The organism is Pedobacter punctiformis (genome assembly GCF_027213715.1).
Classification (GTDB): Bacteria; Bacteroidota; Bacteroidia; order Sphingobacteriales; family Sphingobacteriaceae; genus Pedobacter; species Pedobacter punctiformis.
In genome coordinates, this window is sequence record NZ_JAPWGM010000001.1 from 115,344 (window position 1) to 346,029 (window position 230,686).

A 230,686-nucleotide genomic window follows, 5' to 3' on the forward strand; every position below is an offset into this window, starting at 1 on the left:
ATCTTAAGGAAATTGCCAAGCAAATGGATTATGTTGGTGTGGGCTCCTTAGGGCTTATTGCTATTATATCAACCTTTATTGGTGCGGTAATGACTTTGCAAATCGCTTTCCAGCTGGTGAGTGATTTTATTCCTAAAACCATTATCGGTTCTGTTAACCGGGATTCAAGTATACTGGAACTTAGTCCAACCATTAGCGCAATTGTGCTTGCCGGAAAAATCGGATCAGCCATTTCATCAGAAATTGGGTCTATGCGGGTAACCGAACAAATTGATGCCCTTGAAATTATGGGTATTAATGCACCGGGTTATTTAATTTTACCTAAAATCATCTCAGGTATTACAATGGTACCCATGCTGGTTATCATTTCTATGTTTTTAAGTATTACAGGTGGTTATATCGGTGGTTCAGTTTCCGGTGCCGTTACTCCTAATGAGTATTTACAAGGTATTACAACTGATTTTAACCCTTACACCATAGTTGTAGCGCTGGTTAAAGCTTTTGTATTTGGTTTTATTATTACCTCGGTACCTGCATACGAAGGTTTTTATGTTAAAGGTGGTGCCCTGGAAGTTTCGCAGGCCAGTACAAGAGCGGTTGTAATTAGCTGTATTTCTATTTTAGCTTGCGATTATATCGTAACCCAATTGTTATTGTAATGATAGAGATTAAAGATATTTATAAATCATTTTCCGGTAATGATGTATTAAAAGGCATTTCCGGTAAGTTTGAAGAAGGGGTTACCAATTTAATTATCGGTGGTTCGGGCTCAGGAAAAACAACCTTACTTAAATGTATGGTTGGTTTGCACCAGCCTGATTCGGGCTCTGTATTATATGATGGCCGTGATTTTACGCCAATGACTTATGAAGAACGTATCGAAGTTCGTAAGGAAATCGGCATGCTTTTTCAGGGATCGGCTTTATTTGACAGTATGACGGTCGAAGAAAACATTATGTTTCCTTTAAATATGTTTACCGATCAATCGAGAAAAGAAAAATTGGAAAGGGTAAATTTTTGTCTGGAAAGGGTAAACCTGGAAGGCAAGAATAAATTGTTTCCTGCAGAATTATCCGGAGGGATGAAAAAGCGTGTGGGTATTGCCCGTGCAATTGCCATGAATCCAAAATATTTGTTTTGTGATGAACCAAACTCCGGATTAGATCCAAAAACATCAATTGTAATTGATGAGTTGATTAAAGAAATTACCGAAGAATATAAAACAACAACCATTGTTGTAACCCATGATATGAACTCTGTTATGGGTATTGGTGATTATATTTTATTTTTGCATGAAGGAAAAAAATTCTGGGAAGGAAGCAATAAAGAAATTGCCCATACCGATATTCAGGAACTAAATGACTTTGTATTTGCCAGTCGTTTTATGAAGGCTGCAAAAGATAAGTTTTAGATAAATAATCGCTTTTTATAAATGATACAATTACTTGCCCCCACCCACTGGAAAGACTACGAACTGATTGATTGCGGGGATTTTGAAAAATTAGAACGTTTTGGAAACGTTATTTTAATCAGACCAGAGCCTCAGGCAGTCTGGAAAAAAACGTTATCAGAACAGGAATGGAAAAAAACTGCTAACATTACTTTTAGAGGCCGCTCTGCTACATCAGGTGAGTGGGTAAAGAAAAATCAGTCTATCCCAGACCGTTGGCATGTTGAATATAAAAACAACGAAGTTGCCATTAAACTTCGTCTGGGTTTAACTTCCTTTAAACATGTTGGCGTTTTTCCCGAGCAAGCAGTTAACTGGGATTTCATTTCCTCATCTATTAAAAAATTTAAAACACCACAACCAAAAGTATTAAACCTTTTCGCCTACACGGGTGCGGCGTCATTAATTGCTAATGCTGCCGGTGCAGAAACCACTCACGTTGATTCAATTAAACAGGTTGTAACCTGGGCCAATGAAAATCAGGAGCTTTCGGGATTGAAAAATACCCGCTGGATGGTTGAAGATGCCTTGAAGTTTGTTAAAAAGGAGCTTAAAAGAGGTAAAAAATACAACGGCATTATTTTAGATCCACCTGCTTACGGACATGGTCCGAATGGCGAGAAGTGGAAACTGGAAGATCATATTCAGGAAATGATGCAGGATGTGGTTCAGCTTCTGGATGAAAAAGAGCACTTTTTAATCCTGAACACCTATTCATTGGGATTTTCTTCTGTTATTGTAGAAAATCTGATCCGGACATCCTTCCCTCAGGTAAAAAATCTTGAAACCGGAGAATTGTACTTACAGGCAACCGCAGGCATAAAACTTCCTTTGGGCGTTTTCGGCAAATTCTGTAATGTGTAAATGTTAATTACTTTATTTTGAATTATCAGTTATCCCATCTACTTTCATCAATTGGGAAAACCATCTTAACGCTTAAAAAAACTATTATTAAATTTATGAAATTTCCACAATTAGCGGGCACACTAATACTTGGGTTTGCCGCCATCAGCTTATTCGCCAACTGTAATTCGGACGGAAAAAGCAGCGTCGGTAAAATATTTTCTTCTGATACGACTAAAAAGAAAACAGATTCAGCAGCTGTTGTAATGAAACCCGTTGATCCAAAACTTTATGATTCATTAAACCGTAAACTGGCAAATGGCGATACGACTGGAAAATGGCCGGTAAAAAAGCAACCTATTCCATTGGCGGGTGCAATTTTACCGTTTAAACGTATTGTTGTGTATTATGGCAATTTACATTCAAAAAAAATGGGTGCACTTGGAGAATATGCGCCAAAAGAAATGTGGCAGCGTTTAAATGCCGAAGTAAAACACTGGGAAAAAGCAGATCCTTCCACTCCGGTACAACCAGGCTTACATTATATTGCAGCAGTTGCAAGCGGTACGCCGGGTAAAGATGGTAAATACATCAACCGAATGGGTAATAAACAAATTGATTCTGTTTTATCTATCGCAAAAATGCAGCCTGGAACCATCGTATTTTTAGACTTGCAGGTTGCTTTGAGTAACATAAAAGCAGAATTGCCTCATATTGAAAAATACCTGCAATTGCCTTATGTACATTTAGGTATTGACCCTGAATTTTCTATGAAAGATGGAACTTTACCGGGTAAAAAAATCGGAACGTATGATGCAGCAGATATCAATTATGTATCTGGTTATTTAGCAGATATGGTAAAAAAATACAACCTGCCTCCAAAGGTTTTCACCGTACACCGCTTTACTAAAAAAATGGTTACCAATTATCAGAACATAAAATTAAGACCTGAAGTTCAAATTGTAATGCACATGGATGGATGGGGTGAGCCTGAATTGAAAAAAGGAACGTATCGTCACTTCATCTATTCTGAACCCGTACAATTCACAGGATTCAAGTTGTTTTATAAAAATGACTTGAAGAAAGAGCCAAAACGTTTATTAACGCCTGAAGAGTTATTAAAACTTACACCAAAACCGATATACATTCAATATCAATAAAGGCAGTCTTTTTTAGGAGCTTATAAAGCTTTTAGGAAAAAACACACATTAATTATCACGACCTCGTAAATATTATTTTTACGAGGTTTTTTTATATACGTTTGAAAAACATTATACCTTAATTTTATGTTAAATTAGACTATGCAAACAGCAACATTTGGTGGAGGATGCTTTTGGTGCACCGAAGCCGTATTTCAAACCTTAAATGGTGTAAATCAAGTAACATCAGGTTATATGGGAGGTGAGTTAAAGCACCCTACCTATATGGAAATTTGTAATGGCGATACCGGTCATGCGGAAGTTATTCAAATTCAATTTGATGAAACAATCATTAGCTTCCAGGAGCTTTTACTTATTTTTTTTAAAACCCATAATCCAACAACGTTAAACAAACAGGGCAATGATATCGGCACACAATATCGTTCGGTAATTTTCTACGATAATCCCGAGCAAAAAAAACAGGCAGAGGAAATGATTGACGAGCTTACCAGGCAGTTAGTTTTTGATCAGCCGATTATAACTGAAATTACACCGGTTTCTGAGTTTTACGAAGCTGAAGATTACCACCAAAACTACTTTAGCGAAAATCAAAGTAAGCCTTATTGCGCTTTTGTTATTCAACCGAAGTTAAACAAGTTTACTGCTGATTTTAAAGAAAAAATAAAGCCTGAATTTTTAGAATAATCATTACTCAAAAGTGAGTAATGCATGCTGGCTTGCGGTATGCAAATCCCTCCAAACCCGGTTAATTTCCGTTTCCTTTCTAGCCGCCTCCAATCCACAATAAATAAACAAAGTATCAGCAACTCTTCTGCCTGTATGTGCTAATTTCCGGCTTAAAGTGCTCACTTCATCCAGTTTATTAACATCAATTTTCCTGCTACGGATTAACTGAGACCACGATTCATCAAAAACGGAGTAAAATTCTTTTCTAACGGAAAGCAGCTCGGTTTTACAACGATTTAATTCTGATTTGAAATAGGTAATTTGTTTTTCATTATATCTTTTTAATCCAGACCTGGAATAAAAAGAATTTTCAACCAGGCTGATGAAATGCTTTGCCATACCCAGACTGTTTACAGCAAGTGTGGTTTCTGCAAGCTGCAAAAAAGGGTAATCAAAACCCTCATCAGCCACACTGATGTGTTCATTAATTTTAAAAGTACGGTTTTCAGGTACATTTAAATTCTGCACTTCAAAAGCATGACTTCCGGTTGCAATTAAACCGAAATAAGACCAACCGGGTAATATATTTACTTCTTCTTTTTTTAAAATGAAAGATTTTATTTCCGGCTCCCCATTTTCATCTAAAATATCTTCATCCTTTTCGTTTTTCAAAGCACAATTAGCCGTAAATATTGTAGCATGAAGTGCGCCACTTGCATATTTCCAATGGCCATTTACCAGATAACCCTGTGCTGTTTTAATTGCAGTACCACCAACAGCTCCGCTACCTGCAAAACAAACTTTCCGATCTGCAAAAACCTCTTTAGCCAAATCAGGATCAAGAAAACCTGCAAACCAGCCTGCTCCGCTGCAAAGTGTAATGGTCCAGCCCAAACTTCCATCAGCTTCAGCCAGAGATTCTTCCAACCTTAAAATTTCGGGTAATTTTTTTCCGGGCCCACCATACACTTCCGGAACAAACAACTTAAACCAATCTTCCTGATAAGCCAGTTCTAAAATTTCCGGATGTAATGCACCCATTTCTTCCGAATCAGCTGCATATTCCATTATCTTTTCCTGCCAGTTTGTGGTTAATATTTGTTCCATTATAATGCAGGGTCTAATTTTTTCTTGTTGTAAATCCTTTTCCAATCGATAAAACCAAAAATGGCTACAATAAACAGTATAGTTGTTAATACAGCAAACATGGCCAGTTTTTTATGGATAAATAATGGAATGGCTACAATATTTGAGATGTTAAGGAATATCCAATTCTCTATCTTTCGTTTAGCCAGCAACCACATTCCGGCCCAGGCTGTAGAAGAAACGAATGCATCCCAGATGGGTACGTCAGAATTTGTGAACCGTTTTAATACAACATAAAGAAATCCGAAGCCAGCAAAAGAAATCAGCAATGCGATGGTTATTTCTGCTGTAGATGACCACGAAACCTGCACGCCATTATCTTCTTTTCGCTTTTTCCATATGATCCATCCATAAACGCTCATTACCAGATAATAAATGTTAAGCAAAGTTTCGGCATAAAGGTTTACCTTAAATAATAGAAACATGGACAGGCAAATGGAAATTATACCTGTTGGATATAACCAGATGTTGTTGCGCTTTGCCAGTAACACCTCTGAAATCCCAAAACCCACTGCAAGCCATTCGATTATAGAGGTTTGCACAATTTGATTCAGAAACAGGTTGCCCCATTCTTGGAAATTTATCATTTACCGTTTGATTTGCTTTTACAGCTTATAAAAATTAGTAAAAACTGTTACAGGGGCGAACAGCATTGTAATTAACCTCTTCCCTACGCCGGCATTATCCGAATCAGGTGCATTTAAGGTTTAAGATAAAAGTTTGTGAATTACACATCCTTTTGCCTTTCTACTTAAAATGGGTATAATCTCAGCCAATGTGAGCAACAGAAATTGCGTCAGCATCAGCACCCCTATGAGCAGGACAAATATAATTTTTAAATTGAAGAATTAAGATTTAAAGAATAACAATATGTTTACTCTTAAAAACAAATGGTCCGTGAACACGAACCATTTGATAGATTTATGCTGTAAAAAGCAGATTAAAATAACCCCAGCTGCCCCTTATCATCAATTTCAATATCATTTGGATTGGTGATCTCGAAATCAATTTTCTTAATCGGTTTTTCTTCAACTTTAGGTGCTTCCTTTTTAACAGGTTCCGGTTTTGTTACTGGCGGTTCTGCTACAGGTTTTTCTGCTTCTTTTTTAACTGGTTCATCAATTTGAACAGCTGGCTCAGCAGGTCTTTCTATCACTGGCTCAGGTTGATTAACAACAGGTTTCTCAACTTCTTTTTTAGCTGGTTCATCAATTTTATCAACCCGATCAGTAGTTTTTTCTATCACTGGCTTAGGTTGTTTAGCAGCAGGCTTTTCTACTTCTTGTTCTGGTGTTTCTGCCCGAACCTCATCAATAATTTCCTCTTCGGCAGTTTCCGGCCCTTCATTATTTTCACTTTCATCCTCATCAGGTCCTTCAACTTCGGGTATTTCAGCGATTTCCTCTTCAGGTTCTTCTAAAACCACTTTTTGAACGTCGTGTGGAGATAAACGATTGCCATTTGCCTTTAGTCCTTTTACATCAATTAATTCAGCTAAAACCAAATCTAATGTTTCAGGAATTTGGGTTTTACCTTTTAATATATCAACGATGATTTTTGCTGTAGGGTTAGCGGTTAAAAATAACAGCCTTGATTTTGGCTCTTCACTAATAAAATATATCTTTTTACCAACAGATTGGGATTCGAAAGTAAAGCGTTTAACAAAATAATTTTGAGCTTTTCCATCGTAATGTACCGCAGCAAAAACCTTTTCAGGATCAAATTTTTGAATTAAAATCAGGCCGTCGTCAAAGTGATTACTTAGCTCAAAAGAACTTAGCTCATAATAACCGTCCTTATTAATCTGCAGTATTTTATCATCACCATCAAACTCGCCCAAATACTTACCGCGTCCATCCACATTTAAACGCTTTAATAAATCATCATACCAGATTTTTAATCCTGATAAGGTTGAAACACCTTTGCTCTTTAAAATGATTTTTTTAACCGGATATTTAGAAATAATATTGCCCTGCGAACCACGGCCTTTTATAGCCACTTCGGCAAAATCCTGGTCAAACTGCAACTTACGCAGTTTAGAATGTGGTTTTAAAGCGATATTGACAACTTCAGCCTCTCCGTTTGGATTGGCTGTAAAATATAAAACCTTTGAGCCTTTAGAACCTTTGGTTAAATCGTATTCTTTATCGCGGGTAACTCCAACAACAGCAAAACGTTTAATGTAAGCTGTACCGCTTGCACCATCTTTATAAATCATGTTGTAAATGGTACGCTCATCATTTTTCTTAAATACCTGTGCATGAATAATTCCTTTACCTACAAAGGTTTTATCTGCCACTTTGGTGATGATGCACTTACCATCTTCGCGGAACACGATAATTTCATCGATATCTGAACAATCTGCAACAAATTCGTCTTTACGTAAACCAGAACCAATAAAACCATCCTCCCGGTTCATGTATAACTTAATGTTGGCTAAAGCTACTTTTGCAGCTTCCACACGATCAAAAAGACGAATTTCGGTTTTACGTTCCCTTCCCTTGCCATATTTATCTTTCAGTTTCTGAAACCAGGCAATGGCATAATCGGTGAGATGTTTTAAATGATTTTTAACCACCTTAATTTCATCTTCCAGGTTTTTCATTTGCTCATCGGCCTTTTTCACATCAAAACGTGTGATGCTACTCATTGGCTTATCGATTAACTTTTTGAAATCTTCCGGTAAAATTTCACGGTAAAGTGAAGGCTTAAACGGATCAAATAAAATGTGTAAAACTTCAACTACTTTGTCAAAATCAGTTGAATTTTCATATTCAGGATTTTTATACATCCCCTCCTGAATAAATATTTTTAATAAAGAACTGAAGAAAATCTTTTCCTGCAACTCGTGCAGACGAATTTCCAATTCTTTTTTCAATAAGTTTTTAGTGTGTTTTGTATTTTCAATTAAGATATCGTTTACACTTAAAAAGTGTGGCTTATCTCCCTGAATAATACAGGTATTTGGCGAAATAGAAACCTCGCAGGCGGTAAAAGCATATAAAGCGTCAATCGTAACATCAGGCGAAATTCCTGGCGCCAGGTGCACTACAATTTCTACATTTGCGGCGGTATTATCTTCAATCTTCTTGATCTTGATTTTACCTTTATCATTGGCAGATAAAATACTATCAATTACAGAGCCTGTTGTGGTACTAAACGGAACTTCAGAAATCACTAAAGTCTTTTTATCTTTTTCGGTAATTTTTGCCCTGACCCGAATTTTGCCTCCACGTTGTCCTTCATTATAATTTGAAAAGTCGGCCATTCCGCCCGTAAAGAAATCAGGCAATATATCCGGACGCACGCCTTTTAAAGCTTCTATCGATGCATCGAGCAATTCGATAAAATTATGCGGCATCACCTTCGTCGCCAAACCTACAGCAATACCTTCGGCACCCTGCGCTAATAATAACGGGAATTTAACCGGTAGTGTAACCGGTTCATTGTTACGTCCATCATAACTTAACTGCCAAACGGTGGTATCTGCATTAAATACAACATCATTGGCAAATTTTGATAAACGGGCCTCAATGTAACGTGGAGCAGCAGCACTATCGCCAGTAACCGGATCGCCCCAGTTACCCTGACAATCGATTAGTAAATCTTTTTGTCCAATCTGCACCATCGCATCGCCAATAGATGCATCACCATGCGGGTGGTATTTCATGGTGTTGCCAATAACGTTGGCCGCCTTATTAAAACGTCCATCGTCCATTTCCTTAAGCGAGTGCATAATGCGCCGCTGAACAGGCTTTAATCCATCATGAATATGCGGTACAGCCCGATCAAGAATTACATAAGAAGCATAATCGAGGAACCAGTTTTCATATAAACCGTTAATTGGTGTTATGGTATGTTTATGATCCTGTCCATCCGGCAGGTTGGTGTCGTTTACGTTTTGGTCTAATTCTTCACTCATCTATTTACAAAAATTGGCAGCTGTAAATATAATAAAAATGATTGCACAGCGTGAATACAGATTATTCACATTGTGCCATAAATCCACAGTTTCAGCAGCTTTTAAAACATATTATTTACCGAATTTTGTAAAACCGTTTAAAATTACAGTCTTGGCATCACCAATCTGTCTTCAACAAAAACAAAAGGCAATAGGCTTTTTACACCATTAACTTTTAAAACTTCGCCATTAAGACAATAAAACAGCACTTGAATAGGTTTATTTTGCTTTTTCTCAAATTCGGACATAACCTGTAAACATGCTCCGCAAGAAGTTATGGGTTTTGTAATTTCGAAAGAATCTGTTTGTGCAGTAATGGCCATACTTTCTACCACAGCATCAGGGTGTGTAACGCCAATGGTAAAAAGGGCTACCCTTTCGGCACATAAGCCGGATGGATAGGCCACATTTTCCTGGTTACTGCCCAAAACAATTTCTCCGGATGCCAGCTTAATGGCTGTACCCACTCTAAATTTTGAATAAGGCGAATAGGAGCTGCTTAATGCCTGTTCTGACATTTCGCACAATGCTTTATCTTCTTCATTTAACTCCTCAATACCGGTATAATGCTCGTATGATATATTTAGATCTACTAATTTCATAATTAATAATTTTTCAACCCGCTCTGTTAAATTTTATAGCGGGCGAACAATTTAGGTTATTTTTTGTATTATTAAAACAAAACGTGCCATTTATTAATTTACATGGCATACTTTTAGCTTTTAGTAAAACCAAACACAATTAGTTTTGAATAAATACATACGTAAAAGTTTAAAAATTTTACTTTGGACAGTTGCAAGCATTATTATATTAGTGGTTGCCCTTGCATTATCATTAAATATCCCCGCGGTACAAAATTTTGTAAAGGGAAAAGCCATTAACTATTTAAAAGGCAAAACAAAAACTGAAGTGAGTTTGGAGAGCATAAAAATTGCTTTACCTAAAGATGTTGTACTGAATAAATTTTATATCGAAGACAGAAAAGGCGACACTTTGCTCTTTGCGGAAAAGCTAGCGGTTGACATTAGTTTATTTAAGCTTTTAAAAAACACCGTTGAGGTTAATAACATTGAGTTAAAAAACATACGTGCTAACGTAAGAAGAATTAAACCGGATACTACATTTAACTTTTCTTTTCTAGTTGACGCTTTTATGAGCGAACAAAAAAAACCTGAAGAAAAAGTAGATAAAGACACTACTTCTACCCTCAAATTTTCTATTGATAAAGTTTCGTTTGAAGATATTGGTATTACTTATCATGATGATGTTGCCGGAAATGATGTGAAATTACATTTAGGCGAATTTAAAACCCAAATTAAAAATTTTGATCTTGCTAACCAGCATTACATAATTAAACAGCTGAGTTTAAAAAATACAAGTCTTAATTACCTGCAACAAAAACCATTAACACAGTTGGTACAACACATTACCAACAGTGTGGATAGCAGCCAAAAAGAACAGGGCAAATTACCTTTAATAGAAATTCAGGATTTTGCTTTTAGCAATGTTAAGGTTAGTTACGACGATCAACTTTCTACTACTAAGGCCGTAGCTGATGTTAACGAACTTGGGCTGGTTAACTTAAAAGTAGATTTAACCAATAGCAAATATGAGGTTGATGATGCAAAACTAAACAAATCCAATATTCTTTTTGCCTTTAAACCTGCACCAAGTAATGATCTTAAAAAAGTTAAAGACACGGTTGTTGTAGAAAAATCGCCATTGGCATTGTTAATTAAAAACATTAGCCTGGCCGATAATAATATCCAGTATGATAACCTGGCGGCGAAACCAACCAAAGGCATGGATTTTAATCATTTAAAAATTAATGCTTTAAATTTAGGTGCAAGCGATATTAGTTACAGTGCCGCCGGAATTAAAGCCAATGTAAAAAGTGGTGCATTAAAAGAAAAGAGTGGTTTTGTTTTAAATGATTTAAAAGGACTTGCGGTTTATAACGACAAACAAATTAAACTGAGCAATTTTGTTTTAAAAACACCAAATACCACCATTGAGAACGCTACAGAACTTAATTTTACTTCAATGGATGATTTAACGAAACATCCTGAAAAAGTAAAACTGAGTCTGAATTTTAAAAACACAACCATTGGCTTAAAAGATGCAAGTTTCTTTAGTGATGCCATCCCGGCCAGTTATCGCAATGAAAAAATTAAGTTAAACGCTGATGTTTATGGTTATTTAAACAACCTGAACATTCCTAAATTACAAGTTACCGGCTTAAAAAACACTCAGATTGACATTAGTGGGAAAGCCAAAGGTTTGCCTGATATTAAAAAAACCTTTCTGGATTTAAACATTAAAAAACTTTACTTAACCAAGAGTGATATTTTAGTGGCAGTACCCAAAAAATCGCTACCCGCCAATTTAGATTTACCTAACGTAATTAATGCGAGGGGTAATTTTAAAGGTTCGATGACAGATTTCAATACCAATCTGAATATTCAGACTGATATGGGTAATGCAGTATTAGTAGCGGCAATGAACGGGCCCAAAGGTCAGGAAAAATATAAAGCCAATGTTGACCTGAACAATTTTAATGTCGGCAGGCTTTTAAAAATGCAGCCCAAACTGGGTAAAATTACAGTAAAAGCTGATGTTGTTGGAAGAGGTATTGACCCTAAAAAGATTGATGCTAAATTTAACGCAAAGGTTTTAAGTGCCTATTACAATAAATACACCTATCGTAATTTAAGCCTTGCCGGCGATTACCGCAACCAACAGGTTAACATTAAGAGTAACATGCCAGATAGCAATGCAAACTTTAATTTAGATGCAAAAGTTAATCTGGTGGGTAAATATCCTGCTGTTAAAGCCAACTTAAATTTAAAAGAGGTTAACCTTAAAGAATTAAATTTTACACCAGGCGTTTTAAGTGCCGCCGGCCTTGTTAAAGTTGATTTAAGTACAGCCGATGCAGATTACTTAAATGGAACAGTAGATATTACGGGTTTACAGATTGTTAAAGATCAGCAAAGGTTTAATGTAGATACCATTCTGGTTAAAGCCAAAACAACAGATACAGAAAGTCAGTTAAGCCTTAAATCTGAAATACTATCTGCTAGAGTGGATGGCAAATATCAGCTTACCAAGCTCGGCAGTGCTGTAATAAACCAAATTAATAAGTATTATACTTTTGGAGAAGTGACTAAAATCCCTGATCAGCGTTTTCGTTTTTTTGTACGCGTATATGATTCAAAACTGTTAAAAAGTTTTGTGCCTGAGCTTACCGTATTTAAACCTGCCCAGTTTTATGGTTTAATTGATACACAAAAAGATAGTTTACTGGTTCGCGGAAATTTCCCGGGGGTAGTTTACGGCGATTTTAAAGTTGACAGCACACGGCTAAACATCAATAACAACAATAATAAAATTGATTACGCTTTAACGGTTAAAAGCTTTCAAAGCCCTTCTATTCAATTGTACAATACGGAGATAAGCGGCGATGCGGCCAACAACAACCTGGGTGTAAACGTATTTCTTCGCGATAGCAAACTAAAAAACAAATATACCATTGGCGGTAATTTTCAATCCATTAACAAGGATTTTCGTTTTAGTTTAGATCCCCAAAAACTTTTGCTGGATTATCAGAAATGGGTGGTAGCGCCTGAAAATTATATTCAGTTCGGGCAATCGGGTATTTTGGTTAATCAATTCGAAATCAGTAATAGCGGGCAATCATTATCTGTTAACAGCAACCCTGTCCAAGCCAATGCGCCATTAAATGTTACGTATAAAGATTTCCAGCTGGAAACCTTAACTAAATTTGCCGAAACAGATACTACACTGGTTGGTGGCCGTTTAAATGGAACTGCAAATGTTAAAGATTTGGCGGGTACCCCAAAATTTGAGGCCAATTTAACAGTAGATCAGCTTCGTTATCAAAAAGATCAACTGGGTACTTTAAGAGTTGCAGTAAACAACAACACGGCAAATGCCTTTGAAGTTAATGTAGCTTTAAGCGGAGTGCACGAGTTAAGGGCCAATGGCTTTTATTACACGGCACCTGAGGGCACTTTAGATTTAACGGTTAATATTGATAAAGTTGAACTGAAAAATATTGAAAGTTTATCACAGGGGCAATTAAAAAATGGAACAGGAACAATTACTGGCCAGCTTGCTGTAAAAGGTACTTTAGCGGCGCCAAAAGTTTTAGGCGATTTAACTTTTAACAATGCCGGGGTAAACATCGCTTATGTTAATTCTTATTTCCGCATGCCAAATGAAAAGGTTTCTTTTACCAAGGAAGGAATCAGTTTTAATAATTTTACCCTGATCGATTCTTTAAATCAAAAGGCAACGGTTAATGGTAAGGTTTATACATCAGACTTCAGAAATTATCGTTTTGGTTTAGACATTAGAACCAACAATTTCAGGGCATTAAATTCAACATCGGCGGATAATGAAATGATTTACGGAACGGTTTACCTGACCAGTAACATTAAGATTCGTGGAGATTTAAATCAACCAAGTGTAAACATGAACATTAAGGTAGAAAAAGGAACTAAATTTTTCTTTGCCATGCCTGCCGATGATCCTGCAATTATAGATCAGGAAGGTATTGTTCAGTTTATTGATGCCGATGCTCCACCATTTAACGGACAAAAAGCATTAAAAGTTGACAGCATCAGCAAGTCGCCAATTAAAGGTTTAAACCTTGTTGCAGCCATTACCATTGATCCTGAAGCAGAGTTAAATGTGGTGGTTGACCCAACAAATGGCGATGCACTTAAAGTTAGAGGTGATGCCAATTTAAATGCGACCATGGATCCAAGTGGCAAAATTAGCATGACGGGGCGTTATGAAATTGTTGATGGTTCTTATAATTTGACGGTAGCAGTAGTAAAGAAAGAATTTAAGCTGGTTAAAGGCAGTACCATCATCTGGACCGGCGAACCTACCGCAGCTAATGTTAATTTAACGGCACTGTATGAAGTTAATGCTGCACCAATCGATTTGTTAAATGATCCGGCCAATGTGCAGGCCAAAACCAAACTTCCATTTCAGGTTTATTTAATGATGAAGGGTGAGTTATTAAAACCGATCATCTCATTTAAATTAGATTTACCTGAAAATGAAAGAGGTGCATTGGGTGGCGATGTTTATACCAAACTTTTGAATGTAAACCGGGATGAAAGCGAATTAAACAAACAGGTTTTTGCCCTGCTGGCCTTAAACAGATTTATCGCCAGTAACCCTTTCCAAAGTTTAGCCGGTGGCGGTAGTGTATCATCAATGGCCCGGTCAAGTGTAAGTAAGCTGCTTACCGAACAATTGAATAACCTGGCTTCTGATTTAATTCAGGGAGTGGATATCAATTTTGGAGTAAACTCTTCTGAAGATTATTCTACAGGTTCTATGCAGCAAAAAACTGATCTTGAGGTTGGTTTATCTAAAAAACTGCTGAATGATCGCCTGACGGTAACCGTAGGTAGTTCATTTGGTTTAGAAGGGCCACAGGCACCGGGGCAAAACGCAACCAACATTGCGGGTAACGTTAATGTAGAATATGCGCTTTCTGCTGATGGAAGATATCGTTTAAGGGCATACAGACGCAATCAAAACGAAGGAATTATAGAAGGCCAGATTATAGAAACTGGGTTGGGCTTTACTTTGGTTGTGGACTATAATAAATTCAGAGAAATTTTTCAAAAAAAGAGAGTAAGAAGAAACCGAAACATTGAACAGAAATCGCAAAATGAAAAAACTAACTAGACCTTCCCTTTTTATACTGGCCTGCTTAGTTTGGGCTGGCTGTAGTACAACAAAATCTTTAAAACCGGGGCAGTTTTTATATACAGGTGCAGAAATCAATATTAATCCTGATTCCTCAGCTAAAATTGACAATCAGAAACAAGTAAAAGAAGACCTGGAAAGTAAAACCAGACCTCGTCCTAATAAGTCATTTCTGGGAATTAAATATAAACTGGCCATTTACAATCTGGCAGGCGAACCCACAAAACCAAAAGGATTTAAAAACTGGTTAAGAAGAAAGGGCGAGCCACCCGTTTTAATGAGTGATGTTAAGTTAAAGTACAACAATGATGTTTTAAAAAGTTATTTAATTAGCGAAGGTTACTTGCAATCTGTTGTAACAGGTGATACCGTGATCAAAGGGAAGAAAGGTAAAGCCATTTACACTGCAAATACCGGGGCCCGCTATAAGATCAATAAAATTACTTTTCCGAAAGACACCGGAAACATGACGAGAATTATCAATGCCAACAAGGGGAAAACCTTATTGAAGGTTGGAGATTATTACGACCTGGATACCTATAAAAATGAACGCATTCGGATTGATAACGATTTAAAGGAAAACGGCTATTTCTATTTCAGCCCTGATTATTTAATTATGCAGGTAGATAGCACCATTGGCAAAGAGTTGGTTAATGTTACCGTTAAAGTTAAAGATATTGCTCCTGATGCAGGTTTAAAACCATATTCGATTAAGGAAATTAATATTTTTCCAAATTATTCGTTAAGAAGAGACAGTACATTGCGAAGAATGAAACCTTTGGAATATAACGATTTTAACATTTACGATGATAAAAAAACCTTTAAGCCCCGCTTATTTGATCGATTGGTTTTTTTCCAAAAAGGCGAATTATACAATAGGAAAGATCATAACCAATCGTTAAACCGAATGGTCAATATTGGTGCTTTTCAAGATGTTAGAGCAGAATTTTTACCATTGGATAGCTTTAAAAACAACGAACTGAATCTGAATATTTACTTAACCCCTTTAAAGAAAAATTCATTAACATTTTCGGTAACCGGAACCAGTAAATCAAATAATTTTGTAGGGTCGGAAGTTAAAATAACACAAACCACCAGAAACCTTTTCAGGGGTGCGGAGCAATTGGATGTAAGTTTAAGCGGGGGTTTTGAGAGTCAGATTAAAGGAACTTCACAGGGGAAAAACTCGTATTCTTTTACCGCCGAAGGAAAATTAACTTTCCCAAGATTTATTGTTCCCTTTTACAAACCGAACAGCACCAATGCCTTTATTCCTAAAACCATTGCCTCTCTTTCTTATCAGTTGTTAAGTCGTGGTTCGGAGTATAATTTAAGCGCCTTTAAAGCAGAATTTGGATACAACTTTAAGGAGAACCTGCACAAAGAGCATACTTTTAACCCAATTTCCATAAATTTTGTAAAACCTGGTTTTCCAAATGATTCTACGGAAAAAAGTCTTTATGCGGCCAACCCTCTTTTACGTACCACCCTTGAAAGACAGTTTATTATTGGTAGTAATTACAATTTCACTTATACCAACCAAATGGAAGACAATCGCCGCAACAATAGTTACTTTAATGGAAGCATTGAAACCGGCGGCAATGTTTGGGGTTTATTTGTACCAAAAGATGAGAAAGGCCAACGATCTATTTTTAATGTTCCATTAACTCAATTTGTAAGAGTAGAAGCCGATTTAAGAGACTATTATAAAATTACAAAGAACTTAATTTGGGCAAACCGTTTAAATCTGGGTTATGGTTACGGCTATGGGAATAGTTCTTCACTACCATTTGTCAGACAGTTTTTTGCCGGGGGAAGTAACGACATCAGAGCTTTTCCAGCCAGAACACTAGGCCCCGGAACGTATAAAGTTCCAACTACGGCAACTTTCGCAGATCAGGGAGGTGATATTAAAATGATGCTGAATACGGAGTTGAGGTTTAAACTGGTGAGTATATTATATGGTGCTTTATTTGCCGATGCAGGAAATATCTGGTTAAGAAAAGAGGATAAAGGCGACCCGGCAACGGGTAACCTTGGAAGACCTGGTTCGGGCTTTAAATTTAAAAATGCTTTAAATGAAATGGCGGTTGGTACAGGTGCAGGTCTTCGGGTTGATGCAACCATTTTTGTTATCCGTCTGGACGTGGCTTTCCCAATTAGAAAACCCTATTTACCTGAAGGACAGCGCTGGGTAATTGATCAGGTTTCTTTTGGAGATAAAGGATGGCGTAAAGACAATTTAATTTATAATATTGGGATTGGATACCCTTTTTAAAATATAGAATGAGATTAATACATAAGATAAAACATTTTTTTATAGCGCTCTATCATTTATTTGTTGCTGCGGGAAAGGGTTTTATAGAAGATCGTGTAACCAAACTAAGTGCAGCTTTGGCTTATTACACCATATTTTCGCTTACGCCTTTAATTATTATTGTACTATCTGCTGCAACCTTATTTTTTGGTGATAAGATGAAAACCAAAGACAGGTTTTTTGTTGAAGTGACAGAGATGGTTGGAAAAGATGCTGCTGCTCAAATACAGGGTTTTGTAGAACACGCCAATAAAACTGGTCAATCAACCGTTGGTTTAATTATTGGTATTGTAACCCTGGTAATTGGTGCTACGGCTATTTTTATTGAAATTCAGGATAGTATTAATCTAATTTGGAAAGTAAAAGCCGTTCCTAAAAAAGGTTGGCTAAAAATGCTTTCCAATAGGCTTTTATCGTTTTCACTTGTCGTATCCATGGGTTTCCTGCTTCTGGTATCCCTTGTGGTTAATAGTGTGGTTGTGGGTCTGGGGTCAAAACTGGCCTCATTACTTTCGGAAAGTAAAATAGATGACGTGATACCGGTGGCAAACGATACCATGGCCTTGCTTATTTATATTTTAAACAATGTAATTACCATTGCAGCCGTTACCGCTGTATTCGCCATTATTTTCAAGGTATTACCTGATGTAAACATTAAATGGAAATCGGCAATTATAGGCGCTTTATTTACGGCCCTGCTGTTTAGTTTGGGTAAATATGGCATAGGTATATACATTGAAAAAGGCAATCCAGGTTCTGCATTTGGGGCGGCAAGTTCTATTATTGTAATCCTGCTGTGGATTTACTACACTTCAATTATTTTGTACTTTGGGGCCGAGTTTACTCAAGCCTATGCAGAAAAGTATGATGGCGGGATTAGTCCAAGCAAATATGCGGTACATACGCAAATTACAATTATTGAGAAAAAAGTTGATGTTCTTCCTCCTCAACATCCGGAGGATACAAAAATAGATTAACCTGTTAATCGCAGCACAATAACAAAGGCCTGAGTGATCTCAGGCCTTTCTTTTTTGCTTATTTTAAAAACTGAATCATCTTGGCCAGCAGTTCCTGTTCTAAAAATGGTTTTAATACAAGATCATTCATTCCTGAAGCAATATATTTTTTACGGTCCTCCTGCATTACGTTAGCTGTAACCCCCAATATCGGGATGACTTCTTTAGCAGGGTCCCCGCAACTCCTTATTTTATTGGTGAGCTCAATACCACCCATTTCAGGCATCTGAATATCGGTTAAAATAATATCATAAATGTTTTCATTAAAGAGTTCCAACGCTTCTTTTCCATTATAAGCCGCATCAAAAACTACATGATACTTTTTAAGAATCGTACTGGCTAATAAAATATTCAACATGTTATCATCTGCCAGTAACACTCTTTTACCCGCTAAAAGCTCCACTTCCAAGCCCGTTTGAGTATCTGTAAGTTCCGGTTTTTCCGGTTTTTCAGTAATCTGGTAAGGCAGTTCAAAAGAAAATGTAGAACCTTTGCCCTCTTCACTGTTAACCTCAATGCTTCCACCTTGTAATTCTATTATCTTTTTACAAATGGCAAGCCCCAACCCTGTTCCCTGCTGTTTCTCTTTTGTTGAAGAATAATAAACCTGTGCAAATTCATCAAAAATAATCCGCTGATCCACAGGGTTTATACCCAAACCAGTATCCTCAATACTCACTTTTAATAAGGCAGAGTGATCACTATTTTTAATCAGGCTTGATGTTAATGTAACGCTTCCTTCGTTTGTAAATTTAATTCCATTACTTAAAAGGTTCATTACAACCTGCTTTAAGCGAAGTGGGTCACCTAATATGTATACATTTTCTTCAACAGGCATATTCATAACGAAACCTATCTTTTTCTTCGTTGCCTGAATCTTCATACTGTCAAAAACGTCCTGAATGGCAATTTTTGGAGAAAAAGGAACATTTTCTAAAGTCACTTTACCCGTTTCATATTTAGAAAAGTCCAAAATATCATTAACCACATCCAAAAGCATTACAGATGAGTTTCTAATCGCCCCAACCTGTTCTTTCTGTTGTGGTTCTAAGTTTACCTGACTAAGTTGCTCAGAAAAACCAACAATAGAGTTTAAAGGCGTTCGGATTTCATGGCTCATATTAGCCAGAAACCTGCTTTTAGATAAAGCATAAAGCGAAGCTTTGTTACTGTAATCGATCAGCGCTTTCTCGTTTCTGTAGAAATTGTAAATCATATAGAAAACAAACAGCAGTAAACCTATAGCAAAAGCCAATAAAATTGTGGTAAAATTATCCAGGTTTTCTACGGTATCAAATGCCGACGTATTGATAATTTGCTGTACAGAAGAATAATAATTTCTCTCCTTCAGTTTATATCTTTTAAGCCCGTCTACAATATTTGTAATCAATAAATGGTTCAGGTCTAAAAGGTCTCTTTCTTTATCCTTAAGTTTTTTATTGGTGCTGTAAAGTCGTAAATAATAGTCATTAATGGCTTTAAGCTGAAGATTATTATAAGCTACACTCACAGAAGAGGTATCATCTGACACAACCGTTTTAACAATAGTAGATTTACTACTATCGGTACCATTTGTTCCCTTATCGAAAATTGCAGCTTTAAGCCTGCCAAAAAACTTTTTCTTTGGCTTAGCAACCGTGCCAGGCTTAATGGTATCAATTTTAATAATGCTTTTAAACTGTCTGGCCGTAAAAAGTTTATTATTATTTGGTTTTAATTCATTTACCTGCTTTTCGGCACCTGCAGAGAAATTAATTAAACTATCAGATAGCCTTTTTAAATTGATAAACTGAGTAGTTCGTTCCCGTTTCTGCTTAATCAGGCTATCAAAAGATTCAGAAGACAATAAGCCTTCATTTTGATTGTCTTTTTCAATGGTATCCATCAAAGAAGAAACTTCTTTAATTTCACTGGTAAATAAATCATAATAGATTTTTTCACCATTAACCACATACATTCTAAAGCTATTTTCGGCGTTATAAAGCTTAAAAATACAGCTGTCCAGTTTTGTAAAATCCTTTTGAACCTGTACAATTTTATTAACAGACCGCAATAGCGGGATTTTAGAAAAATTTACAAAAAGCCCTATCGTAATTCCGAAAATTGCAAGGATCAGAACGACAAGTATCAGGTATTTTGCAGTAGAGCTTCTTCTGGGTTTCAATGCGTCAATTTTAAGAGTTAAACTATTTGGCGTAGTTAAGCTACATCCTCAATTATTTTAGGTTCTTCAGCAACTTCATCTTTTTCTATACGTAAGTTTCTAATAATGTGCTGCTGCCTGTCGGGCGTGTTTTTACCCATATAATATTCCAAAAGACTTTTAATTGTCTGATCTTTTAATATAACCGGGTCAAGTCTGATGTCTTTACCAATAAAGAGGCCAAACTCATCCGGAGAAATTTCTCCAAGTCCTTTAAATCTGGTGATTTCCGGTTTATTTCCCAATTTCTCAATAGCATTCTTTTTTTCTTCATCGCTGTAGCAATAGATGGTTTCTTTCTTATTGCGAACACGGAATAATGGGGTTTGTAAAATGTAAACATGCCCGGCTTTAACCAGGTCAGGGAAAAACTGAAGAAAGAATGTCATCATTAACAACCTAATGTGCATGCCATCCACATCAGCATCTGTTGCAATTACAATATTGTTATAATGTAACCCATCTAAACCATCTTCAATATTTAAAGCATGCTGAAGCAGGTTAAATTCTTCGTTTTCATAAACCACCTTTTTAGTCAGTTCATAACAGTTTAAAGGCTTACCCTTCAAACTAAATACCGCCTGGCAATCTACGTCACGGGATTTGGTTATCGATCCTGAAGCAGAATCACCCTCGGTAATAAACAAAGTCGTTTCGTATCTTTTTTCGTGTGTGCTGTTAAAGTGTACCTTACAATCACGCAGTTTTTTATTGTGTAAAGACGCCTTCTTCGCCCTGTCGTTGGCCAGTTTTTTAATGCCGGCAATGTCTTTTCTTTCTCTTTCTGACTGAATAATCCTTTTCAACAATGCATCGGCAACATCAGTATGTTTATGCAGGTAATCATCCAGTTCCTTTTTAACGAAATCGTTTATAAAAGTTGCAACCGACGGACCTTCGGGGCCCATATTTTGAGAACCCAATTTTGTTTTTGTTTGCGATTCGAATACAGGCTCCTGCACACGTACAGAAATGGCCGCAATAATTGAAGAGCGTACATCTGCCGCATCAAATTCCTTCTTAAAAAATTCGCGAACCGTTTTAACCACCGCAGCCCTGAAAGCAGCCTGGTGTGTTCCACCCTGGGTAGTATGTTGTCCGTTTACAAAAGAATGGTAATCTTCGCCGTATTGCTGACCATGTGTCATTGCAATTTCAATGTCGTTTCCAATCATGTGAATAATTGGGTAACGGATTTCTTCAGGCTTGTTAAACTTAGAAAGCAAATCGTAAAGACCTCTTTCTGAAAAATATTTTTGATTATTAAAATTTACGGTCAGTCCGGTATTTAAAAAAACATAGTTCCAAACCATGCTTTCCACAAAATCAGGAATATAATGGTAGTTTCTGAAAATACTTTCATCAGGATAAAAAGTAATAGCGGTACCATTACGCTGGGTTGTATCAATAACCGGTTGCTCACTCACTATCTCTCCTTTGGAAAACTCTACTTTTTTGGTTTTTCCATCGCGGTAAGACTGAACAACAAAGTTTGTTGAAAGTGCATTTACTGCTTTGGTACCTACCCCATTTAAACCTACAGATTTCTGAAAGGCATTACTGTCGTACTTACCACCAGTATTGATTTTACTTACACAATCAATCACTTTACCCAAAGGAATGCCCCGTCCGTAATCACGAATGTTTACTTTTTGTTCAGAAACGGTAATTTCAATGGTCTTACCCGTTCCCATTACAAACTCATCGATAGAGTTATCTACAATTTCTTTTAATAAAACATAAATACCGTCATCCTGCGCTGAACCATCACCAAGCTTACCAATATACATACCTGGTCTAAGTCTGATGTGTTCTTTCCAGTCCAGAGATCGGATACTGTCGTCATTATATATTACTTCTGCCATAAATATTTTTATTTACCGTCATATTAAACAAACTCGCACATTTATACAAAACATCAATCCCGGGGGACGCCGGATCGGATTGAACTTTAACATGACATGATTTAGGGATAATTTTCATTTCAGACTTGTAAGATTATGCTTCATTACATTTCCAATCAGCAAAAATTATTATACAAATTTAACTTAATCTGTGATGGTATCAACTATAAAATTTCAACAAATACACATTTAACGATATCCTGAGAAAATCAAGGCTTATTCTACCTAAATGTTACAAAAAATAACTTTAATTATTTAATATTTATGTTGTGCAAAAAACGGTATATCTTGATAAAAAAATAATCAATACCGGTTCATTATCCCTTATATTGCCTGTAATTTATTGGGTATACACATGTCGCTAATTGGGGTCTATTTTGCAACCCAATTGTTTAACAAAAAATTAAGGTAAATAATGGGCAAAACGCTCTCTATTAAACAAGAAATTGCTTACGCTGCCGGAATGATGGGCTGGAGCATCATGACGAACATTATTATCGTTATGCTACCCTATTTCTATCTGCCACCAAGCAATGCCGGATTGTCTCCACTGGTACCGCAGCTTGTTTTATTGGGGGCCTTTAATATCCTCTCTATCATTGCTGCTTCGGGAAGATTGGTTGATGCAATTTTTGATCCTTTTATTGCATCAAAGAGTGACGCAAGCACCAATAAAAAGGGCCGCAGAATGCCTTTTATGAAATGGGCGATTTTACCGGCCATGCTCTTTTGCAGTCTGGTTTTTTATCCGTTGCAAAAAACGGAGAGTTTACAAAATGCATGGTGGCTTACGTTTATGCTTTGTTTCTTTTTTATTTCAGTAACTACCTATATTATTCCTTACAATGCACTTTTAGCAGAGGTTACACATACGCCGCAACAAAAAGTGAAGCTATCCAGTTATCAGCAAATTGGTTTTGTTTTGGGTATTATTTTATCTGCCTGCACCAATAATTTTGCAGATTTAGTACAACAGCATTTCGATGTTGTAAACCGAAGCGAGGCCGTACAATTTGCCATCTGGGGTTTATGCATCTTTTCGGGAATGGTTATGATGATTCCGGTTATATTTATTAATGAAAAAGATTTTTCAACAGCAAAACCCACACATGTTCCGCTTTGGCCGGCCATCAAAAACACTTTTAGAAACAGCAATTTCAAGTACTATTTAATTTCTGATTTTGCTTTTTATATTGCGTTAAGTATTATTTCGAGTGGGTTATTATTTTTCAGCACGGTTTTATTGGATTTACCTGAATCGGACGGCGGAAAATTTATGGCTGCAATGGTGATAACTTCCCTGCTTTTTTATCCATTGGTTAATTTCGGATCGGCAAAAATTGGAAAAAAACCATTTGTATTGATTGCTTTCGGCGTACTCTGCCTGATTTTTGTAACCATATTTTTCCTGGGCAAATTACCTTTCGGTCCTTATACTCAAATTTATATCCTGGTTATTTCGGCCTCTTTCCCACTGGCAGCTTTAGGAATTTTACCCAATGCAATTCTGGCCGACATTGCTCAAAAGGATACGATAGAAAGTGGTGAAAATCATGAAGGGATGTTTTTTGCGGTAAAATATCTGTTTGTAAAGCTGGGGCAAACACTTGGGATTGCAGTTTTTGCTATGCTTACTATTTATGGAAAAGATCCCGGACATGATTTTGGTTTAAGGCTAAATGGAATCGTTGGCTTCGCACTTTGTTTAGTCGCCTTGCTATTTTTCAGTAGGTTTAAAGAAGAGAAATAATAAATTTAATGGCATAAAAAAACGCATGGACAGATAATACCTGTTCCATGCGCTTTTATTTTAAATCCGGATTAATATCCCGGACTCTGTTTTAAAGAACCTTTGCTTCTGTCAATCTGATCCTGAGGTAAAGGAAAATGATCATCCCTGGTTTCGATAGTGATGCCTTTTAAGTAGTCAAAATATCCGCCTTCAAAAGAGAAGTAACTTTCAAGGGTTTGTTTAACTATACCCCAACGCACCAAATCAAAGAAACGGTGTCCCTCCAGGGCCAATTCCAGCCTGCGTTCAAAACGCACCGCATTTCTGGCGTAGGTATCATTTGGAAACGCCAGGTAAGGACTAACTTTATATGCCGCAGCTGGTGTTCCGTTTATCGTTTGAGGTGTTATTTTGGCTGCACGTACCCTTACGGCATTCACCAATGCTAAAGCCCTTCCTAAATCTCCTTTTTCTACTGCACATTCAGCCGCCATCAGGTAAACATCACCTAAACGGATCAGGTTTACATTTAATCCGCTTACATTGGTTGTACCCGGGGCTGTTCCACTGGAAATCTGAGCAACATCAATGGTATTTTTAACGGCAATAAAAGGACCGCCATTACTAGAATCGCGAATCCAGGTATCACCGGCCATTAAACCCCAGTCGCGATATGGAACACCACGTCTTCCAATGGTTGATTCAATTCTTGGATCTAAAGGCAAAGTTTTATCCACCACATAATTATCTTTAGCCGTGCCGGTTAATCCAAGATCAGATTTATATGGGTTATTGCGATAACTTCCATCCAGTAAGGGTAAGCCTGCGGCATCTACCTTAAAGGAATTAGCCAAATCAATAGAAGGCTGAAAGAAACCGCAGCAGTTAATCGGCGCATTGCCATACGGAAAGTTAAGCATATCGCCTACATTCCCATTATCTCCACCAGTACCATCGGTTCCAACAGAGTGCTGTACGGCCATAATGGTTTCCGGCCCGTCTTCTTTGGTAATGTCAAAGTTATCCGAATAAGGCATTGTAGTCAGGTCTGGCTTTGCCAGGATTACCGCATTCAGCAAATCGTAAGCTTCAGTATATTTCTTTTGATACAACAATACTTTTCCAAGATAAGCTTGCGCAGCATATTTATCTACACGCCCTTTTTGATTTTTTGGTTTTGTAGTACTCAGGTTTGCCACCGCGAATTGAAGATCATCTACAATGTTTGGATAAATGTCCTTATCATTTGGAACAAATGTACCGCTGTTGGCTTCAGTTACATAAGGAACCGATTTAAATACACGAACCAAAAAGAAATAATAATGTCCACGCAACAACCTGGCTTCGCCCTGAATTTCCTTGGCACGGGCATCACTAAATTTAACAGCTCCTTTTCCGGCCTGAAGATCTGCCAAAACTCTCAGTGTACTGTTACAACGCTGAATTCCTTCAAAACATCTATCCCAAATATTGGATAAATTATCGTTTGTACTGGTTGGCGAATGTTGCTCAATGGCATTCATAGGCGGTTGATCTCCTGTGCTACTGCCTTTGTGGGCATTATCAGAAGCCACCTCACCAAATAACCACTGACTTGGTGCCGCTCCATAATTACCCCAGGTTCCATCTACATTACCGTTAAGTAAACCATAGGCACCTATTAAAAGTCCTTCAACCCCATCCTGGGTCATTAACTGCCCTTCAGTGAGTTCGCCTTGCGGCTGAAGGGTCAAAAAGTCCTTCTTGCATGAAAACGTAATGCAAATTAATAAGGAAAGAAGAATATATTTTATATGTTTCATCTTGATATCTTTTAATTAAAATCCAACATTAATACCGATTAAAAATTGACGGGGAGAAGGGTAAACACCCTGATCTACTCCCGGAGCCGAAAAAGTATCGACTACCTGACTTATCTCCGGATCCAAACCAGTGTATTTAGTGATGGTAAAGAGATTGGTTGCACTAACATATACCCTTAATTTACTGATGCCAGAATTTGGACCAAAAGCTTTAGCCGTTGGAATTGAGTAACCGATTTGTACATTTTTTAACCTTAAAAAACTTCCGTTTTGGATGTAATAACTCGAAGAAGCAAATTCCAGATCCGAGGCTCCGGCATAAGAAGAAGGAATCAAACTTGATGGATTGGCCGGACTCCAGGCATCAAGCAATCTAATGCTTTTTGCTCCGTCAAATGAAGGGAAATCCGTAAAGTAACGCGTCGCTTCAAAAATATCATTTCCCTGTACACCGTATAAGAAAGCTGAAATATCAAAATTTTTGTAAGAGGCATTTAAGTTTATACCATAGGTAAAATCAGGACTTGGGTTTCCAATAATGGTCCGGTCTTTCGGATCAATAATTCCGTCACCATTAATATCCTGGTAGCGCAATCCACCAACCCTTGCACCCGAATAAGAAGGATTATTTTGAATATCAGCAGTGCTTTGATAAATTCCTGCTGTTTTATACCCATAAAATGATCCAAGAGGCGATCCTTCCTGCAGCACACTGGTTTGTAAACTTCTGTAATTACCATAAATCTGGTTAAAAATATCAGGTGCTAACTTTACAATTTTATTGTTGTTTTTTGAAAAATTCAGGCCAACATCAAATTTAAAAGGGCTGTCTGCATTTCTTCCATAATGATAAGCAACATTAAATTCAATCCCTTTATTGCTCATATCGCCAATATTTACATAAGGCGAACTTCCCAACCCAACTATACTTGATGGTAAAGGCAGCGGATAAAGCATATCAGTTGTTTTTTTATTGTACCAATCAACTGATCCATCAACAGCTCCACTCAATAGGGTAAAATCAAGACCAATATTCAGGGAGCTTAACGATTCCCATTTGATGTCCGGGTTTTGATAAGCATTTTGTCGTACGCCGGTAGTAAGGCCATTTCCACCACCAACCGCGTAGGCAGAGTTAATAATAGAGCTTTGGTATCTGTTGAGATACTGGTAGCCCGGTATGCGCTGATTTCCGGTTTGCCCGTATCCTGCACGAAGTTTTAAGTCGCTTATCCATTTAACACTCTTCATAAACTCCTCTTCAGATAACCTCCATGCAGCACTAACTGCCGGGAAATTACCGTATTTATTGGCCGGGCCAAAGTTGGAAGAACCATCCCTGCGGATTGTAAAACTGGCCAGGTAGCGATCATTAAACGAGTAATCGAGCTTGGCAAACAGCGAGAATAACGATCCTATTCCTCCGGTACTGGAATTGCTGATATTTGAAGAACCTGTGGTTAAATAATAATAATCCGGATTACCTAAAAGGAAGAAATCATTCCGTCCTGCATTTAGTTGCCTGGATCTTGATCTGATCGCCTCTGTACCGATTAATGCATTTACCCGGTGTTTTTCATTAAATACTTTACTGTAGTTTAAGGTATTAGTCCAGGTCCATTCTGTATTATATCCCTGGTATTCACTTAAATTATTTGAGTTATTACCTTCGGAGAATTCAAGGTTTGGATAACGCATCGATAAACCATTAAAATTTTCGTAACGGATACCAAAATTAGTCTTCAATACTAAGCCCGGAATGATATCACCCTCGCCAAAAATATTACCAAAAAAGAAATTGCTTTTGTTAACATTATCTTTTGCCCTAAAAAGAAAGGCAAGTGGATTTTCTGCATTCCCCAACTGGCTACCACGACTGCCGGCAAAATTTCCGGCAATATCGTAAACCGGAATAATGGTTGGAATACGGTATGCCCAACCTAAGGCACTTCCCTGATCCTGATATCCACCCGGAGCATTCGGGTTCACACCAAATCCGTAACCTTCGGAGTAGCTATATTGTGCATTTTCTCCAAAACGTACCCGCTTGTTAAAAGCCGATACGCCCGTATTAGATCTAAAGCTATACCGCTTAAAACCAGTGTATTGTATCGTTCCTTTCTGATTCAAATATCCGGCAGTGATGGAATAAGTTGCATTTTCGCCACCGCCTGCAGCACTGATCTGATAATTTTGAACAGGTGCAGACTCCGTAATTTCATCAAACCAGTTGGTGCCTTCTTTATTGGCTTTTGTAATTTGATAAAACAGATTTGGATCACGGCTGTAATTATATTTGGCCGGGTCTGCATCTGCTGCGGTAACATCCTGACCAAGTTTTAAGCCAGCAACTAAATATTCTGGTAATACTGGCGTTGGACCAGATCCATAGTTTTTACCGGCAGCAATGGCTTTCCCCGCGTTGGTATACCCATCAAACACATACTGTGCATATTGCTGAGGGTTCATCATTTTCGGAAAACTACTTTTTCTTGGCGCCTGTGTGCCGTAATAAGAATCGAGTGTAATTTTTGGTGCGCCAGCTATGCCTTTTTTAGTGGTGATAATGACCACACCGTTATTTGCCCTCGATCCATAAATTGATGCTGATGAAGCATCCTTTAAAACCTGCAGACTTTCAATGTCATTTTGGTTTAGCCAGGATAATTTCCCTTCAAAAGGTACTCCATCAATAACATAAAGCGGGTCGTTATTATTAATGGTACTATATCCACGGATTCTGATTTGTGGGGTTGAGCCCGGAGCACCGTCATTTACAATCTGCACCCCCGTAGCTTTACCCTGTAACGCTTCTACAGCACTAGCTGCAGGCTGGGCTTTTAGCAGCTCCATATTAACAACAGCAACGGCGCCGGTTAAATCTTTTTTCCTTTGGGCAGAATAACCGGTTACCACAACTTCGGTTAAGTTGTTATTTTCTGTCTGCAAAATAACCGAAATGTTAGTTTGGGTGCCTACCGTTATTTCTTTACTCCCATATCCGATAAAGGAGATCACCAATACATCCGTGGGTTTTGCATTTAAAGAAAACAGACCATTGGCATCTGTAACAGCACCGCCAGTGCCATTTTTGATTTTGATTGTAGCACCAATTACAGGTAATTTGTCATCACTGGCAATGACTTTTCCCGTAATTTTTGACTGGGCCATTGTTTCAAGGACAAATAACATCCCCAAACACAAGAGAAGAAAACTCCTCCTGATACAAGATAGATTTTGTTTCATAGGTTTATAAATGGTTAGGTGAAAAATGCGTACTTAAATAGCTGATGTGCTTAAGTTGATAAATTTAATCGCATCAGTTTATCGCTGTCGTCAGTGTTGACGACACATTCAAATGGTTTTATTGACGAAATTGCACTTAAGAAAATAGAAAAGCCGAAGCATAAGAGAATGGGATTTCTCTTAATTAGGAGTAGATTTTTTTTCATAGGTTGAGATGAGTAGGTGGTTTGGTTAGATGTTTTTTGTAGTATTTATTACATAATAATATTTTAAAATTGAAATCAGTATAAGTGTATAATGTACACTTTAGTTAAAATAAATATACAGATAAAATATTTCCTTTGGCAGATCTTAGGTATCAATTCTGTTATACAATGATTACATTTCATAAATAACAGGTAAAACATAGCTCAGAACACATGTTTATCAACTTTGCTCTTTCCTCATACATTTTTTGTATCTTTGCAGCGAAGCAGGAATAAGGGCTTTGTTATGCTGAACGCAGTAAAGAATCTATATCAAATGAGATGCTTTAAGATTCAGCAAGACAATATTCTCTCCGCAAGTTAGTCCTTCAACAAATGATTGTTCTAGCTTCTTCGATAAATATTACACAGAAAAATACATGTTATTCAAAGAATTAAACCTCATTGAGCCAATTTTAAAGGCCCTTGAGTCCGAAGGTTATACACAACCTACACCTATACAGGAGCAATCCATCCCAACCATATTAAAAGGAAAAGATTTATTAGGCTGCGCACAAACCGGAACCGGAAAAACTGCTGCGTTTGCGATTCCTATGTTGCAGTTATTGCACGAAAAACACATCAATACCAAGGCATCAAAAAATATAAAGGCTTTGGTTTTAACCCCAACGCGTGAACTTGCTATTCAAATTGAAGAAAGTTTTAAAGCTTACGGCCGTCATTTAAATTTACGTCATCTGGTTATTTTTGGTGGTGTAAATCAGCATTCGCAGGTAGAAGCCTTAAGAAAAGGTGTTGATATTTTAGTTGCTACACCGGGCCGTTTATTAGATTTAATGAACCAGGGGTTTATCAGCTTAAGTACCATCGAACTTTTTGTTTTAGATGAGGCTGACAGAATGCTGGATATGGGCTTTATCCACGATGTAAAAAAAGTAGTAGCTAAACTTCCGGCAAAACGCCAAACCTTGTTCTTCTCGGCTACCATGCCTGATGAAATTCAAAAGTTAGCTAACACTATTTTATCAAGCCCAACAAAAGTTGAGGTTACTCCGGTATCATCAACTGCAGAAACCATTAACCAGTCGATCTATTTTGTAGATAAGCCCGATAAAAAGAAATTGCTGATCCACTTACTGGAAGATAAAACTATTGAAACAGCTTTGGTTTTTACCCGTACCAAACATGGGGCAGATCGAATTGCCAAAGATTTAGGTTTTGCAGGCATTAAAGCTGCAGCCATTCACGGCAATAAATCTCAAAATGCCAGACAACGGGCTTTAACTGAATTTAAAGAAAAGAAAATTCGTGTTTTAGTGGCTACAGATATTGCAGCCCGTGGTATTGATATCGATCAGTTGTCTCACGTTTTTAATTATGAATTGCCAAACATCCCTGAATCTTATGTACACAGAATTGGCCGTACCGGCCGTGCTGGTGCAAACGGAATTGCCATTTCATTTTGTGATGCGGAAGAAAACGAATATTTAATTGATATTCAGAAGCTGATTAAAATAACCTTACCGATTGTCGACGATCATCCTTATCCATTAAGCTGGCAAAGTATGATGGCAAAAAATCAGGTTAAACGCAAACCTCAAGCCCAATCTAAAGGTGGCGGTGGTGCTAAAAAAGGCGATGGCAATATGAGTGGTAAACCACGTAATGCCAGCAACAACAGAAGATTTGGTGGCAACAGAAGAAAAAGAGATTAAACTTTATTCGTTATTCTGAACTTGTTTCAGAATCTGAAAGCAGCCATAAAATAAAACCCCGGATTACATGGTAACCCGGGGTTTCTTTATAACAGAGCAATTACTCTCCGCTTTAACCTTTAAGCTCTATTTTTTACTTTCGGCTTAAACGACTACATTAATAATCTTTCCTTTAACAAAAATGATTTTCTTAGGCGATTTCCCGTCTAAAAACTTCTGGAATTGTTCATTTGCTAATAAAATGGCTTCAACTTCCGGCTGATCTAGGGTTAAACTCAGGTTGAGGTTCATTTTCATTTTACCATTAACGGATACCGGATAAGCAAACTCATCTTCAACCAGATATTCAGGGTTAAAGGTTGGAAATTTAGTATAAGATAAAGTTCCAGCTTCATTGCCTAGTAAAACCCAAAGTTCTTCGCAGATGTGTGGCGCATAAGGCGATAAAATAATTACCATATCTTCCAGAATCTGTCTGTTTTTGCATTTTAAATCGGTCAGTTCATTTACAGCAATCATAAAACTCGAAACTGAAGTATTGAAAGAGAAACGTTCAATATCATCCTGTACTTTTTTAATGATTTTATGCAATGATTTTAATTCTGCCTTTGTAGGAACTGAATCGTTTACATGGAAATGCCATTCTTCATTGTGGAATAAACGCCAGAATTTACGCAAAAATTTAAACACACCTTCAATGCCGTTGGTATTCCATGGTTTACTTTGCTCCAATGGGCCTAAAAACATTTCGTACATGCGCAGGGTATCGGCTCCATAACGTTCAATCAAATCATCGGGATTAACCACATTGAATTTTGATTTCGACATTTTTTCTACTTCAACACCGCAAATGTATTTTCCACCTTCAAGGATAAATTCTGCATTTGCATACTCCTCTCTCCAGTTCTTAAATTTGTTTAAATCTAAGGTATCATTCTCTACTATATTTACATCCACATGCAATGCCGATGTTTTATATTCTTTTCTTAAACCTGCAGAAACGTAAGTATTGGTTGGTTTTCCGTCTGCATCATTAATTCTGTAAACAAAATTACTTCTGCCTTGAATCATCCCCTGGTTAATCAGTTTTTTGAAAGGCTCTTCTTCTTTGGTATAACCTAAATCTTTTAAAAATTTATTCCAGAAACGGCTGTACAATAAGTGGCCTGTTGCATGTTCAGAACCACCGATATATAAATCTACCGCTTTCCAATATTCAATGGCTTCTTTTGATGCAAAATCACCATTGTTATTGGCATCCATATAACGATACCAATACCAGCTGCTTCCTGCCCAGCCCGGCATGGTACTTAACTCGTAAGTTCCGCCTGCTGCCGGAATCCAGTCTTCGGCCCTTGCTAAAGGCGGTTCTCCGGTTTCAGTTGGTAAATATTTATCAATTTCAGGCAATAGCAATGGCAATTCTTCCTCATTTAATAAATAAGGTAAATTGTTTTTAAAATAAACAGGAATCGGTTCGCCCCAGTATCTCTGGCGACCAAAAATCGCATCACGCTGGCGGAAATTAACCTTTGCTTTACCAACTTTTTGTTCTTCCAGCCAGTTATTTAAAAATGGAATTGCTTCTTTATAAGTCATTCCATTAATAAAACCAGAGTTAATGTATTTTCCTTCTTTGGTTGCATCTGCTTGCTGATCGATGTCTTTTTGTGCATCCAGTATTTGGATAATCGGCAAGTTAAAATGAGTTGCGAATAACCAGTCACGCTGATCACCACTCGGAACGCCCATTACTGCACCGGTTCCATAACCCGCTAAAACATAATCCGCAATCCACAGTTGTACACGCTCCCCACTTACCGGATTAACAACATAGGTTCCGGTAAAAGCACCAGAAACCGTTTTGGTATCCGCCATGCGGTCCAGTTCAGATTTCTTTTTTGTTTGAGCAATATAATTTTCAACAGCCTGTTTTTGTCCCGGCGTTGTTAATTCAGCAACCCATTCGTGTTCAGGCGCTAAAACCAGGTAAGAAACACCAAAAATGGTGTCAACACGGGTCGTAAAAACTTCAATTTGTTTATCATTTCCTTCAACCTGGAATTTTACCGATGCCCCAACACTTTTACCAATCCAGTTGCGCTGCATTTCTTTAATTGGTTCAGGCCAGTCGATGGTATCCAAACCCTGCAAAAGACGATCCGCATAAGCAGTAATTCTCATGCTCCACTGCATCATTTTCTTTTGCTCTACCGGATAACCGCCACGCTCAGAGAAACCATCTTTCACCTCGTCGTTTGCTAAAACAGTTCCCAAAGCCGGGCACCAGTTTACTGTACTTTCTCTAAGATAAGTTAAACGATATTTTAAAAGTTCTTCTTGTTTTTGTTCTTCCGTAAAGGTTGCCCAATCGCTGGGTAAAAATGATTTGGTATCCTCATCACAAACGGCTTTTACATCTGCAGAACCTGATGAGTTAAATTTTTCGATTAAGGTTGAAATGTCTTCCGCTTTATCATTTTCCAGATTATACCATGAATTAAACAGTTGCATAAAAATCCATTGTGTCCATTTATAATAAGATGGCTCACTAGTGCGAACTTCCCTGCTCCAGTCAAAAGAAAATCCAATCTGATCCAATTGGCGGCGATAAGTTGCAATGTTTGCTTCAGTTGTAATTGCCGGATGTTGTCCGGTTTGTATTGCATATTGCTCTGCAGGCAAGCCAAAAGAGTCGTATCCCATTGGATGCAAAACATTGAAACCTTTTAAGCGTTTGTATCTCGAAAAAATATCTGATGCAATGTAACCAAGCGGGTGACCAACGTGTAAACCTGCTCCTGATGGATAAGGGAACATATCCAATACATAATATTTTGGTTTGGTCGAATTGGTTTCTGCCTTAAACGTTTGTTTATCGGCCCAAAACTTTTGCCACTTTTGTTCTATTTCTTTGAATTGATAATCCATTGCAAATTTTTGATTTTAAAGTGGCGAAATTACACAAATTAAGGGGTTTTAGAAAACAGATTAATTTATAATTTTCAGGGCATGATGTACAGATTTACATAGCATTATGAACAAAAAAATGCGCCATTGATTTAAAACCAATGGCGCAAACAAATAATCGGGGATTAAGATCTTTTATCTTGTTAAATAGTATACTTTAACAACATTTGTTTTATCAAGTTTAGCCGTAAACTGGAGTTCCTTGTCCTTTAAAACATTTATGGTACAATAAGAAATACCTTCTTCAGGAAGATAAATATTAAAAGCATCCATTGTACCTGTGTAATCTCCAATAGTTTTAGTGCCTTTTAAGCTTAACTCCAGCACATCATCATTATTGGATTTAAAATCCATATAATCAGTTGATGCTCCGTAAGTAAAAGTTCCGTTTTTTATTATTGACTCTCCGGTGTAGCCAGATACTACAATTTTATTCACAGTCCATTTTCCCATAATCCGGGCTTTTACAGACTCAGTGTCCTTTTTACAAGAAAAAATAGTTGCCGTGACCAATAATAATAGCGTTACAATTGTAATTTGTCTTTTCATTTTGGATGTTTTTTAGTTTTAGGATGCATTAATAACGCCCTTTCACCAAATTTCGTACCGATTAATAAAAAATATATGATTTTTACCAAATTTTATTCTAAAACTAAATCTTAAATAGATTCGTTATTGTCATTTAACAACGCATTAAATTGGTGTTATAAGGTATAATTTATATTTTCGCAGAAACAAAATTTAAATACATGGAAGAATTTGAAGTAAGTGACGCATCTAAGAAAACCAAAACGGTATATATTTCTACTATTTTCAGTATTGCATTGGTTTTATTAATGTTGGGGTTGCTTGGCTTAGTACTTGTTCATGCCAAAAACTTATCTAACTATGTTAAAGAAAACATTGTTTTAAACATTATTGTAGATGAAGGTGCTAAAGAAGCTGATGTTTTAACCTTCCAAAAAGAATTAAATGCCAACCCTGCTGTAAAACAAACACAGTACGTAAACAAAGAGCTGGCAGCAAGAAATTTAACCCAGGATTTGGGCGAAGATTTTGTTAACTTTTTAGGATACAACCCTTTAACTTCTACTTTTGATGTGTATTTAAAGGCAGAATATGCAAATAATAAAAGTATAGATGCTTTAAAAGCAAGTATTTCTAAAAATCCGGTCGTTAAAGAAGTGGTTTACCAAAGTTCTTTAATTGATATGGTTAATAAAAATATTAACACTATCGGATTAATAATTTTGGCCTTTGCTGCTGTTCTTCTAGTAATTGCCATCGCCCTGATTAACAACACCATACGCTTAGCCATTTATTCTCAGCGCTTTTTAATTAAAAGTATGCAGTTGGTTGGTGCAACGAAAAATTTTATCAGACGTCCTTTCTTATTATACGCAGCATTACATGGATTAATTGCAGCTTTTATTGCAATCATTATTTTGCTGGGCACATTAATTTATGCTAGAAAAGAAGTTCCTGAAATTATAATTTTAAATAATTACAAAGAATTTGGAGTTGTATTTATTGGCTTATTGATTATAGGTATATTTATAACAGGCATTAGTACCTGGTTTGCGGTAAGCAGATATTTACGTTTAAAATCTTATCATTTATATAGATAATGGCAGAAAAAAAAACAAACCCTGTAAGCCAGGGTGTTAAAGACGAATTGGTTTTCGGTAAAAAGAATTATCAGTTATTATTAATCAGTATAGCGATTGTTGCTGTTGGTTTCATTTTAATGATGGGCACTACAGACATTTACGATATTAGAAAAACCTTAATTGCACCATTAGTGGTGGTATTTGGTTTCGCCTTTTGCATTTACGCTATACTTAAAAAATAATTTAACTATATCTTTTAAAAGTAAAACGCTTAACCATCCAGCGTTCTCTTTTTGCTACATTATTTATTCGCTATGAATTATTTCGAAGCTGTTATCCTTGCTATAATTGAAGGGTTAACAGAGTTTTTACCCGTATCAAGTACAGGGCATATGATTATTGCATCTTCATTTATGGGGATTGCAACAGAACCTTTTGTAAAGTTGTTTACCATTGCCATACAGCTTGGTGCCATCCTTTCGGTATTGGTGTTATATTTCAAACGCTTTTTTAAGTCTGTTAATTTTTATTTAAAACTTATCGTTGCTTTTATACCGGCGGCAGTTTTTGGTCTTTTATTAAGTAAAAAGATCGATGAACTTTTGGAAAGTCCGTTAGCCGTAGGAATTTCTCTTTTTGTTGGCGGTATAATTTTATTATTTGTTGATAAATGGTTTAACAAGCCAACCATTCACGAAGAAGAAAACGTAAGTTACTTAACCGCTTTAAAAATTGGTTTCTTTCAATGTATTGCCATGATTCCGGGTGTTTCCCGCTCCGGAGCTACAATTGTTGGCGGAATGAGTCAAAAATTAAGCAGAAAAGTGGCTGCAGAGTTCTCCTTTTTTCTTGCAGTACCTACTATGTTTGCAGCAACTGCAAAAAAATTATACGATTTTTATAAAGAAGGCCATACCATTACCTCCGAACAAACAAATTTATTGATTATTGGTAATGTAGTTGCTTTTATAGTGGCTTTGCTGGCTATAAAAAGCTTTATTGGTTATTTAAATAAAAATGGTTTCAGAATTTTCGGCTGGTATAGAATTATTGTTGGGTTAGCCATTATCATTCTGTTATTAACCGGACATAAATTGCAAATTATATAATCTGTATCTTTGCAGAAAAAAGATTTTGAGTACAGAAAATCCAAAGTTTAAAGATTTCGATTTTGCCGGGGGCGAACTTATATTAATCAACAAGCCTTACAAGTGGACCTCATTTGATGTGGTTGGCAAAATCCGTAATTCTTTAAAACCACAAAAACTTAAAGTTGGTCATGCGGGCACGTTAGATCCGCTTGCCACAGGTTTACTCATCATTTGCACCGGCAAACTGACCAAGCAAATTGATACTTTCCAGGCCGAAGAAAAGGAATATACCGGAACGATGATTTTGGGTGCTACTACCCCATCATTTGATATGGAAACTGAAGTAGATTCAACTTTCGACATTAGCCACATTACCGAAGAGCAAGTTTATGCAGCTACAGCACCTTTTATTGGTGATATAGAGCAATACCCACCAGCCCACTCTGCAGTGAAAATTAATGGTGAACGGTTATATGTTAAAGCCAGATTAGGTGAAGAAGTAGAACTCAGGAAGCGTTTTGTTAATGTGCCTGAATTTGAAATTACCAGAATTGAGTTACCTGAAATTGACTTCAGAATTGTCTGCAGCAAAGGCACGTACATCCGTTCGCTAATTTCTGACTTTGGAAAACAACTCAATAACGGCGCTTATTTATCAAAACTTACACGTACCCGCAGCGGAAACTTTTTGCTCTCTAATGCATTTGAGGTTTTAGAACTCGTTGATTATATTCGCAGTAAGAAAGAAGAAGCAAAAGCAGCAACGCAGGTATGAACCACGTTAAAAACAGAAACACCCGTTATATAAAAGATTTTTTTCTGATTACTGCCGGCATTACTTCTGCCTGTTTTGGTTTGAAAAGTTTTTTAATGCCCAATCATTTTATTGATGGCGGGGTTACCGGTATTTCTCTTTTAATCAGTACGTTAACAAAATTTGAGCTTTCTTACTTAATTATCATTATCAATGTTCCATTCGTAATTTTAGGCTATAAACAAATTGGTAAAGGTTTTGCCATTAAAACTGCTGTAGCAATAGTGGCCCTTTCCATCGCCCTCTTTACATTACCTTTTCAGCCCATTACGCATGATAAATTGTTAATCGCTTTTTTCGGTGGTTTCTTTTTAGGTGGTGGCATTGGCTTAGCCATGCGTGGTGGCTGTGTAATTGATGGTACCGAGGTTTTGGCGCTTTACATCAGCAGAAACAGCCCACTCACGGTTGGAAACATTATCCTGATTTTAAACATTATTATTTTTGGCTTTGCAGCCATCTTTTTAAACATTGAAACGGCCCTTTATGCAATTTTAACTTATTTATCGGCCTCTAATACCATCGATTTTATTGTAAACGGTTTAGAACAATATACTGGCGTGACTATTATTTCTGAAAAGAAAGATGAAATCCGTGAATTTATCATCCATGAAATGAGACGTGGTGTGACCATTTATAAAGGCGAAGGCGGTTACGGCGAAAAGAAAGATATAGACATTCTTTACACTGTTGTAACCAAACTGGAAATGAGCAAATTGCAAAGCATGATCAGGCAAATTGACAGCGATGCATTTGTAATTCAGCAGCAAATAGCAGATTTAAAGGGCGGCGTTGTAAAAAGACAAAGTACCCTGCATTAACTGCAACATGAACACAATAAAAATTTAACATTATTCCCTTGAAAATATATAATCATTTATCAGATTTCTCTAAGCTAAATAATGCTGTAGTGACCATTGGAACTTTTGATGGCGTGCATTACGGACATCAGAAAATTATAAGAAAACTGGTAGAAAAGGCTAAAAATAGCCATGGAGAAAGCGTAATTTTGACTTTTTTCCCTCATCCAAGAATGATTATTGATCCTGAAAATCAGGATTTAAAAATGATCAATACCATAAATGAAAAAGCAAAGATTTTAGAGGGCCTGGGCGTAGATCATTTAATTATTACTCCTTTTACAAGAGATTTCTCAAACCTGTCTCCGCAAGATTATATCAAAAACATTCTTGTGGACACTATTGGTACGAAACACATTATTATTGGTTATGATCATCGTTTTGGAAAAGACAGGTCTGGTAACCTCACGGACTTAAAAAGTGCCGGCCAGCATTACGGTTTTGATGTGGAAGAAATTGCTGAACAAGACATTCATGATGTTGCCGTAAGTTCTACCAAAATCCGTCATTCACTTTTAGAGGGCAATGTAAGTTTGGCAGCAGATTACCTTGGTTATGCTTTTTCAATATTTGGCCGGGTAATTAAAGGCGATAAAATCGGAAGAACAATTGGTTTTCCAACCGCTAATATTTTCGTGGAAGAAACTTACAAACTTATTCCTGGAGATGGTATTTATGCCGTAACCGTAGAAATGAGTCAGCTTGAAGATAAAGATAGTCTTCCGGAGTATAAAACGTACAAAGGCATGGCTTACATTGGTCAGCGTCCAACTATAAACGGTATGACCAGAAATATTGAAGTCAACATTTTTGATTTTAATCAGGAAATTTATGGGCAGGATATTAAGATGAATTTCTTAAAGTTCTTACGCCATGATGTAAAATTTACGGGCTTAGAGGCTTTGAAAATTCAATTGCAACAGGATAAAGAAGATACTTTAACTTATTTTAAATCATTGTCATAAAATAGACTTAATCCATTTTCCACTTCCAAAAAAGCCTTATTTTCGTTATATTTACGGCAATGAGGCTTTTTTACATTACACTTCTTTTTTTATTTTCAGTTACTTTTGCAAGCACCGCATCGCAGAAAATAGAAGTTAATACTCCAAATAAAAGCTTTAGGTCAAGCATTGTTTCTAATCATTTTCAGGTAAAATTTAAGACTAATATTTGGCAGGAGAACGAAACACTGCAAAAAGATTTCATTTCAAATAATACCTTAAAAACATTAAGCAGCTCTTTTGTTCTGCTGCTTTTCTTTTTTTTTATTTTATCAAGGAATGCCCGCTCCCATACTAAAACGATAATCAAAAGATTAAAATATAAGTATTGGTGTGTATTTAAAATGCTGTATCCGAAACATTTTTTCTGGTAAGTTGTAGATTGATTTAAAATTTCGTTTTGCTGATTTCAGCATTTTTTAAGTTCTGAATAAGCTTCGGAACAGTGTAAGCGACTCCTGATTATTTACTTTACCTTTTTATTTTTCATAAATGCATTTACCACCTTTAATTTCCGATTTAGGTTTAATTCTTGCCTCTGCCGGAATAACCACTCTTATATTTAAAAAAATTAAACAGCCACTGGTACTGGGTTACATCATTGCCGGTTTGTTAGTTGGCCCCTATTTAGATTTTTTACCAACCGTTACAGATAGAAAAAGTATTGATATATGGGGCGAAATTGGTGTAATCTTTCTTCTTTTTAGCTTAGGTCTTGAATTTAGTTTTAAAAAATTAGTCAAGGTTGGAGGTGCCGCTTCCATAACCGCCATTGTAAAAGTGCTTTTTGTTTTAGGAACAGGTTACCTGGTAGGAAAACTGATGGACTGGTCTGATATGAACAGTTTATTTCTGGGCGGTATATTATCCATTTCCTCTACAATGATTACCATTAAAGCATTTGAAGAACTTGGTATAAAGCATAAGAAATTTGCAGGTTTAGTTTTCGGGGTGCTTATTGTAGAAGATTTAGTAGCCATTTTACTACTCGTTTTGTTCTCTACAGTTGCCGTAAGCCAGCAATCAGCAGGCCCGGAGATGCTTCAATCCATTTTAAAATTAGGTTTTTTCTTAATTTTATGGTTTTTAGGTGGTATATTTTTAATCCCGTCGTTTCTTAAAGCCACAAAAAAACTGATGAATGATGAAACCATGCTCGTGGTATCATTAGCACTTTGTCTTATCATGGTAATCCTAGCCGATAAAGTCGGTTTTTCTGCTGCATTGGGTGCATTTATTATGGGTTCAATTTTAGCCGAAACTACCCAGGCGGAAAGAATTGAGCATTTAACAAAATCGGTAAAAGATTTATTCTCTGCTATTTTCTTTGTTTCGGTAGGTATGCTGATCGATCCATCCATGCTGGTTAAATATGCCGGTCCAATTATTATCGTTACACTGGTTATTATTGTAGGTAAAATACTCAGTACCATATTAGGTGCATTACTTTCAGGGCAGCCTTTAAAAACCTCCGTGCAGGCCGGTATGAGTTTGGCTCAGATTGGGGAGTTCTCTTTTATCATCGCTTCTTTAGGTTTATCTTTAAAAGTTACAAGCGATTTTTTATACCCTATTGCGGTGGCCGCAGCTGCAATTACGACTTTTACCACCCCCTACCTGATCAAACTTTCGGAACCGTTTTATAATCTTCTGATTAAAATTTTACCAAAAAAATGGCAGGATGGAATCGACAGGTACAGTTCAAGTACAGAAGGCATTACCAAACTAAGCGACTGGCGGATTTTACTAAAATCTTATGCATTTAATACCATCATCCACTCAGTAATTATCATTGCAGTTATCTTTTTAGCTTATCGCTTTATTCAGCCCTTTATGGCTAAACATGTCTCAAGCGAATTAAGCTCTACCCTTATAAGTGTCATTATCTCCTTCATTTTAATGGCGCCATTTTTATGGGCATTATCCATCAGAAGAATTCAAAAAACTGCGTATTCGCATCTTTGGCTTAATAAAAAATATACCCGTGGCCCTTTAATTGCCATTGAATTTTTCAGAATTGCACTAGGAGTATTTTTTGTAGGTTTTTTAATGTACAAGTTTTTTGACACCTGGATTGCAGCAGGAATTGCACTTGTTTTAATTGTGCTGGTGATGATTGTATTTTCCAGAAAACTTCAATCTTTTTATAATAAATTGGAAAAACGTTTCATTTTGAACTTAAATGCACGTGAAAACCAGAAACCTGATATTTTACCCTGGGATACCCACTTAACAGAAATAATGGTTTCGCCTGAATCTGAGGTTGTAGGCAAAACACTTTCAGAACTTATGATCAGGGAAAAGTTTGGGGTTAATATTGCCATGATAGAAAGGGGTAAAATAACGATCCCAACGCCCGGACGTGAAGAAAGATTGTATCCAAATGATAAATTATTATTAATTGGGGCAGATGATCAGCTTGCTGGGGTTAAAAACCTGCTGGAAGTAGACTTACCAGAGATTGAAGCTGAAAGCAATTTCCCGGATAAGGAAATGACCTTACAAAAAGTTGTAATCAATACCGAATCTCCTGTATATGGCTTAAGCATCAGAAATGCCGGAATCAGAGAGAAAGCACAAGCATTAGTTGTGGGTATTGAAAGAGGGACTGACCGCATCTTAAATCCTTCATCAGACTTTATTTTTGATAATGGCGATGTAATCTGGATTGTAGGAAACAGTAAAAAAATTAAAGAGGTTATTTAATTACCATCTGGCTACAATAAACCCGTCAAAATATACTGACCATCATTTCCGGTTTTATTTTTTCCTGAAAATTTATAGCTAAATTATAACACGTCAACTATTAACACATAAATAGTTGGCGTTTCTATGTCAGATCATTGATACTTTTGACTAAGAACTAAAAATCATATATTCGTATTCAACGCAAATAATGAAAGTAGACAGAGACAAAAGTGAATTTTTAGATGATGTTATTAATCAATGGCAACAGGAGGGCTTAATTAACGCAGAAACGGGTTCTAAGCTTAGAAAAAGTTATGAAGCTAAAAACTTCGATTGGTTAAGACTTGCTCAATATGCATTTTGGGTTGCTTTAGCCTGTGGTTTTATCGCTTTGGGCTCTTTATTGATTGATAATTCGATCCTTAATTATTTAAAAAGGGTTTATAATACGCCAAATATTGTAATTGCCATTGTATCTGCTGGCTTAGCGGCCTGGCTTTACATTTTAGGTTTCAGACGAAAGAAAAAACTGGCACATTTGAAATTCAGTAATGAGGCTATTGTTTTTTCTGCTATTTTACTAACGGCCAATGCCATTGCTTATTTTGGTAAAGCTGTTGATAACGGATCTGGCAATTTTTCTATCCTTATCCTGATTTCTGTTTTTATTTATGGGGCTTTGGGCTATATTTTCAATTCCAGACTGATTTGGATTTTCGCATTAATTTCTTTAGGTGCCTGGTTCGGTACAGAAACAGGTTATTTAAGCCGTTGGAATTATTATTTCCTCGGCATGAACTATCCTTTAAGGTTTGTCGTTTTTGGGGCGGTATTAACAGCTGCATCCTTTATTATGAAAGGTTTTACTAAAACACAGCATTTTTTCCAGGTTACTTATATAGCCGGGATGGTTTACCTGTTTGTTTCATTGTGGGCTCTTTCTGTATTTGGAAATTTTGCCAGCCTCGAGGAATGGTATGCGGTAAGGCAGTTGAGCTTATTTTACTGGGCTCTAATTTCTGCAACAGTTTGCGTAGCAAGTACTTTATTCGGGCTTAAATACCATGATGATATTGCCCGTGAGTTTGGCATTACTTTCCTGTTTATAAATCTGTATACCCGGTATTTCGAATATTTTTGGGATAGTTGGCATAAGGCTCTTTTCTTTGCCGTATTGGCTGCATCATTTTGGTTAATTGGTAGAAAGGCAGAAAAGATTTGGAATGTGGAATTTCTGAAATAAAGAAATCAGCCGGGATATTTTAGAAGAATTAAAAATACGGCTGAATAAATGCCAGCCGTATTGACAATTGAAACCTCTCCCACCACTACCAGATGTGCTCCTTATACACAACCCGCTATTCAGAATCTCCTCATGATATTGTAATCATTGATCAGATCATAAATGCATGACAATAAATCACAATATAGAGATAAAAAAATAAGTCTGAAAATATTTAATTACTTTCCATAAAAAAGTCCGGACTGTTTAAAACCGGACCTTTTATTTATGTTATTAATTGAGCTTTTCCGCCAGCATTTTCATTTCAATGTGAGGTGACCGGTTGTTGTATAAAACGTTATACACTGCTGTGCAAATCGGCATGTTTACCTCAAATATTTCATTTTTGATATGCATACACTTAGCCGCATAATAACCTTCTGCAATCATATTCATTTCCAGTTGTGCAGATTTTACGGTATAGCCCTTACCAACCATGTTTCCAAAGGTTCTGTTACGGCTAAATTGTGAGTAGGCTGTAACCAAAAGATCACCCAGATAAGCAGATTCTTTTATATCACGGTTAATGGGATGCACAGCATCAACAAAACGTTTAATTTCTCTGATGGCGTTACTAATCAGCACTGCCTGGAAATTATCTCCATAACCGATACCATGACAGATACCGCTCGCAACAGCATAAATATTCTTTAAAACCGCTGCATACTCTGTTCCAAAAATGTCGTCAGATACATTTGTTTTAATATAGCGGGTATTTAAAAAAGAGGCAAAAACACCTGCCTTTTCAACATCAGTACAGGCGATAGTTAAATAAGAAAGCTTTTCAAGCGCAACCTCTTCTGCATGGCAGGGCCCGCTCACTACCAAAATATCGTCATAAGGAATTGCATATTTTTCGTGCAAAAATTCACCCACAATCAGGTTATCTTCAGGTACAATTCCTTTAATGGCAGATATAATTTTCTTTCCTTTTAAATCGTCAGGACTAATACCCTCCAGGCTTGATTTTAAAAATGCAGCAGGAACGTTTAAAATAATATATTCAGCAGCTTTTATGATGCAGTTAATATCTGACGAAATATTTTCTCCGGCTAATTTAAGTTCCACCGAACTGATGTAATGTGGATTATGCTTAAATTTTTTAATGTGTTCTATGGCTTCAGCATTTCGCATCCACCAGTAAATTTCTTTTTCAGATAAATTATCTGATAACATTTTTACAATGGCAGTCGCCCAGCTTCCGCCCCCTATCATCGCTATTTTAGGTACCATGTTTATAAAATAAAAATCCCGGCTTAAAGTTTTAAACCGGGACAATTTAATTATTAAATATCGTTATCTGACCTTACTTTTTAGCGTCTTTGCTAAATAATTGGTCTTTAGAGGTTTTCTCTACAATCATTCCGTCTTTCAATTTATTTTGAATGGCCGAATATGGCCCGGTTACAATTTCCTGACCTGCTTTAATTCCTGATTTCACAATAATGAACTGATCATTCTGGATGCCGGTTGTAACTTCAACCTTTTTAACCTTTTTATCTGTATTGTAAACGTAAACGTATTGTTTAACTTTTTTATCAGTTAATTTAGATTTTTGTTTATCGCTATTTTCCTGATTGCCTTCGCCACCGCTGCTTGCGGCAGCTTTATTCTCAGTAAATACGGCCTGAATCGGAACGGCCAAACCGTTTAATGATTCACTTTCAATATCTACTGTTGCTGACATTCCGGGACGGAAGATGGATTGTTGTTTACCAGCTAGTTCTTCTGTGATTCTAATTTTTACAGAGAAGTTAGTTACCTGATCTACCGATGTAGAAGTTGTAGTACCAACAGCTGTTGATGAACTGGCAATTTCAGTAACTACACCTCTAAATTTACGGTCAGAAAACGCATCTACTTCTATATTCGATTTATCTCCAACTTTTACGCGGGTAATGTCATTTTCGTTTACATCAACATTAACTTCCATCGATGAAAGGTTTGAAATACGCATAATCTCTGTACCTGCCATTTGCGAAGTACCTAAAATACGATCGCCTAATTCGATAGATAATTTTGAAACCACCCCATCAACCGGAGCATAAATAGTTGTTTTAGCTAAGTTTGCACCTGCTTCTTTAACATTTGCACCCGTTTGTTCTAATGTAAACTTTGCACCGGTTACCCCTTCTTTAGCACTTGCTAAATTGGCTTTAGCGGTTAAGTATGTTGCTTTAGCTGCATCAAACTCAGAGGCAGATATTACTTTCTTACTAAACAATTCTACATTACGTTTATAAGTAGCTTCGGCATTTACAAAGTTGGCCTGGTTTTGTATTAATTGTTGTTGAGCTGAAGCAACACTTGCTTTTTGAGCATTATAGGTTGCAACAGTTCTTTCGTAACCTGATTGCAACACATCTGGTCTAACTTTACAAAGTAATTGTCCGGCTTTAACAACATCGCCTTCTTTCACTTTTAATTCAACCACCTCACCAGACACCTCGGAACTTAATTTCACTTCGGTTTCTGGTTGTATCTTACCACTTGCTGTTACCGTTTCTACAACAGTTTTATCAGATGCTTTTTCTGTTGTTACTTTCTCGGTTTTATCTCCGCCAATAACGCCAGCCATTCTTAATCCAACCAGAATAAGCAGAATAACAACTATGGTAATAATAATGTGCTTCAGTTTCATAATTTATTGTATTGTTTTTGATTTATTAAAATGTAATTGGCTTACCCAGGTAATAGTCAATTACTTTAGCCCTGAATAAAAGATCATATTTGGCCTGGATAAAATCTATTTCAGCCTTATTTCTATTGGTTTGTGATGTTGTATAATCCAATGAGTTTACTAAACCCACATTATATCTTTGTTCTACAACATAAAAAGCATCTTTTTGTGCATTAAAAGCATTTTGTGTTGAACTATATCTGCTTTGCGCAGCTTTTAAATCCGTTGTAGCCTGAAAGATAACTTTGTTCAAGTTGTTTTTTGCAAGCTGCTCTTGTGTTAAGGTATTTTGGTAAGTTATTTTTGCTCTGCGAACGTTTGAACGGGCAGTAAACCCATTAAAAATAGGAATTTGCAAACTCATACCAATACTTTGACCCAAACGCTGATTTATCTGATCTGCAAAAGAAGACTGAGGCGTTTGCCCATTATAATTAAACTGATAAGAGTAAGAGGTATTTATACCCGCACCTAAACTTAATGAAGGAGAATAACCACCTTTAGCTACCGCAATAGCTTGTTTAGCAGCCAGCGATCTTAAGCTTGCCAGTTTAACATCTGGAAAAATATTTAATGCACTGTTATAAATTTCTTCAGCGCTTGCAGTTGCCGGAACGGCTTTAACATTATCAATTAATGGTGCCTGAACAACAAATTTTTGATTGGGTTGCATTTCCATTAACTGCCCAAGGGTTAAATACGAAATAGAAAGTGCATTTTGAGCATTCGTTAAATTTAACTCTGCTGTTGCAACCTGCGATTTTGCCTGAGAAACATCTGCCAGTGTTTTGTTACCTGCATCAAGCAAAGCATTTTCTCTGGTTAAGGTTTTATTGGCAATATCCAATTGTTCTTTAGACGCTCTTTCCAAATCAGTGTTATACAATACCTGAAGATAAGCGGTAACCACATTTAAAATCAAATCGTTTTTTATCTTTTCTACATTACTTTTTTCGGCTTCCAGAAGGGTTTTGTTCTGTCTGATTTGATTAATTTTTGAAAAGCCCTGAAATAAATCCACATTAGTACTTAAATTACCACTGGTGTACAATGAGGTTTGATTGGTAACCTGGAAAGTAGTTTGATCCAAACCACGACCGAAAGTTAGATTTGGATTTATACTCGCATTTAAATTTGGATATAATGCAAATTTAGATTGGGTTAAGTTTTCTTCGCTTAATGCAGCACTAAATTGTGCCTGTTTAATTTGCAGGTTATTTTTCAGCGTATTATCTACAGCCTGCTGCAAACTTATAACTTCCTGGGCACTAACGCTCTGAGCAAAGCATAAGGCCGCCAATAATGCAGATCCGGTTAAAAATTTATTTTTGGTAAACATTTTCATAATTTGTTTCAAATCTATATAAACAACTTTAATAATTTCAATCTGTACAGGCAATTACTAACTTTGAGGTTAAAATGTACCTGATCAAATCACCGCTTCTGCTTAAATGGTATTATCCATCGTTAATATGGAATAAGTCCCGCTCTGAAAAAGTTATTTATTTAACCTTTGACGATGGACCTATACCCAATGTTACAGATTTTGTTTTAAAAACTTTAAAAGCTTTTAACGCAAAAGCAACTTTTTTTTGCATTGGCGATAATATTGTAAAACACCCTGAAGTTTTTGAACGTGTAAAAAACGACGGGCATGTTATCGGAAATCATACCTTTAACCACCTTAAAGGCTGGAAAACCGATGATGACACTTATATTAAGAATGCAATCCAGTGTCAGGAAATTACACAAACTCATTTATTCCGCCCACCTTATGGCAGAATTAAAAAAAGTCAGATCAAAAGTCTTCAATCCTTAGTTTTTAGTCTAAAGTCTGATTCCAAACTCAAGACTCAGGATTCAAGACTCAACATCGTTATGTGGGACGTTTTGAGTGGCGATTTCGATATCAATCTTGCGCCAGAAAAATGCTATCAAAACGTAATTAAAAATGTCAGGAATGGATCAATCATTGTTTTTCACGACAGTTTAAAGGCTTTTGACAGGCTGGAATATGCCTTACCAAAGGTGCTTGAATATTTTTCGGAAAAAGGTTTTCAGTTTTCATCACTGTAATTCAGCCATCGTTATGCCAAAAAACAAGTGTTGCTTTAATGATTTAAGCAACAAGCTTTTTATAAAAACTAAGGCCTGCTAACTGTTCAAAAATGAACACAGTTGTTCGTTACCGCACATTATCCTTGCTTTTGCCGGATGCATTTGGAATTGCAGTTTATTTAGAATTCTTCCAAATAATACAATGATGTAAGTATGACGGCTATAGGGATATTTTTTTTGTAAATTCGCAGCTAATAGAATAGAAGTATTACCTTTTAACCAATAAAATCGATGGCTTTTGATATAGACATGATTAAAAAGGTTTATGCAAACTTCGGCAGCCGCGTTGATGCAGCTCGTAAAGTAGTTGGCAGACCTTTAACACTATCTGAAAAAATATTATACGCACACCTTTGGGATGGCGATCCAAAAACAGCATTTACCCGTGGAACGGATTATGTAGATTTTGCTCCGGATCGTGTAGCTATGCAGGATGCTACGGCTCAAATGGCTCTTTTGCAATTTATGCAGGCTGGCCGCCCACAAGTTGCAGTTCCTTCAACAGTACACTGCGATCACTTAATTACAGCTAAAGAAGGTGCTGCGATAGATCTTCCTCATGCAAAAACAGAAAGTAAAGAAGTTTTTGATTTCTTATCATCTGTATCAAATAAATATGGTATTGGTTTCTGGAAACCAGGAGCAGGTATTATTCACCAGGTTGTTTTAGAAAATTATGCTTTCCCGGGTGGAATGATGATCGGTACCGACTCTCACACGGTAAACGCAGGTGGTTTGGGTATGGTTGCCATTGGTGTTGGGGGTGCTGATGCCTGTGATGTAATGGCCGGATTGCCATGGGAACTAAAATTCCCTAAATTAATCGGTGTTAAATTAACCGGTAAATTAAATGGCTGGACTGCTGCTAAAGATGTTATTCTTAAAGTTGCGGGTATTTTAACTGTAAAAGGTGGTACTGGTGCAATTGTAGAATATTTTGGTGATGGCGCTACTTCTATGAGCTGTACGGGTAAAGGCACCATTTGTAATATGGGTGCTGAAATTGGTGCAACAACATCTACATTTGGTTACGATGAAAGCATGGAGCGTTATTTACGCGCTACAGGCAGAAACGAAGTGGCTGATGAAGCAAACAAAATAAAAGAACATTTAACTGGCGATGACGCCGTTTATGCCGATCCTGAAAGTTACTTCGATCAGGTTATAGAAATTAATCTTGATGAATTAGAACCTTATTTAAACGGCCCTTTTACACCAGATTTGGCAACTCCTGTTTCTCAAATGAAAGTTGAAGCTGAGAAAAACGGGTGGCCTTTAAAAGTAGAATGGGGATTAATTGGTTCTTGTACCAACTCTTCTTATGAAGATTTATCAAGAGCAGCATCAATTGCTAACCAGGCCATTGCAAAAGGTTTGGTAACCAAAGCGGATTTTGGTATTAACCCAGGTTCTGAGCAAGTTCGTTATACAGCAAACCGTGATGGTTTCTTAAAAACTTTCGAAGATTTAAATGCAACCATCTTCACTAATGCCTGCGGACCATGTATTGGTATGTGGGATCGCGTTGGTGCAGAGAAAGCAGAAAAAAATACAATTGTACACTCGTTTAACAGAAACTTTGCTAAACGTGCCGATGGTAACCCGAATACTTTTGCTTTTGTAGCTTCGCCAGAAATGGTTGCTGCAATTGCTATTTCAGGTAACCTTGCTTTTAACCCTTTAACAGATACTTTAACAAATGATAAAGGTGAGCAGGTTAAATTAGATCCACCAACAGGCGATGAATTACCTACAAAAGGTTTCGCAGTTGAGGATGCTGGTTTCCAGGCGCCAGCCGCTGATGGTTCATCGGTTGAAGTTCTGGTATCTCCAACTTCGCACCGTTTACAATTATTAGATCCTTTTAAACCTTGGGAAGGTACTGACCTTAAAGACTTAAAACTATTAATTAAAGCTAAAGGTAAGTGTACAACAGATCACATCTCTATGGCCGGTCCATGGTTAAAATTCCGTGGTCACTTAGATAACATTTCCAATAACATGCTTATTGGTGCCGTTAACTACTTTAACGATAAAACAGATAACGTTAAAAATGAATTAACAGGCGAATATGGTCCTGTTCCGGCTACTCAGCGTGATTACAAAGCTGCAGGTATCGGTTCAATTGTAGTTGGAGATGAAAACTATGGTGAAGGTTCATCACGTGAGCATGCAGCAATGGAGCCCCGTCACTTAGGCGTTCGTGCGGTATTGGTAAAATCTTTTGCCCGTATTCACGAAACCAACCTTAAAAAGCAAGGTATGCTGGGCTTAACATTTGCGGATAAAGACGATTACGATAAAATCCTTGAGGATGATACAATCGATATTTTAGGCTTAACAACGTTTGCACCAGATAAACCATTAACGTTAGTATTACACCATGCTGATGGTACTCAGGAACAATTTAATGTAAACCACAGTTACAATGCTCAACAAATTGAGTGGTTTGTAGCAGGTGGCGCATTAAACATTATCAGAAGAGATGCTGCAGCTAAAGCAGCTCAGGCATAAATTCTGAAAATCAAAAGCCAAAGAAAATCCCGTTTTGAGTAAAATCAGAACGGGATTTTTTTATGCGGACAGGGGTAAAAAATATTAGTAAATTAATTTTGGTTTGCCATCAATACATTCAACACCTTTTGGCGGAAGAATTATCGCACAGGTTGAAACTACTTTATATTTTGCAATAAAAGCTTTTTGTTTATTGGTGTAAACTTCTACTTTTTGTAAAAATTGATCAGTATTTATTTTTACTGAATAAGGAATAAATCCTATAGTTCCACCACATGCCTGACTTCCAATTGGTACAAATTTCCATTCTGAAGAATTTGTACAAGTTTCTGCAGCAGACATTTTCTGAATTTCATCTAATAAGGTTTTTAATTCTTTTTCATCCGCATCCCTAGTGGAAGGAAGAAAGTTATTGTCTTTACAACCGGAAAAGGTAAACAAAGTAATTACGAATAAAATAAGTGCACTGCTTTTAATTGAATTTGTTTTCATTGGTTAGTCTTTAATTTAAACGTAAAACGAAACACAGCAGTAAAACGCTACAAATTACGGTTTCAAAAACTTTTGCCACCAATATCCAGAATCCTTTATCGTTCTGTGCTGGGTTTTAAAATCATTATAAATCAGCCCGAAACGTGCATTAAAACCCTCAGCCCATTCAAAATTATCCATTAAAGTCCAGGCCATATAGCCGGTTATATTTAATCCTTCTTTTTTAGCTTTAAGCAAAGCTTCCAGGTAAAGTTTAAAATAGGCTATCCTTTCTTCATCCTCTACCTTTCCATTTATTAATTTATCGTGATAAGCAGCCCCATTTTCAGTAATCATAATATTTTTGACACCCGGGTAGCTGGCAAATTGCTTTACAATATTATAAAAGCTATTGGCATTAATTTCCCAGCCCATTGCGGTATGTGGTTTCTTCCGGCTTTTGGCTTTTACTTCCCAGGCCTGGATAACCGGAATAAAAGCATTGTATTTTACGGTTAGGGGGAAATAATTTTGCAGACCTATAAAATCGAAGTCAAATTTTAAGCGTTCAGTTTGTCGCCAGGTACCGTATTCAATCTGAAATTTCTCCAGCACATCCCAGTCTGCTGTCGGAAAGCCCATTCCTAAGGCTGGTTCAATAAAAAGACGGTTAATTAAACAATCAATTCGTTTTGCGGCTAAAACATCCTGTTCACTTTGTGTATTCGGAATCACTTCTGAACAGGAATAAGTGGTTCCAATATTTGCTTTACTAATTTCAGCACGTAAAATTTTACCGCCTTCGGCCTGTGCAATCGCCGTATGCAAGGCAGCAGAAAAGAAATTGCTTAATCCCGTTTTTCCAGGCGCATGAATGCCTAGCATATAACCCAGTGAGGTAAATCCAAAAGGTTCGTTCAATACAATCCAGTTTTTAACTTTATCCCCATACTCCAATGCGCAAATGCTTACAAAGCCATTAAAAGCTGCGTTAATGCTAAAACTTGTCCACCCGCCTTCATCTTCTAAAGCCTGCGGCAAATCCCAGTGGTATAAAGTAATGTAAGGCACTATTCCCTGCTTTAAACACTCATCAATTACATGGTGATAGAAACGAATGCCTTCAGGGTTTATATCTCCCCTGCCAGTGGGTAAAATTCTGGACCATGCAATTGAAAATCTAAAAACTTTGAACCCTAAAAGCTTAACCAGTGCAATATCTTCCTTGTACCGGTGGTAAAAATCACAGGCTACATCAGGCTTGTGCCCTTTTTTGATTTTCCCGCTCCTTGCAGAAAAAGTATCCCAAATAGATGCCCCTTTTCCGTAAGTATTCGCTGCACCTTCTATTTGTGTTGCCGCGGCAGCCACTCCCCATAAAAAATCAGCTCCAAAATCAATCGATTTTACCATAATAGAAATTGCCCGGCTTAAGTTGCAACTTTAATATTAACTAACCATTAACAATTTAAGCAAAATGAGGTACTCAGATTTAATGGACTAATTTAAAGTTAGTCCTATTTCTTTTAACAGTATGGCTGCATTGAAAGTTTTACAAGGCCCTTGTTTCAGTTTATAATCAAATTTCATTTCGCCTTCCATAATTTGAATATCGAAGTGGAAATTTCTTAGCGTGTCCGGATGAGTTTCTTTTAAGTCGGCAAGTTGTAAATCATGGGTTGCAAAAAGTGCCGGAGTTTTTTCTGCAATTAATTTTTCTACAAAAACTTTAGATCCCAGGTATTTATCGCGACTGTTGGTCCCTCTCAACATTTCATCAATTAAAACAAAGGTGGTTTTATCCCGAACAATGTTGTCCAAAATCATCTTAAGCCGGTTTAATTCAGCCTTAAATGTAGAAGTACTTTCGTTTAACGAATCTATAATCCGCATATAAGTATTAATTACAAAAACAGATAAGGTCATTTCTTTTGCGCAAACGGGGGCTCCCGCATAGGCGAGAACCATATTAATACCCAAAGTGCGTAGAAAAGTACTTTTACCAGCCATATTAGAGCCCGTTACAATATCAACGGTAGGTTGTTCTTCTAAATTAAAATCGTTCGAAACCCTTAATTTATCAGCAATTAGTGGGTGACCAATTGCTTTGCCTTCCAGTTTAAACTTTTCACTCACTACCGGAAAAACCCAGTCTGGCTGATTATAAGTAAGCGTAGCAAAAGAAATCAACTCTTCAAAATCTCCTATCCGGTTAAGTGCCGCAATTACATCATAGGATGAGTTTTGATGCCATCGGTCCAGACTAATGCAACACCTTAAATCCCACATAAAAAGTGCATTTAAAATACCTCCTACTAAAATATTAAGCCGGGCATCAAAGTTCTTAATAATAACAGAAAGGTCTTTTATTCTTTTGCTGACCTGAATTTTTGAAGTAAACAAGTTTAATATATAAGCACTTTTCCAGTTTTGGTGTTCTGTCCAGCGGATTGCCGAAGCATAGTCGTTTAAAAGCGTAAATCCTCCACCAAAGCAATAAAACACTTTAGTAACCTTTGAGTTTATTAAAATGTTCCAGCCTGTATTGATGATAAAAAACGCGGTTAAAAATTTCCAGTATACATCACTTACCAATAAACCCAGCAGAATTAGCGAGATGGAAATAAAAGGAGCTAAAAGAACGTAAAACTTCAAAAATTTAGAGCGGGTAAAAAGTAATTGTTCTCCCAACTGACTTTTAAGCTGTTGTTTAATCTGCTCTATTTTTTCAATATCGTGTCCATGCAAATTGGCCCTGAATGCAAAGGTTTCCTCAATTTGCTCAACCAGTTCTTTCACGGCCTCTTGTCTTTGTGAAATAACCGCTACCGGATTAGCTGCTGCTAAATTTCGAGCCAGTAAGGCATTACCATTTTTACTATAACAACGGTTGACTTTTGCAAATAGCGATGAGCGTCCAAAAATATCGAGATCGGATGTATAAATGTGTTGCTCTGACCCGAAGTTACTTCCATGATCATAGCCATTTTCCAGACCATTCATCAGGTTACTTTCGTTTTGGTAAACCCACAAAAGCTGTTTCCGGTAATCAACCTCACGATCCAGTGCACTTTGCTTGCGCACAATAATTATAAAACCAACTACGGGTAACATTAAAGCAAAATAAATAACCGGCCGCCAAATGTCATCTGCTGAATTAAGCAGCAAAACAAAGAAAAGTATTTCTGCCAGGAACAAACCAATACGCATAAACGAAAGCTGGTCTATTCTTTTTTTAGTTTGACTGATTTGGCTGGTTAAATCATTAATTGTTTGGGTGTAACCTGATAATATTTCTTGTTGTGTTTTTAACATTATATTTGAAGTCTCAAAAACGATAAATATAGGTAAAATATTAAATGAAGATTACCCTGATTGCAATAGGTAAAACCGAAGACAAATATTTAATTGAAGGTATTGATAAATACATCAATCGGCTAAAACATTATATTAACTTTAATTTTTTGGCTATACCGGATGTAAAAAACGTTAAAAATTTATCAGAAGCTCAGCAAAAAGCTAAAGAAGCAGAGCTTTTGCACAAACAAATTAACAATGGCGATGTTGTAATTTTATTAGATGAAAAAGGCAAAAAATATACTTCTGTTGCATTTTCTGCATATTTAAATAAACAAATGGTGGGTAGTGTACAGCACCTTATATTTATCATCGGTGGCCCCTATGGTTTTGATGAAAGTATTTACAAAAGGGCCAATGGCTTAATTTCGCTTTCGGATATGACCTTTTCTCACCAGATGATTCGTTTATTTTTTGTAGAACAATTGTACAGAGGATTTAGTATATTGAAAGGTGAGCCCTATCACCACGCTTAGTGCAAAAGAAATGGAAATTTGCAGTTAAAAAATGTATTTGCAAATATGGAATTAACCGGATTAGATCATCATTAAAATAAAGGAAATTATGTTACTGGATAAATATAAACGGAATTATAGATTTAAAAGTAACCAACGGGGAAATGACAAATACCTTTGGATTAGCTTAATCGTATCAGCAATAATTGTGATCCTGATTTATTATTTCTCTTAATACACAGGAGTTTTCACAAAAAATTGACCATAAAAAAACACCGTACAAAAATTGCACGGTGTTTTTTGCTTTATAAAACAAAAGCTTAAACGCCTTTTTTACTGGTCATACTTGCTTTTTTAGCAGGTGCCGAAGTTTTTGTTGTTGCTTTAGCACTAGCCGCTTTTGAACCTGTATTTTTTTGCTTTTTATCTTCGGCAGCTTTCTCTTCTGATAGTTTAATCTCAGCAGCTGTTCCCGGAGTATCAGGAGTATCTTCTTTAAATAAAGGTAAATCTTTAATTAAGCTATACCAGGTAATAATTTTTTTCATGTCTGAAGCATAAACTTTTTCTTCATCATGTCCTGGCGCTACCTCATTAAAATAAGTACGCAAAGTAGCGGTATCAGCCTTTACATCAGGTGTAGTTCCTTTTGCTGATATTTTAGTAAAAATATCCACCAGTTTAATTTCTTCATCTTCGCCATACACGGTAATATCTTCTAATGAAGCTAATTTTGTGTTGGTGATGTTGGCTACAATCTTAACTTTTTGAGCATCTAAGCTCTCCAAAATATAGCCTACTTTATTTTGTCCTACCAGTTTAAATAAACCCGGTCTGCCAGATACGGCAACAATTCCTCTTAAATTCATATATAAATTTTTAAGCGTTTAGCAATTGGTTTGAAGCAAAAAGATTGCTAGCCAAAAGCCTGACGCATTTTTTAATCTTCTAATACTTCGATTGCTAAAATCTTATCGCCCTGACGAATATCGTCAACAACATCAACATTTTCAATCACTTTACCAAAGCAGGTATGGTTACGATCTAGGTGAGCCGTATTTGTTCTGCTGTGGCAGATAAAAAACTGTGAGCCACCGGTATTACGACCTGCATGAGCCATAGATAAAACGCCACGATCGTGATATTGATTTTCGCCATCTAATTCACAATCTATTTTATAACCCGGGCCACCTGTTCCTGCAAGGTGTGCTTTAGCCGGATCTTTTGAGTTAGGGCAACCACCCTGAACCATAAAGTTAGGAATTACACGGTGGAAAGCTATTCCATCATAAAAGCCTTCTTTAGCTAATTTTTTAAAGTTTGCAACTGCTTTTGGCGCATCATTTTCGTAGAATTCTACGGTCATATCGCCTTTTTCTGTTTTTATTATAGCTTTACTCATATCAATTTTTAAATATTAATTGTTTTCATGAAAACAATTGTTTTTACACATAAAAGGCAAAAATAACAAAATTGTATAACTTATAACATCATTAAATTTTTCTAAACAGTTTAAATGCGGTATTTTAGTGTTTTAAGTGAATAAGGTTTTGAGAAAAAAATATTATATCCTGCTGGCGCTTCTCCTGTGCAGCTTTTTGGTTAAAGCTTCTTCTCTGTTAATTTATATGGATGAAGATCAGAAGAATCATCTAAAAGCCTACGGCATAGCTTACTGGACTATTAGTAAGCAGGTGGAAGTAGATTGGCTTCTAAATTATCGTGGCGGAAGTTTTTTAATCAAATACAACAAAACTGTAGAGGATGAATGCAAAATAAGAGGCGTTTCTTACGAAGTTCTGGCAGATGGAAAAGTTGTAAACTTATTAAATGAAATCAGCGATCCTTCGGTTAACATGGAAATGGTTAAACTGGAAAAAACTCCAAAAATTGCCGTTTATTCTCCAAAAAGTAAATTACCCTGGGATGATGCTGTAACACTTGTACTTACCTATGCCGAAATTCCTTATGATGTGATTTACGATGATGATATTTTACAGGATAAACTAAACAAGTATGATTGGTTACACCTTCACCATGAAGATTTCACTGGTCAATATGGACGCTTCTGGTCAACTTTCAGGTATGCAAACTGGTACCAGGAAGATGTAAAAAACCAGGAGAGTATGGCCAAAAGACTAGGTTATAAAAAAGTTTCAGAAATGAAACTCGCTGTAGCCAAACACATTAAAGAATATTGTGCCGGAGGCGGATTTTTATTTGCTATGTGCTCCGGTACAGATAGTTTTGATATTGCCCTGGCTGCAGAAGGTGTAGATATTTGCGCTGCTATGTTTGATGGGGATGCTGCAGATCCGGATGCCCAATCCAAATTGGATTATAATAAGGCATTGGCTTTTCAGAACTTTAAGCTGGATAATAACCCGATGAATTATGAATTTTCGGATATTGACGTGACTCAAAACAGGCCCCTTAATGAAAGTAACGATTACTTCACGCTCTTTGATTTCTCCGCCAAATGGGATTTAGTACCAACCATGCTTACGCAAAACCATGATAAGGTTATTAAAGGTTTTATGGGCCAAACTACTGCCTTTAGAAAGAACCTGGTTAAAACCAGTGTCACTGTTTTAGGCGAAAACAAAGGTGCAGCAGAAGTGAGATACCTGCATGGAGAAATTGGAAAAGGACAATTTACTTTTTATGGCGGTCATGATCCTGAAGATTATCAACATGCCGTTGGCGATCCACCTACAGATTTAAATTTGCATCCAAATTCTCCGGGTTATCGTTTAATATTAAATAATGTGCTGTTCCCTGCGGCAAAAAAGAAACCTCAGAAAACATAAATCTGATTTAATTCCTGTTTTATAAATAAAATTATGCTTTGTTTTAAGTTCAATACGTGGTATTATTCCTTTTATGTATACAAAACAAAACACCATATGAATTTAGCATTTCACAAACCGAACAGCCTTAATCACCACCAAGAAACCGCTGTAAAACAACCTTTTACCACCTAAAATCGTAACACAAATAATACTTTGGCACAGCTTTTGGAACTGGGGCTTGTAATTAACAACCCGGATTATAAAAAACCGGGAATTTTAAACAAGAATATTATAAAAGAAAAATATTATGAAAAAGTTACTTATTGGTGCAAGTGTGTTACTATTATCAACGGGTGCATTTGCACAAACAAAAATGACTGGCGAAACGGCTAGATTTGGATTAAAAGCAGGTGTTAACCTTTCTAGATTCCATGCAAGCGGAGACGGTGCTACTGATTACAATAACAATGTTAAAGATAATGTTGGCTTTAACATTACGGGTTATGGTGATTTTGGTGTTGGAAATAACTTCTTTATTCAACCAGGAATCTCGTTACAAAACAAAGGTGCAAAGTTTGAACAAACAACTACAGTGGGTAATTTAACCACTACAAACGCTGTTAAAACAAATTTGATGGTAATTGAAGTGCCGATTAATGCAGTTTTCCGTATCCCTACTGGTGATGCAGGAGCCGTTCAAATTAGTGCAGGTCCTTACATTGGATTCAATATTTCTGGTAAAAACAAAATTGAATCAACAACTACCGGAACCAATGCAGCGGGTAATAGTTCATCTGAAAATGATTTAAAATTTGGTAGTTCAAGTGATAAAGATGCAAGCAGTACTGAATTTGGTGCAAACTTTGGTTTAGCTTATAGATTAAATTCAGGATTTACTGTAGGTGCTAACTATGGTTTAGGGCTTTCAAACTTGATTCCTAAAGATAGCAGAGTTGATGATAACAAATTAACTAACCGTGTATTAGGTTTCTCAGTTGGTTATTCATTCTAATTGTAGCCACATAAAAAAAGTCCCGATTTGCATCGGGACTTTTTTTGTGCCTTAAATTTTTATTAATCGTAGAAGTTCCAAGTTACTCCAAATTTCAATAATGCATCTTGCATTGGGTAACGTTTAACCGTATAATATCCAGGACTAAATAAGCCCTGATTTACGTAATCATACTTAACAAACAGGTTTGCCCGTTTTAAATTTGCCTTAATGTAAACATCTACTATTGGTGTAGATTTCATAATGGTATTGTCGCGAATGTAAAATTGAGCTGTTGCCGGCGAATATGAATAATTTGCATATTCAGTATTATATCTTACATCAAAACCAATATTGGCTTTTAACACCTTAAAAAAGGTTTGATCTAAGTAAAAACTGTTGCAGGTGTAAAAATCCGGTGTTCTTAATATGTCCTGTTTATCTGTTTTCTGATAAGCGAGATAATTTTCGACAACAAATTTACCGAACCTCCATTTTTTAGAAATATCTAAGCGGATTAAACTAATATCGCCACTTTCCTGGGTGGGTACAATGGTATTATTTCCACTCACTCCAAAATATAAATAATTAGTGGTTAAGAAATACTTTGCACCGGCATCAATTCCAAGCTTATCATTAATATAATTGAAAGATAAATTAGCAACCTTAGTGTTTTCGAAGTTATTATCCCATTTATAGTGGTTTCCATTGTAATGGTTAAAAAGTTCTGATGGCGATTGGTTTTGCAGATAAGCGCCCAAAACAATGCGGCCAATAGATTTACTCAACAAAACATTACTTTTTGCTTCATAAAGAAAATCTCCTGCATTTCTGCCTTGAAAAATCTGCTGTACATCTACATTAAGGTCAATATTGCCTGTAAACCTGTAGCCTAAGGAACCTAAAACTGTAATGTTCTGAAAAGAGAAATCAAGATCTTCATATAAAGTTCTGTTGCTCCTAAAGCCCAGGGCTTGATACTGATAATATTCGTGTCTGATTCCGGCATCTATTTTTAACTCATTTTTGATAACTGATGAATTTTTCGGTCGTAAAAAGAAACTATAAATAAATTCATTTTTAATCCGGCTAACATGCGTTGAATCATTTGTATAACTTGCTGCATCAGCAAGATTAGTATCGCGAATTAAAGCGGCAGGCAAAGCAACATGATTATCAGCCTCGTTTTTACTAAAGTCATATCCATTGCTGTTATACTCAACGGTATAAGTTATTTTATTGGTTGGTAAAACCGAGTTATTGGCCGTTAAAGAAGAATCAATACGACCAACGTAGTAAGTTTGCTTTAAAAACAAAGTATTTTTACGGTACAGGTTTCTGGCTGTTGTTAAATTTACCTGTTCTGCATCACGACTGATTTTCTGGTACCTGGGCGAAAAAATAGTGTCTTGCGCCACCGAACCATTTTCATAAGCCCGCATGGTGTTATATATAGCCGACGCCCATAAATTATACCGTTTATTTGGAGATTGATACCAGGTAAATATGGCTACATTTAAATTATCACCACGCTGTCTGGAATAAAACCCACGGGAATCTCCGCGGTTAAAATTTACCCCCGCATTCCAGTTTTTCTTTAGATTTTGACTATGCGTAGCTTTAAAAAGCTGCTCTTTTTGGCCGGCACTGATAAAATACAAACTGGTATAAGGTGCTCTTGCTTGGTAGTAAATAATATCTTCAGGCGTTAAAGCATAATAATCTAAAGAATGGTATCCCTCATCAAAACCGATTCTTTTACTGGGCTCGTACAATAAAGGTCTTGCCGCCAACCCCATATTACCATTATTTATAGTTGGGTGTTTTGGCTGCAATAACGGGCTATAATTTTGGATACCTACGGTTGATGTATCCAGCGGCAACAAAATAATGCTGTCTTTTGCAAGAGATAATTTAGTAAAACGGATAAATTTAGCTGTATAAACAACACTATCTTTATTACCATCCAGTTTTTTACGGATAGAATCAGCTTCTTTATTATTACCAATATCTGTTTTTAAATCCTGCGCATAAACACTATTCAGCCCGATGCACAGCAAAACAAAAAAACAGATTTTAAACAAGTGCCCCATGTTATAACTCAGAAATTAGCTGCGTTAAAATTTTAGTCATTTTAGGTTCTGCCTTTGCTGCAGCCTCCAAAATCTCATCCAGGTTAAAAGGTTTCAATTCTTCAGGGAAACCTTCATCCGTTAACACAGAAATTGCAAAAACAGGTAAACCTGCATGGTTTGCTACAATCACTTCAGGCACAGTACTCATGCCAACAGCATCGGCACCGATTAAGCGTAAATATTTATATTCTGCCTTTGTTTCTAAATTCGGGCCGGAAACCGCTACATATACCCCTTTGTGGCATTTTACATCAACAGTTTTGGCAATTTCGATGGCCTTTGAAATGATAGAACGTTTATAAGGCTCACTCATATCCGGAAAACGTGGTCCCAATTCGCTTTCTATTAAGCCTCTTAATGGGTTATCAGGCTGCAAGTTAATATGATCTTCGATAATCATTAAGTCGCCCTTTTTAAATTCAGGATTTAAAGAACCCGCAGCATTTGAAACAATTAAACTTTCAATGCCTAAACCTTTCATTACCCTTACCGGAAAGGTAATTTGTTGCATGCTATAACCTTCGTAATAATGCAAACGGCCCTGCATAGCAATTATTTTTTTCCCGTTTAAAGTTCCAAGAATCAGTTTACCGCTATGAAATTCGAGGGTTGAAATTGGAAAATTTGGGATATTAGAATACATCAGCTGATGTTCTACTTCTATTTCTTTAACCAGGCCACCTAAACCGGTGCCTAAAATAATGCCTATTTCTGGTTTAAAATTTTCAGTTTTACGTTTTATATATTCAACGGTTTCTTCTATTGCTCTTAACATAGTTTAAAATAAGTTCATCAAAGTTAATTTTATCCTTTTCAAATAAATCAACCTCAATGGGTAAATAATATGCCGGTAAATTTACCAGTAAATCTTCAAATCCGATAGCTTTTAAACGTTGACTATCCTTTTCTGTTGTGATGATGATTTTTTCTTTTCGCTTACCGGTTTCATAATCTGTTTTCAACTTTTTTATATCGTCCAAACTAAATGCATAATGGTCTGGATAACGATGGTGATGAATTGAATCTGTATATTTTTTTAATTCTTCAATTAATGGTTCGGGGTTTGCAATTCCGGTTAAAAGATAAATATCAGCATTTTTAACCGAATCCAGATTACGTTTTTCATTCTTATACAAACCTTTTAAATCACCGTATTTTAAGTAAGAATGCAATACAGGCTGATTGTTATTTGGCTGCAATTCATTTACAGATGCCTGCTGCGCCATGTGTGATAAAGGTATGGGAGATTTCGTCACCAATAATACATCTGCTCTTTTACGCGAAGAGAAAACATCTCTTAAATTTCCGGCCGGAAGCAAAAACTGAAATTTACCCAGTTTACTAAATTCGAACAGCAAAATATTAAAACCAGCTGTCACCTTTCTATGCTGAAAAGCATCATCTAAAATAATAACATCATGATGATCCTGTAATTGATTGATTCCGGCTACCCTGTCTTCACAAACGGCAACTGTAACTTGTTTAAATTTTTTATAATACTGCAATGGCTCATCGCCTATACTTTCAGCAGTTGCGTTTTCATCAGCAAGTATAAAACCGCTAGTTTTTCTTCCGTATCCGCGACTTAAAATGGCTACTTTATAATCAGTCAGCAAACGAACAAGATATTCGGTTGCAGGCGTTTTACCGGAGCCTCCAACAGCAAGATTACCGACACAAATCACCGGCAGATTAAATTTTGTTGAAGGAATAATTTTCCAGTCGTAAAGCTTCTTTCTAAGGATGACGGCCATACCGTAGAGGATAGAAAAAGGAAAAAGGAAAAGGCGTAAATATTTAATTAGCATACGGTGTTTCAAAAATACAGATTATTTAAAAAAGAAAGGCATGCGCTATCAATACCTTATAATTGAACCTTGAAACAATTAAAATAGTTTGCTTTCTGAAAAAACACATTTAATTTATTTTTATTATTATTGCTTTGTATAAACTAACAAACTCAATGTCACCGAATAAAAGATTAAAAGTTGGCCAGGGCCAAATCAGTGGATATTTATCAATTTTTTTAGGTGTTTTGGTATTACTGAGTGTTTTCTGCTTCAGGTATCCGGAACAATTAACTACCCCCGAATTCAGAGAGGTTTACACCAAATCTATTGCAGAAGCCTTAATGATTTTTGGCGTAATTGCTTCTTTCTTTTTTGCATTATTAAGTATAATACTCAGCAAAAAAATAAAACTTGCTTTTATTGGCTCAGCTATAACAGGAACAGCCATTATATTAGGGGCTTTAACCGTAAGAGGTACTGATGTGGCAAAAAGCAGCTGGCATTTTGGGCTGGACTGGATGATATTAGACTTGCTTTTAATGGTCGCTATTTTTGTGCCTTTAGAATTATTTTTTCCGAAGAACAAATCGCAAACCAAGTTTCATGAAGAATGGAGAACCGATTTAACTTACTTTGTAATCAGCCATTTGTTTATCCAATTTTTTGGTATCGTAACTCAAAAACCTGCAATTGTATTTTTTGGCTGGATGGGTTTAGAAAAGGTACATCTTTGGGTTCAAAGTCTGCCATTTGCAGTAGCATTGTTCCTTGCTTTTTTTAGTACAGATTTATTTCAATACTGGGCACACCGCTTTTTCCATACCCGTGTAGCTTTATGGCGTTTTCATTCTATCCACCACTCTACTCAAAACATGGATTGGCTTGCAGGCAGCAGAACACACTTTATAGATATTTTCTTTACCCGGGCCATGACTTTTATTCCTTTATATATTTTAGGTTTTTCGCCTACTGTATTTAATGTTTACATCATATTTATTGCCATTCATGCGGTACTGATCCATGCAAATACCCGGATTAATTTTGGTCCGTTAAAATACATTTTTACGACACCGCAATACCATCATTGGCATCATTGCGAAGATCCTAAATATTATGGGCACAACTTTGCCTCCATATTTCCTTTTATTGATATGATATTTGGAACCTACTATTTGCCGGGCAAAACATGGCCTGCCGGAACGGGTGTACATGAGGCCGCTTATCCAAAGGGTTTTATAAAACAATCTATTTATCCGTTTACAAAAAGTCCTTTTGATACCGATTTAAATATGGAAGAACGAAGCGATCGATAACTTATCTGATTTTGCTTAATTCTCTGTCATTTCGTTCAAAACCGGCCGGTTTTATCAATTCATCAAACGTTTGTCCTGATTAAGCCTTTATTTTCTGACAGTTTTATAGAATTGGCTATGTATAAAACCATTATCTTTGCGCAAATCATAATTAAAACATCATGCTTAAAGGATTTTTTAACGTACCAACACCGGTAAACGAACCTATTTTAAACTATGCTCCGGGTAGCAAAGAACGTGCACTTTTAAAAGAAGCACTTGCTGAAGCCCGTTCTCATCAGCAGGATATCCCGATGTATATCGGTGGTAAAGCGGTGCATACTTCAAAAAAAGGTAAAGTTGTTCCTCCACACGATCACCAGCATGTTTTAGCTCAATTTAGCATTGGCGATAAAACACACATTAACCAGGCTATTGATGCGGCATTAGCGGCAAAACAAGACTGGGAAAATTTAAACTGGGAACACAGAGCGGCCATCTTTTTAAAAGCGGCTGATTTAATTGCCGGCAAATACCGTTATAAATTAAATGCGGCAACTATGCTTGGCCAAAGCAAAAATGCTTATCAGGCAGAAATTGATGCAGCTTGCGAATTAATTGATTTCTTACGTTTTAACGTAAGTTACATGTCTGATATTTACAAACAACAACCTCCGGTATCACCAAGAGGAAGCTGGAACCGTGTAGAACAACGCCCCTTAGAAGGTTTTGTATTTGCGTTAACCCCTTTCAACTTTACAGCTATTGCAGCAAATTTACCTGCTTCGGCAGCAATGATGGGTAACGTGGTGGTTTGGAAACCTGCCGACACACAAGTTTATGCAGCAAACCTGTTAATGGAAATTTTCCGCGAAGCGGGTTTACCTGATGGCGTAGTTAATTTGGTTTATGCTGACGGACCGGAAACTGGTAATGTAATTTTTAACCATGCAGATTTTGCCGGTATTCACTTTACAGGCTCTACAAAAGTATTTCAGGAAATCTGGAAAACCATTGGTACTAACATTCATAAATATAAATCATATCCTCGCATTGTAGGCGAAACTGGTGGTAAAGATTTTATCCTCGTTCATCCTTCAGCACAGGTTGATATTGCAAGTACAGCAATCGTTCGTGGTGCCTTCGAATATCAGGGACAAAAATGTTCGGCGGCAAGTCGTGTTTACATTGCAAAAAGCTTATGGCCTGCCATTAAAGAATTAATGATTCGCGATTTAGCAACCTTTAAAATGGGTGGCACTGAAGATTTCAGCAACTTTATTAATGCGGTTATTGATGAGCGTTCATTTGATAAATTAGCTAAATATATCGATCAGGCTAAAAAAGATAAAGGTGTGGAGATTATTGCCGGCGGAAATTACGATAAGAGCAAAGGTTATTTTATTGAGCCGACTGTTTTAGTGGTTGACGATCCTAAGTACGCTACGATGTGTGAAGAATTGTTTGGCCCTGTTTTAACAGTTTACGTTTATGAAGACAAAGATTTTGATCAGATTTTAGAAGTAATTGATACCACATCGCCTTATGCTTTAACCGGTGCTTTAATTGCTCAGGATCGTTATGCGATTGACAAAGCTTCTCATGCTTTACGTAATGCAGCAGGTAATTTCTACATTAACGATAAATGTACAGGAGCTGTAGTTGGTCAGCAGCCATTTGGTGGTGCCAGAGGATCGGGCACTAACGATAAAGCCGGATCGATGATTAACTTGTTACGTTGGGTTTCTCCGCGTACCATTAAAGAGGTTTTCGAATCCCCAACAGATTATCGTTACCCGTTTTTAGCAGAAGATTAATTTTTATATACACATCCCACTGAATTTATTTCAGAACGACCACTTAAAACCTCTGATTGCTCAGGGGTTTTTTCTTTTTTACAAGAATCGCTTAAGGTTAAATTAATCTTTAGACCAGCTGTTTTGTCAATTTTTATTAATTTAGGCCACATCAATACTGAAATTAAATTACGCACTCAAAACAGATCTTAAAAATGACCGCCTGTGTAAACTGCAACCAATTATTATCAGAAAATTACTGTCCAAACTGCGGATATCCGGCAAAGCTTAAAAGAATTGACGGACATTATATAAAACACGAAATTGAGCATGTGCTGCATTTCGAAAAAGGAATTTTCTACACCATAAAGGAGTTATTAGTCAGACCCGGAAACAGTGTCAAAGAATTTATATCGGAAAACAGGAACAGACTTGTAAAACCCATTATTTTCATCATTGTATCCTCTTTAGTTTACTCCGTTATAAATCACTTCTTTCACCTGGAAGATGGCTATGTTAAGTTTGATGAAGCTAAAAGGACAGCAACGAGTGCAATTTTCGAATGGATACAAAATCATTATGGTTATGCAAACATTATGATGGGAACATTTATTGCTTTATGGCTAAAATTATTTTTCAGAAAATATAATTATAATTTTTTCGAAATATTAATCCTTTTATGCTTTGTAATGGGAATGGGCATGCTGTTTTTTTCAGTTTTTGCCATTGCAGAAGGTTTAAGCAAAATTCATCTGATGCAAATTGCAGGCATAGTTGGCTTTGCATATTGCACATGGGCAATCGGACAGTTTTTTGAGAGAAAAAAGACCACAAGCTATCTGAAAGCACTTGTAGCTTACGTATTAGGATATGCTAGCTTTTATTTATTGGCAATGCTTTTGGGCTTGCTCTTCGGTTTAATATCAAAACACTAATACGCCAAATTAAATTCACAAAATATATCAATAAAATAGATTTGAAAAGCAGTTGCAGCAGGTTTCTGTCAAGTTAGCCCACAACTAAATAAAAAAAGCCCCGGCATACACCGGGACTTCAGAACTAAAAAAAATACATCAATGGGATGGCATGGGTTAACTCACCTTAAAAGCAGGTGTAACATCCTCAAGACTTGAGCTCGTTACTTTTAAATCTTTTATTAAACCTGTTTTTAAGCTGTAAACCCATGCATGTACAGATAATTCCTGTCCGCTTGCCCATGCACTTTGTACAATAGAAGTGTTCATTATATTGGCAGCACCTTCAATAGCATTCAATTCCACTAAACGATCAAATTTTTGTTCAGGATCTTTCATGGTTTCCATTTCGCGGTCGTGCATGCGGTACACATCCCTGATATTTCTCAGCCAGTTATCAATTATACCCACTTGTTTATTGCCTAAAGCAGCTTTTACACCACCACAACCATAATGACCGCAAACAATTACATGTTTTACTTTTAAAACATTAACCGAATAATCTAAAACAGATAACATGTTCATGTCGGTATGAACCACAACATTTGCAATGTTCCGGTGTACAAATATATCGCCCGGCATTGTGTTGGTAATCTGGTTTGCAGGTACGCGGCTATCCGAACAACCTATCCATAAAACCGGTGGGTTTTGTCCTGCTGATAATTTATCGAAATAGCCTGGATTGATGTCGAGCATATCTTTAACCCAATCCTTATTTCCCTGTAATAAACTATCGTATGTTATATCTTTTGTTTCTATAGTTTTTGCGCACATAATTTCTTAGTTATTAATTTCTTCTACTATCTTATTTGTTAATTTAGGAACAGTATAATGTTTTTGTATGTTCTCCAGGGTTACAATAATTCCCTTTGTATAAGCATTGTGTTTGTAATTAAAAATGGTTTCTAAAACATCCGGATCAATATATCTGGAGTTTGAACCATCTATAATCACATTGGTTTCTTTAGGTATGTTTGTTAAAACAACTTGTATTGCTGCCTTATTTAAAAATGAAACTTCTTCTGCAAGTTTAATCCTGAGGTTCTTTTTATCGCCTTCATCCTGAATTTTATAAAAGAAAGGATTACGCATATTGGTACGAAGCAGGTAAAATATAGATACAGCCATACCTATCCCCACACCAATTAATAAATCGCTTAATAGTACCGCTACAATAGTCACCACAAATGGCACAAACTGATCCCAGCCTTTGTGATACATGTGTTTAAACAAGCTGATTCTGGTTAGTTTATAACCTGTAACTAAAAGTACAGCTGCTAAACACGAAAGCGGAATCATATTGATGATTTGCGGAATAAAAAGCAATGAAAGTAATAGCCAGCCACCATGAAAAATTGCAGACATTTTGGTTCTTCCACCTGCGTTTACATTGGCCGAACTTCTAACAATAACCGATGTCATAGGTATACCGCCCAGCATACCACTGGTTATATTTCCAATACCCTGTGCAACCAACTCTCTATTAGTTGGAGAAACCCGTTTAATAGGATCTATTTTATCAACCGCTTCAATGCTTAAAAGGGTTTCTAAACTGGCTACAGCTGCAATGGTTGCAGCAACAAGGTAAACTTTTGGATTCCCCAACGCAGAAAAATCCGGCATGGTAAATAAACCCAAAAATTCTCCAAAACCATTAACCACAGGAATGCTTACAATTTGATCAGTCCTTAACTGGTATTCTGTCCCGGCGAAAATCAAACTGCCTGCAACTCCCAGTATCACAACCAATAAAGGTGCGGGCACTATGCTCAGTTTTTTAAACCTTGGCCAAAAAATTAATACCGCAATTGATAATACGCTAATGACTATTGCAGCAAGACTTACATGATTTAATGCAGAGGTAATGGCCGAAAAGGTGTTTTCATTGTCTTTTTGAAAAAAACCTTCGTCTCCGGGAAAATCTGAATCGACACCAAGTGCATGGGGTAACTGTTTTAAAATCAGTGTCAGACCAATTGCGGCAAGCATGCCCTCGATAACACTGGAAGGAAAGTAATTACCAATAGTACCGGCCTTAATTAACCCCAAAACCATTTGAAAAATACCTGCCAGTACAACTGCAAGGAGAAAAATCTGGTAACTGCCCAATTGTGCTATTGCACCTAAAACAATAACCGTTAAACCCGCAGCCGGACCACTAACACTTAACTGCGATCCACTAATAGAGGCAACTACTGTACCCCCAACAATACCGGCAATTAATCCGGCAAATAGTGGTGCACCTGAAGCGAATGCAATACCTAAACATAGCGGTAAAGCCACCAGAAAAACCACAATACTTGAAGGTAAATCTTTCTTTAAATTCTTTTTAAGAAAATATTTTTTAACATCCGAACCTGAAAAAGTCGGCTTATTCTTTTGCATAATAATATAGATTATCTAATAAATTTTAACGAACAAATCGTGGAAATCCATTAAAAATCAACAGATAATTAGGTAAGTATCCTAAAAAATTAGTCACACTATACTATTATCACTTAAAAAATAAGCTGATTTTCTTTGGATTAATCCAAAAAACAATTAGACAAAATTTGGAGGAGGGGTTGGCACAGTGGCATGATATGGATCTACATATCTTTTTGAATGCTCAAAAAAGCTGTTGTTAAGTGAAAAGTGTCCTGAAGAAAATTCGTAAGATACCAATGGGTAGTTTACTTCGATAAGTTTAAAATCGGTAAATTTTGCTGTACCCTTGGCTGCATCTTTTCCGCCATCATGCTCTAATTCAATTTGCATAATTACGGCATTCATAATTTCCTTATCAACATTTGTAAAAAATACCGGCGCACCAGATATGCCCATCTTCGCCATGAAGATGCCCATAAAGGTTGCAACAATAAGGTATTTATACTTTCTTAAAAACATTGATAAACTTGTATTTCACTCGTATGCCTGCAAAAATAACACCATAATTGGTTTTTCAATGCATAAAGCTGTAAAAAAAATGTAATATAATACATCTCATAAATTGAATATAAAGATTTAATTTCGCAGGTATGAAGAGACTACTGCTGCTAGTTGTGTTGTGCTATCCTGTTTTATTGTATGCACAAAATAACAATTCCCCATCTACTTATGATCCACACGACATTGCCATTACAGGTTATTTGCAAACACAATTTCAAAAAGCACAATCGCCAGGGATTACTTCATTTTCAGGTGGAGATTTTTCTGCCAATTCCGACAGCAGATTTATTGTAAGACGTGGGCGTTTAAAAATAGACCGTGTGGACAAATACACCAGCATTGTTTTTCAACTTGATGCAACACAAAACGGAGTACAACTAATGGATGCCTTTATTCAGCTTCGTGAACCAAAATTTAAAGAGTTTAAATTAACAGCAGGTTTATTTAACCGCCCTTTCGGCTATTCTATTGTTTATTCTTCTGGTTACAGGGATTTTCCTGAAAGGCCAAGGGTGTTTCAAACTTTAATGCCCCGTGAGCGTGATCTTGGTGCTTTAATTGGCTATCAGCCGCAAAACAAATGGAAGTTTCTAAACCTTGAGTTTGCTGTTGTAAACGGAAGTGGCTTAACGGTCCGTGATTACGACTCTAAAAAGGATTTTATCGGAAACATTGCCTTTAAATTTGACAGTTTGGCCAATAAAAAACTAAACATAGGCTTTGGCGGCTCTGCATACAGGGGTTATGTTAGAAGCAACACCAAAACATATTACAGTGCAACAAATACTGGTTATACCGGCAATACAAATGATAATATTTTAGGTTCTTACCTGAATCGTAACTACTATGGTGCAAACCTTCAAATTCAGTACGACAACAGCTTCGGGAAAACCAGTTTTAAATCTGAATATGTTGCAGGGCAACAACCGGGTGTAGCCAGTTCTGCTGATTTAAAAGGCCCCTACGCAAGTCAGAGTTTTGCCACGCAGCCGGCTACAAATTTATATGAAAGACATTTTAACGGTTATTATTTTTGGTTAACGCAGGAGCTGTGGAAAACAAAGCTTACTGCACTTTTAGCTTATGACGTTTACGATCCGAATACTAATGTTAGCGGAACTGTAATTGGTCAGCCAAATAATTTTACAACCGCCGGCGATATAAAATATGCCACATTTGGCTACGGACTTACCTATCAGTTAAATGGAAGGTTAAAATTTACACTTTATAACGAGCATGTGGAGAATGAAAAAACAATTGTTGAAGGATTTGACCGTGACCTGAGAGATGATGTATTTACGGCACGCTTGCAATACCGCTGGTAATTTTTAATTTTAAAAAATGATATCATCTAACCATGGATAAGAAAATAGCTTTACTACAAGATAAAATACAACAGGCAAATCTTGGTGGCGGACAGGCCCGGATTGACAGTCAACATAAAAAAGGAAAATTAACCGCCAGAGAACGTATTCATTTTTTAATGGATGAGGGCAGTTTTGAAGAAATTGGAATGATGGTTACCCACCGCAGTACCGATTTTGGAATGGAGCGTGAAAAATATCTTGGAGATGGTGTAATTACCGGGTATGGAACCATTAACGGTCGTTTAACTTATGTATTTTCTCAGGATTTCACAATTTTTGGCGGTTCATTATCAGAAACCCATGCCGAAAAGATTTGCAAATTAATGGAAATGGCCATGAAAAATGGAGCTCCGTTAATTGGATTAAATGATAGTGGTGGTGCCCGTATTCAGGAAGGTGTAGTTTCTTTAGGTGGTTATGCTGATATTTTTTACCGCAATGTTCAGGCTTCCGGCGTTATCCCCCAGTTATCTGCAATTATGGGGCCCTGTGCTGGCGGAGCCGTATATTCTCCGGCAATTACCGACTTTATTTTAATGGTGGAGAACACCTCATATATGTTTGTAACAGGCCCGAATGTGGTTAAAACAGTTACGCATGAGGAAGTAACCTCTGAAGAATTAGGAGGTGCAAGCACACATGCTACAAAATCGGGTGTAACGCATTTTGCCTGTGCCAATGAAATTGAAGCCATTAACCATGTTAAAAAGTTATTGAGCTACATGCCTCAAAATTGTGAGGAAATGGCAGAAATACTTCCTTACGAAGACTCCGATGAAAGCAGACTGGGACTAAACACATTTATGCCTCAAAATGCGTCGCAGCCTTATGATATTCGTGAGGTAATTTCTGCCGTAGCAGATGCGGAAAGTTTTTTAGAGGTACACAAAGATTTCGCTGAAAACATTGTAGTGGGTTTTGCCCGTCTTGCCGGAAGAAGTATTGGTATTGTGGCAAATCAACCCGCTTATCTTGCTGGCGTTTTAGATAGCAACTCTTCTACCAAAGCCGCTCGTTTTGTTCGCTTTTGCGATTGTTTTAACATTCCCCTTCTGGTTTTCGAAGATGTTCCGGGCTTTTTACCGGGTACGGATCAGGAATGGAACGGAATTATAACCAATGGTGCCAAACTTTTATACGCCTTTAGCGAAGCTACAGTACCACGCATTACCGTAATTACCCGTAAAGCTTATGGCGGTGCCTATGATGTGATGAATAGTAAACACATCGGTGCGGATATGAATTATGCATGGCCAAGTGCTGAAATTGCCGTTATGGGCGCTAAAGGTGCTGCAGAAATTATCTTTAAAAGAGAGATTACCTCGGCAGAAGATCCACAGGAAAAATGGCTTGAAAAAGAAAAGTTATATTCTGATATTTTTGCTAATCCATACCGTGCTGCAGAGCGTGGTTTTGTGGATGAAGTAATAGAACCTTCGCAAACCCGCATAAAATTAATCCGTGCCTTTAAAATGCTTGAAAACAAAGTGGTTAATAATCCACGAAAAAAACACGGCAATATACCCTTGTAATTATGAAAGACGGGTGAAATTCTGAATTGAATAATAGTAATTGTACATTTTTACATTTCATCAATTTAGTTCTGGCATCCATTTTACATATTTACATCTTATATGCTAAAGCGTACAGATATATTGTTGATGGCCTTTTGCACGGGCCTTATCGTTGCAAACATTTATTATTGCCAGCCCCTGGTTATTTTAGTGGCTAAAGATTTTAACTTAACCGAAAGTTATGCAGGCCGTATCACCTATTTAACTCAAATTGGTTATGCCCTGGGTTTGTTTCTTTTAGTACCGCTGGGTGATATGTTTGAACGCAAAAAGCAAATCCTTTTAATTACAGCCCTTGCCATTTTCGCTTTATTAATTGCAGCCGTTTCCAAAACCTTTTTATTGCTTGAAATTGCCAGTATACTTATTGGAGCATGTTCAATAGTTCCGCAACTTATTTTGCCTTTAGCTGCAAATTTAAGTACCGATGAAAACCGGGGCGCTAATATTGGCATGATTATGAGTGGCTTGCTCGTTGGTATTCTCGCCTCAAGAGCCGTTAGCGGAAGCATTGGCTTTTGGCTGGGCTGGAGAGCAGTTTATTATATGGCCGCAGCAATTTGTTTACTTCTGATTGGCTTAATGGCTAAACGTTTCCCTCAAAGCTATCCCACATTTAAGGGGAATTATAAAGAATTAATGAGTTCGATGTTTAGCTACATTAAAACTCAACCGGTTTTACGCGAAACATCCATCATCAATTTTTTAGCATTTGCTATTATTAGTGCCTTTTGGACCACCATGGTTTTATTTTTGGCCAATCCCCCATTTAACTTTCAAACCCTGGAGATTGGTTTATTTGGCATTGCAGGTGCAGCCGGAGCTTTAGCCGCACCATTGGTTGGTAAACTGAGCGATGGAGGCAATCCGCGGAAGAATTTAATGACGGGTTTTATTTTACAGATTATAAGTATTGTTTTCTTCTATTTTACCGGAAACCATTTATATCTATTCATTATCGGGATTATATTGATTGATATCGCCCAACAAGCTATCCACGTAACCAATCAAACCCGTATCTACACTTTAATTCCTGAAGCGAGAAACCGCCTCAATACAATCTTTATGTCCGTAAGTTTTATTGGGGCAAGCTGTGGTTCGGCAATGGGTTTATGGTTGTGGGATCAGGGTGGCTGGATGCTTTTCTGTTATGGCATGACCGGGATTATAATCCTCAACATGTTAATTTACCTGTTTTATGGAAAGAAAAAATTTAACCCTTCGTAAACAAGTTTAGCCTAAAATATTATATCCATCAGACAGGTATTCCGGCATTTGTTTTTATTTTAGCCGTATTACGAAAGGCAATAAGCCTAAATACAGTTAATGGTTCAAGTAGAACAAATATTTCCATCGCTCACCTGGCGCATCAGACATGAAGTGATGTATCCTGATCGTCCTTTCGATTTTGTAAAACTGAAAGAAGATTTCGAAGGCATTCATTTTGGTTTATATGCGGATCATAAACTAACCGGCGTGGTTTCTCTTTTCCAGGAAGGAACTATTTACCAGTTCAGAAAATTAGCCGTTTTAACCGCTGCACAAAAAATGGGTTACGGTGCTCAATTGCTGCAATATGTAATCGATTTTTGCAAAATTCAAAAGGCAACAAAACTATGGTGTAATGCCCGGGTAAATGCAAAAGAATTTTATGTTAAATTTGGTTTTCAGGCAACAGATCGGATCTTTTCAAAAGATGGGCTTGATTTTGTAATTATGGAGTTAGCATTAAATAAAATTGAAGAAAAATAAATAGTTTGTAACCTTGTTGCAGTATAAACCTTAATAAATTCAAAAATAAAATCGCCTGATGGTGTAATTAATAATAATATGGCAAAGAAAAAAGACGAAGAAAACAAGAAAAAACATGTTCCGGTAGTGACTAAAAAATCATTACAGTTTTTTGAAGAATACATTAATAATCCTGCTCCAACTGGTTACGAATGGGAAGGGCAAAAACTTTGGCTAAACTATTTAAAACCATATATCGACGAACATTTTATTGATAATTATGGAACTGCCGTTGGTGTAATTAATCCAAAAGCTGAATATAAAGTTGTTATTGAAGCCCATGCAGATGAAATTTCGTGGTATGTAAATTACATTACTGCTGATGGTTTAATTTATGTAATCCGCAATGGCGGTTCTGATCATCAGATTGCTCCTTCTAAACGCGTAAATATCCACACTGAAAAAGGTATGGTAAAAGCTGTTTTTGGCTGGCCGGCCATCCACACCCGTCATGGCGAAAAAGAACAGGCGCCTGAGTTGAAAAACATTTTCCTTGACTGTGGTTGTACCACTAAAGAAGAAGTAGAAAAACTAGGTGTTCATGTTGGTTGTGTAATTACGTACGAGGATGAATTTATGGTTTTAAACGATCGTTATTATGTTGGCCGTGCTTTAGATAACCGTGCAGGTGGTTTTATGATCGCTGAAGTAGCGCGTTTATTAAAAGAGAACAAAAAGAAATTGCCTTTTGCCTTATATATTGTAAACTCGGTACAGGAAGAAATTGGTTTACGGGGTGCAGAAATGATTGCCCAGCGTATAAAACCCCATGTTGCTATTGTGACGGATGTTACACATGATACGACTACGCCAATGATCAATAAAAACATTCAGGGCGACTTATCAGCAGGCAAAGGTCCGGTTGTTTCATACGCACCTGCGGTACAAACCAACCTGAACAAATTGCTTATTAAAACCGCAGAGAAAAATAATATCTCTTTCCAGCGCCAGGCTTCATCACGGTCTACAGGTACAGATACAGATGCTTTTGCTTATTCTAATGGCGGGGTTCCTTCTGCATTAATTTCTTTGCCATTGCGTTACATGCACACCACGGTAGAAATGGTGCACAAAGAAGATGTAGATAATGTAATCAGCTTAATTTACGAAAGCTTATTAAATATTAAAGCCGGACAGGATTTTAGAGAATTTAAATAGAACTTAAACATAAAGGCGGCAATAAAATACCGCCTTTTGTTTTATAAATGGCTTAATTTCGATTAAACAATTATAAATCCAATCCTGCCTGTGTTATTTAAACCCGATAGAAGCGGCATCCCCATTTTTTATTGGGATATAGCGAAAAGCGGAAACCAATTTTCCAAAGAACCACAGATATTGCTTTACTAATCCTTAAAAAATTGAATTTCGCCAGTTAACAGAGTTCCATAACATTATTTCTGATCCTTTATTTTTGGAATATCTAATTCAAAAGGGATTTCCTGGTTAAATTGTCCTTCATTCTGTTTGAATCTAATAATCACTGTAGCAGGTTTTTTTACATACTTAGCTAATATACCTTCATTCTCAGGAGAATAATCGTCTATACGAAAGGTTGCCAGCGGATGCAGTTTATTGCCTTTTTCAAAAGCATAAAACTCGACCATATTTTCCAGTAAAGGTTCACCTCTTTTAATGTTTAGCGTTACCCCATCAGCAGCCATGCTTAAACCTTTTGGCAGTTGATTAATGTTAAACTCTTTATCGTAATAATTATTTACACTTAAATTAATTTTACCAATTACTTTTGTGGCAGACTGATTTTTCATCGGAAACTTTACCGCATTTAAATTATAGTTCCTGTTTGAATAACCTACATTAAAGTAATCTCTGGCATTATCTATTTGATCAATGTCTATTGTATCTTTTTTATCTCCAACAAGCTGAATATCATCAAAATCTATATTCATATTCCCATTGTTATAACCGTGTGGAACAGATGAATATAACATGACATAATCGGCTTCATTCTGTTTAACAGGTAGCGTTACGCAGTTAATTTTTAATAATTTAGCCACGTTTTCTTTGGTTATATTTACCAGAGGAAGAAACTCATGCTGAACTTCTTGCACCTGCGCTATTGCTTGTTGTGGTATTTTATTTCCCAGATCAATGGTTTCAACATGGCCTTTATTTGACCTTAAAAAGAAATCGACCTGACCAACCTTGCCGCTGGCTTTAAGATTTAAAATATGAATAGGATGAAATTTATGAAGCGAATCCTGATCCTCTTCTTTATACCTTAACCGGAGATCATTGTAATCAGAAGCCATTTCTGTATAAGGCATATCATGGTTTCTATACCATAAATAATGTCTGAAATCGTTGATTCGTCCATCACTTACAAGCGTTTTGCCCTTTTCATCAGCTAAACTGATGTTTAAACGTCCAAAATCCAGTTCCATTAAACTATCCTTTACAGTTGTTTGACTCGAGTTAGGTGTTTCAACACTCTCGCTTATAAACAAGTAATTATCATAGCCTGGCTGTTTATACTCTTCTACCCTTTTCTTTTCACTGAAATCTTTTCTGTCAAAACTATCATAAGTATAATCATAGCTTTGCCTCCTGCCTTTATTTTCAACCATTAAGGTAACCCCATCATTTGTCATATCAAGCAGGGTAATTTCTGCACTATCTTTCAGTATCGCTTTACCAATATCGTTTTTGTTGAGCGAAAATTTATAATAAGTATCCGGTACAAAAACAGAAAGGCTTACATGTATTGATCCGTCTTTTTGAGGCGTAAATATATATCGGTGTGGGTATTGAAGATCAGCTGTTCCAAGATCAGTCTGAATCTGATTTCCATTAAGAACCAGTTTAAAACTTTTTTGTAACTCAGCCTTAAATGAAGAAATATTAAAGGCACTATCTTTGTATATCGCTGGATCGGTATTTGCATCATACAAATCCAGGTTGCGGTAAAAACCTGTTGCATGATATTTATCTTCCAGTTTTGCATAGTCAAGAAATAACTTTTGCCTTTCATTTAAACCACTTTTGCAAGCACTTAAAAAAATCATTGCAAGAAACCCTGCGGCAATAAATGTTTTGAGAACGCTCATTTTTTTCATGGAGTATTTTGTTTTAACGGTTAGAAAAGTTTAAAGTAACAGCACAAAATTACAGCCAAAATTTCAGGGCATACGAAGATAGTTTCATACAGCTTGTACAGGAATAATTAACTACCCTTTTTGGCTTAATAAAGTGATATGTAAATTATAAATTCATACAAAGTGATAACACCGGGGAAAACACGCCCCAATAAATACCATAATATGATTATAATAAACTACTCTTAGTGTAAATAAGCAGTTACCCTGCTGCATGGCAACTTAAATTTTACAATATTTGAAAACCAAACATCAAATACACGGGATATGATTAAAAAACTACACCTCTATTTTTTAATAGCTGGCTCTTGCATTGCATTAAATTCTGCTGCGCAGGATGCTGTTAGCTATCAAACACCACCAAAAGAAATTGCTGATTTATTACTTGCAAAGCCAACACCAGGTGTTAGCATTGATGGTAAAGCAGAGTGGATATTATTTAGTGAACGCAATTCTTATCCCTCAGTTGAGGAATTGGCCATGCCTGAATACCGCATTGCCGGGTTAAGACTTAATCCAAATAATTATGCGCCTAGCAGACAGACTTATATTAATAATTTTAGTCTGAAGAATATTAAAACCAATCAAACATTCCCTGTAACCGGCTTACCAACACCATTGTATGCCGGAAACATAAACTGGAATCCTTCAGAAAACAAAGTAGCTTTTACCAATACAACGCCAAAAGGAGTTGATTTATACATTATTGATTTAGCAACGAAAAAAGCAACCAAGGTTAATAAAGCCTTTTTAAATGTTGTTTTAGGCAGCGGTGTTACCTGGTTAAACGATCAAACCGTAATTTACCGTACAGCTACAAAACCGGCAAGTGCGGCACCTGCAAAACCTTTAATGCCTAAAGGACCAACCATACAACAAAACTTAGGTAAAGCAGCTCCAAGCCCTACTTACCAGGATTTAATTAAATCGCCTTATGACGAACAATTATTTGAATTTTTCGCGACTTCGCAACTGGTAAAAAATACGGCTGGAGTAGAAACACCTATTGGCAAGCCAGCCATTTACGGTTCGGTAAATTTATCGCCTGATAAAACTTATATGATGATTGAAACCATCCGTAAACCATTTTCTTATCTGGTATCGGCCGGAGGTTTTCCATCAACGGTAACCATAACGGATTTAACCGGCAAAACGGTGAAAGTACTGGCAGAACTTCCTTCATCAGAAGGTACTCCATCCGGCTACGATAATACGCAAAATATCCCCCGTAGTTTTGACTGGCGTGATGATGAACCTGCCACAGTAATTTGGGCAAAACCTTTGGATAGTGGTTTAATTAAGAAAGATGTACCTTTCCATGATGCAGTTTATTCATTAAGTGCACCTTTTACCGGGCAGGAAAAGGAATTGTTCAAAACCCAAACCCGCTATCGTGGTGTACAATGGGGTGATGCTAACTTAGCCTTAATTTCTGAAGGTTTACGCAGCAAGCAAACCAATAAAGTTAGTCGCTACAACCCTGCAACCGGAGCGGTAGAAGAATTGTACAGCCGCAATCAAACAGATGCTTATGGCAATCCGGGATCTGCTGTAACTACTAAAAATAAATATGGCCGTCAGGTTATACACACGGTAGATAACGGCACGAAGTTGTTAATGAACAACCCGGTTGGATCATCGGAAAAAGGTGATTTACCTTTCTTAGCCAAATTTGATTTATCAACAAAGAAAAATGAAATCATCTGGCGCAGTGCCGAAGGTACTTATGAATATGTAAGTGATGTAATCGATCCTGACAAACTGGTATTGCTTACCCGTAAAGAAAGTCAGAAGTTGGTACCTAACTATTATATTAAAAATTTAATTTTAAGAGTAGCTGACCGCCCGATTACCGATTTCAAAAATCCATATCCATCTTTAGAAGGCATTACCAAAGAAAAAATTTCTTATAAACGTGCCGATGGAGTTGATTTAACAGGTGATTTATATTTGCCAAAAGGATATAACAAGGATAAAGATGGCCCGCTACCAACTATAATTTGGGCTTATCCGCGTGAGTTTAACTCGGCTGCTGATGCTGCACAAATTCGTGGATCAAAAGATAAATTTACAACCATAAGCTGGGCATCACCAATATTTTGGGTAACCCGTGGTTATGCTGTACTGGATAATGCAGAAATGCCAATTGTGGCTAAAGATGGTAAAAAACCTAACGATACTTTTGTTGATCAGTTACAATTAAACGCAGAAGCCGCCATTAATAAACTGGCCGATTTAGGTGTTGGAGATAAAAAACGTATGGCCGTAGGTGGTCATAGTTACGGTGCTTTTATGACGGCTAACCTTTTAGCACATACTAACCTTTTTGCAGCAGGTATAGCCAGAAGCGGTGCTTACAACAGAACCCTGACCCCTTTCGGGTTCCAAAATGAAGAACGTACTTATTGGCAGGTTCCTCAATTGTATTACGAAATGAGTCCGTTTAGTTATGCAGATAAAATTAAAACGCCACTTCTTTTAATCCATGGCGATAGTGATGATAATCCAGGTACATTCCCAATTAACAGCGAGCGCTTGTTTAATGCAATTAAAGGTGCAGGAGGAACAACCCGTTTCGTGTTTTTACCATACGAAGCACACAGTTACCGGGGCAAAGAAAATCTTTTACATATGCTTTGGGAACAAGATCAGTGGCTTGAAAAATATGTGAAAAATAAAAAATAATACACCCTTATTGCGATTTAAAATGCCCCGATATGGGGCATTTTTCATATCTGTTAAATTAAGTTAACAGCTATTCCGGTTTCTATTTTTTCCCTACATTTAGTCCGGCAAATTGAACATAAATCCAACTTATTTGTTAAGCTGTTATGGAGTACATAGACTATTATAAAATTCTTGATATCAATAAAAATGCTTCAGCTGATGACATAAAAAAGGCATACAGAAAGCAGGCCCGAAAAAACCACCCCGATCTAAATCCGGGAAATGAAGAAGCCAATAAAAAGTTTCAGCAAATTAATGAGGCCAATGAAGTATTAAGTGATCCCGAAAAGCGCAAGAAATATGATAAGTACGGCAAGGATTGGCAACATGCTGAGCAGTTTGAGGCACAACAACAGCAACAAAGGCAATATCAATCCCAGGGCAATAGTGGCAATGGCTACAGCAGTTATTCGGGCGGATTTGGTGGCGATGATTTCTCAGATTTCTTTTCTTCTATGTTTGGTGGTGGTGGCCGGAGCAGCAGACAATCTCCTTTTAAAGGACAGGATTACAATGCAGAATTACAGTTGAATCTTTTGGACGCCTATACCACCCATAAACAAACCTTAACCGTTAATGGAAAACAGGTCAGGATTACCATTCCGGCAGGTGTAGAAAATGGACAAAAAATAAAGCTTTCAGGTTATGGTGCTGCAGGTGCAAATGGCGGTCCTCCGGGAGACTTATACCTTACCTTTAAAATAAAAGATGATGCGAGGTATAAACGTAAAGGCAATGACATTTATGTACAGGAAGATGTTAATTTATATACGGCCTTGCTTGGAGGCGAAAAAATTGTTGAAACACCAACCGGAAAGGTTAAGCTAAAAATTGCACCCGAAACTCAGCCGGATACGACATTAAGGTTAAAGGGTAAGGGTTTCCCGGTTTATAAAAAAGAAAACCAATTTGGTGATCTGTATATAAAATGGCAGGTTAAATTGCCAACAAATCTTAACGCTGAACAAAAAGAATTATTCGAAAAACTTTCTAAACTGTAGGCTATGAAAAATAATCTAATATCGATAGAAGACATTTGTGTATTTCATAAAATAGAAATTGGATTTGTTCAGTCTTTAGAAGAATATGGCCTGATCCAGACAACCATTATTAAAAAAACAGTTTTCCTTGACTATGATGAACTAACAAAGCTGGAACACTATATTCGTTTACACCGTGAACTGGAAATTAACCTGGAAGGCTTGCATGCTATTGCTCATTTATTAAACCAGGTTCAAAATATGCAACAGGAAATAACGTTCCTTAAAAATGAAATTAATTACTACAAACATTTCAACTTGCATTAGTCAATCGTTTGTTCAAATTTTTACATTAAAAGTCAAAATAAAAACACACCCTTTTTAAAATTAGTTTCTTAAATTGGGCGATCTAAAATAAAAAACATGAGCGATTTATCCTCTAAATTCATTGAAAAAATAAAATTATCCTATGCCCCTACCGGCTCTTATATATATTTAGGGGCAGGTATGCTGGATGGACAGGTATACAGCGACGCTGAAGTAAACCTGTCATTAAAAATGATGAACAGGCATGGTCTGGTTGCCGGAGCAACTGGAACAGGTAAAACGCGTACTTTGCAATTGCTTAGCGAACAGTTATCTGATGCAGGCGTACCTGTTTTTATGCTGGATGTAAAAGGAGATTTATCAGGTTTAAATCAGCCCGGTTCGGCAAATCCTAAAATAGAAGAAAGAGCACAACAACTTAATAAAACCTTCACCCCTTCAGGCTTTCCGGTAGAAGTTTATTCATTATCGGGTAAACTGGGTGCACAGATGAGGGCAACGGTTCTTGAATTTGGACCAACGCTATTATCCAAAGTTTTAGATTTGAATGATACTCAGGCAGGCGTTATGGCGGTAATATTTAAATATGCCGATGATAACAAAATGCCGGTTATCGATTTAAATGATTTAAAAAAGCTAGTTTCTTATCTTTCAGAAGGAGCTGGTGCAGCAGAAATTAAAAGTAGCTATGGAAGCATTTCTACAGCTACATCAGGCACCATGCTTAGAAAAATTGTAGCCATAGAGCAGCAGGGTTTAGGCGGTATGTTTGGCGAAAAATCTTTTGATATTGAAGATCTTTTTGAACGTGTAGACGGAAAAGGCATCATTAGCTTATTAAATATTGCCGATGTACAAAATCAACCGGTTTTATACTCTACCTTTTTATTAAGTCTTTTAGCAGAACTATTTAATACTCTGCCAGAAGTTGGTGATTTAGATCAACCTAAATTGGTTTTCTTTTTTGATGAGGCACACTTATTGTTTAAGAATTCGTCAAAAGCATTTTTAGAACAAATTGAAACGATTATCAGGTTAATCCGTTCGAAAGGTGTTGGTGTATTTTTCTGTACGCAATCGCCTACAGATGTTCCTGAAAGTGTTTTGGCACAATTGGGAAATCGGGTTCAACATGCATTAAGGGCTTTTACTCCTAATGATGTAGATGCTTTAAAGAAAACGGTTAATACTTATCCAAAATCAGAGTTTTATGAAATTGATAAAGTGTTAACCTCTTTAGGAACAGGACAGGCTTTAGTAACGGTACTGAATGAAAAAGGTATTCCTACGGAAGTTTCGGCAACAATGCTTACACCGCCCAGAGCAATAATGGGTCCTTTAACGGCCGCTGATTTTGATAAACTGATAACAGGAAGTCCGATGTATACTAAATACAAAGACACTATTGATCCTGAAAGTGCATATGAAATTTTAACCAAACGTATAAATGATCAAACTGCGGCAGCAGAACAGGAAAAACAAGAAATTGAGGCTCAAAAACAAGCCGAAGCTGAAAGCAAACCAAAACCCGGAGAAAAAAGCCTTGTAGAGCAAGTGATGGGTGCAACAATTACCCGTCAGATAGGCAAAGAAATTGTTCGTGGTATATTTGGTATGCTTACAGGTAAAAAGACCAGAACTAAAAGTGGGGGTTGGTTTGGCTTTTAAACACAATTAATTTAATACCCATAAATTACTATTTTCATAATATGAAACCTACCTTATTAATACTGGCCGCTGGTATGGCCAGCCGTTACGGAAGCATGAAACAAATTGATGGTTTCGGCCCTAATGGCGAAACAATTATTGATTATTCTATCTACGATGCAATTAAAGCCGGATTTGGAAAAGTTGTATTCATTATCAAAGAGGAGTTTGTTGACAACTTTAAAGCCATTTTTGAGCCCAAATTAAAAGGAAGAATTGAAACAGATTACGTTTTTCAAAACTTCGATTTAAAGCAATTTGGTATCGAAGAAGAGATTTACAGAGAAAAACCATGGGGTACTGCTCATGCCATATTATCAGGCAGAAATGTAATTAAAGAGCCTTTTTGTGTGATTAATGCAGATGACTTTTACGGCTATGATTCTTATAAAAAAATGGTTGATTTCTTAACGAATGAAGCAACAGACAGTAATTATTCGATTATTGGCTACGAAATTGGAAAAACATTATCTGATTTCGGTGCGGTATCCCGCGGCGTTTGTAAAGTTGATGATGCTGGTAATTTAGAAGAAATTGTAGAACGCACTAAGATTTTCCAAAAAGATGGTACTATTGTTTATGAAGAAGATGATAAGCAATATCCATTAAGCTTTGATACCCCTGTATCGATGAATTTTTGGGGTTTTACACCAGCTGTTTTCAAAATTACTGAAGATTTATTCAGAACGTTTGCAATGGCAAATAAAGATAAACCTAAAGCAGAATTCTTCATTCCTTTAATCGGCGAAAATTTGGTTAAAACCAATACTGCAACTTTTAAGGTAGTTCCTACCTCAAATCAGTGGTTTGGAGTAACCTATAAAGAAGATAAGCCTTTTGTGCAAAATAGTATTGACGAATTGGTTAAAAACGGAACCTACCCGGAAAAACTATGGAGTTAAATTTAGATTCCGAAGTTTTAAAAGCCTACGGTTATACTAAAGAAAATGTAAATATTAAACAAATAGGTTCGGGCTTAATAAACCGGACTTATTTGCTTTCTCCCACATCAGGTGAGGAAAAATATATTTTACAGAATATTAATACCGACGTTTTCAAAAACCCAAATGCCATTGCCAACAACTTGAAAGCAATAGCAGATTATCTGGCTAATCATTATCCGGATTACATTTTTATTAAACCTGTTTCCACCGTCAACGGCGAAGAAATGGCACATGTACACCATGAATACTGGCGCATGCTTCCGTTTGTGGCCGATTCAGTTTCTTTGGATGTATTAACCGAGCCAAAACAAGCTTACGAGGCCGCCAAACAATTTGGTAAACTCAGCAGACTATTAAATAATTTTGATGCCAAAACGCTTGAGCCAACCATTCCGGGTTTTCACGATTTAGGTTTGCGTTATGAACAGTTTACTTTAGCCTTAAACCAAACCAGCAAACAGCTTAAAGGACTTGCTAAAACAGAAATTGATAGTGCCCTGGATCACAAATACATTCTGGATTATTATAATTCCTATACCCATAGAAATGATTTTCCAGACAGGGTAATGCACCATGATACAAAAATCAGCAACGTTTTACTAAAAGCGAAAACCTTTGAAGGCATTTGTGTAATAGATTTAGATACCATTATGCCAGGTAAGTTTATCTCTGACCTTGGTGATATGATGCGTACTTATCTTTGTGCTTTCTCTGAAAATGAACCCGATTTAGATAAAATAAAGATTCGTTTGCCTTATTTCGAGGCCATGGTTAAAGGTTACTTATCAGAAATGAAAAGTACGCTGACGGAAACGGAAAAAGAGCTTATTTTATTTTCAGGCCGCTATATTATTTATATGCAGGCTTTACGTTTCTTAACCGACTTTTTAAACGGAAACATTTATTACCCAATAAATTATCCTGAACAAAATTTGGATCGGGCAAAAAATCAGTTTAAATTGCTGAGTGAATTATCGGTAAACGAAAAAGAATTACAGGATATCATTGAAGAAAGCTTAATTTAAAATATAATGTCAGAACATAGCGATCTAAAAAAAGAATTTCAAATCGAAAGAATGATTCTTTTTACGGATGCTGTGTTCGCTATTGCCATTACCTTATTGGTTATTGAAATTAAGGCTCCTGAAATTCATGAAAACATGACTTTGTCAGAAATGGCCAAACAATTGCTGTCGTTAATGCCAAAGTTTATTGGTTTTATAATCAGTTTCTTCGTTATTGCTATTTATTGGCGTTCACATCATCGTTTGTTTTCTTTTATAAAAGATTATGATGATAAACTCATCTGGCTGAATTTCTTTTTCCTGTTCTCTATTATTTTAATGCCTTTCAGCTCGGCCTATTATAGTGATAATACCATGTTTAGCTTACCATTTTGGTTTTATTCAGCCAATATTACATTAACAGGCTTCTTTAATTATTTAATGCTGACTTACATTATCAGGCATAAAGGAAGAATTTCTGATGGTTTTGATGATTTAAAAGCCCGTCAGCTTGCCCGCTGGAGAACACTAATTGTTCCGTCTATTTTCCTCCTTGGAATCATTATCGATGCCTGTTTGCCTTCCAGGGGTCATATGAACATGTTAAGCAGATTTACACCGATGTTAATCTGGCCTGCCATTGCTCTTTTAAATCGTTTCTTTGGTAAAGTCCATGATTTAGAATACCATGCTAAGGTTAAGGCAAGATATAGGAAATAATTTCAGGCACTCTCAAGAAATTATAAAACCTACTAATAACTTTTATTTTGAAAAATTCAGAATAAAACACCATCATTAACAGAATATGAAAAAAGTTATAATTAAGTTTTGGTTAATTAATTTTCTGATAAGCATTGCATTATTCGTTATTTATAGAATTGTAATTGCAGAAAAAAATCAGACTGATGGAAGTTTGTTTGAAAAATTAACATTCATTTTAGATATAGTATTAAACTTAGCTTTTTCATTTATATACCTCATTGCAATGGTTTTTTGTTCGTTTGCACTTTTTCTAAATCTGATAGAAAAAATTAGAACTAATTTCTACTTATCACTTTTAACATTTTTAGGAATACCGTTGTTTTGTGTTATTTTTATAATTATTAACGTATTATTAATTGATACTAATTTATACAACGAAACTGTATTGACGAATCTTGTATTTTTTTCAATCATTTATCTATTCATTACAACGATTGAATTTTTATTATTCAGAAAAAAAATCAACAAACTACAGGTTAAATAAATAAAAACCACTGCAAACACGGGTTTTGCGTCAGGCGGGCTGATTACAAACTCAACAGTAGTTTTTTAATGAAATTTAGTGCTACTATTGCTGCTCCTGTGCATCGATTTTCCACCTGAACGCAAAAGCCAAAAAACGATAATAACAAAATCCTGAACTATTCTAAGAGTACAAAAAAAGCGTCCTGATTTTTACATCAGAACGCTATTTATATTTACCCAAGGCTTTTGACTCCGGGTTTTAAGACTCCAAATTATTTTTTATCGTCTTCTTTTACTTCTTCAAAATCAACATCAGTAACGTTATCGCCACCACCCTGAGGCTGACCATCAGCTTGTGGTTGTTCAGCACCCTGAGGTTGCTCACCAGCTTTGTACATTTCTTCTGATGCCACGTTCCATGCATTTTGCAATTCAGCTTGTGCTGCATCGATATCTGCAAAGTTACGTGAAGCATGAGCTGCTTTTAATTTCTCCAAACCAGCTTCGATTGGTGCTTTTTTATCAGCAGATAATTTATCACCAAACTCTTTTAATTGTTTCTCAGTTGAGAAAATTAAAGCATCAGCACCATTAATTTTATCCGCTTCTTCTTTTGCTTTTGCATCATCTGCAGCATTAGCTTCCGCTTCTTCTTTCATTTTCTTAATCTCTGCATCAGTTAAACCTGAAGATGCTTCAATACGGATTTTTTGCTCTTTACCAGTCGCTTTATCCTTAGCGCTTACGTGTAAAATACCGTTAGCATCAATATCAAAGGCAACTTCTACCTGAGGCACACCACGAGGTGCTGGTGGAATACCATCTAAGATAAAACGGCCAATTGTACGGTTCTGAGCTGCCATTGGACGCTCACCTTGTAAAATGTGAATCTCAACAGATGGCTGGTTATCAGCAGCGGTAGAGAATGTTTCAGATTTTTTAGTTGGGATAGTTGTGTTAGACTCGATTAATTTAGTCATTACACCACCCATAGTTTCGATACCTAATGATAAAGGTGTAACGTCTAATAACAATACATCTTTTACATCACCAGTTAAAACACCACCTTGAATAGCAGCACCAATAGCTACAACTTCATCAGGGTTTACACCTTTACTTGGCTCTTTACCGAAGAAAGCTTTAACTGCTTCCTGAATTGCAGGAATACGAGTTGAACCACCTACCAAGATAATTTCGTCGATATCGCTTGTGCTTAAACCCGCATTTTTCAAAGCTGATTTACAAGGATCGATAGTACGTTTAATTAAGCTATCTGCTAATTGCTCAAATTTAGCACGGGTTAAAGTACGTACCAAGTGTTTAGGGCCACTGGCATCAGCAGTAATATATGGTAAGTTAATCTCCGTAGAAGTTGTGCTTGATAACTCAATTTTAGCTTTCTCAGCCGCTTCTTTTAAACGTTGTAACGCCATTGGATCTTTAGCTAAATCCATGTTGTTTTCAGCTTTAAATTCTGAAGTTAACCAATCGATAATGATGTGGTCAAAGTCATCACCACCTAAGTGTGTATCACCATCAGTAGATTTTACTTCGAAAACGCCATCACCCAATTCTAAAACAGAAACGTCATGAGTACCACCACCGCAGTCAAACACAACAATTTTCATGTCTTTATGTGCTTTATCCAAACCATAAGCTAAAGCAGCTGCTGTAGGCTCGTTAATGATACGTTTTACAGTTAAACCTGCAATTTCACCGGCTTCTTTAGTTGCCTGACGTTGTGCATCGTTAAAATAAGCCGGTACAGTAATAACCGCTTCAGTAACCTCAGTACCTAAAAAGTCTTCAGCTGTTTTTTTCATTTTCTGCAAAATCATTGCAGAAATTTCTTGTGGAGTGTATTTTCTATCGTCGATTTCAACACGTGGAGTATTGTTATCGCCTTTAATCACTTTATAAGGTACACGACCAGCCTCTTTAGCACTTTCGTCGTAGCTGTTACCCATAAAGCGTTTAATTGAATAAATCGTTTTTGTTGGGTTAGTTATAGCCTGACGTTTAGCCGGCTCACCAACCTTACGCTCACCGTTTTCTGCAAAAGCAACAATAGACGGTGTAGTACGTTTACCCTCACTGTTCGCAATAACTACAGGCTCATTGCCCTCCATTACTGCTACGCAAGAGTTTGTTGTTCCTAAGTCTATTCCAATAATTTTTCCCATTGTATTTTGTATTTTCTTTCTTTTTAAAGTATTATAATTCTACTCCTGTTAAACAATGCTTGTGCCAATTGGTTTTTGGCAGTTAATTAACCTAAAAGACTGATAAAATGTAAAAAAAAGACCGTCTGCCTACTGACAGTGTGACAGAAAATATACAATACAGCGTTCAACAGAGATTAAAAACTATTTATTGAAAGGGCAAATGAGGGAAAAGCCACGCTAAACCAATAAAAAAAGATATATTTAAAATAAAAACAATATGCAATTAGCTGCTCAAATTGTAATTGGCCTGGTAGCCTTTATTCACCTATATATTCTTTGGTTAGAAATGTTTGCCTGGACAACCAGAGCACCTAAAGTATTCAGAAACTTCCCTAAAGAACTTTTCCTGCCAACCAAATCGCTGGCTGCAAATCAAGGGCTTTATAATGGATTTTTAGCTGCAGGCTTAATCTGGTCTTTATTTATTTGCGATCAAATCTGGCAAAGCAATGTGGCTATTTTCTTTTTGGGCTGCGTTTTCGTTGCCGGCCTTTATGGAGCTGCAACAGCGAGTAAAAAAATTCTGTTTGTACAATCCGTTCCAGCGGCAATAGGTTTAGCTTTAATTCTTTTGCAAAAATTATAGTCCATGCAAAAACTTTTGTTGCTTTTATTTATTCTTTGCTTTTCCCGTCCTCTTTCATCAAAAATTGATGCTGTAAAAATTAACGAAGCATTGGCTTTTTGCAAAAAGAATAACTTTGATACTTCCATGTGTATTATGGTCGATATGAGTATACATTCAGGCAAAAACAGGTTATTTGTTTATGATTTTAAAAACCAGAAAATTATTACAGAAGGCATTTGCGTTCACGGAAGTGGTGGTGGAAGCACTGCAAACAAACCTGTTTTCAGCAACAAAGAAGGTAGTTATTGCACTTCTTTAGGCAAATACAAAGTGAAAGGAAGAGCATACAGTAACTGGGGCATTAATATTCATTACAAAATGTATGGTTTGGAAAAAACAAACAGTAATGCGTTTAAGCGGATTGTTGTTTTACATTCCTACACACCTGTATCTGATCGGGAAGTTTATCCACAAACGGTATTTGGGGTAAGTGCAGGTTGTCCGGTTTTATCTGATGCAACCATGCGTAAAATAGATGCCTTATTAAAAACAAAAAAGAAACCAGTACTACTTTGGATTTATGTTTAAAGAGAAAATTAATCGAAAACATATTTTTCAAAACCACCGAAAAACACTTGCTCTATCCAGTTTTTAAAGTCAGCATTATTAATAATTTTATAAGTTACGCCATTGCTAATAATTTCAACACGTTTACTTAAATCGATTTCATCTTTCAAATTCTTTAATGCATTAATACACCATTGATATGGGCTTGCAGTATCGTACCAGTTGGAATTTAAAAACGATTGCTTTAACTCCTGATTAATATAAACATTGTGTTCTATTTCCATAATGATTAGAGATTCAATAGTTTCTCCAAGTGATGATGACCAATGCCAAAGTACGCTTTGCTATCTTTAATCTTTTCTAAAACTTCCGCTTGTCTTTCACTCTCCGCTTTAGTCTTTAAACTTTCTGCTTTCTTCACACCTACCACAAGCACATTCTTTGGCGTATGCGCATCAGAAATAAATTCAAAAACTTTGGTTTTATATCCGAAATATTCAAGAATCAAAGCCCTTATCCCATCAGTTACCATTTCTGCCTGACGCTCTAAAAAGATTCCGTATTTTGTTAAGAAAGAAACATCATTTGACACCTTATTTTTCTCGATTTCTCTTCTGATTTGCTTATGGCAGCAAGGTGCAACTACAATTAACTTTGCATCAGCCTTTATGCCTTTATAAATTGCGTCATCCGTTGCTGTATCGCAGGCATGTAAAGCAATTAGTAAATCTATATTGCCGGCATCATAATCCTGAATAGTACCCTGTACAAAATCTAATTCATCAAATTTAGATTTCGCCGCAATTTGATTACAAAGATCAACCATGTCCTGGCGATACTCCACGCCCGTAATCTTAGTATTTAGGTTCAATACCTGGTGCAAATAATCGTAAAGCGCAAAAGTTAAATAGCCTTTGCCCGATCCCATATCCACAACATGTTTTATTTCGCCATCCGGTACTTCTTTAATCAGTGGGCTTAAAATCTCAATATAATGATTAATCTGTTTGTACTTATCCTGCGCATTTTTAAAAACTGCACCTGCATCATCGGTAATTTTTAAATCAACCAAATATTGCTTTTCAGTTGTGCCGATCTGTCTTTGCTTTTGTTTATCGTGCGAAACAGATGGCTTCTCCTTTGTTACCGGAGCAGTTTCTCTGATTACAATGTGATTATCCTTTTTAATCTCGAAAATAAAATCGGCTTGAGTTGTAAATAAGGTTGCTACTTTAAATCCCTTTGTAAGGTATTCGCTCAATAGGTTAAGGCCTTCCTCAATTGCGAAATTTTTAACAATATCGCGGGTTTTATAGCGAAAAGTAAAAGCCAGCTTGGCTTCTCTTTTGATTTCAACACTACGAATCAAAATCTGTTTTAAGTCTGCTTCATCTCCCTGATAATTTCCCATAGAAATTTTCACGAACTGATGATTAGACAGACTATTTGAAATTTTTGATGTAAATTGATTTATATTTTCAGCTACCGGCATAATGCAAATTAAAGTTCAAAGATAAACAACTTTATTTTTAGCCCTCCTTTAATGTAAGGAATGTAACAATTGAGCGACTTTCTGATTTAATTTTCAACGCTAAATTATAGTCAACAAGCATTTAAATTAGAATGACAAGGTTTTATAGGTAATACGATTTAGTTAATACTTAAAAGCACAATATTTAGAATTATTATTAACAATTGAAACCCTTTTAATTTACATTTTTTAAGACTAGATTAGAGCATCATTTATTTCTAACCAACATATATGAGTGAATTTCAGATAAAAAAATCGCCTACTGTTTACGATGCGATTGTTGTAGGTTCCGGTGCTGGCGGCGGTATGGCCGCTTACGTTCTAGCCAATGCAGGACAAAAAGTTTTAATGCTTGAAGCTGGTCAGTATTTCGACCCCAGATTAGATGCACATCAGTTAAAATGGCCCTGGGAATCTCCACGCCGTGGTGCAGGAACAGTCAGACCCTTTGGAGATTTCGATGCTTCTTATGGTGGCTGGGAATTAGAAGGTGAACCCTATACCACAAAGGATAAAACAGAGTTTGAGTGGTTCAGATCCAGAATGCTTGGCGGCCGAACCAACCATTGGGGCAGAATTTCGCTTAGAATGGGACCGGATGATTTTAAACCTAAAGATGGTTTAACAGATGACTGGCCAATTACCTACGCTGATGTAAAACCTTTTTACGATAAGGTGGACAGGATGATTGGAATTTATGGAACGGTAGAAGGTATAGAAAGTGAGCCGGATGGAATTTTTATGAAACCACCAAAGCCACGTTTAAATGAATTATTTATCAAAAAAGGTGCTGAAAAAGCTGGGGTAAGGGTAATTACCGGCCGTGGTGCAGTTATGACTGAATCTATAAAAGGCAATAATGACCGGGCACCTTGTTTTTATTGTGGCCAGTGCGGAAGAAGCTGTAAGGTTTATGGCGATTTTTCTGCATCATCCTGCCTGGTTATTCCTGCGGTGAAAACAGGTAATTTAACTGTAATTACAGATGCAATGGTTCGCGAAGTAATTACCGATAAAGATGGTACAGCTAAAGGTGTTTCTTATGTAAACCGAAAAGATTTACAGGAATATCAGGTTAATGGTAAACTGGTTATTTTAGGTGCCAGCGCCTGCGAATCTGCAAGGATTCTTTTAAATTCAAAGTCCAGTCATCACCCTGGTGGTTTAGCCAATAGCAGTGGCGTAGTTGGCAAATATTTACACGATTCTACAGGAGCAAGTGTTTCAGGCTTCCTGCCTCAGTTAATGGACCGGAAACGCTATAATGAAGACGGTGTGGGCAGTGTACATATTTACTCACCATGGTGGCTTGATAATAAAAAACTAAACTTCCCTAGAGGTTATCATATTGAGTATGGCGGCGGCATGGGTATGCCTTCATATGGTTTTGGTGGCGGTGTACCAACAATGAATGGTTTGGTGCCCGACAGAAATGGCAAAATGAAAGATGCCGGAGGTTACGGTGCTTCGCTTAAAGACGATTATCGCCGCTTTTATGGTACAGGCGTTGGTATGGCCGGTCGTGGTACAGCCATTGCCAGAGCAGATAATTATTGTGAAATTGATCCTGATGTAGTTGATAAATATGGGATTCCGGTTTTAAGATTTCATTACAAGTGGGCACAGGAAGAAATTAACCAGGCAAAACATATGCAGGAAACTTTCCTTTCTATTATGAAAGAAATGGGTGCCGTAGTGACTTCGAAAATACAGGGAGCAGAAACCAATTATGGACTGGAAGCACCGGGTAAAATTATACATGAAGTTGGAACCATTCGCATGGGCGATGATCCTAAAAAATCGGCATTGAATAAATATTGTCAGGCACACGACTGCAAAAACTTATTTGTGGTAGATGCAGGTCCTTTTGTGCAACAAGGGGATAAAAATGCCACCTGGACAATTTTAGCCTTATCAATGAGAACAGCTGAATACATATTAGCTGAGAAGAAAAAACAAAACATTTAAAGAATTACCTTATGAACAGACGTGATTCCATAAAAGCATTAGGCCTTACCGCATTAAGTACAACCGTATTAATTGATGCCTGTAAACAACCTGAAACCAAAACTGCAGTCGAAACTCCGGAAGAAACTGCAAAAGAGGCAGGCAGAGAAGAATGGGAAATAGACCGGGATAAAAAATTAAAAGCCGAGACATTTTTCACCAAACATGAAATGGCAACCATAACCATTTTAGCTGATATTATTATTCCAAAAGATGATATTTCGGGTAGTGCATCAGACGCTAAAGTCCCTGATTTTATTGAGTTTATTGTAAAAGATATACCGGAACATCAGGTACCCATGCGTGGTGGCTTAAAATGGCTGGATGTTTATTGCATGAACAAATTTCAAAAACCATTTATAGAAACTTCTGAAAAAGAACAGATTTCTGTTATTGATGAAATTGCTTATCCTAAAAAAGCCAGACCTGAAATGCAGGCAGGTGTTACTTTCTTTAAGCGCATGAGAAGTCTTACAGCTTCGGGCTTTTATACTTCAGAAATTGGCGTTAAAGATATTGGTTATGCAGGTAATGCGCCCAACCAATGGACCGGCGTACCGGATGATGTGTTAAAACAATATGGCATGCAGAATGTTAAGATCTAACTAAAAAACATTAGTCTATAAACAAAAGCGTTGCACCTTACGATGGCAACGCTTTTGTTTTGTCAAACGGCTATTCTACTATTAAAATCAAACCTTTACCCTTATCAACAGAAATAGATTTACCATCAGGATAGTTTCCGGCAATCTGGAATTTATCAATAGCGGGTGCTGTAATTTTCACCTGTCCGGCATTTAATCCCAATTTTGCCCAGTCGATATTCAGGTCTACTTTCACATCAGTATCTGCCCAGCTTGCAAGGGCAATCATAACTTTGCCTTGTTTCTTATAAACAGTGGCCAGTACTTTAGGGTTATCGGTTTTAACCGGACAGTCATCACTCCAATAGCCAATCAATTCTGAACCCTTGATTCCAAAATTATCCCATGCCTTCCATAAAGGTTTTGGGTCACTTTTCTCTGACCAGCCCAAACGACTTGTCATACCATAAATCATTCCTCTCCATGGGTTACCATCATCCTGAAGCATCTCGCCCATTAAACCAAAAGGAATACCGCTTACTTCCGTTAAGAAGAAATCAGGGTTATTTTTGTTGTAGTCAAAATACTCCCCAAACCACAAGCGGTTTAAATAAGGGAAATGTTCAAGGTACAGGATTGCACTGTTGTTAAAACCATCGCTTTTATTGAATTGGTTAGCCGAATGCAGGTCAATAATACCCGGGTGATTATTCGCGGTTAATACACGTTTAATACGTTTCATGGTAATTCGGTCGAAAGCTACATCATCTAAATAAACACCGTCAATCCCTACATTGTTAACCAGCCAGTTCATGCCCTCCACGTAGTAGTTATGCCAGCGGTTCATTCCGCTGTTTATAATGGCAGCATCCTTAATTTCGGGTACAAACCAAGCTGCAATGTAATTAGAGTCTAAATGCTCCTGCAACCAGCTAAATCCACCACCTTTTCCCGGAGAATAAACTTCTGTACCCAGACTACGCAAAGCAGGTAGTTCGTAAGCATGATTGGAAAGCTCCCTCACGGTATTATAAATCTTTACTTTCAATCCTTTCTGATGGGCATCGTCAATATAAGATTTCATTTTTTTCCACTCAATAAACGGATAATTAATCCATGGATTAATTGGTGTAGCATGGTGAATGTTAACTACCGTTGCTCCGGTTGCTTTGATTGAATCCAAATCACCGTATTTATGATAAAAACGGTTGTCCCACTGAAATTCTGTATTAATTAAGTGAAACGGCGTAATTAATAAATTGAAGTTGTAATAAAGTACATCTCCTTTTTTCATACTTCTGCTTCCTGTAAAATTATCAGCAAGCATTGAACTGCCTTTTACATTAATCTGGATTCCACCTTTATCTCCGTTACCCCATGATTTTGGCAATAATAAAGGCTTCTGCAGGTAAAAGTTAGTATTTAGCGGGCGAACGTAGTTTTCATCTCTCAAGTTATAGTACAAACCTGCATTTACATTTCCAACCCAAACGGCGTCCTGGTTTTTATGTGCAACATCCCACTTCCATTTTACAGTATCCGGTCTAACACCACCTTTCTCTCCTAAACCCATCAAATATTTAGTAGAACCTTTTTCAAAAGGAATGTGAAAATCAACATTGCTAAATTCTACATCTTTCAGTGCCGTAACTTTAACAACATAATGTACGTATCCATCAAATTCCAAAGCACCCCCAACATCCATTTTTAAATTATCGGATGTATTGGTAGCGGTCCATTTTACTGTTCCCGCTTCTTTACTTGTAATTTGGAGATTGCTAGCCGTCAGTTTTTCTTGTGTTTTTGGGGTATTATAAAAATGAAAATGAATTGGTTCTGCTAAAATATTATTAGGTTTTTCGTTATATCCGGTCATCTCTGAATTAAAATAAGTTTGGATTTGTTTTGGGAATCCATCGTTATTCAATTCAAATTTTCTACCCAGTAAAGAAATTACATTTCCTTCAACGGTTAAAGGAGTAAAAGGTGCAACAACTGTATTTTGCTGCGCCATGGTAGAGTTTAGCCAGGTTAAACGGGTTTGTTTATTTGGCTGACCCACACCTGCATCTGCTAAAACTTCATTACTTACAGAAAGCTTAACATCAATTACTTTTGATTTTCCATTGGCCTTAACCGTAAATTTTCCGGCATAAATGCCCGGAGATGTCGATTTCGGAACATCAACCGTAATCCACATGGGTTGAATGTTGCCATTTTTAACATTTACAACCTCTGTCAAAGGCTTATTGTCGTAGCTCGTGCCTTTGTTATTTAAGCAATTAATATATTTGGCATCAATGCTTTTGCCTGAAGTACTTTTAAGACTTCCGAAAGAAACTTCAAGATTTTGCAAATCTTTTAAAGCAAAAACACCTAACTGAAAAGCATAATTTTCGCCTTTAGCTGCAGTACCAGAAAACGAATTTGAATTTCCTTTTTGTATCCAGCGATAAGGTAAATCACTTTGCATTTTAATTGGATACATTCTATCCTCAGGAAAAATGATAAATGATTCTGTTTTAGCTTTGGCTTTAACAGCGGCGGTTTCTTTTGCGGTTGCAATTACTTCCATAGGATAAAAAGAATTGAACGAATCAATAGATTGAATTTCAGAGGCTGAAGCATTAACGACCGTATTTTTAGCTTCATTTATCCAGCTTTGACCTGCCTTATTCTCTGGTTTTAAATAAACGCCTTTAGGGTAATTATCTCGTCCTTCGTTAACGGATGGTAAATAATACGCGTAATATTTACCCTTACCGCTTTTTGCATCAAAATAAAGATCAACACTTTCACGCGTTACATGATCGGCATAAGTATTTGGAATACTTTTACCGGACGCATCCTGTATAATGATTCTTTTATTTTCAGGATGAGTATCTCTGCGGCGCCAATCTATTTTTGCATGCGCTACGCTGCCTGTACCATTATACAAAATCACAACCCGGTGATTTCCCAGAGAATCAGCATTCCACTGATTATTCCCGTTGGTATATTTTATAGTTTGTGAGTGAGCTGATAATCCGCTTAAGATGGTTACGAATGCAATAAAAAGCTTAAATTTCATGATGAATTGATTTTAGGCTAATTTATACATACTCAAGGAAATATTAGTGTGTAATGAAAAAATGAGACAAACGTTTGAGTATATGCCTTTATTAATCATTTTTAATAATTAACAATGGAAGAGCAATTTGCCCTACCTGAAAACAGCTAATTTTAATTCAAAATTCTCATAAACAAAAAAAGTCCTGCTCTTTCGAACAGGACTTTTTTAATATTATAAAGGGAATTAAATTATTCGCCTTTTGGTTCTTCAGTAGCAGGAGCTTCTTCAGCAGGAGCAACTTCTTCCGTAGTTTCAGCTTTTGCTTTAGCAGCTTTTGGAGCAGCAGCAGCTTTGCTTTTACCACGACGGGTTGTTTTCTTCTCTTCTTTAACTTCTACACCTTTACCGTAAACTTCGTTGAAATCTACCAATTCAATTAAAGCCATTTCAGCGTTATCACCTAAACGGTTGTTTAATTTAATGATACGAGTATAACCACCTGGACGGTTAGCAACTTTTTCAGCTACTTCGCGGAACAATATTGTGATCACTTCTTTATCTTGTAAATAAGAGAATACTGTACGACGTGAGTGAGTTGTATCATTTTTAGATTTAGTAATGATTGGCTCAACATACATACGTAACGATTTAGCTTTCGCTAAAGTTGTAGTAATTCTTTTGTGCTTAATTAAAGATATAGCCATGTTTGCTAACATCGCTTTTCTGTGGCTGTCGGTTCTGCCTAAGTGATTTACTTTTTTACCGTGTCTCATTGTTTTTTAATTAAGTGTATACCGTCTCTTTGCGAGGGATTTATACACTGTGAAAAATTATTTTATACTAGTTAAGTCATTAGCAAGAAGATATTAACTTCCAACTAAGGGCTTATGACTAATCTTATTCTTCGTCTAATTTAAATTTAGACAGGTTCATACCAAATGATAAACCTTTTGATTTTACAAGTTCCTGAATCTCTGTTAAAGATTTTTTACCGAAGTTTCTGAATTTTAACATATCAGCAACATCATAAGAAACTAAATCAGCTAAAGTACGGATATCAGCAGCTTTTAAGCAGTTTAATGCTCTAACTGAAAGATCCATATCTACTAATTCAGTTTTAAGGATTTTACGCATGTGTAAAATTTCCTCGTCAACCTCTTTAGTTTCTTCTTTAGCCTGAGACTCTAATACTAAGTTCTCATCAGAGAATAACATAAAGTGTTGGATAAGGATCTTAGCCGCTTCTTTTAATGCTTCTTCCGGATGAATTGAACCATCAGTAGAAATATCTAAAACCAATTTCTCGTAATCTGTTTTTTGTTCTACACGGAAGTTTTCAATCGTGTATTTAACGTTTTTCATTGGAGTATAGATCGAGTCGATCGCAATAACACCAACTACAGCGTCAGCAACTTTATTTTCTTCAGCAGGTACATAACCACGTCCTTTATTGATGGTTAATTCCACTTCTAAAGTTACCGATTTGTCCATATTGCAAATTACATGCTCAGGGTTCAAAACAGTAAAGTTATTAGAAAACTTAGTGATATCACCAGCCTGAAACTGATCCTGGCCATTAACGATAATGAAAACTTTCTCAGAATCGCCAGAATCACCAGTTTTCTTAAAACGAACTTGTTTTAAGTTTAAAATGATATCAGTTAAATCTTCTACAACACCTTTAATAGTAGAAAACTCATGCGAAACGCCTGAAAAACGAATAGTAGTAATGGCATAACCTTCTAGTGAAGACAATAAGATTCTTCTTAAGGCATTACCAATTGTTACACCGAAACCGGGCTCTAAAGGACGAAATTCAAATGTGCCATCGAAATCTGTTGATTTCTGCATGATCACTTTATCTGGTTTCTGAAATGCTAAAATTGCCATTTATATTTTTTTAAATTCGTTATTGAATATATGGTAACATAAAAAAAGTTAATTGCCCTTTTGAGGCAATTAACAAGATTATGAATTACTTCGAGTATAACTCGACGATTAAGTTTTCCTTGATGTTTTCAGGAATCTCGTCGCGTTGTGGATAAGTTAAAAACTTGCCGCTTAATTCACTTGCGTTCCAATCTAACCAGGCAAACTTATTAATCGTTCTTCCAGCTACAGAGTTTGTGATTGATTCTAAAGATTTAGATTTTTCACGAACCGCAATTACATCACCAGCTTTTAACTGATATGAAGGGATATTTACAACTTCACCATTCACTGTTACGTGTTTATGGCTAACTAACTGACGTGCACCAGAACGGGTGGTTGCAATACCTAAACGGTATACAGTGTTATCTAAACGTGCTTCTAATAATTGTAATAAATTATCACCGGTAATACCAGCACGTGAAGACGCTTTTTTAAACAAGTTACTGAACTGCTTCTCTAACACACCATAAGTGTATTTTACTTTTTGTTTCTCCATTAACTGGATCGCATACTCAGATTGTTTTCCTCTTCTTTTTGATGAGCCATGTTGCCCAGGAGGATAATTTTTTCTTTCTAACGCCTTATCAGGACCGAAAATTGGTTCTCTGAATTTACGGGCGATTTTACTTTTGGGGCCTGTATATCTTGCCATTTTTTTTCTGTTTTAAAGTATCATTCAACCTGTAGCTGAAGATTCTTAGCTTTAAAATTAATTAAACTCTTCTCTTTTTAGGAGGACGACATCCGTTGTGAGGAAGTGGAGTAATATCTTTAATAGATGTTACTTCGATACCTGCTACCTGTAAAGTTCTGATTGCAGATTCACGACCTGAACCCGGACCTTTTACAAATACTTCAACTTTACGTAAACCTAAATCAAACGCAACTTTACCGCAATCTGAAGCTGCTTGACCAGCTGCATACGGAGTGTTCTTTTTAGAACCTTTAAAGCCCATTTTACCAGCAGACGACCATGAAATGGTTTGTCCGTTGTTGTTTGTTAAGGTAACGATAATGTTGTTGAAGGTAGCATTGATATGGGCCTGTCCAACAGGCTCAATTACAACGATACGTTTTTTTGTTACTTTTTTACTCTTAGCCATGTTTATTACGTTCTACTAATTATTATTTAGTAGCTTTTTTCTTGTTAGCAACTGTTTTTCTCTTACCCTTACGTGTACGTGAGTTGTTTTTAGTACGCTGACCACGAGAAGGTAAACCTTTTCTGTGACGTAAACCACGGTAACAACCAATATCCATTAAACGTTTAATGTTTAACTGAACTTCTGAGCGTAAAGCACCTTCTACTTTAATCTCATCGTTGATCATTGTACGGATAGCTGATAATTCATCATCAGACCAGTCTTGTACTTTTTTGCTAAAATCGATACCTGCCTGCGTTAATATACGCTGAGCAGTTGTTCTGCCTATTCCGTAGATATAGGTTAAACCGATCTCTCCTCTTTTGTTTCTTGGTAAATCAATACCTGAAATCCTTGCCATATTTATTTATGTTTTTGAGTAATTCCGAACGGCGGGCCACCGTTGTACGGTACATTACAATATTTTTAATTACCCTTGACGTTGTTTGTATTTAGGATTTTTCTTGTTAATTACGTAAAGTTTTCCTTTACGGCGAATAATCTTACAATCAGCGCTACGTTTTTTAATTGATGATCTAACTTTCATTTTATTTATATCTATAAGTGATGCGTCCTTTTGTTAAATCATAAGGCGACATCTCCAATTTCACTTTGTCTCCAGGAAGAATTTTGATGTAGTGCATCCGCATCTTGCCTGAAATGTGCGCAATAATCTCATGCCCGTTCTCAAGTTCTACCCGGAACATTGCATTGGATAATGCTTCCCTTATTACTCCGTCTTGTTCAATTGAGGCTTGTTTAGCCATATTTTATTGATTGTTACTTAATTAGCTGCTTCTAAACAGGGTTGCAAAATTAAATAAAAAATTTTAATTATTTATTTTTTTTGTTGTAAAACTTCTTCTATTATAGAAAAGGTTGATAAAACGTCTGCCTGACCCTTTTTAATCGCTACTGTGTGTTCAAAATGTGCTGATGGTTTATTGTCTTTACTGGTTACTGTCCATCCGTCATTGTGGAATTTAACGCCGGCAACGCCTGCATTAATCATTGGCTCAATTGCAATAACCATTCCTTCTTCAAGTTTTGGTCCTGCACCGCGTTTTCCATAATTCGGAACTTCTGGCTTCTCATGAAGTTTTACGCCAACACCATGTCCTACAAGTTCTCTTACTACACCAAATCCGTTGGCTTCAGCATGTTGTTGTACCGCAAAACCGATATCTCCAATACGCATTCCGGCAACAGCTTTCTCAACGCCTAATTCCAGGCAACGTTTAGTAACTTCAACTAATTTTTTCTTTTCTTCACTAACCTCTCCAATGGAAAAAGTATATGCCGAATCGCCAAAATAATCGTTTTTAATTACACCGCAGTCAACCGAAATTAAATCGCCTTCCTGTATAATGTACTCGCTTGGAAAACCATGAACAACCTGCTCATTAGGCGAGATACATAAAGAGTTTGGAAAGCCGTTATAATTTAAAAATGCCGGGATTGCTCCATGATCACTTATAAACTCATAAGCTAGCTTATCCAATTGTAAAGTTGTCATGCCTGCTTTAATTACTTTAGCCACTTCGGCTAAGGTTTTAGAAACAAGCAATGAACTTTCTCTTATTAACTCGATCTCTTCAAGAGATTTGTAATAAATTTTAGACATCCTCCGGAACTACAACGCTGCATTGCTGCTGGCTGCAGGAATACCTGTTCTGCCAGTAACCCTACCCGTTTTCATTAAACCATCATAGTGACGCATTAACAGATAACTTTCAATTTGTTGTAAAGTATCTAACACTACGCCTACTAAAATCAGTAATGATGTCCCGCCAAAGAAGTGTGCAAATTCTTGTTTAATTCCAAACTTAACTGCTATCGAAGGCAGAATAGCTATGATTGCTAAAAATACTGCACCTGGAAAAGTAATTTTAGAAATTACATCATCAATAAAAGTTGATGTTGCAAATCCTGGCTTAATGCCCGGAATAAAACCACCATTTTTCTTCATATCGTCACTCATTTGAGTTGGATTAACCGTGATGGCCGTATAGAAGAAAGTAAATGCAATAATTAAAAATGCGAATGTTAAGCTATAAGCCAATGAAGTTGTATTGCTGAACTGGATTAACCATGATCCTTGCAAAGAAGGAGCAAACGACATTAAAGCGCCAGGAATAAACATTAAAGCTTGTGCAAAAATAATTGGCATAACACCTGCAGCGTTTACTTTTAATGGAATGTACTGACGTACACCACCAAACTGACGGTTACCAACAATCTTTTTCGCATATTGTACAGGCACTTTACGTACACCCTGAACAATTAAAATAGTAAACATCACTACCGCAAACAAAGCTACAATCTCTAAAACCAATGCAACCGGGCCACCACCTTCACTTGAAGATCCAACACGAGCACTAAATTCCTGACTGATAGCCAATGGTAAGCGGGCAATAATACCAACCATAATAATTAGTGAAGTACCATTACCAATACCTTTATCTGTAATTTTTTCACCTAACCACATTACGAATAAAGTACCTGCAGTTAATACAGTTACTGATAAAGCGTAAAATAAGGTAATAGATGAAATCAAAACAGCTCCGGGATGTGGATCTATGATTTGGGTTTTCACATAACCAATGGATTGAACGACAGTAATCGCTACGGTTAAATAGCGGGTAATCTGGTTCATTTTCTTTCTACCACTTTCGCCTTCTTTCTGCATCTTTTGGAATGAAGGAACAGCAATACCTAACAACTGCACCACAATAGATGCAGAAATGTAAGGCATTACGCCCAATGCCAAAATGGACACACGAGAGAAAGATCCTCCGGCAAACATATCGAGTAAGCCTAAGATACCTGACTTTTCGTTTTCGCCAAGAGCAGTTGGATCAACACCTGGTAAAACCACGTGAGATACGAAACGGTATACCAAAAGAATTAAGAGCGTAAACAATATACGCTCTTTTAATTCCTGAATTTTCCAGATATTACTTAAAGTAGTAAATAGCTTCTTCATTTAATAATTACAATTTTACAATTGAACCACCTGCTGCTTCAATAGCTTTTTGTGCGGTTGCAGAAAACGCATGTGCTGTAACTTCTAATTTTGCTTTAACTTCACCACGACCTAATACTTTTACTAAGTCATTTTTTGAAGCTAAACCGTGCTCTTGCAAAGTAGCAAAATCAATTGTTTTTAAGCTGAATTTTTCAGCTAAGTTTTGCAAAACATCTAAGTTTACACCAACATACTCTGTACGGTTAATTGGTTTAAAACCAACTTTAGGTACACGACGTTGTAAAGGCATTTGACCACCTTCAAAACCAATTTTAGTTGAGTGACCAGAACGTGAACCAGCACCTTTGTGACCACGTGTTGAAGTACCACCACGGCCTGAACCAGTACCACGGCCAATTCTTTTACTGTTTTTTGTAGAACCTTTTGCAGGTTTTAAATTACTTAAATTCATTTTTTTGAATTTGTGTTGCCCTTCGCTTTCACTAAACAGGTACAACGATTAATAATGAAAAATTTGTATCCGTACTAATAACGGATACAAACTTAAAAAAAATTATATAGCTTCTACAGCTACCAAATGGTTTACTTTTCTAACCATTCCGATAATTTGCGGAGTAGCCTCTACCTCAACACTTTGGTTCATTTTAGATAAACCCAAAGCCTGAACGGTTCTTTTTTGGCGCTCGCTTCTGTCGATAACGCTTTTTATTTGTGTTATTTTGATCTTAGCCATTATATTATCCGTTAAATACTTTGTTTAAATCTACACCACGAGTTTGAGCTACTGTATAAGCATCACGCATTTTAGTTAATGCATCAACAGTTGCTTTTACCACGTTGTGTGGGTTAGATGATCCTTTAGATTTTGCAAGTACGTTATGAATACCAGCACTCTCTAAAACAGCACGCATTGCACCACCAGCAATTACTCCGGTACCTACTGCAGCTGGTTTGATTAAAACAAAACCACCTGAGAATTTACCGATTTGCTCGTGAGGAACAGTACCGTTTAAAACCGGAACTTTTACCAAGTTCTTTTTGGCATCATCCACACCTTTTGCAATGGCTTCAGTTACCTCTTTCGCTTTACCTAAACCGTAACCTACAACACCGTTTTCATCACCTACAACAACAATTGCTGAAAAGCTGAAAGTACGGCCACCTTTAGTTACTTTGGCAACACGTTGTATACTAACCAAACGATCCTTTAATTCGATATCGGTGGTTTTTACTCTTTTTATATTGATAGTTGACATCTTACTTTTTCTTCAGATTAAAATACTAAACCAGCTTCGCGGGCACCCTCTGCCAACGATTTGATACGACCATGGTATAAGTAGCCGTTTCTATCGAAAACAACTTCTTTTACACCAGCAGCGATTGCTTTTTCGGCAACTAATTTACCTACAGCCACTGATTGTTCGCTTTTATTTCCTGTGCCAGAAAAATCTTTAGATAAAGATGATGCTGATACTATTGTTGTACCGGTTACATCGTTAATTACCTGAGCATAAATACCTTTATTGCTTCTATATACAGATAACCTTGGACGTTCCTCAGAACCAGTAAGTCTTTTTCTGATCCCTTTTTTTATACGATCTCTTCTTGATAATTTTTTACCTGCCATGATTACTATTTTTTAGATGCTGATTTACCTGCTTTTCTTCTTAACACTTCACCTACAAACTTGATACCTTTACCTTTATATGGCTCTGGTGCACGTAACGAACGGATTTTCGCTGCTACCTGACCGATCAATTGCTTGTCAATACTTTCTAAAATGATTTTAGGAGTCTGACCTTTTTCTGATGTAGTTGTTACTTTAATCTCTTCTGGTAATTGGAATACATAGTGGTGAGAATAACCTAAAACTAAATCCAGTGTATTACCCTGGTTTGTAGCACGGTAACCAACACCTACTAATTCTTGTTGTAATTTATAACCTTCTGTTACACCAACAACCATGTTGTTAAGCAATGAACGGTATAAACCATGTAATGCTTTGTGTTTCTTTTGCTCTGAAGGACGGCTTACTGTTAAAATTCCGTCTTCCTGACTTACAGTGATATCTGAATCTACTGCTTGTGTTAATTCACCTTTAGGGCCTTTTACAGTTACTACATTATCTTTTGATACGGTAATTGTAACACCTGCAGGGATTGTAATTGGGGCTTTTCCTATTCTTGACATTGTGCTGTTCTCCTAATTATTAATAAACGTGACACAATACCTCACCACCAATGTTTAATTTGGCTGCTTCTTTATCAGTCATTACACCTTTAGAAGTAGATAAGATTGCGATACCTAAACCGTTTAATACTCTTGGCATATTTTCAACGCCTGCATAGTTTCTCAAACCTGGTTTACTTACTCGCACTAATGTACGAATAGCAGGAATTTTAGTTATTGGATTGTACTTCAAAGCAATTTTGATGGTGCCTTGAGCGGTAGTATCCTCAAATTTATAATTCGCGATGTAACCTTTATCAAAAAGTACTTTAGTAATTTCCTTTTTAAGGTTTGATGCAGGAATTTCTACAACTCTGTGGTTGGCCTTAATGGCATTCCTTACTCTTGTTAAATAATCTGCTATTGGATCTGTATTCATTTTTATTGTTTTTGATAGTGGTTTCCTTCCGTTACCCAACGGTGGGACCTGCTATCGGTTAAAATTCTGTTTTAAGCTGAAAGCCAAAAGACTAAAGCCCAAAGCGAATAAACGCTTTAGACTTTAAGCTTTGAGCTTTATACTATATTACCAAGATGCTTTTTTAACACCTGGTATTTTACCGTCTAATGCCATTTGGCGGAAAGTTACCCTTGAAATACCAAAGGTACGCATATATCCACGTGGACGGCCTGTTAATTTACAACGGTTGTGTAAACGTACCGGTGAAGAGTTTTTAGGTAATTTATCTAAACCTTCAAAATCTCCTGCTGCTTTTAAAGCTGCACGTTTTTCAGCGTATCTAGCTACCAATTTTTGGCGCTTAACTTCGCGTGCTTTTACACCTTCTTTTGCCATTATTCTGCTGTTTTTTGATTTTTAAATGGTAATCCGAATTGTTTCAATAACTCTAAAGCCTCAACATCAGAATTGGCCGAAGTTACGAAAGTTATATCCATACCTAAAATTTTATTGATTTTATCGATATTAATCTCAGGGAAGATGATTTGCTCAGTAACTCCTAAAGTATAGTTACCTTTTCCATCAAAGCCTTTATCATTAATACCTTTGAAATCACGAATACGTGGCAAAGCTACAGAGATCAAACGATCTAAGAACTCATACATATTGTTGTCACGTAAAGTAACGCGTACACCAACAGGCATACCTTTACGTAATTTAAAGTTAGAGATATCTTTTTTGGATTGAGCCTGAACTGCTTGCTGACCTGTAATAGTAGTCAATTCAACAATTGTGCTATCCACAACTTTTTTATCTGTAACAGAAAAACGACCAACTCCCTGATTAATACAGATCTTTTGTAATTTAGGAACCTGCATTACAGTTTTGTACTGGAATTTTTCTTTTAGTGCATTTACAACTTCTTCTTTGTATTTGCTTTTTAATCTAGGTGTAGCCATTATTTAATCTCCTCTCCTGAAATTTTAGCAACTCTAACTAATTTACCATCAGCATTTAGTTTACGACCAACGCGGGTAGCTTTACCAGATTTTGGATCAACCAACATCAAGTTAGAAATGTGAAGAGCAGCCTCTTTTTTAATAATACCACCGTTCGGATTTGCAGCATTTGGTTTAGTATGTTTAGATACTAAGTTAATGCCTTCTACAATGGCTCTGTTTTTATCTATTTGTACTGAAAGTACTTTTCCTTGTTGACCTTTTGAATCGCCAGCAATTACTTTAACTAAATCTCCTGTGCGGATTTTTAATTTTGATGGTGTATTTACTTTGTTTCCCATTTTATAATACCTCCGGTGCTAATGATACAATTTTCATGAATTGTTTTTCACGCAACTCTCTCGCAACCGGGCCAAAGATACGTGTACCACGTGGCTCATCCTGTGCGTTTAATAATACTGCTGCATTATCATCAAAACGAATATAAGAACCATCTTTACGACGGATTTCTTTTTTAGTTCTAACAACTACTGCTTTAGAAACCGTACCTTTTTTGATATTACCTGAAGGTAATGCGCTTTTTACGGTAACAACTACTTTATCTCCAATTGAAGCATAACGTTTACCTGTACCACCTAGTACACGAATAACTAATACTTCTTTTGCGCCGCTATTATCAGCAACGTTTAATCTTGATTCCTGTTGTACCATCTTATTTAGCCCTCTCTAAAATTTGTACTAATCTCCAGTTCTTATTTTTACTCAAAGGACGAGTTTCCATAATTAATACAGTATCACCGATACCACATTCGTTTTTCTCGTCGTGAGCCATAAATTTGGTAGTTTTCTTAACGAACTTACCATAAATCGGGTGCTTTACTTTACGCTCAACGCTCACTACAACAGATTTATCCATCTTGTTGCTCACCACCAACCCGGTTCTTGTTTTTCTTAATTGTCTTTCCATTTCGACTCTCAAATTATTTAGTTTCAGTAGCTGACTCAGCGTTTTTCACCTTAGTCAGTTCAGTATTTAAACGGGCTATATCTTTCCTTACTTTTGCAATACGTGAAGGATTTTCGATAGCTGAAATAGTGTGAGCGAACTTCAATTTTGATAAGTTCTCTTTTTCTTCCGTAATCTTAGCTACTAATTCTTCTTTTGAAAGCCCTGTGATTTCTGAATTTTTCATTTTTATTTTTCTTTTACGTTTAAGTGTAGCGGTTATAAAAAACAAGTATTTACAACATTCATCTTAAATCTTTACTATGCTTCTACGTAATCTCTACGTACTACAAATTTTGTTTGGATTGGTAATTTTTGTGCGGCTAAACGTAATGCTTCTTTAGCAACTTCTAAAGGCACACCTTCAGCTTCGAAAATTACACGTCCTGGTCTTACTACTGCAACCCAGTACTCAGGAGCACCTTTACCTTTACCCATACGTACTTCAGCAGGTTTTTTAGTTACCGGTTTATCCGGGAAAATCCTGATCCATACCTGGCCTTCACGTTTCATGAAACGAGTTACGGCAATACGGGCAGCCTCTATCTGGCGACTTGTGATCCAAGTGGCTTCTAAAGATTTGATACCAAAAGATCCGAATGCTAATTCAGCTCCACGTGAAGCTAAACCTTTCATTCTGCCTTTTTGCATCTTCCTGAACTTCGTTCTTTTTGGCTGTAACATTTTATTTTGTTCTAATCGTTAAACGATGTTGTTAATAAATCAATTATTTACGAGGACCTCTGTTAGCGCCTGCGCCACCACCTCTGTTTGCACCACCCTGGCCTGGACCACGACCGCCGCCTTGGTTTCCACCACGTCTGTCGTTACCACCGCCGCCACGGTTGTCTCTTCCACCACCTCTGTTATCTCTTCCACCGAATGCTGGTTTATCTGACTGGCCTTTTGGACCGTTGTTTGCTGCACCAATGTTTGGAGACAAATCACGTTTTCCATAAACCTCACCTTTACAGATCCATACTTTAACACCGATTTTACCATAAGTGGTTAAAGCTTCAGCTAAAGCATAGTCAATATCAGCACGGAATGTATGCAAAGGCACTCTTCCTTCTTTGTACTGCTCAGTACGTGCCATCTCAGCACCACCTAAACGACCAGAAGTCATGATTTTAATACCTTCAGCACCCATACGCATGGTTGATGCGATAGAAGATTTCATTGCTCTACGGAATGAGATCCTTGCTTCTAATTGTTTTGCAACACCTTCTGCAACTAATTGTGCATCAAGCTCAGGACGTTTAATTTCAAAGATGTTAATTTGAATTTCCTTTTTAGTCAATTTCTTTAACTCTTCTTTGATTTTATCAACCTCAGCACCTGCTTTACCAATTACAATACCCGGACGAGCTGTGTGGATAGTTACCGTGATGCGTTTTAACGTACGTTCGATAACTACTTTTGAAACGCCGCCTTTTGCAATACGGGCAGAAAGGTATTTTCTTATTTTCTCATCTTCAACTAATTTATCGGAGTAGTTGTTGCCACCGAACCAGTTAGAATCCCATCCTTTGATGATACCTAACCTGTTACCTATTGGATTTGCTTTTTGTCCCATTTCCTAAAATTAGTTTTGAGTTGTTTCTGTATTTTTACTATCTACAATCAGCGTTACGTGGTTAGAACGTTTACGAATTCTATATCCACGGCCTTGAGGTGCAGGACGTAAGCGTTTAAGCTGACGGCCTCCATCAACCATAATTGTTTTCACAAATAGTTGACTTTCTTCAGGACGGGCACCTTCATTTTTAGCTTCCCAGTTTTTAATTGCAGATAATAATAATTTTTGAACTCTTATTGCTGCTTCTTTGTTGGTAAACTTTAAAATGCTTAATGCTTTTTCTACACGTTCACCTCTGATAAGATCTACAACCAAACGCATCTTACGCGGTGAGGTTGGACAATTGTTTAATTTTGCTATTGCTTCCATTGTCTAATTATTTTTTCTTTTCAGCGTGTCCTCTGAATGTTCTGGTTGGAGCAAATTCTCCCAACTTGTGACCAACCATGTTTTCTGTTACGTACACAGGGATAAATTTATTTCCGTTGTGTACTGCAAATGTATGACCTACGAAATCCGGAGAAATCATTGATCTGCGAGACCAAGTTTTGATTACAGTTTTTTTACCTGCATCATTCATAGAGTTTACTTTTTTCTCTACATTATGGTCAATATAAGGTCCTTTTTTTATCGAACGAGCCATTATTTCTTCCTTCTCTCTATGATGTAACGATTAGAATATTTCTTAAGTTCTCTGGTTTTGTAGCCTTTAGCTAAAATACCATTTCTTGAACGAGGGTGACCACCTGATGATCTACCTTCACCACCACCCATTGGGTGATCTACTGGGTTCATCGCTACCGGTCTTGTTCTCGGACGACGGCCCAACCAACGTTTACGACCAGCTTTACCTAATACTTCGTTTGCGTGATCTGAGTTAGATACCGCACCGATTGTAGCTAAACAAGTGGTTAAAATTAAACGGGTTTCGCCTGAAGGCATTTTTAAAGTAGCGTATTTACCATCGCGGGCAGCTAATTGTGCATAAGCACCTGCACTACGAGCCAATTGTGCTCCTTTTCCAGGATGGATCTCAACATTATGAATGATGGAACCTAATGGAATGTTTGATAATTTTAAAGTGTTACCTACTTCTGGAGCTGCTGTATCGCCCGAAACTAATTTCGAACCTACCTGCAATCCTTCAGGAGCAATAATGTAACGCTTCTCGCCATCTGCATAAACTAATAATGCAATGCGGGCAGTACGGTTTGGATCGTATTCAACAGTAGCTACTGTTGCAGGAATATCAAACTTATCACGTTTGAAATCAATCAAACGGTAAGATTTTTTGTGACCACCACCCATGTAGCGCATAGTCATCTTTCCTGTATTGTTACGTCCACCAGACTTTTTTGATGATACAACCAATGATTTTTCGGGCTTGGTTGCTGTAATCTCCGTAAAGCTGGCACCTACTCTAAAGCGGGTTCCCGGAGTAACTGGTTTAAATTTTCTTAAGCCCATAGTTATAATTAATAATTAAATTAAAGATTTGCGTAATAATCTATTGTTTCTCCGTCTTTCAACGTTACGATTGCTTTTTTGTATTTAGGACTACGGCCTGATACAAAACCTGCTTTAGTGTAACGAGATTTAGCTTTACCATCAACAACCATTGTGTTAACTGCAACGATAGTTACACCGTACAATTTCTCAATAGCTGCTTTAATCTGGATTTTGTTAGCCTTATGGTTAACGCTAAATGTGAAACGGTTAGATTTCTCAGTTAAAGCTGAAGCTTTTTCGGTTAATATTGGTTTTTTTAAAATTTCCATATTACTTGGCAAACGCCTCCTCCAAAGTTTTAACAGAATCAGCAGTTAACACAAGTACGCCAGCGTTTAATACATCATAAGTATTTAAATCTGCTGCAGTAATTACTTTAGTTTTCTGAACGTTTCTGCTTGATAAATAGATATTATTATTTTGTGCAGGTAAAACCAACAAAGTTTTTTCGTTACCTACGTTTAACGCAGCGATTAAATTTGTAAAGTTTTTAGTTTTAATGGTATCGAAGTTAAAATCTTCTAAAATTACCACGTTGTTATCTTTTGCTTTATAAGCTAAAGCTGATTTACGTGCTAATGATTTTAATTTCTTATTTAATTTAAAACTGTAATCACGTGGCTGAGGACCGAAAACACGACCACCACCATTGAATAATGGAGATTTAATGCTACCGGCACGGGCACCACCTGTACCTTTTTGTTTGTATAGTTTACGGGTAGAACCAGCAATCTCATTACGTTGTTTAGATTTGTGAGTACCTTGACGTTGGTTAGCCAAATACTGTTTAACATCTAAATAAATCGCGTGGTCGTTAGGCTCGATACCAAATACCGATTCAGGAAGTTGCACCTTGGCACCTGTTTCTTTACCTGAAATGTTTAATACTTTAACTTCCATCTGATTACTTATCTAAGATTACGTAAGAACCTTTAGCTCCTGGAATGGAACCACTAACTACTAATAAGTTTTGCTCAGCATAAACTTTCAAAACTTGTAAGTTTTGAACTTTTACCCTGTCTCCACCTGTTCTTCCAGCCATGCGCATTCCTTTGAATACACGTGAAGGGAATGATGATGCTCCCAATGAACCTGGGGCACGTAAACGGTTGTGCTGACCGTGAGTCTGCATACCAACACCGGCAAATCCGTGGCGTTTTACAACACCTTGAAAACCTTTACCTTTTGAGGTACCTACAACATCAACAAAATCGCCTTCTACGAATGCATCAACAGTTACTACATCACCTAAATTAAGTTCAGTTGTAAATGAGTTGAATTCTACCAGCTTGCGTTTTGGAGTTGTGTTTGCTTTCGCGAAATGGCCTTTTAACGGTTGAGTTGTGTTTTTCTCTTTTTTCTCATCATATCCTAACTGAATAGATGAATACCCGTCTTTTTCTTCGGTCTTCACTTGTGTAACTACACAAGGCCCAGCCTCGATTACAGTACATGGAATATTACGTCCGTCTGCATCGAAGATACTGGTCATTCCTACTTTTTTTCCAATAATTCCTGACATTTTATCTTTTAATTTTAACACCCATCGAAGCAGTAGGGCTTCGTTCAAGGTGGTTGTGCATCCCCCGAAAGGGACGGCAAAGATAGACAAGAATTATTAATTTTCAAATAGTTAGCCAAATATTTTTTCAAATAAATTGCTGATAGATGGGTACTTAGCTTAAATGATGGAGTTAATGTGCCAAACCACCATTTAAACTGATGGTTATGATGGCTAATATAATCAAACCAATGACTACATATAGGTAATCACGTTCAATTAAAAAGCTGAATAATGCAAAAACAATACGGGCAATCGGCGTAAAGATCAGCATCAGTACACCAAATTGTACAATTGCATCACCATGAAATGTTAAAACGCCTTTAAAAATTGAAGCAATTGAAGCAAATTTTGAAAGCTCAGGTTTAAAAACTTTATAATCGGCAATTACACCATTATTGTGTACCAAATAAATGATGCCGCCAATCAGCACAATACTCATCGAAATAATTACGCCTGCACGCAAAAGTGTACCCAGAATAAGCTGAATATCTTTATCGTTTAAGTTATCTTTATTTACTGTACCCATTACATTGCTCCGCTTAAACCTTTATAAATCATTTGAATGGCCAGAAAAACAACAACCACTGCAAATACAACTTTCAGTTTATCTGTTTTAGTTTTAATTAATATTTTCGAACCAATGGTTGCACCAGTTAAAACGCCAATACAAACCGGCATGGCAATGCCCGGATCTATCTGGCCGCGGTGTAAATAAACAATTGCACTTGCCGCGGCAGTAACCCCCATCATAAAATTACTGGTGGTGGTTGATACCTTGAAAGGCAAACGCATAATGTTATCCATTGCAATTACTTTTAATGCACCACTGCCAATACCAAGCAAACCGGAGAGTGTACCCGCAAAAAGCATCATAAAAAAACCACCCGGAACATTTTTTACAGCATATGTATGTTCTTTTCCTTTATCCGGATAAGAACCATTCAGTTTAAAAAATTTTGCCCATTTATCGGTGTTATCCTGCGTGGTATGATCTACCTTTTTCTTCAGGGTCATAATTGCAGAGAAGATTAAGATACAGCCAAAAATAACTGCTATATAATCCGGATTTAAATAAACAGCCACAATAGCGCCACAAACAGCGCCAACCGTAGTTGCAATTTCCAGAAACATGCCTATCCTGATATTGGTTATCCCCTCTTTTACATAAGCAGCTGCTGAACCGGATGAAGTTGCAATAACCGAAACAATAGACGCACCAATGGCATAATGAATATCTACACCTAAAGCCAGCGTTAATAAAGGAATAATAATTACGCCTCCGCCAAGCCCTGTTAAAGAACCTAGTAAGCCAGCTAAAAAAGCACCAATTAAAACGATAAGGGTAAACAGCAATACCGACATGGCGGCAAATATAAGTGACTTGTTTTAGGGAAACGAAAGATTAATTGAATAAAATAAAGTCTATATGATATATGGATGAAATAAGACGATCTACATAAGTTTTCTGTCAGCTACCCTTATTTTCCCAACCTTCTGATCATTTCGGCACTTAAATCTCTTCCATCATTTAAACGATTGGCAAAAAATGATTTGGCGGCTTCAAAGTGTTCTTTGTAACCTTTTAAATCTCCATAACCAATTATAGAAGCCCATTCGTGTACCGCCGTATGAAACTCTAAATCATCTCCCCGGATTGATTTATCATACAAAGCCGTTTGAATAGACTCTTCTAACATGGCCTCATTTTTAAACAGATATTCGGCAATACCTAAACGCAGCTTGAAAGGTGGTGTTTGGCAAATTAAATTATCGTAAGGATTTACACCCATTTTATACCAGGCATAAACCATACTTAATAAACTCAGGTGCGAATTTGGTTTCTGCTTATGCGAAGCATCCGAAAGGCTAAACTCTTTCATAATTTTATCATCCAGCAGTAAAAGCTGGCGACTTTCGTGAAATACAAAATCACGTGCTGCATATATTTTTTCCCTGAATTCGGTTTCATTTTCACAAATCATCAGTTTATACAATTCAGATTCGGCCTGTGCATAATATTTAACCTGCTTTTGCGCATAAGGATTCAAAATAGCCAAACCTGCATAAATGTGAGATTTATAGCTAAAAATACGCAGCGTAGTTAAAATTTTAACGTTATCAATCCCTCCTGCGTAGGCTGGATTATCCCAGGGGAAAAAACCTGCATTTTTCCAGGCAGAACCCATACTTTCGAAACCCATGTGGGTAACAGCCTGGGTATCGGCAACAATTCTATCATGTTCTTTATAATCGTCCATTTCAATAATGTTCGATTTTAAAGACTGGTATATTTTTAGGGCTTTAGCATAAACTTCGTCAGTTGCACGGTGGCGAACCACAACAAGGGTTTGCCCTTCAGGACTAAAAGCCGGGCCATGCAAAGAATGACAGGTTACAATCTGCGTATCTTCTGGTAAATATTTTTCAAAAGCTGCAATTTCCGGATGTTTAACAGAAGTTTGTCCGGCTACAATTGCACCATATTTGGTAGAGGTAGCAAAAGTGGATACCACCTCATCAATTTTTTCGGCCTCTACGCAGTAAATGATAAAATCAGATTTCCTGGCCACCTCATGCCCATCAACCAATACCTCAATTCCTTTGGGCTCCAATTCATTTTTTAAATCAGCAAAACGTAATGGCATATCTGCTCCACAAACCTGATAACCTGCCTTAACAAACGATAAAGCATACAATTTGCCCATATCGCCTAACCCAATAATTCCTATTTGCATGAAACAAATGTAATCTATCGTAAATAAATTTATAATAAAACTTAGATAAAATTGTTATTTTAAACATCAGGTAGAAAAACTTTTAATAAATCTCTCCCAAATCATTAAAAATTAAATCGGGGAAAAGTTTATAAAAATGTAGTTTTACGATTTAACATCTATATTTAAACTATGCAAAAATTTAAACACTTCCTTTATTGTTTAGTGGCATTGCTTGTATTTAACACGGCATTTGCACAAGCCCAGCAGGATACAACTAAAAATGCAGATCCATCTTTAAACGGGCAGTACCAGTTCATGTTATCTAAATCTAAAAGCCTTTACGGCGCCAGATTAATCAACCCTTCAAGGCTATCTTCTCTTTGGAAAAGCGTGAGTGATACTTTAAGAAAAGAACGCAAACAATTACAGGAAGCCAGACAGGAAATTAAAAGTCAATCGGCAACTATATCGGGCTTAAAGGGCGAAGTTTCGGGTAAAGAAAGTTCATTGGCCGGTGCAACTGCTATGGTAAATGAGATTAAATTCTTAGGAATTTCTTTCACAAAAAGTACGTACAACATTATTGTATGGTCGGTTATTGCCATTTTGGCCATTGCATTATTTGTTGTAATTGCCCGTTCTACTAAAAATATATTAGAAGCCAAACACAGAACCCAGCTTTACGAAGAAATTAATACAGAGTATCAAAATTATAAAGTTAAGGCTAACGAGAAGGAACGTAAGCTTGCACGTGAGTTGCAGGACGAACGCAATAAATGGGACGAAGCTAAAGGGAGATAAATCTATCAAGAGTTTGTTTTCTCTTTTGGAAATAAAAGGTAAAAGCTTTTCGGTTACTAAAGCCCTGCTTTGCACTGTATCCCGATTGAAAAAATCGGGGATGCTGTTTCAATCAGGTTTATAAATAAAGTAAAAACCAAAATTTATACATAGCCGGTAATTTTAATATTGCTGGCTATGTTTCTGAAGGGAAAGAAATTCCTTTAATATTCCGGTATAAATCTACCGCATACAAATCCGTCATACCCGACACAAAATCCAGTACACTTTGTGTTCTCGAATAAATATCCGTTAAATCGGTGTGGTATTGTTTTGGAATAAGTTTAACCAACTTTTTATAGTAGTGTGTATTGTTATGAATCAGCGCCGGCACAAATTCTTCAAGTAAACCCGCCATAATTTTATAACCCGCAACTTCTTTCTGAATTACAGATGAGAAATTATAAATGCGCTCTACTGAAACCTTTTCAACCGCTTTCCAGGCAGATAAATACGGTTCAGGAATTAAATCGGTCAGGCTTTGGTTTAAGTCGCCCCTCAATAAACGCTCCTGTTCTCTGTAAAAAATCCCAGCACAGGTTACGGTTAAAGTATTAATGGCTTTAGCACGAAGCAAACCTATTTTGGCATCATCATCTTCATAATCATTTTTAAGCCTGTCTTCAATGGTTTTTGAGTTGGCAAAAGGCAGCAAATAGCCCTTAACTTCTTCGTAAGAGAGGATCTTTAAACGATGTGCATCTTCTAAATCAATAATGCTGTAACAAATATCATCGGCGGCTTCAACCAAATACACCAAAGGGTGACGTTTATAAATAAGATGCTCTCCCTCCTCCTTTTCGAGTTTAAGTTCAGTAGCAATTTTTTTAAAAGTTTCTTCTTCTGACTGGAAAAAGCCATACTTTTTACGATGTAAAATTCCTTTTTGCTTACCTGCAATAGATGCACATGGGTATTTGGCAATAGAGGCCAACGTAGAGTAAGTTAAGGCGTAAGCATCGTTCCCCTTTCCTTTTAACGGATGTGTTAAAATGCGGATGGCATTGGCATTACCTTCAAAATTAATCAAATCGTGCCACTGCGCTTCAGTCATTTCTTTTTGATAAACTTTTCCATCTCCATCGGTAAAATACCTTGAAATGGCAGCCTCTCCTGAATGTCCGAAAGCCGGATTACCCAAATCGTGCGCTAATGCTGCTGCCGCAACAATATTTCCAACTTCGTTAATTAACGGCACTTCTTTAATTAATTGCGGATTTTTATCTTCTAAAGTATTTAAGAAGATGTTGGCCATGGAACGGGCTACACTGGCAACTTCTAAACTATGTGTTAAACGGTTGTGCACAAATACGCTTCCGGGCAAAGGGAAAACCTGCGTTTTATTTTGCAAACGGCGAAAAGGCGAAGAAAATATTAAACGATCATAGTCCCGCTGAAAATCAGAACGGGCTTTGTCTGTGCTGGCTCCATACTGCTCTTGCCCATACCTTTTATTTGAAAGTAAATATTTCCACTCCATGTGCTCAATTAATTTGGGGCGAAGTTAAGGATTAAGCGGCTTTAATAAAATCGATTCTTTTTTAAAAAATGGCCCTACTGTTCTTCGTAATGGTAGGTTAAACCGCCATCAACAAAATAAGTTGATCCGGTTACATACCTGGCATCATCTGACGCCAGAAAAGCAACAACGGCTGCTACATCTTCAGGAGCGCCCAACTTTTTCATTGGTATATTTTTCAGCACATTATTTAATTGTTCCTTATTATCCATCAAAGATTTATTAATCGGTGTGGCTATCGCACCCGGTGCTACATTATTAATCCGAATGTTAAATGGTGCAAGTTCTGTTGCTAAATTTCGGGTTAACATTTTAAGTCCTCCTTTACTGGCACAATAAGCGGCAAAGTGCGGAAAAATAATTTCCTCATGTACAGAACTCATATTAACCACTGTACCCGGGGTTTTATGGTCCATACAATATTTAGCAAAAGCCTGAATTCCAAAAAACAGTCCTTTTAAATTTGTATCCATAACCAAATCGTACTCTTCTTCAGTCACTTCCCAAAAATTGTGATTCTTTTCCACTCCGGCATTATTTACTAAAATATCAAGCTTTCCGTAAACCTTAACCGCATCATTTACCAGGTTAATTACATTTTGTGTCAAACTAATATCGGCCACCAAAAATGTAGCCTTCCTGCCCATTTCATTAATCTGATTAATCAGTTTTTCTCCACGTTCATCCAGCGTCCTTCCGTTTAAAATAATATCTGCACCTTCACTGGCCATCCTTAATGCGCATGCAGCGCCAATACCCTGACTGCTACCGGTAACCAAAGCAACTTTATCTTTAAATCTTTCCATGTTATTTTATTTATCTCCTGTTTACAAAAGGGCAATTAAAGCGGTCCAGCCTGTTTGGTGACTGGCTCCAAGCCCTTTACCATTATCACCATTAAAATATTCGTAGTACAAAATGTAATCTTTAAAGTGCTCGTCGTGATTTAACTTAGGATAATCACCAAATACAGCACGCTCTCCTTTCTCATTTTTTAAGAACAATTTTTTTAACCGTTTGCCGAGCAAATCTGCAATTTCGGCCAGCGAAAAATATTCATTAGATCCTGTTGGATATTCTACTCTAAAATCGGCCGTATAATACTCATGAAAATGTTTTAGCGCATCGATCAGTAAATAATTAAGTGGCATCCAAATGGGCCCACGCCAGTTGCTGTTGCCACCAAACATGCCTGTATCGCTTTCTGCCGCAATGTACTTTACAGAATAATCACTACCATTTAACCAATAATTATAGGGTTGTGTTTCATAAACTTTAGAAACGGAACGAATGCCGAAATCAGAAAGAAATTCCGTCGTATCCAGCATTCTGCGCAACAGCATTTTCATCCGGTGGCCGCGTAAAAGTGAGAACAAATGTTTATCGTTTCCGCTTTTATCTTCCCAATGGCTCACCAACTGTACTAAATCTGGCCGTTGAAGCATAAAGGCTTCTAACCGGGTTCTGAGTTTAGGCAAGTCCTTCCAATCCTGATCACTAAAAACAATTACGGCAAACATTGGAATCAGTCCAACCAGGGTACGCAAACGCAAGCGGTCCCAGTTTCCATCAGGTTTACGCAGTAAGTCATAATAAAATCCATCATGATCATCCCACAAGCCAACATGATGGTCGCCCATATTGTCTATCGATCCGGCAATAAATAAAAAGTGCTCTGCAAATTTAATCGCCATGTCTTCATACAGCGGATTATTTAAAGCCAGCTCTATACTAATTTGAAGCATATTTAAAGCATACATCGCCATCCAGCTGGTGCCATCAGCCTGCTCTAAAAAGCCACCGCCGGGTACTGGTTCACTTCTGTTAAATACTCCAATATTATCAAGACCTAAAAAACCGCCTTCGAAAATATTATTGCCTTCGCTATCCTTCTGATTTACCCACCAGGTAAAATTGAGCAATAACCGTTGAAATACTTCTTCCAAAAACTTTAAATCGCCTGTGCCTTTTGCTTTCTTATCAATCAGATAAACTTTATAAGAGGCTAGCGCATGTACAGGCGGATTTGCATCTGTGAAATCCCATTCGTAGGCAGGCAATTGCCCGTTTGGGTGAATGTAATTATTACTGAGCAACAACTTTAGTTGCTGTTTGGCAAAATCAGGATCTATGGGTGCAAGTGCCATACAATGGAAAGCAAGGTCCCAGGCGGCAAACCAGGGATACTCCCATTTATCAGGCATCAGAATAATATCACCAGCCGTAAAATGGCTCCAGTGATAGTTTCTGCCGCAAGATCTTTGATCCGCAGGTTTTGGCAAACCAGCATCGCCTTTAAGCCAAACATTTACATCGTAATTGTAATATTGTTTATTCCACAATATCCCTGCCCAGGCTTGGCGTTGCAGCATTTTCTCTTCTTCTGTACTATTCTCAGCATGTTTATCTGCATAAAATTCGTCGGCTTCCTGTTTGCGGGTTTCAAAAATCTGATCAAAATCTGCAAAAGGTGTTTTTAGCTGATCACCGGTTAACCTTAACTTTATGCTGATGTTTTGCTTTGCAGGGATAATTCTTTTATAATGAATGGCGACTTTAGTCCCTGTTTTTGCAGGATTTACAGCACCTTTCTGACCGTTAATGAGGTAGCTGTGAATGCCATCCTTCACATAATCTGATACATTGGCAGACTGATATAAACGTTCGTTATTGCTTTCGTTATCTGTAAATAAAAATTCCGGTTTTCCATCTGCATAACAATATAATTTATCCTGATTTTCTGAGTGTAAAAGCAATTTATCCTGACCAATGCTGCTAATAGCCGGTTTAACTGCTGCACCATCCCAACTCCAGTTGTTCCGGTACCAAAGCTGAGGCAAAATATGAAGTTCAGCATCTTCATTACTGCGGTTAAAAATGTTATATTCAATCAACAAGTCATCTTCACTGTTTTTGGCATAATGAATAAAAACATCAAAATATTTGTCTTCATTAAATATTCCGGTATCCATTAGTTCATACTCTGCTTCCTGTCTGGAACGTTTGGCATTTTCTTCAACTAATTTCGCATAAGGAAATGCCGCCTGTGGATATTTGTACAACATTTGCATATATGTATGCATTGGCGTATTATCCAGGTAGTAATAAAGCTCTTTTACATCTTCGCCATGATTGCCTTCGCCATTATTTAAGCCAAAAAGACGCTCTTTTAAGATAGCATCCTTTCCATTCCACAGGGCTAAACCCAGGCATAACAGTTGCTGGTCATCACTAATGGCCCCCAACCCTTCTTCACCCCACCTAAAGGCTTTACTCCTCGCGGTATCGTGCGTAGTAAACGTCCATGCATCACCTCCAGGACTATAATCTTCCCTAACCGTTCCCCATTGCCGGTCTGTAACATACGGGCCCCATTTAAGCCATTTCTTTTGGTTGTTATATTGTTGATTAATGCGGTTCTGTTCGGCTTTGCTCATATAAAAATATTTAATCATGGCATGTTGTAAAACGACTAAAGCCATAGTAATGATACATGTACAACGTTAATGCTGAGTTAAATATCAAACATTAAAATGAATAAATTCTGAATATTAAGTCAGGAAAACAATAATAAATTTCAAACCTTTTAGTTTCAGAAACGTTTTGTAAACAACAGGTTAATTTAAGCGATGAAAACGAACATATACAACAAAACAGAACATATAGAAGGTTATGCAGGCGGTAATGATAAAAACGTTGAAAAAACTGATGTTCAAAAGGCTTACGAAAAAGGTAATGACAGTAATGAAGTAACCAGTTTTGGGAAGGATACTGTTGCTGTAAAGAATTTAAAAAAAAGGGATAATAAAAACACGGCCAGAGATGGCTTTGACAATACGGGAACACAGGGTGCAGATTCTTTAAGTGATGACGCCTACAACAGTCCTGATAAACATCCTGATATTGAAAGTGCGGCTAGTCATACCGGAAGTTCATCAAAAGACTTTAAAAAGCCTGTTCGTCCGTCTCAAAGGGATGAAGATGATGTGTTAAATACTGGAATCTAAAAAAATAAAATTATGAACTTATTAAAATATGCCTTACTTGGTGCAGCTGCTGTGTATGGCTATAAATATGCCATTAAAAAGAGACCTGAAGATGGCAAATCGCTGGTTGATGACATTAAAGAAAATCTTCCTTTAATTTTCGATCAGGCAAAAGCCTATGGAGAAAAGATAAAACACGATTATCAGCAAACCACGGGAATGTATTAAATAGTTATTGTGGTTTTAAAATTTGTCTCAGAATTGACATATATCAATTCATTTATTTCAAATTAATTGTATAATTAGGTTTAGTTTTTGAAATTTACGCTGTAATTAAGATTTGCGACACTCAAGTTAAACCCAATCATTGTAACTAAAACTTATTAAGGACCTTACCCGTTTCTTAATCAACTATTATCGTTGTTAAATCTTAAAATTAATTTTTCGTCTACCGGAAAAATTCACTTCCTGATATAAAGGAATTAACACATGTTGTAATTCCTTTATATTTTTTTACTTAAAGATCCTTTCCACGCACTCCCTTTTCTTTATTTTGATTACGGTTGCTTATATCTGTATCTTTTGTTAGATTGATATTATTCAGCTGTTCATTTACATCTATATTTTCTTCAGACTCAGAGTTTTCATCCGCTTTATCTTTTCTGGAAAATATCGGATTGCTTATAATATGACCATAGGTTACTTCTCCTTTGTCATATTTTATTTTTTTCTCCTGGCTAGGTGTCGATTTCAAATCTTTTCTTTTATAATCATTTTGCTCCATATCCATAAGATTTATAAATTGGCTGTTTAGCTTATAACATCAATTCATAAAAAAGGTTTATCAATCGTTTATTTAACCCTCAATTCAGGTATAAATTGACCAGTACAGTACATTAATAACGTATTTATACTTGCATTCTACGGGGCGGTGATGAGTTTAATTTAAGCTTATTTCACCCCCTGTTGCTGTGATACACTGCCATTTGGATTATCGGTATCTTTTTTACCAGATCCATTATCCTCCCGGTGTTTTGGTGGGTGTTCCATCCTGCTCTTTTCAAGGTCTGAGAAATCGCCATCTTTTTGATTTGCAACTTCGCCATGTGAAGAAGGCTTTTTTTCCTGTTCCTCTTTTGGGTCAGCAAAATCCTGTCCCTCAATTACGTCTTCTTTGATTCCTAAATTTTGCTTTTTCATACCAATACAATCGTTTAATACTCAACAGCAAAACCAGGGTTTTGTTTAATAAAGAAAATTAAAGGCATAAAAAAAGTCCCGGTTTGCAACGGGACTTTTCAGTTTTTTTAAAATCAATTAAACTTTAATTTCAACTTCAACACCGCTAGGTAATTCAAGTTTCATTAAAGCATCAACTGTTTTAGAGTTAGAGCTATAAATATCTAATAAGCGTTTGTAAGCGCATAATTGAAATTGCTCTCTGGCTTTTTTGTTTACGTGTGGAGAACGTAAAACAGTAAAGATTTTTTTCTCTGTAGGAAGTGGAATCGGACCACTTACAACTGCACCCGTAGGTTTAACAGTTTTTACGATTTTCTCAGCAGATTTATCTACTAAGTTGTAATCGTAAGATTTTAATTTAATTCTGATTCTTTGGCTCATTTTCTATTTTAATTATGGTCTCTGTTAGAGCTATTAATAACAAAGACCGGATTTATCTTTAAAAAGGTGGAGGGAAGGAAAGGTATAAGGCTTAGGGTTTGAAACCTTTGCCTTATATCTTTTTCCTTAAACCTTAATTAGTCTTCAGATTTTACTCTTCCTTTAGATTTAGCAATTACTTCATCTTGTACGTTTTTAGGCGCAGCTTCGTAATGGTCAAATTCCATTGTAGAAGTTGCACGTCCTGAAGTGATTGTACGTAACTGAGTTACATAACCAAACATTTCAGAAAGTGGCACAGTTGCTTTAATTACTTGTGATCCAGCACGAGTGTCCATACCTAATAACTGACCACGACGACGGTTCATATCACCGATAACATCACCCATGTTTTCTTCAGGGGTTAAGATTTCGATTTTCATGATTGGCTCCATCAAAGTAGGTTTACATTTAGGTAAAGCTTCACGATAAGCCATACGAGCAGCAAGCTCGAATGATAAAGCATCTGAATCGACCGCGTGGAATGAACCATCGATCAAACGTACTTTCATATCAGGAAGTGGATAACCTGCTAATACACCGTTAGCCATTGCTGCTGCAAATCCTTTTTCTACTGAAGGGATAAACTCACGTGGAATTGAACCACCCGTAATTTCGTTTACGAATTGTAAACCACCTTTTTCGAAATCTGCATCAATTGGTGAAATAATAACCTGGATATCCGCGAATTTACCACGACCACCTGATTGTTTTTTATAAGTTTCACGGTGTTGAGTTGTACCAAAAATTGCTTCTTTGTAAGCTACTTGTGGCGCACCTTGATTAACCTCTACTTTAAATTCGCGTTTTAAACGGTCAATTAAAATATCTAAGTGAAGCTCACCCATACCAGAGATTACAGTTTGGCCAGTTTCCTGATCTGTTTGAACTCTGAATGTTGGATCTTCCTCGGCTAATTTAGCTAAGCCCATACCTAATTTATCAACGTCAGCCTGCGTTTTAGGCTCAATAGCTAAACCGATAACCGGCTCAGGGAAATTCATTGACTCAAGGATGATTGGGTTTTTCTCATCACAAAGTGTATCACCTGTTTTGATATCTTTAAATCCTACAACCGCAGCAATATCACCAGCAGCCACATTAGGCACAGGGTTTTGCTTGTTAGCGTGCATTTGGAAGATACGTGAAATACGCTCTTTACTTTCTGAACGCGTATTATAAACGTAAGAACCAGCCTCTAAGTTACCTGAATAAACACGGATAAAACATAAACGGCCTACGAATGGATCAGTTGCAATTTTAAAAGCTAATGCAGCAAATGGCTCGTTAATGCTTGGTTTTAATAAAACTTCAGCACCAGTATCCGGGTTAGTACCTGTTACACCTTCTGAATCAAGAGGTGAAGGCAATAATTCCATCACGTAATCAAGCATAGTTTGTACACCTTTGTTTTTGAAAGATGAACCACAAACCATAGGAACAATTTTAGCATCTAATACTGCTGCACGTAAAGCATCTAAAACTTCACGCTCAGTAATGGTTTCAGGCGCTTCGAAGAATTTCTCCATCAAAGTTTCATCATACTCAGCAACAGATTCTAATAATTTCTCTCTCCACTCTGCAACCTCATCTAGCATATCTTCCGGGATAGGCACTTCAGTAAAGGTCATACCTTTATCATGCTCATTCCAAACGATACCACGGTTGTTAATTAAATCAACAACACCTTTAAATTGGTCTTCAGATCCGATAGGTAATTGCAAAGGAACTGCATTACTACCTAACATATCTTTAACTTGTTTAACAACTTTTAAGAAATCTGCACCTGAACGGTCCATTTTATTAACGAAGCCAATACGGGCAACGTTATAGTTGTTTGCTAAGCGCCAGTTGGTTTCTGATTGAGGCTCAACACCATCAACTGCAGAAAACAAGAACACTAAACCATCTAATACACGTAACGAACGGTTTACCTCTACGGTAAAATCCACGTGTCCTGGTGTATCGATAATGTTCATGTGGTAAGCCTGACCTCTGTATTTCCACTCAACAGTTGTTGCAGCAGAAGTGATCGTGATACCACGCTCTTGCTCTTGTGCCATCCAGTCCATTGTTGCAGCACCTTCGTGTACTTCACCAATTTTATGACTTACACCAGCATAATAAAGAATACGCTCAGTTGTTGTAGTTTTACCCGCATCAATGTGAGCCGCGATTCCAATATTTCTTGTAAATTTTAAATCTCTTGCCATTTTATGTTTTTGATTTTCTGACTTTAAATGATTACACCGATTATGTTAAAACAAATCGGTGTAATTTATCTAATCAGTATAATCTTCTAATTAAATCTGTGTAATCTTACTAATTTGTGAATACTAGAATCTGAAGTGAGAGAACGCTTTGTTAGCCTCAGCCATTTTGTGCGTATCTTCTTTCTTCTTAACAGCAGCACCTTCACCTTTAGCAGCAGCTACGATTTCTCCAGCTAATTTCTCTTTCATGGTTTTTTCGCCACGTTTACGAGCGTATAAAATTAACCATTTCATACCTAAAGCTGTTTTACGTTCTGGTCTAACCTCAGTTGGAACCTGGAAGTTAGCACCACCAACACGACGAGATTTAACCTCTACAGCTGGCATAATGTTAGTTAAAGCACGTTTGAATATCTCTAAACCGTTTTCACCAGCTTTTTTCTCAGCGATTTCAACAGCATCATAAAAAATAGAGTAAGCGATAGATTTTTTTCCATCGTACATCATATTGTTTACAAAACGAGTTACCTGAACATCATTAAATTTTGGATCAGGAAGAATAATTCTCTTTTTTGGTTTTGACTTTCTCATTTCTTATTTCCTCCCGATTATTTCTTTTTGCCTTTAGCAGGAGCTGCAGCAGCCTGACCTGGTTTAGGACGTTTAGTACCATATTTAGAACGACGTTGGTTACGACCAGCAACGCCAGATGTATCTAACGCACCACGGATGATGTGGTAACGTACACCTGGTAAATCTTTAACACGACCACCACGGATCAATACGATTGAGTGTTCCTGTAAGTTGTGACCTTCTCCAGGAATGTATGCATTCACCTCTTTACCGTTCGTTAAACGAACACGGGCTACTTTACGCATTGCTGAGTTTGGTTTTTTAGGGGTAGTGGTGTACACACGTGTACATACACCTCTTCGCTGTGGACAGCTGTCCAACGCTGGAGACTTACTCTTGAACTCCAGTGCTACTCTACCTTTTCTAACTAATTGTTGAATGGTTGGCATTGTGCTTTTTTATGTTTTTTATTAAAAAATTTACCGCTCCCCCGGCATCCTTACAGATAGCCTATAAAACGGACTGCAAAAGTAGAACAATTCTTTTTAAAAATCAAGGGGTTAGACAAAAAAGTTTTGAGGTAATGATTTTAGATTTAGAGTTGATGATTAAGGAGTTGCAAAACCGGATTTTATCTTTTTTAGCATAAAACAGCTTTCTTAATCAAAATATTTAGATTAGATTAACCAAATATCGAAACGCTGATGGCAAAATTTCCGTTTATCTCATTAAATCGATCCCTTGTTTTGTTAAGGATATCAACAGCCTTAATTTTTATTGCACATGCAGTAGTCAGGGTATATGGTGGTACCATACAAAGGTTTGGCGATTATTTAAACAATAAAGGATTTGTATTTGGGGTACCAATGGTTTGGGGGATAACGGCTTACGAGGTTATTGGAGGTTTATTATTGGCAGCAGGATATTTTTGCAAATGGTTATCGGCAGGCTTTATTTTAATGCTTGCAATTGGTATTGCGATTATTCATGCAGAAAATGGCTGGTTTGTAGGCGAACATGGTAGCGGAGGCTCCGAGTACAGTGCCATCTTAATAATTTGTTTAATCGTTATTGCTGCAGCAGATCAAAAGAAAAAACGGCAGGAAAATTAGCGCAGAAGATGCTTTACTTAATTACAATCCTTAAAAGAATCTTGAATCACCTTTAGCTTCGCTACAACTTTCTCTAGTTCCTTGGGTGCTTTTCCGTACTCAAAAGTAATTTTATATTGCTTCCCGTCGGCACTTACCGAAACCCATTCTGCCCCACCATCTGCACAATCAGGACAACCAATTACTTCTGGTAAATCTGAGAGCTTAGTGGCATTCAATTCACTTTTAATTGCATTTATTTCTTCTTCAGAAATTGTTTTGGTGCAAGTCTTTGTATCAGACTGCTGGCTATTCTTACTTTTTGAAAATGTAATTTTTAAATCACGGATTAAAAGATTACTGTTGCAATAACCTGCACACATACCAAAAGAAGTACCATAACCGATGCTATTCAAATTCTTTATCCTATCCTTCTTACAGGCCGATAAAAGAATAAAACATAAAAAGCCAATAACCAGTACACTTTTCTTCATTTTAACAGGTATAAGTTTAATAAAGATATTAATTTATTAATAGGTACAACAACTTAATAAATACAGGGCTAAAAAATGGCCACCTGTAAAAACAGGCAGCCATTATTGCTAAAATCAAAAAAATTGAATTTTTCTTAAAGTTTCACGTAAGCCTCAAAGTTAGCCAAACAAGGGTATGCGCTACCTTCCAGCAAGGTAATTTTCACATATCTGATCGGTGCTGCCGGAGAAACTGCAAATTTCTGCTCATTAGTTGTTGTCGGATTAAAGTTCCGGTCATCACCCAACTGTGTAAAAGTAGTCCCATCAGTACTACCAGAAATAGAGAATTTAGTAAAGCCTTGTTTAGCATCGGTGTGTGCATTTAAACCAACATAGCTAAGCAAGCTTGCTTTTTTCATATCTACAATAATCCAGTGCGGATAAGGATGAAGTACATCATAATCTGCCTGCCAGAAAGATGGAACAGTTTCTGCCGTAGGACTTTTTGCCGAAATTACATCAACAACATGAGCCGCCAAATTGGTTTCTTCACCCGGAAAATTAACTTCACTGGATGCAGTTGCTGTCCAGCCTGTTTTACCTAAAGCGACATCAGTAAGTGGTTTTCTTTCCTGTAAACCGGTAACCGTAAATTCAGACAAGAAAGTAACCGTTCCGGTTTGGGTTGCAGCTTTATCTAAAGCAGTCAATCTTATATATCGTACATTTCTGGCCGGCGATAAAGTAAATGATTGTTCAGTAAAAGTAGCCGGAACAAAAGTAAACTCTCCAAAACTTGTAAAGTTAGTGCCATCGTTACTTCCTTCTAATCTAAACTTTGTAAATCCTTTAGGATCGCCTTGTTTTGTAGTTAAACCTATTTTGGTAATCACGGTTTGACTTTTCATATCAATAAGCAACCAGTGTGGAAATGTTGCGGTTGCATTTGAGCTCCAGAAAGTATTGGTATAACCATCTAAAACGGCTGCAGCCAAATTGGTGCCCTCCTGGCTTGAAGCCGTAACAGTCCATCCTTTTCTATCCAATACAGTTTCTTCTAAATTAGAAGTAAGTTCTGCACTTTTTTCCTTTTTACAGGCACTGATCGTTATGCTCGCAAAAAGCAATAACATCATATATATCTTAATATTTTTCATTGCTTAAGAACTAAGGGTTTTGAGTAAGATTTTTATTGTTATCAATCTCGTATTGAGGTACATAGAAAATTACCCTTGCATCTGTAGGCAAAATGGTTTGAGTAATGTTCGTATTTGGCGTATTGTTTAGCGCATGTGTTCCAGGATAATTTCTGGTCATTGGTCTGTTATTTCTAAACAAATCATAAGCACGCTGACCTTCGAAAGCAAATTCAAGGCGGCGTTCTTCCAGTACTACATCCAGAGCCGTTTTTCCTGCAGTTGCAATCCCTGCAACGGTTAAACTTGGAATACCAGCACGTGTACGGATTATGTTAACATCATCTAAAGCCAGTTGTGTATTACCCAATTTAGCATTTGCCTCTGCTTTGTTAAGGTACATCTCTGCTAAACGTAAATAAACAGGCGAACTTAAATTGGCAATTCCTTCCTGTAAATTGTATTTAGTTACATAATACATCGGCACATTTGGAGAGATTTTAGTGTTTACCTGCAGTACTCCATTAATTTTATAGGGTGCAATAAAGCTATGTCTCAAATCTGCAGGGTTCTTATCCAATTCTGTAATATATTGTTGCGAGGCATAAATTTCACCATAACCTGTATTTCCTTGTGCGCCTGGTGTAGATAAAGCACCAGGTGTACCGCTATAATACATAGAGCCAATTGCCCCAAAATCCTGGTCTTCCGTTTTAGTATAACGAATTGCAAATATGGTTTCCGAGTTTGCTTCTGGTGTTTTAGTAAAATAACTCGAATAATCTGCTCCCTGAAGTAGCTTGTAGCGACCAGAGTTGATTACCATATCGGCATATTTGATGGCATTAACATTATCACCCATATTCAAATAAATTCTGGATAATAAAGCATAAGCCACTTCTTTTGAAGCAAAAATATCCGACTTGGCTACAGACATTAAATCTGCTGCTTTTAATAAATCAGAAATTGCCGCATCATAAACTTCTTTAACCGTGTTTCTGGCTGGGGAAACTGGATTATCACCCTCTTTTAAAATTGGCACTCCGGGATTTGCTCCATTACCCTGCGTGTAAGGTCTTCCAAAAACACGTACAAGGTTAAACTCCATCATTCCTTTCAGAAATAAATTCTCTCCTTTTAACTGTTTTAAATCTGCAGTTGCATTATCCGGAATTGCAGCAATAATTTTATTTGCGGCTACAATTACATAATAAGCTTGTTTCCAAAAGTTAGTACCGTGTGTACCCGTAGGAATGTGCGTATAACGATAGCATCGCGATAAATCATCAGAAGATGGCTGGCCCTGAGCGATATTATCCCCCTGATATTCGGTTAAGAAATGGGCGCTTCTAACATAAGTTGCATTTCTAAGTACAGCATAGGTGCCAATAGTGGCAGTTTCAATATCGCCAGGATTTGTTAAAGCAGACTCATCATCAATTGCAGTTGATGGTTTAACTTCTTTTTTACAAGCACTTATACTACAAATCAATGCCAGTGCTATTGTATATAATTTTATTTGAATCTTTTTCATTTTTTTCCTCTCCTATAAACCAATGTTTACACCAAACAATACTTTTTTACTAAGTGGATACCTGAAACTAGACACTCCTGAGCTCAAATCTACTTCAGGGTCTATGCCCGAAAACTTAGTTCCTGTCCAAAGGTTATCTCCACTTACGAAAACTCTGGCACTGCTAATTTTAATCTTGCTCAACCAGCTATTTGGAATTTGATACCCTAAAGTGATGTTACGTAAACGAATGTAACTTCCATCTTCAAGGTATCTGGTCGATTGCTGATTAGAATCGTGATTACCGCCCAATACAGGTTTTGGATGGGTAGCTACATCCCCGATTTTCTCCCATCTGTTCCACCCTGATTTTAACACCATGGCATTGTAACTTTCATACAAACCGTCATTGTCAAAATAAGCACGGCTGTTGTTGTACACTTCGTTTCCATAAACAAAGTTGAAAAATGCACTTAAAGAAATACCTTTATAAGAAAAAGTATTCGTAAAACCACCTGTAAATTTAGGTGAAGTTGATGTACCTGTATATTGACGTGAAGCTTGAGCGTAACTATTGGTTACTGCAATATGTTGTACGCCATCTGCATCGGTAATTACTTTTTCCCAAAGCGGGTCGCCATTGTTCGGGTCTACACCTGCCCAAATTGGCATTTTCCAATCAAAAATATCGCGACCAATAGCACTTGGCTGTGATCTGGTACCATCTATAGCATCTTTACCATTTGTTAAACTTATAATGGTATTTCTATTAAAAGCCATATTTAAGTTAGTTTCCCACTTAAATTCTCCTGTAAAGTTTTTAGTAGTCAGATTAAATTCTAATCCTCTGTTTTTTAAAGACCCAACATTATCGAAATAACCTTTATAACCCTCAGTAGAAGGAAGCGGCACAAAGAATAACAAGGCATTTGAACGCTTATCATATAAATCCACACTTAAATCTATACGATTCCAAAAACCAATATCTAAACCGATATTTGCAGTTTTCTGTTTTTCCCAGGTTAAATTAGGATTCCCTCTTTGAGACGGACTTGCTCCTGGAAGACCTCCGTAGCTGGAACCCGTATCAATAGAATACAAACCTAAAGATGGATAATCACCGATTTCAGCATTACCCGTTGTACCGTAACTTGCTCTTAGCTTTAAGAAACTGATCGGCTTAACACTTTTCAAAAACTGTTCATTGCTTAAAATCCATGAGGCCCCCATTTGATAAAAATCACCTCCACTTTTATTTATACCAAAGCGTGATGAATTTTCATGTACAAAAGAGGCAACTGCAAAATATTTACCTGCATAATTATAATCTACCTGGCTTAAATATTTACTAAAGTTATATTCATTTGTTCCGCCAGATGGATTGCCAATAATATCAGTAGCTGTTGACATAACCGGGCGACCAGCAGGTAAATTTTTACCATTTAAATTGGCTTCATCATAATACGATTTTTCCGCTTCACCTACTGCTAAAACAGTGAAGTGATGTTCGCCAAAGCTATTTTCGTATTTTAATCTGTTTGAGCTTAACAACCTGTTTTTATAAGTTGTAGAATTATATAAAGCACCGTTTGTTGCACCACCTTCTTTTGTTCTTTTATCGTAGTAGTCTACAGAAAAGGTATTGTAAAAAGTTGTTCTGTTATAACTTGAAAAGGTTAAGTTTTTAACAATGTTATAATCCAGATTTACATCTGCACTTAGATTCAGGCTTCTTGCATAAGAAAGATTATATTGTGTAGAGTGAATAAAGTTTTCTACATCACGACCTAACCAGGTTGGCATAATTCGTGGATCAACTGGTGTACCATCAGCATTATATGCGGGATCGAAAGGTAAATTTAAATATCCGTCACCCAATGTATTACTGTTCGCATAGTTATCTCTGGTAAAAACGCCGTTTAACAATAAGCTTAATTTAAGTTTTTTAGTTAGCTGACTGCTTAAATTAGCACGCAGATTATAGGCATTCTTATCATTGTTAATTACTGTACCCTGCTCTCTGTAGAAATTCCCCGCTACATAATACCTGGTTTTCTCAGTACCACCAGAAGCTGAAATAGTATAGTTTTGAGTCATACCATCACGTGTAGCCAAATCCCACCAATTGGTATCATTATTTAATACCGAAGGGCTAGGATTTGAAAACGTTTTTTGATAATCATACAACTGCTGGCTGTTCATTAATTTGAATTTCCCTGTAGAAGGTGAGTTAAAACCAACTACTGAATTGAATTCGATTTTTGATTCACCAGCTTTACCTGTTTTCGTGGTTACAATAATAACCCCACTACCCGCTCGAGAACCATATAATCCGGTTGCTGCAGCATCTTTTAAAATGGTTATGGTTTCTACGTCATTTGGGCTATAAGTTGCCCCTTCACTACCGTAAGCACCAAGAATATTTCCGTCTACAACCAAAAGTGGTGCAGTACCACCGTTTATACTGCTAATACCACGGATATTGATTTTTGGTGCTGCGGTTGGATCTCCCGAACCTGATGAAACCACTACGCCTGGTGCTTTACCCTGAATCATTGAAATTACATCGTTAGAAGCAACCCCTTTTAATTTCTCAGCTGAGATGACCGAAACTGAACTCGATAATTCGCCCTGCTTTTTGGAAGAATAACCCACCACTACAACATCAGACAAGGTGTTGTTTTCTTCTTCAAGCTTAATATTTAAAGTAGTTTGATTTTGAACGGGTACTTCTATTGTTTTATAACCAATAGACTTAATGACCAAAATACCGTCAGCAGGTACCGTAATTACGAAATTACCATTACCATCCGATGAGGTACCAATGGCTGGGTTTGATTTTAAAGATATTGACGCACCCGGAAGAGGACCCGATGCATCTGTAATTTTCCCTTTAACAGTAATATCGGCAAAATGATTAGCTGATACCGTTAGTGGTTGTTTTAAAACCGCCGGATTCGCGGTTATAATTGTTTTGGATAGAACTTCAATTGCAACTGCCTGGCTTTTACTGAGCCACAACAATACAATCCCGCCTAATAATAGTAAAGATTTAATCTTCATTTTCTTGTAATTTAGTTAGTTGTTGATGTGATCTGACTTTGTTGTTTGTAAATAATTTCACTTCATTTTTTTGGTTAGCTTTGGATGATTTTTAGTGTCTACAATTTGGTTAAAACCCATAATTCAAGCCCTTATCAAATATATTATTAGTCGTCAAGGTATTGTATTGATTGCTTAATAATTAATTTAACCGGAGCGCACTAACATTAAATTGAAACCTAATTTATGTGATTGAAAACATTAAAAACTAGCAAACTCTACGCAAACGTTTGATTATTTAAGGTATTAAGCAACGATCTTAAGCGTATTTGGAGTATTTTCTTAAAAAAGATCTTATTTTTTGATGGAAAGCAGATTTAAAAAGTATTTTTAAATAGAATTATATCGCCATTCCGCAGCGCAGCTACATTTAAGCACATTATATTTAGTAGTATTAAGAATACAAACTAAAAGTGAATCAATTTTCAACAAACGTTTGCGTTAAAATTACTAAAACAGCTTAACAGGTTAATTAAATAACTGAATTATAGATAAATACAATAATATAGATTTTATTTTTTGAAAAATTAGCGTGTATAAAGCCTATATGAATTTGTGGAGTATCTGTAGATTTTATTAGTTAAAATCAATAAATAACAGAACTTTAATTGTAAAAAGAAAAACCCCGGCATTTTGCCGGGGTTTTCTAACTCTTAGCCAATGTCTGCATATCGCAAAATCAGTACGTTAGCATAATTATTAACCTACTGGATATAAATGGGTGGATACACTATTTTTCAATTCTAATGCACTGCATTGTTATTGTCGTTTACAGGGCTACAATATCAAAGGATAAATAAAATACAAAAGCCAACTCAAAATTTTGAGTTGGCTTTTGTAAGTATTAATTATGGACTAGTATCCTTTTGCAGTCTGAGCACTTTTTAAATTTATATTACGGTCTAAAGCTACCTGAGGGTAAGGCATAAATAAAAATTTTGCTTGCCATAATCTACCCTGAACCGGATTATTGGTAATATCATTTATAGGTTTCATTACATTTTGTGCAATATTCCATCTTCTAATGTCAGAAAACCTTTGTCCTTCTCCAGCTAATTCAATACGTCTTTCGTTTTGAATGAGATCTCTTAATTTAACTTTATCATTATAAATAGATGGCGAAACTGCTGGCATTCCTGATCTATCTCTAATGTCGTTTAGTGCGGCAAATATCGTAGCATCCGGACCAGATATTTCGTTCTTAGCTTCTGCATAGGCTAATAGAATTTCAGCATATCTTATTATAGGGAAATCCTGAGCACCATCCCAATCATTTTCTGTATAAGCCGGATCTATTAACTTTTTGAAGTTATAACCAGTTGCACTGTTGTTGTTACCGCCCTTACCCCAGGCAAATTTATAATTTGGACTAAATCTATTCCAGGTTACACCCGGAAATAAGATACTTGCATACAATCGTGTATCTCTATTTTTAAATTCATTTAAATAACTTGAATTTGGCACTCCATTATTATAATTAGTTGCCCTGGTAGAAGCAGATGGGGCTGTAAAAGCATTTCCATTTCTATCCCAATAAGCGTTAACCAACTCTTGTGTAGGTGTTATTGAACTCCAACCACCTAAATCACTTGGTGGAAATAACGTTCTTAAACCATTTCCATATACGTAAGAAGAATTGGTTATATTTTGAGAAACCAATATATTCTCTTTACTGGTAATTTCATTTTCGGCCCAAAACTGTTGCTCGTAACTCGCTAAACCTTTATAAAATTTATCTTTATCCGCAGCATTTGCAAAAGTTACTAATGTGCTATAATCATCAATAGTATCATCAGGTGTTAAAGTGTTAACTCTAAATAATTGATAGCCCATGCCCATCACTTTTTGGGCACTTACAACTGCATCGTCCCATTTTCTATAATTAAGTTGAATGCGTGTTAATATAGCCCAAGCGGCACCAGAAGTTATCCTTCCTCCTGAATATCCTGTAGGCAGATCATTTACAACTGCCTTTATTTCTGAAATAGCAAAATTAATTACCTCTGCAGCAGATGTTGGAGCAACCGCAGTTTCGCCAGGTATATCGTAAGCTGTTGTAAAAAATGGTACGTCTCCAAAAGTCTTGGCCAACTCGTAATAAGTAAATGCTCTTAAAACTCTTACTTCAGCTATATATTTATTTTTTGAAGATGCACTGATTGTCGCTTTGTCAACATTTGCCAAAAAATAATTGTATCGGCGAATATAAGTATATCTGGAGCCATAACCCGCATCCAAAGTCGCATCAATATTACCCGCAGCAATAGCTGTTGATGGCCCTTCCCACGGATATTGTGCATACGCATTATCAGATGACGCGTCATCGTAGGCATAGCTATACATATTACTTAAATAACCATAACAACCATTTACAGCCAGCTTTACATCATTTTCCGATTTCCAAAAAGATTCGTTAGAAAGCTGGTATTGTGGAGTTAAATCTAAAGCTGATTTTTTACATCCGAAAAAAAGACAGGCTAAAGTTAATATAGATATATATAATAATTTTTTCATGATAATTTTATTTTATAGAGATAGGTTTAAACCAAATGAATAAGTTTTTAATTGAGGATACGACGATCTTGCAGATGGCGTTTCCGGATCAAAATCTTTTAGGCGTTTATCTCCACGAATAGTGAATGGATTGTTACTTGATGCATAAATCCTTAATGCTTTAAAACCAATCTTTTTTAACCAGGCATCCGGCAAATTATATCCCAATGTGATATTTTTTATCCTAAAATAATCTGCGTTGAATAGCCAAAAATCTGATAAAACTAAATTTTGTGTATTATTTGCAGAGGTTAACACCCTAGGATATACTGCATTTGGATCAGGATTAGCTGCAGTCCACCTGTTTAATACGTAAGATTTTGCACCAGCCGAGTTAAAAAATGCTTGTGATGCTTCTTGCTCTAAATAAACCTTTACATTATTAACACCTTGCCCTAAAACTGATATATCGAAATTCTTATAACTTGCAGAAAAATTCAATCCATAAATTAAATACGGCACATCATTTCCAACTATCTTGCGATCATCAGCATCAATTTTACCGTCTCCATTTTGATCTACATACTTAATATCTCCCGCTTTTGTTGCATTACTTTGAAAAGCATGACTAGCAACTTCTGCATTTGTACTAAAGAGACCATCAGATTGATACATATAAAATGCCCCTACTGAATTACCAACTTGATTTTGATAGTAACCAGTAACAGGAGTTGATTGAGCTCCACCTAAATCTTCAATGGTATTTTTCGTTTTACTTATATTACCACCAATTGAATATTTAAAGTCTCTAACACTACCACTGTAACCTAATGTTAATTCAACGCCTTTATTTCTTACTTTTCCTAAATTTACAGATGGATACTCGTTATTATTTAAGTCGCCCGGGTCATAAACCAGCCCCGCTTCAATTGGAACTCTTGGATCTTGCAATAAAATATCTTGTGTCAACCTATTAAAAACATCCAACTGAATATTTAATCCTTTAAATAGTGTTGCATCCAAACCGAAATTAGTTGTTGTTATTTTCTCCCAGGATAGTAATGGGTTGAATAACTGAGCCGGATACACACCGTCTTGTTGACTCTCATCTAAAATAACTGTTGATCCGGTTTTTAAGGCATCGTAAAAATCGTAATTTCCTACATTATTTACATTACCTGATTTACCCCATGATGCTCTAATTTTCAAATCATTAACCCAATTCACGTTTTTCATGAAATCTTCTTGAGAAATCCGCCATGCGCCAGATACGGCAGGGTAATTACCCCACCGGTGTCCTGGAGCAAATTGCGATGAGCCATCAAATCTTACACTTGCTTCCAACAAGTATTTATTGTCATATGCATAGTTTAATCTACCAAAACCCGATTCGAAAGCATTTTGACCGGTTCTGCCAGTAGTAGCTGTATTTAATGGATCAGTAGATCCGCCGTCAATATCATTTAAACTATTATTTACGAAATTTTTTCTAATAACATTTACAAATCGTGTTGTATAGTTCTCATAAGATGTACCTCCTAAAATTTTAAAATAATGTTTGTCAATATTTTTTTCATAGCTTACTAAACCTTGCGTTAATATTCTAGCATTAGTTTGCCATCTTTGAGTTAATTGATTGGTAGCAACCCCAGTTCCACTAATATTGGCACCAGTGTTAAAATTAACCAATGGGTCAATGGTATTTAGAAAATCGTTTGTAAAAATATTTACATAGTTATAAGAAACTAAACCAGTAATATCCAAACCTTTAATTGGCGAATAAGTTGCATTAACAGTGCCTAAGAAACGGTTTTGGGTATTTACGTTCCTTCCGCCTTCTTGCATTTTTCTTATTGTATTAATCGCACCTAAAGTTCCATCAACCCTGTTTCCGTTAATAGTACCCCAATTTCCATTCGATTGCTTATTAACCATTAAAGGAACCAGCCTATTCAAATCCAGAAAGCTTAATGGACCATTTGGATTATCTATATTATCTCTTGTAAAAGATAAATTGGTACCTACTTTAAACTTATCCGTTACTTTGGTATCAATATTAGATCTTAATGAAAACCTACCTAAGTCTTTACCTTTTTGCAAAGAGTTTTGTTTGAAATAGGTTCCGCCGATATAGTATTTAGTTGCGTCATTCCCACCAGAAACATTTAAGTTATGCTCCATCATAGGGGCAGTTTCTCTTAATGTTAATTTGTACCAATCGTTATCAGGAAAATGATCTGGATCACTATGATCTTGGATCTTCTGCATATCCGAAACAGAATATACAGCCGCTTGACCTGCATTTGCTGCTGCTTCATTTCTCAATGTAGCATAATCATAAGAACCGAGCCATTTAGGCAATACTGTTGGCGATTGAATACCATAATAACCGTTATAATTTATAGTAGCTTTGCCGTTATTGCCCTTTTTTGTGGTAACCAAAATAACACCATAACCCGCTCTTGCACCATATATCGCCGTTGCAGAAGCATCTTTAAGAATAGAAAGATTTTCAACATCATTTGGATTAATTCTTGCAAAATCAGCGGCACTTACGATAACACCATCTACAACATACAGGGCATCAGAGCCACCTAAATTCCCTCTACCGCGAATATTAATCGTTCCTAAATCGTTACCCACGTCTCCAGGGGTAGCTTTAATAGCCATTCCTGGCACAACGCCTTGTAAAGCTGTAGTTAATGAGCTTACTGGTCTACTAGTTAAAAGTTTTTTATCAACCGTATTTATGGCACTGGTTAAACTTGCTTTCTTTTGAGTTCCATAACCTACAACTACAACATCAGTAAGATTATTATCCTCCTCTTCCATTACTACATTTATAACCGTTTGCTTATTAACAGGTAATTCACGCATTTTATAACCGATTGATTTTATAACCAACACACCATCATCTGGCACGTTAATTACAAAATTTCCGGCACCATCAGTTGTTGTGCCTATGCCCGGGTTAGATTTTAAGTAAACTGAAGCTCCGGGTAAGGCCCCCGATTTATCCGTTACCTTTCCCTTAACCGTGATATCGCTTAAATTCTCCTCACTTAAAGAAAGCATAACCATGCCCGATGGTGTTGAACTATATTTAATTTCACCATTAAAAAGTTTGTTTAAAACCTCCCTTAAATCGGCGTTATTAACATTTAAATCAAGCCTTTTTTCTGTATTTAAATAGTTGGTACTATATACAAAATGATACTTGCTTTGTCTTTCAATCAGTTTTAAAACCTTGTCAATCCGTTCATTTTTAACGTTTAAGCTGATTTTTTCCTGAGAATGGAGTTTAGCAGTTACCTGCAAGGTGAGAAGTAAAACAAGTGTAAAGGTTAACTTCATATACAAAAGTAGTTTTAGTAGCCAGGCCTGATAAAGCCCTTTTTGGGGTAATAGTTTAATTGTCATATATTTGGTAATTGGTTACATAGCCAAGCATAGAAAGGCCAAGCCGTGCAAAGCAGCCATTTCTATAGTTAAAATCAATTTACAAGCCGGTTAGGTGTAGCAGCACCTACCGGTTCTTATTTTGATATTTCGATAATATTTTTCTTTATTTTATAATTAAAATAGTTTACGGTTTTCATTGCTTTTAAAACCTCAGTTACAGGTTCGTCTTTTAAGGTTGCAGTAAATTTATAATTCATTACCTCTTTATCTTTAAACACCAGTTCAACACCATATTCACGTTCCAGTTTTTGTTGCAATTCGGCAAATGACTCATTATTAATTTCAAAGCCATTGTTTATCCAAACGGTTTCTACTACTGCATTTTTACTGTTTAAAGATAAATTGCCCACAAATACTTCGTCTGGTTTTACAGAAGATTGATTTTGGTTAGTTTTTAAAAGTATATTGTCGAGAACGGTGATTTTTTCACTTGGTTTCAGTACAAATTTTTGGCTGTTCTGATTGTTAAAACTTGCTTCAATTTTACCACTGATCAGTGCTGCTTCGGTTTTACGCTCATTAGGATAGGCTTTAACATTAAAAACTGTTCCCAGCACTTTGATGTTCATTTTGCCTGTATGTACAATAAAAGGAACGGCTGCATTATGGGCAACCTCAAAATAAGCTTCGCCACTAAGGTCCAGTTCGCGGGTTTTAATGTTGAAACCCTTTCTTAAAGTGATCTTACTGTCAGCATTAAGCAATATGCTGGTTCCATCTTCCAGAACTACCTTTTTACGCTGAGCTCTTTCTGTTTTAAAAATACCGGCCGTTTGTGTGCCTGCAATCTCTTTCTGATTAAATATTTGAGTTTTACTCAGAAAGAAAATTGATCCGGCAAGTATAATAAGGGCTAAAAAAGCATATTTCAATACTTTTAGTCGCCCGCCTTTATCCACATACATTTCCGGAACATCCGCTACGGTAGATGCTCTTTTATAAAATTGTTGTTTGAAATTGGCCAGTTCTGCACTTACAGGTTTCTTATTCGCACTCAAAGTGGTTAGCATTTGCCTGGCAATATTGATTTCGGAGACTTTTTCTGGGTATTGTTTAATATAATTTTCCCAAAAAATAACATCCTCAGCTACCGTTCCATAAAAATAGTTTTGAAAGGTTTCATCTGCTAAAAAATCGACTGCGGTATATTGGCTGTGCTCCATTATTTACAACTTTGTACACAATAGTGCAGCATCTGTTATTTTTTCCTAAGAAAAACTTAATAATAATTTATCATTAAGTTTTTAATCAGTAGTTCATCTCCTTACGAAGGATCTTTAAAGCATCGTAAATGGTATTATAGGCGGTTTTTACGGTTAAAGATTTTAATTCAGCAATCTGAACATAATTTAAATTATCAAAGAATTTTAATTGGATAATCTCTGATTGCGCCGGAGTTAATTTTTCGAGGGCATTTTTTAAACGCATGCGCATGTCCTGCTCAGTTTGAACATGAACAATAAAATCTTCATAAGAAAGCTCTTTAATATCTATATCCTGACCATCAATTGCTTTGCGGCGAAGCTTATCGTGGTAATAATGCCGGATTACCTTTCGTTTAATGTAACTCAATAAGTAAGATTTTACATTTTCTACCGCTGGCAATCTCTCCTTTTTATCCCAGATTTCCATAAACATTTCGTTAACCAAATCTCTTGATAAATCAACATCAGCAGAATAGCGGATACCAAAATTAAGCAGGTGATCGAAAAGCAATTCATATACATCAAAAAGAGATTTCACATTTCCTGCTCTAATCTCTTCCCAATGTAATCCTAAATTTAATTTGCTTTCCATCTTTGATCTGTTTCTAACAGAGCATATCTTATAGAAGATATCTTCGGTTTAATAGATAGTGCCAAATTAGAAAAGAAAATGAATAAAACAGATACAGTAACTACAGTTTTGTTACAATTAAGCCTTTATTGAAAAAATATCAATAAAAACCCCCTTAAATTTAAAATTAAAAGGTTTTTATCTTCATAATAAAAGAATATAAATTAATTTATCAAATGCGTAATCTGATTTCCACTAGAAAGCAGAAAATTTCAGAAGCAATTGAATTAGTTTTAGGGCAAGTAGGCTGGCCAAGCTATCTGAATAATAAAATTTGAAGATTATTTATAAAAAGTGCTTAAAAACAGGTCTTCAACTTTTTTACGTGCCCAGGGCATTCTCCTTAAAAATTTTAAACTCGATTTTATACTTTGGTTGTTATTAAAGCAATCTATCCTGATTAAAGAGCCCAATTCTTCCCAACCGTAGTGCAATTGTAAATCGGTTACAATTTTTTCAAGTGTGACACCGTGTAACGGGTTATTTTTTTGTTCCTCTGCCATTGGGTAAAATTACCTATTTACAATCAATATAATCTATCTACTTACTGCTGTTGCATCAATTTCTATCAGCATACCATCCAGCGCTAATTTATGTACAGGAATTAGTGTATTAACCGGAAACATTAAATCTGGCCAAATCTTTTTTGATTCTTCAATTAGTACCTGATGTTTTTCATTGTCATAATTAACCACCAGCGTAGTTAGTTTAGCTACATCCTGTAAAGCCAGGCCTTTACTTTTAAGGGCAAGTTCTATATTATAAAAGGTAATTTGTACCTGAGTTCTGAAGTCCTTACTTAATATACCATCCGTTTTACTGCCCCCCTGCCCGGCCACATAAACCAGGGTACTGCCCGTTAAAATGGTTGCAACGTGTGAGTAGCCATGTTCACGCGGATCGTATATGCCTTCAGGATTGGTAATTTCAAAATTTGGATTCTTCATCTGGAATAATTTAATTAAATCCGAAAATAAAGCTTCCCAAGCATTACAACGTCGGCGCTTTGCCATAAAAAAAGTTCTGCACAACCAGGTTATGCAGAACTTTCCTTATTGACGGACTATTTTATTTTTCTTTATTGAACATATAATCCTGTCCACCCTGGCTTAGTTTAAATTCTCCCTTTGCAGGATCGAATTCAATATCTACGCCTTCTTCTTCGTTCGAAAACTTATGTCCGCTAATATAGCTCATAGTCAGTGATGGCTGACCAGCGATATTGACAATTAAACTACCATTTGCTTTAGTTATAGAAATTTTTACCGGAATTTTAGCGCCTGCGTAGTTTCCTAAATAAATATCCAGATTTGCCGGACTTGCCACTGGTTTAGCTGTACCATCTGCTACCCAGCTATTGTTGTCAGGGTTTGAGTCTGGTAAAACTTTATTAGGATCCAAAGTAACTTCTACCACTTCTTCTGTTGTTGGGTAACGAACAGTCCAGGTCGAATTTTTCATCCAAACATCAACCGGTATTTTCACGATGTCTGTTTTTCCGCTTTTCGTTTTAACCTGAAGAATAACCGGCATTGGCATTTTTTCAAGATTTAAAACTTTAATGTTGTAACTGCTTATGGCACCATCGGTTTTAACTGCTTTAACATCGGCAATAGCCTGATCCATTTTCCAATTGTTTATAAACCAGCTCCTCCAGAACCATGAAAGGTCTTCACCCGCTCCATTTTCCATAGAACGGAAAAAGTCTATTGGCGTAGGGTGCTTAAAAGCCCAGTTTTTTATGTATTGTTTAAAGGCATAATCAAAACGATCTTCTCCTAAAATCTGGTTTCTTAAAATGTCTAATCCCCAGCCCGGTTTAGAATATAAGTTTACACCAATGTTGGCTTCGGCCATACCATCCGGCATTTGCATAATGTTATCGTACTTTGCATTACCAATAACGGATTTACCAATTGCATTCATGTTTGCAACACGTTGTTTATACTCGCCGTTATTAAAGTTTTGTGATGAAATGCCATTAATAAAAGTATTAAAGCCTTCATCCATCCAGCCATATTTGCGTTCGTTAGATCCTACGATCATCGGGAACCAGGTATGACCAAATTCGTGATCGATAACGCCCCATGCAGAACCTTTTTTAGCTTTCCAGCCGCAAAAAACAATACCAGGATATTCCATACCACCAACAGAGGTGGCCACATTTACAGCCATTGGATATGGATATTCAAACCATTTGGTTGAATAATGCTCTATCGTTGATTTTACATATTCTACACCACGACCGTAAGCATCCATTCCATTACTTTCTACTGGATGTGCTGAAACGGCCAAAGCTTTTTTACCGCTTGGCAAATTAATACGTGCTGCATCTAAAACAAAAGCTTTTGATGATGCCCATGCTGCATCGCGTGCATTTAAGATTTTAAATTTCCAGGTTAATTTATCCTTAGCCGGACGGGATTTTGGATCTATAACTTCAGCTTCTGTACGGATATGCACTGTTGCATCGCTGTTTTTTGCTGCATTCCATCTTTGTAATTGCTCCGGAGTAAAAACTTCGGCAGGATTTAATAATTCTCCTGATCCCATAACAATATGCGTTGCAGGTGCAGTAATGGTAAAATTAATATCACCATATTCACAATAAAACTCGCCACCGCCCCAGTAAGGTAAAGTGTTCCAGCCTATTACATCATCATACACACAAAGGCGTGGAAACCATTGTGCTATTGCAAAAATCTCTCCGTTTTTTGTTGTTAAATGGCTCGTACGGTCTGATCCTTCCTTCGGAACGATATAAGAGTAGTCCATTTTAACCGTTACAACATCTCCGTTTGGTGCCAAAGGCTGATCTAAACGAATTTGCATTCTGGTATCTTCAACCAAAGAAGTAAATTTTACTGCTCCGGCTTTTTGCGATACACTAATGTTCTGGATTTTATAACCTCCATCAAATTTTTCACCTTGTGCACCATACCTGCTGCGTGCAGGGGTTATGGCAAAACCACGTGAGGTTTCTTTAAATGTATTTTGATCCAGTTGTAACCATAAGTAAGGTAATTTATCCGGACTGTTATTTTTATAAGTAATGGTAACTGTTCCGCTTACCATATTTTTAGTTTCGTCAAGGCTGGCGGTAATGTTATAATCTACCCTGTTTTGCCAGTATTTTGCGCCAGGCGCACCATTTGCTGAACGGAATTCGTTTCCGTTTGAAGTGTAAAATAATGGTCCGAAAGCATCTGCAGCATTATAATTGCTTACCGGAGTAGTGGGTTGCGTAGTTGCTTGTTGCGCAAATGTAGCTACGCCCATAAAAGCAAACATCAGCGAAAGTGAGGTTCGTTTGAGTAATTTTGAATTCATAATAAGGTTGTTATAGATTGTAAATATAAACAAATAAGGTTTTAGACGATGTTTATGGAAACAATGTTACGTTAAAGTATATTTACAGTGATCTTTATAATCTTAATTGGCCTTAAGTTTTGGCAAATCCTGTAGTTTTCTTTCTTCAGGAGTTAATTTTTGCCAGGCAACATAGGCTCTGGAGATGTAATAGGCATACCGATAAGGTCTTTCGGCTTTAACGGCTTCAACAGATGGACGATAGATCAGTATAAAATTTTTCAAATCCTGACCTTCCAGTTTAGTCATTTCTGAGACCGTCTTTTCATTAAAATTATCATCAATTTCTTCCAGATAACGTTCTCTTTCTTCTAAATCAGCTTCTTTTCGTTGTTGTCTTTTATATTTTCCATAACCCAGATTTAGGCCCAAACCACCAACCTTATCGGTCATTTTCTTTCTTTCAAGATTACCACCGGTGCTTAATAACGAATATTTTTCGGCCAAAGGATCTTTGATGTTAACGAGGCTTTTATTTAACCGCACGGCTTCAATGTTAACGTCGTTCAGTTTATTGCTTTTAACAGGCAGGTAAATAGTTCTGTTCAGCAGGTTTGTCAGGTATAAAGTATCTGTATGATAACCAACAAGAGAAAACTCTATAAGATCGCCAACATTTGCACTAATGGTATATTTACCTGCATTATTGGTGCTGGTCGATTTTTTATTTGTTAAGTTTTTTACCGTTACGCCAGGCAAAGAAAGTTTTTTATTCGAATAATCGAAAATAGTACCTGTAGTTACCGTTTGAGCAAAAACACCAAGGGGCAAAGCGAGGAAAAGAAAAAGGGTTAACCTATACATAATAATCAAAAGTAATTTTGTTTAACATCTAAAATTCGCTTTTAACAAACTTTAACATTAAACATATCGGCTACAGAAGTGTTTGTGTATAATTAACCTCATCAAAACTTATTAAAATTGCATGACCGTTTTTTTCTACAACAGGACGTTTAATGGCGCTGGTATTATTTATTAAATAGGCGATAGCTAAATCCTGATTATCAATTTTAGCCTGTTCTTCTTTTGTTAATTTTTTCCAGGTTAAACCTTTACGGTTCAATACCGTTTCCCATCCAAAAACAGCACACCAGGCATTAAGTTTATCTGCAGTAATTCCCTTTTTCTTAAAGTCGTGAAATTCAAATTCGATTTTATTTTCTTTTAACCAGTCTAAAGCTTTTTTTACTGTATTACAATTCGGAATTCCGTAAACGATCATATTAATTTATTGTTTTTTAAAAACCAAAACTACGAATAAACTAACTATTTATAAATTCATCACATTTTTTGATGCATCCATCACATTTTAATTTTTGGGTTGTGAAAGCTTTGTAGCATTGCATTGTCAAATAATTTGATATCACAATAAATTATCTGTATTAACTTAGCAACGATGAAAACAAAAAGCATTAACCAGTTAGAGTTTTGGATTTCGACCACACTTTACATACTCGCCTTAATCGGTATTTGTTCGCAAACAGCCTATGGATCCGGCGATTCGTATCATTTTACCGAAAACCACATCAACTATAGCGTACTGCAAAATTATTTCTTCCCCGAATTATTTAAAATCAGTATTCTTTACATCAGTTTTTTGCTTTTTAACTTTTGTTTTATGCCACAACTGGCCGCTAAAAACAACATCGCCTTAAATATAATACTAACGCTTTTGATTACATCTGTATCTGTAATTACCTGGATGGTTGCAAACACCTATTCGCAGGCCTACAGATTAATTCAATATGATAATTTAAGCGATGCCTATGAACGTTTTTTTGGGGAGGCATTTACGTATATATTCTTTCTCTATTTCCTGTTTAATGTTTATGCATACTTTAATGAAAAAGGACCGGAACTTTTAAATAAAATACGTTTTCTTAAAAATCAGCATGAAAACATTGTTCAGGAAATTTTTACCGCAACCCGGATATGGTTAATTTCTTTAATGGTTTTTGGTGCCGTTTTATCTATTACTTACGACTACGAAATCTTTATTTTCTGGCTTGTTGCCCCTCCTGCAAATATTATTCTGGGTTTTTATTCCATTTATTTTACCATACCAATGCTCAGAAAAAACTTTAAAGGTTTTGGACGGTATTTTTGGGGCAACGTTGGCTTGTCAACCATCATTGTGCTACTTCTTTTATTATTGCTTGCTGCGTTTATGCGGGGCGGAGACACGATTCCGGTAACATTAATTTTAACTGCGATAAGCTTAATCTGTATTACCACACCACTGGCATGGTACATTTACAAGCATAAATTTGAAAAGCTAACCGAGCTTCAAATGCTTAAAACCGAATTGGGTAAATCTGATGCAAATTTAAATTTCCTTAAATCACAGATTAACCCTCATTTCCTGTTCAATGCTTTAAACACCCTGTTTGGTACCGCTTTACAGGAAAATGCCGAAAGAACCGGAGAAGGCATTCAAAAGCTAGGTGATATGATGAGGTTTATGCTTCAGGAAAACATGCAGGATAAAATTGCCTTAACCCGCGAACTGGATTATTTAAACAATTATATCGATTTACAAAAACTGCGTACATCACGTTCAGCTGATATTAGAATTGATACCCAAATTGAAGAGCAATTGAACAACCTGCATATTACACCAATGCTGTTAATCCCTTTTGTAGAAAATGCTTTTAAACATGGAATTAGTCTTCAGCAGCCCTCATACATTAAAATTACCTTGCAAACCAAAGAAAGTACGCTTTACTTTGACATCAGCAACAGCATTTATATTAAGGCCGATAACGATCCTGAAAAGTTAAAAAGCGGTATTGGCTTAGAAAACGTAAAACAAAGACTTGCCTTGCTGTACATGGGGAAACATGAATTAATTATCCGTGAAACTGCCAAAGAATTTTTTGTTCACTTAACTTTACAGCTGGATTAATATAAATTACCTGTTTATTTAAATAATTAAATGATTGCCATAGCTGTAGATGATGAACCAATTGCGCTCGATATTATAAAATCGCATGCCTCAAAAGTGCCTTTTATTGAATTGAATGCTACTTTTAATGATGCCTTTGAAGCCATAAATTATCTACAGCAAAACAAAGTGGATTTAATTTTTCTGGACATCAAAATGCCTGATATTAGTGGTATAGACTTTTTAAAGAGTTTAAATAATCCGCCAATGGTTATTTTTACAACCGCATATACCGAACATGCCGTACAAAGTTTTGAGCTGGATGCTATTGATTATTTATTGAAACCTTTTGCACTTTCGCGTTTTTTAAAAGCCTGCAACAAGGCTCAGGAACTTTTTAACCTCCGCCATCAAAAACAGGAAATTAAACCGGAGCACATTTTTATAAAAGATGGCTACGAACAAATTAAGGTACAACTTGGAGAAATCCTGTTCATTGAGGCTTCAGGTAATTATACTCAGATACAACTTATTGATAAACTTTTAAGTTCCAGAATTACCATTAATGATTTGGCAGATTTATTACCGAAAGAGGATTTTATCCGCTGCCACAGGGCTTTTATCGTTTCCAGAAGTAAAATCAGCAAATTCGACAGGAGCCAAATCTGGGTTGGTGATAAAAATATTCCCATCGGTTCTACCTATACCAACGTTCTAAAAGCGCTTTCTTAAGTTTTATTTCTTTTATTCATTTTATTATTAATTGAATTTATATTAATTCTCCTACTATATTTACCAATTAATTAACTTTAGGTAAAGCTAAGCGTACCATTTACAGAATTAACATTTAAAAAATGTTTAAACTTTCTTTCAAACAGCAGGTTTTAACCGGCTTTACAGTATCCCTGATATTTGTATTTATTTCGGCTCTTAGTTCGTATTTAAGTATACACTCCTTAAAAAATAATTCTGAGTGGGTAGATCATTCCGAAGAAATTATTCATTTGGCACAAAGAGCTGAAATTGAATTACTTAATGCAGAAACGAGTTTGCGTGGTTTTCTCATCAGCAAACAGGAAAAGCACTACATTGCTTATACAAAAAGTATCAATCAGATTATTCCTTACATTTCTCAGCTCAAAAAACTAGCAGCAGATAACCCCGAGCAATTAAAAAAAATAGATAGTCTTGAGTCGCATGCCAACCTTAAGATTGATAATATGAAGCAAATTATGCTTCGTTTAAATGCTAAAAACCTGGATCAGGCTACACTGCTGAATTTTATAGATAAAGGCGAAGCACAAAAAATAGAGTTTTTAAAGATAAATGAGCATTTTATAAATAACGAGTTAACCCTTTTAAAAGCTCGTAAAATATCTACAAAAGACAACAGCAACCAAACCATCTTTATTGTACTGGTTAGTTCACTAATTATTTTTTGTTTGATTTTATTTTTATTGAGGTACATCCGGGTAACCTTTAACAGGCAAAAGGAAACGGAAGACGAAATTACCAAAACCAATAAGGAGCTGGCAGAAATTTCGCAGGAGAACGAGAACAATAACTGGCTTTTAAGTGGTGCAGCAGAGATTAATGAAGCCATGACCGGTCAGCAGGAACTGGAAGAGCTTTCTGAAAACATCATCTCTAAAATTAGCAACTATATTAATGCAACCATTGGCGCCATTTTTCTCGTTGATGAACGCAAGCAACAATTATACTTAGCGGGATCTTACGCTTATAAAAAAGGAAAGAAAGTTATTTATTTTGGTGAAGGTTTAGTTGGCCAGGTGGCAACAGAGCAAACAGCAAAGCTGATTACAGATATTCCGAAAGATTATATAAAAGTAAACTCGGGGCTTGGGGAAACTGCTCCAAACTACATTTTTTTAGTTCCGATTATTTATGAAGGTAAAACTATTGCCGTAGCCGAACTGGGTTTTATCAATCAACCAGAAGAGAAAAAGATTGATTTGATTAGCAACATGTCCAGAAACATTGGTATTGCAATAAACAGCGCTATTGCCCATGTACAATTAAGACAGCTTTACGAGCAAACGCAACAGCAAACTGAAGAATTGGCCAGCCAGCAGGAAGAATTGCGCACAACAAACGAAGAATTAGTACATAAAACCGAAGCACTGCAGGCCTCAGAAGAAGAGTTAAGGGTGCAACAGGAAGAATTGCAACAAGCCAATTCGGAACTGGAAGAAAAAGCGCAGCAACTTGAAGAACGTAATGCCTCTATCAATCAGGCAAAAGAGGCCATTAGTTTAAAGGCTGAAGAACTGGAAATGAGCAGCAAGTATAAGTCAGAGTTTTTGGCAAATATGAGTCATGAGTTGCGTACCCCATTAAACAGTATTTTAATTTTAGCAAGAATTTTAAAAGAAAACCGTCCTGAAAATTTAAATGAAGAGCAGGTTAAATATGCGGGTGTAATTCATAATGCAGGAAGCGATTTACTTAACCTGATTAATGACATTTTAGATTTATCAAAAATAGAGTCGGGCAATATCGATTTACTGATTGAAAACATCCATCCTAATGAATTAAAACAAAACCTGGATTCCCTTTTCGCTGAAATTGCCAATCAGAAACACATTAATTTCGAAGTAAAACTCAAAGATAATTTACCCGATATTTTTATTTCCGATCAGGGTAGATTAGAGCAGATCATAAAAAATCTTTTATCAAATGCCTTTAAATTTACACCTAAACAAGGAACAGTAACCGTAGAAATTGGTATTGGAGAGCAAACTCAGATTAAATCAAGAAGAGAATTAAAAGAAAGCACAGAAAAACCTATTTATTTTAGTGTTAAAGATACTGGCATTGGCATTGCAGCTGATAAATTGAATGTAATTTTTGAAGCCTTTCAACAGGAAGACGGTTCAACCAGCAGGAAATATGGAGGTACTGGCTTAGGTTTATCCATCAGTAAGGAACTTGCCAATATTTTAGGTGGTGAAATTCAGGTAGAAAGTCAAACTGAGATGGGCAGTACATTTACCCTTTTTCTGCCTCAAAACTTAAAACAAGTCGAAGAGCCGGAACATAAAATCATAGAAAAACCGATAATTCCGGCGCAGGAAGATCAAAAGATTTCCCTTGAATTTATTCCAACCAGACAGGAAAATGGCAAAACAAGGCTTTTAATTGTAGAAGATGATGAGGTTTTTGCCGATGTACTAAAAGATTACGCCATTGAAAAAGGTTTTTCTCCAATACTGGCTCATAGCGGTGATGAAGGTTTGGATATGGCCATAAAAGAACTACCAGATGCCATTGTTTTGGATGTTATGCTGCCGGTGATGGATGGCTGGACAATTCTAAAAAAATTAAAGTCTAATCCTGCAACTAAGCACATTCCTGTACACATGATGTCTGCAGGAAACGAAAAAGCAGCAAAGGCACAGCAGGAAGGTGCAATAGGTTTCTTAAAAAAACCAGTCGAAAAAGACAAATTGGATCAGGCTTTTGAACTTTTAAGTCACCATGAGTACACCTTCAACAATGTTTTAATTATTGAAGATCAAATTTTACAAAGCAATACTTTAACAGAGCAACTGATCCAAAAAGGCGCTAAAGTTTGTCAGGCTTATACCGGCAAAGAGGCTTTGGAAATATTAGAAGAACAGGTATTTGATTGTATTATTCTGGATTTAAAATTACCTGACATTTCGGGCTTTGATTTACTGGATCAGATAAAAGCTAAACCTGCATTAAAGCACATTCCTGTAATTATTAATACCGCCATGGAGCTCGATAAAGAAAAAATGGCCCACATTATGAAATATACAGAGGCTATGGTGCTTAAAACCAGCAAATCCAACGACAGGCTTTTAGATGAAGTAAGCTTGTTTATGAATAAGCTGCAAAATCAGTCGCCACAAACAACTCCGGGGGCTTATGGCAATACATCAGGCAATAAAAAACACGCTTCTACACTTGAAAAAGCACTTAAAAATAAAACCATCTTAATTACAGATGATGATATGCGCAACATCTTTGCTTTATCAAGTGCCTTACAGGTTTACGATATCAAAATTATTATTGCCAATAATGGCCGCGAAGCATTAAACCAGCTGAGCGAAAACCCGCAAACAGATTTGGTGTTGATGGATATTATGATGCCCGAAATGGATGGTTACGAAGCCATGCGACAAATCAGGCTGAATAAGGCAACCAATAAACTGCCAATTATTGCACTTACTGCTAAAGCAATGAAAAACGACCGGGAGAAATGTATTGAGGCTGGGGCCAATGATTACATTTCAAAACCTGTTGATGTTGACAAGTTACTATCTATGTTAAGAGTTTGGTTAAGTTAGGCATGAAAAATCCTTTACAACCTGCAATAGAAATTTCGACAGCCGAGTTACATACCTTAATCAATTTAATTAAGAATGTACACGGTTTCGACTTTGGAAATTATTCTGTTGCCTCTTTAAAAAGAAGAGTTAGCCGGATCATGAGTTTACAAAAGCTGAGTTTTTTTGAACTTTGTAACTTGCTGACAAACGACCATGCTTATTTTGAACATTTTTTAGAAGAGATTACAGTTAATGTGACCGAAATGTTTCGAGATCCTTTATTTTACAAATCGTTAAAAGATCAGGTTATTCCCTATTTAAGGTCGTATCCGCATATTAAAGTATGGAATGCAGGTTGTTCTACCGGAGAAGAACTATATTCTTTTGCCATATTATTTGCCGAGCAGGGTTTGTATGACCGTTGTTTTTTTTATGGAACCGATATAAATTCGGAGGTTTTAACCCATGCTAAAGAAGGCATTTATGATTTGCAAAAAATGAAGCTCTACTCAGAAAATTACAGGGCTATAGGAAACAACAACTCTCTTGCCACGTATTACACCGCTAAATACGATGCAGCATCTATAATTCGCTCATTAAAAAAAAATGTACTATTTTCCAGCCATAATCTGGTTTCCGATGGACCATTTAATGAATTTCAGATTGTATCTTGCCGTAACGTATTAATTTATTTTAACGTAGAACTTCAATATAAAGTCATTCAGTTATTTTATGACAGTCTTGCAAATTTTGGTTTTTTATGCCTAGGTGCTAAAGAAACCATCAGAAATGCAGAACTTGCACAAAAGTTTAAACTAATTGATAAGAAAAATAACATTTATCAAAAAATTGGTTAACCTCTTAACTAAAAAGTATGGATAAGCTTAATCTCCTGATTGTAGATGATAAGCAGGAAAATATTGTTGCGCTGGAAGCTTTGCTTCATCAGCACGACATTAACATTGTTACGACAACATCCCCTAACGAGGCTTTACGTATTTGTTGGGAAAAAGATATTGCCATTGCACTGGTAGATGTTCAAATGCCAGGAATGGATGGTTTTGAACTGGTGGAAATCCTAAAAAATAATCCAAGGACGCAGGAGATAATGGTTATTTTTGTAACGGCCATTTCTGTTGAAACCAAGTACGCCATTAAGGGTTTAAATGTAGGTGCGGTAGATTATCTTTATAAGCCCTTAGATCCTTATATCACTTCGGCTAAAGTAGACTCTTTTGTTCAACTGGTGCGTAACCAGCGGGAAATTAAAAGAAAAAACATTCAGTTAGAACATTTTCAGGATGAATTAATTAAAGCTAAAGAAGAAGCAGAGCAAGGTAAAAGAGCTAAAGAAAATTTTTTAGCCAATATGAGTCATGAAATCCGTACTCCGATTAACGGGATTATTGGTTTGGTTCATCTGCTGGAAAAAAGTCCGCTTAACGAATCGCAAAAAGAAATTATTGAGTTGTTAAGTGTATCATCTGACTCGTTATTGGGTGTAATTAATGATATTCTTGATATTTCAAAAATTGAAGCCGGAAAATTCCGCATTAATTTTGCGGAGACCGATATCCGCCAGCTGATACAACAAGCCATTAATCTTTTAAACATTCGGGCCAAGGAAAAACACATCGATCTTATTCTTGAAATCGACGAAAACCTGCCTTACATTATTATTGCCGACTCGCTGCGTTTAAACCAAATTTTAATGAACCTGCTAAGCAATGCCATTAAATTTACCAGCGAAGGCAGTGTTACCCTTAAAGTAGAAGTGGTAAACAAAAAAAGCAATAACGCTCAGATCAATTTTTCAATTACCGATACCGGAATTGGCATTTCTCAGGATAACCTGAGCAAAATTTTCGAATCTTTTGAGCAGGCTGAAGATCAAACCATTGCCAAATACGGCGGCACAGGACTTGGTTTATCAATTGTTAAAAAACTGGCTGAATTAAAAGGCGGACTCCTTAATGTAGTGAGTGAAGAAGGAAAAGGAAGTACCTTCAGCTTTACCCGCTGGTACGAGTTTGTTGAAGGCAAGAGCGTAGAAAAAGAAGTTGTTGAACCTGATTTCCTAACTTCTTTAAAAGGAATCAGAATCCTGGTAGCTGAAGACAATCCGATAAACAAATTTTTAATTGTAAAATTGCTGGATAGCTGGGATGCAGAAACCATGGTTGTAGAAAATGGCCAGGAAGCATTAGATATTTTAAAGGATAACGACTACGATATTATTTTAATGGATACCTATATGCCGGTAATGAACGGTTTAGAAGCCATAAAAAGAATTCGTTTAGGCCATATTCCCGGTAAAAATAAAATTCCGATTATTACTTTCTCTGCCGGTGTATTGGATAAAGATAAAGAAACAGCCATTAAAGCCGGAGCAAATGATGTGGTAGGCAAACCATTTAAGGTTAATGTACTGCATCAGAAAATTAAGCTTTACGCAAACAAAACAAAGCATTAAAACTTACAACATTTAAACATTCGGGGCTTTTAACATTCCCCGCTTAGCAGTATCTTTGCCACATGTCAACACAATTAAAAAATCTTTCAGACTTTTCTCATACAACAGTTCCAAATGGTGCAAACTATAAATTCGGAATCATTGTGGCCGAGTGGAATGCCAATATTACAGGCGCTTTATATAACGGAGCTTTAAAAACGCTTTTAGAGAATGGAGTAAAAGAAGAAAATATTATTTCTTTGCCGGTTCCGGGAAGCTTTGAATTAACCGGCGGAGCTGAGATTTTATTGAGCAAAAGAAGTGATTTAGACGGCGTAATTTGTTTAGGTTGTGTGATACAAGGCGATACGAAACATTTCGATTTTATTTGCGATGCCGTAGCACAAGGACTTACCAATGTGGGCATTAAATACAGTAAGCCAGTTATTTTTGGGGTTTTAACTACCAATAACTTAGAACAAGCTCAGGACAGAGCTGGTGGTAAACATGGCAATAAAGGCGATGAAGCCGCAATAACCGCAATAAAAATGGCTGATTTTTCAGCACAGATTTAACCTTGCGTTTTAATAAAGTATTTGTAACTTAGAAAATAAATTATAGTCTGATGAAAAAAGTAGCCATCTTGTTATTGGCAGTGTTTTGCACCATTACCATTTTAGAATCTTGTTCTTCTAAACTTTGCCCTGCTTATAGTTCTTACCCTGAAGGCAAACGCAGAAGAAATTAATCTTTTTCATCCGAAACTCATCTTATTCAATTAACAGAACTTATCACGTCTGTTAGTGTTTCAGTATAAAAATATTTGTAAAATTATGACCTGGGTTAACTTAACTTCTATGGAGCAGCTTGCTGAAATTAAAAATGCAAGTGGTTATAGCCTCATTTTTAAGCACAGTACACGTTGCTCAATTAGTTTAATGGCTAAAAAGAATTTTGAGATGGACTGGGAAGCAATTCCTGCAGACACGAAATTATATTTCCTTGATTTAATCAGCTATCGAGATATTTCAAATCAAATTGCCGAAACATTTCAGGTGGCCCATCAATCACCTCAAATTTTATTAATTAAAGATGGCGATTGCATTTTGGAAGCATCACACAGTGATATCTCCGCAGATGAAGTTGCTGAAGTTATTGCAGCAGCATAACGTATATAAACCTTAAAAGAAAAGGGCTTTGAAATATTCAAAGCCCTTTTCTTTTGCATTCAGCACTTAAAATTAAGCCTGATTTATTTTTAAAATTTTAGAAGTCCTGTTTCTCGTCTCTTTACAAAGCACTGCATTATCTGCTAAAGTTTGTCCGTAAGTCGGGATCATTTCTTTAATCTTTGCCTGCCATTCAGGCGTTTCCAAATCTTCTTTAAAACAACGGTTTAGCAAGTCGAGCATAATAGAAACGGCTGTTGAAGCACCCGGAGAGGCCCCTAATAAAGCAGCAATAGAACCATCAGCAGCACTAACTACTTCAGTTCCAAATTCTAAAATGCCACCTTCTTTCTCATCCTTTTTAATTACCTGCACACGCTGCCCTGCATTTTCCAACTCCCAATCTTTCAACTCGGCCTTTGGTAAATATTCTTTTAACGCTTCCAGTCTGTCTTCCGGTGATTGTCTAACCTGATCGATCAGATATTTTGTTAAATCCAGGTTATGCAAACCAGCCGAAATCATCGGACGGATATTATTAAATTTTATTGATTTTGGTAAATCAAGGAAAGAGCCGTTTTTAAGGAATTTGGTTGAAAAACCGGCATATGGTCCAAACAATAAAGCTTGCTTACCATTAATCATTCTTGTATCCAGGTGCGGAACTGACATTGGTGGAGCACCAACTGCGGCTTTACCATATACTTTAGCATGGTGTTGTGCAATAATTGCTTCATTGGTACATTTTAACCATTGCCCGCTTACCGGAAAACCGCCAAAGCCTTTTCCTTCAGGGATATCAGATTTTTCTAGTAGCGGCAATGAACCACCACCGGCACCAATAAATACAAATTTAGCTACACGCTTGCGTTTGTCTTTAGTTTCAAGATCTTTAACTTTAACAACCCAGTTATCCTCTTTATTTTTCTGTAAATCGCGAATTTCGTGATTGAAAAACAAAGTTACATTTTCCTGTTGTTTAAGATTATTAAACATATCACGGGTAAGGGAGCCAAAATTTACATCGGTACCCAAATCCATTTTTGTTGCTGCAATTTTCTCTCCTTTTTTGCGTCCATCCATAATTAATGGTGCCCATTGCTTTACCAGTTCGCTGTCATCCGTGTATTGCATATCGCTAAACAAATCACAGGTTTGCATGGCATCATAACGCTTTTTAAGATAATCGACATTCTTTTTTCCCCATACAAAACTCATATGCGGAATACTGCGAATAAAGTTTTCAGGATTAGAAATTAATCCTTTTTCAATCAGATATGACCAAAATTGCTTGGAAACCTCAAAGTTTTCAGCAATTTGAACTGCCTTTTTAATTTCAACAGAGCCATCCTTTTTCTCTGGTGTATAGTTTAATTCGCAAAAAGCAGAGTGCCCCGTCCCTGCATTATTCCATGCATCAGAGCTTTCAGCTGCAGCAATATCTAGTCTTTCGTAAATTTCAATGCTTAAATCTGGTTGTAACTCTTTTAGTAATACACCAAGGGTTGCACTCATGATGCCCGCCCCAATTAAAATTACATCTACGTCAGTTTTACCAACTGTCTTTTTCTTTTTTGTCATCTTATCTTAAAGGAGTTACAAATTTAGGAGGTTTTTAAACACAACACGAATTTTAAACCTTAAAAACTCAAAAAAATTGTTAAAAAATTAGAAATAGTTTACATTATTCTGCCCCCAAACAACAAAATTCAGACCAAAATGAAATTCTTTTAGCCCTCAATTCAAAAAAGGCACCAAAATAACATTAGAAAAACAAAATGTTCTTCTACAAAATAGAAGTTTAGCGAAATATTCAAATCCAAACCCCATCAATTAGCGCATTTAAGTTGCAATGCTACTTTATGCTTTAATCTTATTTCGGTGATAACTGATGCAAACCATAAAATCTGCCTGGTAAAGCCCGAAAAGTATCTGCAAGTAAATATTTCTCCTTAATTTCATTCGCAGCACTGAGATTTATATATTAGACGACCGGATAATTTGAAATCAGATATAAATTAACTTATGAAACAGCTCGTTTTACTCTCTTTAGTTCTTCTTTTGTGTGGTTGTTCTAAAACAAAAACAGATCAGGCTTTGCTCGAACTGGATAAAAAAGAACTGGCCGCCAGCATTAATTATGATAAAATTCTATTTTACAAATTTGCTAAAATTGCCATCAGGTCTTCTGCCGTTCAGGATACAACAATGCCCGAATACAGGAAATTTGTACATGAATCTTTAAACCTGCACCGCACTTTAAGCAATATAAAACCAAACAGTAAAGAAAGCATTTCAGTTGTAGATGCCTTATTGATTTACAATGATTACCGGAAAGTGAAAAATTTTGTAAAAAATACCGACGAAGATATTTTTCCCTTGTTGATTGAGGGCTTTAATGGAAACCGCGATAGTGTTAAAACTCAAAAATTACTGGCAGCAGGTGATAAATTGTATTATCAAAATGTAGAACATGCGATTTTAAGTATGGCTGTGCTGGCCACAAGAGATTTAGGTCGCGAATTTGCGCTTTACGAATGTTCCAAAACACAACCTGAACTATTAAAGGACAGCGAAGAAAAAACCCTTTTGGAATTTATCAGGGGCTTTTTGTTTTTCAGTCACAAACTTCTTTATCTGTCTGAAGATGGTTTATCCAGAAACATTACCTGGTTGGAGAAAAACAAAAACATACCCTTGCCCTATACCAGGGCATTATTTGGCTGGGGCAACTTAAATAACGAACAAACCAACGTTGGCTTTCATAGTATGAATGTATTGTTCAGAGGTTTCGACAGGCTAATGATGGAGAGAGAAATTGATGAAGAAAGAGCATTACAGGACTTTGAGCTTTTTTTAAAGGATACTGAAACATTAGGCTTACAAAATGAATTAATCTGGTGTGTTGAAAGTTATTTATACCTGAAAAGGGAAAAGCCAGAAAAGGCAACTGTAGCATTAAATAAATTAAGAAAGAGCCCTTTATTAAGTAATGATGAAAAAGAAGCCATTGATAAAACAATCGTTTATTTAAAAGACAGAGATTCTGACTCGAAACTTAAAGGGATTTACGATAAGTATTTCATAGGTAAAATTGCCACCAAATATATGTTTGCTAAACTGGCTCAGGTAGATTGGGAAAAGGTGATGAAACAGCAAAATGTACCTCATACCGCTGAACTTTTTGCAACGGTACGAAAAGTAAGAACACTTACCGATGCCGTTGATCAATACACCAATGAAAAAGCCATTGAAAAAGGGAAAACAACAATTAAAGAAACCGGAAGTAACTTGTTGGATAAAGCAAAGGGCATATTTAAATAGTAAAAATTAAAATTCATGATAAAATTAATCTCTCTTTTTGCACTACTATTGGTGTCAACGAGCTCGTTTTCGCAAGAAAAAACAATTTATTTTGACGCAGACTGGCAACCAACTACAAAAAATAAAATGGTTTATTTCAGACCTGTACCTAAAGCTGTAAATGGTAAATTTTTATTTAAAGACTATTACAAATCTGGCAAATTGCAATTTGAGGGTTTTTCGTTATCTAAAACGGAGGAAAAGTTTGAAGGCCTGGTAACGTATTATGGAGAAGATGGACAAAATCTGGGACAATCTAATTTCAAGAATGGTATTTTAAACGGTGATTTTACAATTTACTATCCTGATGGCAAATTGAAATCTAAGGGAACTTACCTTGGTGGAGAAGTAGAAAAGAGCTTGTCTTTTAATTACAGAGGTTTGGAGGATTGGAATGAAGAATACGATTTAGCGACAAAATACAATGGAGCGCAGAAAACTATTGAAATTATTTTTGATGGGAATATAAAAGGAATCAGAAAAGAAACTTTTTTTGAGGACAGGATGATTAGAAGTTATGATGAAACAGGCAAACTAATTGGAGAAGTAACACTGGATTATAACGATGAACCTGTTGCCGGAATTGTAGCTGACTATATTTTCTCGCCAATGAAAGTTGAAAAAATCCATACTTATAAAGATGGGAAAGAAGTGATAAAATAACATTGATTGTGTTAGGTTAATGTCTCATTCAGTCCAATCTGTTTAATTAAAAAACATTACAACTTCCAAACATTTCATTATTACAAGTTTTCAGCAGGATTGTTTAACTTTGCAGCATGATTGATTTACCGGTAGTACCTGCTGTTACAGAAGTTAAGCGCAAACCAGATTGGTTAAGAGTTAAATTGCCTGTTGGTAAGGAATACGCACAGGTGCGTAGCCTCGTTGATACGCATAAGCTGCACACCATTTGCGAGAGTGGCAATTGCCCTAATATGGGCGAGTGCTGGGGCGCCGGTACTGCAACCTTCATGATTTTAGGTAATATTTGTACCCGAAGCTGCTCTTTTTGCGCTGTTGCAACCGGAAGGCCTTTAGCCGTTGATGTTGATGAGCCAAACCGTGTTGCCAATTCGGTCAAATTAATGGGCGTTAAACATTGCGTAATTACGTCAGTAGATCGTGATGATTTAAAAGATGGCGGTTCCATTATCTGGGCCGAAACTTTACAAGCCATCCGCCGCGAAAGCCCAATTACAACCTTAGAAACTTTAATTCCCGACTTTAAAGGTCAGTGGGATAATTTATACCGTGTTTTAGAAGAAAGACCAGAAGTGGTTTCGCATAACATGGAAACGGTAAAACGCCTGACCAGACAAGTGCGCATCCAGGCTAAATATGATAGAAGCTTAGAAGCTTTAAAAAGAATATCAGAGTTTGGTTTACGTACCAAAACCGGAATTATGCTGGGTTTGGGAGAAACTCAAGAAGATATTTTTGAAGCCATGGATGATTTGGTGGCTAATGGTGTTCATATTTTAACCTTAGGTCAGTATTTACAACCAACCCGCAACCACCACCCTGTTGTAGACTGGATTCACCCGGATACTTTTGCGATGTATAAAGAGGTTGGTTTGGAAAAAGGTTTAAAATATGTAGAAAGCGGTCCGTTGGTTCGTTCTTCTTATCATGCTGAAAAACACCTGTTCCCAATTGAGGGAATTAAGTAAAAAACATTTCTTTGTAATTGTTGTTCAGTAGTGTATATTAGCTAACCGGTGAGCGCATTAAAAAAATCTACCCTAACTGAGCCTGAACTTATTTTAGCATTGCAGCAAAAAGATCCTGCAGTATTAAAGACGATATACAGCATGTATTCATCGGCGCTTTATGGTGTAATTTCACGTATTATAACCCACACCGAACTTGCAGAAGATGTTTTACAGGAGACCTTTGTGAAGATTTGGCAATCTGCTGCACATTACGATCAAACAAAAGGACGTTTATTTACGTGGATGATGAATATTGCCCGTAATCTCTCTATAGACAAGCTGCGTTCTAAAGACTTTAAGAATTCACTCAAAAACCAAGATATAGAAAATAACGTAAGTTTCGTTGATGAACAAAACAAGGTTACATTTAATCCGGATGTACTTGGGGTTAAGCAACTTGTAAGCAATCTTAAACCTGACTTACAAGCGGTTCTTGATTTAGTTTATTATAAGGGTTTTACACATGTAGAAGCCGCAGAAAAGTTAAATTTGCCTTTAGGAACGGTTAAAACCCGAATACGAATGGCCATTATAGAATTGAGAAGGAGTTTTAATTGAGCGTGGAAAATTTAAAAGCATATATCGAATCCGGAGTACTTGAACTGTACGTTTTAGGTGATTTATCACCTGAAGAAGCAGCTCAGGTTGAAGAAATGGCAGCGCTTCATCCTGAAGTAAGAACTGAACTTGCTTCTATTGAGGAAGCTATGGAGCAATATGCTATACAAAATGCTGTAGACCCATCTGCTAATGTAGAAACCAAACTACTTGATGTTTTAGGTTTAAATCCGGAAGAAGAAAAGATTAAAATTCCGGTTGCCGCAGAAGAACCTAAAATTATACAGCTTGATACCAATAACAGTAAAATAAAAACATTACGTTATGCACTAGTTGCTTGCGTAGCTTTGCTGGTTGTTAGTATAGCTGCACTATTTGTAACTTATAACAAACTTACTGCTGCACACAATGAAATTGTAAGTTTAAATATTGATAAACAAAAATTTGCTTCAAATGCCAGTAAAATGGAATTTGAAAATGCAGGTTTGGAGAATATGATTGCCATGCATGATAGCAAAGAATGGGCAACGATTAAATTACAGGGGGTAAAAACCAGTCCATCATCTAAAATGATGGTTTATTGGAATAAAGAAAATAAAAGCGTTTTAATAAATTATGCGGCAATGGATTTGCCTAAAACAGACGAGTCGCACGAATACCAGTTGTGGGCGCTTGTTAATGGCAAACCGGTTAGTTTGGGTGTGTTTGGAAGTGATGACAGGGCCAAAGAAGCTTTAGTTAAAATGCAAACCATTGAAGAAGCACAGGCATTTGCTGTTACTATTGAGCCGATGGGTGGCAGCATTAACCCCACAATGGAGAAAATGCTGGTTATGGGCGGTGTTTAACCGACAATAACCACATCCTATGAACCTGTTAAGGCCCTTATTTCCTTAGAAATCCTTTTCGCAAGCTGCGATGCGGTCACTACAATTCTTTTTTTAGCCAGGTCATCACCTGCCCTGCCATGAATGTAGCAAGCTAATATTGCAGCATCTTCTGAAGAATAACCCTGTGCGGCAAAAGAAGCTATTATCCCCGTCAAAATATCGCCCATTCCACCCTGTGCCATAGCGGCGTTTCCTGTTGGGTTAATAATTACTTTTCCACCTGGTGTGCAGATAAAAGTAAACTGATTTTTCAGCACAATAACTATTTTCAGTTCCCTGGCTTTATTTTTTGCCGTTTCTACCCTATCCCACCAGCTTTCGTGTTCTCCAAAAAGCCGGTCAAATTCTTTCATATGCGGGGTTAAAATTGAATTTACAGGTAGTTTATCCAATAAATCTTGTCGGTCTGATACTATATTCAAGGCATCAGCATCAATAACCAAGACCTTATTATTTGCAATATTATTTGCAATTAAAGATTCTAAAAGCCGTTCATTTTCTATTGAAACACCCAAACCCGGTCCTATTGCAATAGACTGATACTTAGCCGGATTTTCTATTCTGGTATACTCATCTCTCGGCAAAGCCATCACCTCTGGTAATACGGCATTCAAGGCCGTTAATCCGCTTTGAGGAATACAGGCTGTTGTTAAACCTGCACCTGCATATAAACAAGCCATTGAAGAAAGCAATGCCGCCCCCATAGTATTGGTGTTTCCTGCAATAATTAAAGCATGACCATAGGTTCCTTTGTGGCTAAAAATTTTTCTCGGTTTTAATCGCTCTGCAACATCCTGTTTTTCGATAAGGTAAAAGTCTGTGGTAGATTTTTGAATAAAATCTTCATCCAAGCCAATTTCAGCAACTTCAAAATGCGCTGTTGCTGCTACCGACTCCGGGAAAAAGAAATTAATTTTTGGCCTTTGGAAACAAATCGTTTTGTAAGCTTTAATACCGTTGTAAGGCGCTGGGATTTTACCTTCGGCAAAGAAACCTGTTGGCGCATCAACTGCATAAATCTTTTTATTTAATTGGTTAATTGAAGCTACCAATTCCAGGTAATCCCCTTTTAAAGGTTTATTTAATCCCGAACCTAAAATGGCATCAATTATTAAATCGGCATTTATGTTTTTAAATGCGGAAGGCTGATCTATTTTAATTTTTAAACAACGGGTTTCTTCAAGTCTTTGCAAATTAATCGTATAATCATCGCTTTTTTGAGCTGAAAAATTAACCAGGTATACTTTTAAATTTTTGTAGCCTGCCCCGAGTAATAAATAAGCAATCGCCAGGCCATCACCCCCATTATTTCCTTTCCCACATAAAACAGCTATATTTTTCCCGGCATCAGGCTCGTCTCTTATAAAATTTTTTACAAATGACTTAGCAGCCTGCTCCATTAAATCAACAGAAGCAATTGGTTTATTTGCGATGGTATATTCATCGGCTTTACGCATTTGAACGGATGTTAAAAGGGTTTGCATATAACTAAGATAATCTTTAATCCCTTAATAAAATACGCTTAAAGCGGATATTGTTTTAAGTATTGCCTAAAGATATATTTTAAGCAAAAAATACCATTTAAATATATTTAGCGTTTGTACATCAACAAATTAAAACTCTAATCTAAACAAGATGAATCAAAAACCATCGAATGCATTCATTGCAGCTGCGTGGATTGCATTATGTATCGGCATGATCGGCTTTATTATCGGTTTATGGCGATCAGACATGTTACTAAATGAAAAAGGATATTATTTTACCGTATTGATGTTTGGCCTTTTTGCCGTAGTATCTTTACAAAAAGCAGTTAGGGATAAACTTGAAAACATTCCCGTTACCGACATTTATTATGGATTAAGCTGGTTTTCGACCATTTTAACCATTGCATTATTGGTTATCGGACTTTGGAATGCAACACTTTTGCCCAGCGAAAAAGGTTTTTACGCCTTTGCATTTTTACTTTCTCTCTTTGGAGCCATATCCGTCCAAAAGAATACGAGGGACAGTCAGATCATTAGCAGGAATCAAAATCCAGATTAAATTTACCAGGCCGGTTGTTCAAGCAACCGGCTTTTTTTATTCATTTTATCCCGATTAAATTAGCAATTCCTTTGACAGACTCAGGATGACAAATCTATATCTGATCCCGCTTTATGCTTATGCGTTTAAAACCGAAACCTCCATGCTGGCTTCAAAACCTAGTAATGCTTTTTTAGTCTTAAAATGATATTCGGTAATGAGGTAAGCAAAATCATCCATTGCAGCAAAAAGTACTTTTAACTCTTCATCGAAATATAAAGTCCCGGCAAAATATTTAAAATTTACATTCAGGTATGCTGTACTACGTTCTTTTATTTCTGGTGTAATTAAAGATTCATAATCAGCAGATTCCAATAGTTCAGAAAGCTTTTCTTTAAATTTTACTTCTTCATTTTTCACAATAAGCATCTTTTGTCTTATGATTTCAAAAGGTGTCGTCGCATTCATAAAAGAAGTAGCATCCAATAAATCCTGATGTACTTTTTGTTGAATGTTAAAAGTCTCTGCAACACTGATATACTTCGAATAATATGCTTTAAATGTTTCGGTTTGCTGTTGTTCTGAGGCTTTGAATCTAAAATACTCAAAAATACGATGGTCAAAGTCCTTCAATTTCTTATCGTTACTTTCAACCTCCTTCTTTAACTGATCAATCAGTTTTTTACAATCGGCTACGGTATATTTCTGACCGTCATAATCAAAACTTTTTATTTTTATGGCTCCGGCATCAATTCGATCAATCGTGTCCAAGTCTGTAATTGCACTTCTGCTTTCAAAAATTAAAGCCAGATTTTCATCACTGAATAATTCTTCGGCGTTGATATTAAAAGGCTGAACAGGTTTTTCAAAAACATCATCCTCAAATTCGGTTATTGGATTTCTATAATCGAAATAAGCGTTAAAGACTTCAGGAAAAGAGTTAATAGCATTCTCTCTTACAAATTCTTCCTCAAATTGTTTAAAGCTGGTTATTGCAGGGCTTTTCTCATAATTTACCCGGCTAAAAATACCTTCGGTAATTTTTTTCAGCAGGTCTTCTTTATCATTTAATAAATCGATGGCAATTCCTTCCTGATGATTTTTTAAGGGAATGTTCAGCTTTTTTAAATGAGCGATCCGATCTTCAGTACCTGGATGCGATGCCCATTGATCTTTAAGCACCAACCTGGATTTATTAAATTTCTTATTGTAATCTTCCGAGATTTGAGGTAAGCCTCCATCAATAGATAAACGTTGCACCTTAGCCAAAAAGTTCATAATAAAATATTGTTGCGGGTAAATGTTATCCGTACGTTCATTAACCGATATTTTTTTGCTGTAGTAATTAAATACTGTATCTAAAGAATAATCAGCCAGTTGCAACCTCAGCAAAGAAGTAATCAATGGTTTAGAACCTGCAACATGTGCTGCAACCGTATCGGCATGAAATTCCATTTCTCTGGAAAGTGCCAAATGGCTTAAATTTACAATATCATAAACTTTAGTCAGCAAGTACTGTATTCCGGAGACTACTTTGCCTGCCAGCACCACAAAAATAGCGAAGTAAGAACTTAGACTGGCCAGTCTTGCTACCAGATTATTGTAACCCTCGTTATTATAAAGCATGTTATAAATAATCTGATTTACATTATAAACGTAACTCCCCACTTTCATACTCCTTTGCGAAAAATGGCCAAACTCATGAGCTAAAATGGCTCTTAACTCATCCGTGGAAATGGTATTCATTAAACCCAAACCAACCTGCAGATTTTTTTTAACCGGGAAAAACATACTCCAAAAGCTCGAATCGTAAAAAACAGATGCATTAACTTCTGACGAAACATAAACTTTCTTCGGAAAATGGGTACCTACTTCTTCTACAATCGAGTTAATCAGGTTAAACAACCGGGGCTGCTCCGCTTCGGTAATTTCTGTCAAATGGGAGCGATCTATTTTGTTACTGCTGAATATGAATTTCAGTAAAAAGAATACGATTAAAAACCCGAAAGAGCATAAACCTGCACAAAGCATGAATGTAATAAACATAGGCTTTGCAGCAACCAACATAATACCTGCGTAACAGCTTAAAATGGTTAATCCTATGGATAAAGCGATCAGAAATAAGTATGTAAATATAAATAGAGCAATGGCCCATACTGATTTGGTCGCCATTTTTTGAAACTGTTTTGAGGGTTTAAGAGCGTCTTCTGTCATTATAAATCTTTATTAAATACTGCAAGTTAATAAAATGATAATAACTGCAAAAGGTGATAAATTATAAAATATGTATTAATCTTTTCAGCTGATTTATATCTTTATCAATCGAATATTTACCGGATTATTTATGAGTGATAAAATTATTATTGGCGTTACCGATTGCAGCAAATATGAAATCTACAGCAATTGGGTATTATCTTACAACAATCGTGTTGAAGTGATTAAACTGGGCTATAAGCTTAACAATTTTGACGACATCAAGCATTGCCAGGGAATTGTTTTGACCGGAGGGGAAGATGTGCATCCGCGTTTTTATAATCATCCTGAATATTACCAGTATTGCTATGAGGATGATATTGACGAGCAGCGTGATGAGTTTGAGTTTAAAATTTTAGACTATACGGAAAAGCATCAAATTCCTTTATTGGGTATTTGCCGGGGTATGCAAGTTGGAAATGTATATTTTGGTGGCACATTAATTCCGGATATTGCCACCTGGGGTAAATTCGATCATGCTAAAATGCCGGATAAAAGCGACCGCTACCACGAAATTATTGTTAATTCGTCTTCCTGGTTAAACAGAATTGTAAATACAGATAAAGGAATGGTGAATAGTAACCACCACCAAAGTACAGACCGGACGGGTAAAAATTTAGTAGTAAGCGCCCTGTCTCCGGATGGAATTGCCGAGGCTATGGAAAGATTGCATCCTGAAGGAAAATCTTTTTTGTGTTTTGTACAATGGCATCCCGAAAGGTTAAAAGACCAGCAAAGCCCTTTCAGTAAAAACCTGCACGAAACTTTTATAAGTGCAATTATTCATTCCAAATAAATATATAATGATACCAATAGATGATATCAGAAAAAACTATAAGCGCTTTGATGATGAAACGATAAAAAAAATTGCCTTAAACCCTAAAGGAATTAGAAAAGATATAGCCGAAGTTTTAAATGAGGAAATCCGAAACCGCAAACTGGGTATAGGTTTAATAAAGTGGATAAACCTTGAAACAGACAGCTATGAAGGATCAGCAAGAGAAGAACTGCTATCTAAAATAAAACAATCAATCTGCACAAACTGCGATAACGGAACCAACTTAAATGGTTATCAGTTTACCACTATTTATTCTTTTGTAATAGGATCAACCCGGGATGTAAAAACAAAAATTATTTGCAGCAATTGTGCAGGCAAAATGCGCAGCAGGAGCATGTTTTTAACCTTTTTATGCGGATGGTGGTCTCCAGGAGGTATTTTTGCCACACCATTTTCTCTTATATTTGATGCATGGGCATCGCTTAGAACAAAGAAATACAGTAAAGAAATTTTAGATGCATTTATTGCCGAATATACAGGAACTCTGAGGGCTATCGAAGAAAGCAATCAGAAAATTGAGTTTATCATTAAAAAATTTAACGAGAGCAGCACCGATACAGAATCAGATGAATTATTCTCCTAAACTCAATTCTTTTTTAATAAATTGCGCCTTAATACTCATTTGGTTAATCCGTATTTAATTATTTAATGAAGAAATTATTTCTGTTGATTTCTTGCTGCATTTTATCAGCGAGTTCATTTTCACAATCTATAGTAAGCGAAACCGAAATTGGTGATGCCGAAGACATGATCTCACAAACGCCTATTGCCATTATACCTGAACCTGTTTCTTTGATGAAAAAAGCAGGAACTTTCACATTACCTCAAAATGTGGTTATCCTGGTACAAAAAAATGGTGAATTGAAGGAATCCATTGCTTACTTATCTGAAAGGATAACAAAAGCAACCGGCAAATCGGTAAGCACGCTAAGTGCCTCAACCCATCCAACAATTAAATTAATTTTAAATACACAGGAAGAGGCCCAACTGGGAGCAGAAGGCTATAAATTAAATGTTAATCCTACTCAAATTGTAATTACGGCAAATAAACCTGCTGGTATATTTTATGGGGTACAATCTTTAATTCAATTATTTCCTGCGGAGATAGAGAGTAAAGAACTGGTTAATAATGTAAAATGGAAAGCGCCTTGTGTAGACATTATAGATTACCCTAAATTGGTTTGGAGAGGTTTGATGTTTGATGTTGCCCGTCACTTTTTTACCAAACAGGAAGTTAAGCAGTTTATCGATAATATGGTTCGCTATAAATTTAACCTGCTCCATTTACACTTAACGGATGACGAAGGCTGGAGGATAGAAATAAAAGGCTTACCTAAACTAACAGAAGTTGGTGCCTGGAATGTTAAAAAAACCGGAACTTTTGGTGATTTTATCCCACCTACTGCTGATGAACCCCGCACCTACGGCGGATTTTATTCTCAGGAGGATATTAAAGAACTGGTACAGTATGCACAGGAACGTTTCGTAAATATTTTGCCCGAAATTGATGTTCCTGGTCATAGTTTAGCTGCTATTGCTGCCTATCCTGAATTATCATGCACACCGGAAGCCGTGAATTACAAAGTGCGCTCAGGAGAAAAAATTATGGACTGGAGTCGCGGTGCCCCACCAATTGCACTTGTAGACAATACACTTTGCCCTGCAAATGAAAAGGTTTATAGTTTTCTGGATACCGTAATTACGCAGGTGGCTAAACTTTTCCCTTTCGAATATATCCACATGGGTGGAGATGAAGCATCGCATAATTTCTGGGAGAAAAACGATCAGATTAAACAGTTAATGCAACGTGAAGGTTTAAAAACCATTCCTCAGGTACAAGCTTATTTCGAAAAGCGGGTAGAGCAGATTGTAATTTCAAAAGGCAAGAAATTTATGGGCTGGGATGAAATTTTAGAGGGTGGTGTATCTCCAACAGCAGCAGTAATGAGCTGGAGAGGAATGAAATATGGCGTACAGGCTGCTAATGAAAAACATCAGGTGGTAATGAGCCCTACAGAGTTTGCCTACCTTGATTATATGCAGGCCGATGTTATTACCGAACCTAAGGTTTATGCTTCACTTAGATTAAATAAGACTTATCAGTTTAATCCTGTTCCGGCAGGCGTTGATGCCAAATATGTTATGGGCGGGCAGGCCAATCTTTGGACAGAGCAGGTTTACAATATCCGCCAGGTAGAGTATATGGTTTGGCCACGTAGTTTTGCAATTGCTGAATCTGTTTGGAGCCCTATTGAAAAGAAAAACTGGACCAGCTTTGCTGAACGTACGGAATTGCAGTTTAAACGCTTAGATTTTTCTGAAACCAAATATTCCCCTGCTATTTACGATCCGGTTTTTAGTATAAAACGCTCACCAGACAGGCAATTAATGATTGAGTTAACCACAGAAATTGATGGTTTAGATATTTATTACAGTTTCGATAACTCGAGTCCTGACCGTTTTTATCCAAAATATACTGCAGCTTTGGTCCCGCCTAAGGATGCAAGTATGCTGCGTGTAATTACTTACCGCGGTAAACAGCCTGTAGGCAGGTTAATCAGTATGCCTATTGCTGAATTAAATAAAAGAGCAAAATAATACCAGCATTATATTTCAGTCTTTTGTAACAAAGGACTGAAATATTTTCTTCGTAAAGCCTTTTGAATTAGCACTTTCCTACGCATGTGAAATCAATGTTAGAAAATAATTTCACTATTTCATTTCCAATTTAAAGACAATCTCTATCTTAGTTAAATCAAAGTCATCCTTTTTTTAGTTTAATAATATAGAATCATCCTAATCATTCTATAATTTTATTTAATAATTAATAATAACCACTGTTAAAACAAAAAGATGAAAACAACTAAATTTTTAATGAGTATGGCCATCGCATCCAGTCTATTTTTTGTAGGCTGTGGACCAAAAGATGCTGATCTTCAAGCTGCCATTCAGGCTAAAGAGGCTGCAGGAGTTACTGTAGCAGTAGCAAAAGGAAATGTTACGTTAACTGGTGAAGTTGCAGACGAAACTGCTAAAGCAGAAGCAGAAAAGATTGCTAAAGCAGAAAAAGGTGCTAAATCTGTAGTGAACAGTTTAACGGTTAAACCTGTTGTTCCGGTTGTAATTGCCGAAGATACAACATTGATTAAAAATGTTGCAGATGCAGTTAAATCTTTCCCAACAGTAAAAGCAGACGTTAAAGATGGCGTAGTTACCTTAACTGGTCAGATTACAAAGGCTTCTTTAATTACTTTAATGCAACACGTTGCTGCATTAAAACCTAAAAAAATTGAAAATAAATTAACAGTAAAATAACGAAAAACATGTCATTACAAGAGAAATACGCAGGATTAACAAATGCTGCAACAGCAGCAGGGATTGCTGATTTGGCCGTACGTGAACAGGACGGTATTTTATATGTTGATGGTACTGCTCCGGATGGTGCTACAAAAGATCATCTTTGGGAAGTTTACAACCAAATCGATCCTAACTTTGCTACCGGTGATTTAGTTTTAAATGTAAACGTGGCAATTGATGCTGCCGTTACACATGCAAAAGTAATTACAGAGAGCAGCAATTTAAACATCAGAAAAGGCCCGGGTACAGATCAGCCAATTGTTGGTAAAGCTGCACATGGCGAAGTGATTACACTTGTAAACAGAAGCAATGACTTATGGTGGCTTGTGCGTACAAATGATGGAGAAGAAGGTTATTGCTATGCTAAATACTTAGAGCCTCAGGCATAATATTTTTGAAATATTTTAAAAGCCATGACGATAATTGTCATGGCTTTTTTTGTTGGATTAAATTGGATACATACAAGCTCTGGTTATTTAAACCCGATTGTACGAATGCCGGTTTTTTCTATCGGCAGCAGGGAAAGCGGGACTACAGAAACCGATGAGCACTAGTAGAATTGCTTTCCAAAAAGAAAGAGATCGTTTGAGGTACTACTCCGATAGATTAGAGCCTGTGGGTATCTCAAGATAATAGGCTCCAGACTAAGAATCATAAAAAAAGCCCTGCTAACGAATTAGCAGGGCTTTGTTATAGCTTAAGATTATTACTTAGCAGAAGCTGTACTTTTGATAATCTGTTTCAATTCAATATCAAAAACCAATGGGGTAAATGGATTAATCGGACCGCCACCGTTTTCGCCGTAAGCCAATTTTGATGGAAGGATAATTTTAACTTTCCCTCCTGCTCCAATTAACTGTACACCTTCAATAAATCCCTGAGGTAACTGACCTAAAGGCATTGCACGTGGTGCATATTGAGCACTTGGTGAATAAATACCGGCTTCTTTTGCTATTTTTTCATCTGAAGTATCAAAAACATTGATCTTTCCATTACCTTTTTTGTTGGTAAACTGACCAGTATAGTTAATTACAATGGTATCAGTTAAAGAAGCACGCTCTGCATTACCAGGTGCTCCAATCACATATTGTAAACCCGAAGCAGTCGTTTTAGTGGTCAGGCTATTTTCAGAGATGTATTTTTTAATTTTACCATCTTCTGCACCTTTATTTTTAGCAATTAAAACTTTGTATTCGGACTCAAAGAAATCTCTTTTCTTTTTTTCGAAAGCTGAATCTGCTTCGTTAGCTACTTTATGTAAAACTTTCTCAATTTTAACTGTAAAAGTTGAAAAATTATCTTTTGAACCAGTCGGTTTCGGTTGCCCCGAATATTTAGCCATCGAGTCGAGGTTAAGTTTAAATACAGCACTATCGCCTTCTCCTAATAATTTTAATGCAGCAACCATGTCGCCTTTAAACATTGGTTTTCCAATCGGAAAAAATGCCGGACGTTCGTTATCGTAAGTATTTACCAGGGTAGAATCGCCATTGGTTTTAGTTTCAATAGACTGTACAGCATTTAACTTTACATAATCACCTTCCTGGATCTTTGGTTTACCTTCACTCTTATAAATTTTGTAGGTCATATCACCTTCACCCTTTTTGAAGTTATTACAAGCAGCCAGGCCCAATGTTGCTGCAAATACAATTACAATTCCTTTTTTCATATATAGTTTATTTAATAGCAATGACAATGCCGCAAATATAGTTTATAATAATATGTATGTTATAAAATCAGTGTAAAATGTATTTTCGGCTTAATAAAAAAGTCCTGCTCAAATTAATGGGCAGGACTTTTAATCTTTGTTTAAGTATTTTATTTCTTAACAACAGGCGGAGCTACTGGCTGAGCAGGAGCAGTACCTTTTTTGATGTCTTTAATTTCGATTTCAAAAACAATCGGGCTGTAAGGCATAATACCAGCCTGCATTGCACCTTGTTCGCCATAACCTAAGTTAGAAGGAATAATTGCTGTGATTTTACCGCCTTTACCAATTAACTGAATTGCTTCTGTAAAACCTGGAATTGTACCTCCAACAGCCATTTTAGTAGGGCCATACGGTCTGCCAGCCTGGAATTTTCCTTCAGCTTTAGCAATTTTTTCATCGCTGGTATCAAATATAGTATAGGTACCTTTTTTATTTTTCTTGGTTAATTTACCAGTATAATTTACTTCAACTGTATCGCCAAGAGCAGCACGATCAGCACTTCCTGGTTTTTCAATAATGTATTGTAAACCCGAAGCTGCAGTTGTTGTTTTTAATTTATTATCGTCTACGTAGCTTTTAATTTTTCCTGCTTCAGCTTTTTTCTTAGCTTCCATTGTGGTTTTATAATCAGTCTGGAAAAACTCTGAAGCTCTTTTTCTGAATAAAGAATCTGCTTCGTTAGCATTCTTTTTAAATACTTTTTCAATTTTAACGGTAAAAGTGATGTATTTATCGTTTTTAAATTGTTCTGGTTTAGGCTGTTTGCTGTAAAAAGCCATCGTATCTAAATTCACCTTAAATGTAGCGCTATCGCCTTCACCAAAAAGGGTTAAAACATCATTCATATCACCAGCGTACATTTTCTTTTGAGCTGGAAATACTTGTGGCATTTCATTATCGTAGGTGCTGGCTAAAACAGAATCTTTATCATTTTTTTGAACGAAGTTCATTTTAACGATATCACCTTCTTTAATTTTCTCTTTACCGTCAGAATGATAAATCGTATACAATAAGCCTCCCGCACCTTTTTTCTCTTGGTTACAAGCAGCTAATCCTAGTGTTGCTGCTGCCAGAATAATAATTCCTCTTTTCATTTATTTAATTTAACTTTTAATGTTTTTTGGTTATTAATTTATTTTTTGTTTGAAATATTTACGCAATTAGCTGGCTTTTATATTCAACCAGTATAGATTTAAATTCATTAATTACTTCTCCTAAAGATTTTTCAGAAGCGCCTCCTGCTGCATTTCTGTGCCCGCCGCCATTAAAGTATTTCTTACAAATTTCATTTGCCGGGAAATCTCCTGTTGATCTTAAAGATAGTTTAACTTTATCAGTACGCTCAATAATTAATGCCGCCAAACGGATTCCGTTAATGGATAATGCATAATTTACAACGCCTTCAGTATCTCCTGTTGTGCTGTTGTATTTTGCCAGTTCTTCTTTAGTTACAGATATAATTGCGGTGTTGTATTCTCTCAACACTTCTAATTTATTGGATAAACAATAACCCAGAAAACGCAGTCTGTCCTCGCTTGCGTTATCGTAAACCAGTTGGTGTATTTTCCAGTGTTCGGCACCTAAATCAATCAGATTGGCGGCAATACGGTAAACATTAGAAGTAGCTAAAGGAAAACGGAACGAACCTGAATCGGTCATTATCCCGGTATAAAGACAGGTTGCAACATCTTTATTAATGCCTTTTTCATCTTCCAACTGATTAACAATAAAATCGTAAACCAGTTGTGCAGCGGCACAGGCATTTATATCCCAATGGCGGTAATCATCAAAATCTTCCGGTTCAAGATGGTGATCAATCATGATTTTTTTAGCGCCTGCGGCTCTAACCAACTCGCCTAATTCGTTGATACGACTTAAAGTGTTAAAATCTAAACAGAAAATTAAAGCTGCTCCGTCTACTAATTCGGCTGCCCTTTCCTGTTCTTCGGTATAAATAATAACGTCTCCGTTATTTGGCATCCAGTGCAAAAAATTAGGATAATCTGTAGGGGTAATTACTTTAACATGGTGCCCCTTTTGAATCAGATAGCCATATAAACCTAAAGATGAGCCCATCGCATCGCCATCAGGTTTATGATGTGTAGTAATCACAATTTTTTGTGGCGTAGCCAGTATTGATTTTAATTCGGGTAGTGTTAACATAATTTTTGCGTGGCAAAGCTAAGTAATTTTAACATTAATCGGATGATATTTAAAGCTTTCCTGTATAACGTAGTTTTGGCGCTAATCTGTTCAATTAAAATGAATCACAATTAAAAAAAAGCAGGTCATCCTATAATTAGAATGACCTGCTTTTAAATTTAGTTTTTTATTAGATTAAAACTTATAAGTTAATGTAGCCAGCACCTGACGGGGAGGAATAGGATTTACACTATAGTTTTCGTGAACGAAGTAGTTTAACTCATTGGTAATGTTAGACATTTTAGCCAATACAGATAACTTAGACCATGAATAACCTGCTGAAAAATCAAAAGTGGTAAATCCTTTCAAAGGAATTAACCGATTTACACCATTAGCTTCTTCAACTTTAGTCGGGTTCCATCCTCCATTACGGTCTCCTGTATAAAATGCAGATGCACCAAATTTTAAGCCTTTAAGTCCGCCATTTTGTAAAGTATAAAATAAGGTAGCGTTGGCTGTATTTTTAGTTGTGCCTACCAAACGAATGCCTGTTACTGCACCAGAGGTTTGACCTGTTTTTATGCCTTTATCATTAAAAAGATCTGTTATACCTAATGTTTCTGTATAGCGCATAAAGTTATAGCTATAACCTGCAATAAAGTTCAATCCTCTTACCAATGTGGCTGTTATATCTAACTCTACCCCGTCGCTTGATGTTTTTCCGGTAAATTCTTTAACATTTGTATCAGAATTGGTGCTTCCATCTGCTCTCAATAAAGCCATTTGAGCTATATTACTGTTATTGATTCTATATACAGTAACGTTCGCAGATAACTTACCATCAAAAAAATCGTTTTTAACCCCTGCTTCGTATTGATCTACAATAGAGGCTCCTAAAGCACTACCATAAATATCAACTCCTGAGTTAGAGATAAAATTATTAGCGTAACTTACGTAAAACGAAGTTGTTTTTAATGGTTGATAAATTAATCCAAATTTTGGAGAGTAAGCCTTATCTATCTTATCTGCAGTGGTACCTTTAGTATCAACTCCGTTTAATAAATTTGAAATATCTGTTGTTGGCGCTTTTTGGAAAGTCCATCTAATTCCAGCTAAAACTTTAAATTGGTTGGTAAGTTCAATTAAATCTTGCGCAAAACCGCCCATTCTGTAAACATTTGTGGTCGTTAATTGCGATACAGAAGTTGCGGGCATTATTCCTGATCCAAAATAAGTTTCGGGTTTAAATAAATTTACATCACCGTAGTTAAAGGCGGTTATTAAACTACCATTCGGATTTTTTCCATAATAAAACGTACTGCTTACCACATTTGATTGATCTGCATCAGCACCAACCAATAAGGTATGCTTTATATTCCAGGTTTTAAAAATACCATTTAAGTTAATCTGCTGATTATAAGTAAATTCGTTCGTTCTGCTTCGGGTTAAATTGCGTTGTGAAATTCCATCTGTATTTGCCTGAATACGTTCTGCACCAAAGTAATCTCTATTGTAAGATTGTAAGGATGCGATTACATTTAATTTCCAATCCTCATTAAAATTATGATTTAAATTTAGCTGGCCAGTTGCTGTATTTGTTTTATTATATGCCCAGGGTGCATTTACAAATTTTTCTCTACCGTAATCTACAATTTTGCTGCCTACAGATCCAACTCCGAAATCTGGCGTAAAATCACTTTTTAAGTAATCTGCCTGCACCAATAATTCTGTTTTTTTGCTTAATTTAAATAGCATAGATGGATTAACATAAATACGTTTAGAACTTACAAAATCCCTGAAGCTATTGGAATTTTCTGCTGTACCTATTATACGGAAAGCAGCTGTTTGGCTCATAGGTCCGTACCAGTCGAAACTTGGTTTATAATAATCATAGCTGCCGGCACGTAATGAAACCTCGCCACCATATTCAAATTTCGGTTTTTTGGTAACCATATTAACCACTGCACCGCCAGTAACACCACCGTACAATAATGCCGAACTGCCTTTTAAAACTTCTACCGATTCTAAAGTACTTGCTTCTGGAGAACCTCCAATAGTTGTTCTGACACCATTTTTAAAAATATTATTACTGCCCAGACTATATCCTCTGGAGTAAAAATTTTCGCCTACCGAACCTCTATTGGCTCCTAATGCAACACCATTAATGTTTTTCATTACATCACCCAAAGTATTCACTTGTTGATCTGCAATTACCTGACTTCCGATAATTTGTACTGACTGAGGTAAATCAATTGGTGCGATGGCTATCTTACCCAGGTTTACAGGTTTTTTATTTGGTGTTTTATAGCCATTAATGGCAACTTCATCTAATTGAGAGGCCGATTCGGCAACGGAAAAATCTGCATTTGCTGGCTTTCCCCCTGTGATGGAAACTTTTTTCTCCTGAATGGCTACACCAACAGCAGAAATTTTGATCACGTAATTACCATCGGCTAAATTTTTAAATGTATAGGTACCGTTTTCATCGGTTTCTACCGCTTTTCCTGTATTTTTTATACCTACACTGATATAAGGCGCTGGTTTTCCATCGCTTGTTCTTACTGTTCCGGAAATTATACCTGATTTAGTTTGCGCATTTGCATTGGCCGTAACCAATACGACGAAAAGGGCTAATAAACTTAAAAATGGAGTAAATATTTTCTTCATATCTTTATTTAGATTGATTTTAAATTGCGGCAAAGATAATAGAAGACTTTAAAAAACAACGATTTTATTTATAATTAATTTAAATAAGAATAACGATCGGATTATGAAGCTATAAGTCGCTGATTGATAAGATATATTTGAACTTATGTTTTAAGGAAAAATTTGTCTTTCGGTAATTAATTGTACTTTTGCAAAAAATTTGATATCAAACACAATGAGCACAAACAGAACATTTACCATGATTAAGCCTGATGCAGTAGCAAATGGCCATATTGGAGCAATTTTAAACGACATTACCAATGCAGGTTTCAAAATCATTGCATTAAAATATACCAAACTTACTGAAGAAACTGCCGGCCAGTTTTACGCAGTACACGCTGCACGTCCTTTTTACAAAGATTTAGTAAGCTTTATGTCTTCAGGACCTATCGTTGCCGCAATTTTAGAAAAAGACAACGCAATTGAAGATTTCAGAAAATTAATCGGTGCTACTAACCCTGCTGAAGCAGCTGAAGGTACTATCCGTCAGAAATATGCTAAATCTATTGATGCAAATGCAGTTCACGGTTCTGACTCTGATGAAAACGCAGAAATTGAAGGTAATTTCTTCTTCAAAGCTGACGAACGTTTCTAAATTTAGTTTAAAAACATTTTGCTTAAAACCCCGTATTCCGGGGTTTTATTGTTTTAAAAGAGTTTGTATCTTTCGCCCCAATTAAACGCCTGAGATTGCAGGTATACAGCAATATAAAAATATGAAAAAAGCTTTCTTAACTATATTAATTTCCGGTGCAGCAGTTGCATCTTTTGCACAAACAAAACAACCAGCGGGTAAAAAAACTGTTGTTAAAAAAACAGTTACCACAACTAAAACCACTACAGTAACGCCAATGAAATCTTCTTTGGATTCTGTAAGTTATGCTTTCGGTACCTCTATTGGTACAGGATTAAAAACGACAGGTTTAACAACTTTAAACTATGATGTATTGCTTAAAGGATTAAAAGATGCATTTACCGGTGGTAAAGTTTTATTAGATCAGCAACAAGCACAGCAAGCTATAAATGCAGCTTTAGCCAATGCCAACAAGGGTAAATTTGTGGGAAATATCACAGAGGGAAAAAATTTCCTGGAGCAAAATAAAAAACGTGCAGGTGTTCAAACAACCGCAAGTGGTTTACAATACGAAGTATTAACACAAGGTAACGGCATTAAACCTAAAGCAACAGATTCTGTTTTAGTGCATTATAAAGGAACCTTGTTAAGTGGAAAACAATTCGATAATTCTTATGACAGAGGCGAACCGATTACCTTTACTTTAAACCAGGTAATTAAAGGCTGGACCGAGGGTTTACAATTAATGTCTGCAGGTTCGAAATACAAATTATTTATTCCTTATAATCTGGCTTATGGCGAACATGGTTATGGCCAGGATATCCCACCGTACAGCACGTTAATTTTTGATGTTGAATTATTAAAAGTAAACGGCAAATAATATTTCCAAAAACTTTTCATATTAATGTTGTGTTAGCATAAATACAAAATTAATATGATATGAAAAGAGCATTTCCATTAGTACTTATTGCATTTTTATGCAGCACTTTAGGCAGTTGCCAACTGATAGAGGGAATATTTAAAGCGGGCGTTTGGTCAGGCGTTATTATAGTGGTGGTGGTACTGGCTTTAATAATCTGGATTTTGGCAAAAATATTTGGGGGTAGTAAAAGTTAAAGAACTTTCCTCCCAAAACATAAAGCGGTGTAAGGTTTTTAAATAAACCTTACACCCTAAAAAAATCTATAAAAAAACCATTTCGGTAATTACAATGCTGCCTGCATGATCATTCAGTTTCTGAATAATACCCTGCCGAACCATTAATAATTCATTTTTAATTACAGAAGATTCAATTCTGATAAAGAGTTTTTTATCGTGAATGTAAATTTGGGTGGTTCTGTTTGCAATGGCTGTACCCATAATTTCGGGCCAGATGGCCAAAATTGAAGTCTCATCAAATTTACGGCGTAAACGATACACATCAAGCATTTTGCCGATGGCATCTTTTAAGGTAACATCATTAGGTTTACGCATTTTTTATAATTCCATTTTCGACTTCAAACAAAGTTACATCAACTTCTATCTTTTTAAAAATTGATTTTACTCTTTCTATACCGGTATCTGTAATAAATATTTGTCCGAAATCATGGTGAGAAACCATTTGCATTAATTTCTGCACCCGGTTATCATCAAGTTTGTCAAAAATATCATCCAGCAAAAGCAAAGGCTTAAATCCTTTATTTTTAGCCAGATAAGCATACTGCGCTAATTTTAAAGCAATTAGAAAGGATTTTTGCTGTCCCTGAGATCCAAATTTCTTTAAAGGCATACCACTAATTACAAAAGCAAGTTCATCCTTATGAATTCCAGTGGTTGTACGCTCCAGTACCCGGTCTTTTTCAACTGATTTTTGCAGCAGTTGCTCAAAAGGGCTCTCGTTAAGTTGCGATTGATAATTAAGTTCTACGGTTTCTTTATTATCGGTAATGTAGGTATAATATTGATTAAACAGCGGAATAAAATCGTTCATAAATGCTTTACGCAAAACAAATATTTTATTTCCCGACCCCATCAGCTGTTCATCCAAAATTTCAAGTAATGCCGGATCATACCTTTTGGTTAAGGCAATTTGTTTGAGTAAGGCATTTCTATTTTGTAAAATACGATTGTAATTGATCAGCTGATCGAGGTAATGTGCATCTGTTTGCGAAATTACATTATCAATAAACCGCCTCCTTTCCTCACTCCCTTCCATAATCAGGTTTACATCATAAGGCGAAACCATCACCACGGGGAATAACCCTATATGATCAGCAAGTTTATCGTACTCCTTTTTATTTCGTTTAAACTGTTTTTTTTGATTGCGTTTTACACCACAGCTAATTTTTTCATTCTTTTCATTGCGGTCAAAATCGCCCTGAATCATAAAAAAATCCTCCTCAGTCTTTATCTGTTGCCCGTCAATCGGATTGAAATAGCTTTTACAAAGACACAAATAATGGATTGCATCAAGCATATTGGTTTTACCCGAGCCATTATTCCCTGTAAAAACGTTTACAGTTTCCGAAAAATGGAGATCTGCATCCGTATAGTTTTTGAAATTAAGAAGCGTAATATTTTTTAACCACATAAATATTCCGCAATTTACCGTTTTTTAGCCTCTAAATAATCAGACTAAGGTTAAATACTTAAAATAAGCTTGCAGGAGCAAAGAAAAATTGTAGTTTTATATCAAGATTTATAAATAGATGGTTGCTCAAAAATTACTGGAAGGAAATGTTTTATGGTCTTATGATCATGAATTGGACGTTAAAACCAGCTGGTTTAAAAAAATTGCCGGACTCTTCTCCTTTTTACCTCCGCTACATCACCACGAGGGTGATATTTTATTAACTGATCATAGCCTTTCCATTACCGGAGATGAAGATTTGATTCTACCTTTACGCGATATAGAAGAAGTTTTTATTGGATTTGATGAATTATTTCCAGCCTCTTCTGTTAAAAACTTTGGTGTATTCTGGCAACCCATCAGACTTAAAGCTTCGCCAGGCATGGCCGATGAATTAACCATTTATATGGTTATTAATTACAACGGTTTATTTACCGCCAATAAAGATTGGTTCAATACCTTAATCAGACTACTGCGTTAAAGATTTTACAATTCCGGTTTTTAAATTTACGATTGGCCATTATCAAGGGAATTAGCCTTGTACAAGAAATTAGCAGGCAATAATTCTGCTTTTTTAAAATATCCGAAACTTTTCGAACTTATTTTACGGATATCAGTGATTTTTAATTAAATACTTCAAAATAAAGGTTGATACTTTGACTGAAAAATGTATTTTTGCAATCTCAATTTTTTAAACAAACATGTCTACAACAGATAATCAGACAACTCAACCTATTAGAAAAGGTTCTTTTTTACAGGAAAACAATAAAAGCTTACTATTTATAGCAGGAGCTGTAGTTTTATTAATCGGTGTTTATTTTTGGTATCAAAATGTATACTTAAAAAACCGTGCTGAAGAAGCTGCAAGCAAAATGTTTAGAGCAGAACAGTATGTAGGTGTTGATTCTTTATCTGCCAAAGCTTTAAAAGGCGAAGGTGGTTATCCGGGATTAGAAAAAATTGCTGAAGAGTATGACAATACTAAATCGGCTAACCTTGCTAACTTATATTTAGGTGGTATTTACTTACGTAAAGGCGAATATAAACAAGCTATAGAATCTTTAAGCAAATATAGTGCTACTGGTAGTCCGGTTGCTGATCCATTAGCTTTAGGTTTATTAGGTGATGCTTACAGTGAGTTGAAAGACTACAAACAAGCGGTTACTTATTATAAAAAAGCTGCAGATAAAGCCAGTAAATTTACTTCTCCAATGTTTTTAAAGAAACTGGGTTTAGTTAACGAAAACTTAAAAGATTTTAAAGGTGCAGTTGATGCTTACACTAAAATCAAAACACAATATCCTGAAAGCCAGGAAGCGCAATTAGTTAATGCTTACATTGCAAGAGCACAACAACAAGTTAAATAAACATTAACTAATTTATAGAGAAAAGATCATCGGAAGATGGTCTTTTTTTGTTTAGGCAATTTTTTAAATCTTACGTAATTCTGTCATGCTGAGGTACGAAGCATCTGCAACAATAAAACAGATGCTTCGTACCTCAGCATGACAATAAAAGAATCCATATTATTTACTTGTTAAAAGCGGTCATGGTTTGAGCCGGCCCGATGGTTACATAACTTTTAATCAGGTCTACACTTTTATCAATCAGTGCCGGAAGCTCCAGTTGTTCATTTTTATCAAACAAACCCAATACAAAATCCACCTGACGGCCTTTAGGATAGTCGCTGCCAATACCAAAACGTAAGCGGGCATAGTTTTGCCCACCACACACCTCTTCAATGCTTTTAAGCCCATTATGCCCTGCACTGCTACCTTGCAGCTTCAAACGAAGTTTACCCAATGGCAAAGCCAGGTCATCAACCACAACCAATACATTTTCAGGCGCAATTTTCAATTCTTTCATCCAATAGTTAACGGCTTTACCACTCAAATTCATAAAAGTGGTTGGCTTTATCACATGCAGTTTTCTACCTTTAAAACTTACTTCAGCGTAGTAAGCCAACCGGATATTCTCAAAACTACCATCCAAATTTTTAACCAGTTCATCGGCAATATCAAAACCAATATTATGTCTGGTATGTGCGTAATCAGGTCCGATATTCCCTAAGCCAACTATAAGATATTTCATGCTGCAAATGTAAAAGCTTAAAACTTAAAGACCAAAAGCTAATTGAAAAAGCAATTGGGCTATTATTCAACAAAAAAGCGATAAAGAATTGCTTCTTTACCGCTTTTAATTTCAAATTAGTGAAATACTAATTATTTTTTACCTTTTGCAGCTTCAGTTTCTGCTTGTTTCAATGCTCTAGACATTGCAACAGATACGATTGTATCTTCAGGAGTGTTAGTAATTACGTATTTAGTACCTTTAAGGTCACGAACACGGAATAAACTACCTACTTCTAATTTTTCTAAACTTACTTCAACGTTTTGTGGCATGTCAGCTGGTAAAGCTTTAACACGTAGCTTACGTAATTTCTGGATTAATTTACCACCCATTTTAACACCTGGAGAAGTTCCTGTTAATTTTACAGGGATTTCCATTACGATTTCTTTGTCATCAAATAACTGAAGAAAATCGATGTGCATTAATACGTCTGTTAATGGGTGAAACTGAGTATCTTTAACGATAGCTTTAGTTTTAACACCATTTACATTAACCTCTACGAAGTTTACATCCGGGGTATAAATAACGTCTCTTAAATCTGCGATAACAACAGCTAAGTGTTGTTGCTCTTTTCCACCATACAATACCGCCGGAACTTTACCTTCGTAACGAAGTTCCTTGGCATCGCGTTTCCCTACGTTCTCTCTTGGAGAACCGCTAATTGCGATTGTTTTCATTTTTATATTTATTTATTATTATTTAACTGGCTAACTGTTTACACAATTAACCATTTATTTACACTTTAAAAAGATCACTGATTGATCCATGCTCATTTACATTGGCAATTGCTCTTGCAAATAAACTTGCTGTACTCAGCACTTTTATTTTCGGACTTTCCATTTTCAATGGAATGGTATCCGTTACAATTAATTCTGTCAAAACAGAATTTTCTACCGTTTCTATCGCTTTGCCTGATAAAACAGCATGTGTACAAACTGCTCTTACACTTGCAGCTCCATTTTCCATAATCAAAGCCGCAGCTTTTGATAAGGTTCCGGCAGTATCGCAAATATCGTCAATTAACACTACATCCTGTCCGGTTACATCACCAATAATCGACATTGATTCGATTTCGTTGGCACGTTTACGGCGTTTATCGCAAATAATAACTTCAGCATTAAAAAACTTAGCAAAGGTACGGGCCCTGTATGAACCACCCATATCAGGCGATGCAATTGTTAAGTTTGGCAAATTTAAGCTTTTGATATAAGGCACAAAAATAACCGATCCATCTAAGTGATCTACCGGAATATCAAAGAAACCCTGTATCTGCGCAGCATGCAAATCCATTGTCATAATGCGGTGTATACCAGCACTCTTTAATAAATTTGCAACCAATTTAGCACCTATCGCTACACGCGGTTTATCTTTTCTATCCTGACGGGCTAAACCATAATAAGGAACTACTGCTGTAATATAATGTGCTGAAGCTCTTTTAGCAGCATCAACCATTAAAAGCAATTCCATTAAATTATCGCTTGGCTGATAAGTCGACTGGATTAAAAAAACATCGCAGCCGCGTATCGATTCATCAAAAGAAGGTTGAAACTCCCCATCACTGAACTTGTGAATGGTTACATCACCCAGCGGCCTGCCATAACTCTCGGCAATTTTAAGTGATAATCCTCTTGAACCTGTTCCGGAAAATAGCTTTACCGGGTTAAACTGCAATGGCATGATCCGTGTGTAGTTTACGGTTTAAAAAAAATCGGATCATGTATTTTAAACTACACGATCCGATGTTAAATTGTTGTCCGACCTGGATTCGAACCAAGACAAACGGTACCAAAAACCGTTGTACTACCCTTATACTATCGGACAATCTCTTTATCGAGGATACTTCCCCGATTGGGAATGCAAATGTAGGAAGCTTATTTTAATTATGCAAGAGCGATTTTAAAATATTTTTAATTTCTTTCCTGCCGTTTCCTGTTGCGTTGCAAAGATAAAAAAATCATCATAAACCATGCAACATTTTATTTTTTTATACGACTTTTTAAGGCAGAGAACCATAAATCATTTAATATCAATAACTAAACTTTAACGGATGAACTACTCAAAAATTAACACCATTACGGGCTGGCTCTGCTTTTTAATTGCGGCGTTGACTTACATCTTAACTTTAGACCAATCGGTAAGCTTTTGGGACTGCGGAGAATTTATTGCTACAGCTTTTAGAATGGAGGTTGTTCACCAACCAGGTGCACCATTGGTTTCCATGATTCAACGTTTATTTTCTACTTTGGCCATGGGCGATACCACAAAAGTAGCCTACTTTATGAACATTGCTTCGGCGCTGGCCAGTGCGGCAACCATCTTGTTTCTATTCTGGTCTATCACAGCGCTGGCAAAGAAAACCGTTATTAAAGAGCATGAAGAAATAACCACATCTAAAACCATTAGTATTATTGGCGCAGGTTTAGTTGGTGCATTGGCTTATGCATTTTCGGATAGTTTCTGGTTTTCGGCTGTTGAGGCAGAAGTTTATGCCATGTCTTCTCTTTGTACAGCAATTGTAGTTTGGGGCATTTTAAAATGGGAATCACAGGCAAATGAAAAAGGATCTGACCGCTGGTTGCTTTTTGTAGCGTATATGATTGGCCTTTCCATAGGTGTACATTTACTTAACCTCCTTACCATTCCGGCTGTAATTTTTGTTTACTACTTCAAAAAAACACCTGCCCCAAATTGGAAAGGTGTTTTAAAGATATTTTTCATTTCTATACTCGCCCTGGCTTTTGTACAATTCGGAATTATCCAGTACATGGTTTCTTTTGCAGCGGGCTTTGACCTGTTTTTTGTAAATACACTGGGACTTGGTTTTGGCAGCGGAATTTTATTTTTTGCTTTATTGCTTATTGGCGGTTTGGTTTATGGAATACGATATTCTATTTTAAAGAATAAACGGGTTTTAAACCTGATGTTATTATTTACTGTATTATTAATTTTTGGATACAGCTCTTTCGCAGCCCTCATCATCCGGGCGCATGGAAAACCTAATTTAAACAATACTGATCCTGAAAATGCCTTTTCATTTTTGAGTTATGTTAACCGTGCCCAATATGGCGACAGGCCTTTACTTTATGGAGAAAATTACAACTCGGATAAAATAGATCTCAAAGAAACCGGAAAACTATATAGAAAAGGAGATAAAAAATATGAATCTGCCGGAACCAAATCTGATTATGTTTTTGATCAGAAAACGTTGCTTCCACGAATGTATAGTGACAAACCGGAGCACATTAATTTTTATAAAAGCTGGATGGGTTTTGATGACACCCATAAACCAGGTGTGATAGACAATATAAAATACATGTCTTCTTTCCAGGTTGGCCAAATGTACATGCGTTATTTTATGTGGAATTTTGTTGGCAGACAAGATAATCAGGATGGGCAGCACGGCGGAAATGGTGGTGCATGGTTAAGTGGAATAAAACCAATAGATGCAATCCGTTTGGGCGATCAGCAAAACCTCCCTCCTTCCATTGTAGATAATAAGGCTTACAACCGGTTTTTCTTTCTTCCTTTAATCATTGGTTTGATCGGTGCCATCTGGCATTTTAAACGAAACCAAAAAGATGCCGGCATTATTGGTTTACTGTTTGTATTTACAGGTGTAGCCATTGTAATTTATTTAAATTCGGTACCGGTTGAGCCCCGCGAACGGGATTACGCCTATGTGGGTTCGTTTTATGCTTTTGCCATTTGGATTGGGCTGGGTGTATTGGGACTTAAAGACTGGGTTTTCAAAAAATTTACACCAGCCAAAGCCGGGATTTTTGCTTCAGTTGTGGCATTGCTTGCGGCACCTATCATTATGGCAAGCCAGGGCTGGGATGACCACGACCGTTCTGATAGTCATTTGGCGAGAGATATTTCCATTAATTATTTAAAATCATGCGCACCCAATGCCATTCTTTTCACTTATGGTGATAATGATACCTTCCCAGTTTGGTATGCACAGGAGGTAGAAAAAGTTCGTCCCGATGTACGGATTGTAAACCTGAGCTTATTTACAGCCGACTGGTATATCGATGGAATGAAAAGGAAGCAAAACGAATCTGCACCTTTACCAATTTCCATGAAACCCGAACAGTATGTTTCCGGCACCCGGGATGTAATGTATTATCAGGACTATAAAATTGCCCAGCACATAGAGCTTAAGGAAATAATGGGGGTACTTTTATCTGATAACGACGAAGATAAAGTAACCTTAAGAGATGGCTCTAAAAGCAATGTTTTACCAACCAAAAATCTTAAAATTACCGTTAATGCAAAAGATGTTTTAGATACAGGCACCGTTCCGCTCGAAGAGGCTGGAAAAATAGCGGATAAAATGGAGTGGACTTATAATTCTGATTACCTGACTAAAGGTACTTTAGCGCTTTTTGATATTCTGGCGCACAACGATTGGAAAAGACCGATTTACTTTACCAATGCCATGCCGGATGAGCAATACGTTGGTTTAAAGAAATACCTGTATTCTGAAGGGTTAAATTTAAGATTACTGCCTTTAAAACCTGATACAAGTGAAGACCGGATTTACGATCAGGTGAATGTTAAACCGATGTACAACAATGTAATGAATGTTTACCAATGGGGAAATATTAAAAATGCCAACCATTTAGACAGGCAATCTGCTGATGATGTGAATATGTTTTCGAACATTTTTAACAGTTTATTAAACGGACTGATTACAGATGGTAAAATTGAAGAGAGTAAAAAGGTAATCGATCGTTATTATGCAGTTATTCCTTCTAAGTTTCACAGTATGCTTCAGGTACAGGGCACTTTTTACTTTACAGAAAACCTGTACAGACTAAATGAGGTACAGCGGGCTAATGCGATGATTAATAAAACTGCCGATTTTGTAGATAAGGAATTAGGGCACCTTGCCGATGTTTCTGTTAGTAAAAATCAACTGGATTCAGAACGGAAAGTTCAATTTTACATGGCTTATCTTGGCCAGATGGTTAAATTAACAGATACCTTTAAACAACAGGAACTCAGTCAGAAATTAGAAAAACAATATACAGCACTGCTCTCCCGCTTCTCGCCCTTTATAGGCGGATAAAATTAAATAACAGCATGAAACCCATAAGAAAGTTAAAAAGCTTCTTATGGGTTTTGTTATTAAAGTCCTTATGTAATTTAAGTAAACCAGCGTAATATCCTGTCTGTTTATCCTTCACGACGTTAAAAATTGTTAAAACAATCAAAGAATTTACTGATTTTATCGACTTTAATAGTTAATTTCGGCAGCATTTTTATGCCACAATAAATTTTAATTATCATTATCAAAAACCAATGAATTATTCAAAAGTTAATAATATAGTAGGCTGGATCTGCTTTTTAATTGCGACAATAACTTATGTTTTAACCTTAGAGCCGTCTGCCAGTTTCTGGGATTGCGGTGAGTTTATCGCATCAGCATTTAAAATGCAGGTTGTTCACCAACCGGGTGCTCCATTATTTTTAATGATCCAGCGATTCTTCTCTATTTTTGCTTTTGGCGATACAACCAAAATAGCTTACTGGATGAACATTGGTTCTGCCGTTTCCAGTGGTGCAACCATTTTGTTTTTATTCTGGACCATTACGGCGCTCGCTAAAAAAACCTTAATTAAAGCTGGCGATGAACTTACCACAAGTAAACTAATCAGCATTATGGGTGCAGGTGCAGTTGGTGCATTGGCTTATACTTTTTCAGATAGTTTTTGGTTCTCTGCTGTAGAATCTGAGGTTTATGCTCAATCATCTTTATTTACAGCCATCGTGTTCTGGGGCATCTTAAAATGGGAGGCACATGCTGATGAACCTAAAGGCGATCGCTGGTTATTATTTATTGCATACGTGATGGGCTTATCCATCGGCGTTCACTTATTAAACTTATTAACCATACCCGCTATGGCATTTGTTTATTATTTCAAAAGAACGGATAAAGCAACTACTTCAGGCATTTTTAAAACCCTTTTTGTTGGTATCCTTATACTGGCCGTTGTTCAATATGGCATTATCCAGTATTTAGTTTCATTTGGTGCCTATTTCGATCTTTTCTTTGTTAATACTTTAGGTTTAGGTTTTGGCACTGGTGTATTATTTTTTGCCGTTGTATTAATCGGTTTATTTGTTTGGGGCATTCGTTATTCTATTGCACACCAAAAGAAATTATTAAACCTGGGTTTAATCTCTACTGTTTTAATCATTTTCGGTTATGCTTCATTCGCCATGATTGTAATCAGGGCAAAAGCAGAACCAAACTTAAATAACAGTGCACCAAAAGATGCTTTTTCTTTCTTAAGCTATTTAAACCGGGAGCAATATGGCGACAGGCCATTGGGTTACGGACCAAACTATAATTCGGAAAGAACAGGTGTAACCGATGGCAAAACCATCTGGAGAAAAGGGGATAAAAAATACGAGGTTGCAGGAAAGAAAAGTGAATACGAATACAGCAACAACAGTTTATTGCCGCGTATGTACAGCGATGATCCAAGACATGCTGCTTTTTATAAAGAATGGATGCACCTTGATGACAGCAAAAAACCTAATGTAATTGATAATATTGGCTTTTTAACCAGCTATCAAATCGGCTATATGTACATGCGTTACTTTATGTGGAATTTTGCTGGCCGTCAGAACGACGAACAAGGACAAGGCAGCGGATTTGAAGGCGAGTGGTTAAGTGGTGTAAAAGCGATTGATGGCATACGTTTAGGCGATCAAAGTCATTTGCCACCATCAACTGTAGATAACAAGGCTTATAACCGCTTTTTCTTCCTGCCGTTAATTTTAGGTTTATTGGGTGCAATATGGCACTTTAAACGCAATCAAAAAGATGCAGGCGTTATTGCCTTATTATTCTTTTTCACCGGTATTGCAATTGTTTTATACCTGAATCAGAAACCGATGGAACCCCGTGAAAGGGATTATGCTTATGTAGGCTCATTTTATGCTTTTGCCATTTGGATTGGACTCGGCGTACTGGCGATAAAAGAATGGCTATTTAAAAAATTAACACCAACTAACGGAGCAATTGGCGCTACCGTAATTGGTTTACTGGCTGCACCAACTATTATGGCAGAGCAAGGCTGGGATGATCACGATCGCTCAACCAAATTGGTTGCCCATGATATCGCTTTGGATTACCTGCAATCTTGTGCCCCTAATGCCATTTTATTTACCTACGGTGATAACGATACTTACCCGCTTTGGTACATTCAGGAGGTTGAAAATGTTCGTCCTGATATTAGGATTGTTAACCTGAGTTTATTTGATACCGATTGGTACATCAATGGATTAAGACAAAAACAAAATGAATCGGCTCCACTGCCACTTACCATGAAGCCTGCACAGTATGTACAAGGCGAAAGGGATGTTATGCCGTTTGATGATTACAAAATTGCCGGCAGCGTTGAACTAAAGAATGTTGTTGATTTATTGTTATCTGATAATGCAGATGATAAGGTAGCCATGCAGGATGGTACAAAATCAAATTTCCTACCGACAAAAAATCTTAAAATCACGATAGATCCGCAGCAAATCATCAGCACCGGTACAGTTCCTGCAGCTGACGCCGGAAAAATTACACCGGAAATGAGCTGGACCTTTAATAAAGGTTATGTAACAAAAGGTACATTGGCCATGTTTGATATCCTGGCACATAACAACTGGAAAAGACCAATTTATTTTGCATCTACCGTACCATCAGAACAATATAATGGTTTAGATAAATATTTATACAGTGAAGGTTTAGCCTTGCGTTTATTGCCTTTAAAAGCAGATACAACTTCAAAAGAAGAAAGAGTAGAGTTATTAAATACCCCTGTTCTGTATAATAATGTGATGAATAAATTTAAATGGGGCAATATTAAAACGGCTTCTTATTTAGATCCTCAATCTTCTGACGATACTTTCATCTTCACCAATCTTTTTACCAGTTTAAGTAGTAGTCTGATTAAAGAAGGAAAAACTGCTGAAGCTAAAAAAGTGCTTGATAAATATTACGAAGTAATGCCTGAACGCTTTTTTGGAATCCGTACGGTAGTTGTTAAGTTCTACCTGGCTGAAAATCTTTATAAGCTTGGAGAAGTTGCAAAAGCCAATGATATTATGACAAAATCTGGCGAATACATCAATAAGGAATTGACCTATCTGGCCGATATTTCTCAATCAAAAGGGTCGCTTACGGGTGCTCAAAATGTACAAACAGGATTATATTACCTGGACAGAATGGTAAAAACAAGTAAAGCCGCCGGACAAATTAAAGTAACTGCGCAGCTGGAGAAAATATTTGCTGGTTTAGAAAGCCGGTTGTCGGTTTACTACCCGCAACAACCACAGGAATAAATTTATTTAAAATGAATTGAAAAAGCTTTGCATTAATTTGCAAAGCTTTTTTTATGGGTAATTTATTGATTGATATCCTTCGCATTTCAGGATAAAAAATATTAAAACAAAGAGCCTTACAAACAAAAAATCCTCCGGGTTTTAACCTGGAGGACTTAATATTTAAAGATTCTTTAGCTCAGAATCACAAATTTATATTTATTCGTTTACAACACCCATTGCACAAAACTTATCAATTCTTTGCTCAATTAGTTTATCTGTTTTTATTTTACCTAACGATTTCAAATCATTAATGATTTGTTCTTTTAAAATTTGGCCCATTAATTCAGGGTCCTGATGTGCCCCACCAAGTGGTTCTCTGATAATCCCATCAATTAACTTATTTCCAAACATATCTTCCGAAGTTAACTTTAAACACTCAGCAGCTTTCTCTTTAAAATCCCAGCTTCTCCATAAAATAGAAGAACAAGATTCAGGAGAAATTACCGAATACCAGGTATGCTCCAGCATGTATACTTTATCGCCGATACCAATACCCAAAGCACCACCAGAAGCACCTTCGCCAATAATAACACAGATAATTGGAACTTTTAACACAGACATTTCCAATAAATTTCTGGCGATTGCTTCTCCCTGTCCACGTTCTTCAGCTTCCAAGCCCGGATAAGCCCCCATTGTATCAATAAGAGATATCACTGGTTTATTAAATTTCTCTGCCAAACGCATTAAACGCAAAGCTTTACGGTAACCCTCGGGATTGGCCATACCGAAATTACGGTATTGACGCTCTTTGGTATTTTTACCTTTTTGGTGGCCAATAATCATAACCGTTTGGCCATTAATTGTAGCAAAACCACCTATAATTGCTTTATCATCATTAACGGTTCTGTCGCCGTGTAATTCGATAAAATCATCACAAATCATGTTGATGTAATCAAGGGTTTGTGGTCTGTCCGGGTGGCGGCTCATTTGAACCTTATTCCAACCCGTTAGGTTATGATATAGATTTTTAGTGGTTTCATCTAATTTACCATCAAGTTCCTCTAAAGTGGCAGACATATCTACCTTAGTTTTTTCGGCAACTTGCTTAACCTTTTCTATCTGCTGAACTAAATCGGCAATAGGTTTTTCAAAATCGAATGACGTTTTTATTTGCTGCATAATTGGGTTACAAAAATAAGTAATTATTTTTAGTTTGAGCCTACAGTTTTTTATTCAAATTTTTAGAAGTAGATAATGATCAACAGCCGGTTAAATTTTAATAATTAGAAAGCAATTACAGTAGTTTTTGGCCCGTTCCTGCCCCGCTATCCCTGCTGCCATGAAGAATGGCATTCGTTCTATCGGGTTTAAATTAGCCGGGTTTTGCACCTGGCCCCGGTTTGTACCACAAGCCTTTGTAATTTAGCCCTGATTGGAGCGGTATCTCCCGATTTTTCATCGGGAATTTAGCGGAAAGCAGGATTGGCTCAAAAAAATGCAAAAACCCTGTGCTTCAACATAAAACAGGTCTGACGATTTTGCCAGACCTATCATTTATCTTTTTAAAACTTTGCGGCTTCTCCAGCCTTAGGCAATGCTTTTTTAATAAATTCCTTAATGTGATTGTTAGCCGTTTTAAGATCTTCTTTTCTTAAATACATCATGTGTCCGCTTCTGTAACCTTCCCATTCTGTACGGTCTTTTAGCTTGCCGGCAGCATCTAACTGCCACATGCTGTATTTTGCATTAAAATAATCACAGGCACCATCATAATAGCCAGATTGCACCAATAAATGCAAATAAGGATTTTGAGCCATGGCTTGTCTTAAATTATCACCTGTTTTATCGCCGGTATTGTCCCATGGATAAACAGAACCGAACATATTGTATTTCAAATCTGTTTTATAGTTTAGCTCATTACGGATGTACATGTTAATTGCCGGCGTAAAAGAATGCAACCAGGAAGTTAACTCTGCATTATAATCCGGCCCGTTTCCGGCAGACATTCTATCTACACCTTTATACCTCGAATCTAAACGACCGACCGTAAAACCTTTATCTCTTAACAACTCTTTCCAAAAGAAATTTGTAGGTACATCTAAATTATAATCAAGGATAACTTTTTCTGAAAGGCCTGAATAACGGGCCATTTTTGTGGCTATAGATTTCTTTTTGTCCTCGCTTAACATGCTTCCCTGTGCAATGGCAGGCATTAACTCGTTAATGGTAAAACTTTCTACTTCAGGCAGCATGGCCGTTAAATCCTTATTCTGCAAATCGGCAGGTAAAGCTTTATGATACCAGGCTGTTGCAGCAAAATACGGCAAACGTAAAGCAGCATCAACCGGGCCACTTCTTTCTATGCCTAATTCTGTTGGCGAAACCAGTACCACACCGTTTAAATACATCCACTGGCTATTTTGCAATTCTAAGGCTAAACCAGAAACCCTTGTGGTTCCATAACTTTCTCCGATTAAAAATTTAGGAGATGCCCAGCGGTTATTTCGGGTTACAAAAGTATTGATCCACTCTGCCAGGTATTTAATATCAGCCTTTACTCCAAAAAATTTATTGGTTGGTACATCTTTGCTTGTGGCTCTTGAATATCCCGTATTCACCGGATCTACATAAACAATATCGGCTACATCAAGTATAGAATATGGGTTTTCTTTATAACCGTAAGGTTGAACCGGATAACCTTCATCATCAATATTTAAAACAACCGGGCCTGTGTAAGCAATATGCATCCACACCGATGCTGAGCCCGGTCCACCGTTAAAAGAAATCACCAATGGGCGTTTATCTCTGTTTTGAACATCACTACGTTCGTAATAAGTATAAAATAATCCGGCAATTGCTTTGCCATCTTCATCCCACACGGGCAAAGTTCCGGTTGTAGCTTTATAGGGTACAGCTTTGCCATCTATTGTTACGCTGTGATTGGTTACTACAGAACCTTCAACTTTAATTGCCCGCTCATTTGCCGTTGTTTTTGGTTCATCTTTTGGCATTGAAGCAGGTGCTAAAGCTGGTTTGTCAGGTGTTTTTTCTGGTCGTTGCTGCGCCTGAACTAACAGACTGGAACATAAAAGAATAGGGAGTATAAATTTCAGTTTCATATTGTTTGGTTTGAATTATAAATATCAAACTAAAGCATCATTTACTGAAAATTGACTTGAAATTGTTACGAAAAAAAACGGTGACACTACTGGAGCGCCACCGTTACCTCGGGATGTGAGGATAAAAATATTATTTGTCCCACCAAACTTTGCCTGTCAGCGTATCGCCTCCCGGCACTGCTGCTGATGCGGCTCTGTAGTTTTCGCCATTCTTGGCCGCTTCTTCTACAGGGTAAGGAAAACGGCGTGGAATAGTGCCTGAGGTAGCATTTCCCGGATAAACGATTGGTATTAAAACCGGAAAGCCAGATCTCCGCCAGTTAGACCAGGTTTCGTAAAAATCTAACATCGTATTGGTGTGTAACCAATATTGCGTGTTAATCATTTGTAAACCATTACCTGCATTATATGGATTTGCGGCTACGTAGGCATCAGCGACAGTTGAATTGATGGCAAGCGCTGCATCGTATTGTGCTAAACAGGTTATGGCTGCTGAAACACCACTGGCGTAATGAGCCGCAGCAGAACCACCAATATTCCATCTTTGTGCAGCTTCGGCTAATAACAGCTCACTTTCTGCATAGGTTAGAATAAAAGTTGCTCCGTTCTTTTTAAGCATCCCTGGGCTTGGTGATGAATAATCAGGGAAAGTTGTAAAAGATGCATCCTGACGAATATCCCGTCCGGCAATTCCACTCAGATCTTTTCCATTTGGCATTCCTTTTTGAACAGCAGGATTCGAATCAAAAGATGGATTTTGGTCTTTTGAATTTTCGTTCAGAAAAAGCTTCGTAACGGCTACTTTACCTAAACGAGGATCATTTGTAGCTTTTAAAAGGTCAATAAAAGTTTTAGACCATTTAACATAATAGTTTTCTTGCCCGCCATCACCCGATAATACCTGACTATTTCTGTTTTGAGTGGCCCGTGCGCCGGATACATCATGCAGTACAAGCGCATTATCATCATTAGCAATCATCGTTTTACCAATTACTTTTGTCGCGTAGGCCTTTGCTGTATTTTCATCCACCTTGGTTAAACGCATGGCAATACGCAATAATAAAGTATTACCAAAACGCTTCCATTTATTAATATCCCCTTTATAAACTACATCACCGGTTACTTTATCTCCGTTTACATTTAAAGCATTGGTAGCTTCTTCTACTTCTTTTAAAAGATCGGCATAAATGGATTGCTGACTATCGTATTTTGGTGCGAAATTACTTTGATGATAGCCCTGACCTGCCTGAGAATAAGGTACATCACCATAAAGATCGGTAAGACGTTCAAAAATTAAGGCTTTCCATAAGCGGGCTACTTGCTGTACGTTGTTATATTTAGACTGGCCTTTTGTAAATTCAACTACATCTACAATAGGTTTAACCTGCTCTGTGTAGGCGCCTACACTTGCATTTCCCCAATAGGCGGCGGTATAACCTTCGTTTAACAGGTACTTATCGCCTGCCCAATAACCAATAACCGTAGAAAGGCCCTGCATCATGGTAGAAGAATAAATTAAATTTCCCCTCCAGGTATCATAAGCAAAATCGGTGCTGCCTGTATATGTTAACTGCGCTGTTGTTAATATATAATTGGGGTCAAAATTAGCCTGACTGTAGGCTACAGGATTGGTATTAATTTCTTCAAAATCTTTTGTACAACCCGAGCTAAGTAAAATACCTGCAAAAAGCAGCGTGCTATATTTTTTTAATATGTTCGTTTTCATCGTTCTGTCTTTTTAAAATTAAAACTTAACACTAAGGTTTACACCGAATGTTCTAACCGGTGGAACACCACCCAATTCCAATCCTGGGAATGTAGCATTGTAGCTGGATTCGGGATCAATATTATCCGTTTTCTTCATTAGGATAAATAGATTCCGGCCAACCAGGCTTACATTTAAGCCCTGAATTTTGTTGTTAAACATTTTTGCCGGGAAATTGTAGCCCAGTGTCATCTGTCTGAATTTGATGAAACTTGCATCCTGAACAAATTGCTTTGAAACGTTATTGGCAAAAGTACTGTAATAAGTTGCCGCATTTACACCCAATGCATCCCTGTTTTCAAGCGTTGCCTTATGTAAACCAAAAACGTAACCATAGTAATCAGTGGCTGAGAAAACTTTACCACCCCATTTACCATCAATTAAGAATGATAATATGATGCCTTTATAATTGAATTCATTATTCCAGCCGGCAAACCATTTATTATAAGCCGATCCGTAATCTACCAATGCACCTCTTTTTGGAATTCCGGCTGCATCAACCTGAATTTTTCCGGCTGCATCATACAGATAATCGTATGCGGACACCTGTGCAGCCGCTTTGCCCGGAATATTTTGTAAAAAACCTACACCTGATCTTGAGGTAGCCAATAATTGTGAAGTCACACCTTCTGCTAAGGAAAGTACTTTATTGGCATTATAAGAGGCATTTAAAGTAGAGGTCCAAATAAAATCTTTATCTTTCAGTACCTGTCCTGACAGCAATAGCTCATAACCTTTATTTTCGATTTCGCCTGAGTTTAACACAGCGCCGGCATAACCTGTGGTACTGGACGTGGTTACGAAAGAAATCTCGTCTTTAGATTTTTTCTTGTACCAGGTAAAATCTACATTTAAACGATCGCCAAAAAAGCGCATTTCCGTTCCAATCTCAAATTCGCTGGCCTTTGATGCTCTTAAAGATGCATTCGGAATATTAACATTTGAAATGGTTCCGAGAGGTGCCCCATTTAAACTCTCACTTCTGAAACTATAAGCCAGTTGAGTTTGGTAAGGATCAGTTGCCTGTCCAACAATAGCATAACCGGCTCTCAATTTACCAAAACTTAAAAAGGACGGCTTCCATAATTCGGAGAATACGAATGATCCACTCACTGAAGGATAAAAAACACTTAATTTATTATCTTTCCCTGGGGTGGCAAGTGTCGAAAACCAATCACTGCGGCCACTTCCTGTCAGGTAAAAAATATCTTTATAGGTAAATTCTAAAGTACCATAAACAGACTGTGTTTCTGATTCTGAAACAGAATAATTAACAGATTTATTCTTGGCATTAATAATATTGTAAACACCAAATACAGCAAAATCAGAGCCGTTGTTTGTAGTTTGATCTATGTGTGTTCTTCTGTAACTGGCCCCTAAATTTGGCGTTACCGTAAAATCTTCGTCTATCTTAAAAGATTTACCAATTAATCCGTCTACATTAATATCCGAAAATTTGGTCGTCTGCTCAGCAATCTTTCCTGCAGGATAGTATGCAGTACCCGATGGAACAACATTTTTATACGTATCTGAATAAGCATCTCTGCCTGCCCGGCCTTGTAAAAACAAACCGTTATCAAAAGTATATTTCGCATTAAATGAGCTAATTAACCTATCACGTTTGGTATTATTAATAAATTCTTCGGCTGCAAACCAGGGATTAGTTGCATAAGTATTGCCTTTATTATATGCAATTTCATTTCCACTGGCATCTTTCCAGGGTTTCAAGTCATTAATATTAACACTGGTTGGTAAAAATGCAGCATTGTAATTGGCATTACCCGCCCCATCAGAAAGCATAGGGCGGTTATTCGCCTGTTCCAAAATATAATTGGCACGGGCATCAACAACCAGTCGTTTAACCGGATTAAATGTTCCCGTTAAATTAAAGGATTGTCTGTTTAAACCAGAATTAGGGACCACCGATGTATTGTGTACATCATTTGCTGAAAAACGGATTGTTCCACCATCAAAGGTCTTATTTAAAGCGATGGTATTTGTCCAGGTTCCTCCTGTTTTATAAAAATTTTCAATATTGTCTTTTTGAGCTACATACGGTCTGGATATCCCATCAAACTGAACCACATTTGATCCGTCTAATTTAGCCCCCCAGCTTGATCCACCCGAAGGGCCTACCGATACCACATCAGCTGGCTTTATTCCATTGGCCCCCTGACCATAAACATATTGCCAGTCGGTTCTGTCCATGACCTGTTCGGCAACATAATTCGTATTAAACTCGATGCTGTTGCCCTTACCGCTTTTTGTTGTAATTAATATTACACCAGCTTTTGCCCGATAGCCATATAGTGCTGATGCGGCCGCTCCTTTTAATACAGAAATACTTTCGATATCGTCAGGATTTAAATTTCCTACAGCATCACCTAAATCAGGGGCGTTATCCCATTGACTGCCCGAATTACCATTCGGGTTAAGGTTATTTAAACCTGTAGGTTTATTTTCCATTGGCACCCCATTAATCACATACAATGGTTGATTGGTTTGACTTAAACTGGATACCCCACGGATAATAACACTGCTTGCAGCACCTGCCCCACCAGCTGTAGAACTTATATCCAAACCGGCAACTTTACCAACCAAAGAGTTGACTACATTATTTTCTCTGGCTTGTGTTAACGATTCTCCGTTAACCTGCGTTACCGAATAGCCTAAAGCTCTTCTTTCTTTTTTGATGCCCAATGCAGTAACCACTACATCTGTTAACTGTTTAGTATCCTCCGTTAAAACAATTTGCAGGCTGGTTTGCGTACCAATTGGAACTTCACGGGTTTGAAAACCTGCATAAGAAACGACTAATATGGCATTTTCGGGGGCATTTAAGGTAAATTTGCCGTTTATATCAGAAGATGTTCCAATACCGGTACCTTTTACGCGGATAGTTGCGCCGGGTAATGTACCGCCTTGTGCATCTTTAATTACCCCGCTTATGGGTACTTCTTTATTCCGGCTTATTACAATCAGGCCACCGTCTGAAATTGAATATTTTAAATTTGTTTTGTTTAAAATTGCAGCTAAAACATCAGTAACCAAAGTATTGGTTACGGTGATGCTTACATCCTTGTTTACGGGAACATAAGACGAGCTATAAACAAAATGATAACTGCTTTGCTGTTCTATAATCTGTAAAACTCTCGCCAGCTTTGTTTTCTTTACATCAAGAGAAATTTTTTCCTGAGAAAAAACTGATGCTGAAACATTGAGGCAAGTAATGAGAACCATAATACAGACTAGTTTCATTAGCATGATGAATTTTAAAAACGTCCTGAATCCAGACCGCTCTTGCAGTAAGTAATAATAAATCATATTTTTGTTTTTTTGGTTGCGTAGTTATCTGACAGCGATCTGTTTGCGCATGAGCTGTCATATTAATTGATCAAAAAAGAATTTAAAGGGCGGTGCGTCAACACCGTCCTTTTTTTCTTACTTCGATATGGTTACTTCATTCCCTTTTATCTCATATTTAAAGTTTTCTACATTTTGTAATGCTTTTAAGGCTTCTTCTAAAGTTTCGTGACTAAATGTTGCTGTAAACCGGTATTTTTCTATGCCGGGATTGGTAAAATGAATCTTGACATCAAACCATTTTTCTAAAGCACCTTTGATTTCGGCAAAATCCTGATCATAAATTTCAATCTTTCCTTTTGTCCAGGCTGTTTCTACAATAGAACTGTCTTTTATCAGGGTATAGTGATTAATGGTTATTTCAGGGTGCCCCGGCGTTGACTTTAACACCTTTTGATTTTCCTGCACAGGAGCAATTTTGTAAAAGGTAACTTTCTGACTTGGTTTCAAGGTAATCATTCCACCATTACCGCTTACTGCTTCCATGGTAATTAAACCTCTGATTAAAGTTGCCTCAGAAGTATTTTCGTCTGCATAGGCTTTAACATTAAAGGCTGTGCCTAAAACATTAATTTCAAAATCTTCGGTGTGTACTTTAAATGGCTTGTCTTTATTGTGTACCACATCAAAAAAGGCTTCTCCGGTTAATTTTACTTCTCTAAGCTTATCATTAAAATCGGCACCAATGGATAGGGAGCTTTTTGCATTAAGCAATACCACCGAACCATCAGGAAGCGAAACTTTCTTACGTTCACCGCCTTTTGTGCTAAACACCTGTGCTTTTAGTTCGGTATGTACAGTTTTATCCAAACTATAATTGCGATATAAAAAAGCGATACCTGCAATTAAAATTATAGCCGCAGCTATTTTTAGCCAGGTGTAATTTTTATAAACTTTTAGCGGCTTATCTGAATTAAAATCTTTTTTAAAGGTATCGAACTGGTGATTTAGAGGTCGCTTATTACCGCTCAGAATGATGAACAACCTTTTGGCTTCCATAATTACATTTTCCTGTTCGGGATGGGTTTTAATGTATTTTTCCCAATAGTCCGTACAAAGTTGATCTGTACCCGAACAGTATAACTGAAAAGTATTATCAACAAGAAAGTCTTCTGCGTTGAATTGACTTCGATCGATCATTATTATTTGGCTTTTATATATCAGTGCCCAAAAGTTTTACTTTTTCCTAAAGAAATTTTAACTTTTTTTAATACGGATTGATTTCTGTTAAAAATCACAGAGAAAATGGGGTTTGAACTGCTTTTTAAATAAAAACGGGTAAGAGATTAAGCTTTAAGTTCTTTTCTTAAAACTTTAAGCGCATCATAAATGGTATTATAGGCTGTTTTAATGGTTTGCTTGGTTTGTTCTGCAATTTGTTCGTAACTCAAACCATCAAAAAATTTAAGATGGATTAATTGTTTTTGACGAAAGGTGAGTTTATCCAGTGCATTTTTAAGCTGAAAGCGAACCAACTCATCACTTTGTACTTTCACGATAAATTCTTCATAACTCATTTCCATCCAGTCGCCTTCTGCGCCAGCATTATACAAAGCATCATTCAGCTTACGCTTTCTTTCCATAATACGGAGCAGTTTGCGTTTTAAGAAGGTTCTCAGGTAGGCTTCAACATTATCAACACGGTTTAGTGTTTCATGTTTTTCCCAGATAGTCGTAAAAACAAGATCAGTGGCTTCACTTGAAATATCGGCATCAGCACAAACGCGGATTCCAAAATTAACGAGAGGATAATAAAGTTCTCTGTATAAATCAAAAAATGCATCCTTATCGCTGGCACGTAATCGTTCCCATAATAAGTGATGCGTTAATTTGTTATTCATTTTTTAATTAGAGATTAAGGCAATATTAACTAAAATCAGTCAAAATATTAACGCTAATCAAAATTAAAAGGCAGAAATTTAATAACTGCTTTTTAAAAAACATTAGATCATACCAATTAAACGATCCTATTTCAAAGCCACTTTACTAAAAATATGATACTCTCCAGGGGCCAGCGTTGCGGTGTATGTACTTGAAGTTAAATTAACATTGCTACCGAAAGCATCAATCCAGTTACCTGAGGCACCAAAATCAATATTTGCAGGTTGCGGTACCACATCAAAATTGCCAACCACAAAAACGGTGTTTGCAGCTTCTGTAAGTTTAATATACTTTATTCCACCAGTTAAGTTATAGGTTGAGCTTGTTGAATTAAAAATAGTATTATTCTTTTTTAACTTAATTAGTTTGCTGTAAACGTCATATAAGGCTTTTCTATTTACATCAGTAAAATAGTCCCACTTAATTGGTTTTTCTCCCGTTCTCCCATTAAAATCAATGCTGATATCGTAACCAAGTTCTCCAAATTGCCAGATCATTTTTGGCCCGGGTATACTCAACATAAATGTTGCTGCCATTTCTTGTCTTTTTAATGATGTTGGTAAATTTGCTTTAATCACATAATTACCAGAAGCATTGCCATAAGTTATATTTTTAAAGTTCAGGCGTTCTTCGTCGTGGCTTTCAATATAACCTACCAAATGATCTGATTTACTAAAACCATGTTTGGCATAAAAACCCCATGAAAAATCAGAATTACCTAACCAGCCCATGGTTGCTTCGTTCATATTATAATTCATATTGTTCCAAAGCATCATACCCTCGTCAGCTAAAACCTTTTCCTCTGTTGCATCAGCAAAGTGCTCTAAAATCACATAAAAATTATTAGGATCTATGCTTTTTATATAATTGTTATACTCCTTCCATATGGCAACTCTGCCCGCATCGTAAGCAGCAAATGAAGCATCATCTGCAGATACTTTTTGCGTAAAGCCTTTTGAAAGATCGAAACGGAAACCATCAATTTTATATTGCTGCATCCAGAATTTCATTACGTTTTTAGCAAAATATTTTGTTGCTGCGCTTTCATGATTAAAATCGTAACCAACATTGTAGGGGTGTTTGGCATCAATGTTAAACCATGGACTATCGGATGTTGGCTTTTTACCATCAAAGTACAATTGAACCATCGGCGATTGCCCGAAAGAATGATTTAAAACCATATCCATAATTACAGCAATGCCTCTGCCATGGCACTCATCAATAAAATTTTGAAGCGCAGTTTTAGTTCCGTAATATTTGTCGGGCGCAAAATAAAAGGAAGGATTATAACCCCAGCTTAAATTTCCTTCAAATTCATTTACCGGCATTAATTCAATGGCATTAATGCCCAAATTACTTAAATAATCCAGTTTTGCTAAAGTAGAAGCGTAATTATGATCGCTTGTAAAATCTCTTACCAGCAATTCATAAATTACCAAATTACTTTTATCAGGGCGGGTAAAGCTGGTATTTTTCCAGGTATACACAGGCTGATTGGCTTGCATAACACTTACAATTCCTGAGGTTTTTCCGGTTGGATAAGCTTTTAAATTTGGATAGGTAGCTACAGCAATATATTTATCGTTGTCGGCATCAAGAATTTTCTCGCAGTATGGATCAGCAACCTTTAAGGTTTCATTAACCAAAAACTGATAGGCATATTCAGTAGCCGGGTTAAGGTTATCAACCTGGATCCACCAATAATTCCCATCGCTTGTTTTTTTCATTATACCGGCAGAAGATGACCAGTTATTAAACTCTCCAATTAATGAAACTGAAGTTTTACCGGGTGCATATAAAGTTACAATGGCAGAAGTGCCATTATTTATAAACGCCACTCCATCTTTAGCACCTGCGGGCAATTCGGTTGAAGGCGAAACGGGATCAGTAATTGGATCGTCGGTTTTTACTTTTTTACAGGCACTATTCAAAACTGTAATAAACAGCAGGAAGTAAATCATCTTTTTCATGGCATTGATTTGGTTAGATTTTAAGGCAATACAATTTCCCTACGGCCAACTTTACAGATCGATAATGACAAATAATTAAGTAGGTGATGAAGAATTATCCGGATTTAACCGGGCAATATTTATTTTGTTAAACCGGCCTGCCTTCTTCTACTTCCAGCCTCGCCGTTAAAGTTTCGTCAGTTTTTTTAGGTTCGCGAATAAATAAATAGCAAATTATTGCAGCAATTATCATCAATCCTCCGCCAAGCTGTACAGCCAAAAGTCTGTCGTTATTTAAAACATTACGCATTAACCAGCCAAAGCCCAGTGATGCAATAATTTCGGGCAATACAATAAAAAAGTTGAAAATTCCCATGTAAATACCAATTTTATCTTTAGGCAACGCACCGCTTAACATGGCATAGGGCATAGAGAGAATACTTGCCCAGGCAATTCCAACACCTGTCATACACAAATAAAGCATATTTTTATCGTATACCCAGGCCACACTAATTAAACCTATGGCTCCGCAAATTAAACAAAGGGCATGTGTAGTTTTGCGACCGAGTGCATCGGCAATTTTTGGCAAAACCAATGCAAAAAGAAAGGTGATTACGCTGTAATAAGCTAATGTTAAACTGCCAAAATCTGCACCCTGTGCATAAACTGGATCGCTGGCATCTTTACCGCCAAATACATTTACGGCAACAGCAGTGGTATAATAAAACCACATTAAAAATAAGCCCGGCCAGGTAAAAAACTGAACTAAAGAAACAATCTGCATTCTTTTAGGCATGTTTCTTAATGCACTGAATATTTCTTTGGCACCTCCACCAAAGCCCTTATTACTTTCTAAAACTTTTTCCTTAAAATCAACATCTTGCGGTGGATACTCTTTAGTGGTAAAAACCGTCCATAAAACTGCTGCAAGAAAGAAAAATGCACCGATATAGAATGAAAACTTAACATTTTCAGGGATATTGCCCTGATCTGCGGTATTGGTTAAATGGAAAACGTTATTCATGATCCAGGGTAGTGAAGAAGCTACGCTTCCGCCTAAACCAATCATCATACTCTGCATAATAAAACCACGGTTTACCTGGCTATCCGGTAACTTATCCGTAACAAAGGCCCTGAAAGGTTCCATTGCAATGTTTCCAAAAACATCCAGAATCCAAAGTAATCCTGCAGCCATCCACAAAACACTGCTATGTGGCATAAATATCAAAGCAATACTGCTTACAATGGCACCAATTAGAAAATAAGGTCTTCTTCTGCCCCATTTTGGATGCCAGGTACGATCGCTTAAATAACCAATAATGGGTTGTACTAAAAGACCCGTTAAAGGAGCGGCCAAAAACAATAAAGGAACCTGATCGGGATTGGCACCAAGATTTTCGTAAATACGGCCCATATTGGCACGCTGCAAATCCCAGCCAAATTGTATCCCGAAAAAACCCACACTCATATTAATAATTTGGACCAGTGTTAGCTTCGGATTTTCAAATATTGTTTTCAAACTCATTTTATTTGGTTTAGTTTTTTTATTAACCTCATAAGATATTTAAATCATACAAGATTTATTTTTAATCACAACACAATTACACAAAGCATAATTGCAAAGAGGTTCAAAGTTTAATTAAAATTCTATTACCTGTGCCGAAACCGGCGCAATTTTAACGGGTATGCCTGTTCCTGCAGGGATATTTAATTTAACACCCGTTAATAAATCTGTTACTCTGGATGATGATTTTACTTTTAAAATTTCATCTGGAATTTCGATGCTGGCTTCCAGTGTTTGATTGCGGTCAAAATTAGCCACAACTAACAAACGCTGCTTACCCGAATAACGGATAAAAGCGTACATCCGGTTATTCATATTCCCGGTTTGCGGAACATCATAAATATCACCGTTTAATACTGCATCACTTTGTGTGGTTACTTTGAGCAATTGCTGATAATAACTTCTTAATTTTTGCTGATCGTTATTTAGTTTTTTACCGTCAAATTTGCCACCATTCATCCACTGCTGATGTGCAGGAACTCCCCAATAATCAAATATAGTGGTTCGGTTGTCATCACCACCAAAGCCTTCCGTACCTTTTCCCTGTTCACCAACTTCCTGCCCGAAATAAAGCATCACAGGGCCCTTACCCAAAGTTGCCGAAACCACCATTGCGGGCAAAGCCAACTCGGCCTTTCCTGCAAATCCCGCTGATGCAATACGTTCTTCGTCGTGGTTTTCTAAAAAGCGCAACATATGATCGCCAAAACCAGCGCTTTCTACTTGCCAAACGTGCTTAATATCCTTTACATCAGCATTTGGTTCATTCCTGATTAATTTTTTTAACCCATCATAAAGTCCAACTTTATCATACAGGTAATCAAATTTACCTTCATTCAGATAGTGCCTGTAAACCTGAGGATTATAGGCTTCTCCAATAAAAATAAGGTTCGGATTAATGGCTTTAACCTGTGGAATAACCCAGTTCCAAAAAGCAATTGGAACCATTTCCGCCATATCACATCTAAAACCATCAACTCCTTTATTTGCCCAAAAACTTAAAATGTCTTTCATTTTAATCCAAACAGGAGGAACAGGATCAAAATGTTTTTGTTCTCCTGTCAGATAATCAACACCGTAATTTAACTTAATGGTTTCGTACCAATCGTCGAATTTTGGTTGTGCGGCAAAAACATTATTTCCGGTTGCTTTAGCTGGATTTTCAGTAAATTTACCATCTTGTAAAACGGAGATTGGGGTTTGTTTAGGTGCTCCTGCCGGAACAATAAAGGGTTGCCCTGGAATATAATAAAAATCGTTTTTTGCACTAAATGCTTTGGTTACATCATCTTCAGCACCAAAATCCACCACATTAGCGGGCTTAGCGTACGCGTGATAACTCCTGGCTACATGATTGGGAATAAAATCTATAATTACTTTTAAATCTTTAGCATGGGTTCTTTTAACTAAAGCTTCAAACTCCTGCATACGATTTTTAACATCTACAGCCAAATCCGGATCAACATCGTAGTAATCTCTAATGGCGTATGGAGAGCCTGCTCTGCCTTTTACTACATCTGCATCATCAACCTGAATTCCAAAAGCCGAATAATCAGTTAAACTGGCATGTGCAAGTGCGCCGGTGTACCAAACGTAATTTACATGCAATTCCTTTAAACCATCTAGGGCTTTATTGGTTATATCGTTAAACTTACCGCTTCCATTTTGCTCAATGGTGCCATAAGGAATATTTGAGGTATTTTTATTGCCAAATAAACGAGGCAATAATTGATAAATTACGATCTTTTTATCGCTCATTTTTGTACTGTTTTTTTGTGCGAAAGTGGGTAATGAAATGAGTAAAAGAATTGCCGGCAAAAGCCAAACTAAGGCCTTAACATTAATTACCCGATTATTTGGGGTAAACCGTTTCCTGCAATAACGATTTGCTCGGGCCTTTCCAATTACATTTTCCATTTTACTTTTCAGCATCTTCATTATACCAACGTTGCATTATCCACTTCAATTTCGGCATTACCGGCCAATTTATAATATTGGTCTCTAATGCCAATTTCAAGATCGATGCTTCCGCTGTTTTTAATATTAATTCCGTTTTCAGTGATTTGAACTTTTAAGGTTGTGCCTCTAAATCCAATTGTGAAAGAGAATGACTTCCATTTTCCTGGTAAAAAAGGGTTGAATTGCAATTTATCTTCTCGCACACGCATACCCGCAAAACCTTCAATCACACTCATCCAAGTTCCGGCCATTGAGGTAATGTGCAAACCATCTTCGGTATCGTTGTTGTAATCATCAAGATCTAAACGTGCGGTGCGAAGGTAAAATTCGTAAGCTCTGGCTTCATCATTTAATTTGGCAGCCAAAATACTATGTACACAAGGTGATAGTGAACTTTCATGAACGGTACGTGGTTCATAGAAATCGAAATTTCGTTTTAAGGTATCTAAATCATAGTCTTCCTCAAAGAAATATAATCCCTGCAAAACATCAGCTTGTTTAATAAAGCACGAACGTAAAATACGATCCCAACTCCATTTCTGATTAATTGGTCTTTCACTTGCGGGCAAATCTTTTACCAAAATTTGCTCCTTGTCTAAATAACCATCCTGTTGTAAGAAAATTCCTTTTTCTTCATCAACCGGATAATACATTTTTTCTACAATATCAGCCCAGTCCGCAAATTCTGCTTCATCAAAGTTTAAAGCTTTAACCAGGCTGTTATATTTTTCGGGTTGTTGATTTTTTACGATATCAGCTGCTTCTTTCGCATATTTTAAGCACCATGCTGCTAATGTGCTGGTATACCAGTTATTATTTACGTTATTTTCATATTCGTTTGGACCGGTTACACCAAGCATCACATATTGTTGTTTATCGCTGCTCCAGTTTACGCGTTGTTTCCAGAAACGGGCAATGCCGATTAATACTTCTAACCCGTAATCAAATAAATAACTTTGATCTCCGGTATAACGGATGTAATTAAAAATAGCAAAAGCAATGGCACCATTGCGGTGAATTTCTTCAAAGGTAATTTCCCATTCATTGTGGCATTCTTCGCCATTCATAGTTACCATTGGATACAAAGCAGCGCCCCGATTGAAGCCAAGTTTTTCGGCATTTTCTATGGCTTTACCCAATTGTTTGTGTCGATAAACCAGTAAATTTTTACTGACTTCCTGTGGGGCAGTAGCCAGATAAAAAGGTACACAATAAGCCTCTGTATCCCAATAGGTAGAACCTCCGTATTTTTCGCCGGTAAAACCTTTTGGACCGATATTTAAACGATCATCCTTACCGGTATAGGTTTGAAACAACTGAAAAATATTAAACCGGATAGCTTGTTGTGCCGCTACATCACCTTCAATAATAATATCACTCTCCTGCCATTTGGTTGCCCAGGCTTCAACTTGTTCTTTTAATAAAGCATCGAAACCTTTTGCCGCAGCGTTTTTAATAACCGATTTACAATTGGCTAAAAGGGATGCTTTAGGATGGTTTTCGGAAGATAAATTAGCGGCAATTTTATATAAGGTAATTTCGTCGTTAGCTTTTACCTCAACAGAAAAAGTTTGACCAACAAATTTCTCCTTACGGATATCTTCTGCTGTAAATTTAACTTCTTCTTTATTCTTAAACAACTGAACACTGCTTCCGGTGCACACTTCGAATGCTGTTTTCTTTGTGCGTAAAGTTAAATAAGCTTCGTTTTCAGAAATTTCGTCATTTACCGCTTCCCAGAATTTCTCGTCGTAGTTACTGTCCTGATTTTTAACATCACCATCAATAAAAGGGGTTAAAGTTAATTGACCATCAAAATTTAAAGCAGAAATACTATAACGTATGGCACCCACTTCGTCATCAGCAATGCTGCAAAAACGTGTAGATTTTACTTTTACCGTTTTGCCACTTTTTAGTTTAGCGGTAAAACTACGTTCCAAATAACCTTCATGCATGTTCAGTATGCGTTTAAAATCGCTTACTTCAGCAGCAGATAAATCTAAAATCTCGTCCCCGATCTTCACTTCAATACCAATCCAGTTTGCCGCATTTAACACTTTAGCAAAATATTCAGGGTATCCATTTTTCCACCAGCCCACACGGGTTTTATCAGGGTAATAAACGCCGGCAACATAATTACCAGGTAAAGTTTCGCCCGAATAAGTTTCTTCAAAATTGGCACGTTGTCCCATCCGCCCGTTGCCCAAACTAAAAATACTTTCAGATATTTTATTTAAATGAGGGTCAAAGCCCTCTTCGATAATATTCCACTCGTCTGCTTTAATGTAATTCTTCATTTTCTTTCGCTATAAGATTGCTTCGTTCCCCGCAATGATGGCCCAAGACTAAATCTATAATTCCTCTAAATCTTTAACTGTTAATTTATCCAATCCGCTAACCACTACATCTGCCGATGTTAACACACTCTTTTCTCCAATACCAATGGCTTTCATTCCACCATTTCTGGCGGCTTCAACACCGGCAACAGCATCTTCAAAAACCACACATTCGCTGGCTTTAAAGCCTAAAAGTTCTGCGCCTTTTAAAAAAACCTCTGGATCAGGCTTTGATTTACTTACCATATTTCCATCTACAATTTCATCAAAGAAATGTGTCAGGTTGGTTTTTTCTAAAATGATACCCGAGTTTTTACTGGCCGATCCTAATGCAGTTTTATAACCCGCAGCTTTAATTTCGGTTAAAAAATCAACCGTTCCGGGTAAAACCTCTCCTGGCGTCATTTTAGTAATCATATCTACATACCAGGTGTTTTTTAAAGCAGCAAGTTCTTCCTTTTCGGCATCTGTTTTAGTTACATTACCCCATGTTAATATCTTATTCAAACTTTCAACGCGGCTTACTCCTTTTAGCTGCTCGTTTTGTTCTTCAGTAAAATCGAAACCCATGGTATTGGCCAAACGTTTCCATGCTTTATAATGGTAAACCGCGGTATCAACCAATACGCCATCCAAATCAAACAGACACGCTTTTATTTTAGTCTGAATTTGTGCGTTTGAAGTCGTGAGTCTTTCTTCCATCTTTATTTTAATTTCTTAGTAACAGGCAGTGAGTATCAAGGCACACCACCGTACTTTTAGCTTTAGTCTTTTTGTTTAATTTAATTCCAGCACTAAGGTTGTTTTAGCCGGAATCTTAATTTCTTTTAAGTTTATGTTGTCGCCTGTAATTACATTCTTTGCAGTTGTAAGGCCTTTAATTCTTTCTGAAAATCTATCTGTTGTTAAGCTTTTCTCTTTTTCTGTAGGGTTTACAATGACCATAACTGTTCCTTTTGCCTGATTATTATAACGGAAATAGACATAAACATCATTTTGAGGAACATATTGCATTAATTTGCCATTTTGCAGCGCAGCACTGGATTTACGAAAATTAGCTAAGGTTTTTACGAATGTAAAGGCTTCATTTTCTTTATTAGTTCTGCCATTGGCGATGAATTTATTTTCTTTATCACCATTCCATCCACCCGGAAAATCAGAACGGATTAAACCATCAGGATTTGAAAAGTTTTTCATTAAGATTTCTGTTCCATAATACATTTGAGGTACACCACGCATGGTTAGTAAAATGGCCATTCCTTCTTTATATTTATCAAAATCTTCATTCACCATAGAGTAAAAACGACTCATATCGTGATTATCTAAAAAAATGCAATTGGCATTCGGGTTTTTATAAAGAAAATCCTGAGCTAAGGTTGCATACAAACGGTTTATACCATCTGTCCAGCCCGATTTTCCATTTAATCCTTCGTAAATAGCATCTTTTAAAACGGCATCAGTTATTCCTTGTAAATGTGTATCAAAACCTCTGTTAACGGTGTTTCCGCTAGTAAAAAACGCCTGGCTGGCAACTGAAGAAACCAAAGTTTCGCCAAATACAGATAAGTTTGGAAATTCTGCATGAATTTTAATGGCCCAATCGGCCATATAAGCCGGATCGTTGTAAGGATAAGTATCCAAACGTAAACCATCAATTCCGGCATACTCAATCCACCAAATGTGGTTTTGAGTTAAATAATTTTGAACGTAAGGGTTGGTTTGATTTAAATCGGGCATTGAGGGCACAAACCAGCCATCAAGCATTTGTTTTTTATCTGCTGCAGAAGCATGCGGATCCATTACCGGTTGATCGCGGTAACTGGTTTGCGTATATTTTGGCCACTGATTTAACCAGTTTTTCATTGGTAAATCTTTATAAAACCAATGTCCGGTGCCAATGTGGTTATGCACCACATCTTTAATCACTTTAAGGCCCTTTGCATGGCAAGTCTCTACATATTGTTTATAAAGTTCGTTGCTGCCATAACGCGGATCAATTTTATAATGATCTGTTGCCGCATAACCATGATAAGATGCATGAGGCATATCGTTTTCAATTTCGGGTGTCATCCAAACGGTGGTAACCCCTAAATCTTTTAAATAATCCAAGTGGTTGATAACGCCCTGAATGTCGCCTCCGTGACGGTAATACATACTATCGCGATTTAAGGCTGTTTCTGTTAATCCTTTTATCACATCGTTGTTTTTATCGCCGTTAGAAAAACGATCGGGCATTAACAGGTAAATAAAATCTTTATTGGTAACGCCTTGTATGCGTCCTTTACTTTGATCACGATTTTTTAGTTCGTAGGTATACGTTTGTTTTGCTCCGTTTAACGAAAAGCTGATCGGGAATTTTCCTGCTTTTGCAGAAGGTGAAATTTCTAAGTCTAAAAACAGGTAATTCGGATTTTCTACTTTATTAACTTTAACCAGTTTTACACCAGGATAAGTTAAAGCAACTGAACTTGCAGCGATATGATCGCCATGCACCAGCAATTGTAACTTTGGATTGTGCATTCCTGTAAACCAGAACATCGGTTCGATACGTTCTAATTTTTGGGCGAAGAGGTTTATACTCGTTAATACTGCAACGGATAAGAGGAGTATTTTTTTTAGTCCTGCGGAGGATAAAAGAAAAAAAGTATGGGATCTGATCATGCTTGAGGCTAAGGATTGTAAAAACCCTGCAAAGCACAACGTTTTGCAGGGTAGTAAAAGTTGATTATAATTTGGTCATGGTATAAGAACCGGTTTTACCATCGGCATTAACGGTTAAAACCAATTTGTAATTTCCTGCAGAGGTAACATTGATATCACCGCCGTTATCGCCAATATTGGTTCCCCAATCATGGTTTTTTCTGAATTTAAAAGCACCAGCTGTTAAAGCAACTGTAGTTGTCCAGGTGTTATTACCATCATTTGTAGCTTTTAAGTCAGTATCTACCGACCAGTTACTTCCAGGTATAGCGTTGCCAATAATTGACCAGTAATCTGCATCAGCAATTGTATAAACAAAGCTGTTTAAATCAACTGTAAGTAATTTAAAACCAGCTGAAACAGAGTTTATATCGCCACCAGAGGCACTTAATTTGCCACCACCAGCATCACCATATGCTAAATCCCATTTTTTAGCAGGGGTAATTTTAAAGTTACTACCATCAAATTTAATAATGCCTGAATAAACTCCATTACCCGTAACAGATACTAAACTATCAGCTGTTGCCGGGTTCCAACCCTGATAATTGCCTGGAACATATACCCAAGCTGTTAAAGGGAAAGGTTTTGCGCTAACGGTTACTACATTACTATAAACCGGAGCAACAGCGTTAGAAATAGAAGACTTCAAACGGATTTCTACTTCAGATGTAGCCGTTGTTGACAAGCCTAATGCAAGAAGCAGGTTATTAAAATCTAAACCATTATAGCTTTTTGAAGTCACATTAACATCAAGTGGCGCTTCTTTTGGCTTAGCAAAATTAGTACCCTTTGGCGCTAATTGTAAAACATTGCTAACAGCTGCATTGTAACCAAAATTTGCATTTGTTGTTGTAAACGTAATTACGTTAGTGGTAAGTACAGTTTTATCTAAAGTTACACTAGTTGCCGAAGCTTTCAAAGAACCTCCAGTACCAGTATTTGCAATAGTTTGAGTTTCGTCTTTTTTACAAGACCATAGCGATAAAGCAATAAAGCTTAATGCTAAGAATTTATAAAATGTTGATTTCATATCTTATAATAATTAAGATTAATAACCTGTATTTTGCTTCAAATTCTGGTTAGCAATTAAATCTGCAGCCGGAATTGGATATAAATTGCGGTATTCAGGAACACTTGCGCCTGCTTTAACACCGCCTTTAAACGGCCACAGATATGTTGAGCCAGTGAATTTACCATAGCGAATTAAATCTGTACGACGATGACCTTCCCAATATAATTCTCTACCACGCTCATCCAGGAAGAAATCTGTACTTAGTGTAGAAACGTTACCAGAGGTATTACCGTAAGCACGTTGGCGTAAAGCATTTACATAAAGTAAGGCTTGACTTGTACTGCCACCAGAACCACCACGCATTACCGCCTCTCCATAAATTAAATATTGCTCGGCTAAACGGAAGATTGCAAAATCCAAAGAGCTATATGTGCCACCTAATGAAGCAGGTGTTACGCCTGTAGAAGTTACATTTTTGAATTTGGTTACACGTAAGCCATCTGTAAATACACCTATGTCATCAACATTCGCTTTTGCACCAAAGAAAACACCACGTTTATCCAATGCACCTGTTGCATCAGGAAACAATGCCGGCAAATTTTGACGGGTTCTGTTACCACCCCAACCGCCTGATGGTACACCGTAAGATGCTGGAACCATATCTGCATTAATAGCTGCATTAATTAAGTATGTTGTTCCACCATTGTTTGTTCCATTTACGCCATCATAGTTGATCGTTAAGATATTCTCAGCATTGTTAACATTGTTATCAGCTAAGAACAAATCTTTGTAATTTGTTTTTAATGCATAACTGGCTCCAATAACTTTACTTGAATAAGTAATCGCTTCGGTGTATTTTGCTGTACCTGTATAAACTTGTGCATTTAAATACAACCTGGCTAACAATGCCCAATCTGCACCTTTATCGGCACGGCCATATTCATTTGTACGTGCATCAGCTAAATCGCCTTCGATTGCCTTCAGTTCTGATTCTACATAACTGAATAATGCGGCTCTTGTAATTTGTTTTGGCGCTACTTTACCTATCGCATCTTCTTCAGTAACAAATGGTGGGTTGCCAAAGGCATCCATCAATACCCAATATTGGTATGCACGTAAGAAACGGGCTTCAGCACGGTATTTTGTAATTGCTGAAGCATCAACTCCTGTAATATTACGGCTTGCTAGTTTATCGGGCGTACTTTCGCGAAGAAACTCATTAGCTACTGTGATTTGCAGAATACTTCTTGAATATAGACCTCTCAAAAATTGATTGTCAACGGACCATGTTGAATAGTCCAATTCAGGAATACCTGTATCGCCCCAAGAACACACTGCCTCATCTGTGGTTAATTCCTGTGACATCCAGAATAATCTTAAAAAATCTGCAAAACCTGAGTTCAGCCCACCTACATCACTTCCATCGGCACCCTGAGGACTTGTTAAACCATAAGTTGCATATAATTTTACCAAAGCGGCTTTATAACCTGCAGGTGTAGCATAGACTGTAGTTGCAGTTACATCATTTGTTGGAGTTAAATCTAAATCTCCTTTTTTACATGAATTTAATGACAACAACAAAAATCCTGTTGCCAATATCGTTTTAAATGAATTTCTCATCTCTATTTCTTATTAAAAACCAACATTTAAACCTAAAGTATATGTTCTTGGTCTAGGGTATAAATTATAGTCAATACCTGTAATTAATTCAGGATCCAGACCTTTATATTTAGATACTACGAAAACATTTTGGCAGTTCGCTGAAATACGCATAGTTGTATTGCCTGTTTTAGATAATTTACCGAAATTATATGATAAGCCAACATTATCCATTTTCAAGAATGACGCGTTTTTCATATAATAATCACTCATATATTGATTTGTCTGGAAATTCGTATTCAAGAAATCTGAACTTGCGTTGTTAATTAAACCACTAGGGCTTAAGATATTTGATCTAACTCCAAAGTTTGATGAAACATTATCATAAACGTAGTTACCTAAGTTAGCTCTTAACACCGTTGTTGCAGTCCATTTTTTATAAGTAAACGAAGTGTTGAAACCAAATGTAAAGTTTGGATCTGGAGATTTATAGAAATACTGATCGCCTGTATTGATTACACCATCACCATTCAAATCTTCATATACACCCTCTAAAGGAGCGCCACTTGCATTATAAACTTGTTTGTAAACGAAGAATGAACCTGGCATTTGGTTAACTGCATTATACTTTAGTGTTACACCAGTTCCACCAGCTATATCTCCCGCTCCTACTTTTGATCCTGGATCAGGGTTTAAGGTTAAATTGGTCACTTTTCTTTTATTATAGGCAGCATTGAATCCAAAATCCCAGGTAATATTATCATTTTGGATGGCTACAAAGTTTAAACTTGCCTCTGCACCTTTAACTTCCATATTACCAACATTAGTAGTTAATAGATTGCTAAAATTTGTTCCTACCGGAATATTAATGGTACTCAACAAGTCTTTTGTCTTTTTGTAATAAACATCAATGCTACCATACAGTCTTCCTTTTAAGAAACCATAATCTAAACCAGCATTATAAGTAGTGGTTGTTTCCCATTTTAGATCAGGATCATAGGCTGCCGGACTATAATAGTTGTAGAAAGTATTTCCAACCTGATACTGACCTTGATTTGTATTAGCATAATATTTCGCTAAATAATCGTAGTTGCCAATCCCGTCCTTGTTACCCGTTTCGCCATAGCTTAATCTCAATTTCAAATCAGATACAACTTTGCTGTCTTTTAAAAATTCTTCACCAATTACTCTCCAGGTAAAAGCTGCAGATGGGAAATATCCCCAACGATTCTCCGCAGCGAATTTAGAAGAGGCATCAGCACGCATTGTTCCTGACAAGATATATTTATCAGCAAGGGTATAGGTAAACCTTCCATAATAAGAAAGCAGTTTATTGCGATCAACAGAGAAAGGAAAAACCGGAGTTGTTAAAAGCTGACCTAAACCATTGTATGATTTGTAGTTATAATTTGTTACCGCATCATCATAATAACCATAACCAGCAGTAACATCAAATCTACTCTTAATACTTTCCACAGTATGTGCATAGTTTAAATAAAACTCAGAGAACTTATTAACTTCTGTATTTAATCTACTTGTAGCTGAACCAAAATTAGAGGCACTTTGAGCAGCGAATGAAGGGACAAATGTAGATCCATGGCCTTTAGACACATCATAGCCTAGGTTTAAATTAGCATGTAACTCTGGCAGAAAATGAAAAGAATAGTCAAATTTAGCGTTACCAAAACTTCTTGCAGCATTACCGTGGTTATCCTGCAATCTGATTAATGCAACCGGATTTTTTGGTGCATTCGGATTTAAACTTTTATCGGCTCTTAACCACTCATAGTACCCACCAAAAGTAGCTGGTCCTTGAACAGCTTGAGTTGGATCGAATTGAATAGCACTACCAATTGCACCATCATTTGGGTATTGTGAAGTAGTTAACGCCCCTTTCAAGTTCAAATCAATCTTTAAATGATCTTTAAATAATCTTGGAGAAAGTGTAATTGCACCTGTTGCTCTTTTTAATTTACTTTGGATAACAACACCATCCTGATCTAAATAACCTGCAGATACGCGATAAGGAAGACCTTTGAAAGTACCGGCTATACTTAAGTTATTATCAGTTGAGAAAGCATTTCTATAAATTTCGTCTTGCCAATCCGTATTTGCACCACCTAATATTGATTTGAATGATTTTCCATCATCATATGTAATTTCCGGATGTGCATTCACATAATCTCTAATTTGAGCTGCCGAAAGTACGTCGACTTTCTTTGCAACTGTTGCTATTGAGTTGCTTGTACTAAAAGTAATTCTAGGCGCCCCTGAACTACCTTTTTTAGTGGTAATTAAGATTACACCATTTGAGGCTCTTGAGCCATAAATTGCAGTTGCATTTGCATCTTTTAAAACAGTAAAAGTTTCAATATCGTTAGGGTTAATTAACGAAAGCGGGCTCGGCGCATTACCGATGCTGTTTCCACTAAAAGGAACTCCGTCTACCACAATTAGAGGATCATTACTGGCATTTAATGAAGCTCCGCCACGAATACGGATTGTACTACCGCCACCTGGAGAACCACCCCCGGACGTAATATTAACCCCTGCAACTTTACCTTGAATTAATTGCTCAGGTGTGGTAATTGTACCCTTCTGAAAATCTTTTGCACTCACTGTGCTGATAGATCCCGTTAAGTTTTTCTTTTCTGCAGTACCGTAACCAATTACAACAACTTCGTTTAGTTTTTGTGCATCAGGCACCAATTGAAAACTTACTGTTGCATTTGCAGTAACGTTTACCGGCTTTTCTAAAGTTTGGTAACCGATAAAACTAACAGATAATGTTGCGGAACCATTCGTTAATCCGCTTAATTTAAAATTACCGTTTACATCAGTTGATGTACTTCTGGTTGTTCCTTTAACTAAAATGGAAGCCCCAGGTAAGGGTTGGCCGGTTTCATCAAGCACCTTTCCGGAAACAGATCCGGTTTGTGCTTTTACGATTAATGCTGCAAAAACTAACAGCACTAAAAGCCCCTGCTTTAACAGGTAAAATACTTTCATATTCGAAGCTAGTTTAGTGATATAAATTTGGTTAAATAGTATAGTGATTTACACATAGCCCTAATTTACAGCACTTAATGAGAATTCAAAATTTATTTAAAAAATATATTCAGCACTCAAAAATGATGCTTTAATTTTTATAAGAATCCTGCATTTTTGTTAAAATTGTTTTTTCAAAATAATAAAAAAATAATTCATAATATATTGATATTAAGTGATTTAAAAATGTTAAAATTAAAATTCAAGTGTATTTTTTACACTAAGCCATTTTTTTAGTGTTTTTCGGGAACGTTCCCGAAAAAATAGAGGCAAAACTGAAGTAGTTTTCGGGAACGTTCCCGAAAATTAGATCAAATTCTGCTTATTTTACACTAAGCTTCGAAATTTCTTAAAAAAATAAAGGCAAAAAAAGAGCTGTTTTTTAGTGTGTTTTTATGGCTGCAGAAGTCGAATTTCTGATGATAATTTTCGACTCTAAAATCACTTCTTCCGGTTGATTTTCATCTGTTTTATTATCCAACATTTTAAACAGTAAACCTGCTGCCTGCTCCCCTATCTCAGTGGCGGGCTGCGTAATTGTAGTTAACGATGGATTGAGCAAGGGAGCAATTTCCAAACTGGAAAAACTAATCACTTTTAAATCTCCGGGAATAGAAATATTTAAATCGTAACAGGCATAGTATGTGGCAAAGGCCAAACGCTCTACTGATGTAAATACGCCATCTGGTTTTAATTGAGTTAAAGCTTGTTTTATAGTAATGCTATTCTCTTCATAACTGTTACTGCAATCTACAATCAAACTCTCTTCATATTGGATACCATGTTTTCCCAAAGCATCAATATATCCCTGCATACGCGTTTTACCAATAGAGAGGCTTTTATTAACCACCAGATAAGCAATGCGTTTACAACCCTGCTCTATTAAATGCTCAGTTGCTAAAAAACTACTGTTATAATCGTTTGTAATTACCCTTGATGTTTCAATATCTTCATAAATCCTATCAAAAAACACCAGCGGTAATCTTTTTGGCCCAAATTTATTCAGATAATTATGATCATTTCCTTCGCCAGAAACGGACATAATAATACCATCTGCCCGGCCATTGTGTAAGTGACGGATAAAATTTACTTCTTTTTTATATTCATCATCCGTTACATAGATTAAAATATGATAACCGTTTTCTCTGGCTACCCTTTCAATACCATGAATGGCCTGCGAGAAATAATTATTTGCTAATTCGGGTACAATTACGGCAATGGTTTTACTTTTTTGCTCTCTTAAATTGCTTGCGTAATGGTTAGGCTGATAGTTTAATTCTTTAGCTTTAGCCAGGATACGTTCTTTTGTAGCGATACTAATGTCACTGTTATCCCTGAAAGCTCTGGAAATTGTAGAAGTCGATAATTTTAAGGCCTGGGCTAATTTCTTAATATTAATGCTATCCATCTGGGCTATTAAACCTAATTAACATGAAAATAATGCTGTAAATATAAACTTTAAAAATGCTAAATGAAGTTTCCAATTTTTAATTGTAAAATTTATAAAACAATTTTACCCTAAACCTTATTATAACAGAAACTATATAAAACGGATCATTATTGAGAAACGGCTACACATTTCTTTCAAGACAGTCAATCGGTTAATGCCTTAAATGGTAATCATCTGGGTTTATAGTAAAAAAATAATAGACTCTTTTTTAACTTAAACATTAAAAAAGTATTAAATAATTATACAATAATTTTATCATATTTGGTTTTGCAGCTACAAAACTAAACAGATAGTACAGATAAACCGATGGAAAATAAAAAAATACTCATCGCAGATGATGACGAGGGGATTGTTGATGCGGTAACGATGATATTAGAAGTAATGGGTTATGAGGTAGAACATACTTATGATGGCGGAACTGTTATTGATGCAGTTAAAAGCAAACCAGATCTTATTATGCTTGACATTTGGATGTCTGGTCACGACGGAAGGGATATTTGTAAGGCCCTGAAAAATAATCCTGATTATAAAGAAATTCCAATTTTGATGATCTCAGCAAGCAGAGACATTAAACAATCAGCGCTTGATGCAGGTGCTAACGATTTTATGGAAAAACCTTTCGAAATGGATTCTCTTTTAAATAAGGTAAACTTACTTTTGAATTAGCTTACAAAGCCACTTCTTTAAAATAAATGGTTTGAGGCAATTGTTTAAAAACAAATTCCGTCACCTCACAAAGCCAAAGTTTGTGATTTTTCCATTCGCCTTTAAAACGCTCTAAAATATAGTCACCGCCCCCACCCAAATTAGCTTCACGGATATATATCAGATTTAAAATTTCTGCATCTTCCATAGGGCCGTCGGCCATAATTAGTTTGCATTCGCTGGCAGATGCGGCTATCCATTCCAATAATTCATCAGCACCTTCAACCATTTGCAAATCGGCAATATCACCACTCCATTCAGGTATATCTGCGTACCACTCTCCTTTTGCATTTTTATAAAACCGGATTGTTCTTTCCATATTTTGTAAAGAAAAAAAATCCATTTCAATAATCCTTATAAAATCATCAATTTTATAGATGACCTTTGTTTAATTTATCACTTACTTTGGTTGTATAAATAAATGTCTGAAGAAACTCCACTGGTTTTAAGAAAAATTATTCACATTGATATGGATGCCTTTTATGCATCGGTAGAGCAACGTGATTTTCCTGAATACCGTGGAAAACCTTTGGTAGTTGGAGGAAAACCAGACAGCCGCGGTGTGGTATCGACGGCCAGTTACGAAGCCAGAAAATTCGGAATCCGATCGGCAATGCCGGCCAGCAAGGCCTACCAATTATGCCCGACTGCTATTTTTGTCTATCCTAGATTTGATGCTTACACTGCCGCTTCAAAAAGCATTCGGGAGATATTTAGCCGTTACACTGATTTAATTGAACCTTTATCCTTGGATGAGGCCTATCTGGACGTTACCGAAGATAAATTAAACATTGGCTCGGCCATTGATATTGCCAAATCGATTAAAGATGCCATAAAAAACGAACTTAATTTAACTGCCTCTGCGGGTGTGTCAGTTAATAAATTTGTCGCCAAAATTGCGTCCGATATGAATAAACCGGATGGCTTAACTTTTATTGGTCCGTCAAAAATAGAACGCTTTATGGAGAAATTGCCTGTAGAAAAATTCTTTGGTGTGGGCAAAGTAACAGCAGCTAAAATGAAGGCGATGCAAATTAATACCGGGGCCGATTTAAAGAAATTAACAGAGCAGCAACTCATTGCACAGTTCGGTAAGTCAGGCAAGTTTTATTATAAAGTAGTGCGTGGCATTGATGAGCGTCCCGTAAGGCCAGACCGTGAAACCAAATCGGTTGGGGCTGAAGATACATTTTCAGCAGATACCAACGAAACTTCGGTAATGCATGGCTTGTTGCTTCAGATAAGTGAGATTGTAAGCAAACGACTGGAAAAATATCAGCTTAAAGGTAAAACGCTGACGCTAAAAATAAAATTTGCTGATTTCAAAATCATCACCCGCAGCCGATCGTTTGCCATTGCTTTTAACGATGCTAAACAGATTTATAGTGAAGCCATTAAGTTATTAAACGAGGCTGATATCGGTCGCACTGAAGTACGTTTGCTCGGTATTACACTTTCACGCTTTTATGAAGAAATAGCCGAAGATAAAATAGAAAACAACCAACTGGAATTTGATTTTTAACATCAGCTAAATAATCCTTTAAATCCGGTAAGTAGGATCTTCCATAATATTAACATCGATTACATCGCCGGCATTTTTCAATAAAAGCCTGCAATCTTCACTTAAATGTTTTAAATGAAGTTTTTTGCCCGCTTTAGCATATCTTTCCGTTAGTTTATTTACGGCATCAATGCCCGACATATCATAAATCCTGCTTCTTTTAAAATCTACCATTACAGTATCAGGATCTGCAGCCAGGTCAAATTCTTCATTAAAAGCCGTAACGGAGCCAAAAAATAAAGGGCCAAAGATTTCGTAATGTTTTATACCTTCCGTATCGATATATTTTTTTGCCCTGATGCGCTTTGCACTTTCCCATGCAAAAACCAATGCAGAAAGAATTACTCCAATTAACACTGCTAAAGCTAAATTATGAAGCCAAATGGTAATTGCCGCAACTAATATCCCTACCAATACATCCTGTTTAGGCATTTTGTTAATCACCCTAAAACTCATCCATTCAAAGGTACCAATGGCTACCATGGCCATTACGCCCACTAAAGCGGCCATTGGCACACGTTCTATTATTGGAGCACCAATTAAAATAATTAACAAAATGGTTAATGCCGCTATAATTCCGGATAACCTGGCTCTTGCTCCTGCAGATAAATTAACAAGGGTTTGAGCAATCATCGGGCAACCGCCCATTCCGGTGAAAAAACCATTCAAAATATTGGCTGTTCCCTGTGCAATACTTTCCCTGTTTCCATTTCCCTTGGTTTGGGTAATTTCATCAACCAGATTTAAGGTTAATAATCCCTCTGTTAAACCTACGCCAGCCATAATCAAAGAATAAGGTAAAATAATTTTAAGGGTATCCAGATTAAAGTGAATAGCAGGAATATGAAAGGGAGGAAAGCCACCACTGACTGAAGCGATATCCTTAACCAGTTTAGTGTGAATTCCAAAGCCTAAAACAATAAGAAAAACTATAATAATGGCCACCAATGATGCTGGAACAGCCTTTGTTATTTTAGACCAGATAATTACGATGGCAATGGTTAGCGCAACTAAACCAAGCATAATTAAAAATGGCGATCCGTTCATCCAGGTTACCTGGCCATTAACAACTGTTTTAAACTGCTCCAGTTGCGACATAAAAATAACAACTGCCAAACCATTAACAAAGCCGAACATAACAGGTTGAGGAACGAGTCGGATAAATTTTCCCAATTTAAACAATCCCACTAAAATCTGGAAAATACCTGCTAAAGCCACTGCAGCAAATACATATTCAATGCCCTGCGTTTTCATTAAAGCAATCAGTACAATTACTGTTGCACCCGCACCACCCGAAACCATACCCGGTCTTCCACCTAAAACGGCCGTAACCAAACCCATTATAAAAGCAGCATACAAACCCGTAAGCGGTGGAAATCCGGCTAAAATGGCAAACGATAATGATTCAGGAATCATGGTCATTGCCACCGTCAACCCAGCTAAAACCTCGGTTTTATAGTTTATCTTTTTCGAAAAATCGAAGATTTGTAAGTATGGTTTCATTAAGGAATAAAAAGCGTAATGATAATCTTATACAGGTTATTCAGCACAAAGGTATTAAAGAAAGCGCTAAGAAATCTAAATGTCAGAAGTTTCCATTTTATCCCTAAAATAAATAGCTGTTTTTCTGATTAACCATGTACCAAACTATAAATTTGCTGCATGTAAACGGCTTCTTGTATCGCTGCAAAAAAGATTTCCCACTCGTCACGGGTAAACACCAAACTAATATCAGGAAATGGTGTAGAAAGGATCACAATTTCATCTCCATTAGGAGCTGTTTCTAAATAATCGTCAAAATTGAGTTTCCGGGTGGCCTGGTTAAAAGTATCAAACTGGCTAAAAGAGAAATTCATAAGTACACCTGCACGCCAAATGTTCAATACTTTACAATTGCGGCATTCCGTGTGATGGAAATATTTCCTTTTTGAACAAGAATGGTTGTATTACACATAGGCTATGTCTTAATCTTTGAGATTAAGGCAAATATCACATTATTTAGAATAATTCCAAATAATATTTAAAATTAATCCTTTCATCCGTATTGCTTTAAAAAACTTTAATGCTTTTGAAAGGTTTTCAACTGCTCACTTTTACATCATTTTGAAATCCGGATGACCTGTTTTACGCTTTGATTTTCTCTATTCTGTTATCTTTGCCCCTATGATCATAAGAATAGCCATAAGCGAGGATATACCCAACATTATGCAGCTTGTAAGCAAGGTAATTCCGCTGATGCGTGCTGCAGGAAATTTTCAATGGGGAGATGATTATCCAAATCCGGAAGTATTTGCCAGCGATATTTCTATCGGCCAGTTATGGGTAGCAGAAATAGCAAATGTGGTTGTTGGCGTTTCTGCAATTACAACAGATCAGGATCCTGAATATGCGGATGCGGGCTGGAACATAAATGAGAAGGCCATTGTTACGCATCGTTTAGCTGTTGATCCGGATCAACAGGGCAAAGGTATTGCCAGGGGTTTAATGGAACAGGCAGAAGTTGTAGCAAAAGCCTGTGGTATTAACATTTTAAGAGTGGATACCAATAGTGAAAATATGGCAACTCAGGCCCTTTTTCCAAAACTTGGTTATCAGTTTAGTGGCGAAATTACACTTGCTAAACGCCCCGGACTCCGTTTTTTTTGCTACCAAAAATTATTGTAAAATCAGGCATTTACACCCTCAGCGAAGCCCGGAATCCTCTGGCAGCATAATAAGATTCAGCACCGTTATGATACACGAAAACAGTATTGTAGCGGCGATCGCAAAACAGCGCACCGCCAAGTTTTCTGATGTCAGCAGATGTAATGATCCAGCTTGAGGTTTTTGTATCAAATTTCCCCAATTCCTGCAGTTCACGATATTCCACTTCAGTTAAAATTTCCACACCCATATCTTTTGCCATCTCAACAGCACTGTTTTCCGGTTTATGTTCTTTTCTCGCTTCTAACGCCTCGTGATCATAGCAAATGCTTCTGCGTCCTTTAGGGCTTTCAGCCACACAATCGTAAAAAATATATTCGTCTGTCTTTTTATCATAGCCCACAACATCGGGTTCTCCACCGGTCATTTCCATTTCATTTAATGACCATAATTGTTCCGCATTAGCTTCCAGCTTAGCTTGTACTTTGCTCCAATCAATTCCGTTATGACGATTTTGGTTCTGCTCAAAGCGTTTTTTCAACAAATCAAGCAGCTCTTCACTCAGCGCAGGCGATAACTGTTTTTTATTGTTCTTCATACATCCGTTTTAAATAAGTTTCTAACTTTTCTACATTTTGATTCAAGCCCTCATCAGCTTTAAAAACCTTAACTACCGTTTCAAATAATTCATTTGTTTCAAACAACATTGTCCATTCCATTAAAGTTTGGCTTTCTTTAGACTCAAAAACAATTGTAGCAAGGTAATTGGGATTGAAGTGCTGAAACACAATCTTTTTAGAGGGTATAATTTCTAAAAACACGCTTTTATTTGGATAGTTTTTGCCGTCAGGGCCGTGCATGGTCAGGCACCACTCTCCATCTGCAATCAAATCCATTTTATGAATCGTATTGGTAAATCCAATGGGTCCCCACCAATTTGCAATATGCACGGGATCTGTCCATACTTTCCAAACCAAATCAATTGGTGCGTTTAATATTTTAGTAATCCTTAGCGATCTGTTTGCCATGCCCTTACTTTTTTTCCATTAGCGATGCTGATCAATTAGCACTACATTTCCGTCCGGGTCTGTGACCATTAAACTTGCAGGTCCGGTAGTCTGCTCATCTGCCTCAGGATTTACCGTTAGCCCCTTACTTTTAAGTTGTTTCTGAATTTCGCGGACATCATCAAATTTTTCGATGTTATTGGCATTTTCATCCCAACCCGGATTAAACGTTAAAATATTGCCTTTAAACATCCCCTGAAATAGCCCGACAAGTGCATTCTCATTTTTCATGATGAGGTAATTTTTTTCCATGCCACCTGCAAAGACTACAAAGCCAAGGTTTTCGTAAAATTGTTTTGAAACGTTGAGGTCTTTAACGCTCAGGCTGATTGAAAATGCTCCTAATTTCATATTTTTCTCTTGTTTAATTTTGACATTATCCACTTGTTTAACATCAATATGGTTAGTTGTTTGTTTGTTAAAGATGGTTTTAAAGAAAAAGCCCAGACTAAATGCGGCTGCAAATCCTAAAATTATTAAAGCTGTCTTTTTCATTCTATTACACGTTAATTCTACTATTTGGTTATGGAAGCTTACAGATAAGCGCTCCTTATAGCTTATTAAATGTATAAAATTCTGATTAAGGCACAAAGGCCGGAATGATTTTTCTGTCCGAATTAATCATCCAGCCCCTTGCCAGTTAGAATTTTTGACAGGTATTTTTCAACCCTCGACTCACGGGTTTTAGATTGTTTGGGTTGAGAAAAATGTAGCATGTAAGCCCTTTGTCGTCCCGGTGTTAATGCCTCAAAAGCTGTTTTTAAGGCCGGAATTTCATCCAGTTTCTTTTGAAATTCTTCAGCCATTGTAAATTCTGCAGTCTTTTTAAATTCTATTTTCAAGCCAGCTTTTTCTACTTCAAGCGCCTCAAAAATATAGGCTTTCAGGATAGATTCCTGCTCAATTATTTCCTGGATATTGGTAAACCGGATTTGGCGTGCGGCTTGTACATTCTCTGTTTGCTGAATCAGAATGTTATGAGCATCGTTTAACAAAGCACCTTTAAAAAACAAAAACGCACAGTATTCTTTAAATACATGTATTAATACGATGTTATTTTTTTGAAACACATAACAGGGAACACCCCATTTCAATTCTTCTGTTAGCCCACAACCAAGTGCAATCGTTCTTAATTTCCTGATTTCTTTCTGCCATTTTTTGGCTTTTTCAAAATAAAAATCAACTTTAGGGTTCATACCATTCATTTTATTGGTTAACCGGAATAATTCTTCTATTTGCCGGCCTGAAATACCATGAAACCACAGTCAGGATTAGCAATAATAATGAAGGTGCCATATCTTTTATGGAATTACCCGATGCAATATGCGAAATTGTAGCTCCCGACATGGCAAAGAAAAAACCTGCATAAGCCCATTCCTTCAACAAGGTAAATTTAGGAATAAGCACCGCCACAACGCCCAAAAATTTCCAGATGCCTATTATCGTTAAGAAATATATCGGATAACCTAATTGCGTAATGTTATCTACTTCTTTTTTTACTTTTAATAACTGGACTATTCCGGTTGATGCCATCCCTAATGCGAGCCAGATGGTCGAAATCCAATAGATAATTTTATTTGTCTTTGTCATAACATATTATTTTAATTGATTTACCACATCCTGGAGGCGATTATGCGCCATGTTTAAACCCTGCGCAAAAGGCAAAGCGAGCATTTGATCCCGGAGTGCAAGCGATTTATATATAATGTGTATATTGAGTTTACAGGTATTTTCGGTAAGTTTTTCAAACTCCAGGAACTCGAGCTGGGTAGCAAAAGGTGTATTCTCCATCTCAAAAGTCCGGGTGATTTTTTGATTCGGAACAAATTCATGAATTACTCCATTGGCCTTAAATACGACGTTTCCCTGAGCATTACTGGTTTCAAATTGATAACTACCATACTTTTTACTTTCCAATTTCAACACTTTTGTCCCCATCCACTGCTCTACTATATCAGCTTCTGCATAGGCTTTAAAAAGTAATTCTACCGGCAGGTCAAATTCCCTGGTAATCATCAGTTCCTGTTTATCCTTTTCGGCATTGATCTTTGTTTTCAATTCCATATCAATTTATTTATAGTTTTTCATAATGGCTTCCAGTTTATTAAATCTGTCGTCCCACATTTTGCGAAACGGTTCAATAAAATCGGCTACTTCTTTCATGTTTTTAGCATTAATGGTATAGTAAATCTCTCTGCCGTTTTGTTTTTGCTCCAGCAAAGCACACTCCGTAAGTATTTGCAAATGTTTTGAAACGGTTGGCCTTGCAGTATCAAAGTTTGTGGCTATTGCCCCTGCCGTCATCGCCTGCGAAGCAAGTAATAAAAGTATAGCCCTTCTTGTGGGGTCGGCTATGGCCTGAAATACATCTCGTCTTAAATTCATTATGTAGCTATTTGACTACAAATATAAACGTAGCCATTTAACTACGCAAATTTTAATGAAAATTTTTTCTAATAAACTCCATTTATTTAAAATTTCACCAAAACATTTTGATTGTACGAATACATTCGTACATTTGATTACGAACAAATTCGTAGACAAATAAAGCAACCAATCAAATTATAAAACCAAAATTTAAATGAAAAGCCTCAAATTCACATTTTTACTACTAATCGCAGTTAACTTCTGCAATGCACAAACGAAAAATAAAGAAAAACAGTTAGACAGTATTTTCACTATTTTATACAAACAAAATCAATTTAACGGAACAGTATTAATTGCCGATAAGGGCAAGGTTGTTTTCAAAAAAGGTTATGGTTATCGTGATGAAAACTCAAAAGCGCTAAATTCTTCTACAACTATTTTTGAACTGGGTTCCTGCTCTAAACAATTTACGGCAATGGGAATCCTTCTATTGGCAAAACAGGGGAAACTAAGCTATAATGATCAATTATCGAAATACATCCCTGAACTATCTTTCTGGAATGACGTTACCATTTACAATCTTCTCAGACATACCAGTGGTGTTCCTGAATATTTAGATGCCATGAGAAAAGAATGGGACAGTACAAAGATTGCAACTAATAAAGATTTAATAAATTTTTATGCTAAAAGAAAAGATACGTTAAACTTTAAGCCAAACACAAATCATAGATATTGCAATACCAATTATGCCTTACTGGCCTCCATAATTGAGCGGGTTTCGGGCGAAGATTATGCAACTTTTCTGAAGGAAAATATTTTCGTTCCACTTGGAATGAAAAATACATTTGTTTACAACAGAAGGCAATCTCCAAGGAAAATAACAAACTACGCAATTGGATACGTTTGGGCTAGGGATAGTTTCAAAAAAGTAACCTCTGAAAATCCTGGGTATGATGAAAAAATGGTTTATTATTTGGATGGAATTGTAGGCAGTGCAAAGGTAAATTCTACAGCAGAAGATTTACTTAAATGGATAAACGCTTTAAAAAGCAATAGCTTCATTTCTGCTGAAGACTTTAATCAAATGACAGAAATTACTAAAACCACAAAAGGCAAAAACATTCCTTATGGTTTCGGACTAGATGTTTCAAAAGGCGAAAATAAATTTTCTTTTGGGCATACAGGATCCTGGGACGGTTACGCCTCATTTATATATCATAATATGCCTAAAGACAGAACCATTATTATTTTACAAAACTTTAAAATGGGCACTTATTCATTTAATAATATCAGTCAGATTTTAGACAATAAACCTGTAGTAACTGAATATAGAAGTAAGATAAATATTCCGCAATCGGAAATGGAGAAATACGCAGGAACTTATTTAGACGAAAAGGATAAAGAGGAAGCGCATATTCTGACCTATAAAAATGGACACTTGTTTTATAACACACCAAAAGTAAAATGGGACATGAGATTTTTTCCGGTTTCGGCGAATGAATTTAGCAGAATAAGTCAGGGAGGCGTTGATGGTATTTTAAAATTCACAAAACTAGAAAACGGAGACACCAAACTGGAGATGCTTCAATATGGCAATGTTATTGGCACAGGTATAAAAAGCAAATAAAATACTGACCATGCTACTCTGTACGCTAGCATCAGATTTCTCAACACATTAGGCAGCTAAACCAATTGAAGCTGATCAAAATCTATAAACAACAAAGCCCTACCAGATTTGGTAAGGCTTATATGTTTTGTTCCCGAGACGCTATATTTTTCCAAGAATCTCTTTACCGATCTTAAGTATTACAACGATTTGGGATTTACCTCTAGAAAAAACCGATATAAATAAAAAATTGACAGGCTATTAGGAGAAATCATTGCAAAATTTACAAATTGGAAAAATAATAGGGATTTTACGGTAGTAACGAGGTTTTAGATGAATGAACCAAACCTTTAATAAGGTAAAATTACCCGTAACTTTTTTTGATTATTATTAATGTATTCTTATTAGCATCAATAAGTAGGTCATCATCTTTTTTAATGAATAAAGAAGTAAATTAAAATACCTAATTATTATTGTTGGCTCTCTCGGTTAATTGAATATAAATCAAACGTTTGCGTTAAAATAACCAAAAATCATTGATGATTATTAAATACTTTTACATACAACATCTAGTTACATGCTCTCTAGTTTAAAACCAACTGCGATGTTAACGAATTATCAATTTTAAAATGAACTTACAGATTAAAGAGATTAAGAGCTATAATCATGAAATAAGAAATACAGTTGAGCATTTCTTAAAATCATTACAAGGTTGCGAAAGCAGTATATCCGAGTACCAGTTAAAAGAAATAATATCGTCTGAAAACAGTTATCTTTTTTTCGCTTCTAGTGTCCACGATGTATGTATTGGTATGTTGACGATAGGAATTTATCAGTCGCCAACTGGCAAGAAAGCTTGGATTGAAGATGTTGCTGTTGATGACCTTTTTAGAGGACAAGGTATTGGCGAGAATCTAATAACATTTGCTATCCAATTCGCCAAACAGCATAATGTGGATGTTTTAAATCTAACATCATCGCCTGCTAGAGTTGCGGCTAATAATTTATACAAAAAAACCGGCTTTCAACCAAAGGAGACCAATGTTTACAGAATGGCTTTAGGTACAAATTCTTATGCTTAAACTTGAAACTTTCCCAAAAATAGATGCGCATTTTCACTCGACTTTTTATGATCCTATATATGAGAAAATAGCGAAAGACTATCATGTAAAATACATTAATATCAATACAAATGCGAGCGTGTTTCCTCCCATGGAAATTCAGGAAAGTGTGGCTTTAGCATATATTAAAAAAGCTCCTGAGCATTTCGCCTATATTGCCAGTTTTGAGATGAAAGGTTGGGAGAACCCGAATTGGTATAGCTATGTATTCGAACATCTAAAAAATTCGATTAATCAGGGGGCAGTTGGTATTAAAATCTGGAAAAATATTGGAATGGAGATATTGAAACCTGATGATCAATCATTTCTGATGATTAATGACCCATTTTTTGATCCTCTCTTCATCTATTTGAGCGAAAATAACATTCCAGTGCTCACACATTTGGGTGAACCGAAAAATTGCTGATTACCTGTGGAAGAAATGACCTCGGAGCGTAATAAAGCTTATTACATTAAAAATCCTGAATTTCATGCGTATTTACATCCTGAAATCCCTACATACAAACACCAGATAGAGGCAAGAGATTATTTAATATCTAAATACCCCAAACTCAAGCTAATAGGCGCTCATCTGGGAAGCTTAGAATGGAGTTACAAAGAGCTTGCAAACCGTTTTGATCAATATTCTAACTTCTACGTTGATTTATCTTCCCGTTTAGGGCATTTACAGATGCAGTCCGTTAACGATTATGAGGGTGTACGGAATTTTTTCATTAAATATGCTGATCGCATCATGTATGGAACAGATGCTTATAACAATCCCGAAAAACTTATAACTTCTTTAGTTAATGACTGGAAGTATTTCACTACAAATAAACAATGTGATTCTATAGAGGTACAAGGTGTTTTTAGAGGGATTGAACTACCTGAGGAGGTACTCTACAAGCTTTATTATGCCAATGCGCAAAAAATATATCCAGGTCTTAAGACAGAATTCTAAAGTTGAAACAACAGTATTTAAAACGCTCTAATTAATGTATACCATCCAGTAAAACCAATAAACTGGCCTCATTCAGCTGCATCGAGGCAAAAAAATAGTTCCAGATTTTTTCTATTTTTTCAGTCCGGACAGAGATACTAGGCTCTAAACGAAAATATAGCTTGATTTACTTTATTCAACGATTTGAAAATTAGCTAAAAATAGAAAAGCCCATCACGATATTGTGATGGGCTTTCGCTCCCTCTGCTGGGCTCGAACCAGCGACCCTCTGATTAACAGTCAGATGCTCTAACCAGCTGAGCTAAGAAGGAGTGCTGGTCTTCCAAAAATCAAGTCTAAATGTACTTTTCAGCACCTTTAGCCCTGTTTGTTTTGGGATTGCAATATTAGGGATTTTAAATTATTTATGCAAAAAATAGATGTTTTTTTCAAAATAAAGCAGCTTTTCAGGAAAACTTAAAAACTACCACACCAATTTATAACTGATTATCAATAAGTTAATTAAGATACAACTTCATCAAACACTTATATTCGTTGGTTATTTAACAATCTAGGTACCTCATTAATGTCATACATTCCACTAA

201 protein-coding genes and 1 tRNA gene (1 of these 202 running past the window's edge) are annotated in these 230,686 nt (G+C 36.6%); 79 read left to right on the forward strand and 123 right to left on the reverse strand.

What is annotated here, in order from left to right:
• The 5 genes from O0955_RS00535 to msrA all read left to right on the forward strand — a co-directional run.
• Positions 1-659: the 3' portion of an MlaE family ABC transporter permease gene (locus O0955_RS00535; RefSeq protein WP_131536049.1), read on the forward strand. 76 nt of this gene lie to the left of the window's left edge; only the last 659 of its 735 coding nucleotides appear in the window; its start codon lies off the left edge, out of view; its stop codon occupies positions 657-659.
• Positions 659-1,411 carry an ABC transporter ATP-binding protein gene (locus O0955_RS00540; RefSeq protein WP_269425591.1) on the forward strand — a complete coding sequence of 251 codons (753 nt, stop codon included), beginning with the start codon at positions 659-661 and terminating at the stop codon, positions 1,409-1,411. Before O0955_RS00535 ends, O0955_RS00540 begins: the two co-directional genes overlap by 1 nt.
• 21 nt (positions 1,412-1,432) lie before the next feature.
• Positions 1,433-2,314: an RsmD family RNA methyltransferase gene (locus O0955_RS00545; RefSeq protein WP_269425592.1), complete on the forward strand. Its 882-nt coding sequence runs from the start codon at positions 1,433-1,435 to the stop codon at positions 2,312-2,314.
• Between the two features lie 95 nt (positions 2,315-2,409).
• Positions 2,410-3,453 carry a hypothetical protein gene (locus O0955_RS00550; protein WP_269425593.1) on the forward strand — a complete coding sequence of 348 codons (1,044 nt, stop codon included), beginning with the start codon at positions 2,410-2,412 and terminating at the stop codon, positions 3,451-3,453.
• A gap of 141 nt (positions 3,454-3,594) precedes the next feature.
• Positions 3,595-4,137 (forward strand): peptide-methionine (S)-S-oxide reductase MsrA, encoded by a 543-nt coding sequence (msrA, locus tag O0955_RS00555; RefSeq protein WP_269425594.1) that lies wholly within the window; start codon positions 3,595-3,597, stop codon positions 4,135-4,137.
• Between the two features lie 3 nt (positions 4,138-4,140).
• On the opposite strand, the gene O0955_RS00560 is transcribed toward msrA, so the two are convergent.
• From O0955_RS00560 to O0955_RS00575, 4 genes are all read right to left on the reverse strand, one after another.
• A complete protein-coding gene (locus O0955_RS00560) occupies positions 4,141-5,226 on the reverse strand; it encodes an acyl-CoA dehydrogenase family protein (protein WP_269425595.1) in 1,086 nt (361 codons plus the stop codon).
• On the reverse strand, positions 5,226-5,852 hold the full coding sequence (pnuC, locus tag O0955_RS00565) for a nicotinamide riboside transporter PnuC (RefSeq protein WP_269425596.1): 627 nt from the start codon (positions 5,850-5,852) through the stop codon (positions 5,226-5,228). Before pnuC ends, O0955_RS00560 begins: the two co-directional genes overlap by 1 nt.
• Before the next feature lie 353 nt (positions 5,853-6,205).
• Complete coding sequence (locus O0955_RS00570) at positions 6,206-9,187, reverse strand: DNA gyrase/topoisomerase IV subunit A (RefSeq protein ID WP_269425597.1); 2,982 nt, start codon at positions 9,185-9,187, stop codon at positions 6,206-6,208.
• 143 nt (positions 9,188-9,330) lie between these two features.
• Positions 9,331-9,828, reverse strand: coding sequence for a cytidine deaminase (locus tag O0955_RS00575; RefSeq protein WP_269425598.1), 498 nt, complete (start codon positions 9,826-9,828; stop codon positions 9,331-9,333).
• A 145-nt stretch (positions 9,829-9,973) separates the two neighbouring features.
• Here O0955_RS00575 and O0955_RS00580 point away from each other — a divergent pair, with 145 nt between their 5' ends.
• Genes O0955_RS00580 through O0955_RS00590 form a run of 3 tightly spaced genes read left to right on the forward strand, consistent with a single transcriptional unit; the run spans position 9,974 to position 18,274 of the window.
• Positions 9,974-14,959 (forward strand): translocation/assembly module TamB domain-containing protein, encoded by a 4,986-nt coding sequence (locus O0955_RS00580; protein ID WP_269425599.1) that lies wholly within the window; start codon positions 9,974-9,976, stop codon positions 14,957-14,959.
• Positions 14,943-17,258, forward strand: coding sequence for a translocation and assembly module lipoprotein TamL (tamL, locus tag O0955_RS00585; RefSeq protein WP_269425600.1), 2,316 nt, complete (start codon positions 14,943-14,945; stop codon positions 17,256-17,258). Before O0955_RS00580 ends, tamL begins: the two co-directional genes overlap by 17 nt.
• An 8-nt stretch (positions 17,259-17,266) precedes the next feature.
• Positions 17,267-18,274 carry a YihY/virulence factor BrkB family protein gene (locus O0955_RS00590; RefSeq protein ID WP_269425601.1) on the forward strand — a complete coding sequence of 336 codons (1,008 nt, stop codon included), beginning with the start codon at positions 17,267-17,269 and terminating at the stop codon, positions 18,272-18,274.
• 58 nt (positions 18,275-18,332) lie between these two features.
• On the opposite strand, the gene O0955_RS00595 is transcribed toward O0955_RS00590, so the two are convergent.
• Together O0955_RS00595 and O0955_RS00600 are read right to left on the reverse strand one after the other, a co-directional pair.
• Positions 18,333-20,477: an ATP-binding protein gene (locus O0955_RS00595; RefSeq protein ID WP_269425602.1), complete on the reverse strand. Its 2,145-nt coding sequence runs from the start codon at positions 20,475-20,477 to the stop codon at positions 18,333-18,335.
• A gap of 35 nt (positions 20,478-20,512) precedes the next feature.
• Positions 20,513-22,381: a DNA topoisomerase IV subunit B gene (locus tag O0955_RS00600; protein ID WP_269425603.1), complete on the reverse strand. Its 1,869-nt coding sequence runs from the start codon at positions 22,379-22,381 to the stop codon at positions 20,513-20,515.
• A gap of 454 nt (positions 22,382-22,835) precedes the next feature.
• Here O0955_RS00600 and O0955_RS00605 point away from each other — a divergent pair, with 454 nt between their 5' ends.
• The gene (locus tag O0955_RS00605) at positions 22,836-24,170 is read left to right on the forward strand and encodes an MFS transporter (RefSeq protein ID WP_269425604.1); all 1,335 of its coding nucleotides are present in this window, start codon (positions 22,836-22,838) and stop codon (positions 24,168-24,170) included.
• 71 nt (positions 24,171-24,241) lie between these two features.
• Here the strand turns inward: O0955_RS00605 and O0955_RS00610 are convergent, their stop codons facing one another.
• Positions 24,242-25,954, reverse strand: coding sequence for a RagB/SusD family nutrient uptake outer membrane protein (locus tag O0955_RS00610; protein ID WP_269425605.1), 1,713 nt, complete (start codon positions 25,952-25,954; stop codon positions 24,242-24,244).
• 15 nt (positions 25,955-25,969) lie between these two features.
• Positions 25,970-29,125 (reverse strand): SusC/RagA family TonB-linked outer membrane protein, encoded by a 3,156-nt coding sequence (locus O0955_RS00615; protein ID WP_269425606.1) that lies wholly within the window; start codon positions 29,123-29,125, stop codon positions 25,970-25,972.
• A gap of 700 nt (positions 29,126-29,825) precedes the next feature.
• Between O0955_RS00615 and O0955_RS00620 the strand changes: the two genes are divergently transcribed.
• Positions 29,826-31,121: a DEAD/DEAH box helicase gene (locus tag O0955_RS00620; RefSeq protein WP_269425607.1), complete on the forward strand. Its 1,296-nt coding sequence runs from the start codon at positions 29,826-29,828 to the stop codon at positions 31,119-31,121.
• A 144-nt stretch (positions 31,122-31,265) separates the two neighbouring features.
• Here the strand turns inward: O0955_RS00620 and leuS are convergent, their stop codons facing one another.
• Complete coding sequence (gene leuS, locus O0955_RS00625) at positions 31,266-34,052, reverse strand: leucine--tRNA ligase (RefSeq protein ID WP_269425608.1); 2,787 nt, start codon at positions 34,050-34,052, stop codon at positions 31,266-31,268.
• A gap of 174 nt (positions 34,053-34,226) precedes the next feature.
• Positions 34,227-34,640 (reverse strand): hypothetical protein, encoded by a 414-nt coding sequence (locus O0955_RS00630; protein WP_269425609.1) that lies wholly within the window; start codon positions 34,638-34,640, stop codon positions 34,227-34,229.
• 200 nt (positions 34,641-34,840) lie between these two features.
• Here O0955_RS00630 and O0955_RS00635 point away from each other — a divergent pair, with 200 nt between their 5' ends.
• The 8 genes from O0955_RS00635 to O0955_RS00670 all read left to right on the forward strand — a co-directional run bounded on the left by O0955_RS00635 (position 34,841) and on the right by O0955_RS00670 (position 43,401).
• Complete coding sequence (locus O0955_RS00635; protein WP_269425610.1) at positions 34,841-35,719, forward strand: cell division protein FtsX; 879 nt, start codon at positions 34,841-34,843, stop codon at positions 35,717-35,719.
• Entirely contained in the window at positions 35,719-35,943 is a 225-nt protein-coding gene (locus O0955_RS00640; RefSeq protein WP_269425611.1) for a DUF3098 domain-containing protein, read from the forward strand. Before O0955_RS00635 ends, O0955_RS00640 begins: the two co-directional genes overlap by 1 nt.
• A gap of 72 nt (positions 35,944-36,015) precedes the next feature.
• Positions 36,016-36,810 (forward strand): undecaprenyl-diphosphate phosphatase, encoded by a 795-nt coding sequence (locus O0955_RS00645; RefSeq protein WP_269425612.1) that lies wholly within the window; start codon positions 36,016-36,018, stop codon positions 36,808-36,810.
• Between the two features lie 25 nt (positions 36,811-36,835).
• Positions 36,836-37,567: a tRNA pseudouridine(55) synthase TruB gene (gene truB / locus O0955_RS00650; protein WP_269425613.1), complete on the forward strand. Its 732-nt coding sequence runs from the start codon at positions 36,836-36,838 to the stop codon at positions 37,565-37,567.
• Positions 37,564-38,427: a YitT family protein gene (locus tag O0955_RS00655; RefSeq protein WP_269425614.1), complete on the forward strand. Its 864-nt coding sequence runs from the start codon at positions 37,564-37,566 to the stop codon at positions 38,425-38,427. Before truB ends, O0955_RS00655 begins: the two co-directional genes overlap by 4 nt.
• Before the next feature lie 38 nt (positions 38,428-38,465).
• Complete coding sequence (locus O0955_RS00660) at positions 38,466-39,431, forward strand: bifunctional riboflavin kinase/FAD synthetase (protein ID WP_269425615.1); 966 nt, start codon at positions 38,466-38,468, stop codon at positions 39,429-39,431.
• Between the two features lie 531 nt (positions 39,432-39,962).
• The gene (locus tag O0955_RS00665; RefSeq protein WP_269425616.1) at positions 39,963-42,176 is read left to right on the forward strand and encodes a cation:proton antiporter domain-containing protein; all 2,214 of its coding nucleotides are present in this window, start codon (positions 39,963-39,965) and stop codon (positions 42,174-42,176) included.
• Between the two features lie 190 nt (positions 42,177-42,366).
• Complete coding sequence (locus O0955_RS00670) at positions 42,367-43,401, forward strand: DUF2157 domain-containing protein (protein ID WP_269425617.1); 1,035 nt, start codon at positions 42,367-42,369, stop codon at positions 43,399-43,401.
• A 273-nt stretch (positions 43,402-43,674) separates the two neighbouring features.
• Here O0955_RS00670 and O0955_RS00675 read toward each other — a convergent pair whose 3' ends face one another.
• The 3 genes from O0955_RS00675 to O0955_RS00685 form a co-directional block, all read right to left on the reverse strand.
• Positions 43,675-44,673, reverse strand: coding sequence for an NAD(P)H-dependent glycerol-3-phosphate dehydrogenase (locus tag O0955_RS00675; RefSeq protein WP_269425618.1), 999 nt, complete (start codon positions 44,671-44,673; stop codon positions 43,675-43,677).
• A gap of 73 nt (positions 44,674-44,746) precedes the next feature.
• The gene (locus tag O0955_RS00680; RefSeq protein ID WP_269425619.1) at positions 44,747-46,081 is read right to left on the reverse strand and encodes an efflux RND transporter periplasmic adaptor subunit; all 1,335 of its coding nucleotides are present in this window, start codon (positions 46,079-46,081) and stop codon (positions 44,747-44,749) included.
• Positions 46,082-46,106: 25 nt separating this feature from the next.
• The gene (locus O0955_RS00685) at positions 46,107-47,465 is read right to left on the reverse strand and encodes a TolC family protein (RefSeq protein ID WP_269425620.1); all 1,359 of its coding nucleotides are present in this window, start codon (positions 47,463-47,465) and stop codon (positions 46,107-46,109) included.
• 74 nt (positions 47,466-47,539) lie between these two features.
• Here O0955_RS00685 and O0955_RS00690 point away from each other — a divergent pair, with 74 nt between their 5' ends.
• The gene (locus tag O0955_RS00690) at positions 47,540-48,196 is read left to right on the forward strand and encodes a polysaccharide deacetylase family protein (protein ID WP_269425621.1); all 657 of its coding nucleotides are present in this window, start codon (positions 47,540-47,542) and stop codon (positions 48,194-48,196) included.
• 273 nt (positions 48,197-48,469) lie between these two features.
• Positions 48,470-50,752 carry an aconitate hydratase gene (locus O0955_RS00695; RefSeq protein ID WP_269425622.1) on the forward strand — a complete coding sequence of 761 codons (2,283 nt, stop codon included), beginning with the start codon at positions 48,470-48,472 and terminating at the stop codon, positions 50,750-50,752.
• An 84-nt stretch (positions 50,753-50,836) separates the two neighbouring features.
• On the opposite strand, the gene O0955_RS00700 is transcribed toward O0955_RS00695, so the two are convergent.
• The 3 genes from O0955_RS00700 to O0955_RS00710 all read right to left on the reverse strand — a co-directional run bounded on the left by O0955_RS00700 (position 50,837) and on the right by O0955_RS00710 (position 54,538).
• Positions 50,837-51,244 (reverse strand): hypothetical protein, encoded by a 408-nt coding sequence (locus O0955_RS00700; RefSeq protein ID WP_269425623.1) that lies wholly within the window; start codon positions 51,242-51,244, stop codon positions 50,837-50,839.
• A gap of 54 nt (positions 51,245-51,298) precedes the next feature.
• Positions 51,299-52,636, reverse strand: a complete 1,338-nt coding sequence (locus tag O0955_RS00705; protein WP_269425624.1) for a GH1 family beta-glucosidase — start codon at positions 52,634-52,636, stop codon at positions 51,299-51,301.
• An 87-nt stretch (positions 52,637-52,723) separates the two neighbouring features.
• Positions 52,724-54,538: a MutS-related protein gene (locus tag O0955_RS00710; RefSeq protein WP_269425625.1), complete on the reverse strand. Its 1,815-nt coding sequence runs from the start codon at positions 54,536-54,538 to the stop codon at positions 52,724-52,726.
• A gap of 44 nt (positions 54,539-54,582) precedes the next feature.
• On the opposite strand from O0955_RS00710, the gene rlmH reads away from it, so the two are divergent.
• The gene (rlmH, locus tag O0955_RS00715; RefSeq protein ID WP_269425626.1) at positions 54,583-55,056 is read left to right on the forward strand and encodes a 23S rRNA (pseudouridine(1915)-N(3))-methyltransferase RlmH; all 474 of its coding nucleotides are present in this window, start codon (positions 54,583-54,585) and stop codon (positions 55,054-55,056) included.
• A gap of 299 nt (positions 55,057-55,355) precedes the next feature.
• Here rlmH and O0955_RS00720 read toward each other — a convergent pair whose 3' ends face one another.
• Complete coding sequence (locus tag O0955_RS00720; protein WP_269425627.1) at positions 55,356-55,904, reverse strand: DUF5606 family protein; 549 nt, start codon at positions 55,902-55,904, stop codon at positions 55,356-55,358.
• Between the two features lie 71 nt (positions 55,905-55,975).
• Positions 55,976-56,437 (reverse strand): peptidylprolyl isomerase, encoded by a 462-nt coding sequence (locus O0955_RS00725; protein ID WP_199157085.1) that lies wholly within the window; start codon positions 56,435-56,437, stop codon positions 55,976-55,978.
• A gap of 226 nt (positions 56,438-56,663) precedes the next feature.
• Between O0955_RS00725 and O0955_RS00730 the strand changes: the two genes are divergently transcribed.
• On the forward strand, positions 56,664-57,845 hold the full coding sequence (locus O0955_RS00730; protein ID WP_269426588.1) for an asparagine synthetase B: 1,182 nt from the start codon (positions 56,664-56,666) through the stop codon (positions 57,843-57,845).
• A gap of 289 nt (positions 57,846-58,134) precedes the next feature.
• Positions 58,135-58,839: a porin family protein gene (locus O0955_RS00735; RefSeq protein ID WP_269425628.1), complete on the forward strand. Its 705-nt coding sequence runs from the start codon at positions 58,135-58,137 to the stop codon at positions 58,837-58,839.
• A 62-nt stretch (positions 58,840-58,901) separates the two neighbouring features.
• Here the strand turns inward: O0955_RS00735 and O0955_RS00740 are convergent, their stop codons facing one another.
• The 3 genes from O0955_RS00740 to lpxK are packed head-to-tail and all read right to left on the reverse strand — an operon-like array spanning position 58,902 to position 62,761.
• On the reverse strand, positions 58,902-60,902 hold the full coding sequence (locus tag O0955_RS00740) for a putative porin (RefSeq protein WP_269425629.1): 2,001 nt from the start codon (positions 60,900-60,902) through the stop codon (positions 58,902-58,904).
• 10 nt (positions 60,903-60,912) lie between these two features.
• Entirely contained in the window at positions 60,913-61,728 is an 816-nt protein-coding gene (locus O0955_RS00745; RefSeq protein ID WP_269425630.1) for a purine-nucleoside phosphorylase, read from the reverse strand.
• Positions 61,700-62,761 carry a tetraacyldisaccharide 4'-kinase gene (lpxK, locus tag O0955_RS00750; RefSeq protein ID WP_269425631.1) on the reverse strand — a complete coding sequence of 354 codons (1,062 nt, stop codon included), beginning with the start codon at positions 62,759-62,761 and terminating at the stop codon, positions 61,700-61,702. The genes O0955_RS00745 and lpxK overlap by 29 nt, the downstream gene beginning before the upstream one ends.
• A 155-nt stretch (positions 62,762-62,916) precedes the next feature.
• Between lpxK and O0955_RS00755 the strand changes: the two genes are divergently transcribed.
• Together O0955_RS00755 and pruA are read left to right on the forward strand one after the other, a co-directional pair.
• On the forward strand, positions 62,917-64,056 hold the full coding sequence (locus O0955_RS00755; protein WP_269425632.1) for a sterol desaturase family protein: 1,140 nt from the start codon (positions 62,917-62,919) through the stop codon (positions 64,054-64,056).
• A 161-nt stretch (positions 64,057-64,217) separates the two neighbouring features.
• Positions 64,218-65,852, forward strand: coding sequence for an L-glutamate gamma-semialdehyde dehydrogenase (gene pruA, locus O0955_RS00760; RefSeq protein WP_269425633.1), 1,635 nt, complete (start codon positions 64,218-64,220; stop codon positions 65,850-65,852).
• Here pruA and O0955_RS00765 read toward each other — a convergent pair.
• Entirely contained in the window at positions 65,849-66,004 is a 156-nt protein-coding gene (locus tag O0955_RS00765; RefSeq protein WP_269425634.1) for a hypothetical protein, read from the reverse strand. The two genes, pruA and O0955_RS00765, sit on opposite strands and share 4 nt — an antisense overlap.
• A 42-nt stretch (positions 66,005-66,046) precedes the next feature.
• On the opposite strand from O0955_RS00765, the gene O0955_RS00770 reads away from it, so the two are divergent.
• The gene (locus O0955_RS00770) at positions 66,047-66,766 is read left to right on the forward strand and encodes a DUF3667 domain-containing protein (protein ID WP_269425635.1); all 720 of its coding nucleotides are present in this window, start codon (positions 66,047-66,049) and stop codon (positions 66,764-66,766) included.
• 156 nt (positions 66,767-66,922) lie between these two features.
• Here O0955_RS00770 and can read toward each other — a convergent pair whose 3' ends face one another.
• From can to O0955_RS00785, 3 genes are all read right to left on the reverse strand, one after another.
• On the reverse strand, positions 66,923-67,579 hold the full coding sequence (can, locus tag O0955_RS00775) for a carbonate dehydratase (protein ID WP_269425636.1): 657 nt from the start codon (positions 67,577-67,579) through the stop codon (positions 66,923-66,925).
• Between the two features lie 6 nt (positions 67,580-67,585).
• Entirely contained in the window at positions 67,586-69,190 is a 1,605-nt protein-coding gene (locus tag O0955_RS00780) for a SulP family inorganic anion transporter (protein ID WP_269425637.1), read from the reverse strand.
• Between the two features lie 156 nt (positions 69,191-69,346).
• A complete protein-coding gene (locus O0955_RS00785) occupies positions 69,347-69,691 on the reverse strand; it encodes a hypothetical protein (RefSeq protein WP_269425638.1) in 345 nt (114 codons plus the stop codon).
• A gap of 131 nt (positions 69,692-69,822) precedes the next feature.
• Here O0955_RS00785 and O0955_RS00790 point away from each other — a divergent pair, with 131 nt between their 5' ends.
• The 5 genes from O0955_RS00790 to O0955_RS00810 all read left to right on the forward strand — a co-directional run bounded on the left by O0955_RS00790 (position 69,823) and on the right by O0955_RS00810 (position 75,623).
• The gene (locus tag O0955_RS00790; RefSeq protein WP_269425639.1) at positions 69,823-71,058 is read left to right on the forward strand and encodes a porin family protein; all 1,236 of its coding nucleotides are present in this window, start codon (positions 69,823-69,825) and stop codon (positions 71,056-71,058) included.
• Positions 71,059-71,090: 32 nt separating this feature from the next.
• Positions 71,091-72,632 carry an acyl-CoA carboxylase subunit beta gene (locus O0955_RS00795; protein ID WP_269425640.1) on the forward strand — a complete coding sequence of 514 codons (1,542 nt, stop codon included), beginning with the start codon at positions 71,091-71,093 and terminating at the stop codon, positions 72,630-72,632.
• Between the two features lie 102 nt (positions 72,633-72,734).
• Complete coding sequence (locus tag O0955_RS00800) at positions 72,735-73,901, forward strand: MFS transporter (protein ID WP_269425641.1); 1,167 nt, start codon at positions 72,735-72,737, stop codon at positions 73,899-73,901.
• A 99-nt stretch (positions 73,902-74,000) separates the two neighbouring features.
• Complete coding sequence (locus O0955_RS00805; RefSeq protein WP_269425642.1) at positions 74,001-74,426, forward strand: GNAT family N-acetyltransferase; 426 nt, start codon at positions 74,001-74,003, stop codon at positions 74,424-74,426.
• Positions 74,427-74,504: 78 nt separating this feature from the next.
• On the forward strand, positions 74,505-75,623 hold the full coding sequence (locus tag O0955_RS00810; protein WP_269425643.1) for a M42 family metallopeptidase: 1,119 nt from the start codon (positions 74,505-74,507) through the stop codon (positions 75,621-75,623).
• 236 nt (positions 75,624-75,859) lie between these two features.
• Here O0955_RS00810 and O0955_RS00815 read toward each other — a convergent pair whose 3' ends face one another.
• Positions 75,860-77,533 carry a hypothetical protein gene (locus O0955_RS00815; protein WP_269425644.1) on the reverse strand — a complete coding sequence of 558 codons (1,674 nt, stop codon included), beginning with the start codon at positions 77,531-77,533 and terminating at the stop codon, positions 75,860-75,862.
• 315 nt (positions 77,534-77,848) lie between these two features.
• Here O0955_RS00815 and O0955_RS00820 point away from each other — a divergent pair, with 315 nt between their 5' ends.
• The 7 genes from O0955_RS00820 (at position 77,849) to O0955_RS00850 (ending at position 85,990) form a co-directional block, all read left to right on the forward strand.
• A complete protein-coding gene (locus tag O0955_RS00820) occupies positions 77,849-80,266 on the forward strand; it encodes an alpha/beta hydrolase family protein (protein WP_269425645.1) in 2,418 nt (805 codons plus the stop codon).
• Positions 80,267-80,412: 146 nt separating this feature from the next.
• The gene (locus O0955_RS00825) at positions 80,413-81,309 is read left to right on the forward strand and encodes a J domain-containing protein (protein ID WP_269425646.1); all 897 of its coding nucleotides are present in this window, start codon (positions 80,413-80,415) and stop codon (positions 81,307-81,309) included.
• Positions 81,310-81,312: 3 nt separating this feature from the next.
• Positions 81,313-81,615, forward strand: a complete 303-nt coding sequence (locus tag O0955_RS00830) for a chaperone modulator CbpM (RefSeq protein ID WP_269425647.1) — start codon at positions 81,313-81,315, stop codon at positions 81,613-81,615.
• A gap of 96 nt (positions 81,616-81,711) precedes the next feature.
• On the forward strand, positions 81,712-83,283 hold the full coding sequence (locus O0955_RS00835) for a helicase HerA-like domain-containing protein (protein WP_269425648.1): 1,572 nt from the start codon (positions 81,712-81,714) through the stop codon (positions 83,281-83,283).
• A gap of 41 nt (positions 83,284-83,324) precedes the next feature.
• Complete coding sequence (locus tag O0955_RS00840) at positions 83,325-84,224, forward strand: nucleotidyltransferase family protein (RefSeq protein WP_269425649.1); 900 nt, start codon at positions 83,325-83,327, stop codon at positions 84,222-84,224.
• Positions 84,215-85,291: a phosphotransferase enzyme family protein gene (locus O0955_RS00845; protein WP_269425650.1), complete on the forward strand. Its 1,077-nt coding sequence runs from the start codon at positions 84,215-84,217 to the stop codon at positions 85,289-85,291. The genes O0955_RS00840 and O0955_RS00845 overlap by 10 nt, the downstream gene beginning before the upstream one ends.
• A 6-nt stretch (positions 85,292-85,297) precedes the next feature.
• A complete protein-coding gene (locus O0955_RS00850) occupies positions 85,298-85,990 on the forward strand; it encodes a TMEM175 family protein (protein ID WP_269425651.1) in 693 nt (230 codons plus the stop codon).
• Positions 85,991-86,769: 779 nt separating this feature from the next.
• Here the strand turns inward: O0955_RS00850 and dnaK are convergent.
• On the reverse strand, positions 86,770-88,680 hold the full coding sequence (gene dnaK / locus O0955_RS00855) for a molecular chaperone DnaK (protein ID WP_269425652.1): 1,911 nt from the start codon (positions 88,678-88,680) through the stop codon (positions 86,770-86,772).
• A 259-nt stretch (positions 88,681-88,939) separates the two neighbouring features.
• Between dnaK and O0955_RS00860 the strand changes: the two genes are divergently transcribed.
• A complete protein-coding gene (locus O0955_RS00860) occupies positions 88,940-89,308 on the forward strand; it encodes a DUF1304 domain-containing protein (RefSeq protein WP_269425653.1) in 369 nt (122 codons plus the stop codon).
• Between the two features lie 3 nt (positions 89,309-89,311).
• Positions 89,312-89,878, forward strand: a complete 567-nt coding sequence (locus tag O0955_RS00865; protein WP_269425654.1) for a murein L,D-transpeptidase catalytic domain-containing protein — start codon at positions 89,312-89,314, stop codon at positions 89,876-89,878.
• A gap of 8 nt (positions 89,879-89,886) precedes the next feature.
• Here O0955_RS00865 and O0955_RS00870 read toward each other — a convergent pair whose 3' ends face one another.
• Together O0955_RS00870 and O0955_RS00875 are read right to left on the reverse strand one after the other, a co-directional pair.
• The gene (locus O0955_RS00870; RefSeq protein ID WP_269425655.1) at positions 89,887-90,141 is read right to left on the reverse strand and encodes a hypothetical protein; all 255 of its coding nucleotides are present in this window, start codon (positions 90,139-90,141) and stop codon (positions 89,887-89,889) included.
• A 5-nt stretch (positions 90,142-90,146) separates the two neighbouring features.
• Positions 90,147-91,268: a class I SAM-dependent methyltransferase gene (locus O0955_RS00875; RefSeq protein WP_269425656.1), complete on the reverse strand. Its 1,122-nt coding sequence runs from the start codon at positions 91,266-91,268 to the stop codon at positions 90,147-90,149.
• Positions 91,269-91,619: 351 nt separating this feature from the next.
• Here O0955_RS00875 and O0955_RS00880 point away from each other — a divergent pair, with 351 nt between their 5' ends.
• The gene (locus O0955_RS00880) at positions 91,620-93,356 is read left to right on the forward strand and encodes a GMC family oxidoreductase (RefSeq protein ID WP_269425657.1); all 1,737 of its coding nucleotides are present in this window, start codon (positions 91,620-91,622) and stop codon (positions 93,354-93,356) included.
• A gap of 11 nt (positions 93,357-93,367) precedes the next feature.
• Positions 93,368-94,000, forward strand: coding sequence for a gluconate 2-dehydrogenase subunit 3 family protein (locus O0955_RS00885; protein WP_269425658.1), 633 nt, complete (start codon positions 93,368-93,370; stop codon positions 93,998-94,000).
• A gap of 70 nt (positions 94,001-94,070) precedes the next feature.
• Here O0955_RS00885 and O0955_RS00890 read toward each other — a convergent pair whose 3' ends face one another.
• The 33 genes from O0955_RS00890 to O0955_RS01050 all read right to left on the reverse strand — a co-directional run bounded on the left by O0955_RS00890 (position 94,071) and on the right by O0955_RS01050 (position 115,075).
• Entirely contained in the window at positions 94,071-97,049 is a 2,979-nt protein-coding gene (locus O0955_RS00890; RefSeq protein ID WP_269425659.1) for a glycoside hydrolase domain-containing protein, read from the reverse strand.
• Between the two features lie 230 nt (positions 97,050-97,279).
• Positions 97,280-97,804: a 50S ribosomal protein L17 gene (gene rplQ, locus O0955_RS00895; protein WP_269425660.1), complete on the reverse strand. Its 525-nt coding sequence runs from the start codon at positions 97,802-97,804 to the stop codon at positions 97,280-97,282.
• Between the two features lie 124 nt (positions 97,805-97,928).
• Positions 97,929-98,921: a DNA-directed RNA polymerase subunit alpha gene (locus O0955_RS00900; RefSeq protein WP_131538688.1), complete on the reverse strand. Its 993-nt coding sequence runs from the start codon at positions 98,919-98,921 to the stop codon at positions 97,929-97,931.
• 85 nt (positions 98,922-99,006) lie between these two features.
• Positions 99,007-99,615 carry a 30S ribosomal protein S4 gene (gene rpsD, locus O0955_RS00905; protein WP_269425661.1) on the reverse strand — a complete coding sequence of 203 codons (609 nt, stop codon included), beginning with the start codon at positions 99,613-99,615 and terminating at the stop codon, positions 99,007-99,009.
• Between the two features lie 61 nt (positions 99,616-99,676).
• On the reverse strand, positions 99,677-100,066 hold the full coding sequence (gene rpsK / locus O0955_RS00910) for a 30S ribosomal protein S11 (RefSeq protein WP_010599885.1): 390 nt from the start codon (positions 100,064-100,066) through the stop codon (positions 99,677-99,679).
• A gap of 22 nt (positions 100,067-100,088) precedes the next feature.
• Positions 100,089-100,466, reverse strand: a complete 378-nt coding sequence (gene rpsM, locus O0955_RS00915) for a 30S ribosomal protein S13 (RefSeq protein ID WP_269425662.1) — start codon at positions 100,464-100,466, stop codon at positions 100,089-100,091.
• Between the two features lie 69 nt (positions 100,467-100,535).
• Complete coding sequence (rpmJ, locus tag O0955_RS00920; RefSeq protein ID WP_010599887.1) at positions 100,536-100,652, reverse strand: 50S ribosomal protein L36; 117 nt, start codon at positions 100,650-100,652, stop codon at positions 100,536-100,538.
• A 1-nt stretch (position 100,653) separates the two neighbouring features.
• Positions 100,654-100,872 carry a translation initiation factor IF-1 gene (gene infA, locus O0955_RS00925; RefSeq protein WP_010599888.1) on the reverse strand — a complete coding sequence of 73 codons (219 nt, stop codon included), beginning with the start codon at positions 100,870-100,872 and terminating at the stop codon, positions 100,654-100,656.
• A gap of 71 nt (positions 100,873-100,943) precedes the next feature.
• Positions 100,944-101,729, reverse strand: a complete 786-nt coding sequence (gene map / locus O0955_RS00930; protein WP_269425663.1) for a type I methionyl aminopeptidase — start codon at positions 101,727-101,729, stop codon at positions 100,944-100,946.
• 9 nt (positions 101,730-101,738) lie between these two features.
• Complete coding sequence (gene secY, locus O0955_RS00935) at positions 101,739-103,091, reverse strand: preprotein translocase subunit SecY (protein ID WP_269425664.1); 1,353 nt, start codon at positions 103,089-103,091, stop codon at positions 101,739-101,741.
• A 7-nt stretch (positions 103,092-103,098) separates the two neighbouring features.
• A complete protein-coding gene (rplO, locus tag O0955_RS00940) occupies positions 103,099-103,545 on the reverse strand; it encodes a 50S ribosomal protein L15 (RefSeq protein ID WP_269425665.1) in 447 nt (148 codons plus the stop codon).
• Positions 103,546-103,647: 102 nt separating this feature from the next.
• Entirely contained in the window at positions 103,648-103,827 is a 180-nt protein-coding gene (gene rpmD / locus O0955_RS00945) for a 50S ribosomal protein L30 (RefSeq protein WP_269425666.1), read from the reverse strand.
• Between the two features lie 4 nt (positions 103,828-103,831).
• Positions 103,832-104,350 carry a 30S ribosomal protein S5 gene (gene rpsE, locus O0955_RS00950; RefSeq protein WP_131538681.1) on the reverse strand — a complete coding sequence of 173 codons (519 nt, stop codon included), beginning with the start codon at positions 104,348-104,350 and terminating at the stop codon, positions 103,832-103,834.
• 17 nt (positions 104,351-104,367) lie between these two features.
• A complete protein-coding gene (gene rplR / locus O0955_RS00955) occupies positions 104,368-104,721 on the reverse strand; it encodes a 50S ribosomal protein L18 (RefSeq protein ID WP_269425667.1) in 354 nt (117 codons plus the stop codon).
• Positions 104,722-104,726: 5 nt separating this feature from the next.
• On the reverse strand, positions 104,727-105,284 hold the full coding sequence (rplF, locus tag O0955_RS00960; RefSeq protein ID WP_269425668.1) for a 50S ribosomal protein L6: 558 nt from the start codon (positions 105,282-105,284) through the stop codon (positions 104,727-104,729).
• A gap of 19 nt (positions 105,285-105,303) precedes the next feature.
• Entirely contained in the window at positions 105,304-105,702 is a 399-nt protein-coding gene (gene rpsH / locus O0955_RS00965; protein WP_131538678.1) for a 30S ribosomal protein S8, read from the reverse strand.
• Between the two features lie 147 nt (positions 105,703-105,849).
• A complete protein-coding gene (gene rpsN, locus O0955_RS00970) occupies positions 105,850-106,119 on the reverse strand; it encodes a 30S ribosomal protein S14 (protein ID WP_010599897.1) in 270 nt (89 codons plus the stop codon).
• Entirely contained in the window at positions 106,119-106,685 is a 567-nt protein-coding gene (gene rplE, locus O0955_RS00975; RefSeq protein ID WP_269426589.1) for a 50S ribosomal protein L5, read from the reverse strand. The genes rpsN and rplE overlap by 1 nt, the downstream gene beginning before the upstream one ends.
• The gene (gene rplX / locus O0955_RS00980; protein ID WP_131538676.1) at positions 106,682-107,023 is read right to left on the reverse strand and encodes a 50S ribosomal protein L24; all 342 of its coding nucleotides are present in this window, start codon (positions 107,021-107,023) and stop codon (positions 106,682-106,684) included. The genes rplE and rplX overlap by 4 nt, the downstream gene beginning before the upstream one ends.
• A gap of 1 nt (position 107,024) precedes the next feature.
• The gene (rplN, locus tag O0955_RS00985) at positions 107,025-107,393 is read right to left on the reverse strand and encodes a 50S ribosomal protein L14 (protein ID WP_010599900.1); all 369 of its coding nucleotides are present in this window, start codon (positions 107,391-107,393) and stop codon (positions 107,025-107,027) included.
• A gap of 1 nt (position 107,394) precedes the next feature.
• The gene (gene rpsQ / locus O0955_RS00990; protein ID WP_010599901.1) at positions 107,395-107,649 is read right to left on the reverse strand and encodes a 30S ribosomal protein S17; all 255 of its coding nucleotides are present in this window, start codon (positions 107,647-107,649) and stop codon (positions 107,395-107,397) included.
• A 13-nt stretch (positions 107,650-107,662) separates the two neighbouring features.
• Positions 107,663-107,875 (reverse strand): 50S ribosomal protein L29, encoded by a 213-nt coding sequence (rpmC, locus tag O0955_RS00995; protein WP_199157600.1) that lies wholly within the window; start codon positions 107,873-107,875, stop codon positions 107,663-107,665.
• 74 nt (positions 107,876-107,949) lie between these two features.
• Positions 107,950-108,372 carry a 50S ribosomal protein L16 gene (gene rplP / locus O0955_RS01000; protein WP_010599903.1) on the reverse strand — a complete coding sequence of 141 codons (423 nt, stop codon included), beginning with the start codon at positions 108,370-108,372 and terminating at the stop codon, positions 107,950-107,952.
• 43 nt (positions 108,373-108,415) lie between these two features.
• On the reverse strand, positions 108,416-109,264 hold the full coding sequence (gene rpsC, locus O0955_RS01005) for a 30S ribosomal protein S3 (protein WP_269425670.1): 849 nt from the start codon (positions 109,262-109,264) through the stop codon (positions 108,416-108,418).
• Positions 109,265-109,273: 9 nt separating this feature from the next.
• Positions 109,274-109,636, reverse strand: a complete 363-nt coding sequence (gene rplV, locus O0955_RS01010) for a 50S ribosomal protein L22 (RefSeq protein ID WP_131538673.1) — start codon at positions 109,634-109,636, stop codon at positions 109,274-109,276.
• Positions 109,637-109,643: 7 nt separating this feature from the next.
• The gene (rpsS, locus tag O0955_RS01015; protein WP_131538672.1) at positions 109,644-109,910 is read right to left on the reverse strand and encodes a 30S ribosomal protein S19; all 267 of its coding nucleotides are present in this window, start codon (positions 109,908-109,910) and stop codon (positions 109,644-109,646) included.
• Entirely contained in the window at positions 109,910-110,734 is an 825-nt protein-coding gene (gene rplB / locus O0955_RS01020; RefSeq protein WP_131538671.1) for a 50S ribosomal protein L2, read from the reverse strand. The genes rpsS and rplB overlap by 1 nt, the downstream gene beginning before the upstream one ends.
• A gap of 20 nt (positions 110,735-110,754) precedes the next feature.
• A complete protein-coding gene (rplW, locus tag O0955_RS01025) occupies positions 110,755-111,045 on the reverse strand; it encodes a 50S ribosomal protein L23 (RefSeq protein ID WP_131538670.1) in 291 nt (96 codons plus the stop codon).
• 1 nt (position 111,046) lies between these two features.
• A complete protein-coding gene (gene rplD, locus O0955_RS01030; RefSeq protein WP_269425671.1) occupies positions 111,047-111,676 on the reverse strand; it encodes a 50S ribosomal protein L4 in 630 nt (209 codons plus the stop codon).
• A 4-nt stretch (positions 111,677-111,680) separates the two neighbouring features.
• Positions 111,681-112,298, reverse strand: coding sequence for a 50S ribosomal protein L3 (rplC, locus tag O0955_RS01035; protein WP_269425672.1), 618 nt, complete (start codon positions 112,296-112,298; stop codon positions 111,681-111,683).
• A 172-nt stretch (positions 112,299-112,470) separates the two neighbouring features.
• Positions 112,471-112,866, reverse strand: coding sequence for a DUF1634 domain-containing protein (locus O0955_RS01040; RefSeq protein WP_269425673.1), 396 nt, complete (start codon positions 112,864-112,866; stop codon positions 112,471-112,473).
• Entirely contained in the window at positions 112,866-113,702 is an 837-nt protein-coding gene (locus O0955_RS01045) for a sulfite exporter TauE/SafE family protein (protein WP_269425674.1), read from the reverse strand. Before O0955_RS01045 ends, O0955_RS01040 begins: the two co-directional genes overlap by 1 nt.
• A gap of 116 nt (positions 113,703-113,818) precedes the next feature.
• Positions 113,819-115,075 (reverse strand): prephenate dehydrogenase, encoded by a 1,257-nt coding sequence (locus O0955_RS01050; protein WP_269425675.1) that lies wholly within the window; start codon positions 115,073-115,075, stop codon positions 113,819-113,821.
• Positions 115,076-115,246: 171 nt separating this feature from the next.
• Here O0955_RS01050 and O0955_RS01055 point away from each other — a divergent pair, with 171 nt between their 5' ends.
• Positions 115,247-115,858, forward strand: coding sequence for a hypothetical protein (locus O0955_RS01055; protein WP_269425676.1), 612 nt, complete (start codon positions 115,247-115,249; stop codon positions 115,856-115,858).
• Between the two features lie 175 nt (positions 115,859-116,033).
• Here O0955_RS01055 and O0955_RS01060 read toward each other — a convergent pair whose 3' ends face one another.
• The 3 genes from O0955_RS01060 to O0955_RS01070 all read right to left on the reverse strand — a co-directional run bounded on the left by O0955_RS01060 (position 116,034) and on the right by O0955_RS01070 (position 120,853).
• On the reverse strand, positions 116,034-117,377 hold the full coding sequence (locus O0955_RS01060; protein ID WP_269425677.1) for a deoxyguanosinetriphosphate triphosphohydrolase: 1,344 nt from the start codon (positions 117,375-117,377) through the stop codon (positions 116,034-116,036).
• 74 nt (positions 117,378-117,451) lie between these two features.
• Positions 117,452-118,222: an SDR family NAD(P)-dependent oxidoreductase gene (locus O0955_RS01065; protein WP_269425678.1), complete on the reverse strand. Its 771-nt coding sequence runs from the start codon at positions 118,220-118,222 to the stop codon at positions 117,452-117,454.
• A 21-nt stretch (positions 118,223-118,243) separates the two neighbouring features.
• Positions 118,244-120,853 (reverse strand): MGH1-like glycoside hydrolase domain-containing protein, encoded by a 2,610-nt coding sequence (locus O0955_RS01070; protein WP_269425679.1) that lies wholly within the window; start codon positions 120,851-120,853, stop codon positions 118,244-118,246.
• Between the two features lie 192 nt (positions 120,854-121,045).
• On the opposite strand from O0955_RS01070, the gene O0955_RS01075 reads away from it, so the two are divergent.
• Positions 121,046-121,423: a hypothetical protein gene (locus O0955_RS01075; RefSeq protein ID WP_269425680.1), complete on the forward strand. Its 378-nt coding sequence runs from the start codon at positions 121,046-121,048 to the stop codon at positions 121,421-121,423.
• Between the two features lie 12 nt (positions 121,424-121,435).
• A complete protein-coding gene (locus O0955_RS01080) occupies positions 121,436-121,630 on the forward strand; it encodes a YtxH domain-containing protein (protein WP_269425681.1) in 195 nt (64 codons plus the stop codon).
• Positions 121,631-121,919: 289 nt separating this feature from the next.
• On the opposite strand, the gene O0955_RS01085 is transcribed toward O0955_RS01080, so the two are convergent.
• From O0955_RS01085 to rpsL, 6 genes are all read right to left on the reverse strand, one after another.
• Positions 121,920-122,186, reverse strand: a complete 267-nt coding sequence (locus tag O0955_RS01085; protein ID WP_269425682.1) for a hypothetical protein — start codon at positions 122,184-122,186, stop codon at positions 121,920-121,922.
• Between the two features lie 167 nt (positions 122,187-122,353).
• Positions 122,354-122,602, reverse strand: a complete 249-nt coding sequence (locus O0955_RS01090; protein ID WP_269425683.1) for a hypothetical protein — start codon at positions 122,600-122,602, stop codon at positions 122,354-122,356.
• A 117-nt stretch (positions 122,603-122,719) separates the two neighbouring features.
• Positions 122,720-123,025: a 30S ribosomal protein S10 gene (gene rpsJ, locus O0955_RS01095; protein ID WP_008244591.1), complete on the reverse strand. Its 306-nt coding sequence runs from the start codon at positions 123,023-123,025 to the stop codon at positions 122,720-122,722.
• Positions 123,026-123,162: 137 nt separating this feature from the next.
• Positions 123,163-125,277 carry an elongation factor G gene (fusA, locus tag O0955_RS01100; protein WP_269425684.1) on the reverse strand — a complete coding sequence of 705 codons (2,115 nt, stop codon included), beginning with the start codon at positions 125,275-125,277 and terminating at the stop codon, positions 123,163-123,165.
• 123 nt (positions 125,278-125,400) lie between these two features.
• A complete protein-coding gene (rpsG, locus tag O0955_RS01105; RefSeq protein ID WP_029278632.1) occupies positions 125,401-125,868 on the reverse strand; it encodes a 30S ribosomal protein S7 in 468 nt (155 codons plus the stop codon).
• 17 nt (positions 125,869-125,885) lie between these two features.
• Positions 125,886-126,299 carry a 30S ribosomal protein S12 gene (rpsL, locus tag O0955_RS01110; RefSeq protein ID WP_010599925.1) on the reverse strand — a complete coding sequence of 138 codons (414 nt, stop codon included), beginning with the start codon at positions 126,297-126,299 and terminating at the stop codon, positions 125,886-125,888.
• 297 nt (positions 126,300-126,596) lie between these two features.
• Here rpsL and O0955_RS01115 point away from each other — a divergent pair, with 297 nt between their 5' ends.
• Positions 126,597-126,962 carry a DoxX family protein gene (locus O0955_RS01115; RefSeq protein WP_269425685.1) on the forward strand — a complete coding sequence of 122 codons (366 nt, stop codon included), beginning with the start codon at positions 126,597-126,599 and terminating at the stop codon, positions 126,960-126,962.
• Positions 126,963-126,979: 17 nt separating this feature from the next.
• Here the strand turns inward: O0955_RS01115 and O0955_RS01120 are convergent, their stop codons facing one another.
• The 13 genes from O0955_RS01120 to O0955_RS01180 all read right to left on the reverse strand — a co-directional run bounded on the left by O0955_RS01120 (position 126,980) and on the right by O0955_RS01180 (position 145,550).
• Positions 126,980-127,435, reverse strand: coding sequence for a hypothetical protein (locus O0955_RS01120; protein ID WP_269425686.1), 456 nt, complete (start codon positions 127,433-127,435; stop codon positions 126,980-126,982).
• A gap of 134 nt (positions 127,436-127,569) precedes the next feature.
• Complete coding sequence (locus tag O0955_RS01125) at positions 127,570-128,574, reverse strand: discoidin domain-containing protein (RefSeq protein ID WP_269425687.1); 1,005 nt, start codon at positions 128,572-128,574, stop codon at positions 127,570-127,572.
• A 10-nt stretch (positions 128,575-128,584) separates the two neighbouring features.
• Positions 128,585-130,087 carry a RagB/SusD family nutrient uptake outer membrane protein gene (locus O0955_RS01130; RefSeq protein ID WP_269425688.1) on the reverse strand — a complete coding sequence of 501 codons (1,503 nt, stop codon included), beginning with the start codon at positions 130,085-130,087 and terminating at the stop codon, positions 128,585-128,587.
• A gap of 12 nt (positions 130,088-130,099) precedes the next feature.
• Positions 130,100-133,129, reverse strand: coding sequence for a SusC/RagA family TonB-linked outer membrane protein (locus tag O0955_RS01135; protein WP_269425689.1), 3,030 nt, complete (start codon positions 133,127-133,129; stop codon positions 130,100-130,102).
• An 894-nt stretch (positions 133,130-134,023) separates the two neighbouring features.
• The gene (locus tag O0955_RS01140; RefSeq protein WP_269425690.1) at positions 134,024-135,682 is read right to left on the reverse strand and encodes a RagB/SusD family nutrient uptake outer membrane protein; all 1,659 of its coding nucleotides are present in this window, start codon (positions 135,680-135,682) and stop codon (positions 134,024-134,026) included.
• A 12-nt stretch (positions 135,683-135,694) separates the two neighbouring features.
• A complete protein-coding gene (locus O0955_RS01145; RefSeq protein ID WP_269425691.1) occupies positions 135,695-139,081 on the reverse strand; it encodes a SusC/RagA family TonB-linked outer membrane protein in 3,387 nt (1,128 codons plus the stop codon).
• Positions 139,082-139,197: 116 nt separating this feature from the next.
• Complete coding sequence (locus tag O0955_RS01150; RefSeq protein ID WP_269425692.1) at positions 139,198-140,286, reverse strand: FecR family protein; 1,089 nt, start codon at positions 140,284-140,286, stop codon at positions 139,198-139,200.
• A gap of 85 nt (positions 140,287-140,371) precedes the next feature.
• Positions 140,372-140,920, reverse strand: a complete 549-nt coding sequence (locus O0955_RS01155; RefSeq protein WP_269425693.1) for an RNA polymerase sigma factor — start codon at positions 140,918-140,920, stop codon at positions 140,372-140,374.
• 320 nt (positions 140,921-141,240) lie between these two features.
• Positions 141,241-141,462 (reverse strand): VF530 family protein, encoded by a 222-nt coding sequence (locus O0955_RS01160; RefSeq protein WP_269425694.1) that lies wholly within the window; start codon positions 141,460-141,462, stop codon positions 141,241-141,243.
• Positions 141,463-141,495: 33 nt separating this feature from the next.
• The gene (locus O0955_RS01165; RefSeq protein WP_269425695.1) at positions 141,496-141,906 is read right to left on the reverse strand and encodes a RidA family protein; all 411 of its coding nucleotides are present in this window, start codon (positions 141,904-141,906) and stop codon (positions 141,496-141,498) included.
• 121 nt (positions 141,907-142,027) lie between these two features.
• A complete protein-coding gene (locus O0955_RS01170) occupies positions 142,028-144,289 on the reverse strand; it encodes a M1 family metallopeptidase (RefSeq protein WP_269425696.1) in 2,262 nt (753 codons plus the stop codon).
• Between the two features lie 102 nt (positions 144,290-144,391).
• A complete protein-coding gene (locus tag O0955_RS01175) occupies positions 144,392-145,132 on the reverse strand; it encodes a carboxypeptidase-like regulatory domain-containing protein (protein WP_269425697.1) in 741 nt (246 codons plus the stop codon).
• A gap of 70 nt (positions 145,133-145,202) precedes the next feature.
• Complete coding sequence (locus tag O0955_RS01180; protein ID WP_269425698.1) at positions 145,203-145,550, reverse strand: Spx/MgsR family RNA polymerase-binding regulatory protein; 348 nt, start codon at positions 145,548-145,550, stop codon at positions 145,203-145,205.
• Positions 145,551-145,724: 174 nt separating this feature from the next.
• Here O0955_RS01180 and O0955_RS01185 point away from each other — a divergent pair, with 174 nt between their 5' ends.
• The 8 genes from O0955_RS01185 (at position 145,725) to ytxJ (ending at position 155,149) form a co-directional block, all read left to right on the forward strand.
• On the forward strand, positions 145,725-147,233 hold the full coding sequence (locus O0955_RS01185) for a sensor histidine kinase (RefSeq protein ID WP_269425699.1): 1,509 nt from the start codon (positions 145,725-145,727) through the stop codon (positions 147,231-147,233).
• Positions 147,234-147,263: 30 nt separating this feature from the next.
• Entirely contained in the window at positions 147,264-147,944 is a 681-nt protein-coding gene (locus O0955_RS01190; RefSeq protein ID WP_269425700.1) for a LytR/AlgR family response regulator transcription factor, read from the forward strand.
• 122 nt (positions 147,945-148,066) lie between these two features.
• Entirely contained in the window at positions 148,067-151,546 is a 3,480-nt protein-coding gene (locus O0955_RS01195) for a response regulator (RefSeq protein ID WP_269425701.1), read from the forward strand.
• Positions 151,547-151,548: 2 nt separating this feature from the next.
• Positions 151,549-152,385, forward strand: a complete 837-nt coding sequence (locus tag O0955_RS01200) for a CheR family methyltransferase (RefSeq protein WP_269425702.1) — start codon at positions 151,549-151,551, stop codon at positions 152,383-152,385.
• 17 nt (positions 152,386-152,402) lie between these two features.
• Positions 152,403-154,001: a response regulator gene (locus tag O0955_RS01205; protein WP_269425703.1), complete on the forward strand. Its 1,599-nt coding sequence runs from the start codon at positions 152,403-152,405 to the stop codon at positions 153,999-154,001.
• A 62-nt stretch (positions 154,002-154,063) separates the two neighbouring features.
• The gene (gene ribH / locus O0955_RS01210) at positions 154,064-154,555 is read left to right on the forward strand and encodes a 6,7-dimethyl-8-ribityllumazine synthase (protein WP_269425704.1); all 492 of its coding nucleotides are present in this window, start codon (positions 154,064-154,066) and stop codon (positions 154,553-154,555) included.
• A gap of 50 nt (positions 154,556-154,605) precedes the next feature.
• Positions 154,606-154,728 carry a hypothetical protein gene (locus tag O0955_RS01215; RefSeq protein WP_255352363.1) on the forward strand — a complete coding sequence of 41 codons (123 nt, stop codon included), beginning with the start codon at positions 154,606-154,608 and terminating at the stop codon, positions 154,726-154,728.
• Positions 154,729-154,813: 85 nt separating this feature from the next.
• Positions 154,814-155,149: a bacillithiol system redox-active protein YtxJ gene (gene ytxJ, locus O0955_RS01220; RefSeq protein ID WP_269425705.1), complete on the forward strand. Its 336-nt coding sequence runs from the start codon at positions 154,814-154,816 to the stop codon at positions 155,147-155,149.
• 72 nt (positions 155,150-155,221) lie between these two features.
• On the opposite strand, the gene O0955_RS01225 is transcribed toward ytxJ, so the two are convergent.
• Positions 155,222-156,730 carry a malate:quinone oxidoreductase gene (locus tag O0955_RS01225; protein ID WP_269425706.1) on the reverse strand — a complete coding sequence of 503 codons (1,509 nt, stop codon included), beginning with the start codon at positions 156,728-156,730 and terminating at the stop codon, positions 155,222-155,224.
• A 444-nt stretch (positions 156,731-157,174) separates the two neighbouring features.
• On the opposite strand from O0955_RS01225, the gene O0955_RS01230 reads away from it, so the two are divergent.
• The 5 genes from O0955_RS01230 (at position 157,175) to O0955_RS01250 (ending at position 161,633) form a co-directional block, all read left to right on the forward strand.
• Positions 157,175-158,473, forward strand: coding sequence for a hypothetical protein (locus O0955_RS01230; RefSeq protein ID WP_269425707.1), 1,299 nt, complete (start codon positions 157,175-157,177; stop codon positions 158,471-158,473).
• 15 nt (positions 158,474-158,488) lie between these two features.
• A complete protein-coding gene (locus O0955_RS01235) occupies positions 158,489-159,175 on the forward strand; it encodes a toxin-antitoxin system YwqK family antitoxin (protein WP_269425708.1) in 687 nt (228 codons plus the stop codon).
• Positions 159,176-159,291: 116 nt separating this feature from the next.
• Positions 159,292-160,185 (forward strand): lipoyl synthase, encoded by an 894-nt coding sequence (gene lipA / locus O0955_RS01240; RefSeq protein WP_269425709.1) that lies wholly within the window; start codon positions 159,292-159,294, stop codon positions 160,183-160,185.
• A gap of 48 nt (positions 160,186-160,233) precedes the next feature.
• Positions 160,234-160,785, forward strand: a complete 552-nt coding sequence (locus O0955_RS01245) for an RNA polymerase sigma factor (RefSeq protein ID WP_269425710.1) — start codon at positions 160,234-160,236, stop codon at positions 160,783-160,785.
• A gap of 2 nt (positions 160,786-160,787) precedes the next feature.
• Complete coding sequence (locus O0955_RS01250) at positions 160,788-161,633, forward strand: anti-sigma factor (RefSeq protein ID WP_269425711.1); 846 nt, start codon at positions 160,788-160,790, stop codon at positions 161,631-161,633.
• A gap of 17 nt (positions 161,634-161,650) precedes the next feature.
• Here O0955_RS01250 and O0955_RS01255 read toward each other — a convergent pair whose 3' ends face one another.
• Complete coding sequence (locus tag O0955_RS01255) at positions 161,651-163,159, reverse strand: NAD(P)H-hydrate dehydratase (protein ID WP_269425712.1); 1,509 nt, start codon at positions 163,157-163,159, stop codon at positions 161,651-161,653.
• Between the two features lie 151 nt (positions 163,160-163,310).
• Between O0955_RS01255 and yiaA the strand changes: the two genes are divergently transcribed.
• Positions 163,311-163,718, forward strand: a complete 408-nt coding sequence (gene yiaA, locus O0955_RS01260) for an inner membrane protein YiaA (RefSeq protein WP_269425713.1) — start codon at positions 163,311-163,313, stop codon at positions 163,716-163,718.
• A 117-nt stretch (positions 163,719-163,835) separates the two neighbouring features.
• On the opposite strand, the gene O0955_RS01265 is transcribed toward yiaA, so the two are convergent.
• Positions 163,836-165,911 carry a M48 family metallopeptidase gene (locus tag O0955_RS01265; protein ID WP_269425714.1) on the reverse strand — a complete coding sequence of 692 codons (2,076 nt, stop codon included), beginning with the start codon at positions 165,909-165,911 and terminating at the stop codon, positions 163,836-163,838.
• 130 nt (positions 165,912-166,041) lie between these two features.
• On the opposite strand from O0955_RS01265, the gene O0955_RS01270 reads away from it, so the two are divergent.
• From O0955_RS01270 to O0955_RS01290, 5 genes are all read left to right on the forward strand, one after another.
• Complete coding sequence (locus O0955_RS01270) at positions 166,042-166,746, forward strand: gamma-glutamyl-gamma-aminobutyrate hydrolase family protein (protein ID WP_269425715.1); 705 nt, start codon at positions 166,042-166,044, stop codon at positions 166,744-166,746.
• 7 nt (positions 166,747-166,753) lie between these two features.
• Complete coding sequence (locus tag O0955_RS01275; RefSeq protein ID WP_269425716.1) at positions 166,754-167,371, forward strand: hypothetical protein; 618 nt, start codon at positions 166,754-166,756, stop codon at positions 167,369-167,371.
• A gap of 65 nt (positions 167,372-167,436) precedes the next feature.
• Positions 167,437-169,386: a beta-N-acetylhexosaminidase gene (locus O0955_RS01280; protein ID WP_269425717.1), complete on the forward strand. Its 1,950-nt coding sequence runs from the start codon at positions 167,437-167,439 to the stop codon at positions 169,384-169,386.
• A 255-nt stretch (positions 169,387-169,641) separates the two neighbouring features.
• On the forward strand, positions 169,642-170,103 hold the full coding sequence (locus tag O0955_RS01285; RefSeq protein WP_269425718.1) for a BON domain-containing protein: 462 nt from the start codon (positions 169,642-169,644) through the stop codon (positions 170,101-170,103).
• Between the two features lie 8 nt (positions 170,104-170,111).
• Positions 170,112-170,534: an SH3 domain-containing protein gene (locus O0955_RS01290; RefSeq protein WP_269425719.1), complete on the forward strand. Its 423-nt coding sequence runs from the start codon at positions 170,112-170,114 to the stop codon at positions 170,532-170,534.
• A 317-nt stretch (positions 170,535-170,851) separates the two neighbouring features.
• Here O0955_RS01290 and O0955_RS01295 read toward each other — a convergent pair whose 3' ends face one another.
• The 4 genes from O0955_RS01295 to O0955_RS01310 form a co-directional block, all read right to left on the reverse strand.
• Positions 170,852-171,814 carry an FKBP-type peptidyl-prolyl cis-trans isomerase gene (locus tag O0955_RS01295; protein ID WP_269425720.1) on the reverse strand — a complete coding sequence of 321 codons (963 nt, stop codon included), beginning with the start codon at positions 171,812-171,814 and terminating at the stop codon, positions 170,852-170,854.
• A gap of 149 nt (positions 171,815-171,963) precedes the next feature.
• Positions 171,964-172,950, reverse strand: a complete 987-nt coding sequence (locus O0955_RS01300) for an FKBP-type peptidyl-prolyl cis-trans isomerase (RefSeq protein ID WP_269425721.1) — start codon at positions 172,948-172,950, stop codon at positions 171,964-171,966.
• Between the two features lie 58 nt (positions 172,951-173,008).
• On the reverse strand, positions 173,009-174,019 hold the full coding sequence (locus O0955_RS01305) for a DHH family phosphoesterase (protein ID WP_269425722.1): 1,011 nt from the start codon (positions 174,017-174,019) through the stop codon (positions 173,009-173,011).
• Positions 174,020-174,193: 174 nt separating this feature from the next.
• Positions 174,194-176,665: a TonB-dependent receptor gene (locus tag O0955_RS01310; RefSeq protein ID WP_269425723.1), complete on the reverse strand. Its 2,472-nt coding sequence runs from the start codon at positions 176,663-176,665 to the stop codon at positions 174,194-174,196.
• A gap of 214 nt (positions 176,666-176,879) precedes the next feature.
• Here O0955_RS01310 and O0955_RS01315 point away from each other — a divergent pair, with 214 nt between their 5' ends.
• The 3 genes from O0955_RS01315 to O0955_RS01325 all read left to right on the forward strand — a co-directional run bounded on the left by O0955_RS01315 (position 176,880) and on the right by O0955_RS01325 (position 178,394).
• Positions 176,880-177,299 (forward strand): nucleoside-diphosphate kinase, encoded by a 420-nt coding sequence (locus O0955_RS01315; RefSeq protein WP_269425724.1) that lies wholly within the window; start codon positions 176,880-176,882, stop codon positions 177,297-177,299.
• Positions 177,300-177,420: 121 nt separating this feature from the next.
• Positions 177,421-178,158, forward strand: coding sequence for a BamJ family beta-barrel-assembly machinery protein (bamJ, locus tag O0955_RS01320; protein WP_269425725.1), 738 nt, complete (start codon positions 177,421-177,423; stop codon positions 178,156-178,158).
• A gap of 59 nt (positions 178,159-178,217) precedes the next feature.
• A complete protein-coding gene (locus O0955_RS01325; protein ID WP_269425726.1) occupies positions 178,218-178,394 on the forward strand; it encodes a hypothetical protein in 177 nt (58 codons plus the stop codon).
• A 66-nt stretch (positions 178,395-178,460) separates the two neighbouring features.
• Here O0955_RS01325 and O0955_RS01330 read toward each other — a convergent pair whose 3' ends face one another.
• Positions 178,461-178,751 (reverse strand): DciA family protein, encoded by a 291-nt coding sequence (locus tag O0955_RS01330; RefSeq protein ID WP_131538605.1) that lies wholly within the window; start codon positions 178,749-178,751, stop codon positions 178,461-178,463.
• On the reverse strand, positions 178,744-179,847 hold the full coding sequence (gene recF, locus O0955_RS01335) for a DNA replication/repair protein RecF (RefSeq protein ID WP_269425727.1): 1,104 nt from the start codon (positions 179,845-179,847) through the stop codon (positions 178,744-178,746). Before recF ends, O0955_RS01330 begins: the two co-directional genes overlap by 8 nt.
• 118 nt (positions 179,848-179,965) lie before the next feature.
• Between recF and O0955_RS01340 the strand changes: the two genes are divergently transcribed.
• The gene (locus O0955_RS01340; protein ID WP_269425728.1) at positions 179,966-180,367 is read left to right on the forward strand and encodes a hypothetical protein; all 402 of its coding nucleotides are present in this window, start codon (positions 179,966-179,968) and stop codon (positions 180,365-180,367) included.
• 220 nt (positions 180,368-180,587) lie between these two features.
• Positions 180,588-181,253, forward strand: coding sequence for a tetratricopeptide repeat protein (locus tag O0955_RS01345; RefSeq protein WP_269425729.1), 666 nt, complete (start codon positions 180,588-180,590; stop codon positions 181,251-181,253).
• Positions 181,254-181,416: 163 nt separating this feature from the next.
• On the opposite strand, the gene pth is transcribed toward O0955_RS01345, so the two are convergent.
• The 3 genes from pth to O0955_RS01360 form a co-directional block, all read right to left on the reverse strand.
• Positions 181,417-181,977 carry an aminoacyl-tRNA hydrolase gene (gene pth, locus O0955_RS01350; protein WP_269425730.1) on the reverse strand — a complete coding sequence of 187 codons (561 nt, stop codon included), beginning with the start codon at positions 181,975-181,977 and terminating at the stop codon, positions 181,417-181,419.
• Between the two features lie 131 nt (positions 181,978-182,108).
• The gene (locus O0955_RS01355; RefSeq protein WP_269425731.1) at positions 182,109-182,693 is read right to left on the reverse strand and encodes a 50S ribosomal protein L25/general stress protein Ctc; all 585 of its coding nucleotides are present in this window, start codon (positions 182,691-182,693) and stop codon (positions 182,109-182,111) included.
• A gap of 58 nt (positions 182,694-182,751) precedes the next feature.
• Complete coding sequence (locus tag O0955_RS01360; RefSeq protein WP_331283533.1) at positions 182,752-183,693, reverse strand: ribose-phosphate pyrophosphokinase; 942 nt, start codon at positions 183,691-183,693, stop codon at positions 182,752-182,754.
• A gap of 370 nt (positions 183,694-184,063) precedes the next feature.
• Between O0955_RS01360 and O0955_RS01365 the strand changes: the two genes are divergently transcribed.
• The gene (locus O0955_RS01365) at positions 184,064-187,090 is read left to right on the forward strand and encodes a protein O-mannosyl-transferase family (RefSeq protein WP_269425732.1); all 3,027 of its coding nucleotides are present in this window, start codon (positions 184,064-184,066) and stop codon (positions 187,088-187,090) included.
• 233 nt (positions 187,091-187,323) lie between these two features.
• Complete coding sequence (locus tag O0955_RS01370; protein WP_269425733.1) at positions 187,324-190,365, forward strand: glycosyltransferase family 117 protein; 3,042 nt, start codon at positions 187,324-187,326, stop codon at positions 190,363-190,365.
• A 198-nt stretch (positions 190,366-190,563) separates the two neighbouring features.
• Here O0955_RS01370 and O0955_RS01375 read toward each other — a convergent pair whose 3' ends face one another.
• The 16 genes from O0955_RS01375 to O0955_RS01450 form a co-directional block, all read right to left on the reverse strand.
• Entirely contained in the window at positions 190,564-191,526 is a 963-nt protein-coding gene (locus tag O0955_RS01375; protein WP_269425734.1) for an acetyl-CoA carboxylase carboxyltransferase subunit alpha, read from the reverse strand.
• 383 nt (positions 191,527-191,909) lie between these two features.
• A complete protein-coding gene (locus tag O0955_RS01380) occupies positions 191,910-193,466 on the reverse strand; it encodes a S10 family peptidase (protein WP_269425735.1) in 1,557 nt (518 codons plus the stop codon).
• 130 nt (positions 193,467-193,596) lie between these two features.
• The gene (locus O0955_RS01385; protein ID WP_269425736.1) at positions 193,597-195,192 is read right to left on the reverse strand and encodes a SusD/RagB family nutrient-binding outer membrane lipoprotein; all 1,596 of its coding nucleotides are present in this window, start codon (positions 195,190-195,192) and stop codon (positions 193,597-193,599) included.
• Positions 195,193-195,210: 18 nt separating this feature from the next.
• The gene (locus tag O0955_RS01390; RefSeq protein ID WP_269425737.1) at positions 195,211-198,489 is read right to left on the reverse strand and encodes a SusC/RagA family TonB-linked outer membrane protein; all 3,279 of its coding nucleotides are present in this window, start codon (positions 198,487-198,489) and stop codon (positions 195,211-195,213) included.
• 183 nt (positions 198,490-198,672) lie between these two features.
• The gene (locus O0955_RS01395) at positions 198,673-199,734 is read right to left on the reverse strand and encodes a FecR family protein (protein ID WP_269425738.1); all 1,062 of its coding nucleotides are present in this window, start codon (positions 199,732-199,734) and stop codon (positions 198,673-198,675) included.
• A gap of 146 nt (positions 199,735-199,880) precedes the next feature.
• Positions 199,881-200,435: an RNA polymerase sigma factor gene (locus tag O0955_RS01400; RefSeq protein ID WP_269425739.1), complete on the reverse strand. Its 555-nt coding sequence runs from the start codon at positions 200,433-200,435 to the stop codon at positions 199,881-199,883.
• 126 nt (positions 200,436-200,561) lie between these two features.
• The gene (locus O0955_RS01405) at positions 200,562-202,445 is read right to left on the reverse strand and encodes an alpha-amylase family glycosyl hydrolase (protein ID WP_269425740.1); all 1,884 of its coding nucleotides are present in this window, start codon (positions 202,443-202,445) and stop codon (positions 200,562-200,564) included.
• 127 nt (positions 202,446-202,572) lie between these two features.
• Positions 202,573-203,949, reverse strand: a complete 1,377-nt coding sequence (locus O0955_RS01410; RefSeq protein WP_269425741.1) for an MFS transporter — start codon at positions 203,947-203,949, stop codon at positions 202,573-202,575.
• Positions 203,950-204,063: 114 nt separating this feature from the next.
• Entirely contained in the window at positions 204,064-205,746 is a 1,683-nt protein-coding gene (locus tag O0955_RS01415) for an alpha-amylase family protein (protein WP_269425742.1), read from the reverse strand.
• A 179-nt stretch (positions 205,747-205,925) separates the two neighbouring features.
• Positions 205,926-208,244: a glycoside hydrolase family 65 protein gene (locus tag O0955_RS01420; protein ID WP_269425743.1), complete on the reverse strand. Its 2,319-nt coding sequence runs from the start codon at positions 208,242-208,244 to the stop codon at positions 205,926-205,928.
• Between the two features lie 54 nt (positions 208,245-208,298).
• Positions 208,299-208,985 (reverse strand): beta-phosphoglucomutase, encoded by a 687-nt coding sequence (gene pgmB / locus O0955_RS01425; RefSeq protein ID WP_269425744.1) that lies wholly within the window; start codon positions 208,983-208,985, stop codon positions 208,299-208,301.
• Positions 208,986-209,060: 75 nt separating this feature from the next.
• Positions 209,061-210,944, reverse strand: a complete 1,884-nt coding sequence (locus O0955_RS01430; RefSeq protein WP_269425745.1) for a glycoside hydrolase family 13 protein — start codon at positions 210,942-210,944, stop codon at positions 209,061-209,063.
• Between the two features lie 64 nt (positions 210,945-211,008).
• Complete coding sequence (locus tag O0955_RS01435) at positions 211,009-212,013, reverse strand: SusE domain-containing protein (RefSeq protein WP_269425746.1); 1,005 nt, start codon at positions 212,011-212,013, stop codon at positions 211,009-211,011.
• Positions 212,014-212,031: 18 nt separating this feature from the next.
• Positions 212,032-213,615, reverse strand: coding sequence for a RagB/SusD family nutrient uptake outer membrane protein (locus O0955_RS01440; RefSeq protein WP_269425747.1), 1,584 nt, complete (start codon positions 213,613-213,615; stop codon positions 212,032-212,034).
• Positions 213,616-213,627: 12 nt separating this feature from the next.
• Positions 213,628-216,603 (reverse strand): SusC/RagA family TonB-linked outer membrane protein, encoded by a 2,976-nt coding sequence (locus O0955_RS01445; protein WP_269425748.1) that lies wholly within the window; start codon positions 216,601-216,603, stop codon positions 213,628-213,630.
• Positions 216,604-217,024: 421 nt separating this feature from the next.
• On the reverse strand, positions 217,025-218,050 hold the full coding sequence (locus O0955_RS01450) for a LacI family DNA-binding transcriptional regulator (protein ID WP_269425749.1): 1,026 nt from the start codon (positions 218,048-218,050) through the stop codon (positions 217,025-217,027).
• A gap of 348 nt (positions 218,051-218,398) precedes the next feature.
• On the opposite strand from O0955_RS01450, the gene O0955_RS01455 reads away from it, so the two are divergent.
• Positions 218,399-218,758: a response regulator gene (locus O0955_RS01455; protein WP_269425750.1), complete on the forward strand. Its 360-nt coding sequence runs from the start codon at positions 218,399-218,401 to the stop codon at positions 218,756-218,758.
• Between the two features lies 1 nt (position 218,759).
• Here O0955_RS01455 and O0955_RS01460 read toward each other — a convergent pair whose 3' ends face one another.
• The gene (locus O0955_RS01460; RefSeq protein WP_269425751.1) at positions 218,760-219,116 is read right to left on the reverse strand and encodes a DUF6717 family protein; all 357 of its coding nucleotides are present in this window, start codon (positions 219,114-219,116) and stop codon (positions 218,760-218,762) included.
• 102 nt (positions 219,117-219,218) lie between these two features.
• Here O0955_RS01460 and dinB point away from each other — a divergent pair, with 102 nt between their 5' ends.
• Entirely contained in the window at positions 219,219-220,319 is a 1,101-nt protein-coding gene (gene dinB, locus O0955_RS01465) for a DNA polymerase IV (protein WP_269425752.1), read from the forward strand.
• 18 nt (positions 220,320-220,337) lie between these two features.
• Here dinB and O0955_RS01470 read toward each other — a convergent pair whose 3' ends face one another.
• Complete coding sequence (locus O0955_RS01470; RefSeq protein ID WP_269425753.1) at positions 220,338-221,861, reverse strand: SulP family inorganic anion transporter; 1,524 nt, start codon at positions 221,859-221,861, stop codon at positions 220,338-220,340.
• A 128-nt stretch (positions 221,862-221,989) separates the two neighbouring features.
• On the reverse strand, positions 221,990-222,241 hold the full coding sequence (locus O0955_RS01475; RefSeq protein WP_269425754.1) for a hypothetical protein: 252 nt from the start codon (positions 222,239-222,241) through the stop codon (positions 221,990-221,992).
• Between the two features lie 280 nt (positions 222,242-222,521).
• Here O0955_RS01475 and O0955_RS01480 point away from each other — a divergent pair, with 280 nt between their 5' ends.
• Positions 222,522-223,022 carry a GNAT family N-acetyltransferase gene (locus O0955_RS01480; RefSeq protein ID WP_269425755.1) on the forward strand — a complete coding sequence of 167 codons (501 nt, stop codon included), beginning with the start codon at positions 222,522-222,524 and terminating at the stop codon, positions 223,020-223,022.
• A gap of 10 nt (positions 223,023-223,032) precedes the next feature.
• Here the strand turns inward: O0955_RS01480 and O0955_RS01485 are convergent, their stop codons facing one another.
• The 7 genes from O0955_RS01485 to O0955_RS01515 form a co-directional block, all read right to left on the reverse strand.
• Complete coding sequence (locus O0955_RS01485) at positions 223,033-223,599, reverse strand: DUF4256 domain-containing protein (RefSeq protein ID WP_269425756.1); 567 nt, start codon at positions 223,597-223,599, stop codon at positions 223,033-223,035.
• Positions 223,586-224,029, reverse strand: a complete 444-nt coding sequence (locus O0955_RS01490) for an SRPBCC domain-containing protein (protein ID WP_269425757.1) — start codon at positions 224,027-224,029, stop codon at positions 223,586-223,588. The genes O0955_RS01485 and O0955_RS01490 overlap by 14 nt, the downstream gene beginning before the upstream one ends.
• Before the next feature lie 18 nt (positions 224,030-224,047).
• On the reverse strand, positions 224,048-224,563 hold the full coding sequence (locus tag O0955_RS01495; protein WP_269425758.1) for a VOC family protein: 516 nt from the start codon (positions 224,561-224,563) through the stop codon (positions 224,048-224,050).
• A 122-nt stretch (positions 224,564-224,685) separates the two neighbouring features.
• A complete protein-coding gene (locus tag O0955_RS01500) occupies positions 224,686-225,264 on the reverse strand; it encodes a YdeI/OmpD-associated family protein (RefSeq protein WP_269425759.1) in 579 nt (192 codons plus the stop codon).
• 10 nt (positions 225,265-225,274) lie between these two features.
• Positions 225,275-225,658, reverse strand: a complete 384-nt coding sequence (locus O0955_RS01505; protein ID WP_269425760.1) for a DoxX family protein — start codon at positions 225,656-225,658, stop codon at positions 225,275-225,277.
• A gap of 6 nt (positions 225,659-225,664) precedes the next feature.
• Positions 225,665-226,132 (reverse strand): SRPBCC family protein, encoded by a 468-nt coding sequence (locus O0955_RS01510; RefSeq protein WP_269425761.1) that lies wholly within the window; start codon positions 226,130-226,132, stop codon positions 225,665-225,667.
• A 6-nt stretch (positions 226,133-226,138) separates the two neighbouring features.
• Positions 226,139-226,453 (reverse strand): ArsR/SmtB family transcription factor, encoded by a 315-nt coding sequence (locus O0955_RS01515; RefSeq protein ID WP_269425762.1) that lies wholly within the window; start codon positions 226,451-226,453, stop codon positions 226,139-226,141.
• Positions 226,454-226,649: 196 nt separating this feature from the next.
• On the opposite strand from O0955_RS01515, the gene O0955_RS01520 reads away from it, so the two are divergent.
• From O0955_RS01520 to O0955_RS01535, 4 genes are all read left to right on the forward strand, one after another.
• Complete coding sequence (locus O0955_RS01520) at positions 226,650-228,062, forward strand: serine hydrolase domain-containing protein (RefSeq protein ID WP_269425763.1); 1,413 nt, start codon at positions 226,650-226,652, stop codon at positions 228,060-228,062.
• Between the two features lie 608 nt (positions 228,063-228,670).
• Complete coding sequence (locus tag O0955_RS01525) at positions 228,671-229,123, forward strand: GNAT family N-acetyltransferase (protein ID WP_269425764.1); 453 nt, start codon at positions 228,671-228,673, stop codon at positions 229,121-229,123.
• The gene (locus O0955_RS01530; protein ID WP_269425765.1) at positions 229,116-229,568 is read left to right on the forward strand and encodes an amidohydrolase family protein; all 453 of its coding nucleotides are present in this window, start codon (positions 229,116-229,118) and stop codon (positions 229,566-229,568) included. Before O0955_RS01525 ends, O0955_RS01530 begins: the two co-directional genes overlap by 8 nt.
• Positions 229,569-229,583: 15 nt before the next feature.
• The gene (locus O0955_RS01535) at positions 229,584-230,102 is read left to right on the forward strand and encodes an amidohydrolase family protein (protein WP_269425766.1); all 519 of its coding nucleotides are present in this window, start codon (positions 229,584-229,586) and stop codon (positions 230,100-230,102) included.
• A gap of 237 nt (positions 230,103-230,339) precedes the next feature.
• Here the strand turns inward: O0955_RS01535 and O0955_RS01540 are convergent.
• A tRNA-Asn gene (locus tag O0955_RS01540) sits at positions 230,340-230,413 on the reverse strand.
• Positions 230,414-230,686 lie beyond the last annotated feature (273 nt).

Excerpts from the sequence above, each read along its gene's own strand:
- O0955_RS00540 (WP_269425591.1), top strand. The coding sequence starts at position 659 with ATGATAGAGATTAAAGATATTTATAAATCATTTTCCGGTAATGATGTA.
- O0955_RS00545 (WP_269425592.1), top strand. The coding sequence starts at position 1,433 with ATGATACAATTACTTGCCCCCACCCACTGGAAAGACTACGAACTGATT.
- O0955_RS00550 (WP_269425593.1), top strand. The coding sequence starts at position 2,410 with ATGAAATTTCCACAATTAGCGGGCACACTAATACTTGGGTTTGCCGCC.
- msrA (WP_269425594.1), top strand. The coding sequence starts at position 3,595 with ATGCAAACAGCAACATTTGGTGGAGGATGCTTTTGGTGCACCGAAGCC.
- O0955_RS00560 (WP_269425595.1), bottom strand. The coding sequence starts at position 5,226 with ATGGAACAAATATTAACCACAAACTGGCAGGAAAAGATAATGGAATAT.
- pnuC (WP_269425596.1), bottom strand. The coding sequence starts at position 5,852 with ATGATAAATTTCCAAGAATGGGGCAACCTGTTTCTGAATCAAATTGTG.
- O0955_RS00570 (WP_269425597.1), bottom strand. The coding sequence starts at position 9,187 with ATGAGTGAAGAATTAGACCAAAACGTAAACGACACCAACCTGCCGGAT.
- O0955_RS00575 (WP_269425598.1), bottom strand. The coding sequence starts at position 9,828 with ATGAAATTAGTAGATCTAAATATATCATACGAGCATTATACCGGTATT.
- tamL (WP_269425600.1), top strand. The coding sequence starts at position 14,943 with ATGAAAAAACTAACTAGACCTTCCCTTTTTATACTGGCCTGCTTAGTT.
- O0955_RS00590 (WP_269425601.1), top strand. The coding sequence starts at position 17,267 with ATGAGATTAATACATAAGATAAAACATTTTTTTATAGCGCTCTATCAT.
- O0955_RS00600 (WP_269425603.1), bottom strand. The coding sequence starts at position 22,381 with ATGGCAGAAGTAATATATAATGACGACAGTATCCGATCTCTGGACTGG.
- O0955_RS00605 (WP_269425604.1), top strand. The coding sequence starts at position 22,836 with ATGGGCAAAACGCTCTCTATTAAACAAGAAATTGCTTACGCTGCCGGA.
- O0955_RS00610 (WP_269425605.1), bottom strand. The coding sequence starts at position 25,954 with ATGAAACATATAAAATATATTCTTCTTTCCTTATTAATTTGCATTACG.
- O0955_RS00615 (WP_269425606.1), bottom strand. The coding sequence starts at position 29,125 with ATGGCCCAGTCAAAAATTACGGGAAAAGTCATTGCCAGTGATGACAAA.
- O0955_RS00620 (WP_269425607.1), top strand. The coding sequence starts at position 29,826 with ATGTTATTCAAAGAATTAAACCTCATTGAGCCAATTTTAAAGGCCCTT.
- leuS (WP_269425608.1), bottom strand. The coding sequence starts at position 34,052 with ATGGATTATCAATTCAAAGAAATAGAACAAAAGTGGCAAAAGTTTTGG.
- O0955_RS00630 (WP_269425609.1), bottom strand. The coding sequence starts at position 34,640 with ATGAAAAGACAAATTACAATTGTAACGCTATTATTATTGGTCACGGCA.
- O0955_RS00635 (WP_269425610.1), top strand. The coding sequence starts at position 34,841 with ATGGAAGAATTTGAAGTAAGTGACGCATCTAAGAAAACCAAAACGGTA.
- O0955_RS00640 (WP_269425611.1), top strand. The coding sequence starts at position 35,719 with ATGGCAGAAAAAAAAACAAACCCTGTAAGCCAGGGTGTTAAAGACGAA.
- O0955_RS00645 (WP_269425612.1), top strand. The coding sequence starts at position 36,016 with ATGAATTATTTCGAAGCTGTTATCCTTGCTATAATTGAAGGGTTAACA.
- O0955_RS00655 (WP_269425614.1), top strand. The coding sequence starts at position 37,564 with ATGAACCACGTTAAAAACAGAAACACCCGTTATATAAAAGATTTTTTT.
- O0955_RS00665 (WP_269425616.1), top strand. The coding sequence starts at position 39,963 with ATGCATTTACCACCTTTAATTTCCGATTTAGGTTTAATTCTTGCCTCT.
- O0955_RS00670 (WP_269425617.1), top strand. The coding sequence starts at position 42,367 with ATGAAAGTAGACAGAGACAAAAGTGAATTTTTAGATGATGTTATTAAT.
- O0955_RS00675 (WP_269425618.1), bottom strand. The coding sequence starts at position 44,673 with ATGGTACCTAAAATAGCGATGATAGGGGGCGGAAGCTGGGCGACTGCC.
- O0955_RS00680 (WP_269425619.1), bottom strand. The coding sequence starts at position 46,081 with ATGAAACTGAAGCACATTATTATTACCATAGTTGTTATTCTGCTTATT.
- O0955_RS00685 (WP_269425620.1), bottom strand. The coding sequence starts at position 47,465 with ATGAAAATGTTTACCAAAAATAAATTTTTAACCGGATCTGCATTATTG.
- O0955_RS00690 (WP_269425621.1), top strand. The coding sequence starts at position 47,540 with ATGTACCTGATCAAATCACCGCTTCTGCTTAAATGGTATTATCCATCG.
- O0955_RS00695 (WP_269425622.1), top strand. The coding sequence starts at position 48,470 with ATGGCTTTTGATATAGACATGATTAAAAAGGTTTATGCAAACTTCGGC.
- O0955_RS00700 (WP_269425623.1), bottom strand. The coding sequence starts at position 51,244 with ATGAAAACAAATTCAATTAAAAGCAGTGCACTTATTTTATTCGTAATT.
- O0955_RS00705 (WP_269425624.1), bottom strand. The coding sequence starts at position 52,636 with ATGGTAAAATCGATTGATTTTGGAGCTGATTTTTTATGGGGAGTGGCT.
- O0955_RS00710 (WP_269425625.1), bottom strand. The coding sequence starts at position 54,538 with ATGTTAAAAACACAACAAGAAATATTATCAGGTTACACCCAAACAATT.
- rlmH (WP_269425626.1), top strand. The coding sequence starts at position 54,583 with ATGAAGATTACCCTGATTGCAATAGGTAAAACCGAAGACAAATATTTA.
- O0955_RS00720 (WP_269425627.1), bottom strand. The coding sequence starts at position 55,904 with ATGAATTTAAGAGGAATTGTTGCCGTATCTGGCAGACCGGGTTTATTT.
- O0955_RS00725 (WP_199157085.1), bottom strand. The coding sequence starts at position 56,437 with ATGAGTAAAGCTATAATAAAAACAGAAAAAGGCGATATGACCGTAGAA.
- O0955_RS00730 (WP_269426588.1), top strand. The coding sequence starts at position 56,664 with ATGGATGAAGATCAGAAGAATCATCTAAAAGCCTACGGCATAGCTTAC.
- O0955_RS00735 (WP_269425628.1), top strand. The coding sequence starts at position 58,135 with ATGAAAAAGTTACTTATTGGTGCAAGTGTGTTACTATTATCAACGGGT.
- O0955_RS00745 (WP_269425630.1), bottom strand. The coding sequence starts at position 61,728 with ATGTTAAGAGCAATAGAAGAAACCGTTGAATATATAAAACGTAAAACT.
- lpxK (WP_269425631.1), bottom strand. The coding sequence starts at position 62,761 with ATGCTAATTAAATATTTACGCCTTTTCCTTTTTCCTTTTTCTATCCTC.
- O0955_RS00755 (WP_269425632.1), top strand. The coding sequence starts at position 62,917 with ATGTCACCGAATAAAAGATTAAAAGTTGGCCAGGGCCAAATCAGTGGA.
- pruA (WP_269425633.1), top strand. The coding sequence starts at position 64,218 with ATGCTTAAAGGATTTTTTAACGTACCAACACCGGTAAACGAACCTATT.
- O0955_RS00765 (WP_269425634.1), bottom strand. The coding sequence starts at position 66,004 with ATGTGGCCTAAATTAATAAAAATTGACAAAACAGCTGGTCTAAAGATT.
- O0955_RS00770 (WP_269425635.1), top strand. The coding sequence starts at position 66,047 with ATGACCGCCTGTGTAAACTGCAACCAATTATTATCAGAAAATTACTGT.
- can (WP_269425636.1), bottom strand. The coding sequence starts at position 67,579 with ATGTGCGCAAAAACTATAGAAACAAAAGATATAACATACGATAGTTTA.
- O0955_RS00780 (WP_269425637.1), bottom strand. The coding sequence starts at position 69,190 with ATGCAAAAGAATAAGCCGACTTTTTCAGGTTCGGATGTTAAAAAATAT.
- O0955_RS00785 (WP_269425638.1), bottom strand. The coding sequence starts at position 69,691 with ATGTTTTTAAGAAAGTATAAATACCTTATTGTTGCAACCTTTATGGGC.
- O0955_RS00790 (WP_269425639.1), top strand. The coding sequence starts at position 69,823 with ATGAAGAGACTACTGCTGCTAGTTGTGTTGTGCTATCCTGTTTTATTG.
- O0955_RS00795 (WP_269425640.1), top strand. The coding sequence starts at position 71,091 with ATGGATAAGAAAATAGCTTTACTACAAGATAAAATACAACAGGCAAAT.
- O0955_RS00800 (WP_269425641.1), top strand. The coding sequence starts at position 72,735 with ATGCTAAAGCGTACAGATATATTGTTGATGGCCTTTTGCACGGGCCTT.
- O0955_RS00805 (WP_269425642.1), top strand. The coding sequence starts at position 74,001 with ATGGTTCAAGTAGAACAAATATTTCCATCGCTCACCTGGCGCATCAGA.
- O0955_RS00810 (WP_269425643.1), top strand. The coding sequence starts at position 74,505 with ATGGCAAAGAAAAAAGACGAAGAAAACAAGAAAAAACATGTTCCGGTA.
- O0955_RS00815 (WP_269425644.1), bottom strand. The coding sequence starts at position 77,533 with ATGAGCGTTCTCAAAACATTTATTGCCGCAGGGTTTCTTGCAATGATT.
- O0955_RS00820 (WP_269425645.1), top strand. The coding sequence starts at position 77,849 with ATGATTAAAAAACTACACCTCTATTTTTTAATAGCTGGCTCTTGCATT.
- O0955_RS00825 (WP_269425646.1), top strand. The coding sequence starts at position 80,413 with ATGGAGTACATAGACTATTATAAAATTCTTGATATCAATAAAAATGCT.
- O0955_RS00830 (WP_269425647.1), top strand. The coding sequence starts at position 81,313 with ATGAAAAATAATCTAATATCGATAGAAGACATTTGTGTATTTCATAAA.
- O0955_RS00835 (WP_269425648.1), top strand. The coding sequence starts at position 81,712 with ATGAGCGATTTATCCTCTAAATTCATTGAAAAAATAAAATTATCCTAT.
- O0955_RS00840 (WP_269425649.1), top strand. The coding sequence starts at position 83,325 with ATGAAACCTACCTTATTAATACTGGCCGCTGGTATGGCCAGCCGTTAC.
- O0955_RS00845 (WP_269425650.1), top strand. The coding sequence starts at position 84,215 with ATGGAGTTAAATTTAGATTCCGAAGTTTTAAAAGCCTACGGTTATACT.
- O0955_RS00850 (WP_269425651.1), top strand. The coding sequence starts at position 85,298 with ATGTCAGAACATAGCGATCTAAAAAAAGAATTTCAAATCGAAAGAATG.
- dnaK (WP_269425652.1), bottom strand. The coding sequence starts at position 88,680 with ATGGGAAAAATTATTGGAATAGACTTAGGAACAACAAACTCTTGCGTA.
- O0955_RS00860 (WP_269425653.1), top strand. The coding sequence starts at position 88,940 with ATGCAATTAGCTGCTCAAATTGTAATTGGCCTGGTAGCCTTTATTCAC.
- O0955_RS00865 (WP_269425654.1), top strand. The coding sequence starts at position 89,312 with ATGCAAAAACTTTTGTTGCTTTTATTTATTCTTTGCTTTTCCCGTCCT.
- O0955_RS00870 (WP_269425655.1), bottom strand. The coding sequence starts at position 90,141 with ATGGAAATAGAACACAATGTTTATATTAATCAGGAGTTAAAGCAATCG.
- O0955_RS00875 (WP_269425656.1), bottom strand. The coding sequence starts at position 91,268 with ATGGGAAATTATCAGGGAGATGAAGCAGACTTAAAACAGATTTTGATT.
- O0955_RS00880 (WP_269425657.1), top strand. The coding sequence starts at position 91,620 with ATGAGTGAATTTCAGATAAAAAAATCGCCTACTGTTTACGATGCGATT.
- O0955_RS00885 (WP_269425658.1), top strand. The coding sequence starts at position 93,368 with ATGAACAGACGTGATTCCATAAAAGCATTAGGCCTTACCGCATTAAGT.
- O0955_RS00890 (WP_269425659.1), bottom strand. The coding sequence starts at position 97,049 with ATGAAATTTAAGCTTTTTATTGCATTCGTAACCATCTTAAGCGGATTA.
- rplQ (WP_269425660.1), bottom strand. The coding sequence starts at position 97,804 with ATGAGACACGGTAAAAAAGTAAATCACTTAGGCAGAACCGACAGCCAC.
- O0955_RS00900 (WP_131538688.1), bottom strand. The coding sequence starts at position 98,921 with ATGGCAATTTTAGCATTTCAGAAACCAGATAAAGTGATCATGCAGAAA.
- rpsD (WP_269425661.1), bottom strand. The coding sequence starts at position 99,615 with ATGGCAAGATATACAGGCCCCAAAAGTAAAATCGCCCGTAAATTCAGA.
- rpsK (WP_010599885.1), bottom strand. The coding sequence starts at position 100,066 with ATGGCTAAGAGTAAAAAAGTAACAAAAAAACGTATCGTTGTAATTGAG.
- rpsM (WP_269425662.1), bottom strand. The coding sequence starts at position 100,466 with ATGGCAAGGATTTCAGGTATTGATTTACCAAGAAACAAAAGAGGAGAG.
- rpmJ (WP_010599887.1), bottom strand. The coding sequence starts at position 100,652 with ATGAAAGTTAGATCATCAATTAAAAAACGTAGCGCTGATTGTAAGATT.
- infA (WP_010599888.1), bottom strand. The coding sequence starts at position 100,872 with ATGGCTAAACAAGCCTCAATTGAACAAGACGGAGTAATAAGGGAAGCA.
- map (WP_269425663.1), bottom strand. The coding sequence starts at position 101,729 with ATGTCTAAAATTTATTACAAATCTCTTGAAGAGATCGAGTTAATAAGA.
- secY (WP_269425664.1), bottom strand. The coding sequence starts at position 103,091 with ATGAAGAAGCTATTTACTACTTTAAGTAATATCTGGAAAATTCAGGAA.
- rplO (WP_269425665.1), bottom strand. The coding sequence starts at position 103,545 with ATGAATTTAAGTAATTTAAAACCTGCAAAAGGTTCTACAAAAAACAGT.
- rpmD (WP_269425666.1), bottom strand. The coding sequence starts at position 103,827 with ATGGCTAAGATCAAAATAACACAAATAAAAAGCGTTATCGACAGAAGC.
- rpsE (WP_131538681.1), bottom strand. The coding sequence starts at position 104,350 with ATGTCAACTATCAATATAAAAAGAGTAAAAACCACCGATATCGAATTA.
- rplR (WP_269425667.1), bottom strand. The coding sequence starts at position 104,721 with ATGGCAGGTAAAAAATTATCAAGAAGAGATCGTATAAAAAAAGGGATC.
- rplF (WP_269425668.1), bottom strand. The coding sequence starts at position 105,284 with ATGTCAAGAATAGGAAAAGCCCCAATTACAATCCCTGCAGGTGTTACA.
- rpsH (WP_131538678.1), bottom strand. The coding sequence starts at position 105,702 with ATGAATACAGATCCAATAGCAGATTATTTAACAAGAGTAAGGAATGCC.
- rpsN (WP_010599897.1), bottom strand. The coding sequence starts at position 106,119 with ATGGCAAAAGAAGGTGTAAAAGCACGCGAAGTTAAGCGCCAAAAATTG.
- rplX (WP_131538676.1), bottom strand. The coding sequence starts at position 107,023 with ATGGGAAACAAAGTAAATACACCATCAAAATTAAAAATCCGCACAGGA.
- rplN (WP_010599900.1), bottom strand. The coding sequence starts at position 107,393 with ATGGTACAACAGGAATCAAGATTAAACGTTGCTGATAATAGCGGCGCA.
- rpsQ (WP_010599901.1), bottom strand. The coding sequence starts at position 107,649 with ATGGAAAGACAATTAAGAAAAACAAGAACCGGGTTGGTGGTGAGCAAC.
- rpmC (WP_199157600.1), bottom strand. The coding sequence starts at position 107,875 with ATGAAAAATTCAGAAATCACAGGGCTTTCAAAAGAAGAATTAGTAGCT.
- rplP (WP_010599903.1), bottom strand. The coding sequence starts at position 108,372 with ATGTTACAGCCAAAAAGAACGAAGTTCAGGAAGATGCAAAAAGGCAGA.
- rpsC (WP_269425670.1), bottom strand. The coding sequence starts at position 109,264 with ATGGGACAAAAAGCAAATCCAATAGGTAACAGGTTAGGTATCATCAAA.
- rplV (WP_131538673.1), bottom strand. The coding sequence starts at position 109,636 with ATGGAAGCAATAGCAAAATTAAACAATTGTCCAACCTCACCGCGTAAG.
- rpsS (WP_131538672.1), bottom strand. The coding sequence starts at position 109,910 with ATGGCTCGTTCGATAAAAAAAGGACCTTATATTGACCATAATGTAGAG.
- rplB (WP_131538671.1), bottom strand. The coding sequence starts at position 110,734 with ATGGGCTTAAGAAAATTTAAACCAGTTACTCCGGGAACCCGCTTTAGA.
- rplW (WP_131538670.1), bottom strand. The coding sequence starts at position 111,045 with ATGGAAATTTTAAAAAAACCAATATTAACCGAAAAAGCTTCAGCTTTA.
- rplD (WP_269425671.1), bottom strand. The coding sequence starts at position 111,676 with ATGGAAGTTAAAGTATTAAACATTTCAGGTAAAGAAACAGGTGCCAAG.
- rplC (WP_269425672.1), bottom strand. The coding sequence starts at position 112,298 with ATGTCAGGAATTATTGGAAAAAAAGTAGGAATGACCAGTATCTTCGAT.
- O0955_RS01040 (WP_269425673.1), bottom strand. The coding sequence starts at position 112,866 with ATGGGTACAGTAAATAAAGATAACTTAAACGATAAAGATATTCAGCTT.
- O0955_RS01045 (WP_269425674.1), bottom strand. The coding sequence starts at position 113,702 with ATGTCGGTATTGCTGTTTACCCTTATCGTTTTAATTGGTGCTTTTTTA.
- O0955_RS01050 (WP_269425675.1), bottom strand. The coding sequence starts at position 115,075 with ATGCAAATAGGAATTATTGGGTTAGGCGATATGGGCAAATTGTATGCT.
- O0955_RS01055 (WP_269425676.1), top strand. The coding sequence starts at position 115,247 with ATGCAAAAATTTAAACACTTCCTTTATTGTTTAGTGGCATTGCTTGTA.
- O0955_RS01060 (WP_269425677.1), bottom strand. The coding sequence starts at position 117,377 with ATGGAGTGGAAATATTTACTTTCAAATAAAAGGTATGGGCAAGAGCAG.
- O0955_RS01065 (WP_269425678.1), bottom strand. The coding sequence starts at position 118,222 with ATGGAAAGATTTAAAGATAAAGTTGCTTTGGTTACCGGTAGCAGTCAG.
- O0955_RS01070 (WP_269425679.1), bottom strand. The coding sequence starts at position 120,853 with ATGAGCAAAGCCGAACAGAACCGCATTAATCAACAATATAACAACCAA.
- O0955_RS01075 (WP_269425680.1), top strand. The coding sequence starts at position 121,046 with ATGAAAACGAACATATACAACAAAACAGAACATATAGAAGGTTATGCA.
- O0955_RS01080 (WP_269425681.1), top strand. The coding sequence starts at position 121,436 with ATGAACTTATTAAAATATGCCTTACTTGGTGCAGCTGCTGTGTATGGC.
- O0955_RS01085 (WP_269425682.1), bottom strand. The coding sequence starts at position 122,186 with ATGGAGCAAAATGATTATAAAAGAAAAGATTTGAAATCGACACCTAGC.
- O0955_RS01090 (WP_269425683.1), bottom strand. The coding sequence starts at position 122,602 with ATGAAAAAGCAAAATTTAGGAATCAAAGAAGACGTAATTGAGGGACAG.
- rpsJ (WP_008244591.1), bottom strand. The coding sequence starts at position 123,025 with ATGAGCCAAAGAATCAGAATTAAATTAAAATCTTACGATTACAACTTA.
- fusA (WP_269425684.1), bottom strand. The coding sequence starts at position 125,277 with ATGGCAAGAGATTTAAAATTTACAAGAAATATTGGAATCGCGGCTCAC.
- rpsG (WP_029278632.1), bottom strand. The coding sequence starts at position 125,868 with ATGAGAAAGTCAAAACCAAAAAAGAGAATTATTCTTCCTGATCCAAAA.
- rpsL (WP_010599925.1), bottom strand. The coding sequence starts at position 126,299 with ATGCCAACCATTCAACAATTAGTTAGAAAAGGTAGAGTAGCACTGGAG.
- O0955_RS01120 (WP_269425686.1), bottom strand. The coding sequence starts at position 127,435 with ATGAAGAAAAGTGTACTGGTTATTGGCTTTTTATGTTTTATTCTTTTA.
- O0955_RS01125 (WP_269425687.1), bottom strand. The coding sequence starts at position 128,574 with ATGAAAAATATTAAGATATATATGATGTTATTGCTTTTTGCGAGCATA.
- O0955_RS01130 (WP_269425688.1), bottom strand. The coding sequence starts at position 130,087 with ATGAAAAAGATTCAAATAAAATTATATACAATAGCACTGGCATTGATT.
- O0955_RS01135 (WP_269425689.1), bottom strand. The coding sequence starts at position 133,129 with ATGAAGATTAAATCTTTACTATTATTAGGCGGGATTGTATTGTTGTGG.
- O0955_RS01140 (WP_269425690.1), bottom strand. The coding sequence starts at position 135,682 with ATGAAAAAATTATTATATATATCTATATTAACTTTAGCCTGTCTTTTT.
- O0955_RS01145 (WP_269425691.1), bottom strand. The coding sequence starts at position 139,081 with ATGACAATTAAACTATTACCCCAAAAAGGGCTTTATCAGGCCTGGCTA.
- O0955_RS01150 (WP_269425692.1), bottom strand. The coding sequence starts at position 140,286 with ATGGAGCACAGCCAATATACCGCAGTCGATTTTTTAGCAGATGAAACC.
- O0955_RS01155 (WP_269425693.1), bottom strand. The coding sequence starts at position 140,920 with ATGGAAAGCAAATTAAATTTAGGATTACATTGGGAAGAGATTAGAGCA.
- O0955_RS01160 (WP_269425694.1), bottom strand. The coding sequence starts at position 141,462 with ATGGCAGAGGAACAAAAAAATAACCCGTTACACGGTGTCACACTTGAA.
- O0955_RS01165 (WP_269425695.1), bottom strand. The coding sequence starts at position 141,906 with ATGAAGAATCCAAATTTTGAAATTACCAATCCTGAAGGCATATACGAT.
- O0955_RS01170 (WP_269425696.1), bottom strand. The coding sequence starts at position 144,289 with ATGAATTCAAAATTACTCAAACGAACCTCACTTTCGCTGATGTTTGCT.
- O0955_RS01175 (WP_269425697.1), bottom strand. The coding sequence starts at position 145,132 with ATGTATAGGTTAACCCTTTTTCTTTTCCTCGCTTTGCCCCTTGGTGTT.
- O0955_RS01180 (WP_269425698.1), bottom strand. The coding sequence starts at position 145,550 with ATGATCGTTTACGGAATTCCGAATTGTAATACAGTAAAAAAAGCTTTA.
- O0955_RS01185 (WP_269425699.1), top strand. The coding sequence starts at position 145,725 with ATGAAAACAAAAAGCATTAACCAGTTAGAGTTTTGGATTTCGACCACA.
- O0955_RS01190 (WP_269425700.1), top strand. The coding sequence starts at position 147,264 with ATGATTGCCATAGCTGTAGATGATGAACCAATTGCGCTCGATATTATA.
- O0955_RS01195 (WP_269425701.1), top strand. The coding sequence starts at position 148,067 with ATGTTTAAACTTTCTTTCAAACAGCAGGTTTTAACCGGCTTTACAGTA.
- O0955_RS01200 (WP_269425702.1), top strand. The coding sequence starts at position 151,549 with ATGAAAAATCCTTTACAACCTGCAATAGAAATTTCGACAGCCGAGTTA.
- O0955_RS01205 (WP_269425703.1), top strand. The coding sequence starts at position 152,403 with ATGGATAAGCTTAATCTCCTGATTGTAGATGATAAGCAGGAAAATATT.
- ribH (WP_269425704.1), top strand. The coding sequence starts at position 154,064 with ATGTCAACACAATTAAAAAATCTTTCAGACTTTTCTCATACAACAGTT.
- O0955_RS01215 (WP_255352363.1), top strand. The coding sequence starts at position 154,606 with ATGAAAAAAGTAGCCATCTTGTTATTGGCAGTGTTTTGCACCATTACC.
- ytxJ (WP_269425705.1), top strand. The coding sequence starts at position 154,814 with ATGACCTGGGTTAACTTAACTTCTATGGAGCAGCTTGCTGAAATTAAA.
- O0955_RS01225 (WP_269425706.1), bottom strand. The coding sequence starts at position 156,730 with ATGACAAAAAAGAAAAAGACAGTTGGTAAAACTGACGTAGATGTAATT.
- O0955_RS01230 (WP_269425707.1), top strand. The coding sequence starts at position 157,175 with ATGAAACAGCTCGTTTTACTCTCTTTAGTTCTTCTTTTGTGTGGTTGT.
- O0955_RS01235 (WP_269425708.1), top strand. The coding sequence starts at position 158,489 with ATGATAAAATTAATCTCTCTTTTTGCACTACTATTGGTGTCAACGAGC.
- lipA (WP_269425709.1), top strand. The coding sequence starts at position 159,292 with ATGATTGATTTACCGGTAGTACCTGCTGTTACAGAAGTTAAGCGCAAA.
- O0955_RS01255 (WP_269425712.1), bottom strand. The coding sequence starts at position 163,159 with ATGCAAACCCTTTTAACATCCGTTCAAATGCGTAAAGCCGATGAATAT.
- yiaA (WP_269425713.1), top strand. The coding sequence starts at position 163,311 with ATGAATCAAAAACCATCGAATGCATTCATTGCAGCTGCGTGGATTGCA.
- O0955_RS01265 (WP_269425714.1), bottom strand. The coding sequence starts at position 165,911 with ATGACAGAAGACGCTCTTAAACCCTCAAAACAGTTTCAAAAAATGGCG.
- O0955_RS01270 (WP_269425715.1), top strand. The coding sequence starts at position 166,042 with ATGAGTGATAAAATTATTATTGGCGTTACCGATTGCAGCAAATATGAA.
- O0955_RS01275 (WP_269425716.1), top strand. The coding sequence starts at position 166,754 with ATGATACCAATAGATGATATCAGAAAAAACTATAAGCGCTTTGATGAT.
- O0955_RS01280 (WP_269425717.1), top strand. The coding sequence starts at position 167,437 with ATGAAGAAATTATTTCTGTTGATTTCTTGCTGCATTTTATCAGCGAGT.
- O0955_RS01285 (WP_269425718.1), top strand. The coding sequence starts at position 169,642 with ATGAAAACAACTAAATTTTTAATGAGTATGGCCATCGCATCCAGTCTA.
- O0955_RS01290 (WP_269425719.1), top strand. The coding sequence starts at position 170,112 with ATGTCATTACAAGAGAAATACGCAGGATTAACAAATGCTGCAACAGCA.
- O0955_RS01295 (WP_269425720.1), bottom strand. The coding sequence starts at position 171,814 with ATGAAAAAAGGAATTGTAATTGTATTTGCAGCAACATTGGGCCTGGCT.
- O0955_RS01300 (WP_269425721.1), bottom strand. The coding sequence starts at position 172,950 with ATGAAAAGAGGAATTATTATTCTGGCAGCAGCAACACTAGGATTAGCT.
- O0955_RS01305 (WP_269425722.1), bottom strand. The coding sequence starts at position 174,019 with ATGTTAACACTACCCGAATTAAAATCAATACTGGCTACGCCACAAAAA.
- O0955_RS01310 (WP_269425723.1), bottom strand. The coding sequence starts at position 176,665 with ATGAAGAAAATATTTACTCCATTTTTAAGTTTATTAGCCCTTTTCGTC.
- O0955_RS01315 (WP_269425724.1), top strand. The coding sequence starts at position 176,880 with ATGAGCACAAACAGAACATTTACCATGATTAAGCCTGATGCAGTAGCA.
- bamJ (WP_269425725.1), top strand. The coding sequence starts at position 177,421 with ATGAAAAAAGCTTTCTTAACTATATTAATTTCCGGTGCAGCAGTTGCA.
- O0955_RS01325 (WP_269425726.1), top strand. The coding sequence starts at position 178,218 with ATGAAAAGAGCATTTCCATTAGTACTTATTGCATTTTTATGCAGCACT.
- O0955_RS01330 (WP_131538605.1), bottom strand. The coding sequence starts at position 178,751 with ATGCGTAAACCTAATGATGTTACCTTAAAAGATGCCATCGGCAAAATG.
- recF (WP_269425727.1), bottom strand. The coding sequence starts at position 179,847 with ATGTGGTTAAAAAATATTACGCTTCTTAATTTCAAAAACTATACGGAT.
- O0955_RS01340 (WP_269425728.1), top strand. The coding sequence starts at position 179,966 with ATGGTTGCTCAAAAATTACTGGAAGGAAATGTTTTATGGTCTTATGAT.
- O0955_RS01345 (WP_269425729.1), top strand. The coding sequence starts at position 180,588 with ATGTCTACAACAGATAATCAGACAACTCAACCTATTAGAAAAGGTTCT.
- pth (WP_269425730.1), bottom strand. The coding sequence starts at position 181,977 with ATGAAATATCTTATAGTTGGCTTAGGGAATATCGGACCTGATTACGCA.
- O0955_RS01355 (WP_269425731.1), bottom strand. The coding sequence starts at position 182,693 with ATGAAAACAATCGCAATTAGCGGTTCTCCAAGAGAGAACGTAGGGAAA.
- O0955_RS01360 (WP_331283533.1), bottom strand. The coding sequence starts at position 183,693 with ATGCCATTGCAGTTTAACCCGGTAAAGCTATTTTCCGGAACAGGTTCA.
- O0955_RS01365 (WP_269425732.1), top strand. The coding sequence starts at position 184,064 with ATGAACTACTCAAAAATTAACACCATTACGGGCTGGCTCTGCTTTTTA.
- O0955_RS01370 (WP_269425733.1), top strand. The coding sequence starts at position 187,324 with ATGAATTATTCAAAAGTTAATAATATAGTAGGCTGGATCTGCTTTTTA.
- O0955_RS01375 (WP_269425734.1), bottom strand. The coding sequence starts at position 191,526 with ATGCAGCAAATAAAAACGTCATTCGATTTTGAAAAACCTATTGCCGAT.
- O0955_RS01380 (WP_269425735.1), bottom strand. The coding sequence starts at position 193,466 with ATGAAACTGAAATTTATACTCCCTATTCTTTTATGTTCCAGTCTGTTA.
- O0955_RS01385 (WP_269425736.1), bottom strand. The coding sequence starts at position 195,192 with ATGAAAACGAACATATTAAAAAAATATAGCACGCTGCTTTTTGCAGGT.
- O0955_RS01390 (WP_269425737.1), bottom strand. The coding sequence starts at position 198,489 with ATGAAACTAGTCTGTATTATGGTTCTCATTACTTGCCTCAATGTTTCA.
- O0955_RS01395 (WP_269425738.1), bottom strand. The coding sequence starts at position 199,734 with ATGATCGATCGAAGTCAATTCAACGCAGAAGACTTTCTTGTTGATAAT.
- O0955_RS01400 (WP_269425739.1), bottom strand. The coding sequence starts at position 200,435 with ATGAATAACAAATTAACGCATCACTTATTATGGGAACGATTACGTGCC.
- O0955_RS01405 (WP_269425740.1), bottom strand. The coding sequence starts at position 202,445 with ATGAAAAAGATGATTTACTTCCTGCTGTTTATTACAGTTTTGAATAGT.
- O0955_RS01410 (WP_269425741.1), bottom strand. The coding sequence starts at position 203,949 with ATGAGTTTGAAAACAATATTTGAAAATCCGAAGCTAACACTGGTCCAA.
- O0955_RS01415 (WP_269425742.1), bottom strand. The coding sequence starts at position 205,746 with ATGAGCGATAAAAAGATCGTAATTTATCAATTATTGCCTCGTTTATTT.
- O0955_RS01420 (WP_269425743.1), bottom strand. The coding sequence starts at position 208,244 with ATGAAGAATTACATTAAAGCAGACGAGTGGAATATTATCGAAGAGGGC.
- pgmB (WP_269425744.1), bottom strand. The coding sequence starts at position 208,985 with ATGGAAGAAAGACTCACGACTTCAAACGCACAAATTCAGACTAAAATA.
- O0955_RS01430 (WP_269425745.1), bottom strand. The coding sequence starts at position 210,944 with ATGATCAGATCCCATACTTTTTTTCTTTTATCCTCCGCAGGACTAAAA.
- O0955_RS01435 (WP_269425746.1), bottom strand. The coding sequence starts at position 212,013 with ATGAAATCAACATTTTATAAATTCTTAGCATTAAGCTTTATTGCTTTA.
- O0955_RS01440 (WP_269425747.1), bottom strand. The coding sequence starts at position 213,615 with ATGAGAAATTCATTTAAAACGATATTGGCAACAGGATTTTTGTTGTTG.
- O0955_RS01445 (WP_269425748.1), bottom strand. The coding sequence starts at position 216,603 with ATGAAAGTATTTTACCTGTTAAAGCAGGGGCTTTTAGTGCTGTTAGTT.
- O0955_RS01450 (WP_269425749.1), bottom strand. The coding sequence starts at position 218,050 with ATGGATAGCATTAATATTAAGAAATTAGCCCAGGCCTTAAAATTATCG.
- O0955_RS01455 (WP_269425750.1), top strand. The coding sequence starts at position 218,399 with ATGGAAAATAAAAAAATACTCATCGCAGATGATGACGAGGGGATTGTT.
- O0955_RS01460 (WP_269425751.1), bottom strand. The coding sequence starts at position 219,116 with ATGGAAAGAACAATCCGGTTTTATAAAAATGCAAAAGGAGAGTGGTAC.
- dinB (WP_269425752.1), top strand. The coding sequence starts at position 219,219 with ATGTCTGAAGAAACTCCACTGGTTTTAAGAAAAATTATTCACATTGAT.
- O0955_RS01470 (WP_269425753.1), bottom strand. The coding sequence starts at position 221,861 with ATGAAACCATACTTACAAATCTTCGATTTTTCGAAAAAGATAAACTAT.
- O0955_RS01480 (WP_269425755.1), top strand. The coding sequence starts at position 222,522 with ATGATCATAAGAATAGCCATAAGCGAGGATATACCCAACATTATGCAG.
- O0955_RS01485 (WP_269425756.1), bottom strand. The coding sequence starts at position 223,599 with ATGAAGAACAATAAAAAACAGTTATCGCCTGCGCTGAGTGAAGAGCTG.
- O0955_RS01490 (WP_269425757.1), bottom strand. The coding sequence starts at position 224,029 with ATGGCAAACAGATCGCTAAGGATTACTAAAATATTAAACGCACCAATT.
- O0955_RS01495 (WP_269425758.1), bottom strand. The coding sequence starts at position 224,563 with ATGAAAAAGACAGCTTTAATAATTTTAGGATTTGCAGCCGCATTTAGT.
- O0955_RS01500 (WP_269425759.1), bottom strand. The coding sequence starts at position 225,264 with ATGAACCCTAAAGTTGATTTTTATTTTGAAAAAGCCAAAAAATGGCAG.
- O0955_RS01505 (WP_269425760.1), bottom strand. The coding sequence starts at position 225,658 with ATGACAAAGACAAATAAAATTATCTATTGGATTTCGACCATCTGGCTC.
- O0955_RS01510 (WP_269425761.1), bottom strand. The coding sequence starts at position 226,132 with ATGGAATTGAAAACAAAGATCAATGCCGAAAAGGATAAACAGGAACTG.
- O0955_RS01515 (WP_269425762.1), bottom strand. The coding sequence starts at position 226,453 with ATGAATTTAAGACGAGATGTATTTCAGGCCATAGCCGACCCCACAAGA.
- O0955_RS01520 (WP_269425763.1), top strand. The coding sequence starts at position 226,650 with ATGAAAAGCCTCAAATTCACATTTTTACTACTAATCGCAGTTAACTTC.
- O0955_RS01525 (WP_269425764.1), top strand. The coding sequence starts at position 228,671 with ATGAACTTACAGATTAAAGAGATTAAGAGCTATAATCATGAAATAAGA.
- O0955_RS01530 (WP_269425765.1), top strand. The coding sequence starts at position 229,116 with ATGCTTAAACTTGAAACTTTCCCAAAAATAGATGCGCATTTTCACTCG.
- O0955_RS01535 (WP_269425766.1), top strand. The coding sequence starts at position 229,584 with ATGACCTCGGAGCGTAATAAAGCTTATTACATTAAAAATCCTGAATTT.